Origin of the sequence: Paenarthrobacter sp. PH39-S1 (genome assembly GCF_030063245.1) — a bacterium.
Lineage (GTDB): Bacteria > Actinomycetota > Actinomycetes > Actinomycetales > Micrococcaceae > Arthrobacter_M.
In genome coordinates this window covers 1-227,991 of record NZ_JASISR010000003.1, presented here as the reverse complement: position 1 = coordinate 227,991, position 227,991 = coordinate 1, and the positions used below count along the sequence as shown (strand labels likewise).

The 227,991-nt window shown below is 64.9% G+C and carries 206 protein-coding genes, 2 tRNA genes and 8 pseudogenes (1 of these 216 only partly in view); 127 read left to right on the top strand and 89 right to left on the bottom strand.

The features are described from left to right. A protein-coding gene (locus tag QMG52_RS03605; RefSeq protein WP_283559057.1) for an amino acid permease crosses the window boundary here: on the bottom strand, window positions 1–16 show its start. It extends 1,448 nt beyond the left edge of the window; 16 of the gene's 1,464 nt are visible here — the first part of the coding sequence; its start codon is at window positions 14–16; its stop codon lies beyond the left edge, outside the window. 170 nt (window positions 17–186) lie between these two features. Here QMG52_RS03605 and QMG52_RS03600 point away from each other — a divergent pair, with 170 nt between their 5' ends. From QMG52_RS03600 to QMG52_RS03590, 3 genes are all read left to right on the top strand, one after another. Continuing rightward, a complete protein-coding gene (locus QMG52_RS03600; RefSeq protein WP_283559056.1) occupies window positions 187–1,236 on the top strand; it encodes an adenosine deaminase in 1,050 nt (349 codons plus the stop codon). 406 nt (window positions 1,237–1,642) lie between these two features. After that, complete coding sequence (locus tag QMG52_RS03595; RefSeq protein WP_283559055.1) at window positions 1,643–2,275, top strand: hypothetical protein; 633 nt, start codon at window positions 1,643–1,645, stop codon at window positions 2,273–2,275. Between the two features lie 17 nt (window positions 2,276–2,292). Beyond that, the gene (locus tag QMG52_RS03590; RefSeq protein WP_283559054.1) at window positions 2,293–3,117 is read left to right on the top strand and encodes a PspA/IM30 family protein; all 825 of its coding nucleotides are present in this window, start codon (window positions 2,293–2,295) and stop codon (window positions 3,115–3,117) included. On the opposite strand, the gene QMG52_RS03585 is transcribed toward QMG52_RS03590, so the two are convergent. Then, entirely contained in the window at window positions 3,107–4,759 is a 1,653-nt protein-coding gene (locus QMG52_RS03585; RefSeq protein WP_283559053.1) for a sialidase family protein, read from the bottom strand. The genes QMG52_RS03590 and QMG52_RS03585 overlap by 11 nt on opposite strands. After that, entirely contained in the window at window positions 4,743–5,531 is a 789-nt protein-coding gene (locus QMG52_RS03580; RefSeq protein WP_502920439.1) for a pentapeptide repeat-containing protein, read from the bottom strand. Before QMG52_RS03580 ends, QMG52_RS03585 begins: the two co-directional genes overlap by 17 nt. A gap of 541 nt (window positions 5,532–6,072) precedes the next feature. On the opposite strand from QMG52_RS03580, the gene QMG52_RS03575 reads away from it, so the two are divergent. Then, window positions 6,073–6,708, top strand: coding sequence for a dihydrofolate reductase family protein (locus QMG52_RS03575; protein WP_283559052.1), 636 nt, complete (start codon window positions 6,073–6,075; stop codon window positions 6,706–6,708). Window positions 6,709–6,924: 216 nt separating this feature from the next. After that, window positions 6,925–7,254 carry a putative immunity protein gene (locus QMG52_RS03570; RefSeq protein WP_349361647.1) on the top strand — a complete coding sequence of 110 codons (330 nt, stop codon included), beginning with the start codon at window positions 6,925–6,927 and terminating at the stop codon, window positions 7,252–7,254. Window positions 7,255–7,458: 204 nt separating this feature from the next. Here the strand turns inward: QMG52_RS03570 and QMG52_RS22105 are convergent, their stop codons facing one another. Beyond that, entirely contained in the window at window positions 7,459–7,560 is a 102-nt protein-coding gene (locus QMG52_RS22105; protein WP_502920443.1) for a recombinase family protein, read from the bottom strand. A 316-nt stretch (window positions 7,561–7,876) separates the two neighbouring features. Here QMG52_RS22105 and QMG52_RS03560 point away from each other — a divergent pair, with 316 nt between their 5' ends. Further along, window positions 7,877–9,034 (top strand): pyridoxal-phosphate dependent enzyme, encoded by a 1,158-nt coding sequence (locus QMG52_RS03560; RefSeq protein ID WP_283559051.1) that lies wholly within the window; start codon window positions 7,877–7,879, stop codon window positions 9,032–9,034. A gap of 44 nt (window positions 9,035–9,078) precedes the next feature. On the opposite strand, the gene QMG52_RS03555 is transcribed toward QMG52_RS03560, so the two are convergent. Next, window positions 9,079–9,966, bottom strand: a complete 888-nt coding sequence (locus QMG52_RS03555) for a DUF4031 domain-containing protein (RefSeq protein WP_283559050.1) — start codon at window positions 9,964–9,966, stop codon at window positions 9,079–9,081. Continuing rightward, window positions 9,963–10,721 (bottom strand): HAD family hydrolase, encoded by a 759-nt coding sequence (locus QMG52_RS03550; protein WP_283559049.1) that lies wholly within the window; start codon window positions 10,719–10,721, stop codon window positions 9,963–9,965. Before QMG52_RS03550 ends, QMG52_RS03555 begins: the two co-directional genes overlap by 4 nt. A gap of 251 nt (window positions 10,722–10,972) precedes the next feature. Here QMG52_RS03550 and clpB point away from each other — a divergent pair, with 251 nt between their 5' ends. Next, window positions 10,973–13,600: an ATP-dependent chaperone ClpB gene (gene clpB / locus QMG52_RS03545; protein ID WP_283559048.1), complete on the top strand. Its 2,628-nt coding sequence runs from the start codon at window positions 10,973–10,975 to the stop codon at window positions 13,598–13,600. A gap of 16 nt (window positions 13,601–13,616) precedes the next feature. Here clpB and QMG52_RS03540 read toward each other — a convergent pair whose 3' ends face one another. Further along, window positions 13,617–14,663, bottom strand: a complete 1,047-nt coding sequence (locus QMG52_RS03540) for a septum formation family protein (RefSeq protein ID WP_283559047.1) — start codon at window positions 14,661–14,663, stop codon at window positions 13,617–13,619. Window positions 14,664–14,945: 282 nt separating this feature from the next. Between QMG52_RS03540 and QMG52_RS03535 the strand changes: the two genes are divergently transcribed. Both QMG52_RS03535 and QMG52_RS03530 read left to right on the top strand, forming a co-directional pair. Next, entirely contained in the window at window positions 14,946–15,179 is a 234-nt protein-coding gene (locus tag QMG52_RS03535; protein WP_283559046.1) for a DUF3073 domain-containing protein, read from the top strand. A 231-nt stretch (window positions 15,180–15,410) separates the two neighbouring features. Further along, window positions 15,411–16,196 carry a VOC family protein gene (locus tag QMG52_RS03530; RefSeq protein WP_283559045.1) on the top strand — a complete coding sequence of 262 codons (786 nt, stop codon included), beginning with the start codon at window positions 15,411–15,413 and terminating at the stop codon, window positions 16,194–16,196. A gap of 100 nt (window positions 16,197–16,296) precedes the next feature. On the opposite strand, the gene purM is transcribed toward QMG52_RS03530, so the two are convergent. The 5 genes from purM to QMG52_RS03505 form a co-directional block, all read right to left on the bottom strand. After that, window positions 16,297–17,451: a phosphoribosylformylglycinamidine cyclo-ligase gene (gene purM, locus QMG52_RS03525; RefSeq protein WP_283559044.1), complete on the bottom strand. Its 1,155-nt coding sequence runs from the start codon at window positions 17,449–17,451 to the stop codon at window positions 16,297–16,299. Then, on the bottom strand, window positions 17,448–19,037 hold the full coding sequence (purF, locus tag QMG52_RS03520) for an amidophosphoribosyltransferase (RefSeq protein WP_283559043.1): 1,590 nt from the start codon (window positions 19,035–19,037) through the stop codon (window positions 17,448–17,450). The genes purM and purF overlap by 4 nt, the downstream gene beginning before the upstream one ends. Window positions 19,038–19,070: 33 nt before the next feature. Then, window positions 19,071–19,439, bottom strand: coding sequence for a hypothetical protein (locus QMG52_RS03515; protein ID WP_283559042.1), 369 nt, complete (start codon window positions 19,437–19,439; stop codon window positions 19,071–19,073). An 80-nt stretch (window positions 19,440–19,519) separates the two neighbouring features. Then, window positions 19,520–19,873 carry a sterol carrier family protein gene (locus QMG52_RS03510; RefSeq protein ID WP_283559041.1) on the bottom strand — a complete coding sequence of 118 codons (354 nt, stop codon included), beginning with the start codon at window positions 19,871–19,873 and terminating at the stop codon, window positions 19,520–19,522. A gap of 206 nt (window positions 19,874–20,079) precedes the next feature. Next, complete coding sequence (locus tag QMG52_RS03505; protein ID WP_283559040.1) at window positions 20,080–21,084, bottom strand: asparaginase; 1,005 nt, start codon at window positions 21,082–21,084, stop codon at window positions 20,080–20,082. A 116-nt stretch (window positions 21,085–21,200) separates the two neighbouring features. Here QMG52_RS03505 and purD point away from each other — a divergent pair, with 116 nt between their 5' ends. Both purD and QMG52_RS03495 read left to right on the top strand, forming a co-directional pair. Continuing rightward, window positions 21,201–22,532: a phosphoribosylamine--glycine ligase gene (gene purD, locus QMG52_RS03500; protein ID WP_283559039.1), complete on the top strand. Its 1,332-nt coding sequence runs from the start codon at window positions 21,201–21,203 to the stop codon at window positions 22,530–22,532. Next, window positions 22,529–23,431 carry a phosphoribosylaminoimidazolesuccinocarboxamide synthase gene (locus tag QMG52_RS03495; RefSeq protein WP_283559038.1) on the top strand — a complete coding sequence of 301 codons (903 nt, stop codon included), beginning with the start codon at window positions 22,529–22,531 and terminating at the stop codon, window positions 23,429–23,431. The genes purD and QMG52_RS03495 overlap by 4 nt, the downstream gene beginning before the upstream one ends. A gap of 30 nt (window positions 23,432–23,461) precedes the next feature. On the opposite strand, the gene QMG52_RS03490 is transcribed toward QMG52_RS03495, so the two are convergent. From QMG52_RS03490 to QMG52_RS03470, 5 genes are all read right to left on the bottom strand, one after another. Continuing rightward, window positions 23,462–23,680, bottom strand: a complete 219-nt coding sequence (locus QMG52_RS03490) for a PLDc N-terminal domain-containing protein (protein ID WP_283559037.1) — start codon at window positions 23,678–23,680, stop codon at window positions 23,462–23,464. Window positions 23,681–23,707: 27 nt separating this feature from the next. After that, window positions 23,708–24,952 (bottom strand): helix-turn-helix domain-containing protein, encoded by a 1,245-nt coding sequence (locus QMG52_RS03485; protein WP_283559036.1) that lies wholly within the window; start codon window positions 24,950–24,952, stop codon window positions 23,708–23,710. Between the two features lie 590 nt (window positions 24,953–25,542). Beyond that, window positions 25,543–25,619 (bottom strand) — tRNA-Pro (locus QMG52_RS03480). Between the two features lie 295 nt (window positions 25,620–25,914). After that, a complete protein-coding gene (locus QMG52_RS03475) occupies window positions 25,915–26,862 on the bottom strand; it encodes a metallophosphoesterase (protein WP_283559035.1) in 948 nt (315 codons plus the stop codon). 5 nt (window positions 26,863–26,867) lie between these two features. Then, a complete protein-coding gene (locus tag QMG52_RS03470) occupies window positions 26,868–29,054 on the bottom strand; it encodes a transglycosylase domain-containing protein (RefSeq protein ID WP_283559034.1) in 2,187 nt (728 codons plus the stop codon). A gap of 36 nt (window positions 29,055–29,090) precedes the next feature. Here QMG52_RS03470 and sp36 point away from each other — a divergent pair, with 36 nt between their 5' ends. The 3 genes from sp36 to QMG52_RS03455 all read left to right on the top strand — a co-directional run bounded on the left by sp36 (window position 29,091) and on the right by QMG52_RS03455 (window position 30,668). Further along, window positions 29,091–29,246 carry a Sp36 family protein gene (gene sp36 / locus QMG52_RS03465; protein WP_283559033.1) on the top strand — a complete coding sequence of 52 codons (156 nt, stop codon included), beginning with the start codon at window positions 29,091–29,093 and terminating at the stop codon, window positions 29,244–29,246. Window positions 29,247–29,248: 2 nt separating this feature from the next. Then, on the top strand, window positions 29,249–29,761 hold the full coding sequence (locus QMG52_RS03460) for a RidA family protein (protein ID WP_283559032.1): 513 nt from the start codon (window positions 29,249–29,251) through the stop codon (window positions 29,759–29,761). Window positions 29,762–29,822: 61 nt separating this feature from the next. After that, window positions 29,823–30,668 carry an NUDIX hydrolase gene (locus QMG52_RS03455; RefSeq protein WP_283559077.1) on the top strand — a complete coding sequence of 282 codons (846 nt, stop codon included), beginning with the start codon at window positions 29,823–29,825 and terminating at the stop codon, window positions 30,666–30,668. A gap of 164 nt (window positions 30,669–30,832) precedes the next feature. Here QMG52_RS03455 and QMG52_RS03450 read toward each other — a convergent pair whose 3' ends face one another. Further along, window positions 30,833–31,510 carry a Crp/Fnr family transcriptional regulator gene (locus tag QMG52_RS03450; protein ID WP_283559031.1) on the bottom strand — a complete coding sequence of 226 codons (678 nt, stop codon included), beginning with the start codon at window positions 31,508–31,510 and terminating at the stop codon, window positions 30,833–30,835. A 380-nt stretch (window positions 31,511–31,890) separates the two neighbouring features. On the opposite strand from QMG52_RS03450, the gene QMG52_RS03445 reads away from it, so the two are divergent. Then, window positions 31,891–33,075 (top strand): MarP family serine protease, encoded by a 1,185-nt coding sequence (locus QMG52_RS03445; protein ID WP_283559030.1) that lies wholly within the window; start codon window positions 31,891–31,893, stop codon window positions 33,073–33,075. A 48-nt stretch (window positions 33,076–33,123) separates the two neighbouring features. On the opposite strand, the gene aroQ is transcribed toward QMG52_RS03445, so the two are convergent. The 8 genes from aroQ to acs form a co-directional block, all read right to left on the bottom strand. Beyond that, the gene (aroQ, locus tag QMG52_RS03440) at window positions 33,124–33,588 is read right to left on the bottom strand and encodes a type II 3-dehydroquinate dehydratase (RefSeq protein ID WP_283559029.1); all 465 of its coding nucleotides are present in this window, start codon (window positions 33,586–33,588) and stop codon (window positions 33,124–33,126) included. 88 nt (window positions 33,589–33,676) lie between these two features. Further along, the gene (locus QMG52_RS03435; protein ID WP_283559028.1) at window positions 33,677–35,878 is read right to left on the bottom strand and encodes an alpha-galactosidase; all 2,202 of its coding nucleotides are present in this window, start codon (window positions 35,876–35,878) and stop codon (window positions 33,677–33,679) included. 153 nt (window positions 35,879–36,031) lie between these two features. Further along, on the bottom strand, window positions 36,032–36,820 hold the full coding sequence (locus QMG52_RS03430) for a DeoR/GlpR family DNA-binding transcription regulator (protein WP_283559027.1): 789 nt from the start codon (window positions 36,818–36,820) through the stop codon (window positions 36,032–36,034). An 80-nt stretch (window positions 36,821–36,900) separates the two neighbouring features. After that, window positions 36,901–38,955, bottom strand: coding sequence for a beta-galactosidase (locus tag QMG52_RS03425; RefSeq protein ID WP_283559026.1), 2,055 nt, complete (start codon window positions 38,953–38,955; stop codon window positions 36,901–36,903). A 14-nt stretch (window positions 38,956–38,969) separates the two neighbouring features. Next, window positions 38,970–39,887: a carbohydrate ABC transporter permease gene (locus QMG52_RS03420; protein WP_283559025.1), complete on the bottom strand. Its 918-nt coding sequence runs from the start codon at window positions 39,885–39,887 to the stop codon at window positions 38,970–38,972. After that, window positions 39,884–40,846, bottom strand: a complete 963-nt coding sequence (locus QMG52_RS03415; protein WP_283559024.1) for a carbohydrate ABC transporter permease — start codon at window positions 40,844–40,846, stop codon at window positions 39,884–39,886. The genes QMG52_RS03420 and QMG52_RS03415 overlap by 4 nt, the downstream gene beginning before the upstream one ends. Before the next feature lie 79 nt (window positions 40,847–40,925). Beyond that, window positions 40,926–42,248 carry an ABC transporter substrate-binding protein gene (locus QMG52_RS03410; protein WP_283559023.1) on the bottom strand — a complete coding sequence of 441 codons (1,323 nt, stop codon included), beginning with the start codon at window positions 42,246–42,248 and terminating at the stop codon, window positions 40,926–40,928. A gap of 225 nt (window positions 42,249–42,473) precedes the next feature. Continuing rightward, a complete protein-coding gene (gene acs, locus QMG52_RS03405) occupies window positions 42,474–44,489 on the bottom strand; it encodes an acetate--CoA ligase (protein WP_283559022.1) in 2,016 nt (671 codons plus the stop codon). Window positions 44,490–44,882: 393 nt separating this feature from the next. Between acs and QMG52_RS03400 the strand changes: the two genes are divergently transcribed. The 3 genes from QMG52_RS03400 to QMG52_RS03390 are packed head-to-tail and all read left to right on the top strand — an operon-like array spanning window position 44,883 to window position 48,124. After that, on the top strand, window positions 44,883–46,502 hold the full coding sequence (locus tag QMG52_RS03400) for an MFS transporter (RefSeq protein WP_283559021.1): 1,620 nt from the start codon (window positions 44,883–44,885) through the stop codon (window positions 46,500–46,502). Between the two features lie 15 nt (window positions 46,503–46,517). Then, entirely contained in the window at window positions 46,518–47,453 is a 936-nt protein-coding gene (nth, locus tag QMG52_RS03395) for an endonuclease III (protein ID WP_283559020.1), read from the top strand. Further along, entirely contained in the window at window positions 47,450–48,124 is a 675-nt protein-coding gene (locus QMG52_RS03390; protein WP_502920438.1) for an NUDIX hydrolase, read from the top strand. The genes nth and QMG52_RS03390 overlap by 4 nt, the downstream gene beginning before the upstream one ends. 115 nt (window positions 48,125–48,239) lie before the next feature. On the opposite strand, the gene QMG52_RS03385 is transcribed toward QMG52_RS03390, so the two are convergent. Beyond that, window positions 48,240–49,973, bottom strand: coding sequence for a bifunctional 3'-5' exonuclease/DNA polymerase (locus QMG52_RS03385; RefSeq protein WP_283559019.1), 1,734 nt, complete (start codon window positions 49,971–49,973; stop codon window positions 48,240–48,242). A gap of 259 nt (window positions 49,974–50,232) precedes the next feature. Here QMG52_RS03385 and QMG52_RS03380 point away from each other — a divergent pair, with 259 nt between their 5' ends. Next, window positions 50,233–51,591 (top strand): MFS transporter, encoded by a 1,359-nt coding sequence (locus tag QMG52_RS03380; protein ID WP_283559018.1) that lies wholly within the window; start codon window positions 50,233–50,235, stop codon window positions 51,589–51,591. Between the two features lie 62 nt (window positions 51,592–51,653). Here the strand turns inward: QMG52_RS03380 and mmsB are convergent, their stop codons facing one another. The 5 genes from mmsB to QMG52_RS03360 form a co-directional block, all read right to left on the bottom strand. Continuing rightward, window positions 51,654–52,556 carry a 3-hydroxyisobutyrate dehydrogenase gene (mmsB, locus tag QMG52_RS03375; protein ID WP_283559017.1) on the bottom strand — a complete coding sequence of 301 codons (903 nt, stop codon included), beginning with the start codon at window positions 52,554–52,556 and terminating at the stop codon, window positions 51,654–51,656. 59 nt (window positions 52,557–52,615) lie between these two features. Beyond that, window positions 52,616–53,734: an alcohol dehydrogenase catalytic domain-containing protein gene (locus QMG52_RS03370; protein WP_283559016.1), complete on the bottom strand. Its 1,119-nt coding sequence runs from the start codon at window positions 53,732–53,734 to the stop codon at window positions 52,616–52,618. 51 nt (window positions 53,735–53,785) lie between these two features. Beyond that, a complete protein-coding gene (locus QMG52_RS22100; protein WP_502920437.1) occupies window positions 53,786–54,136 on the bottom strand; it encodes an enoyl-CoA hydratase/isomerase family protein in 351 nt (116 codons plus the stop codon). Window positions 54,137–54,211: 75 nt separating this feature from the next. Then, window positions 54,212–55,435 (bottom strand): CaiB/BaiF CoA transferase family protein, encoded by a 1,224-nt coding sequence (locus QMG52_RS03365; RefSeq protein WP_283559015.1) that lies wholly within the window; start codon window positions 55,433–55,435, stop codon window positions 54,212–54,214. Continuing rightward, window positions 55,432–56,256 carry a maleate cis-trans isomerase family protein gene (locus tag QMG52_RS03360; RefSeq protein ID WP_283559014.1) on the bottom strand — a complete coding sequence of 275 codons (825 nt, stop codon included), beginning with the start codon at window positions 56,254–56,256 and terminating at the stop codon, window positions 55,432–55,434. The genes QMG52_RS03365 and QMG52_RS03360 overlap by 4 nt, the downstream gene beginning before the upstream one ends. A gap of 1,063 nt (window positions 56,257–57,319) precedes the next feature. On the opposite strand from QMG52_RS03360, the gene ssd reads away from it, so the two are divergent. The 7 genes and pseudogenes from ssd (at window position 57,320) to QMG52_RS03325 (ending at window position 62,867) form a co-directional block, all read left to right on the top strand. Beyond that, entirely contained in the window at window positions 57,320–58,492 is a 1,173-nt protein-coding gene (ssd, locus tag QMG52_RS03355; RefSeq protein ID WP_283559013.1) for a septum site-determining protein Ssd, read from the top strand. Beyond that, window positions 58,489–59,595 (top strand): annotated as a pseudogene (locus QMG52_RS03350) (TadA family conjugal transfer-associated ATPase); the annotation flags it as partial. The gene ssd and the pseudogene QMG52_RS03350, both read left to right, overlap by 4 nt. A 620-nt stretch (window positions 59,596–60,215) precedes the next feature. After that, window positions 60,216–60,842, top strand: a complete 627-nt coding sequence (locus tag QMG52_RS03345; RefSeq protein ID WP_283559012.1) for a hypothetical protein — start codon at window positions 60,216–60,218, stop codon at window positions 60,840–60,842. After that, window positions 60,839–61,414 (top strand): type II secretion system F family protein, encoded by a 576-nt coding sequence (locus tag QMG52_RS03340; protein WP_283559011.1) that lies wholly within the window; start codon window positions 60,839–60,841, stop codon window positions 61,412–61,414. Before QMG52_RS03345 ends, QMG52_RS03340 begins: the two co-directional genes overlap by 4 nt. A 150-nt stretch (window positions 61,415–61,564) precedes the next feature. Beyond that, window positions 61,565–61,855 (top strand): DUF4244 domain-containing protein, encoded by a 291-nt coding sequence (locus tag QMG52_RS03335; RefSeq protein ID WP_283559010.1) that lies wholly within the window; start codon window positions 61,565–61,567, stop codon window positions 61,853–61,855. Next, window positions 61,852–62,382: a TadE family type IV pilus minor pilin gene (locus QMG52_RS03330; RefSeq protein ID WP_349361646.1), complete on the top strand. Its 531-nt coding sequence runs from the start codon at window positions 61,852–61,854 to the stop codon at window positions 62,380–62,382. The genes QMG52_RS03335 and QMG52_RS03330 overlap by 4 nt, the downstream gene beginning before the upstream one ends. 98 nt (window positions 62,383–62,480) lie before the next feature. Next, window positions 62,481–62,867 (top strand): Rv3654c family TadE-like protein, encoded by a 387-nt coding sequence (locus QMG52_RS03325; protein ID WP_283559008.1) that lies wholly within the window; start codon window positions 62,481–62,483, stop codon window positions 62,865–62,867. 5 nt (window positions 62,868–62,872) lie between these two features. On the opposite strand, the gene QMG52_RS03320 is transcribed toward QMG52_RS03325, so the two are convergent. Continuing rightward, a complete protein-coding gene (locus QMG52_RS03320) occupies window positions 62,873–65,254 on the bottom strand; it encodes a DEAD/DEAH box helicase (protein WP_283559007.1) in 2,382 nt (793 codons plus the stop codon). Window positions 65,255–65,420: 166 nt separating this feature from the next. On the opposite strand from QMG52_RS03320, the gene QMG52_RS03315 reads away from it, so the two are divergent. The 7 genes and pseudogenes from QMG52_RS03315 (at window position 65,421) to proC (ending at window position 74,856) form a co-directional block, all read left to right on the top strand. Then, the gene (locus QMG52_RS03315; protein WP_283559006.1) at window positions 65,421–65,885 is read left to right on the top strand and encodes a hypothetical protein; all 465 of its coding nucleotides are present in this window, start codon (window positions 65,421–65,423) and stop codon (window positions 65,883–65,885) included. 28 nt (window positions 65,886–65,913) lie between these two features. Continuing rightward, a complete protein-coding gene (gene trhO / locus QMG52_RS03310; protein ID WP_283559005.1) occupies window positions 65,914–66,798 on the top strand; it encodes an oxygen-dependent tRNA uridine(34) hydroxylase TrhO in 885 nt (294 codons plus the stop codon). Window positions 66,799–66,913: 115 nt separating this feature from the next. Further along, window positions 66,914–68,650, top strand: a complete 1,737-nt coding sequence (locus tag QMG52_RS03305) for a DUF7059 domain-containing protein (protein ID WP_283559004.1) — start codon at window positions 66,914–66,916, stop codon at window positions 68,648–68,650. Window positions 68,651–68,876: 226 nt separating this feature from the next. Then, on the top strand, window positions 68,877–71,627 hold the full coding sequence (gene topA, locus QMG52_RS03300) for a type I DNA topoisomerase (RefSeq protein ID WP_283559003.1): 2,751 nt from the start codon (window positions 68,877–68,879) through the stop codon (window positions 71,625–71,627). 207 nt (window positions 71,628–71,834) lie between these two features. Next, window positions 71,835–72,827, top strand: coding sequence for a Ppx/GppA family phosphatase (locus QMG52_RS03295; RefSeq protein WP_283559002.1), 993 nt, complete (start codon window positions 71,835–71,837; stop codon window positions 72,825–72,827). Window positions 72,828–72,833: 6 nt separating this feature from the next. Continuing rightward, a pseudogene (locus QMG52_RS03290) lies at window positions 72,834–73,646 on the top strand (sugar phosphate isomerase/epimerase family protein); the annotation flags it as partial. A 373-nt stretch (window positions 73,647–74,019) separates the two neighbouring features. Further along, complete coding sequence (gene proC / locus QMG52_RS03285; protein WP_283559001.1) at window positions 74,020–74,856, top strand: pyrroline-5-carboxylate reductase; 837 nt, start codon at window positions 74,020–74,022, stop codon at window positions 74,854–74,856. Here proC and QMG52_RS03280 read toward each other — a convergent pair. Next, window positions 74,853–75,324 (bottom strand): annotated as a pseudogene (locus tag QMG52_RS03280) (transposase). The gene proC and the pseudogene QMG52_RS03280 sit on opposite strands and share 4 nt — an antisense overlap. A gap of 156 nt (window positions 75,325–75,480) precedes the next feature. Between QMG52_RS03280 and QMG52_RS03275 the strand changes: the two are divergent. After that, window positions 75,481–76,707: a glucose 1-dehydrogenase gene (locus QMG52_RS03275; protein WP_283558999.1), complete on the top strand. Its 1,227-nt coding sequence runs from the start codon at window positions 75,481–75,483 to the stop codon at window positions 76,705–76,707. On the opposite strand, the gene QMG52_RS03270 is transcribed toward QMG52_RS03275, so the two are convergent. Next, window positions 76,610–77,308 (bottom strand): potassium channel family protein, encoded by a 699-nt coding sequence (locus QMG52_RS03270; protein WP_283558998.1) that lies wholly within the window; start codon window positions 77,306–77,308, stop codon window positions 76,610–76,612. The two genes, QMG52_RS03275 and QMG52_RS03270, sit on opposite strands and share 98 nt — an antisense overlap. Next, a complete protein-coding gene (locus tag QMG52_RS03265; protein WP_283558997.1) occupies window positions 77,301–78,707 on the bottom strand; it encodes a TrkH family potassium uptake protein in 1,407 nt (468 codons plus the stop codon). Before QMG52_RS03265 ends, QMG52_RS03270 begins: the two co-directional genes overlap by 8 nt. A gap of 163 nt (window positions 78,708–78,870) precedes the next feature. Here QMG52_RS03265 and QMG52_RS03260 point away from each other — a divergent pair, with 163 nt between their 5' ends. The 7 genes from QMG52_RS03260 to QMG52_RS03230 all read left to right on the top strand — a co-directional run bounded on the left by QMG52_RS03260 (window position 78,871) and on the right by QMG52_RS03230 (window position 85,577). Continuing rightward, window positions 78,871–80,082 (top strand): acetoin utilization protein AcuC, encoded by a 1,212-nt coding sequence (locus QMG52_RS03260; protein ID WP_502920436.1) that lies wholly within the window; start codon window positions 78,871–78,873, stop codon window positions 80,080–80,082. Between the two features lie 111 nt (window positions 80,083–80,193). After that, on the top strand, window positions 80,194–80,844 hold the full coding sequence (locus QMG52_RS03255) for an ArsR/SmtB family transcription factor (protein ID WP_283558996.1): 651 nt from the start codon (window positions 80,194–80,196) through the stop codon (window positions 80,842–80,844). A gap of 182 nt (window positions 80,845–81,026) precedes the next feature. After that, window positions 81,027–82,367: an NADP-specific glutamate dehydrogenase gene (gene gdhA / locus QMG52_RS03250; RefSeq protein WP_283558995.1), complete on the top strand. Its 1,341-nt coding sequence runs from the start codon at window positions 81,027–81,029 to the stop codon at window positions 82,365–82,367. A gap of 143 nt (window positions 82,368–82,510) precedes the next feature. Then, on the top strand, window positions 82,511–83,515 hold the full coding sequence (locus tag QMG52_RS03245) for an acetylxylan esterase (protein WP_283558994.1): 1,005 nt from the start codon (window positions 82,511–82,513) through the stop codon (window positions 83,513–83,515). A 192-nt stretch (window positions 83,516–83,707) separates the two neighbouring features. Beyond that, on the top strand, window positions 83,708–84,976 hold the full coding sequence (locus tag QMG52_RS03240) for a 3-deoxy-7-phosphoheptulonate synthase (protein WP_283558993.1): 1,269 nt from the start codon (window positions 83,708–83,710) through the stop codon (window positions 84,974–84,976). A gap of 147 nt (window positions 84,977–85,123) precedes the next feature. Then, entirely contained in the window at window positions 85,124–85,360 is a 237-nt protein-coding gene (locus QMG52_RS03235; protein ID WP_283559074.1) for a helix-turn-helix domain-containing protein, read from the top strand. A gap of 118 nt (window positions 85,361–85,478) precedes the next feature. Continuing rightward, the gene (locus QMG52_RS03230) at window positions 85,479–85,577 is read left to right on the top strand and encodes a 30S ribosomal protein bS22 (RefSeq protein ID WP_003792170.1); all 99 of its coding nucleotides are present in this window, start codon (window positions 85,479–85,481) and stop codon (window positions 85,575–85,577) included. A 106-nt stretch (window positions 85,578–85,683) separates the two neighbouring features. Here QMG52_RS03230 and QMG52_RS03225 read toward each other — a convergent pair whose 3' ends face one another. Continuing rightward, window positions 85,684–86,496 (bottom strand): HAD family hydrolase, encoded by an 813-nt coding sequence (locus tag QMG52_RS03225; RefSeq protein ID WP_283558992.1) that lies wholly within the window; start codon window positions 86,494–86,496, stop codon window positions 85,684–85,686. 88 nt (window positions 86,497–86,584) lie between these two features. On the opposite strand from QMG52_RS03225, the gene QMG52_RS03220 reads away from it, so the two are divergent. Next, complete coding sequence (locus tag QMG52_RS03220; protein WP_283558991.1) at window positions 86,585–86,884, top strand: glutaredoxin family protein; 300 nt, start codon at window positions 86,585–86,587, stop codon at window positions 86,882–86,884. A 127-nt stretch (window positions 86,885–87,011) separates the two neighbouring features. Beyond that, window positions 87,012–87,719 carry a redox-sensing transcriptional repressor Rex gene (locus tag QMG52_RS03215; RefSeq protein WP_283558990.1) on the top strand — a complete coding sequence of 236 codons (708 nt, stop codon included), beginning with the start codon at window positions 87,012–87,014 and terminating at the stop codon, window positions 87,717–87,719. Here QMG52_RS03215 and QMG52_RS03210 read toward each other — a convergent pair. The 3 genes from QMG52_RS03210 to QMG52_RS03200 form a co-directional block, all read right to left on the bottom strand. Beyond that, window positions 87,709–88,344 carry a hypothetical protein gene (locus QMG52_RS03210; RefSeq protein ID WP_283558989.1) on the bottom strand — a complete coding sequence of 212 codons (636 nt, stop codon included), beginning with the start codon at window positions 88,342–88,344 and terminating at the stop codon, window positions 87,709–87,711. The two genes, QMG52_RS03215 and QMG52_RS03210, sit on opposite strands and share 11 nt — an antisense overlap. Window positions 88,345–88,478: 134 nt before the next feature. Then, complete coding sequence (locus QMG52_RS03205) at window positions 88,479–89,219, bottom strand: NfeD family protein (protein WP_283558988.1); 741 nt, start codon at window positions 89,217–89,219, stop codon at window positions 88,479–88,481. A 239-nt stretch (window positions 89,220–89,458) separates the two neighbouring features. Next, window positions 89,459–90,016 (bottom strand): YceI family protein, encoded by a 558-nt coding sequence (locus QMG52_RS03200; RefSeq protein WP_283558987.1) that lies wholly within the window; start codon window positions 90,014–90,016, stop codon window positions 89,459–89,461. Between the two features lie 198 nt (window positions 90,017–90,214). Between QMG52_RS03200 and QMG52_RS03195 the strand changes: the two genes are divergently transcribed. The 5 genes from QMG52_RS03195 to ccsB all read left to right on the top strand — a co-directional run bounded on the left by QMG52_RS03195 (window position 90,215) and on the right by ccsB (window position 95,264). Beyond that, window positions 90,215–90,877 carry a histidine phosphatase family protein gene (locus QMG52_RS03195; protein ID WP_283558986.1) on the top strand — a complete coding sequence of 221 codons (663 nt, stop codon included), beginning with the start codon at window positions 90,215–90,217 and terminating at the stop codon, window positions 90,875–90,877. 148 nt (window positions 90,878–91,025) lie between these two features. Further along, window positions 91,026–91,616, top strand: a complete 591-nt coding sequence (locus QMG52_RS03190; RefSeq protein ID WP_283559073.1) for a TlpA family protein disulfide reductase — start codon at window positions 91,026–91,028, stop codon at window positions 91,614–91,616. Beyond that, window positions 91,613–92,368 (top strand): cytochrome c biogenesis CcdA family protein, encoded by a 756-nt coding sequence (locus QMG52_RS03185; protein ID WP_283558985.1) that lies wholly within the window; start codon window positions 91,613–91,615, stop codon window positions 92,366–92,368. The genes QMG52_RS03190 and QMG52_RS03185 overlap by 4 nt, the downstream gene beginning before the upstream one ends. Further along, window positions 92,368–94,164 carry a cytochrome c biogenesis protein ResB gene (gene resB / locus QMG52_RS03180; protein ID WP_283558984.1) on the top strand — a complete coding sequence of 599 codons (1,797 nt, stop codon included), beginning with the start codon at window positions 92,368–92,370 and terminating at the stop codon, window positions 94,162–94,164. Before QMG52_RS03185 ends, resB begins: the two co-directional genes overlap by 1 nt. Beyond that, window positions 94,164–95,264 carry a c-type cytochrome biogenesis protein CcsB gene (gene ccsB / locus QMG52_RS03175; RefSeq protein ID WP_283558983.1) on the top strand — a complete coding sequence of 367 codons (1,101 nt, stop codon included), beginning with the start codon at window positions 94,164–94,166 and terminating at the stop codon, window positions 95,262–95,264. Before resB ends, ccsB begins: the two co-directional genes overlap by 1 nt. A 412-nt stretch (window positions 95,265–95,676) precedes the next feature. On the opposite strand, the gene QMG52_RS03170 is transcribed toward ccsB, so the two are convergent. Continuing rightward, window positions 95,677–96,213: a hypothetical protein gene (locus QMG52_RS03170; RefSeq protein WP_283558982.1), complete on the bottom strand. Its 537-nt coding sequence runs from the start codon at window positions 96,211–96,213 to the stop codon at window positions 95,677–95,679. A 180-nt stretch (window positions 96,214–96,393) separates the two neighbouring features. Between QMG52_RS03170 and QMG52_RS03165 the strand changes: the two genes are divergently transcribed. Continuing rightward, window positions 96,394–96,906: a MarR family winged helix-turn-helix transcriptional regulator gene (locus tag QMG52_RS03165; protein ID WP_283558981.1), complete on the top strand. Its 513-nt coding sequence runs from the start codon at window positions 96,394–96,396 to the stop codon at window positions 96,904–96,906. Between the two features lie 83 nt (window positions 96,907–96,989). Further along, complete coding sequence (locus QMG52_RS03160; protein WP_283558980.1) at window positions 96,990–97,427, top strand: pyrimidine dimer DNA glycosylase/endonuclease V; 438 nt, start codon at window positions 96,990–96,992, stop codon at window positions 97,425–97,427. Between the two features lie 101 nt (window positions 97,428–97,528). On the opposite strand, the gene QMG52_RS03155 is transcribed toward QMG52_RS03160, so the two are convergent. Next, a complete protein-coding gene (locus QMG52_RS03155) occupies window positions 97,529–97,939 on the bottom strand; it encodes a PLD nuclease N-terminal domain-containing protein (RefSeq protein ID WP_283558979.1) in 411 nt (136 codons plus the stop codon). 73 nt (window positions 97,940–98,012) lie between these two features. Here QMG52_RS03155 and QMG52_RS03150 point away from each other — a divergent pair, with 73 nt between their 5' ends. After that, a complete protein-coding gene (locus QMG52_RS03150; protein ID WP_349361645.1) occupies window positions 98,013–98,450 on the top strand; it encodes a DUF4229 domain-containing protein in 438 nt (145 codons plus the stop codon). Between the two features lie 12 nt (window positions 98,451–98,462). On the opposite strand, the gene QMG52_RS03145 is transcribed toward QMG52_RS03150, so the two are convergent. From QMG52_RS03145 to QMG52_RS03130, 4 genes and pseudogenes are all read right to left on the bottom strand, one after another. Next, window positions 98,463–99,344 carry a 1,4-dihydroxy-2-naphthoate polyprenyltransferase gene (locus QMG52_RS03145; RefSeq protein ID WP_283558978.1) on the bottom strand — a complete coding sequence of 294 codons (882 nt, stop codon included), beginning with the start codon at window positions 99,342–99,344 and terminating at the stop codon, window positions 98,463–98,465. Window positions 99,345–99,474: 130 nt separating this feature from the next. After that, on the bottom strand, window positions 99,475–100,722 hold the full coding sequence (locus QMG52_RS03140; protein WP_283558977.1) for an AMP-binding protein: 1,248 nt from the start codon (window positions 100,720–100,722) through the stop codon (window positions 99,475–99,477). 11 nt (window positions 100,723–100,733) lie between these two features. Beyond that, window positions 100,734–101,717 carry a 1,4-dihydroxy-2-naphthoyl-CoA synthase gene (locus QMG52_RS03135; protein ID WP_283558976.1) on the bottom strand — a complete coding sequence of 328 codons (984 nt, stop codon included), beginning with the start codon at window positions 101,715–101,717 and terminating at the stop codon, window positions 100,734–100,736. Between the two features lie 106 nt (window positions 101,718–101,823). Further along, window positions 101,824–102,268, bottom strand: a pseudogene (locus QMG52_RS03130) (VOC family protein). A 128-nt stretch (window positions 102,269–102,396) separates the two neighbouring features. Here QMG52_RS03130 and QMG52_RS03125 point away from each other — a divergent pair. The 5 genes from QMG52_RS03125 (at window position 102,397) to QMG52_RS03105 (ending at window position 108,788) form a co-directional block, all read left to right on the top strand. Next, window positions 102,397–104,049 (top strand): ABC-F family ATP-binding cassette domain-containing protein, encoded by a 1,653-nt coding sequence (locus QMG52_RS03125; RefSeq protein WP_283558975.1) that lies wholly within the window; start codon window positions 102,397–102,399, stop codon window positions 104,047–104,049. Window positions 104,050–104,325: 276 nt separating this feature from the next. Beyond that, on the top strand, window positions 104,326–105,720 hold the full coding sequence (locus QMG52_RS03120; RefSeq protein WP_283559072.1) for an amino acid permease: 1,395 nt from the start codon (window positions 104,326–104,328) through the stop codon (window positions 105,718–105,720). A 151-nt stretch (window positions 105,721–105,871) separates the two neighbouring features. Then, complete coding sequence (locus QMG52_RS03115) at window positions 105,872–107,074, top strand: acetyl-CoA C-acyltransferase (protein ID WP_283558974.1); 1,203 nt, start codon at window positions 105,872–105,874, stop codon at window positions 107,072–107,074. After that, the gene (locus tag QMG52_RS03110; RefSeq protein ID WP_283558973.1) at window positions 107,074–107,910 is read left to right on the top strand and encodes an enoyl-CoA hydratase/isomerase family protein; all 837 of its coding nucleotides are present in this window, start codon (window positions 107,074–107,076) and stop codon (window positions 107,908–107,910) included. Before QMG52_RS03115 ends, QMG52_RS03110 begins: the two co-directional genes overlap by 1 nt. Then, window positions 107,907–108,788, top strand: coding sequence for a 3-hydroxyacyl-CoA dehydrogenase family protein (locus QMG52_RS03105; RefSeq protein WP_283558972.1), 882 nt, complete (start codon window positions 107,907–107,909; stop codon window positions 108,786–108,788). Before QMG52_RS03110 ends, QMG52_RS03105 begins: the two co-directional genes overlap by 4 nt. On the opposite strand, the gene QMG52_RS03100 is transcribed toward QMG52_RS03105, so the two are convergent. Continuing rightward, window positions 108,789–109,196, bottom strand: coding sequence for a type II toxin-antitoxin system VapC family toxin (locus tag QMG52_RS03100; protein ID WP_283558971.1), 408 nt, complete (start codon window positions 109,194–109,196; stop codon window positions 108,789–108,791). Beyond that, on the bottom strand, window positions 109,193–109,462 hold the full coding sequence (locus tag QMG52_RS03095; protein WP_283558970.1) for a type II toxin-antitoxin system Phd/YefM family antitoxin: 270 nt from the start codon (window positions 109,460–109,462) through the stop codon (window positions 109,193–109,195). Before QMG52_RS03095 ends, QMG52_RS03100 begins: the two co-directional genes overlap by 4 nt. Window positions 109,463–109,572: 110 nt before the next feature. On the opposite strand from QMG52_RS03095, the gene QMG52_RS03090 reads away from it, so the two are divergent. Beyond that, the gene (locus QMG52_RS03090; protein ID WP_283558969.1) at window positions 109,573–110,166 is read left to right on the top strand and encodes a GNAT family N-acetyltransferase; all 594 of its coding nucleotides are present in this window, start codon (window positions 109,573–109,575) and stop codon (window positions 110,164–110,166) included. A gap of 77 nt (window positions 110,167–110,243) precedes the next feature. Here the strand turns inward: QMG52_RS03090 and QMG52_RS03085 are convergent, their stop codons facing one another. Beyond that, a complete protein-coding gene (locus QMG52_RS03085; protein WP_283558968.1) occupies window positions 110,244–110,732 on the bottom strand; it encodes a DUF2269 family protein in 489 nt (162 codons plus the stop codon). A 245-nt stretch (window positions 110,733–110,977) separates the two neighbouring features. Then, window positions 110,978–111,340, bottom strand: coding sequence for a hotdog fold thioesterase (locus QMG52_RS03080; RefSeq protein ID WP_283559071.1), 363 nt, complete (start codon window positions 111,338–111,340; stop codon window positions 110,978–110,980). Window positions 111,341–111,639: 299 nt separating this feature from the next. Between QMG52_RS03080 and paaZ the strand changes: the two genes are divergently transcribed. Then, complete coding sequence (gene paaZ / locus QMG52_RS03075; RefSeq protein ID WP_283558967.1) at window positions 111,640–113,781, top strand: phenylacetic acid degradation bifunctional protein PaaZ; 2,142 nt, start codon at window positions 111,640–111,642, stop codon at window positions 113,779–113,781. A gap of 244 nt (window positions 113,782–114,025) precedes the next feature. Here the strand turns inward: paaZ and QMG52_RS03070 are convergent, their stop codons facing one another. Continuing rightward, window positions 114,026–114,169, bottom strand: a complete 144-nt coding sequence (locus QMG52_RS03070; RefSeq protein ID WP_283558966.1) for a hypothetical protein — start codon at window positions 114,167–114,169, stop codon at window positions 114,026–114,028. Between the two features lie 466 nt (window positions 114,170–114,635). Between QMG52_RS03070 and QMG52_RS03065 the strand changes: the two genes are divergently transcribed. Both QMG52_RS03065 and QMG52_RS03060 read left to right on the top strand, forming a co-directional pair. Then, on the top strand, window positions 114,636–116,348 hold the full coding sequence (locus tag QMG52_RS03065; protein ID WP_283558965.1) for a class I adenylate-forming enzyme family protein: 1,713 nt from the start codon (window positions 114,636–114,638) through the stop codon (window positions 116,346–116,348). After that, window positions 116,345–117,607 (top strand): beta-ketoacyl-[acyl-carrier-protein] synthase family protein, encoded by a 1,263-nt coding sequence (locus tag QMG52_RS03060; RefSeq protein WP_283558964.1) that lies wholly within the window; start codon window positions 116,345–116,347, stop codon window positions 117,605–117,607. The genes QMG52_RS03065 and QMG52_RS03060 overlap by 4 nt, the downstream gene beginning before the upstream one ends. A 95-nt stretch (window positions 117,608–117,702) precedes the next feature. Here the strand turns inward: QMG52_RS03060 and QMG52_RS03055 are convergent, their stop codons facing one another. The 4 genes and pseudogenes from QMG52_RS03055 to QMG52_RS03040 all read right to left on the bottom strand — a co-directional run bounded on the left by QMG52_RS03055 (window position 117,703) and on the right by QMG52_RS03040 (window position 122,699). Beyond that, window positions 117,703–118,320 carry a TetR/AcrR family transcriptional regulator gene (locus QMG52_RS03055; RefSeq protein WP_283558963.1) on the bottom strand — a complete coding sequence of 206 codons (618 nt, stop codon included), beginning with the start codon at window positions 118,318–118,320 and terminating at the stop codon, window positions 117,703–117,705. Between the two features lie 21 nt (window positions 118,321–118,341). Next, the gene (gene paaK, locus QMG52_RS03050) at window positions 118,342–119,682 is read right to left on the bottom strand and encodes a phenylacetate--CoA ligase PaaK (RefSeq protein WP_283558962.1); all 1,341 of its coding nucleotides are present in this window, start codon (window positions 119,680–119,682) and stop codon (window positions 118,342–118,344) included. A 104-nt stretch (window positions 119,683–119,786) separates the two neighbouring features. Continuing rightward, a pseudogene (gene paaI, locus QMG52_RS03045) lies at window positions 119,787–120,206 on the bottom strand (hydroxyphenylacetyl-CoA thioesterase PaaI); the annotation flags it as partial. A 216-nt stretch (window positions 120,207–120,422) separates the two neighbouring features. Next, window positions 120,423–122,699 carry a S9 family peptidase gene (locus tag QMG52_RS03040; RefSeq protein ID WP_283558961.1) on the bottom strand — a complete coding sequence of 759 codons (2,277 nt, stop codon included), beginning with the start codon at window positions 122,697–122,699 and terminating at the stop codon, window positions 120,423–120,425. A gap of 433 nt (window positions 122,700–123,132) precedes the next feature. Here QMG52_RS03040 and paaA point away from each other — a divergent pair, with 433 nt between their 5' ends. The 6 genes from paaA to QMG52_RS03010 are packed head-to-tail and all read left to right on the top strand — an operon-like array spanning window position 123,133 to window position 127,850. After that, entirely contained in the window at window positions 123,133–124,137 is a 1,005-nt protein-coding gene (gene paaA / locus QMG52_RS03035) for a 1,2-phenylacetyl-CoA epoxidase subunit PaaA (RefSeq protein WP_283558960.1), read from the top strand. Then, the gene (paaB, locus tag QMG52_RS03030) at window positions 124,134–124,424 is read left to right on the top strand and encodes a 1,2-phenylacetyl-CoA epoxidase subunit PaaB (RefSeq protein ID WP_283558959.1); all 291 of its coding nucleotides are present in this window, start codon (window positions 124,134–124,136) and stop codon (window positions 124,422–124,424) included. Before paaA ends, paaB begins: the two co-directional genes overlap by 4 nt. Beyond that, window positions 124,421–125,251 (top strand): 1,2-phenylacetyl-CoA epoxidase subunit PaaC, encoded by an 831-nt coding sequence (gene paaC / locus QMG52_RS03025; protein WP_283558958.1) that lies wholly within the window; start codon window positions 124,421–124,423, stop codon window positions 125,249–125,251. Before paaB ends, paaC begins: the two co-directional genes overlap by 4 nt. Then, entirely contained in the window at window positions 125,251–125,820 is a 570-nt protein-coding gene (gene paaD, locus QMG52_RS03020; RefSeq protein WP_283558957.1) for a 1,2-phenylacetyl-CoA epoxidase subunit PaaD, read from the top strand. Before paaC ends, paaD begins: the two co-directional genes overlap by 1 nt. Beyond that, window positions 125,820–127,058: a 1,2-phenylacetyl-CoA epoxidase subunit PaaE gene (gene paaE, locus QMG52_RS03015; protein WP_283558956.1), complete on the top strand. Its 1,239-nt coding sequence runs from the start codon at window positions 125,820–125,822 to the stop codon at window positions 127,056–127,058. The genes paaD and paaE overlap by 1 nt, the downstream gene beginning before the upstream one ends. A gap of 12 nt (window positions 127,059–127,070) precedes the next feature. Further along, window positions 127,071–127,850: an enoyl-CoA hydratase/isomerase family protein gene (locus tag QMG52_RS03010; protein ID WP_283558955.1), complete on the top strand. Its 780-nt coding sequence runs from the start codon at window positions 127,071–127,073 to the stop codon at window positions 127,848–127,850. 485 nt (window positions 127,851–128,335) lie between these two features. Here QMG52_RS03010 and QMG52_RS22095 read toward each other — a convergent pair whose 3' ends face one another. After that, window positions 128,336–128,428, bottom strand: coding sequence for a hypothetical protein (locus tag QMG52_RS22095; RefSeq protein ID WP_502920442.1), 93 nt, complete (start codon window positions 128,426–128,428; stop codon window positions 128,336–128,338). A 148-nt stretch (window positions 128,429–128,576) separates the two neighbouring features. On the opposite strand from QMG52_RS22095, the gene QMG52_RS03005 reads away from it, so the two are divergent. From QMG52_RS03005 to QMG52_RS02990, 4 genes are all read left to right on the top strand, one after another. Beyond that, window positions 128,577–128,765: a hypothetical protein gene (locus tag QMG52_RS03005; RefSeq protein WP_283558954.1), complete on the top strand. Its 189-nt coding sequence runs from the start codon at window positions 128,577–128,579 to the stop codon at window positions 128,763–128,765. Next, on the top strand, window positions 128,734–129,354 hold the full coding sequence (locus QMG52_RS03000; RefSeq protein ID WP_283558953.1) for an FtsX-like permease family protein: 621 nt from the start codon (window positions 128,734–128,736) through the stop codon (window positions 129,352–129,354). The genes QMG52_RS03005 and QMG52_RS03000 overlap by 32 nt, the downstream gene beginning before the upstream one ends. A 12-nt stretch (window positions 129,355–129,366) precedes the next feature. Beyond that, on the top strand, window positions 129,367–129,891 hold the full coding sequence (locus tag QMG52_RS02995; RefSeq protein WP_283558952.1) for a dihydrofolate reductase family protein: 525 nt from the start codon (window positions 129,367–129,369) through the stop codon (window positions 129,889–129,891). A 728-nt stretch (window positions 129,892–130,619) separates the two neighbouring features. Then, the gene (locus QMG52_RS02990; protein WP_283558951.1) at window positions 130,620–130,892 is read left to right on the top strand and encodes a hypothetical protein; all 273 of its coding nucleotides are present in this window, start codon (window positions 130,620–130,622) and stop codon (window positions 130,890–130,892) included. Window positions 130,893–130,994: 102 nt separating this feature from the next. Here QMG52_RS02990 and QMG52_RS02985 read toward each other — a convergent pair whose 3' ends face one another. Continuing rightward, window positions 130,995–131,405, bottom strand: coding sequence for a PIN domain-containing protein (locus QMG52_RS02985; RefSeq protein ID WP_283558950.1), 411 nt, complete (start codon window positions 131,403–131,405; stop codon window positions 130,995–130,997). A gap of 155 nt (window positions 131,406–131,560) precedes the next feature. Here QMG52_RS02985 and QMG52_RS02980 point away from each other — a divergent pair, with 155 nt between their 5' ends. Then, window positions 131,561–131,815 carry a ribbon-helix-helix domain-containing protein gene (locus QMG52_RS02980; protein WP_283558949.1) on the top strand — a complete coding sequence of 85 codons (255 nt, stop codon included), beginning with the start codon at window positions 131,561–131,563 and terminating at the stop codon, window positions 131,813–131,815. 66 nt (window positions 131,816–131,881) lie between these two features. On the opposite strand, the gene QMG52_RS02975 is transcribed toward QMG52_RS02980, so the two are convergent. Beyond that, on the bottom strand, window positions 131,882–132,334 hold the full coding sequence (locus QMG52_RS02975) for an Lrp/AsnC family transcriptional regulator (protein ID WP_283558948.1): 453 nt from the start codon (window positions 132,332–132,334) through the stop codon (window positions 131,882–131,884). A 322-nt stretch (window positions 132,335–132,656) separates the two neighbouring features. Between QMG52_RS02975 and pdhA the strand changes: the two genes are divergently transcribed. The 5 genes from pdhA (at window position 132,657) to QMG52_RS02950 (ending at window position 138,812) form a co-directional block, all read left to right on the top strand. Beyond that, the gene (gene pdhA / locus QMG52_RS02970) at window positions 132,657–133,742 is read left to right on the top strand and encodes a pyruvate dehydrogenase (acetyl-transferring) E1 component subunit alpha (protein ID WP_283559070.1); all 1,086 of its coding nucleotides are present in this window, start codon (window positions 132,657–132,659) and stop codon (window positions 133,740–133,742) included. Then, complete coding sequence (locus tag QMG52_RS02965; protein WP_283558947.1) at window positions 133,739–134,878, top strand: alpha-ketoacid dehydrogenase subunit beta; 1,140 nt, start codon at window positions 133,739–133,741, stop codon at window positions 134,876–134,878. Before pdhA ends, QMG52_RS02965 begins: the two co-directional genes overlap by 4 nt. Beyond that, the gene (locus QMG52_RS02960; RefSeq protein WP_283558946.1) at window positions 134,875–136,395 is read left to right on the top strand and encodes a dihydrolipoamide acetyltransferase family protein; all 1,521 of its coding nucleotides are present in this window, start codon (window positions 134,875–134,877) and stop codon (window positions 136,393–136,395) included. Before QMG52_RS02965 ends, QMG52_RS02960 begins: the two co-directional genes overlap by 4 nt. A 275-nt stretch (window positions 136,396–136,670) precedes the next feature. Next, window positions 136,671–137,480, top strand: a complete 810-nt coding sequence (locus tag QMG52_RS02955; RefSeq protein ID WP_283558945.1) for an MBL fold metallo-hydrolase — start codon at window positions 136,671–136,673, stop codon at window positions 137,478–137,480. Between the two features lie 45 nt (window positions 137,481–137,525). After that, window positions 137,526–138,812, top strand: coding sequence for an MFS transporter (locus tag QMG52_RS02950; RefSeq protein WP_283558944.1), 1,287 nt, complete (start codon window positions 137,526–137,528; stop codon window positions 138,810–138,812). 125 nt (window positions 138,813–138,937) lie between these two features. On the opposite strand, the gene QMG52_RS02945 is transcribed toward QMG52_RS02950, so the two are convergent. After that, window positions 138,938–139,888: a phosphatase PAP2 family protein gene (locus tag QMG52_RS02945; RefSeq protein WP_283558943.1), complete on the bottom strand. Its 951-nt coding sequence runs from the start codon at window positions 139,886–139,888 to the stop codon at window positions 138,938–138,940. 297 nt (window positions 139,889–140,185) lie between these two features. Here QMG52_RS02945 and QMG52_RS02940 point away from each other — a divergent pair, with 297 nt between their 5' ends. Both QMG52_RS02940 and menD read left to right on the top strand, forming a co-directional pair. Beyond that, window positions 140,186–141,205, top strand: a complete 1,020-nt coding sequence (locus QMG52_RS02940; protein WP_283558942.1) for an o-succinylbenzoate synthase — start codon at window positions 140,186–140,188, stop codon at window positions 141,203–141,205. Between the two features lie 70 nt (window positions 141,206–141,275). Beyond that, complete coding sequence (menD, locus tag QMG52_RS02935; RefSeq protein WP_502920435.1) at window positions 141,276–143,075, top strand: 2-succinyl-5-enolpyruvyl-6-hydroxy-3-cyclohexene-1-carboxylic-acid synthase; 1,800 nt, start codon at window positions 141,276–141,278, stop codon at window positions 143,073–143,075. Window positions 143,076–143,233: 158 nt separating this feature from the next. On the opposite strand, the gene QMG52_RS02930 is transcribed toward menD, so the two are convergent. The 4 genes from QMG52_RS02930 to QMG52_RS02915 all read right to left on the bottom strand — a co-directional run bounded on the left by QMG52_RS02930 (window position 143,234) and on the right by QMG52_RS02915 (window position 147,648). Beyond that, window positions 143,234–144,037 carry an amino acid ABC transporter ATP-binding protein gene (locus QMG52_RS02930; RefSeq protein WP_283558941.1) on the bottom strand — a complete coding sequence of 268 codons (804 nt, stop codon included), beginning with the start codon at window positions 144,035–144,037 and terminating at the stop codon, window positions 143,234–143,236. After that, window positions 144,034–145,005 carry an amino acid ABC transporter permease gene (locus QMG52_RS02925; protein ID WP_434615324.1) on the bottom strand — a complete coding sequence of 324 codons (972 nt, stop codon included), beginning with the start codon at window positions 145,003–145,005 and terminating at the stop codon, window positions 144,034–144,036. The genes QMG52_RS02930 and QMG52_RS02925 overlap by 4 nt, the downstream gene beginning before the upstream one ends. Further along, window positions 145,002–145,940 carry an ABC transporter substrate-binding protein gene (locus QMG52_RS02920; protein ID WP_283558940.1) on the bottom strand — a complete coding sequence of 313 codons (939 nt, stop codon included), beginning with the start codon at window positions 145,938–145,940 and terminating at the stop codon, window positions 145,002–145,004. Before QMG52_RS02920 ends, QMG52_RS02925 begins: the two co-directional genes overlap by 4 nt. A gap of 280 nt (window positions 145,941–146,220) precedes the next feature. Then, window positions 146,221–147,648, bottom strand: coding sequence for an isochorismate synthase (locus tag QMG52_RS02915; RefSeq protein ID WP_283558939.1), 1,428 nt, complete (start codon window positions 147,646–147,648; stop codon window positions 146,221–146,223). Window positions 147,649–147,746: 98 nt separating this feature from the next. Between QMG52_RS02915 and QMG52_RS02910 the strand changes: the two genes are divergently transcribed. From QMG52_RS02910 to QMG52_RS02895, 4 genes are all read left to right on the top strand, one after another. Then, entirely contained in the window at window positions 147,747–148,508 is a 762-nt protein-coding gene (locus tag QMG52_RS02910; RefSeq protein WP_283558938.1) for a demethylmenaquinone methyltransferase, read from the top strand. Beyond that, window positions 148,505–149,779: a geranylgeranyl reductase family protein gene (locus tag QMG52_RS02905; RefSeq protein WP_283558937.1), complete on the top strand. Its 1,275-nt coding sequence runs from the start codon at window positions 148,505–148,507 to the stop codon at window positions 149,777–149,779. The genes QMG52_RS02910 and QMG52_RS02905 overlap by 4 nt, the downstream gene beginning before the upstream one ends. Window positions 149,780–149,858: 79 nt before the next feature. Beyond that, window positions 149,859–150,962: a polyprenyl synthetase family protein gene (locus tag QMG52_RS02900; protein ID WP_283558936.1), complete on the top strand. Its 1,104-nt coding sequence runs from the start codon at window positions 149,859–149,861 to the stop codon at window positions 150,960–150,962. A 36-nt stretch (window positions 150,963–150,998) separates the two neighbouring features. Then, on the top strand, window positions 150,999–151,280 hold the full coding sequence (locus tag QMG52_RS02895; RefSeq protein ID WP_283558935.1) for a hypothetical protein: 282 nt from the start codon (window positions 150,999–151,001) through the stop codon (window positions 151,278–151,280). Here QMG52_RS02895 and QMG52_RS02890 read toward each other — a convergent pair. Beyond that, the gene (locus QMG52_RS02890; RefSeq protein WP_283558934.1) at window positions 151,277–151,732 is read right to left on the bottom strand and encodes a hypothetical protein; all 456 of its coding nucleotides are present in this window, start codon (window positions 151,730–151,732) and stop codon (window positions 151,277–151,279) included. The genes QMG52_RS02895 and QMG52_RS02890 overlap by 4 nt on opposite strands. A 38-nt stretch (window positions 151,733–151,770) precedes the next feature. Then, a complete protein-coding gene (locus QMG52_RS02885) occupies window positions 151,771–152,412 on the bottom strand; it encodes a trimeric intracellular cation channel family protein (protein ID WP_283558933.1) in 642 nt (213 codons plus the stop codon). Between the two features lie 202 nt (window positions 152,413–152,614). Between QMG52_RS02885 and QMG52_RS02880 the strand changes: the two are divergent. The 6 genes and pseudogenes from QMG52_RS02880 to QMG52_RS02855 all read left to right on the top strand — a co-directional run. Next, window positions 152,615–152,770, top strand: a pseudogene (locus QMG52_RS02880) (ATP-binding cassette domain-containing protein); the annotation flags it as partial. Between the two features lie 113 nt (window positions 152,771–152,883). After that, window positions 152,884–153,603 (top strand): sirohydrochlorin chelatase, encoded by a 720-nt coding sequence (locus tag QMG52_RS02875; RefSeq protein WP_502920441.1) that lies wholly within the window; start codon window positions 152,884–152,886, stop codon window positions 153,601–153,603. Window positions 153,604–153,868: 265 nt separating this feature from the next. Then, entirely contained in the window at window positions 153,869–155,614 is a 1,746-nt protein-coding gene (locus QMG52_RS02870; protein WP_283558931.1) for a nitrite/sulfite reductase, read from the top strand. Beyond that, window positions 155,611–156,348 carry a phosphoadenylyl-sulfate reductase gene (locus QMG52_RS02865; RefSeq protein WP_283558930.1) on the top strand — a complete coding sequence of 246 codons (738 nt, stop codon included), beginning with the start codon at window positions 155,611–155,613 and terminating at the stop codon, window positions 156,346–156,348. Before QMG52_RS02870 ends, QMG52_RS02865 begins: the two co-directional genes overlap by 4 nt. Continuing rightward, window positions 156,345–157,283 (top strand): sulfate adenylyltransferase subunit CysD, encoded by a 939-nt coding sequence (cysD, locus tag QMG52_RS02860; RefSeq protein ID WP_283558929.1) that lies wholly within the window; start codon window positions 156,345–156,347, stop codon window positions 157,281–157,283. The genes QMG52_RS02865 and cysD overlap by 4 nt, the downstream gene beginning before the upstream one ends. Next, window positions 157,283–158,749 carry a sulfate adenylyltransferase subunit 1 gene (locus QMG52_RS02855; protein ID WP_283558928.1) on the top strand — a complete coding sequence of 489 codons (1,467 nt, stop codon included), beginning with the start codon at window positions 157,283–157,285 and terminating at the stop codon, window positions 158,747–158,749. Before cysD ends, QMG52_RS02855 begins: the two co-directional genes overlap by 1 nt. A 20-nt stretch (window positions 158,750–158,769) precedes the next feature. Here QMG52_RS02855 and QMG52_RS02850 read toward each other — a convergent pair whose 3' ends face one another. Next, complete coding sequence (locus QMG52_RS02850) at window positions 158,770–159,018, bottom strand: hypothetical protein (RefSeq protein WP_283558927.1); 249 nt, start codon at window positions 159,016–159,018, stop codon at window positions 158,770–158,772. A gap of 137 nt (window positions 159,019–159,155) precedes the next feature. Here QMG52_RS02850 and QMG52_RS02845 point away from each other — a divergent pair, with 137 nt between their 5' ends. The 3 genes from QMG52_RS02845 (at window position 159,156) to QMG52_RS02835 (ending at window position 160,882) form a co-directional block, all read left to right on the top strand. Then, window positions 159,156–160,082 (top strand): ABC transporter substrate-binding protein, encoded by a 927-nt coding sequence (locus QMG52_RS02845; protein ID WP_283558926.1) that lies wholly within the window; start codon window positions 159,156–159,158, stop codon window positions 160,080–160,082. Between the two features lie 153 nt (window positions 160,083–160,235). Next, the gene (locus QMG52_RS02840) at window positions 160,236–160,472 is read left to right on the top strand and encodes an AbrB/MazE/SpoVT family DNA-binding domain-containing protein (protein ID WP_283558925.1); all 237 of its coding nucleotides are present in this window, start codon (window positions 160,236–160,238) and stop codon (window positions 160,470–160,472) included. Beyond that, a complete protein-coding gene (locus QMG52_RS02835; protein WP_283558924.1) occupies window positions 160,469–160,882 on the top strand; it encodes a type II toxin-antitoxin system VapC family toxin in 414 nt (137 codons plus the stop codon). The genes QMG52_RS02840 and QMG52_RS02835 overlap by 4 nt, the downstream gene beginning before the upstream one ends. 18 nt (window positions 160,883–160,900) lie before the next feature. On the opposite strand, the gene QMG52_RS02830 is transcribed toward QMG52_RS02835, so the two are convergent. From QMG52_RS02830 to QMG52_RS02805, 6 genes are all read right to left on the bottom strand, one after another. Further along, window positions 160,901–164,317 carry a DEAD/DEAH box helicase family protein gene (locus QMG52_RS02830; RefSeq protein WP_283558923.1) on the bottom strand — a complete coding sequence of 1,139 codons (3,417 nt, stop codon included), beginning with the start codon at window positions 164,315–164,317 and terminating at the stop codon, window positions 160,901–160,903. Window positions 164,318–164,684: 367 nt separating this feature from the next. Continuing rightward, window positions 164,685–164,990, bottom strand: coding sequence for a hypothetical protein (locus QMG52_RS02825; RefSeq protein WP_283558922.1), 306 nt, complete (start codon window positions 164,988–164,990; stop codon window positions 164,685–164,687). Then, window positions 164,987–165,283, bottom strand: a complete 297-nt coding sequence (locus tag QMG52_RS02820) for a hypothetical protein (protein ID WP_283558921.1) — start codon at window positions 165,281–165,283, stop codon at window positions 164,987–164,989. Before QMG52_RS02820 ends, QMG52_RS02825 begins: the two co-directional genes overlap by 4 nt. A 65-nt stretch (window positions 165,284–165,348) precedes the next feature. Next, window positions 165,349–166,305 (bottom strand): restriction endonuclease, encoded by a 957-nt coding sequence (locus QMG52_RS02815; RefSeq protein ID WP_283558920.1) that lies wholly within the window; start codon window positions 166,303–166,305, stop codon window positions 165,349–165,351. Then, window positions 166,302–167,471 carry a restriction endonuclease subunit S gene (locus QMG52_RS02810; RefSeq protein ID WP_283558919.1) on the bottom strand — a complete coding sequence of 390 codons (1,170 nt, stop codon included), beginning with the start codon at window positions 167,469–167,471 and terminating at the stop codon, window positions 166,302–166,304. The genes QMG52_RS02815 and QMG52_RS02810 overlap by 4 nt, the downstream gene beginning before the upstream one ends. 11 nt (window positions 167,472–167,482) lie before the next feature. After that, entirely contained in the window at window positions 167,483–168,979 is a 1,497-nt protein-coding gene (locus QMG52_RS02805) for a type I restriction-modification system subunit M (RefSeq protein WP_283558918.1), read from the bottom strand. A gap of 108 nt (window positions 168,980–169,087) precedes the next feature. Here QMG52_RS02805 and QMG52_RS02800 point away from each other — a divergent pair, with 108 nt between their 5' ends. From QMG52_RS02800 to QMG52_RS02765, 8 genes are all read left to right on the top strand, one after another. Continuing rightward, a complete protein-coding gene (locus tag QMG52_RS02800; protein WP_283558917.1) occupies window positions 169,088–169,834 on the top strand; it encodes a hypothetical protein in 747 nt (248 codons plus the stop codon). Then, window positions 169,831–170,283: a helix-turn-helix domain-containing protein gene (locus QMG52_RS02795; protein WP_283558916.1), complete on the top strand. Its 453-nt coding sequence runs from the start codon at window positions 169,831–169,833 to the stop codon at window positions 170,281–170,283. The genes QMG52_RS02800 and QMG52_RS02795 overlap by 4 nt, the downstream gene beginning before the upstream one ends. 99 nt (window positions 170,284–170,382) lie before the next feature. Beyond that, window positions 170,383–171,549 carry an ABC transporter substrate-binding protein gene (locus QMG52_RS02790; protein WP_283558915.1) on the top strand — a complete coding sequence of 389 codons (1,167 nt, stop codon included), beginning with the start codon at window positions 170,383–170,385 and terminating at the stop codon, window positions 171,547–171,549. Between the two features lie 74 nt (window positions 171,550–171,623). Further along, the gene (locus tag QMG52_RS02785) at window positions 171,624–172,346 is read left to right on the top strand and encodes an ABC transporter ATP-binding protein (RefSeq protein ID WP_283558914.1); all 723 of its coding nucleotides are present in this window, start codon (window positions 171,624–171,626) and stop codon (window positions 172,344–172,346) included. Then, complete coding sequence (locus QMG52_RS02780; protein WP_283558913.1) at window positions 172,336–173,283, top strand: ABC transporter permease; 948 nt, start codon at window positions 172,336–172,338, stop codon at window positions 173,281–173,283. Before QMG52_RS02785 ends, QMG52_RS02780 begins: the two co-directional genes overlap by 11 nt. A gap of 129 nt (window positions 173,284–173,412) precedes the next feature. Next, a complete protein-coding gene (cobA, locus tag QMG52_RS02775; protein WP_283558912.1) occupies window positions 173,413–174,648 on the top strand; it encodes a uroporphyrinogen-III C-methyltransferase in 1,236 nt (411 codons plus the stop codon). A gap of 81 nt (window positions 174,649–174,729) precedes the next feature. Continuing rightward, the gene (locus QMG52_RS02770) at window positions 174,730–176,184 is read left to right on the top strand and encodes an FAD-dependent oxidoreductase (RefSeq protein ID WP_283558911.1); all 1,455 of its coding nucleotides are present in this window, start codon (window positions 174,730–174,732) and stop codon (window positions 176,182–176,184) included. Between the two features lie 141 nt (window positions 176,185–176,325). Further along, window positions 176,326–177,357, top strand: a complete 1,032-nt coding sequence (locus QMG52_RS02765; protein ID WP_283559067.1) for a DNA topoisomerase IB — start codon at window positions 176,326–176,328, stop codon at window positions 177,355–177,357. Between the two features lie 108 nt (window positions 177,358–177,465). On the opposite strand, the gene QMG52_RS02760 is transcribed toward QMG52_RS02765, so the two are convergent. The 3 genes from QMG52_RS02760 to QMG52_RS02750 all read right to left on the bottom strand — a co-directional run bounded on the left by QMG52_RS02760 (window position 177,466) and on the right by QMG52_RS02750 (window position 180,711). Continuing rightward, entirely contained in the window at window positions 177,466–178,911 is a 1,446-nt protein-coding gene (locus QMG52_RS02760) for a PucR family transcriptional regulator (RefSeq protein WP_283558910.1), read from the bottom strand. A gap of 79 nt (window positions 178,912–178,990) precedes the next feature. Further along, window positions 178,991–179,248: a hypothetical protein gene (locus QMG52_RS02755; RefSeq protein WP_283558909.1), complete on the bottom strand. Its 258-nt coding sequence runs from the start codon at window positions 179,246–179,248 to the stop codon at window positions 178,991–178,993. Further along, entirely contained in the window at window positions 179,245–180,711 is a 1,467-nt protein-coding gene (locus tag QMG52_RS02750) for an MFS transporter (protein WP_283558908.1), read from the bottom strand. The genes QMG52_RS02755 and QMG52_RS02750 overlap by 4 nt, the downstream gene beginning before the upstream one ends. 179 nt (window positions 180,712–180,890) lie before the next feature. Here QMG52_RS02750 and QMG52_RS02745 point away from each other — a divergent pair, with 179 nt between their 5' ends. Further along, window positions 180,891–182,279 carry an APC family permease gene (locus tag QMG52_RS02745; protein ID WP_502920434.1) on the top strand — a complete coding sequence of 463 codons (1,389 nt, stop codon included), beginning with the start codon at window positions 180,891–180,893 and terminating at the stop codon, window positions 182,277–182,279. On the opposite strand, the pseudogene QMG52_RS02740 reads toward QMG52_RS02745, so the two are convergent. Continuing rightward, window positions 182,230–182,493: pseudogene (locus tag QMG52_RS02740) on the bottom strand (PucR family transcriptional regulator ligand-binding domain-containing protein); the annotation flags it as partial. The gene QMG52_RS02745 and the pseudogene QMG52_RS02740 sit on opposite strands and share 50 nt — an antisense overlap. Window positions 182,494–182,666: 173 nt before the next feature. Here QMG52_RS02740 and QMG52_RS02735 point away from each other — a divergent pair. The 5 genes from QMG52_RS02735 to QMG52_RS02715 all read left to right on the top strand — a co-directional run bounded on the left by QMG52_RS02735 (window position 182,667) and on the right by QMG52_RS02715 (window position 189,295). Further along, a complete protein-coding gene (locus QMG52_RS02735) occupies window positions 182,667–184,046 on the top strand; it encodes an MFS transporter (protein ID WP_283558907.1) in 1,380 nt (459 codons plus the stop codon). Then, on the top strand, window positions 184,043–185,041 hold the full coding sequence (gene speB, locus QMG52_RS02730; protein ID WP_283558906.1) for an agmatinase: 999 nt from the start codon (window positions 184,043–184,045) through the stop codon (window positions 185,039–185,041). Before QMG52_RS02735 ends, speB begins: the two co-directional genes overlap by 4 nt. Window positions 185,042–185,461: 420 nt before the next feature. Then, window positions 185,462–186,892: a gamma-aminobutyraldehyde dehydrogenase gene (locus QMG52_RS02725; RefSeq protein ID WP_283558905.1), complete on the top strand. Its 1,431-nt coding sequence runs from the start codon at window positions 185,462–185,464 to the stop codon at window positions 186,890–186,892. A 106-nt stretch (window positions 186,893–186,998) separates the two neighbouring features. Beyond that, window positions 186,999–188,360: a 4-aminobutyrate--2-oxoglutarate transaminase gene (gene gabT, locus QMG52_RS02720; protein WP_283558904.1), complete on the top strand. Its 1,362-nt coding sequence runs from the start codon at window positions 186,999–187,001 to the stop codon at window positions 188,358–188,360. A 104-nt stretch (window positions 188,361–188,464) separates the two neighbouring features. Then, on the top strand, window positions 188,465–189,295 hold the full coding sequence (locus QMG52_RS02715; protein WP_283558903.1) for a universal stress protein: 831 nt from the start codon (window positions 188,465–188,467) through the stop codon (window positions 189,293–189,295). Between the two features lie 72 nt (window positions 189,296–189,367). Here QMG52_RS02715 and rarD read toward each other — a convergent pair whose 3' ends face one another. Then, window positions 189,368–190,465, bottom strand: a complete 1,098-nt coding sequence (gene rarD, locus QMG52_RS02710; protein WP_502920440.1) for an EamA family transporter RarD — start codon at window positions 190,463–190,465, stop codon at window positions 189,368–189,370. 114 nt (window positions 190,466–190,579) lie between these two features. On the opposite strand from rarD, the gene QMG52_RS02705 reads away from it, so the two are divergent. Both QMG52_RS02705 and QMG52_RS02700 read left to right on the top strand, forming a co-directional pair. Beyond that, window positions 190,580–192,055 carry an FAD-dependent oxidoreductase gene (locus QMG52_RS02705; RefSeq protein WP_283558902.1) on the top strand — a complete coding sequence of 492 codons (1,476 nt, stop codon included), beginning with the start codon at window positions 190,580–190,582 and terminating at the stop codon, window positions 192,053–192,055. A gap of 106 nt (window positions 192,056–192,161) precedes the next feature. Further along, window positions 192,162–193,709: an amino acid permease gene (locus tag QMG52_RS02700; protein WP_283558901.1), complete on the top strand. Its 1,548-nt coding sequence runs from the start codon at window positions 192,162–192,164 to the stop codon at window positions 193,707–193,709. Between the two features lie 145 nt (window positions 193,710–193,854). On the opposite strand, the gene QMG52_RS02695 is transcribed toward QMG52_RS02700, so the two are convergent. Both QMG52_RS02695 and QMG52_RS02690 read right to left on the bottom strand, forming a co-directional pair. Next, window positions 193,855–195,369, bottom strand: a complete 1,515-nt coding sequence (locus QMG52_RS02695) for a catalase (protein ID WP_283558900.1) — start codon at window positions 195,367–195,369, stop codon at window positions 193,855–193,857. 58 nt (window positions 195,370–195,427) lie between these two features. Next, window positions 195,428–195,898, bottom strand: a complete 471-nt coding sequence (locus QMG52_RS02690; protein ID WP_283558899.1) for a Fur family transcriptional regulator — start codon at window positions 195,896–195,898, stop codon at window positions 195,428–195,430. A gap of 150 nt (window positions 195,899–196,048) precedes the next feature. Here QMG52_RS02690 and QMG52_RS02685 point away from each other — a divergent pair, with 150 nt between their 5' ends. From QMG52_RS02685 to QMG52_RS02665, 5 genes are all read left to right on the top strand, one after another. Further along, window positions 196,049–197,320 (top strand): MFS transporter, encoded by a 1,272-nt coding sequence (locus QMG52_RS02685; RefSeq protein WP_283558898.1) that lies wholly within the window; start codon window positions 196,049–196,051, stop codon window positions 197,318–197,320. Window positions 197,321–197,506: 186 nt separating this feature from the next. Next, the gene (gene htpX, locus QMG52_RS02680; protein ID WP_283558897.1) at window positions 197,507–198,376 is read left to right on the top strand and encodes a zinc metalloprotease HtpX; all 870 of its coding nucleotides are present in this window, start codon (window positions 197,507–197,509) and stop codon (window positions 198,374–198,376) included. A 49-nt stretch (window positions 198,377–198,425) separates the two neighbouring features. Next, window positions 198,426–199,322, top strand: coding sequence for a histidine phosphatase family protein (locus QMG52_RS02675; protein WP_283558896.1), 897 nt, complete (start codon window positions 198,426–198,428; stop codon window positions 199,320–199,322). Then, the gene (locus tag QMG52_RS02670) at window positions 199,309–200,577 is read left to right on the top strand and encodes a sensor histidine kinase (protein ID WP_283558895.1); all 1,269 of its coding nucleotides are present in this window, start codon (window positions 199,309–199,311) and stop codon (window positions 200,575–200,577) included. Before QMG52_RS02675 ends, QMG52_RS02670 begins: the two co-directional genes overlap by 14 nt. Next, window positions 200,574–201,251 carry a response regulator gene (locus tag QMG52_RS02665; protein ID WP_283558894.1) on the top strand — a complete coding sequence of 226 codons (678 nt, stop codon included), beginning with the start codon at window positions 200,574–200,576 and terminating at the stop codon, window positions 201,249–201,251. The genes QMG52_RS02670 and QMG52_RS02665 overlap by 4 nt, the downstream gene beginning before the upstream one ends. A 32-nt stretch (window positions 201,252–201,283) precedes the next feature. On the opposite strand, the gene QMG52_RS02660 is transcribed toward QMG52_RS02665, so the two are convergent. Beyond that, complete coding sequence (locus tag QMG52_RS02660) at window positions 201,284–202,057, bottom strand: VOC family protein (protein ID WP_283558893.1); 774 nt, start codon at window positions 202,055–202,057, stop codon at window positions 201,284–201,286. A gap of 173 nt (window positions 202,058–202,230) precedes the next feature. Then, a complete protein-coding gene (locus QMG52_RS02655; protein WP_283558892.1) occupies window positions 202,231–202,719 on the bottom strand; it encodes a YajQ family cyclic di-GMP-binding protein in 489 nt (162 codons plus the stop codon). Between the two features lie 294 nt (window positions 202,720–203,013). Here QMG52_RS02655 and QMG52_RS02650 point away from each other — a divergent pair, with 294 nt between their 5' ends. Continuing rightward, entirely contained in the window at window positions 203,014–203,289 is a 276-nt protein-coding gene (locus tag QMG52_RS02650; RefSeq protein WP_283558891.1) for a hypothetical protein, read from the top strand. Between the two features lie 118 nt (window positions 203,290–203,407). Next, window positions 203,408–203,489: transfer RNA gene (locus QMG52_RS02645), tRNA-Tyr, on the top strand. Window positions 203,490–203,813: 324 nt separating this feature from the next. On the opposite strand, the gene QMG52_RS02640 is transcribed toward QMG52_RS02645, so the two are convergent. Further along, window positions 203,814–204,047 (bottom strand): hypothetical protein, encoded by a 234-nt coding sequence (locus tag QMG52_RS02640; protein WP_283558890.1) that lies wholly within the window; start codon window positions 204,045–204,047, stop codon window positions 203,814–203,816. A gap of 164 nt (window positions 204,048–204,211) precedes the next feature. Continuing rightward, the gene (locus QMG52_RS02635) at window positions 204,212–204,433 is read right to left on the bottom strand and encodes a hypothetical protein (protein WP_283558889.1); all 222 of its coding nucleotides are present in this window, start codon (window positions 204,431–204,433) and stop codon (window positions 204,212–204,214) included. A 289-nt stretch (window positions 204,434–204,722) separates the two neighbouring features. Between QMG52_RS02635 and QMG52_RS02630 the strand changes: the two genes are divergently transcribed. Both QMG52_RS02630 and QMG52_RS02625 read left to right on the top strand, forming a co-directional pair. Then, a complete protein-coding gene (locus QMG52_RS02630; protein ID WP_283558888.1) occupies window positions 204,723–205,304 on the top strand; it encodes a GNAT family N-acetyltransferase in 582 nt (193 codons plus the stop codon). 9 nt (window positions 205,305–205,313) lie between these two features. Continuing rightward, window positions 205,314–205,811, top strand: a complete 498-nt coding sequence (locus QMG52_RS02625) for a GNAT family N-acetyltransferase (protein ID WP_283558887.1) — start codon at window positions 205,314–205,316, stop codon at window positions 205,809–205,811. Window positions 205,812–205,916: 105 nt separating this feature from the next. Here QMG52_RS02625 and QMG52_RS02620 read toward each other — a convergent pair whose 3' ends face one another. Continuing rightward, window positions 205,917–208,028 (bottom strand): glycogen debranching N-terminal domain-containing protein, encoded by a 2,112-nt coding sequence (locus QMG52_RS02620; protein WP_283558886.1) that lies wholly within the window; start codon window positions 208,026–208,028, stop codon window positions 205,917–205,919. 65 nt (window positions 208,029–208,093) lie between these two features. Here QMG52_RS02620 and QMG52_RS02615 point away from each other — a divergent pair, with 65 nt between their 5' ends. From QMG52_RS02615 to QMG52_RS02605, 3 genes are all read left to right on the top strand, one after another. Continuing rightward, window positions 208,094–208,528, top strand: a complete 435-nt coding sequence (locus QMG52_RS02615) for a MarR family winged helix-turn-helix transcriptional regulator (RefSeq protein WP_283558885.1) — start codon at window positions 208,094–208,096, stop codon at window positions 208,526–208,528. Window positions 208,529–208,642: 114 nt separating this feature from the next. Further along, on the top strand, window positions 208,643–209,908 hold the full coding sequence (locus QMG52_RS02610; protein WP_283558884.1) for an MFS transporter: 1,266 nt from the start codon (window positions 208,643–208,645) through the stop codon (window positions 209,906–209,908). Between the two features lie 148 nt (window positions 209,909–210,056). Then, window positions 210,057–210,473: a thioredoxin family protein gene (locus QMG52_RS02605; protein WP_283558883.1), complete on the top strand. Its 417-nt coding sequence runs from the start codon at window positions 210,057–210,059 to the stop codon at window positions 210,471–210,473. A 29-nt stretch (window positions 210,474–210,502) separates the two neighbouring features. On the opposite strand, the gene QMG52_RS02600 is transcribed toward QMG52_RS02605, so the two are convergent. From QMG52_RS02600 to QMG52_RS02585, 4 genes are all read right to left on the bottom strand, one after another. Continuing rightward, window positions 210,503–210,781: a putative quinol monooxygenase gene (locus QMG52_RS02600; RefSeq protein WP_283558882.1), complete on the bottom strand. Its 279-nt coding sequence runs from the start codon at window positions 210,779–210,781 to the stop codon at window positions 210,503–210,505. Between the two features lie 135 nt (window positions 210,782–210,916). After that, entirely contained in the window at window positions 210,917–211,909 is a 993-nt protein-coding gene (locus tag QMG52_RS02595; protein WP_283558881.1) for a DNA-3-methyladenine glycosylase family protein, read from the bottom strand. A gap of 159 nt (window positions 211,910–212,068) precedes the next feature. Continuing rightward, a complete protein-coding gene (locus QMG52_RS02590) occupies window positions 212,069–213,256 on the bottom strand; it encodes an ArsB/NhaD family transporter (protein ID WP_283558880.1) in 1,188 nt (395 codons plus the stop codon). 4 nt (window positions 213,257–213,260) lie between these two features. Continuing rightward, window positions 213,261–214,178: a LysR substrate-binding domain-containing protein gene (locus QMG52_RS02585; protein ID WP_283558879.1), complete on the bottom strand. Its 918-nt coding sequence runs from the start codon at window positions 214,176–214,178 to the stop codon at window positions 213,261–213,263. Window positions 214,179–214,308: 130 nt separating this feature from the next. Here QMG52_RS02585 and QMG52_RS02580 point away from each other — a divergent pair, with 130 nt between their 5' ends. The 5 genes from QMG52_RS02580 to QMG52_RS02560 all read left to right on the top strand — a co-directional run bounded on the left by QMG52_RS02580 (window position 214,309) and on the right by QMG52_RS02560 (window position 222,771). Then, on the top strand, window positions 214,309–217,836 hold the full coding sequence (locus QMG52_RS02580) for a bifunctional proline dehydrogenase/L-glutamate gamma-semialdehyde dehydrogenase (RefSeq protein WP_283558878.1): 3,528 nt from the start codon (window positions 214,309–214,311) through the stop codon (window positions 217,834–217,836). Window positions 217,837–218,027: 191 nt separating this feature from the next. Continuing rightward, a complete protein-coding gene (locus QMG52_RS02575; protein WP_283558877.1) occupies window positions 218,028–218,735 on the top strand; it encodes an alpha/beta fold hydrolase in 708 nt (235 codons plus the stop codon). Between the two features lie 153 nt (window positions 218,736–218,888). Then, entirely contained in the window at window positions 218,889–220,274 is a 1,386-nt protein-coding gene (locus tag QMG52_RS02570; RefSeq protein WP_283558876.1) for a cystathionine beta-synthase, read from the top strand. Window positions 220,275–220,287: 13 nt separating this feature from the next. Further along, window positions 220,288–221,448 (top strand): cystathionine gamma-synthase, encoded by a 1,161-nt coding sequence (locus QMG52_RS02565; protein ID WP_283558875.1) that lies wholly within the window; start codon window positions 220,288–220,290, stop codon window positions 221,446–221,448. Between the two features lie 633 nt (window positions 221,449–222,081). After that, window positions 222,082–222,771 carry a transglycosylase family protein gene (locus QMG52_RS02560; protein ID WP_283558874.1) on the top strand — a complete coding sequence of 230 codons (690 nt, stop codon included), beginning with the start codon at window positions 222,082–222,084 and terminating at the stop codon, window positions 222,769–222,771. A 511-nt stretch (window positions 222,772–223,282) separates the two neighbouring features. Here QMG52_RS02560 and QMG52_RS02555 read toward each other — a convergent pair. Next, window positions 223,283–224,493: pseudogene (locus QMG52_RS02555) on the bottom strand (amidohydrolase). A gap of 241 nt (window positions 224,494–224,734) precedes the next feature. Between QMG52_RS02555 and QMG52_RS02550 the strand changes: the two are divergent. The 3 genes from QMG52_RS02550 to QMG52_RS02540 all read left to right on the top strand — a co-directional run bounded on the left by QMG52_RS02550 (window position 224,735) and on the right by QMG52_RS02540 (window position 227,934). After that, window positions 224,735–225,499 (top strand): SDR family oxidoreductase, encoded by a 765-nt coding sequence (locus tag QMG52_RS02550; protein ID WP_283558873.1) that lies wholly within the window; start codon window positions 224,735–224,737, stop codon window positions 225,497–225,499. Between the two features lie 262 nt (window positions 225,500–225,761). Continuing rightward, window positions 225,762–226,382, top strand: coding sequence for a PadR family transcriptional regulator (locus QMG52_RS02545; RefSeq protein ID WP_349361648.1), 621 nt, complete (start codon window positions 225,762–225,764; stop codon window positions 226,380–226,382). Between the two features lie 73 nt (window positions 226,383–226,455). Next, window positions 226,456–227,934: a DHA2 family efflux MFS transporter permease subunit gene (locus QMG52_RS02540; RefSeq protein ID WP_283558872.1), complete on the top strand. Its 1,479-nt coding sequence runs from the start codon at window positions 226,456–226,458 to the stop codon at window positions 227,932–227,934. The last annotated feature ends 57 nt before the right edge of the window (window positions 227,935–227,991 follow it).

The following is a 227,991-nucleotide window of genomic DNA, read 5'->3' as shown; positions in this document are numbered from 1 at the left end:
TTGTTGTCTGACTCATGAATGCCTCCGGAAGATCGTGCAACCACTCGGATCGGCCCAGTTTACTCCCGTGTCAAGATGCACCGACGGGCGCCTTCGGGTAGCGTCCGGCGGGCAGGTGATGAGAGCGGGACGGGTTCGGTCAGGCATGATCTTTGGGGGCCGGCGGAGGGGTCCGTATGCTGTTGCATGGAAAGGCTGCCGGTGCGGCATGCCAACATCGCCGGAAAGGCCCGTATGTCCCGTTTGCCCACCGCCGAGCTGCACCTGCACATCGAAGGCACGCTCGAGCCCGAGTTGATCTTCGAACTGGCCCGCCGTAATGCTATTGTGCTGCCGTACCGGGATGTCGAGGACCTTCGGAAGCAGTACGAATTCACCGACCTGCAATCGTTCCTGGACCTGTATTACGCCAACATGGCGGTACTGCGGACGGAGCAGGACTTCGCGGACATGACTAGCGCATACCTCGCCCGGGCCGGTGCCGCAGGGGTGCGGCATGCGGAAATTTTCCTCGATCCGCAGGCGCATCTGGTCCGCGGGGTGCCGCTGGAAACCTGCATCAACGGCGTCGCCGCGGCGCTGCGCGACAGCGAGGCCCGAAATGGCATGAGCACGTCGCTGATTGCGGCATTCCTGCGGGACCGGCCCGCCGAAGAGGCCCTTGGCGTGCTCGAGCAGCTGATCGCGATGGACGCGCCGATCATTGGGATTGGACTTGACTCGGCCGAAGTGGGACACCCGCCGTCTAAATTCACGGCAGTTTTCGCGCGCGCCCACGCGGCCGGGCTCAAATGCGTGGCACACGCGGGGGAGGAAGGGGAACCCGGCTATATCTGGGAGGCACTGGACCTGCTCGGTGTGGCCCGGATCGATCATGGCATCCGGGCCCTGGAGGACGAAGTTCTGGTGCAGCGGCTGGTGGCCGAGCAGATCCCGCTGACGGTATGCCCGCTGTCCAACGTGCGGTTACGTTCGGTGGACACGCTGGCTGACCACCCGCTGCCCCGGATGCTCGCCCGCGGGCTCAACGTTTCCGTCCATTCCGATGATCCGTCCTACTTCGGCGGGTATCTCGACGACAATTTCGCGCAGCTGACAGGGACCTTCGGATTGGGCACGGAACAACTGGCACAGCTGGCCGCAAATTCCGTTCGTTCAGCGTTCCTGGGCGCCGAACGGAGCAGCACGCTGCTCGACGAAATCGACCAGTGGCGGGACTCGCAGCCCGCAGACTAGCGGCCGCGCCGACGACGAGAACAATCGGCGACGACCGTGCCTGAGCTGACTGGATAGGCATGGACGACGACAAATGACGGCGCCGGCTTTTCGACGGAGGGTCGCATTGTCCGGCAGGCACGGTTGATTGAAGGCCGGTAGCGGCATTGACTTTTCTGGAAGGGGGAACCAGAAGGGGGCAGTACCGTGGTCCAGATTGTGCCGAGCGAGAGGAACGCACGAGCGCTTTTGCAGGCCTTACCTCTTTCTTTGCCTCCGCGGAAGTTCACCCAATTCCATCAGGGAGCATTAAGGAGGCGGGACAGCTGGCTCCCGCCGGCCACCCGCCGTGCGTGCTAGGCTTCTGCGCATAAGCCGCGGCTCCGGATGCTGCTGCGGCTTCGGCTGTGTGGAGGTAGCGCGGAAAATGGATCCCGGAAGCGTTCTTCTGATCGTGCTGCTGGGCATCTTGTTGATGTTCCTCGCAGCGGCCATCACCGCTGGAATTCTGCTCTACCGGGGCGCCCGGGGACTGGTCAGGCGCGCGGCTCCCGGTGCAAGAGCCCGACGAGGCGCACTGATCCACCGCGCCCGGACCGGTACCCCGCAACGGCGCGGGCTGGCTACTTCCCGGCTGCGGCTGCAGGATTCCCTGGCCGCAACCAACCGCAGCCTCGATGTTGCGGCGGACTCACGGCAGCACGTGGGCAACCTGGGTTACATTGTGCAGACGCTCAATCATGCCGCGCACGTGGTGGACCGCCAGCTCGCGGTAGCCGAAAAAGAGCCGGACCCAGACGTTCAGCGCGCGTACGCGCAGACCCTGGGCGCCCAGACCGAACAGATTCTGCAGACAGCCGCCGGCGTGCGGCAGGCACTGGCCCGAACCTCCCAGCCCATGACCGCCGTCGACCTTTCCGAGCTGATGCGGCGCCTGGACATCGAGGCGAAAATGCTGGACAACTGGACCGCCACCTATACTCGCCTTAGATACCCGCAGTCGCCGCCCCCGGATCCGCCGAATCCCCAGTCGCCGAACCCCAAGCTCCGAAACCTCTAACCCCGCAGGAGGGCGCCATGAAGCTGACCCAGCGAATCACCATGATTTTCCGGTCCAAGGCCAATGCCGCCGTGGACAAGTATGAGGACCCGCAACTGAGCATGGACTACTCCTACCGGAATCAGCTGGCCGCCCTGCATGAGGTCCGCCGGGGAATCGCGGACGTGTCCACCAGCCGGCATCGTCTGGAACTGCAGGCCAACGAACTGCACGCGGCAATGGTGCGGCTGCACCGGCAGGCACAGCAGGCCGTCGACCTGGACCATGAAGAGCTCGCCCAGCTGGCACTTTCCCGGCGGGCCGATATCGCCGGGCAGCTCTCGGATATCACCACGGCACGGGATGCCCTCTATGCACAGGAAAAGAAGCTGTCCGCGGGGTTAGGGCAGCTGGAGACTCGTGTGGAAGGCTTCCGTCTGCGCGCGGAGACCATTAGGGCCACGTATACGGCAGCCGAGGCGCAAAGCCGCATCGGCGAATCGCTGGGCGGGCTGAACAAGGAAATGACCGACGTCTCCTTGGCCATGGGGCGAGCGGAGGAGCACGCCCAACGGATGCAGGCCCGGTCGGAGGCGCTGGAGGAAATGTTCAGTACCGGAGCGCTGGAGGATCCGGCGAGACCGTTCCGAGACCCGGTGGCGCGCGAGCTCGATCGGGTCAGTGCCGACCACGATGTAGAGAGGGAGCTGGCCCGCCTTAAGGCGGACCGTCAGCTCAGGACGCACGGCCCTGTCGGCACCTCCTCCGTCGGGCAGGGCGGCGCCGGACAGGACGCTGTGGGACCGGACGCCGTCGGGTTGGGCCCCGTCGGGTCGGGCGACGCCGGGCGGTTCATTTTGTGATGTGCACGTCTCCTCTGCCGGTATCGAAACGAAAGGTCCGGGCACGCCTGACAGGGGAGCCCGCAGGGCCCGCTGTCAGCGTGAAGGAGACCATCGCACAGCCGGCCGCAACATCGTCCGCCGTCACGGTGTAGGTCAGGGACGGAAACAGCACGGGCCTGCCAGGTTCCACGGCGGCCGCGCTGCGGATGGGAGCGCCGGCGAAGTTCCCGTCCAGCAGCACGGTCCGTGCCCGGCCTCCTAGGGCGGCGGCCCGGCCGGAAAAGGCCAGGATGTCTCCGCTGAGATAGCCAGGCCGTGGCGGCCCATAGTTCAGCTCTTGTGATCTGCGGTCGAAGAGCACCTGAACCGCTTCCTCGGAGTAGCCCTGACCCATTTCCTTCCACACGGAGGAGGGAAAGCCGCCCTGCGGACCGGCCAGGGTGACGCTCGGCCCCACGGTCTGCCAAATCTCCGGCAGACCGGGGGAGATCGACCGCAGCTCCATATCAAAAATCACGTCGCCGTCCGCCTCCGCTTCGCACGGGACGGCACACCGAAAGGACTCGCCGAGCAGCTCCCCGGCGTCCGGTAGTTCCCCAGCCTCCAGCAGCTCATTGGCGTCTACGGAGGTGAAGACGATCTCGCGGTAGCCCTGGCGCTCATACAGCACGCCGATCCGGCCGTCCGGGAGCCTGGCAGCGGTGGAGTACGCCGAGCTTCCCGGGCAGAGGACCAACGCGTGCGGCCAGGAATCGCCGTTGTCTTCGGACAGCTTGAGCACGGTGTTCCGGCGCAGGGCGGTGTCATGATTGTGGGTGGCAATAAGCCAGCCATCAATCCGCCCCGAAGCCAGCCCGGTCAGTGCTGGCAGTCCGTCGAACCTGGCCACCGATCCGTTGTCGCTGGGGTCCGGGAGTTGAGGATGCGGGCGCGGGGCCGAGTAGGAGTGCCCGCCGTCGGTTGAGATTGCCGTCAGCCGGTAAGGCGTACTGCGCGAATGCAGCAGAACGCGCCCGTCCGCGAGCCCCACGACCTTGTTCTCATTGGTCCCCGGTCCGACGAAGACGCCCAGGGTCCAGGTTTCGCCGTGGTCGTCGCTGTAGGCGGAGGCGGCCAGAATTTCGCTGGCTACAAGAACCACAAACTGCTGGATCAGCCGGCCCCGGTAAGGCCCGACGTGCAGCTGGATGCCTTGTCCCGCCGCGGCAAAGATGCCGGTGATCCGGTCCCGTTTGAGCTGGCCGGTGATCCTGCGGTGCTGCCAGCTGTCGCCGTCGTCGTCCGAAAAACTGTAGTCACAGTGCTGGACGGCGTCGGACGGTTCCAGCCCGGCCACCGCCTCGAAGAAGCCCGCCTGCGTGCCCGCAGCGTGGAACATGAAAATACGGCCGGTTTCCGCGTCCACCAGCAGGCTCGGATCCCCAAATCCTTCCAGCCCGGTTCCCGTGCGGACCACCTGCTGCGGACCCCAGGTCCGGCCGGAATCGGTGCTGCGGCGCAGGAGCAGGTCGATCGGGTTGGGCAGATCATCAAGATTGGGCCGTCCGTCGTAAGCAGCCAGCAGCGTCCCTCGCATACTCACCGCCAGCGCCGGGATGCGGTACTGCCGGTACCCGCCGGTTCCACGGGTGGCCAGAACACTTTCAAAGGAGGATGCCATGGTCCAATTTTAGGCGGGCCAGCCGACGGAGGACACGGCGGGGGAGCCGGCGGTGGTTGATCTGGCGGATATGGCGGCCTTGGATGGCCGTCGTTCGCTCAGGCGACGGTAATGCCCAGGTGGTCAGCGAGCAGGGGAGCCAGCAGCCCCAGCTGGTAGTCGTCGATGACGGATCCCGCCAGATTGCCGATTCCGTGGATGGCTTTGAATTCGGAACTGCGCAGATCCAGGTCCTTGAGGGTGGCCTGACCGACATCGAGGGTGCCGATCCGGCAGTTCTCAGCGCGACCCTGTTGACCGCGCTGCCACCGAGGTCGAGCTCGTTGATGATGCAGTCACTGATCAGCAGATCGGAGATTTTCGCGGCGCGAAGGTTGACGAAGTCCAGTTTGCCGCCATCAATCCGCACCGACTGCCAGGTGCTGTCGTAGAGCTCGGCCGACCCCCAGCGCGGTGCGGTGATGACCACGTCCCGCCAGCTGGAGCGCGCAGCCGTGAACACGGGGGCGAAGCTGTCGGCGAGGAGGCAATCACGGAATCTGGTCCCGCGAAGCTGGGCCTCGTGGAATGTGGCGCCATTGAATTCGCATTCGATGAAATCGGCGGCCGTGATATCCAGACCATCCAGAGCGGGTCGATCGTAGCGCTCGCCATCGTAGCTGACCCCCGATTGAAACGACGCCTGTGGAGCATCCCGGAGGTCGTGGAGCCGCACGGCGGAGAGCCGCGGTGCCTGCAGCTTGCTGGATCCGGCGGACTTCGCTGCAGCCATCAGATACCCGCTGGACGCCCGGCCATGGCCGCGGTCGCAGGGACGGGTCGGGAAGCACCGGGCCGGGAAGTGCCCGATCTGGAGCTGCTGGGTCGGGAGGCGCCTGATCTGGAGCTGCTGGGTCGGGAGGCGCCCGATTTGGAGCCGCCCGATTTGGAGCCGCCCGGTCTGGAAGCACCGATGGGACCGCGGGCGGAAAGACGTAGCACTGTTCCAGCTTATCGGCCATGCCGCCCTTGCGCGTCTGCACGGTAGATGGTCTCTGCACGGTGCACGGTGCACGGTGCACCGCTGCCCGGTCCTGTCCTGTGTTAAAGCCCTCGGCTGTGCGCGGATCGGCGCCTGCTGCCGTCTGAGGGTCTGAGGGTCTGAGGAGGATCGGTAGCACGGTGGTTCGCCTGTACGTAGTACCGAAACTTCCTCATGGGCCACACCGCTACGTCGTTGTGGTCGGACGCCGCCCTGGAGGACGCCCCTTGAACGTCTGATCGCTCCGGGGGTACCATGCCGGCATGGCGTCGATCAGATCGAGGAGACGGCGATGGGCGAGATAACTGCAGAGACGTCATCAGCAGACCTGCTGGTCGACCTGATCATCTCCCTGGACGGGTATGCCTCGGCCGAGGGGTGGCCCGGCTGGTGGGGTCTGGAGGGGCCGGAATACCTGGCCTGGCTCGAGCAGGAGGGGCAGAAGGACTACACCATTCTCCTGGGGGCGAACACCTATCGGCTGATGTCCGGCATGTCGGAGAAGGCCGCGGCCGGGGGCTCGGGATTCTCCGAGGATGAGGGGGCCAGCCTGACCGGCCTTGCCGCCGTGCCCAAGGTCATCTTCTCCTCCACCCTGCAGGCGCCCCTGACCTGGCCGAACTCGGAGCTGGTCACCGGGGACGCAGTCGAGGCCGTGACCGAGATGAAACGGACCGGGAGAGGGCCCCTGAGTACCCTCGGCAGCCTCAGCCTCTGCCGGTCGCTGCTGAGCGCGGGCCTCGTGGACCGGTTCCGGCTGGTCGTCTTTCCGGTGATCACCGGCCGCACCGGGCGGGAGCGGATCTACGACGGCTATCCGGATGTTTCTCTCGAGTTGGTGGACAGCAGGACCTTCGACGGTCGGCTCCAGCTGCTTGAGTACGTCCCCACGGTGCTCAGCGGTCCGCCGGGCAGCGGTCCGAAGTGAGTCAATCCGTGAGGATTCCCTCGATCTGGAAGTCTGGGGGATCGTGGTCGTACTGGCTGGCGTCAACCTCAGACCTGAACGGCTATGCCGGCCATATGCCTGGGCGAGCATCCTAAAGCCGTCGCAGTAAGGGATGGTCTATCGGGCCTCTGCCGGCGGTACGTCGTGAGGGACTGGACGTGGCAATCGCGCGGGATGACGAGAAAGAGTGTACTCATGCCGATCCTGCCAGCCGAGCGTGACCCCCGACTGATCACCGTGCGCCGCGGCGGAACATTGACCGACGAGCAGCACCGGCTGCTTGGGGAGTGGGCCGCCCTCTGCGCCGAACATGTCCTGCACCTTTTCGTGCAGGGGCAGCCGCGCGACACCCGCCCGCGTGACGCTATCGACATCGATCGTGCCTGGGTCCGCGACGAGGTGCGCATGCGTGATGCGCACCGGGCCGCTTTCGTGGCGAATGCCGCCGCACTGACCTCTGACATTCGTGGTCTCCCACTCCGCCCGCGGCAGACCACCGCGGCAAAGTGCTCCGCGTCCCCTTAGCTGCCAGCGGTAATTTTTTTCGATTTTCTGAAGCGACCCTTGTTTCGGGTTCAGGAGCCTCTCCCCGTTGGGGCGCAGTTCCCCAGTTGGGGAGACGTGACGGTACAAGGTCTGCCGGAGTAATGCCCAGCTCCTTGCAGAGTCCGGCAACCTTGGTGTCGGGCTGGGCCACGGAAGCCATGGCCCAGCCGAACCTTCGCCGGGTCATCTTGAACGGGCGGCCGCGCCTTTGCGGCCTCGGGAACGGGCGGAGGCGAGGCCGGCGATGGTGCGTTCTGAGATGAGCTCGCGTTCGAACTGGGCCAGGGCGGCAAATATCCCGAAAACCAGTTTTCCGGAACCGGTGGTGGTGTCGATGGCTGCTCCCTGACCGGTGAGGACCTAAAACCAGACGCCACGTTCGGTCAGGTCGCGGCAGGTCGCGGAGGATGTTGACCAGCTGGTGCAGATCGCGGCCGAACCGGCAGCCTGCTCATCACTTAGAATATCGACCGCCATGCGACCAATTCATCAGCTATGTGACCCCCAAACGTGAATTTCCGTACGATCCTCCTCAGACCCCGTCTCTGCCCCGCTCCGGGACATACTGGCCGTTTGACGGTTCGGGCGACACAATGGTGACATGACTGCCCCCGTGAAGACCGACAACTGGTACCTGAACCCGCCAGCGCGTGAATACCGCAGTGTCAGTGCGCCGGCGGGCGTGCTCGAATTCCACCGGCGGCTGCCCGGCTATGCGCCGACGCCGCTGCGGGACTGCCCGGAGCTGGCGGCAGAGCTGGGCGTGGGGCGTGTTTTCGTCAAGGAGGAAGCCCAGCGGTTTGGCCTGCCGGCGTTCAAAATGGTGGGTGCCTCCTGGGCTGTGTACCGGGCCCTGGCGGAAAGGACGCCGGAGCCGGAGCGGTCTTGGACCTTTGCCGAATTGGCGGCACATTTCGACGGCAGCATCCGGCTGGTCTGTGCCACCGACGGAAACCACGGCCGGGCGGTGGCCCATACCGCCGGTCTGCTCGGGCTGCCGGCCCACGTGTTCGTCCCCGCGTCGATCGGCCAGCGCGCCAAGGACGGCATTCTCGGGGAAGGCGCCGTGCTGAATGAGATCGATGCACCCTATGACGACGTCGTCCGCACGGCCGAGGAGGCCGCGGCAGCGGACCCCGCGGCGCTGCTGCTGCAGGACACCGCGTGGACAGGGTACGAGCAGATCCCCGGCTGGATAGTTGAGGGATATTCGACGATCTTCCGCGAAATCGACGCGCAGCTGCTCGATGCCCGCGCCGGCGGCCCGGACGTGGTGGTGACTCCTTGCGGCGTCGGCTCACTGATCCAGGCGACCGTGGCCCACTATCGCGGGGGTGACCGCGGTGGTGACAGTAGCGGTCATCGCGGGACGGCCGCGTCCAGCCCGTCGCTGCTGAGCGTGGAACCGGTGAACTCGGCCTGCCTGCTGGAATCCCTGCAGTCCGGGCGACCGGTGGCGGTGCGTACCGGCTCGACCCGGATGGCCGGTCTGAATTGCGGCACCGTTTCCAGCATCGCGTGGCCTGTCCTGCAGGGCGGAATCGACGCGGCTGTCACGATCACCGAGGACCAGGATCTGCAGGCGGTCCTTTCGTTGGAGCGGCTCGGGCTGGACAGCGGGCCGTGCGGGGCGGCATCATTGGCCGGATTCAAGGTCGCCGCCGCCAGCCCCGCGCTCCGGCAAGGGATGGGCGTGACCGGGGCGTCCGTCGTCGTGCTGCTCAGTACGGAAAGCCGCGCGGCCAATCCGCTGTCCTGAGCCGGAGGCGGCCGGGAGCCACTTCGGCTGGGCGGAGGACGGCGTCAGTTTCCGGGGCTGCCCAGGCCGCCGGCGAGCTCGCCTTCCAGATTCCGCTGCGCGGCCCGCAGCCACAGGCTTTGCGCCGCCGGGGTATGGAACAGTGGGTCCAGTTTGAGCAGTTCCCGGACGACGACGGCGCGCCCGGTGGCGAAGTCGGCGTCGCTGACGTGGGCGTAGTCTGCCCGGACGGCCCGCAGATATTGCCCGTACTGCTCGGGTGAGCCGCCGAGAACAGACAGATCGGCATCGCACAGCAGCGCGCCGCCGTCGTCCGCGGGTCCCGGAATGTGATTGGCAGTGAGCCGGACCAGCCGTGCCGTTTCGCGAATCTGAACCGCGGGCAGCCCCGCGAGCGTGAGCGCGGATTCCGCCAGCTGCGCCGAATGCTCCTCATCCGCACCGGGCACGCCCCGGTACACCGCGTCGTGGAACCAGGCGGCGAACAGGACCGGCCCTGCCGGCTCCGGATGCAGCAGCACGAGGGCCTCCAGCACTGCCAGCAGGTGCGTGCGTCCGTGGTAGTGCCGGTGCGGCTCGCCCCACCGTCCGAGCAGGTCCCGGCCGATCTCCTCCCGGCCGGGCAGGAGCGCGGTCCAGCGCTGCAGCAGGGCCCGCTCGAGGGACTCATTGCGGTCCCGCGCGCGGACCCGCAGCCCACTGGAAATCAGCAGCCGGGCAAGGGTCTTGCCGGAGACCTCGACAGCGCCCAGGCGGACCAGATCCGTATACCGGCGCGCCGGCACATCGTAGTGGTCCCTGTCGAACGCCCGCCCGGGGATGCCGGCGTCGGCGGCGAAATCGTGCAGTTCCGTCAGCGACAGGTCCGAGACAAGATGTGAAAACACGGTGCCATGCGCCGGCCAGACCGGCGGGTCCAGATAGAGGGTCATCTGGCCGGGCCGGTCGGGTCCGGAGCACAAGCAACATCCGCCCGCCCGGCCGCGCGTGGCGGACCGGGATCGAAAACGTCCAGCAGCTCCTCCATCCGGTCGAAGGGAATGGCCCCGGCAGCGGTCAGGGCACCGGCCGGAGCCAGCCCTCCGGTGAAGCCGAACACCGTCATTGAGGCGGCGACGGCAGCCCGGACACCGGGAACGCTGTCCTCCACGACGGCGCAGCGGGCCGGGTTTACCCCCAGAAGCCGGGCGGCGTGCAGGAACAGATCAGGGGCGGGTTTGCCGTGTTGAACCTCCGCGGCGCTGAAAATGCGGGCGCCAAAGTGCTTCGCCAGCCCGGTGAGTCCGAGGGTCAAGCGCATTTTGCTGTGCGATCCGCTGGAAGCAACGCAGCTGCGCTGGCCCCGCGATGCCAAGGCCTTAAGCAGCGACTCGATGCCAGGGACGGGGGCGAGCTCGTTGGCGAAGGCCCGCCGGATTTCAGCGCTGGAGCGCCGATCAAATTCGGCGGCCTTCTGCGGCCCAAGGATCCGTTCCAGCACTGCCTGGCCGTCGGCGGACGTGCGCCCCATGAAGGTGTCCACGACGTCCTGTTCCGAGTGCGGGGCGCCCAGTTCCGTGAGCAGGCGCGCCTCGATCGCCACCGTCAGCCGTTCGCTGTCCACCAGCACGCCGTCGCAGTCGAAGATGATGAGTTCAAATCCGTCCATGCCCTCAACGGTAGCGGTTGCCTGAAGCGTTCCCTCCATCGACTGAGCCGCAGGGCACTGTCCCTCTGTTTCCCATGTTTGTCCCGTTCACCCCCTGTCCCGTTCACTTCCGGATCGGGCATTTGCTGCCCGGCCGATGACGGACCGCGCCCGGCGTAGACAGGGATTTCGCCGTGGGCAATCATGGGTAGCAGCGGACTTTTTCTGAAGTTGAGCGTAGTACACTCAAGTTAATAGATGGCGCGTCCGCCTGGACGCAGTCGAATTGCCGCTTTTGAAAGGAGCTGTCTGTGGACGCCAAATTCACGACCAAGAGCCAGGAGGCTCTGTCCGCCGCCGCGATGAACGCCTCAACGGCGGGCAACCCGCAGGTCGAACCCGCGCACCTGCTCAAAGCCCTGATGGATCAGCGCGAAGGCGTGGCGGTCGCCCTGCTGAAGGGTGCCGGCGTCGACCCGGATCAGGTCAGTCTTGGTGCCAGCCAGGCAATCAAGTCCCTGCCGGCCTCCTCCGGGACGTCCGTGGCACAGGCCCAGCTCAGCAGGAATGCGCTGATGGTGCTGCAGTCGGCCCAAAAGGAGGCGGACCGCCGGGGCGACAGCTATGTCTCCACCGAACACCTGCTGCTCGGCATCGCCGCCGATGCGGGCGAGGCCGGGAAGGTGCTGCGGGACGCCGGTGCCGGCACCAAGGCTTTGGAAGCGGCCCTCCCGAATGTGCGCGGCAGCGGGAAGGTGTCCACTCCGGATCCGGAAAACACGTTTCAGGCCCTGGAAAAGTACGGTGTCGATCTGACCGCAATCGCACGGTCCGGCAAACTGGATCCCGTGATCGGCCGCGACTCGGAGATCCGCCGCGTGATCCAGGTGCTCAGCCGGCGCACCAAGAACAACCCGGTGCTGATCGGTGAACCCGGCGTGGGTAAGACCGCCGTCGTCGAGGGCCTGGCGCAGCGCATGGTTGCGGGCGACGTGCCGGAGAGCCTGCGCGGGAAGACGCTGGTCAGCCTCGACCTGGCCGCGATGGTGGCCGGCGCTAAATACCGCGGTGAATTCGAGGAACGGTTGAAGGCCGTGCTGGAGGAAATCAAGAACTCCGAGGGGCAGATTGTGACCTTCATCGATGAGATCCACACGGTGGTCGGCGCGGGCGCGGCCGAGGGGTCCATGGATGCGGGCAATATGCTCAAACCCATGCTGGCCCGCGGCGAGCTGCGGCTGATCGGCGCCACCACACTGGATGAATACCGCGAACGCATCGAGAAGGACGCGGCGCTGGAGCGGCGGTTCCAGCAGGTCTACGTCGGTGAGCCCAGCGTCCCCGACACCATTGGTATTCTCCGCGGACTCAAGGAACGCTACGAGGCGCACCACAAGGTGGCGATCGCGGACTCCGCCTTGGTTGCCGCGGCCACCCTGTCCAACCGGTACATCGCGGGCCGGCAGCTGCCGGACAAGGCCATCGACCTGGTGGATGAGGCCGCGTCCCGGCTGCGCATGGAGATCGACTCCGCTCCGGAGGAGATTGACCGGCTGCGCCGATCGGTGGACCGGCTGACCATGGAGGAACTGGCGCTGACCGGGGAAACGGATGCCGCGTCGCGGGACCGGCTGGACGCACTGCGGGCGGACATGGCGGACAGGAAAGAGGAGCTGAACGCCCTGAACGCCCGGTGGGAGGCGGAAAAGGCCGGCCTGAACCGCGTTGGCGAGCTCAAGGCGAAGCTGGACGAGATGCGGTCCGTGGCGGACAAGGCACAGCGCGACGGCGATCTGGAGCAGGCGTCGCGGGTCCTGTACGGCGAAATCCCGGCACTCCAGCGCGAACTGGACACTGCAGCCGCGGAAGAGGAATTTTCGGACAAATCCCAGCTGATGGTCGCCGAGGAGGTCACCGCCGACGACATAGCCGAGGTCATCTCCGCCTGGACCGGGATCCCGGCCGGCCGGATGCTGCAAGGCGAATCGCAGAAGCTGCTGCAGATGGAGCAGGTGCTGGGAGCGCGGTTGATCGGCCAGTCCAAGGCCGTTGCCGCCGTCTCGGATGCGGTGCGCCGTGCGCGGGCAGGAATTTCGGACCCCGACCGGCCCACCGGTTCGTTCCTCTTCCTGGGCCCCACCGGTGTGGGCAAAACGGAGCTCGCCAAGGCGCTCGCGGACTTCCTGTTCGACGACGAGCGGGCCATGGTCCGGATCGACATGAGCGAGTACTCCCAGAAGCATTCCGTGGCCCGGCTGGTGGGTGCCCCTCCGGGATATGTGGGCTACGAGGAGGGTGGCCAGCTGACCGAAGCCGTCCGCCGTCGCCCGTATTCCGTTGTGCTGCTCGACGAGGTGGAAAAAGCGCACCCGGAAGTCTTCGACATCCTGCTGCAGGTGTTCGACGACGGCCGGCTCACGGATGGTCAGGGACGAACCGTTGATTTCCGGAACGTAATTTTGGTGCTGACCTCAAACTTGGGCAGCCAGTACCTGGTGGATCAGACCCTGGCTCCCGAGGCCAAGCAAAAACTGGTGATGGACGTGGTCAATGACTCCTTCAAGCCGGAGTTCCTGAACCGCCTGGACGACATCGTGATGTTTGATGCGCTGAGCGTGGACGAGCTGTCCAAAATTGTGGATCTGCAGGTTCAGTCCTTGGCTGCCCGCCTGCATGAGCGCCGTCTGAGCCTGGAGGTGACGGATGGAGCCCGGGCATGGCTGGCGATGACCGGCTACGATCCGGCCTACGGGGCAAGGCCGCTGCGCCGGCTCGTGCAGCGTGAAATCGGCGACCGGCTGGCCCGCGAGATTCTGGCCGGCACGGTCACGGATGGGGATACCGTCGTCGTCGACACCGCTGCAGACATAGAGGAGCTCAGCGTGGATGCGCTGGCGAATGGGCATGGCCCCACGGGACTGTCCGTCAGCCGCAAATGACCCATCCGCGGTCCGGCTAGCCCAGCAGGGACTCCCTAATGTTCTCGCCCGAATCGTCCACGATGATGCAGTCCACTCGGCGGTCGCCCTTCGACCAAGTGCTTTCCGACGGATATCCGGACTTCGGTTTGTAGGTGTAGTTATTGGCGGCGCTGGAGAGTTTGACGGCATTGCAGGTGTCGGTTGCCTTCGCTTTGAGGGCATCCAGTCCGGGGTAATCGGCACCCGCCGGGTAGGTGTAGGTCCCCACCAGCTGTGCGGAATGGGCAGCGGTGCAATCCACCACGGCGGCATTTTGGCTGGCGCTCTGAAAACTCTTCAGGCAATCGCCTTTCGCCCACTTCAGCGGCGGAACATTGGTTGCGATCACGCCGTTGTTGTTCGGCGACGGGGTCGAGGTGAGGGAAGGGGAGGCCGACGGCGACGGGTTCGGGGTGTTGACCGCGCTGGAAGCTTCTGGGTTCGTCGCTGCAGACGTCTGTGCCGCGCTCGATACGGGGGCCTGATCCCGGGATCCGCTGAGGAGAGAGACGATCAGCCAGATTGCTCCGATGATCAGCAGCACGCCGATGACCGCGAGGCCGATCATAATGTACAACTTGGGGTTGCTGCCACCCGCCGGGTTGCCTGACCGGGTGCCGGCCGCAGCCGGGTGGGCCGGGGCCGGGTGGGCCGGAGCCGGGTGGGCCGGGACGGCCGCGGATTTGCTCCACGGATTGTCTGCATCACCCCTGGGCAAAGCGGGTGCCGGCGGTGCCTTGCACTCGTTGCCGGCCACCATGGTTCCGGTCGCCTGCGCTTCCTCGGCGACCCGCGCGGCCTCGGCCTCCACCTCATTCAACGAGGTGGATTCCGCTACCTCGCTACTGATTTCGGCAGCAGCAAGGTGCGGCTCTTCGAGCTGAATATTGGCGTCTTCGGACACTGCCGGCTCCGGCACGGAAGGAGGGGTCGGCGGAACCGCCGTACCGCCGTCGTCGTGCCCCTCATCGCCGCGCGCCTTCCCGCTCCGCGCTCCCACGCTCCGGTCGGCCCCCGTCTGATCGTCATCCTGCTTGCTCATCGAAGAAAACACCTTTCCTGCCGGTCCACTGCTGCCATCCGCAGCCATCCGTCGCCAAGGAAAAACCGCCGGCGATCACGTCGTGCCTGCGGCCGACCGCCTGTTTCCGGCGCTGCCTCGGTTCCCTTGAAAACGACTCTACCGAAGATGCGAGGGCGCATGCGCGCACGGAGACGGGGGAAAGCATGTAATCTAGAGTTACGACAAATTGACCAAACATTCCGGGGCCTCGCTCTTAGCCGAGCGACCACCTCCGGTCCGAGTGCAAAAGGGGGTCACGCCATGGGGCGCGGCCGTCAAAAGGCTAAGGCAACCAAGCAGGCTCGGGACATCAAGTATTACTCCCCGAACACTGATTACACGGCGCTCCAGCGCGAACTGGGGGCCACCGAGAGGCGTGCCTCCAGCCGCTACACGGAGAGTCCCGTAGAGCCGGACTATTCGGCGTACGAGGACAAGTATGCGGACAAGTTTTCGGAGGACGACGACGAGGTGGACACCCGCCGTATCGGCTAGGTCCGCAGACCTGCCTGAGATGCAACAACACCCTGCCAGATGTGATGGTTCCGGTTACCGGGCCGACCAGGCGGGGTATTTGTTGTGCCCGGAAGGTTTCTGTCCGGGACCTCTTCCCAGCCGGACGTCGGAGTGCTTGGATGGCTTTGGGACCGCCGCCGGCCTGCTGCTGTGCGGGACACCAGAGGGTGCCTCTTCGGCACTTTCACATCCGCTCGGAAAGGTTTTGCAATGCCCAAGGTAGCCAGCTATGCGCAAGGAACCCCCTGCTGGGTGGACCTCTCCAGCACCGACGTGGACGGAGCCAGGGCTTTCTACGCCGGAATCTTCGGTTGGGAGTATGCGGCCAATGTGATGAGCCCGGAGATGACGTATTACCTCGCGACCAAAAACAGCGGCAATGTAGCCGGCCTGTCGCAGCAAATGCCGGAGATGGCAGCTTCCGGGATCCCGTCCAACTGGACCACGTACTTGGCTGTGGACAACGTGGACGAAGCCGCAGCGCGGGTCACGGAGGCAGGCGGATCACTGATGTTCCCGCCGGACGAGGTCCCGGGGAACGGACGCATGGTCATCGCCACCGATTCGTCCGGAACACCGGTGGGGCTGTGGGAAGCCAAGGGGATGATCGGTTCCAGTGTAGTTAATGAGCCCGGCGCGGTCATCTGGAATGAACTCCAGGTCGACGACGTGGCGGCTGTGCTGCCGTTCTACCGGTCCGTTGTCGGGCTGGAAGCCGAGACCGGACCTGCCGGGGACATGAGCGATTATACCCAGCTGATGGTCAGTGGCCGGAGCGTGGGCGGCGCGCTGGCTAAGCCGATGCCGGAAATGCCGAACAACTGGACCGTGTATTTCAACGTGGCGGATGTGGACGTGACCGCCGCGAAGATTGCCGAGCTGGGCGGTCACGTCATAGCTCCACCGTTCGATGTTTCGACGATCGGCAGAATGGGCGTGTTCAGCGATCCGCAGGGCGCCGTCTTCGCTCTCATGGCCGGGGGGATGGGCGCATAGGTGGTGGATGACGGGGTGGCCGGAGCCGCGGATGACGGGGTGGATGGAGCGACGAAGAAGCGGACGGTGCTCGGGTGTCAGGCGCAGGCCGCTCTGGTGGTCAGGCGTAGGTGCTGACCAGCCTGACAGCGCCGCCGTCGACTCCCTTGGCTCCCTGGACGTAGTCCGGGCCGGTCCTGTTCATGTCCACGGACTGCGCGGAGACAGTGCCCATCATCCAGGCGGGCAGTCCGCGTTCGGTGAGACGGGCGACGGCGGCGTCCGCGGCTTCGGCGGGAACGATCGCGATCATGCCAACGCCGAGATTCAGGGTTCGCTCGAGATCGGCCAGCGGGACGTTGCCCAGTTCCGCGACGAGCTTGAAGATGGCCGGCAGGCTCCAGGTGGAGCGGTCCACCGTTGCGACGAGGCCCTGCGGCAGCACCCGGGCCAGGTTCGCGGCCAATCCTCCGCCGGTGATGTGGCTGAAGCCATGCACACCGGCGGGGGATCCGACGGGCAAAAAGCGGGCCAGGTCCAGGCAGTCCGCGGCATAAACCCGCGTCGGCTCCAACAGCTCCTCGCCGAGCGTGCGGCCGAGCTCCGAGACCTGGCGGTCCAGTGCCCAGCCGGCATGATTAATCACCCGGCGCACCAGTGAATAGCCGTTGGAGTGCAGGCCTGAGGAGGCCATGCCGATCACCACGTCGCCCGCGCGGACGCGGTCCGGTCCCAACAGATTAGCCGCTTCCACCACACCGGTGGCCGCGCCGGCAACGTCGTACTCGCTTTCGCCCAACAGCCCCGGGTGTTCGGCCGTTTCGCCACCCACCAGCGCGGTGCCGGCCACCTCGCAGGCCGCGGCGATGCCGCGGACGATGTCCGCGATGCGTTCGGGGACCACCTTGCCGCAGGCGATGTAGTCCGTCATGAACAGCGGCTCGGCGCCTACCACTACGATGTCATCGACCACCATGCCGACCAGATCGAAGCCAATCGTGTCGTGGATGTCCATGGCCTGGGCGATAGCGACCTTGGTGCCGACACCGTCGGTGGAGGTGGCGAGCAGCGGCTTCGTGTAGGTCAACAGCCGGGAAACGTCGTACAGGCCGGCAAAGCCGCCCACACCGCCCAGCACCTCGGGGCCATGCGTCGCCTTGACGGCGCCCTTCATCAGTTCGACGGCCCGGTCGCCCGCCTCGACGTCGACACCTGCACTGGCGTAGGTAATCCCGGCAGCGCCGGACGGTGCGCAGTTCTGCCCAGCGGAAGTCATACTGTCTCTTTCTTTTGGTCATCGTGCGCGCCGGCGGTGTGCCTGTCGCTGGGTGTCAGCAGGGGTTCAAGCTCGGCGTCCGGCCCCGGGTCGCAGCCGGTGGAGGTGGTGTCATCGGCCGGATCGGTACGTTCCAGCAGATTCTTTCCGAGCCGGTCCGCCGTCGGCAGTTTGATCGGGTAGACGCCCGTGAAGCAGGCCGTGCAGAGGCGCTCGCGCGGCTGCAGGGTGGCATTGATCATGCCGTCCTCGGAAATATAGGCCAGTGAATCGGCGCCGATCGACTTGCTGATCTCGTCAATGGCGGCCCCGTTGGCGATCAGCTCCGCGCGGGAGGCAAAGTCAATGCCGTAAAAACAGGGCCAGCGCACGGGCGGCGAAGAAATCTTGACATGCACCTCGGCTGCGCCGGCCTCACGGAGCATCCGGACCACGGCGCGCTGGGTGTTTCCGCGGACGATCGAATCATCCACCACCACAATGCGTTTGCCGCGGATGACGGATTCCAGCGCATTGAGTTTCAGCCGGATACCGAGCTGGCGCAGCGTCTCGCTGGGTTGGATGAATGTCCGCCCCACATAGGCGTTCTTGACGAAGCCGTGCGCAAACGGGATGCCGGATTCCTCCGCATAACCGACGGCGGCGGGCGTTCCGGACTCCGGCACAGGAATCACAATATCCGCATCGAAGCTGTTTTCCCGGGCCAGCTGCCGGCCCATTTCCACGCGGGATTCGTAGACCGAGCGGCCGGCAATCGTGGCATCCGGCCGGGCCAGATAGACGTATTCGAAGACGCAGCCGGCCGGGGTGGACGGCGCGAACCGCTGGCTCCGGACGCCGTCCTCGTCAATGGCAATAAATTCGCCGGGCTCGATGTCCCGGATGTAGCTTGCACCCACGGTCGCCAAGGCGGCGCCCTCGGAGGCAACCACCCAGCCGCGCTGCAGCCGGCCGAGCACCAGCGGCCGGACGCCGTGCGGATCGCGGGCGGCGTAGAGGGTGCCTTCATCCATGAAGACGAAACAGAACGCGCCGTGGATTTTCGGCAGCAGGTCCATTGCGGTGTCCTCAAGGGAACGGCCGTCGTCGCCCTTGAGCAGGGTGGTGACCAGCGCTGTGTCGGACGTATTGCCCTGCGCCATTTCGCCGGACGTCGGCTTGCCATGGCGTTCGAGCACCATGTCAAAGAGCTCGGCGGTGTTGGTTAGGTTGCCGTTATGGGCCAGCGCCACGGTACCAGTTGCGGTGGCACCCAGGGTGGGCTGTGCGTTGGCCCAGTTGGACGAACCGGTGGTGGAATACCGGCAATGCCCGACGGCGATGTGCCCGGTGAGCGTATTAAGCGTCGTCTCATCGAAGACCTGGGACACCAGGCCCATATCCTTGTAGACGCTGATCCGGTTGCCGTCGCTGGTGGCAATGCCGGCCGATTCTTGTCCGCGGTGCTGTAGCGCATACAGCCCGTAATAGGTTAGTTTTGCGACCTCTTCACCGGGTGCCCAAACACCAAAGACGCCACAGGCATCCTGGGGGCCTTTTTCACCGGGTAAAAGATCATGGGAAAGTTTTCCGTCTCCGCGTGCCACCAGAGAATTATCTCACGTATTGCCGGGAGGGGGTCACGGAGCCTGGTCTGCGGCCGGAGCGGCGTCGTCACCGGGCGCCCGTTCGAGCACAATCCGCTCGCTGCGGCGGATGCTGGCCCGGTCCAGCAGCAGGGCCAGAACGCCGCCCAAAGCCACCCCCGGGAGGGCCAGCAGGACGGCGAAGAACCCGAAAACCGTGCTGCGGTCGAAGTCAGCGCTGCCGGGACCGGCCACGGCTACTATCGCCGCGGCCAGTACGCCCACCAGGGCGCCGAGCACCAGGAACGGGACAAACTTCGGCGCCCGGCGCACGGTGGCCCGCCGCCGCTCGGGTGCCTCCTGGACCGGCTCGGATGCGTGCGGCTGGCTGCGGTTCGGCTCGCTGGATGGCAGGGAAGTCATAGTCTTAAGCCTACCTGCGCTGGAGGCACCTGCACCGCGGGCGGCGGGCAGTGCGGGCGGATGGATGAGTCGGGCGACGGTCAGAGCGGGAGCAGACCCGCCAGATCAGCCCGCAGTCCTGACGCGGCCACGTTCCCGGCGGCAACGGCATCTGCCCAGCTCAGCCGGCCCGCGGCCATCCCCAGCCAGGTGTCGGCGTCGCACTCAACGACATTGGGCGGTGTTCCGCGGGTATGCCGGGGTCCGGCTACGCATTGGGCCACTCCAAACGGGGGCACCCGGACCTCCACCGAATTCCCCGGCGCCCTGGCGGCCACCTCTTCGAGCGTGTAGCGGACTGCCGTTGCCAAGGTCCCGCGGTCCACCGGGCCGGCCTGCCAAGCCGCCACGGCGGCCAGGCCAACCACAATCTCCACCCGCCGCCTCGCGACCATCGTGTTACTCCATTCCGCCCTCGAGTGGGGAAGATCTGCCCCAGGAATAAGCTGTCGAAGGGCCATGTCGCCCCACTTGTCGGCCGTGTTCCACCGCTTCGGCTGTGTTGATTCAAAAGCCGGGCCAACCCCTGAACGCGGCTAATCCAACAGCCCGGCTAGGCCAACAGCCCGGCTAGCCAACAGCCCGGCTAGGCATGAGTCGGCTAATCCAAGAGTGCGCTGACGGTCGAGCTCAGGCGCAGGCTGCCCACCGGACGTCCGCCGCCCGTAATGGGAGAGACCACGCGCTCCAGCACGCGCGCCACATCGCGGGCATCCACCGCCCCCGCAGCGGCCAGCAAGGTCAGCCCCACCAATGTTGCCGCGCGGCCGTTTCCGTCCAGCATTTTCAGTGCCACCGCGGCGCCTGTGGGGGTGGATATCGCCAGGACGCCCTCGGCACCGCGTTTGGTGAGAATTCCCAGTTCCTCCATCACCACCGTGTCCGATTTGCCGCGGCCGTGCACCGCCCACGGGTAGTCCAGCATCGATGTGGTGATGGTGGCGGCACGGGCATTTGCGTTCTTATCGGCCGGGGCCTTCGCCAGCTTGGAGTAGGCCCTCGCCAGGCCGGTCAGTGACACCGCAGTGACGGGAGCTCCGCAGCCGTCCACGCCGGTATGCACCACCGATTCCTGTGTGTATTCCTCGATCACCGAGCGGACCAGCTGCTGCAGGGGATGGTTCGGCTCCAGATAGGAGCGCAGGTCCCAGCCGTTCTCGGTGCACGCCCAGAGGAAGGCGGCGTGTTTGCCGGAACAGTTCATCGCGATCTTGCTCTTGCCGCCTCCGGCACGAATCGTCTCGATCCAGGCCCGGGCGTCCTCCGGCCAATCCTCCGGGCAGCGGAGATCCTGCTCCGTAATCCCGCCGGCCCGGAGCATCCCCTCCACCACGTCCCTGTGCTCCTGCGAGCCCACGTGGCTGCCGCAGGCCATGGCAGCCTGGACGCCCCGCAGCGGGACGCCCGCCTGCATCGAAGCGAGGGCCTGCAGCGGCTTTAGCGATGAGCGCGGGTACATCGGGCCGGAGATGTCGCCCAGCGATGTGACAACGGAACCATCTCCAGCCAGGACAACGGCGGAGCCGATGTGACGGGATTCGACAAACCCGCTGCGTTCGAGCACGGCTAGTTCGACGGCGGCGTCGGCGGAGAATGTTTGCAGCATCCGCTTAGTCTATGCAGGAGCGGCGGGTTTCCTGGTCCTGTGTCCCGTCACGGGCTGCCACACCGCCCGCTGCGCACGTTGAGCCCCCGCCCGTCGGGGCAAAGTACCCTTGAAGCGTGAAGGTTCTCGTGATTGGCCCCGGTGGCCGCGAACATGCCATAGTCCGTTCCCTGCTCAGCGACCCCAACGTTTCCGAGGTTCACGCTGCCCCCGGCAATGCCGGCATCGGCAAGCTGGTGCCGACACACAGCGTGGACGCTAATGACCCGGCAGCGGTGACGGCTTTGGCCACCCGCCTGACGGTGGATCTGGTCGTCGTCGGCCCCGAGGCACCGCTGGCCGCGGGAGTTGCCGATGCCGTCCGCGCGGCCGGAATCCCCGTTTTCGGCCCCGGCAAGGAGGCCGCCCGGCTGGAGGCGTCCAAGGCGTTTGCCAAGCAAGTCATGGCCGAAGCGGGCGTTCCAACCGCGATGGCCCGGGTCGCCAGCAATGCCGAGCAGGCCGCAGACGCGCTCGATGCCTTTGGCGCCCCGTTCGTAGTCAAGGACGACGGACTCGCGGCGGGCAAGGGCGTTGTGGTCACCTCGGACCGTGCCGAAGCGCTGGCCCACGCGCAGAGCTGCTTCGACGCCGGCGGCGAGGTGGTCATCGAAGAGTTCCTGGACGGCCCCGAAGTGTCGCTCTTCGTGCTCGCCGACGGCCGAAGCGTGGTTCCGCTGGCCCCGGCACAGGATTTCAAGCGTATTTTCGATGGCGACGAGGGCCCGAACACCGGCGGCATGGGGGCCTATTCGCCGCTGGACTGGGCGCCAACGGGTCTGGTCGAGGAGGTCATCTCCCGCGTGGCCCAGCCCACCGTCGATGAAATGGCCCGCCGCGGGACTCCCTTCGTGGGCGTGCTCTACTGTGGGCTGGCGCTGACCAGCCGTGGGATGCGGGTGATCGAGTTCAACGCGCGTTTCGGGGACCCGGAAACGCAGGCTGTGCTCGCCCGGCTGAAGACGCCGCTGGGCGGCCTGCTGATGGCGGCCGCGCGCGGCCAACTGGACGAGGCCGAGGACCTGCGTTGGTCGCCCGACAGTGCCGTCGCCGTCGTCCTGGCGTCCGAAAATTACCCGGACGCGCCGCGCATGGGCGACAGGATCCGCGGCCTGAACAAGGCCAACGCCCTGGAGCAGGTGCATGTGCTGCACGCCGGAACGGCGCTGGACGACGACGGCAAGACCGTCAGCGCGGGCGGCCGGGTGCTCGCCGTGGTTGCCTTGGGAATCGATCTGGAGGAGGCCCGCGAACGGGCCTACGACGGCGTCTCGCTGATCAAGCTGGACGGCTCACAGTACCGCCGCGATATCGCGGCGAAGGCGGCTCGCGGGGAAATCACCGTACCGGCGGCCAGCTGCACCGGTCCAATACCTGTCACCGGTCAGGGACAGGCGGACCGGCTGTGAGCGCGCCGCAGCTGGCTGGCTGGCAGCACATATACTCCGGAAAGGTCCGGGATTTGTACGCTCCGGCGGACGAGAATCCCGTGACGGCCGGTGACGATGTGCTGCTCGTGGTGGCCAGCGACAGGATCAGCGCCTACGACCACGTTCTGGCCACCGGGATTCCGGACAAGGGGCGCATCCTCACGCAGCTGAGCCTGTGGTGGTTCGAGCAGCTGGACGTGCCAAATCATGTGCTCGGCAGCACCGTTGCCGACGGCGTGCCGGCGGAGGTTGCCGGCCGTGCGATGATCTGCAAAAAGCTTCGGATGTTCCCTGTGGAATGCATCGCCCGCGGCTACCTCACCGGCTCCGGGCTGCTGGAATACCGGCAGACGCAGACGGTCTGCGGCCTGCCGCTGCCCGCCGGGCTGACAGACGGCTCCCGGCTGGAGCGGCCCATTTTCACACCTTCGGCCAAGGCTGAGGTCGGCGAGCACGACGAAAACGTCACCTTCGCCGCCGTCGTCGATACCGTTGGGGCCAACCATGCGGCGTCGCTGCAGGCCCTTACACTGAAGATTTACGCGCGGGCGGAGCAAATCGCCCGGGCCCGGGGCATCATCCTGGCCGACACAAAAGTGGAATTCGGGATCGACCCTGCCACCGGCACCATCACGTTGGGGGACGAGGTGCTGACACCCGATTCATCCCGGTTCTGGGACGCGGACCAGTGGGCACCGGGCCGGACGCAGCCGAGCTTTGACAAGCAGTATGTGCGTGACTGGCTTACGGGGGCGGAATCCGGCTGGGACAAGTCCTCTGACGCGCCGCCGCCCGCCTTGCCGGACGCCGTCGTCGAGCGCACCCGTGGGCGTTATGTGGAGGCGTACGAAAAGCTGACCGGCCGCACGTTCGTCTGAGACGGAGGGCTGCCGGCTGGCTTCCGTCGGCTATTTCCGGCGGCCGCAGACGAAGTAGAGGATCGGGCCGGCGAAATTAATGAACGAGCACGCCACCCAGATCGCCTTCGGGCCGTTGACCTGGGCGGACGTCCGTTTCTTCAGGTCCGCCAGCGCAGCGGCCTGCAGCCCGAGCTGGGCCGCCGTCAGCGCCAGTTTTGCCAGCCGTTTCCGGCCCGACGTGTTTTTCCCATTCTGCCTGCTCGCCATCACCGTCTCCTGTCGTTGGCTCCGCAGCTAGCCCATCCGGCCTGCCGCTCGGATTTCCAGTATATTATCCAACGCGAGAGCCACCCGGTCCGCTGCTCCGGCACTGGCAAACTGGTCCTTGGCCTCCGTCAAAAGTTCCATCGCCTCCGGGAACTGGCCCATCGCCTTGCGGGTCTTGCCCAGCAGCAGTGCGACCTCGCCGGCGGTATGCCTGGCTAAGTCGTCCCGCTGGCGGTAAATGTCCGAGAGAAGCTCGACGGCGGGCTCCAGCGCCCCCGTCAGGTACAGCCAGCGCGCACGGATCAGCGCAACTTCAAGCTCGTCCGAAAGGTTTGCCCCCACCACAGACTGTGCCAGTTCGGCGCGTTCAATGGCTTCCAGGGTCTCCGGTTCCACCACACCCGCGGACAGGCGCACCGACGCCGTGGCCTTGTTGAAACGGGCCCACAGGGCCAGATCACTTGCCGGCGAAAGCAGCCGTCCCGCCTTGGCGTGATTGGCGAGACCTTGCTCAACGTCGTTGCGCATGAAGGCGACATTGCCGATCACCCAGTACATTTCGCCGGCCAGTTGGGGGAGCATGGATTCGTCCTCCAAAGCGGACAGTGTCTGGCAGTGCACCCACGCGTCGTCGAGCCGGCCGCTTTCAGAAAGAGCCGCGATCAGAGTCCGCACGGCGGCGATGTAGGCATTTGACTCCTGCGGCAGGGAAGCGCCGCGGGTAACGGCCACGGTGGCATGCTCCACGGCCTCGGGCAGCTGCCCCAGCCCCAGGCAGGCCGAGGCCATCAGCTGGCGCGCACGGACCTCCAGCCCGGCCGTCTCCTGGGACAGCGGATGCCTGAGAACCGTGCCGATGACCTCTTTGCACTTGGCGTACTCTGCATTTTTCAGCAGTGAACTGGCATGCAGATGCGCCATGTTCCACCAGGACACAATGTCTTTGTTCTGCTGCGCCATCAGCGCTGCTTTTTCCGCGTGAAGTGAGGCCAGGGCGTAGTCCCGCATATCCCAGGACTGGCGCGCGTAGAGGACCGCCAGCAGGTAACCGGTCTCCTCCGCCGAGACCGGAGTGGTCCACTCCTGGACCGCATGCGGGGCAAGCTGGAGCTGTTTTGCCAGCTGAATTATGACCTCGGGCGTGGGTTCGCGCCGGGCGTTTTCAAGTAATGAAACGTAACTTGCGGAGTATAGGTCGCCTCCGAGCTCAGCCTGGGTCAGACTTCTGGCCAGTCTTTCGGCTCGTAGGCGGTCCCCGAAACTATTGCCCACTGTTTCCTCCTTGTTTGCCTCGCGGCCCGGCGCAAGGTCTGTAACTATTGTGACAGCTGGTTTACACTCGATTTTACAATTGTTGTCAACAGTTGAAAACCCGCACTTTCACCATCCAACCCGAAGGCTGATTTCATGAACAGGTTTGCAACATCTCTTACCATCGCTGGCGTCGTGGCTGTGGGCGCGCTTGCCGTGCCGGCAACGGCGAACGCGGCAGAGCCAGCGACGGTGTCTGGGGCAGCCACGCCTGCTCGGGTGGGGAACTGGCCGGATGCGTCGCCTGCGCGGGTGGGGAACTGGCCGGATGCGTCGCCTGCGCGGGTGGGGAACTGGCCGGATGCGTCGCCTGCGCGGGTGGGGAACTGGCCGGATGCGTCGCCTGCGCGGGTGGGGAACTGGCCGGATGCGTCGCCTGCTCGGGTGGGGAACTGGCCGGATGCGGCCGTTTTGCCCTCTGCCCCGACGCTCGGTGCCTGGTGGACCACCGTTTGGGGACCCGCCTAGAAACTGGCGGGCGCGTACTCAGTCGCCCGTGAAAATCTGCAAAGTAAAGCCCGCTCCCGGATAACGGAAGCGGGCTCTTTTGCTGGTCGGGGTGACAGGATTTGAACCTGCGGCCTCGTCGTCCCGAACGACGCGCGCTACCAAACTGCGCCACACCCCGATCCGCTGTCCCTCCCCGTCCTTTTTCAAGTTCAGGAAAAGCAACCTCTCAAGAATAGCGGATTTTGTGCGGCATCGCGAAACGAGACCGTCCCCGGCCAAACTGGGTCGCAGTTGCGGCACTCATACCGGAGTTTGAGTGCCGCAACTGCGACCTAGTTGGGGGACGGGAGAGGAAGGGTGTTGCGACCCGGTGGGGGAGCGGAGCGGACGGGAGGGGAAGCGGGACTAAGACGGCCGGCGCACAGCCAGATGGCGGGCAGTTTACCCTCCATAGCCCGCCATGCAGCGACGAATTAGGCCCGGGCGGTGAGCGTGAGCAGGACCGCTTCGGGTCGGCAGGCGAACCGGATGGGCGCGGTGCTGGAGGTACCGATGCCGCCCGAGACGTTGACCGGCGTCGTCCGGCCGTTGTGTTCCCAATCGTTGAGGCCCTTGGCCCGCCAGGTGGGCAGATCGCAGTTGCTGACCAGCGCTCCGTAACCGGGGATGCACACCTGCCCGCCGTGTGTGTGTCCAGCCAGGATCAGATCGGCGCCGTCCTCCGTGAAGCGGTCGAGCACGCGCTGGTACGGGGCGTGCGCCACCGCAATCCGCACGTGCGGGGAAGCGTTTTGCCCCGATCCGGCGGGCCAGCCGGCAAAGCGTTCCCGGTTCAGATGCGGATCATCGACGCCCGTGAAGTCAAAGCGGACCCCGCGGAGTCCCATCGACTGGTGGCGGTTGGTCAGATTGATCCACCCTGCCATGCCGAAGCCAGCGTGCAGGCCTTCGGTGTCCAGCCTCTTGGGCTGGCGTTTGGCAATTTTCCCTTCGGCCAGCTTGGACGGACCAGTCAGATACGACAGCGGGTTCTTCAGCATCGGGGCGAAGTAGTCATTGGATCCCGGAACGAAGACCCCGGGAAACTCCATCAGCGGGCCCAGTGCCTCCAATAGCGGCGGGATGGCGTTGACATGGCTGAGATTGTCGCCGGTGTTCACCACCAGATCCGGGCTGAGTTCAGCAAGACTCTGCAGCCAGCGTGTCTTCTTGCCCTGTCCCGGGCTGAGATGGATGTCGGACAGGTGCAGTACCGTGAACGGGCCGGACCCGGCAGGCAGGCAGGGCACGGTCTCTCGGCGCAGCTCAAACCAGTTGCGTTCCACCAGCGCTCCATAGGCGGTGCAGGCGGCAGCCGTCCCCGCCGTCACGGCAAGGGCGGCCAACCAGCCGTTGGGCCGGTGTGCGGATGTTTCAGCCATGCCGGCTACTGCTTTGGAGCCGTGGTGGCGGGAGGACTGCTGGACGGTGGCGTGGACCTCCCGTTGGATGGGGGAGCCAACAGGTTCGCCGGTGGCGCCACAAAGGTGCCGCCCGGGTAGAACTGGACCGCTTGTTTCATATAGTTCTGCCACTGCGGCCCGGCAATGTAGGCACCGTCAACCTGCGGGTAGAACTTGCCTTTGTAGGTGTAGTCCGTCGCGTACCGGGTGGCGCCTTCCTTCCAATAGCCCCACCAGGACGCCGTCGCCAGCTTCGGCGTGTAGCCGATAACCCAGGTCTGCTCGGAGCCGTCGGTGGTGCCGGTCTTGGCTGCTGCCGGAGTGCCGATGCCCAGCCCGTAGGCGGAGCCCTTGGTGACCACATCCTGCAGCGCGTAGTTCACGCCCGCCGCGACCTCGGGTTTGATGGTCTGCTTGCAGTCCGCGCCCGGGACGGGGTACGTCTTGTTCTGGTAATCCGTGATGGAGGTGATGGCCGTGGGGTTGCAGTACACGCCGCCGCTGGCAAAGGTGGCGAAGCCGTTGGCCATCGTCAGAGGCGAGACGTTCTTCCCGCCACCAATCAGGCTCGAGATGGTGCTGGTCCAGTCCAGCGCCGTTCCGTTGCCGGCATCGTGGAGGCCCATCGCCGTACCCATGCTGTTGAGGCCGCACAGATCCAGCTTGGCAGCCGAGGCAAAGGTTGCGGTGTTGATGGACTTCGTGATGCCGTTCAGCACCGTCATCGGCGAGTAGTAGCCCGGTTCATCGTTGGGCAGCAGGAAGCTGCCGGGCTCGGACGGATCATAGGCGCCGAAGTAGTGCTGGTCCGGCACACAGGTCGCTTTCCAAGGGAAATTGCCCGGGTAAAGTCTGCGGCTCGCGTCAACCGTCTCATTCATCGAGTGGCCCTCGTTGAGCCATTCGGCAAACGTAACCGTCTTCATGGTTGACCCGGGCTGGAACCCGGCGCCGCCGCCGTCGCCCTGGTCCACATTGAAGTTCAGGTTCGTATTGCCGAGCGCTTCGACATTGGAATAGATGGTGTTCTGGGCCATGGAGAGGATCTTGCCGGTCCCGGGCTCCACCGTGGTCAGCGAGGTTCCCTTCTGATTCGGGTCATCGGCAGGCTGGGTGTCATTGACCTGATTCTGCGCCGCAGTCTGCAGCCGCGGGTCCAGGGTCGTCTGGATGGTCAGCCCCCCGCGGTCCAGGAACTTCTGGCGCTCCTCGGGTGTGCTCCCGTAGGCCGAGTTGTTCAAAATCGTGTGCCGGACGTAATCGCAGAAGTACGGCGCCGACGCGGCGGAGATGCAGCCCTGTTTGCTGGGCTGCAGGTTCAACGCAATCGGGCTGGCGACGGCGGCGTCGTGATCGGCCTGGCTGATCTTTCCAGTCTGCAGCAGCTTGTCCAAAACCAGGTTGCGCCGGGCCAGTGCATGGTCGGGCTCCTTGACCGGATCGTAGTACGTAGGACTGTTGACGACGCCGGCCAGCATGGCGGCCTCCGGCAGCGTCAGATCTTTCGCGGAGACGCCGAAGTACAGGTTCGCAGCCGCCTCGATGCCGTAGGCGCCGTTGGCGAAGTAGACGATGTTGAGGTAACCCTTGAGGATATCGTCCTTGGAATACTTCTTCTCCAAGGCGATGGACAGCTTCATCTCGCGGACTTTGTCGCCGATGGTCTTGTCGGCTCCGAACTTGATCTGGTCCGACTGCCCGTTGGCCTCCTGCGTGGCGATGATGACGTTGTTGACGTACTGCTGTGTCAGCGTGGAAGCGCCCTGCCGGCCGCCCTGCGCAGTGGCGACGAGTGCACGGAGAATACCGGTGCTGTCGATGCCGCCGTGCTCGTAGAAGCGGGAGTCCTCAATGGCAATGACACCCTCCTTGATAAAGGGGGACATGGCATCGAGCCCGACCTGCACGCGGTTCTGGTCGTAGAACGTGGCGATGACCGAGCCGTCATTGGCGAGGACCTTGGTGGACTGCGAGGGAGCGTCGATCTTCAGCTCGCTGGGCAGATCATCGAAGTAACTGATGGAGTTGCTGGCAGTTGTTCCCGTCACCGCCACCGCGGGAACCATCAGGCCAGCGACCAGGACACCGCAAATACCGCTGACAGCAAGGAACCCCAGGATCTTGCCCAGGGTCGTCGCCGTGTCGAAAAGAGGGTTCTTCAATGCTGCCATTTTCCCAGTTTACCGGTAAGGGCTACGCTTTAGCTCATGACCAAATGGGAGTACGCCACGATTCCGCTCATCATCCACGCCACGAAGCAGATTCTTGACCAGTGGGGCGATGACGGCTGGGAGCTTGTGCAGGTCATCGCCGGACCGGACGGCAAGGGTCTGGTCGCTTACCTTAAGAGGGAGAAGCAGTAGACATGACGGAGAACGAAAACGCAGCTCAGACGCGCGAAGCCGCCCCGGCGTCGTCGGCCGTTGAAGCCCGCCTGCGGGAGCTCGGACTGACCCTGCCCGACGTCGCCGCCCCGGTTGCCGCCTACGTACCTGCCGTGGTGTCCGGCGACCACGTTTACACGTCCGGGCAGCTGCCCTTTATTGACGGAAAACTCACAGTCACCGGCAAGGTCGGTTCCGCCGGCGTGTCCGCCGCGGAAGCGAAATCGCTGGCCGCCGTGTGCGCCGTGAATGCGCTGGCCGCGGTCAAGAACGCGATCGGCGATCTGGACCGGATCACCCGCATCGTGAAGGTGGTCGGTTTCGTCTCGTCTGACCCTGCCTTCACCGGACAGCCCGGTGTTATCAACGGCGCGTCCGAGCTGCTGGGCCAGGTTTTCGGCGAGGCCGGCGTGCACGCACGGTCCGCGGTGGGCGTGGCTGTGCTGCCGCTTGATTCACCCGTCGAGGTTGAGCTGATTGCTCAGTTCCAGTAGACCCGCGGGGACGCGGACGTTCCGGCTGCTCCCCGACCAGCTGGCGGCGGCCCGGACGTGGATGGAGTTCGGCGAACGCACCCCGAGTAAGCCGCGGTCTGCGTCGTCGGTGGTTCTGCTCAAGGACGGTCCGGAGGGGTTGCAGACGTATCTGGGGTACCGCAAGGGGGTCTCACCGCTGGGCCGGGTGTCGTTCCCCGGTGGCAGTATTGAGGCGCACGACGACGACGCGATGGACTGGGTGGGCCCGTCGCCGGCGACGTGGGCCAGAAGCATGGGAATGGCCGACGAATCGCTGGCCCGCCGCCACGTGGTGGCCGCCATCCGCGAGACCTTCGAGGAGACCGGCATACTGCTCGCGGGCCGGGATGCGTCCTCGCTGGTGGAAGGAACCCAGGGGGCGGAGTGGATGGCCGCCCGGGAGGCGATCGCGGATCAGGACAAGACCTTCCCGGAGATTCTGGCAAAGCGCGGACTGGGCCTGCGCACCGATCTGCTCAAGCCGCTGGTGAACTGGCTCAGTCCGGACTTCGCCCATCGCCGGTTTGATACCCGGTATTTCGCCGCCGCTGCGCCGGTGAACCAGACCCCGTCGCTGCTCTCCAGCAGGGGTGTCTGGGCACGCTGGGCCAGCGCCGCGAAGCTGGTCTCCGGCCGTGAAGGGGTGTCCTTGGGGGACGAAATCGGGCAACCCGATACGGTGGGCCTCACCCTGTCCGAGCTGACGGTACCCGGTTGCGAAATCATTTTGGAAAAGATTGCGTCCGCGCGCGGCTGCATTGCCTATTTGAACCATAAGCGTTCCGCGGTGGCCTACCAGCCGCGCCTGGTCGAGAAGGACGGGGAGTTCTGGCTGGAGGTTGCCTCGGCACCGGTCTCCGAGGGGGCAGTCAGCCGGGAACGCTGACGGGCTACCGGGAATCCGCCCGGATTGGCAGCAGATACGGACGGGCACCGCGCTTCAGCAGGGGTGCCCGTCCATAATTGGTGCGCCTCTCAGCGGGTACGGCCGTGGCAGCCGCAGCGGCGACCCGGGCGCCGCCGTCGTACTGGCTGGCAAGAGGCCAGCGGCTAACGCGAGCGCTGGCGCAGACGGTTGATGTCAAGAATGACGACGGCGCGGGCCTCGAGGCGCAGCCAGCCACGTTGAACAAATTCGGCCAGCGCCTTATTGACGGTCTCACGCGACGCTCCGACCAACTGGGCCAGCTCCTCCTGCGTGAGTTCATGGGCCACCAACACACCGTCCGTGGCGGGGCGTCCAAACCGGTCCGCCAGATCCAGCAGCGCCTTGGCCACGCGGCCGGGAACGTCGGAAAAGACCAGATCCGAGAGGTTGTCGTTCGTGCGCCGCAGGCGGCGCGCCAGGGCCTGCAGGAGCTGCATGGAAACTTCGGGGCGGTTGCCCAGCAATGCGTTGAGGCTTTCGTTCTTCAACCCGGCCAGCCGCGTCTCGGAGACCGCGGTTGCGGTCGTGCTGCGGGGCGCCGGATCAAACAGCGCCATCTCGCCGAACAGCTCGCCCGGGCCGAGGATGGCCACCAGCGATTCACGGCCGTCCGGAGACGTCCGGCCCAGCTTGACCTTGCCGGAAACGATGAAATACAGCTGGTCGCCCTGGTCGCCCTCCCGGAAAACGGAGGCCCCCCGGGAGAGGTCCACCTCAGCCAGCTCGTCCGTCAACAGACGGAATGCCTCGTCGTCAAGCGTGGCAAACAACGGTGCCCTGCGCAGTACCTCGATGTCCATGAAATCTCCTGTTGGAAGTGGGCGAATAGTGACGTTATGACAATTGTTTCAGAATTCTCACCGTTTTGTGACCAACTTGGCATCAGCACCGGTTGTGCGGCTGCCGGAGGGCGCCTAAAAGACTCCCAGGACGGGGCCGCCCCCACGGCCGCCCCCACGGCTGCCGCCCGGGACGTCGCCGGGCAGTGTTTTCCGCCTGAGGGGCTGCAAACCGGCTCACCACCGCGGCGGCACCGCGACCCTGCGGTCCCTCCCGTGGCGGGACGGAATCCGCCTTCCCCGCCATGCGGGCGGCAGTGGGCGGACGCTCAGGTTTCGTCCCGGTCGGGGAGGCTAAACTTGGCAGTCCGGACCCGATCGTGGCCGGGGCAAGGACGGGCATGTTCGGATTCACTGTGCTGGACCTGGTGTTGCTGTTGTGGCTCATCGGTCAGCTTATCTACGGCCTGCGTGTGGGACTCGTGGTGAGCCTTGGCGGCATCCTCGGCTTTGTGGCCGGCGCGGCGGCGGCGTTCTTTGCCGTTCCCTTTGTGAGTTCGCTGGCCGGCGACAGCGGCTGGCGGACGGTGGCCGTGATCGCGGCCGTGCTGGTGCTCGTGGTGCTGGGCCATACGCTGGGAATCCGGCTGGGCACGCTGATCGGGCGGCGGGTGAAGTTCCACCCGGTGCGTGCGGTGGACCGGCTGCTCGGCGGGGCGCTGAACCTGGGCGTGGGGGCGCTGATGATCTCGGTGCTCGCCTTCAGTGTCTCCAACCTCGGCATCCCATTCGTCTCCACGCAGCTGGGCCAGTCCAAGGTCATCGGCACCATTGATTCACTCACGCCGACGCCAGTGAAATCGTCCGTGGCGCAGCTGCGTTCCATCGTGCTGAACGAGGGCATCCCGCAGCTGTTCGATCAGCTCGGCCCGGTGACGCCGATGAATCCGCCGAACACCAGTACCGACACCCCAGCGCTGAATTCGGCCGCGCAGTCCATCTTGAAGATCACCGGGACGGCGTTCCAGTGCGGTCAGAATCAGACGGGCTCGGGCTTCGTGGTCTCGCCCGGCCGGGTGGTGACGAACGCGCACGTGGTGGCCGGGGTGAGCCGCCCCGTGGTGGAGCTTCCCGGCGGTGGCTCGCTTCCGGGCCGTGTGGTGTCCTTTGATCCACAGCAGGATCTGGCGGTGATCGCCGTCGACGGGCTGCAGACGGCCACGCTGCCGCTGGGCAGCCAGCTGCAGGCAGGGGACGGGGCCGCTTTTGCCGGTTACCCGCACGGCGGTCCGTTCACCTCGGAACCGGCAACGGTCCAGACCGTCTCCAACGTGCTGGTGCCGGATATCTATGGGCAGAATCCCGCCGCCGAAGAGGTGTACCAGTTGGCCGCCGATGTGCAGCCCGGTAACTCCGGCGGTCCATTGCTGAACAACTCCGGCCAAGTGGTGGGCGTCGTTTTTGCACGGGCGACGGCGGCGGCGCAGGTCGGTTACGCGTTCACGCTCACGGAGCTGGCTCCGGTGGTGCATGCGGCGCCGGGGCTGGACCAGCAGGTTTCCGCCGGGCAGTGTACGAAGAAGTAGCCGGATGCACCGGTGACGCCGGGGCCGGTGGCGTGGGACCGCCGTCCCTTACCGTGCGAGGGCTTTAGCCAGATAGCTGATGGCAAGTTCGTAGCCGTGCATGCCCGCGCCCACGATCACCGCGTCCACCACTGCGGAGAGGTAGGAGAAGTGCCGGAATTCTTCGCGCCGGTGCACATTTGAAATATGCACCTCCACGGCCGGCAGCCCGACGCCGGCCAGCGCGTCACGGATGGCGATCGAGGTGTGCGTATACGCGCCGGCGTTGATCACGATGCCCACCGCTGAATCCCTGGCCGCATGGATCGCGTCCACCAGGGCGCCCTCGTGATTGGACTGGATGAAGTCCGCGTCGAACCCATGCCCGCGGGCAGCGACCGCCACGAGATCCTGCAGATTGACTAGGGTTGCATGGCCGTAGATGCCTGGCTCGCGGGTTCCCAGCAGGTTGAGGTTGGGCCCGTTCACGATCAGGATGGTGCCACGGCCGGTCGAAGACGCTTCAGAGGTCATATCCCACTATCCCATTTTGTCCCGTGTGAGGTGCCCGTAGTGAGGGCAATCGGGTGACGCTGCCGCAACACGGGCAGCTCAAATCGGATCAAGGGGCGGAGAAGTGCAGGAGTATGGCGTGCTCCGGGTTCAGAATCGGCATCGGAAGGCCGACCTCCGCCAGGAACTGTCCGGACGCCCTCACCCCGTCGGCCACCCAGGCGGGCGGAGCTGCCTGGGTGAAGGTCCCGCCCCGCATGGGGTATATCAGGTCAACCCGGTAGTTCCGTTCCGCCGCCAGGCCGGGGACGCAGACGCGGCCCGTCTGCTCTGCGTACGACGTCGAGACGGCCACGAGCGCGAACAGCGCCTCTGTCGCGTCCCCGACAACGACGCCGTGCAGCAGCAGCGATGGGTCGGGCAGATCTGCGCGGACCATTCGTCCGCCGTGGATCAGTGGGCGGAACCGCTTATAAAGGGCGATGAAGCCTCGCAGCTCGTCTCGTTCGGCACCGGCGACGGTACGGATGTCCCATTCAAAGCCGAAGTGGCCAAACAGCGCGGTGATGGCGCGGAACGACAGTTCGTGGGTGCGGGCCGTGGTGTGCGAGGTGGTGGGGCCGATGTGGGATCCGACAAGTTCCGGCGGGACTACGATGCCGGTCCAGCGCTGGATGGTCTGACGTTCCAGCGCATCGTTGCAGTCCGAGGCCCAAATCCGGTCCGTCCGTTCCAGGATCCCCAGGTCAACCCGGGCTCCACCGGAGGAGCAGCTTTCAATTTCCACCGTCGGATGCGCAGCCCGGAGTGCGTCGAAGAGCCGGTAAGCGGCCAGCGTCTGTTCGTGCACGGAGGGCCGGTCCGCGTGGCCCATCTCGAGCAGATCCCGGTTCTGGTCCCACTTGAGGTAGGCGATGGGATGCGCGGTCAGCAGCGCGTCCATTCGGTCGTAGATGTACTGCCATGCCTCCGGGTTGACGAGATCCAGCACCTGCTGATGTCGCCACTCCAGCGGCAGCCGGTGGGTCTGATCCGGACGCGACCAAGCAGCGGTTTCGACTCCATCGGCCGGTTCGGCTTGACCGGCGGGTTCGGCCCGGGCGGCGGCGGGGCCGGCTATCCAATCAGGATGGGCACGTGCGGTGTCGGAGTCGGAGTTGATCATTTCCGGCTCCACCCACAGGCCGAACTCCATGCCCCTGCTGGTGACCGCCTCGATCAGCGGACCCAAACCGTCGGGCCAGATGTCAGCGTCGACGTACCAGTCACCTAAACCCGCGTGATCGTCGCGGCGGTGCCGGAACCAGCCGTCGTCGAGCACGAAGCGCTCCGCACCCAGTTCCGCTGCAGACGCGGCCAGTTCCGTCAGGACGTCCAGATCGTGATTGAAGTAGACCGCTTCCCAGGTATTCACGACAACCGGCCGCGGTGAGGAGGGGTGGTGTCCGCGGGCGCGGAACCAAGCATAAAAGGCCTCGGAGATTCCGTCCAGACCGCGGTCGGAGTACGCCGCAAAGAGCGGCGGCGTGGCGTAGCTCTGTCCCGGTGTCAGGAGCACCTCGCCGGATCCCAGGAGCTCCGCGGCACCGATCACGGTGCGGCCGTCCGCCAACCCCTCCACATAGGCCTGATGGTTCCCGCTCCAGGCAAAATGCGCCGCCCAGACCTTTCCTTGGCGGTTGCCGAAACCGGCGGATCCGACGGCCAGCAGCAGCGCGGAATCATGGCCGGTGCGGCCGTGCCGGCCGCTGCGCAGCCACGTTCCCTGCTGGACCGGTCGTCGCTGCGGATGGCGTTCCCGGCACCAGCGGCCCGTCAGATCCAGGATCTCGGTCCCGTCCGGGCCTATCGGGAGCACAGCGGCGAGTTCCTCCAGCGCGTAATCCGTCGTGCCCTCGTTGGTCAGCGTGTGCCGTATCTCCAGCAGACCGCCGTCGTGCAGGTTAAGTTCACTGACAACCGTCAGGCCCAGTTCCGCATCCTCCTGCGTGAGGATGGCCGAGGTGCCGGTGGCCCGCATCCCGGTCAGGCTCAGCCGGGCGGAGAAGCCCGTTCCCGCCGCGCCCTGTGTCACGGCGCTCCCGCGCAGCCCAGGGCGGCCGCGCCATCCTGAGGACGCCTGTGGCAATAGGCCCAGCACCACCGGAGTGTCCAGCGCGGAATGCGGTACCGGCATGCCACCTGACCCCAGGGCGGACAGATCCGGCAGTGTTGCACCCAAATCAGCACCCCAGTGCAGCACGGAGGGCTCACCGGAGCTGACGTCGATCAGTACGCTCGCGCTGTCGACGCGCAGGTATATCGGGTCCATCAGGCACCTCTTCGGGAAGTCGGGAACAGTCGGTCAGTCGGGAAGTCGGGAACAGTCGGTCAGGCGGTCAGTCGGGAAGTCGGGAACAGTCGGTCAGGCGGTCAGTCGGGAAGTCGGGAACAGTCGGTCAGTCGGGAAGTCGGGAACAGTCGGTCAGGCGGATTGCCGCTGCGGGACAGGGACCAGCCGCAGCCGGCCCACGCGCTGGCGCAGTACCCGCTGCGCGTCCTGGCCGAGGCCCGCGTCGCTGATCACTTCGTCCACATCCTCCAGGGCCGCGATGGTGCTGATGCCCTGCATGCCCCATTTGCTGTGATCCGCCAGGACCACCACCTTGCGTGACGCCGCAATCAGGGCCCGGTCCATTTCTGCTTCGAGCAGGTTGGGCGTGGTGAAGCCCGCGTCCGCGTCCACCCCGTGGACCCCGAGGAAGAGCAGATCCAGGTGCAGCTGATGCACCGACGAGGTGGCAATCGGGCCCACCAGTGCATCTGAGGGTGTCCGTTCGCCGCCCGTGAGAATGACGGTCAGCTTGGCGGCGGAGGCATGGAAAACATCCGCGATCCGCACCGAATTGGTCACCACGGTGAGACCCCTCTTCTGGCAGAGCAGTTTCGCCAGCGCAAAGGTGGTGGTACCGGCGCTGAGCCCGATCGCCATTCCTTCCTGTGCCAGTGAGGCGGCTTCGGCGGCAATCGCTTCCTTTTCGTCTTGGGCTTGGGTGGATTTGAGCTCAAAGCCGGGCTCGTGCGTGCTGGCACCGCCCCGGATCTTGGCACCGCCGTGGATTTTCTCCAGCAGGCCCGCTTCATCAAGCACATCGATGTCACGGCGCACCGTCATCAGGGAAACCCCGAACATTTCGGCCAGATCCGAGACACGGACCACCCCCTCGCGCGCAACGGCGGCAGCGGTGGCGGAGCGGCGGGCATCGGCTAGCATCTGGGTTCCTCACGTAGGGTTGGGAGCTCACACTTGAGTGGGCGGATCGACCAGCTAGTCGGGCTGATCGGCTGGTTGGGCTAGTCGGGCTGCTCGTCTAAACGGACGACGGCGGTCCGGCCGGCCTGCACAGTGAGCAGTGGCCCGACGCTCTCGCCGCTGAGTAGCTCCGTGCCGGAGACCTGCAGGCCGGCGGCCCGATCGCTGTGGTTCATGACAAAGAGCCAGCTGCGGCCATCCTGCGAACGCTTCACCACCTCGACATCCTCCGGAACATCCGCCACTACGGGACGGACGCCGGCCACCGTGGCGATGTCCGCGAGCAGTGCGGACATCCCTGCGGACGTGAGCGACGTCGCGAGATAATAGGCCAACCCGCTGCCGTGCGTGTTGCGGGTAACCGCCGGCGAGCCGGCCACTGCGCCACCGGTGAATGTCGCCATGGTTTCCGCCGTCGTCGTCCGCCCCAGTTCGCTCCACACGCTTCCTTCACCGAAGCCGCTCAGCGGGACCGTCGCGCCGGCCCGCAGCGGGAAGAATTCCTCGATCCGCACGCCCAGCAGGTCGTGGAAGGCGCCGGGATATCCGTGTCCATGGATCGGGTCCATTCGGATGTGGTCATTTTCGTCCACGATGCCCGAGAAGTAACCGACCATCAGGTGCCCGCCGTCCTCCACGAACCGTGCGATGTTGGCCGTGCCCTCGTCGGTGAGCAGGTAGAGCATTGGCGCCACCACCAGCCGGTAGCCGGACAGGTCATCGGTGCTGCGCCGGATATCGGTGGTGATGCCGGCGCGGAAGAAGGCATCGTGCCAGCGACGGGTCTCGGCGATAAAGTCCGCGTCCACGCTGGGCTGCGAATCCAGTTCCGCGGCCCAGCGCGCATCCGTATCGTGCAGGATGGCGACCTGCACATCGGCCACGGTGGAACCCGCCACTTCGGAAATGGACCGCAGCGCCTGCCCCAGGTCCACCACCTCACGCCAGACTTTGCTGTCCGTCCCGGCGTGCGGCAACATGGCCGAGTGGAATTTCTCCGCACCCGCCCGGGAAGCGCGCCACTGGAAGAACAGCGCACCGTCGGACCCGCGCGCCACATGCGACAGCGAGTTGCGGAGCATCTCACCGGGCATCTTGGCGACATTGCGTGGCTGCCAATTCACCGCCGACGTGGAGTGTTCCATCAGCAGCCATGGTAGGCCGCCGGACCAGCCGCGTGACAGATCCGCCGTCATGGCCAGTTCCTGGAAGTTCCGCTCGTCGGCCGCTATCAGGTAATGATCATTGGAAACGATGTCCATGTGCCCGGCCCACCTCCAGTAGTCCACGGGCCGCTCCAGGGCCATGCTGAAGCCCATGAAATTGGTGGTGACCGGGTGCTGTGATCCCGCGCGGATGATCTCCGCCTCCGCGCGGAAGCACTCCAGCAGGGCATCTGAGGAGAAACGCGCGAAGTCCAGCTGCTGGGTCGGATTGAGCCAGGTGCCGGACGCGCGCGGTGGCAGGATCTCTTCCCAGCTGTAGTAATGCTGGGACCAAAAGGCCGTTCCCCAGGCGGCGTTGAGGCCATCCAGGCTCCCGTACCGATGCTGCAGCCACGTCCGGAAGGCCGCGGCCGCGTTGTCGCCGTAATCTGGCTGGTTGTGACAGCCGTACTCGTTGTGGACATGCCACATAACGACGGCGGGATGGCGTGCGTAGCGCTCGACGATCGCCTTGGTGAGCGCGGCGGCGGCGCGGCGGTAGTCCGGGCTGCTGGCGCTGAAGGCTTGCCGGGAACCGTAACTGTGCCGGACGCCGTCGGCCGTCACCGGCAGGGACTGCGGGTACTTGTGGCTGAACCACGGCGGGGGAGATGCGGTCGCATTTGCCAGATCGACGCTGATGCCCTTGGCATGCAGCAGGTCGAGGACGCGATCCAGCCAATCGAATTCGTAGACCCCCTCCGCCGGTTCCAGCAGGGCCCAGCTGAAGATTCCCACACTGACGAGGTTGACGCCGGCTTCGCGCATCAGCGCCATGTCTTCGGCCCAGACGTCCTCCGGCCACTGCTCCGGATTGTAGTCGCCGCCGAAGGCCAGCCGCGGTCCGGAATCCGCATCTCCGGCGCCGAGCCGTGAGGTCACGTAGTCCATGCTCATATCTTTTTCTATCCCTTACTTGAACCGAGAGTCAGGCCGGCAACAAAGTGCCGCTGCAGCAGCACGTACACAACGAGTGTGGGGACCACTGTGATCATGGCGCCGGCGGCCAGCAGATTGTAGTTGGACAGGAACTCGCCCTGCAGATTGTTGATCGCTGTGGTCACCGGGAGGCGGTCACCGGATTGAATGAACAACAGCGGCCAGAAGAAGTCGTTGTAGATAAAGATCAGCTCCAGGGTGGCCAGCGCGGCAATCGCGGGGCGGCACAGGGGGATGATGATTTCCCAATACTGGCGCCAGATGCCCGCGCCGTCCACCAGGGCTGCCTCGGTCAGATCCGAGGAGAGCGCCTTCATGTAATTCGACAGCACGAAGGTGCAGAAACCGATCTGGAACGCCGTGTTGACGGCAATGACGCTGATGTAGGTATTGAGCAGGTTTCCCGAATCGCTGAACCAATACGGCAGGCCAAAGTGTTTAAACATGGAGAACAGCGGGGCCGCCAGGACCTGCGGGGGCAGCAGATTGCCGGCTGTGAACATGATCAGCAAGGTGATGTTGAATTTCCAGCTCACTCGGCTGACGGCGAACGCCATCATCGAGGAAAAAAGCAGCACCAGGATAATCGTGGGGACCGTGATGATCAGGGAGTTGAGGAAATATTTAGGAAATCCGCCCTGATTCCAGGCGGTGACAAAGTTATCGAAATTGAAGACCCCGCCAAGACTGAAATACCCGAACTTGTCCGTATCAGCCTTGGGCCGGAGGGCGGTGTACAGGGACCAGCCCAGCGGGATGAGCCACATGAGGGCCATCACGGTCAGGAAGATGTGGGTCCCGTAATGGCGCTTGTGGGCCCGGCGGCCGGTCTGGACGCCGGCGCTGCCGGATTTTGCCTGGAGGGAGCTGACTGAGGTGCTCATTCGGATTTTTCCTTCCCGAAGGCGCGGGACAAGTAGAAGACGATGGGAACCAGGGAAATGACCAGCAGAATCACGGCGAGTGCCGAACCGACGCCGATGACCTGGCCCTCGCCCACGAGGTTTTGGATCACCAGGGCACTGATGAGTTCCAGACCGTTGGTGCCGCGGTTGATGACATACACAATGTCGAAGGCGCGCAGTGATTCGATGATGGTGATGACGACAATTACGATGTTGATCGGACGCATGGCAGGCAGGACCACGCGGAAGAACGTCTGGTAGGCGTTGGCCCCGTCCAGCGCTGCGGCTTCCTTCAGCGAAGCATCCACGCCCTTGAGGCCGGCCAGGTACAGGATCATGACATAGCCGGCATGCCGCCAGGTCGCGGCGATCAGCGCGGCCCAGATATTGACGTCCGAATTGCCGAACCAGTCCACCGCCTGCGGCGTCCCGGCGGTGCCCAGCAGGAAGTTCAACAGGCCGTTGTCCTTTTGGTAGAACAGCTGCCAGATTATGCCGATCAGGGCCAGCGAGAGCATCACCGGCATGAAGAAAATACTCTGGTAGATCTTGCTGCCGCGGATATTCTGATCCAGCAGCACAGCAAGCAACAGTCCCAGCGGAGTGGCGATGACCGCCAAAAACACCAGCCAGAGAATGTTGTGCTGCACCGCCGGCCAGAACGGCGGGTAATCATTGAAAACGTAGTTGTAGTTGTCCGCTCCGGCGGCCTTGATGTCGGACAGGTCCAGTCCGTTCCAGCGCACAAACGACAGTCCGATGGACAGCACCGTCGGGATCCAAATCAGCACCAGCTGGATCAGGGTCGGGATGCCGACCATGATGCTGAGGACGATCTTGTCCGTGCGGGACATCCGCCGGACCTTGCGGTTCCGACGGCGTCCGCCCGGGGCTTTGGCAGAAACCAGGGCCACCGGTGATTGGGTTGACGAACTCATAGCAACTCGTTTTCTCGGGAGCGGATGAAACCGGTGAAGGCGCCGCGGTCAGGATCGGGCCCAGGATCGGGCCGCGCCGCTACTGGGCGGCGTATAGCTGCTTTGCCTGGGCTTCAAGGTTTTTGACGTCCACGGAGCCATCCTTAATGAATGCCTGCAGCGCAGGAATCATCACGTTGTTCGCCATCGCGGGAAGAGCATCCCGGTCAAAGAACTGGCTGATGCTCTTGGCGTTGGCAATAACGTCCGCACACTTCTTGTTCAGCGGACTGAATTTGGACAGGTCCGCACCCTTCACGGTGGCGATGTTGGACGGGTCCACCGAGGCATACGCCTCCTGGCCCTCGGCGGTGCCCATAAACGCCATGAAATCGTGTGCGGCCTGATTCTGGCCGCCCTTCTTGGACAGCAGCAGCCCGTCGATGGGGGCCTCCACCGCATCCATCCCTTCCATCGCAATCTCCGGGAACGGGAAGAAGTCGACGTCCGCCAGAAGAGCCGGGTCCGTGAACTGCTGGGTGACAAAGGAGCCCAGCAGGTACATGCCGGATTTTTTGGCGCCCAGGGATTTGGCGGAGTCCTGCCACGTCATGCCCAAGGCACCGGGGTTCTGGTACGGCAGCAGCGCCTTCCAGGTATCGAAGACGTCGCTGACCTTCTTCTGGTCCCAGGACTCCTTGTGAGCGGTGAGGTCCATGTGGAATTGGTAGCCGTTGAGGCGCATGTTGATGTAATCGAAGGTGCCGAACGCGGGCCAGCCGTCTTTGTCGGCGAATTCGATGGGGATGAGGCCATCAGCCTGCATCTTGGCGCACAGGGTCTTGAGCGCGTCGAAGGTCGCGGGCACCTCGTAGCCCTTCTCCGCCCAGAAGCTTTTCAGGTAGAAGAACCCCCAGGGGTAGTTGTAGTTCGGCACGAAATATTTTTTGCCATCCGGACCCGTGGAGGCCTTCTTCATGGCGTCGGAGAAGTTGGTGCCGATCTTGTCCCAGACGTCATCGACGGGCGTGAGCAGTCCCTTACCGGCGTAGTACTGCATCCGGTAGCCGGCAAACCAGGTGAAAGTATCGTCCGGGCTGCCCTGCAGGTAGGTGTTGATTTTGTTCTGGAAGTCGTTGTGCGGCACCACATTCGTTGCCACGGTGATGCCCGACTTCTTGGTGAAGGCGTCCGTCACAGCCTTGTAGGCGGCCTTGGGAACATCATCGGATGAGCCGGAACCAAAGGTCAGCGACTTCGAGGCGGTGGCGGCGGCGCCGGGTCCGCTGCCACCGGTGCAGGCGGAGATGAGGGGAATGCCGGCCAGGCCGACAGCGCCGACGCCGAAGGTCTTGAGCAAGGTGCGGCGGCCCATGCCCGTGCGGTTGATATCGGCGGCGGAGCGCTCTTCATTTGGTGACATGATTTCTCCTTGAAAGACATGCAACTGTGAAGCAGATCACATACCAGCAAGCATAAAAGGATCAAAATCGAACGTCAAGACCCAAAAGATATAATTTTCGATCATTTCGTCACGTTTGCGTTACGGTGTTAAACAGCTGAGGCACGCGCGATGGGGTGAAGATGCCGGGACGGCCCATCGTGCGCACCTCAGATTGGGAGGGTGCTGCGGTTACTGCTGCTGCGGCTACTTTTTGAGTGAATCGGCGATCTGCTGCATCACCGAGTTGTCCGCCAAAGTGGACGCATCGCCCACGTCGCGGCCCTCCGCGACGTCCTTGAGCAGCCGCCGCATGATCTTCCCGGAGCGGGTCTTGGGCAGCTCGGGCACCACCAGGATGGTCTTGGGCTTGGCGATCGGGCCGATCTCCTTGCCCACATGGTTGCGCAGCGTCGTAACAATATCGGGATCATCAACGGCGCTGCCGCGCAGAATCACAAACGCCACAACCGTCTGGCCGGTGGTCTCGTCCGCTGCCCCCACGACGGCTGCCTCCGCCACCGAGGGGTGGCTGACCAACGCTGATTCGATCTCGGTGGTGGAGAGCCGGTGCCCGGAGACGTTCATGACGTCGTCGACCCGCCCGAGCAACCAGACGTCGCCGTCGTCGTCGAACTTGGCACCATCACCGGCAAAGTACATCGAGTCGAAACGGGACCAGTAGGTGTCCTTGTAGCGCTGCTCGTCGCCCCAGATGCCGCGCAGCATGGCGGGCCAGGGCTCGCGGATCACCAGATACCCGCCGCTGCCGTTCGGTACCGATTCACCCATCTCATCCACCACATCCACCGCAATGCCCGGCAGCGGTGTCTGCGCCGAACCCGGCTTGGTGGCGGTGACGCCGGGGAGCGGGGCGATCATCTGCGCGCCGGTCTCGGTCTGCCACCAGGTGTCCACGATGGGCGCCGGGTTCTCCTTCTTTTCGCCGTTCCCGCCCGCGTTGGCGCCGATCACGTCCCGGTACCACATCCAGGCCTCGGGGTTGATCGGCTCGCCCACGGAACCGAGCACCCGGATGGAGGACAGGTCGTACTTGGACGGGATCTCGCGTCCCCACTTCATGCAGGTCCGGATCGCGGTGGGCGCGGTGTAGAGGATGGAAACCTTGTACTTTTCGATCAGTTCCCACCAGCGGCCCTGATGCGGGGAATCCGGGGTGCCCTCGTAGATCAGCTGCGTAGCGCCGTTGATGAGCGGCGCGTAGGCGACGTAGGTGTGCCCGGTGACCCAGCCGACGTCGGCCGTGCACCAGTACACATCGGTTTCCGGGTGCAGGTCAAAGACGGCCTTGTGTGTGTAGGCCGCCTGCGTCAGGTAACCGCCGGTGGTGTGCAGAATGCCCTTGGGCCTGCCGGTGGTGCCCGAGGTGTAGAGGATGAACAGCGGATGTTCGGCATCATGGCCGACGGCGGTGTGCTCGGCGGACGCAGCGCCGACCGAATCGTCCCACCACAGATCGCGGCCCTCGATCCAGTCAACGTTCTCACCGTTGCGCTTGACGACGACGACGTGCCCGACGGTGTGCCCAGGTGCGGTGAGGGCCGCGTCAACGGCCGGTTTGAGGGCGCTGGGTTTGCCTCGGCGGTAGGTGCCGTCCGCGGTGACCACCAGTTTGGCTTCGGCATCGTCAATGCGCGAACGCAGCGCATCCGCGGAGAACCCGCCGAAAACCACGGAATGTACGGCACCTATCCGGGCGCACGCCAGCAGCGTAATCACTGCCTCCGGGATCATCGGCAGGTACACCGCCACGCGGTCGCCCTTGACCACGCCAAGGGACTCGAAGGCGTTGGCGGCCTTCTTGACCTCCTCGGTCAGCTGCGCATAGGTGTAGGTGCGGGTGTCGCCGGGCTCACCTTCGAAGTAGATGGCGACCCGCTCGCCCAGGCCGTTTTCAACGTGCCGGTCGAGGGCGTTGTAGGCCGCATTGAGCTGGCCGTCGCCGAACCACTTGGCGAACGGCGGGTTTGACCAGTCGAGAGTCTCGGTGAAGTCCTTGTGCCAGGACAGCAGCCCGCGCGCCTGTTTGGCCCAGAAGGCCGGTCGGTCCGCTGCCGCCTCCTCATATTCGCCGGCCTGGATGACCGCATGGGCGGCGAAGTCGGCGCTCGGCGGGAACCTGCGGTTTTCGTGCAGCAGGTTTTCCAGCGCATCTCCGGTATTGCTGGTGGCAGCCGAAGCCGCGGTCGTGTCCTGGGACATCTCTAACCCTCTATTCCCTACGGGTGCCGGCGAACGGTGGCATGGCTGCTTTCCGTCTTTATCTGCTGCTGGATCTGCACCTGCCGGCACGAAGATTGGTTCCGTCTTAAACCTTAGCGCGGAAGAAGTCACGCGTGTCCGCGGTCACATGATCCGGCCGCGAATGGGGCCGGATCTGCGCCCAAGTGCGCCCGGAATCGCCTCGGACAGCCGCGGCGACGGGCCGCGGTGGGGGATCCTGCTGGAGATGTCAGGTTTGTGTCATTAGGCTGTAATGGAACCGTGATTTGGCGACGACACCCGTGGGCCGTCGTCGACAAGTTCCCAACTGATGAACGTTCCCAACAGACACACCGGCCGGCTGCTGGACCGCCGTTCGGCTAGGAGCAGCTAATGACAGAGCAGCATTTCGGCGCAGGACACAGGGGCGCAGAGAGCTCCGGAAGCACCGGGCCCGGCAACGAGGAGGCGCACGCTGAGGCGCGGACCGCATCCGGTATTGCAGCGGGCGCCCACGCGGTGCCCGCCCGTGCGGATGCAGCCGGTACGAGTGCGAATACCGGGCCGGGCACTGGCGCGGCATCCGCGGACCAGCAGGCCGCGGGACACGGATCACCTCCGGCGGCCAGGGCTGCCGCGGCCCGGAGCCAGGCACTGCTGGGTCCGCTGACCCTGCGCGATCTGGTGGCGCTGGGATCTGTCGTGGTGATCTTCATCGCCTCCATGCTTCCGCTTTTCCAGACCGATTATTACGTCAATGTGTGGAACGGCTTCTCGCTGTACTTCCTTGTCATCGGCATTCTGCTGCCGCTGCTGGTCGGCGCGTTGTTCCTGGCCCGCCGGCTGGTGCCCACCGCCAAAATCCGGGTCGGTTCGCTTTCCGCGGACCAGTTCGGCTCCGTGGTGGCCTCTTTCGCGGCCGGCTTCTTCTTCCTCTACACGGTGACCGATTTCCGGCTGGCCTTCCTGATCGGTCTGATCGGTTCCCTCGGCCTGCTCGCGTCTACAGTCGCAGCGCCTTGGCTGCCCTTCTTTGTCGGTGATTTTGCGGACCGTTCCGAGACGCCCGCGCATCTCGTGGCCCGGGACATCGTTCCTGCCGTCGTTAAGCCCGCGTCCCCTAAGCCGGCTGCGGCCAAACCGAAGCAGCGCCCCGTCGCGCAAGGTGCGGGCAGCGCTCCCTCCGCGGGCACTTCACACACCCACGCCGGCCAGCACGGCAGCCACGATGCGGGCCAGCACGGCAGTCACGTCGGAGCAAAGCTCGGGGGGACGGCGACCGCGTTCGCAGCCCGGCTGCGAGGCCGCGGCGCTGCCGACGCGCCCTCCGCTGCCGCGGGGAATAACCCTGCCGCGGGGAATAACCCTGCCGCGGGGAATAACCCTGCCGCGGGGAATAACCCTGCCGACGCGCCCTCCGCTGCCGCGGGGAATAACCCTGCCGCGGGGAATAACCCTGCCGACGCGCCCTCCGCTGCCGCGGGGAATAACCCTGCCGCGGGGAATAACCCTGCCGACGCGCCCTCCGCTGCCGCGGGGAACAACGCTGCCGCGGGGCTCAAAGCAGCGGCTGGCCAGTCCCGAACACCTGACACGGCCGCCCCGGCAGGCGCCGCCGTCGAACCTGACCCGCGCCCGCACGCCGCGGCCCAAGCAGCTCCGCGGACGACCGTGAACCCGGCCGTCCACACCGAGGCGCAGCTGGCTCGCGACAACGCGGAGAGTCGTCCCGCTCCGGCGAGCATCGGCGCCACCGTCGACCCGTCGTCACGCGCGAAGACCAATCAGGATCACGATGAAAATCCCGTCTACGACGCCTTCTGGTTCGCCGTGGATCGGCCGCGCCCCGTCGTCGACGAGACGAGCGGCGCGTTTGTGTACAACGTCGAGCCCGGCGCCTGGATCCTGGCGCTGCAGGACCGCGGGCATGACTTCCTGGTGCAGAACACCGAGGGTCGCGTGGGCGTACTGCGTGATCTGAGCAACATCGAGCGGGCGCCCGAGGGCGAGTAGTCCGTGTCCAACCGAATGCCTGCCACAGACGTCCCGAGCGGCGGCGAATCACCCCTGGCGCTCAAGCGGCGCGCCCGCAAAATTAACCGCCTGCTCGCGGACGCTTACCCTTACGCGCACGCGGAGCTTGATTTCAGCAACGCGTTCGAACTTGTGGTGGCCACGGTGCTCTCCGCGCAGACCACGGATGTGCGGGTCAACCAGACGACGCCGGCGCTTTTCGCGAAATACCCCGATGCGCGGGCGCTGGCGGAGGCCAACACCGCGGAGCTGGAAACCATGATCCAGCCCACCGGGTTCTTCCGCGCGAAGACACGCAGCCTGATCTCGTTGGCCACGAGGATAGTCGATGAGTACGACGGCGTGGTGCCGGGGCGGTTGGAAGATCTGGTGACGCTGGCCGGCGTCGGACGCAAAACCGCCAATGTGGTGCTGGGCAACGCCTTTGGCATCCCCGGAATCACCGTGGACACCCACTTCATCCGGTTGTCCCAGCGCTTTGGCTGGACGGCATCCGCGGACCCGGTCCAGATCGAATCCAATGTGGGTGCACTCTTCGATCCGGCCGACTGGACCATGCTCTCGCACCGCGTGGTCTTCCACGGGCGCCGCGTTTGCCACGCGCGGAAACCCGCCTGCGGAGCCTGCCCTGTCGCTACTCTGTGCCCTTCCTACGGCGAGGGCGAAACGGACCCGGAGAAGGCGAAAAAACTGCTCAAATACGAACTGGCGCCGGGCAACGAGGAATTGCTCGCGCGCATGCTGGCGGACGTCTCCCGGGCGGCCGAATACCGGCAGGAATCCCAGCGCCTGGCGCAACCCCTGCCACGATCCGGGAGCACGCCGGCCCCGCCGGAGCCGGTGCAGGGCCCGGGCAGCGACGATGCGGAGCCGGCAGGCGGTGCACAGACCCGGGGGCAGGGGACCGCGAGGGCGGCGACGGGACAGTGAGCGTGTACGCGGACCTTGTCTCACTGGCAGGGGCGGCCGCCGCACTTGCCAGTGCCGGGGAGGATCGCCGTCTGCCCCCAGTGTACCCGGCGACCGCCCGCAAGGCCGCGGTGCTGCTGCTGTTCGGTGCGCTGGATTCCGTCCCCGCCGCTTCTGACAAACCGCTGGCCCCGGCTTCGCTTGACGTGCTGCTGATCGAGCGGGCCGCCACCCTGACGGATCATCCGGGCCAGGTCGCGTTTCCGGGAGGCGGGGTCGATCCAGGTGATGCCTCCGTGGACGCGGCAGCCCTGCGCGAAGCGGTGGAGGAAACCGGGCTGGATCCGGACGGCGTGGAGATCCTGGGCCGGCTGCCCGAACTTGCCTTGTCGGTCAGCAACTTCATGGTCACGCCGGTGTTGGCGTGGTGGCACTCGCCGTCGCCCGTCGCTGTGGTTGATTACGGTGAATCCGCCCAGGTTTTCCGGATACCGGTGCGGGACCTGCTGGACCCGGACAACCGGTATACGGCCACACTCACCCGTGGCCCGCAGACGTTCAGCAGCCCTGCCTTCCTGGTCAACGGCGTCGTCGTCTGGGGTTTTACCGCCGGCATCCTGAGCCGGGCGTTCGAACAGCTCGGCTGGTCCGTCCCGTGGGACACGGCCCGGGTCATTTCCCCGCCCCTCTGACACACCCCATTCGCCTCGCCCGCCCCTTCCCAACTAGGTAGCAGCAGATGCACTCAAATTGCGAAATGAGTGCATCTGCTGCTACCTAGTTGGGGCGGGGGACTGACGGGAGGTGTCATTTGGCGTCGGCGTAGGAGTCGACGACGGTGATGTTGACCGGAAACGCGATCGGTATCTCGCCGAAGAGCAACCGCGTTGCCGTCTGAGAAGACTCCTCCACCAGCCGCCTGACCGTCTGTACCTGGTCCTCCGGCGCATGAACCATCACCTCGTCGTGCAGGAAGAAAACGAGTTCCGCTTCCTTGGCAGCCCCGGTACCGTGCACCGCCGCGCGGTCGGACGCCAAGGTGCGCAGCCGCCGTCGTAATTCAGCCAGCCAGCAGGCGGCCCAATCCGCAGCGGACCCCTGCACAACGAAATTCCGGGTAAAGCGCCCGCGCGATCGGGCCGTGTTTTCGGCCCGGCGCTGTTCCTCCGCGGTGCTGCTGCGCTGACCGGCGAGCCAGTCCGACGACGGCGGCGGACAGCTGCGTCCCAGCCGGGACGTCACCACCTCGCCGCGTTCCCCGGCGCGGGCGGCTGCTTCGACAAAACCAACGGCTTCCGGGTAGGTGCGGGTCAGCTGCGCCATCAGCCGGCCGGATTCGCCGGTGGTCGCCCCGTAAATGGCACCCAACAGCGCCCCCTTGGCCTTCGCCCGGTCCCCACCGAAGCCCTGCGCGGCAATCCCGGCATAGAGATCCTTATCCCGGGCGGCCTCAGCCATTCTGGTGTCCCGGGCCAACGCAGCCAGCACGCGGGGCTCCAGCTGGGCGGCGTCCGCCACGATCAGTTTGCAGCCCGGATCCGCGTGGGCTGCGCCGCGTATCTGTTGGGGAATTTGCAGGGCGCCGCCGCCGCGCGAGGCCCAACGGCCCGAGACCACGCCGCCAACGACGTATTCGGGACGGAACCGGCCGCCGGCCACCCATTGATCCAGCCACGCCCACCCGTTCGCGGCATGGAGCCGGCTGATTTTCTTGTACGCCAGCAGTGGTGCAATGGCCGGGTGGGTGATCTGCTGAAGCTCCCAGGATCTGGTGGTCTTCGTCTCGATGCCGGCCCGGTGCAGGGCCCGCATCAGTTCCTGGGCGGAATCCGGATTCAGAGCAGGGGCGTTGAGCTCCTCGCGGAGCCGACCGGCCAGGAATTCAAGCTTCTCCGGCCGCTGCAGACCGGCCGGTCGAGGGCCCAGCTGATGGGTGAGGATCTGTTCGTGCAGGTCTTCGCGCCACGGCAGCCCGGTGTGGCGCATTTCCGCGGCAATTAACGCGCCGGCGGACTCGGCCGCCAGGAGCAAGGCCAGACGGCCCGGCTGAACGGAGCGGCGGACGGCTTCCAGCTGGGCGGCGAATTCCTGCCGCAGGGCGTCGATAAAGGGTCCGCCCTGGTTGACGGGCGTATCAAAGAGGCTGTCCTGATTCGCGGCTTCGGGGCTCGGGTCAAGAATGTCATCAAAGCGGAGCGGGGCCGTGGTATTGGCGTAGTCAGTGTCTGCGGTGAGGGCCGAAAAGACCAGGATGTTGCGGCATAGTGCCACGTCATGGCAGCGCTCGACACTGACGCCGGCGTCCAGCAGCGGTGGATACCAGCTCTGCGTCCGATTCCACACCCAGCGCGGCCGCTGCTCGTTTTCCAACTGTGTTACGGCCGCCGGTAGGTCGGCAACTGCCAGGGTGCGTCTGGCAGCCGTGGCTTCTCCAAGGGCGTTGAGGGGGATAATGTCCGCACAAGGGCCAATGGGCGCGCTCTGGCTGTCGGTGCCCTCGGGGGCGGCGCGCGCGTCGGATGCGGCCAGCAGCAGGTACATGCCTCCATTGTCTCCTGTGCCCCAGCGTCCGGCGATTTTGGGCGCTGCTGGTGGGGGCTGGGACTTGTGGGCTGTGCGCCTGTGATTTCCGCCGCTGCATTGGGTTCCTTGACAACTTACTCGACTCTGGCTAAACAGTTAGGTGTAAGCACGGTGCACACGACACACACAGTCGTGGAAAGCGAGCGCACCCCGTTACCCGAGCCCGGGCGGCGTGCCTGGACCCAGTTGAACGTTCAACAGGGAAAGTGAGACAGTAATGTCCAAACTCGAGCCGGCTGCAGTGAGTGGCCTCGAACAGCGAAGTCAGGCGCGCAAAGCGGCGATCGCCAGCACCATCGGGACGACAATCGAGTGGTACGACTACTTCCTCTACGGCACAGCGGCGGCACTGGTGTTCCCACATGTGTTCTTCCCCCACATGTCCCCCTATCTAGGGCTGATCTCCGCGTTCGCCACCTACTTCGTCGGCTTCCTGGCCCGTCCGGTCGGAGCGGCGATCTTCGGGCACTGGGGCGACCGGATTGGCCGCAAGGCGATGCTGATCATCACGCTGCTGATGATGGGGATCTCGACCGCGCTGATCGGTGTGCTTCCCGGTGCGACGACCTGGGGCGACGCTGCACCAGCCGTCCTGATCATCCTTCGCATCTTTCAAGGCATCGCCGTCGGTGGCGAGTGGGGCGGTTCCATTCTTCTTTCGATGGAATGGGGTGACCAGAAGCGCAGAGGGCTGATGGCCAGCTGGCCGCAGCTTGGTGTCGCCATCGGCATCATTCTCTCCACCGGTCTGCTTGCCGTGTTCAACGGCATCATGGGCACGGACGCCTTCATTGCCTGGGGCTGGCGGATCCCGTTCCTGCTCAGCCTGGTCCTGGTCGGCATCGGGCTTTACATCCGGCTCAAAATCCTGGAGACCCCGATGTTCGCCGAGGTGGTCAAGACCCAGAAGACCCAAAAGGCTCCGGTTCTCGAGGTGATCAAAAGGTACCCGAAAGCGATCATCCTGTCGGCGCTCTTGCGGATGTCGGAGCAGATGCCGTTCTACATCGTGACCGCGTTCGTGTTGTCCTACCTGACCGACAAGAACCACAATTACTCGTACAACTTCGTTCTGATCGGCACCATGATCGCGGCGGCCATCGAGCTCTTTTGTGTGCCATACTTCGGGCACCTGTCCGACACGGTCGGTCGCAAAAAGATCTACCTGATCGGGGCGGCCATCACCGGCGTCTGGGGCTTTGTCTACTTCGCACTTCTCGACAGCGGCATTGGTTGGCTGGTCTTCGTTGCCTTGTGTGTGGCGCTCATCCCGCACGCGATGCAATACGGCCCGCAGGCGTCGATCATTGCGGAGAACTTCCCGACCAACCTCCGGTACACCGGCGCTGGGCTGGGCTACCAGCTAGCCTCGATCATCGCCGGTGGGCCGGCCGCACTGGTTGCCACTTTCCTGCTCCATCAGTTCGGAACCGGGTATGCGGTATCCGTATACATACTGGTCTCGGCCCTGATCACGATTGCTGCGGCTTTCGGGCTAAGGGACTACTCCAAGTCCGATATCTCAGACCCCGAAACCTATGCACGAGAGGTTAAAGGCTCGCGGCGCGTTTCGTAGCCGCTGACCGGGGAGCCGGCACCTTCGGGACCTCCGGGAGGGGCCGGCCGCTCCTACAGCAGCTACTGCTGCTGCTCCAGCGTGCCGTCCACCAGCTTGACGATTATGGAGCAGTCTTTGCCGGCGTCGCCGGCGTCGATCAGACGCTGGTACAGCTGCTCGACGTGCTCGCCGATGTGCAGCGGAGTCCCGGTGCCCTTGGCCGCAGCGATGGCGAGACCGATGTCCTTCTTGGCCAGCTCGACGGTGAAGGTGGGCGCAAAGTCGTTGTTCGATGCCGCGGTGGACACGACCCCGGGGATCGGGTACCAGGTACGCAGCGCCCAGCTGTCCCCTGATGAAACTGAGGCGATATTCCAGAACACCTGCTTATCGAGCCCAAGCCGGTCCGCCAGCACGGCACCTTCGGCCGTGCCGGCGAGGTTGATGAAGAGCATGAGGTTATTGCAGATCTTGGCGGCCTGACCCGTGGTGGCACCACCGGTAGGGATGATGTTCCCGGCCATGGGCCTGATGAAGACGCCGGCATCCTCGACCGCGTGGCTCTCCCCGCCGACCATGAAGGTCAGCGTTCCGGCACGCGCCCCGCTCATTCCTCCGGAGACAGGGGCGTCCACGAAGCGGAACCCGGCGGCGGCGGCGGCATCGTGCAACGTCCGCGCGGATTCGATGTCGATGGTGGACGAGTCGACCAGCAGGGTCCTCGGGTCGGCGTGGGCCAATACGCCGTCGTCGTTCAGGTAGACCGCTCGGGCGTGATCGCCCTTGGGCAGCATGGTGAAGACGACGTCGGCGCCCCCGACCGCTTCTGCGATGCTGCCGACAAGCTTCACGCCGGCTGTCCCGGCCGCCGCCATGGCGGCCTCGCTTAGGTCGAAGCCGCGCACCTCATGCCCGGCGTTGACCAGGTTCGCGGACATGCCGCCGCCCATGTTGCCAAGTCCGATCCATCCAACTACAGCCATCGTCAAGCTCCTTCACTCGGTTACGTCAACCAGTTCAGTTATCACGAACTCTTGCGGCGTCACGCCTGGAACAGCCTGCGCACCACGCGGCCTGCCGCCAAATCATCCAGGCCTTCGTTTATTTCTGCCAGCGGCCTGGTGTCGGAGTGCAGCAGCTCCACCGGAAGTTTCCCTTCCCGCCAGTACCCCAAGTAGAGGGGGATGTCCCGGCCCGGCACGGCGTCGCCCATGTAGGAACCAAGCAGCCTTTTGCCGGCGCCGGCGAATTGCAGGGCCGGCACGACCAGTTTTGCGGAAGGATGCGGCAGACCGACAGAGACGACGGCACCGCCGCGGGTGATCAGATCCAGGCAGGAGACGAGGACCGCAGCCGAACCCACCGCTTCGATGGCCACGTCCACACCATCTCCGGCAGCCTCGGCGACCAGCCGCGCGGCGTCGTCGGGCGTCCCCACCGTGCTCGCCCCGCAGTCCAGGGCGAGCTGGTGCTTTGCCGCATTCGGGTCGATCGCGATGACCGCGGATGCTTCGGCGAGCGTGGCTGCCATGACGGCGGAGAGGCCGATGGCGCCGAGCCCGAAGATTACGACAGACTGGCCCGGCTGCACGGCGGCGGTATTGCGGACCGCCCCCGCGCCGGTCAGCACCGCGCAGCCGAACATCGCGGCAACGGCATCGGGCACGTCGTCGTCTATGACCACTGCGGATTCCCGAGCCACGACAGCGTAGTCGGCGAACGCGGAGACTCCCAGGTGATGGTTGATCCTCTCTCCTCCGGCGGTTTTCAGCAGGGCTTCCCCGTGCAGCAGGTCGCCGGAGCCGTTGACAACGGCGGCCCGGTGGCACAGCGCCGGCCGCCCGGCGGTGCAGGCCCGGCAGCTGCCGCAGCTGGGTACGAACACCAGCACGACGTGGTCGCCGACACTCACATCCCTTACGCCTTCGCCCAAGGTGAGCACGCGGCCGACTGCTTCGTGGCCCAACGCCATGGGCAACGGGCGGATGCGTGACCCGTCCACCACGGACAGGTCGGAGTGGCAGAGGCTTGAGTAGACGATGCGCACGCCGAGCTCGCCGGCGCGCGGCTCCGGCGCCACCAGCTCCTCGAGGACCAACGGTTTCGCCGTTGAATAGCTGGTTCCGGCAGGAACGGTGGAACGGAGGACGGCGGCGCGCATCTTATTGACCCTTCAATGGTTTACCTCACAGAACGAAAGTTACTTCCCAGCCTAGGTGCCCGTCCCGGACGGACCGATCCGTCCGGTTGGCGAGGATCGCCGACACGAGAATTCGAGCTGGGAGGTAGGCATGCCAATGCGGGCCGAACTCCCCATCAACTGCAGGTCGCAGGCGAGTGCGAGCTGGCATACTGCCACTGCCGCCACTCCTTCGATTGCGGCGACTGTCGGCACAGGAATGTCTCCGACGGCCAGCAGTGCTGCGGCTATCGCGACGAAAGCGGTTCGGACGTCGTCGGCGGATGCATGCACGAACTCCCTCGAATCCGAGCCGGAACAAAAGCACCTCCCCGGCCCGCGGATGACCGCCGCTGTGGTCAATATCGTGGCCTTCAGCGACATGGCCGCCTCTCCCAGCGCCCGCCCTGAGCTTTGCCCAGTGCGTTGAGTATCTCACGTCTCCGATGGTGATGGTCGTCACTCGACTGCACCGCTCGCGTGGAGGCCTGCAATATCAACGGCATCGTACCCGAGGCCGGCCAGGATCTCGTCGGTCTGCTGGCCCAACAGGGGCGGCGGCATCCGGACGCTCGCCGGGGTCCGAGTGAGCCGAATCGGGCAGCCAACCGTGTTCACCCTCCCCGCCGTCGGGTGTTGCATTTCGACCACCATTCCCCGCGCAACGACCTGCGGATCCTGCACTGCCTGGCCAACGGTCTGGATGGGGCCCACCGGCACCCCGGCAGTGTTCAAAGTGTGCACCCATTCTTCTGTGGTGTGCGTCAGCATGATGTCCTCGATCACCGGGATCAGAACGTTTCGGTTCTCGACCCGTGCCGCATTTGTGGCAAACCGTTCGTCGCGGAGGAGATCTTCGCGTTCTATGGCGGAAGTGAAGCGTTTCCACAGTCCGTCATTGCCCACCGCCACCATTACATACGCGTCCGAAGACGCGAACGCCTGATATGGTGCGATGGTGGGGTGTGCTGAGCCGTAGCGCCGGGGCGTATTCCCGCAGGCGAAATACCCGCTCGCCACATAAGTCAACCACGCGACAGAGCCATCCAGCAGGCTGATGTCCACCCACTGACCTAGGCCCGTCCGCTGCTTCTCATGCAGGGCGGCCAGTATCCCGATCGTGGCCCACATCCCGGCGACCAGGTCTGCACTGCTGACGCCGACCCTCACCGGGGGACCGTCCGCCTCCCCGGTGACGCTCATGATGCCGCTTCGCGCCTGAGCGATCGCGTCGTAGCCTGCCCGCCTGGCTTCAGGACCGGTCTGCCCGTAGCCGCTGATCGACGCATAGACCAATCCGGGATTCGCCTTCGAAAGTTCATCAAATCCGAAGCCGAGACCCGCCGCCGTGCCCGGTCGAAAATTCTCCACCAGCACGTCTGCCCTCGCGGCCAGCTTCCACACTGCCTCACGCCCCTCGGCAGACTTCAGATCCACGGCCATGCTGCGTTTATTGCGGTTGACGGAGAGGAAGTACGCTGCTTCTTCTCCCTGGAACGGTGGGCCCCACGCCCTGGTGTCGTCACCGGTTCTGGGTTGTTCGATCTTGATCACGTCGGCACCGAGATCGGCCAGGGTCATCGTGGCAAATGGGCCGGAAAGTATCCGAGTCAGGTCCAACACCAACAGATCCTGTAGGGCGCCCCGCGGTCCGTCCGCTGCCGGGTCTGCAGATGCCGTCATGCGAGTGACGCCGACGCATCGACGGTGGAGGGGTCGGCAAGCAACCGACCTGCACCGGCCATGGCGGGCTCGTGGCCAAGCGCCCGGAGGATCTCGTACGCGGTGGCTGTCGCTGCGGTGACGACCGGGAGACCGAGTTCGTCTTCGACTTGTTGGACTGCGTCCAAGGACGGCATCTGCACGCAGGCCGAAAGGACAATCGCGTCGACACCGACGCGGTCAAGTCTCCGGGCGATTTCCGGCAGCTTCCGGGTGTCCAAGCGGCCGACTTTCAGGTTGTCTGCGACCGCCAGCCCGATCACGTCCTGGACGGCGATTCCCGCGCCTTCGATGTAGTCACTGACGAGCCTTGTGAGGTCCGGCATATACGGTGCGACCATCGCAACCCGGTGTGCGCCCAACTCCTGTAGCGTGCGGACCAGAGCCCCTGCGCTGCTCGTCACCGGGGCCGGGTGCCCGTTATCGGCTGCCGCATGGGTCATAAGGGTTTCCGAGCGCTTGTGTGCCCAAGGGCCCTGGGCCATCACTGCCACCAGACACGCGTAGGCAATCACATCCACGTCGGCATCCGAGACCGCGTCGGCGCACTCGGCCGCCTTGTCGACCATCGCGGCCAGTTCCTCAACCGTGACGTTGCGCAGCTTTGCTCGAGCCGAATGAAATGTATAGCGATGACCCGTAGCAGCAGACTGTCGCCGGAACAGTTCCGGTAGTTCCGTCTCCATGGTCGTATTGGAACTGGGGACGATCAACCCGATTTTCGACGAGCTGGCTGCGACGTACGTCGACAGCCCCCCGTCATCATCCTCGAAGTTGTCCATGTTTGGTCTCCAGGTGACATCGGAATCCTCGAACCCACGGTGGGGCCCATACCTATATTCTGGATCCGGATTTCTTGCTGTCAAGGGGAGCTCTCGTGCCGCACTCGATGGCGACAGCTCAGAATCTGATCCCCAGAGGTTGTGGGAAGGGCGTCGTGGTGCGAAGCGCTTGGATCCTGCCATGCGGAGGACCGGCCGTTTCGACATCAAGATCCGGGATGTCTACCCGATGGAAATAGGCCGCCGACGCTGATTGGCACAGCGAATCAGGCCACCTGCACGGAAAAATCGAGCTGGTGTGCCCGGTTGACCCGATCCCGGAGATCACAGCGTTGCGACGGCCGATTCGATGGTGGGGCCGAGCTCGCCGATTGAGCGGCAGCAAAGGGCGGCCGCGGCCCAAGGGTGTCGACGTGCGTGGCCGGGACGAGCCAGCCGAACGCAGGGGAGCCCGGATTGAAGTGTGCCTCGAACGTCCCGCGCCGATGAGGCCATGTGGCAAGGTGTCCGATCGAAGCGCCAGCGCGGTGGTAAAAATCGGCGGACACATCCGGACACATCCGGCCACAACGGCCACGTCGCCATACTGGCCAGTAAGCCTGCCGAGTCGGCGACGGTGTCTTCGGGTCTGCGTCGATCCGGAGTTCCCGATAGGTGCTTGCGAGCGCCTGCTCACTGAGCTCGCGGAATGGGATCCACGGTGTGCACTCGCTGTGGAGGGCCTTGTTGCAGGCATCCCATCGGTCGTCGATCTGCGGGGTCCGCGGCACGCGCGCACGCCGATAAGGAGGTACGTGGATCCATTCTCCCCTGTGCCCCTGGTGCCCTTTGCGCCTGCGATTTCCACCCCTGCGGGATGCGCGCCCGGGCGGGCGGCGTGTGCACGGCCAATATATGTCATTCGCGGCCTTGGAAGTGACTGTCAGTGACAGCTCGCGGTGGCGCCGCCGTGGTGGCCGTACCCCGCCCTCACCACTCCTCCACGAGCACTCCTGCACCGCCTCGGGTCCACATATTCGAAGCTGCACCAAGATTCCCGCTCATCGGGGCGAAGACTGAGACGATGCCGGAACAATCGATAGCCAGGACGCGCAGAGCCATGCGTCTGCCGAAGGGGACCGGCGCAGCTTCGGACCCCCAAGCGGCTGCTACCGACCACACCGGTAACCGGGCCGCGTGGCTGCCGCCGAACGGCAGCCGGGTCTTGCTGGTGACGGAATCCGGTCCGCTGCACGATGAGATTGGGCGGGTTGCCGCTGCTGCCTCTGTCGGACTGATGGTCTTTCCTACGGTTGAGGAGGCGCGCGGAGAGTGGGACGCCGCTGCCGCCGTAATGGTCGGGATCGATGTGGCATCGGACTTCCGGCGCCGGCGTGGCCCGACCCTGCTGGTTGGATTCTCCGCCGAAAGGGAGCAGCTGTGGCGGCAGGCATCGCTTTCCAGCGCGGATCGGGTCGCCGTCCTGCCCGAGGCGTCCGAATGGCTGGCGGAATTCCTCAGCCAGCTGCGCGACCCGGCCGCGGAAGGTTTCATTCTCGGCGTTGTTGGCGGCTGTGGTGGGGCGGGTGCGTCCACATTGGCCGTCCTGCTGGCCGCCTGCGCGGCGACGGCTGGTGTTCGGACGTTGCTGGTTGACGGTGACGAATGGGGAGGGGGTCTGGACATCGCCGTGACCGCCGAGGAGCCTGCCGGCCTGCGGTGGCCGGATCTACTGGCAGCGTCCGGCACCATCAACCCCGACCAGTTGGCAGCCTCGCTGCCTGTCGTCGCCGGATTCTCATTGCTTTCATGGGGCGGGTACGGGGCGTCCAGCGGGACTGATTTTGGCCCCGGAGCAACCGGCGCCCAAGTCCTGCGGGCCGCCCGGCGCGGCTATGAGCTCGCAGTGGTGGATCTTGGCCGCAACCGGAATGCACTGTCGTCGCTCGGGAAGCATTGTGATCAGCTGCTAACGGTGGTTCCAGCCCAATTGCGGTCGTCAGCAGCGAGTGCCAGGCTGCTAAACGACCTTCCCTCGCTGCCGACGGCGCTGGTGGTCCGCGCACCGCTGCGTGAAGGGCTGGATGTGCAACTGATCGCGGACTCCGTGGGTTGCGCAGTCCTCGGGATCATGCCGGTTCTGCGCGCCGCCGCGGCAGCGACCGAACGTGGACAGCTGGCCGATCTGGCCAAGTCCCGAAAGGTCAGGCGGCTTGCCGACCGCGTTCTGGTAAGCCTGCGGAGTGTGCCGGGATGAGACGTCATTCCCAGCTCCCGCGCTTGCACGCCGTGGATGAAACGCTCCTGGACACCGTGCGCCGCGCGGTGCTCTCGGAGGCCGGGCCTGTCACGTCGCTTCGTGTCGCGGCAGCGGTGCGGGATAGCGGCAGGCTTTTAGGGACGGCCGGATCGCTGGCCGCGGTGGAGAGCATCAATGCCGAGCTCAGCGGACTGGGACCACTCCAACCATTGCTGAAGGACCCGGAAATCACCGACATCTTCGTCAATGGCCCGCGGTCGGTGTGGGTGGACCGCGGACAAGGGGCGGAAGTCGTGGATATTTCCTTTACGGGCGAAGAGCAGCTCAGGGCGCTTGCTGTGCGGCTGATTGCTTCCGGCGGACGACGGTTGGACGACGGCTCACCTTGTGTTGATGTAAGGCTCGACGGCGGCTTCCGGATTCACGCGGTTCTGCCGCCGATCTCGGCGCAGGGGGTGATCCTGTCGGTCCGGATCAGACGGGCAGAGGTCTTTGCCATGGACGAGCTGGTGCTCTCCGGGTTTGCCGAGCCAGGCATCGCTGCATTGCTGCGTGCCGTCATCGGCAGGCGGCTCAGTTTCCTGATCAGCGGCGCCACCGGAACGGGCAAAACCACCCTGCTCTCGACCCTGCTTGGAATGTGTCAGCTTCGCGAGCGGCTTGTGCTGATCGAGGACGCCGCGGAACTCGAACCGGATCATCCCCACGTGCTGACGCTGGAGGCGCGGCACGCCAACGCCGAGGGCGGAGGCGCGGTGGAGCTTACCGAGCTGGTACGGCAGGCCCTGCGGATGAGCCCAAGCCGGCTGATTGTGGGGGAGTGCCGGGGCGCGGAGGTGCGGGAGTTGCTCTCAGCCCTGAACACCGGCCATCGGGGCGGTGGGGGCACGATCCATGCGAACAGTGCGTCGGATGTCCCCGCGAGGCTGGCGGCTCTGGGCGCGCTCGCCGGGCTGAGCACCGAGGCCGTGGCAATCCAGGCTGCCAGCGCGCTGGACGTAGTGGTGCATCTCGAACGGCATCCCTCCGGGCGCAGGGTGGCGGAAATCGGGGTGGCGACATTGAAAGCGGGCAGGCTCGAGGTCGCACCGGCGGTGAGCATTAAGGATGGATCGTCCGCCGGTGTGGCCACCGGCCGGCGGTCCGCGTCGCCGGCGGAGCCTCCGGGGCCGGCGGCCGGCCGCCGCACCCGCAGGCTGGTTTACGGGGCTGGTTGGGAGCAGCTTCGGGAGCTCTTGGGTGGCCCGGACCCCGGCCTGCCGGCCCCCTCCGACGATCGCGGTGACGCCGATCAGGTCTTCGCCGATCGGGTCCAGCAGGAGCAGGCCGCCCACGATCGGGATTCCGCAGACCGGGATTCCCCCTACCGGGATTCCCCCGACCGGGATTCCCCCGATCGGAACTCCGCCTGCGGTGGCCGTGAAGTGCAGACCGCTGGAGATCGGGGTACCGCCCGGAGCAGGAGGCGCGGGTGAACCTGATCCTGATATTCGTTTTTCCGGCGCTCGGCTGCGTGGTTCTTTCGTTCTCCGGCATCCGGTGGATGACCGCAGTGCGAGAACAGGGGAGGAGTGGCCGCACTTCCGGGGTATACGCGGACCCGTCGCCTGGTCTTGGCGTGGCAACCCGCGACGGGATCCGAAATGAGCGCGGCCGGCCGCGTTCGTCCCGCGTGCGTCAGCTGTTCGGAGGGCGGCCGCATGCGGCGGATACTGCCGAAATGGCGAGGCTGGTCCGGGAACTGTCCGCTCTGCTCGCGGCTGGCCGCTCGGGTCAAAATTTGTGGGCGGATATGCTGGCAACCAGGGTTGCGGCGCCGGTTGCGGCTGGCAGAAGAGCCACTGCATCCGGAGCACAGCTGCTGTTGGCAAGCGGCGGCCAAGGGCTGAACGCGCAGCTCCTCCAGGCGGCGTACCAGGCCACCGTTTTAGGGCTCAGCGCCAGTTCGGCGATCCGGTCCGGCTGCGCAGCTGTCAGTGTCTCCGCTAGTCAATACCCGCAGTGCAAGCACTGGCAGGAGCTGGCTGCCTGCCTGGATGTCGCTGAGATCAGCGGGTCGCCGCTGGCCGCCGTGCTGCAACGGTACGCCGTGCGACTGGAGTCGGAAATGGACGCCGCCGCCAGCCGGGAAACATCGCTTGCCGGGCCAAAGGCAACCGTCCGGCTGCTGAGCTGGCTGCCCCTGCTGGGTCTCCTCTTGGGAATGCTTATGGGTGTTGACCCGCTGGCGGTTCTTTTCGGTGGTCCGGTTGGCTGGGCCGCGCTCTCCATCGGCGTCGCCCTGATGGCTGCCGGCCGTTTCTGGTCCGGAGCCCTGATCAGAGCAGCGGCACGTGATTCGCCGTGACAGCGTGGCTATGGCTGGCATTTGCCCTCCTTGGCGCGTCGAATGCATTGTTGCTGCCGTCCACCGGGAGTGGCCGTTGGCGGCAGCTGGGTGCAGTTCGGAAACGGATCGGCGATTCGGACACTGATGGGCCGGGCGGGGGCATCGCCAACCTTCCGCTCATGCTGGAACTGCTCGCAACCTGTCTCGATGCCGGACTCCCGCTGTCCCGGTCTCTGGAACTCCTCGCCGCTGTAACAACGACACGGACACGGGAGGGCCTGGCAACAGTGGTTGCAGGCCTGAGCATCGGGGCTTCTTGGCAGACGTCCTGGCGCCCGGTCAGGGGACATCCGCAAATGGGCGGATTGTACGAGGCGCTGACCTTCGCCGCCGTAACGGGTGCGCCCTCGGCTACGTTGCTTTACGCTGAGGCGGCCCAGCTGCGCAGGTCCGCCCAGCGTGAGTCCGAACACCGTGCGGCGTCCCTCGGCGTGAAGTTAGTGATCCCCTTGGGGCTTTGTTCGTTGCCTGCTTTTCTGTGTCTGGGAGTAGTCCCCGTGGTCGTGGCCATGGTGCCGTCATTCCGCTGACGGCGACAGGCAGACAAGCCCTCCACAACGTTCGTCGGTGGCAGCGGGATGCACCTCTTTACATCGGCCACTGTCGCTGACGGAACTGGAAAGGGATCGTTTAAATGGAACCCGCCGCAGGGGCGGCCCGGAACGATCAAGGAGGATCAGATGGCAAAGCCAACAGGAATACGAACCGACGAGGCAGGGAAGGAAGGCCCAGCCGACATGGAGTATCACAACGTCTCGGAAATCTATCCGGGAGCCACCGCCGGGTACCTGGTCCGGGAATCCGGACGCCTGCGGCGAAGGGACGCCGAACTGGGGATGGCGACCGCTGAATATGCAATCTGCACTTTGGCAGCGGTGGGATTCGCCGGATTGCTGGTCGTGATCCTGAAAAGCGATGAGGTGCGAGGCTTCCTGCTCGGCATCATCCGCACCGCTCTGAGTCTGCCGTGACGTTGGGTCCAGCGCGTGGTTTCGGGTGCGCTTGGAACAGCACAGGCGAGGGGCCCTATAGCCGGCCTGCTTGTCAGCGGAATTTTGTGTCATGCCACGTTCGGGGCGGTCGGCAGCGCGGGTCCGTTACGGCCGAGTTGGCAGTTGCACTACCGTCGCTGACCGTTCTCTTGGCACTGCTGTTGCTGGCGGCGCTGATCGGGGTGACACAGCTGAGACTGGAAGAATCTGCGCGTTCCGCAGCACGTGCCCTGGCACGGGGAGATCCAGCAGCCACCGCCGTGGCAGCTGCCAGGCAGATCGCTGGACATGACGCAGAGGTAGCTGTCAGTAGAGCGGGCGGCTATGTCCGAGCGGAAGTCAGTATTCGGGTCTCCGGCCCGCTATCGGGTCTGGTGAGTTGGCCTCTGACCGCGGATGCGGTGGCAAGGCAGGAATCTGTGCCGGTCGCGGTAGCGGTAGAACTGGTTCCGCAGAAGAGCTGGCATAACGGCGGCAGCGACCCCTCGCCTGGACCAGGACCATGACTGCGGCAGGTGTCGGCACTATGTCCAGCGCGATGACGCGACTCAGGTCCAGCTCGATGACGCGACTCAAGTCCTGCCCTGTGACGGGTCCGGGAATAGTGACTGGATCGACGACTCCGGCCCAGGCAAGGCGTCCCGGTGCCCCAGACTGCGGTTCGGGCACTGTCCTGACCGTTGGATTAGCGTTGGTCCTGCTCATGCTGCTGGCAGCGCTACTTCTCCTGGCTCAGGCCGCCATCGGGGCGGCCCGGGCCGCAACCGCAGCCGATCTTGGAGCCTTGGCAGGCGCCGATGCCGCCCGGAACATCATTACCGGTGAACCATGCGGCGTAGCGGAAGACATCGTGGTCCAGCATCACGCCGTAATGGTCAGCTGCATCGTGGGAGGTCCTGACGGGGAGATCGTGGAGGTCAGGACGAGGGTCATTCTGGCGGGTGCGTGGGGAGCGGCAACCGGGCACTCTCGTGCAGGACCACCGCCCTAATATGACTACTGCGCCGTGGCGCCACGCCGGTGCTCGCTGAATGGTGGCGTCCCGTCGGCTACGGCTGCTCCGGCCAGCAGAATGTCGATCAGCTGCACGGCGCCTCCCTTGTCCAGAGGATTGTTCTTATTGCCACATTTTGGGGATTGCACGCAGGACGGGCAGCCGGCGTCGCATTCACAGGCGGCAATGGCATCACGAGTGGCCCTAAGCCAGATCCGTGCGGCTTCAAAGGCACGCTCGGCAAATCCGGCCCCGCCCGGATGGCCGTCGTAGACGAAGATGGTCGGCTGACCGGTATCCGCGTGGATTGCCGTGGATACTCCGCCCACGTCCCAGCGGTCGCTCGATGCCACGAGCGGGAGCAATCCGATGGCGGCATGTTCAGCAGCGTGCAGGGCCCCCGGAAACTGCGGTTCGGTCAGGCCACCCGCGAGCATCGTCTCGTTGTCCAAGGTGAACCAGACCGCCTTGGTGAACAGGTCATGGGCGCCCAGATCGAGGGGTTCTTCACCGAGCACCTCGTTGGAGACAAACGCTTTGCGCTGAAAGGAGACGACCTGTGTGGTGACCTGTACCTCGCCGAAATGGATTTCGACCGGGCCCCAGAGTTCGTGCCGCAGAGAACGGAGGACCTCGATCTGGGTGACGTCCCGGGCCGTGGTGTAGTAGTCCGGGTTGCCTCGCCTGACCACGGCACAGTGGTCCTGCTCGTTGAGTTCCTCGACCACAAAAGTTTCACCTTGATGGACATAGACGGCGCCCCGGTGAGCCTGGTAATGGGACTGGGGCGAATCCATCGTGCCCAGCAGCGAGCCGGTGTCCACGTCGACAATGCTGATCGGGCCGCCGCCATCGGCCCTGAGATTGACCATCCCCGCAGCGCTCTGCGGATGGGTCCAAAACCAGCCTGCAGGCCGACGGCGCAGGTAGCCATCCTTGACCAGTTGGTCCAAAAGCTTCAGCGTTGCCGGCCCGAACAGCTCCAGGTCCCCTGGTCCCAGCGGAAGCTCTGCAGCGGCAGCGCACAGGTGCGGACCCAGGACATAGGGGTTGGAAGGGTCAAATACGGTGGCTTCCACCGGAACATCGAAAATGGCTTCGGGGTGGTGAACGAGATAGGTGTCCAAGGGATCATCGCTGGCGACGAACGCGGCTACGGCGGCCTGCCCGGCGCGGCCAGCGCGGCCGATCTGTTGGAATAGGGATGCTCTGGTGCCAGGCCACCCGGCGATCAGTACGGCGTCCAGGCCGGAGATATCGATGCCCAGTTCCAGCGCGGACGTGCTGGACACGCCCAGCAACTCACCGGAACGGAGGGCCTTCTCTAAGGCACGTCGTTCTTCCGGTAGATAGCCGGACCGGTAGGCCGCGATGCGCTGGGGAAGGCTGTGGTCCACCTCGTCCAGCAGCCGCTTGGCAATGCCTGCGATGGTCTCGGCGCCCCGTCGGGATTTAATGAAGGCGATGGTGCGGATCCTGGCCGAGACCAAATTGGCCATCAGATCGGCGGTTTCGGCGATGGCCGTGCGCCGCGCTGGGGCGCCGTTTTCGCCTTTGAACTCCATCAGGGCAGGCTCCCAAAAAGCCACCGTGGTGGAGCCGTGCGGAGAGTAGTCCTGCGTTAATCCGGTCACAGAAGCCCCGATCAGCCGGCCGAAAGACACCTCAGGGTCGGATGATGTGGCCGAGGCCGCAATGAAGACCGGATCGGCTCCGTAGTATGCGCAGATACGGCGCAGCCTGCGCATCAGATTGGCCACATGGGAACCGAAGACGCCGCGGTAGCTGTGGGCCTCATCGATGATGACGAATTTCAGCCGCCGGAAGAATCCGGCCCACCAGATGTGGTTGGGCAGCACGCCAAAGTGCAGCATGTCAGGGTTGCACAGGACAAAGTTGGCATGGTCCCGGATCCAGCGACGCTCGGCGGTATCGGTGTCGCCGTCGTATGTCGCCGCCCGGATGGTGGGCAGGTGCAGGGAGTGGATGGCAGCGTACTGATCTGCCGCGAGCGCCTTGGTCGGGGAGAGGTACAGCGCCACAGCACCGTCCGGATTGATTTTTCCCGGTTCCGCCAGCACCCTGAGCTCCGCGCGGTGAACGGCGTCCAGTGCCGGCAGCTGGTAGGCCAACGACTTGCCGGAGGCCGTTCCGGTGGCAATGACGACGTGCCCGCCGTCGTGGGCCAGCTGGGCGCCTTGGACTTGGTGCCGCCACGGCTCGTGCACGCCCAAAGCGGCGTAGGCGTCGACGATGTCGGGATGCACCCAGCCGGGCCACGGCTCCGTGACGGCCGTCCGGGCCGGGATTTTCCGCACATGCTGGAGCTGCTCCGGAGCCGGCCCGCGGCCCAGCAGCGGGATCAGTGAATCATCCAATGCCACCCATGTATTCTGTCACCCGCCGTCCGGCACGCCATGCCGCCGGCCGCCCGCACCCACGCCGCCCGAACCCCACGCCGCTCGAACCCCACGCCGCCGGCCGTCCGGCACGGACGCTGCTGGGCAGCCCGTGACGGTGCATCCGGCGAGGGTTTGGTTCAATAGGGAGATGAAATCCTCAGAGGCCGACCTGAATCGTGAGCCGTTTGCCGTGCCGGGGTCCTATCTGCTGCTCCTCACCGGCGCCATCGCGGCGCTGCAGTTGAGTGCACAGTACCTGCGCGGCAACATGGTGCTGCTGATCGTCGTGTTCGCCTCCGTGGCCGCGGCCGCGCTCCTGACGGCGAAGCTGCTGGCGCGCTCCGGGCCGTTCCCCCGGATGTGGCCGACGGCGAACTCGGTGCCGGGGATCAAACGCGGCGGCCTGGGCCTGTTGCTGGCCATGGTGTTGTTCTTCCTCCTTCCGCCGGTGGTGATAGCGATCCTGGGGCGGCTGCTTTCGGCTTTGCCCATGCTGCTGCAGGCGGTGCTGCTGTGGTTGGTGCTGGTCGGCGCTTTGGCCCTCGCCTACCGCGGCGTAGAGGCTTTCTTCAACCGCAGAATACGCCGTTTCGCCGCGGCGACGCCCGGCTGAATTTGCCGCCGGCCCGTAGGCTTGAACCGTGGCTTTGAACCGAATTGTGCTTTTTTACTGCTTCACCCCCGTCGCGGACCCGGTCGCGGTCCGGCTCTGGCAGCGTGCGTTGTGCGAAAAGCTGGGCCTGCGCGGGCGCCTCCTGATTTCCAGCGATGGTATCAACGCCACCGTCGGTGGGGAGCTGCGGAACGTCAAACAGTATCTCAAGACAACCCGCGAATACCCCGGATTCAAAGCCATCGACGTCAAATGGTCGGACGGGTCAGCGGAGGACTTTCCCCGGTTGAGCGTGAAGGTCCGGGATGAAATCGTCAGTTTCGGCGCGCCAGGAGAGCTGAAGGTGGACGGGGCCGGCGTCGTCGGCGGAGGAACGCACCTCAAACCCGAGGAGCTGCACACACTGGTCGCGGATAAGGGCAACGACGTCGTTTTTTTCGACGGGCGCAATGCCTTCGAAGCCCAGATCGGCAAGTTCAAAAACGCGGTGGTGCCGGATGTGGCCACCACCCATGACTTCATCAAAGAGCTTGATTCCGGCAAATACGACGGGCTCAAGGACAAGCCGGTGGTGACGTACTGCACCGGCGGTATCCGTTGCGAGGTGCTCAGCTCGCTGATGGTCAACCGCGGTTTCAAAGAGGTCTATCAGCTCGATGGCGGGATCGTGCGGTACGGCGAAACGTTCAGGGACGCCGGGCTCTGGGAAGGCTCGCTCTACGTCTTCGACAAGCGGATGCACCTTGAATTCAGCGAAGATTCCAAGACCATCGGCGGTTGCGTGCGCTGCGATGGCCCGACCAGCAAGTTCGAAAACTGTTCCAACCCCGACTGCCGCAACCTGGCGCTCTACTGTGCCGGGTGCGCGGCTGGCCCGGAAACACTGCTCTGTCCGCAGGGCTGCGCGGTTTAAGCGGTAGGCTGCCGAGGTACCTCTGCCCGGTAAATGAGCCGGGCCAGCGCCGTCGGTCCAAGGCAGCCGGCGGCGGAGCCGGTCCGCCGTCCGCAGCTGGGCTGCCCATAAACTGATGACTGTGACTGATTTTGCTAACGTCCCGGACGCCCCTGTCAGCGAGGATCCGGCGTTGCTCGCGGCGCTGGCACGGGACCTGACCGCGCTGGGCTACACGGTCGACGGCGTCGAGGCACTGTTGGGCGTCGAGGCGTACCAGGCGTTTACCCGGGACCAGGCCGTCCCGGCGCTGCTGAAAACCCGGGACGACGACGGCGGCTTGGCCGCCGTCGTCAGGCTCTGGCTGCTGGCGGAGCCGGTGGCGCGCGGAACGCTCGCGGCCGCTCTGCCGGAATCCGGCGTGGCTGCTCTGCTGGCACTGCGGCTGGTGGACGCCGATGGGCCGGACGCGCTGCGCGCCGCCGTCGACCTTCGGCCCTATGGCTGGCCTGCGAACGACGACGGCAGCGGCGGGGCAGAGCTGTGGGTGGCGAGTGACCTTGCCGCCCATCAGCGGCCCGGCGTGCTGCGCCGGGATCACGTGCTCGGCATCGGGCAGGCCTCGCTGACCCTGGCGCAAAGCATCGTCCGCACCCCGGTCGCGCGTGCGCTGGATGTGGGCACCGGCTGTGGTATCCAGACCTTCCACCTGCTGCACCATGCGGACCAGGTGGCGGCGATCGATATTTCAGAGCGGGCGCTCGCCTTCACCCGATTCAACCTGCTGCTGAACGCCGTCGAACTCCTGCTGGATCCGTCGGATCTGCAGGCGCGCGTCCGGCTGTTCCGCGGCAGTCTGCTGGAGCCGGTTGCCGGGGAGACGTTCTCTTTGGTGGTGTCTAACCCGCCGTTTGTGATCACACCCCGGCACCGCGGCGAGAGTGCGCGGGACCGGTTCACCTATCGGGATGGCGGCCTGCCGGGAGATGAAATTGTCGCGGAGCTGGTGCGCGGGCTGCCGGCGGTGCTGGCGCCGGGTGGGACCGCGCAGCTGCTGGGGAATTGGGAAATACGCGACCCGGGCGCCGGTGGAGACCCCGACGCAGCCCCCGATACCGGCACTGACCCCGACGCAGAGGCCGGCTCCGGCGCGGACATGGACCCCGACGCGCGCCCCGACGCGCGGCCGGGAACCGGCAGCTGGTATGCAGGGCCGGAGTCCTGGGTTCCGGAAGCGGCCGATGCCTGGTTTATCCAGCGCGAACAGGTGGGACCGGGCCAATACGCGGAAACCTGGCTTCAGGACGCCTCCGAAAACCGGGACCGTGCGCTCTACGCGGAGTCCTACGCCGCGTACCTCGACGATTTCGCCTCGCGCGGTGTCCGTGGGATCGGCTTCGGCTTGATCTGGCTGCGCAATCCGTTGGAAAAATCCGCCGGACCCCGGATCCGACGCTTCGAGGAGATTCTGTACCCGATAGAACAGCCGGTCGGCCCGCACTTGGGCGCCGCCGTCGGGCATGCCGACTGGCTGGCCGGGCTTGCACCGGGCCGTCTGCAGGACACCCGACTGACCGTGGCCGAGGACGTCACCGAAGAACGCCACCAGCGTCCCGGGGCCGAACATCCCGGGGTGATTCTGCTCCGCCAGGGTGCCGGGCTGCGCCGTACCAACCTGCTCAGCACGGAACTGGCCGGTTTTGTCTCGGTCTGCGATGGCGAACTAACGGTCGGGCAGATCATTGGGGCGCTGGAGGCGCTGCTGGGCCGGGAGGAGGACGGCAGCGCATCCGACAGCTTCACCCACGGGCTGCTCGAGGAGATCCGTCAGCTGATCCTGGACGGCTTCCTCCTCCCCATCACCCCCAGTTGAGCCCCGCCCCAACCGAACCGCCCTTCCCAACTGAGTCGCATTTGTTGCACTCAAATCGCGTTTTGAGTGCAACAAATGCGACTCAGTTGGGAAGGGGAGACGGCCAGATGGCCGTGGGCCCGGACGTGCAGTTAGACGGGCGAATGCACGTTGGGTGAGAAAATATGGTGAACTAGGCTCTCGGGGGCTGAGTCTGCCCACCTAACCTGTCCCACGTAGGAGTACCGTGCCCACCAAGGCAACAGCTGCCAAGCCGAAGTCCGGCAAGAAGCTAGTCATCGTCGAGTCACCCGCCAAAAGCAAGACCATTGGCAAGTATCTTGGCGAGGGCTTTGTGGTCGAGGCATCCATCGGCCACATCCGTGACCTGCCGCAGCCTTCAGACCTCCCGGCGGAGCTGAAAAAGACCTCCATCGGCAAGTTCGCCGTCGATCTGGATAACGACTTTAAGCCCTACTATGTCGTCTCGCCGGACAAAAAGAAGAAGGTCGCCGAGCTTAAGGCAGCGCTCAAGGACGCCGACGAACTCTATCTCGCAACTGACGGTGACCGCGAAGGCGAGGCCATTGCCTGGCACCTGCTCGAGGTGCTCAAACCCAAAGTCCCTGTATATCGGATGACGTTTGCGGAGATCACCAAGGAATCCCTGCAGCGCGCCCTCGGCAATCTGCGCGACCTGGACACGGATCTGGTGGATGCGCAGGAGACCAGGCGCGTCCTGGACCGTCTCTATGGCTATGAAATTTCGCCCGTTCTCTGGCGTAAAGTTTCCCGTGGGCTCTCCGCGGGACGGGTGCAGTCCGTCGTCACGCGGATGGTGGTGGTGCGTGAGCGTGAGCGGATGGCTTTCCGGTCCGCCTCCTACTGGGATCTTGCGGGCACCTTCACCCCGCTGAACTCGGACGAGGCTTTCCGGGCCAAGCTGGCGTCCCTGGACGGCCAGCGCGTCGCCTCGGGCCGCGATTTCAACGACGCCGGCGAGCTGACCGGAAAAAACGTGGCACATCTGCGCGAAGAATCTGCCAAAGCCATAGCGTCGGCCCTGGAAACGGCAGATTTCACCGTCCGGTCGATGGAGCATAAGCCCTACACTCGTCGTCCGGCCGCACCGTTTACGACGTCGACACTGCAGCAGGAGGCGGGACGTAAGCTGCGTTTCTCGTCCAAGAGCACGATGCAGGTGGCGCAGCGGCTGTACGAAAACGGGTACATCACGTATATGCGTACGGATTCCTCGGCGCTCAGCGACGAAGCCGTCAATGCCGCGCGCCGACAGGCAGCGGAGCTGTACGGAACGGAGTTTGTACCGCAGGCCAAGCGCGTTTACGCGAACAAGAGCGCGAACGCGCAGGAGGCGCACGAGGCCGTCCGGCCCGCTGGAGACTCCTTCCGCACGCCCGCTCAGGTAGCCGGTGCGCTTAAGGGCGACGAATTCAAACTGTACGAATTGATCTGGAAGCGTACGGTCGCCTCGCAGATGGCGGATGCCAAAGGCTCGACGGCGACAATCCGGCTGGGCGCTGCGTTTACCGGGCCTTCCGGGAACCAGGACGCGGAGTTCTCCGCCTCCGGAACGGTGATCACCTTCCGGGGCTTCCTGGCCGCCTATGAAGAGGGCAAAGACGAGGTCCGCGGTTCGGAGGATTCGGACGCGGACCGCCGGCTGCCGAATGTCAAGGAAAACGACGCCCTGCGTGCTGCCGACGTGGCCGCCCTGGGCCACGAAACCTCGCCTCCCCCGCGCTTCACCGAGGCTTCGCTGACGAAGGAAATGGAAGAGCGCGACATCGGCCGGCCGTCCACCTACGCGTCCACGCTCTCCACCATCATGGACCGCGGTTATGTCCGCAAGCAGGGTTCGGCGCTGGTGCCCAGCTGGGTGGCGTTCTCCGTGGTCCGGCTGCTGGAGCAGCACTTCACCGATTATGTGGACTACAAATTCACCGCCGGCATGGAAACCGGTCTGGACCGCATCGCCAAGGGTGAGGAAGTGGGCGCCAACTGGCTCAAGCACTTCTACTTCGGCGACGATCACGACGCCGGCTTGCTGAACATTGTGAACAATCTGGGTGAGATCGATGCCCGGGAGATCAATTCCATCCCGATCACGGACGGCATCACCCTGCGGGTCGGCAAGTTCGGGCCTTATCTGGAAAGCTCCGTCCCCACTCTGGACGAAAAGACGGGGGAGATCATCGAGTCCGCCCGGGCGAACGTCCCCGAGGATCTTGCTCCGGATGAGCTCACCGCCGAAAAGGCCGTAGAGCTGATGAACACCGCCGCGCCGGAGGAACGCGTGCTGGGAACTGACCCGGCGACCGGGCGTTCCGTGGTGGCCAAGAACGGTCGCTACGGTGCCTACGTGACCGAGATCATCCCCGAGCCGACGGCTGAGGAACTGGCGAATGCTCCGGTGGAATATTACAAGAACGGCAAACCGAAGCCACCGAAAAAGCCCGTCAAAGCCAAGCCGCAGACCGGCTCCCTGTTCAAATCGATGACGGTTGAAGAGGTCACCTTGGATCAGGCTCTGCAGCTGATGAGTCTGCCACGGGTGCTGGGGGCCGATGCCGAGGGCCATGAGATCACGGTGCAGAACGGCCGGTTTGGTCCCTACCTGAAAAAGGGGACAGACTCGCGCTCTATCGGCACCGAAGAGGAGATCTTCACGATCACCCTCGAGGACGCGCTCGCGGTTTATTCGCAGCCCAAACAGCGCGGTGCCCGGGCCGCGGTGCCGCCGCTTGCTGAATTCGGTGAGGACCCCGTCTCCGGCAAGGCAATTGTGGTGAAGGAAGGCCGATTCGGCCCGTACATTACCGACGGCGTCACGAACATTACAGTTCCCCGGGACACGTCCATGGAGGAACTGACGCGTGAACGTGCGGTGGAGTTGCTGGCGGACAAGCGCGAGCGGGGCCCGGTCAAACGGACCACCAAGGCGCCGGCCAAGCGCAAGGTCGCGGCCAAGAAGTAGGGACCGCGCCTTGGACGGACGACGGCGGCTGGCTGAGTCGTACGTAACAGCTAGACTCCGGAGTTGTGCCTTGGATTTGGACGGATGCCGCGGGAATTTCGCTGGCATCTTTCCATATCCACGGCACCCTGCACCGCCCCGGCGGGGTCCCTTCACCGAGCAGGCGTTGGTTAACGCGGCAACGCCGGGACGCGCAATAATTGGCACATGCGACTAGGCGTCCTCGACATTGGTTCAAACACGGTCCACCTGCTGCTTGTCGACGCGCACCCGGGTGCCCGGCCGGTGCCCTTTGCCTCGCACAAGCGCTCGCTCTCCCTGGTGCAGTACCTTGATCCGGAGGGCAACATCAGCGATGCCGGGCAGCATGAATTGATCGAATTCATGCTGGAAGCCTGGGAATTCGCCGCCAAGCACAAGGCGAAGGACCTGCTGGCATTCTGCACCTCGGCCATCCGGGAGGCCACCAACGGGGCCGAGGTACTGGCCCGCGTCCAGCGCGAGACCACCATCGCCTTGGAGGAGCTCACCGGGGAAGAGGAAGCGGAGATGACGTTCTTCGCCGTCCGGCGCTGGTACGGCTGGGGAGCCGGCACCATCCTGAACCTGGATATCGGCGGCGGTTCGTTTGAAATCGCGATGGGCCAGAACGAGCTTCCCGCTATCGCCAACTCGGTTGCGCTGGGGGCCGGCCGCCTGACGCTGGACTGGCTGCCGGAGGATCCACCCAGCGCCAAGAGCGTGAAGGATCTGCGCAAACACATCCGGGCCACGCTTAAGGAACCCGTGGCGCAGACCCTGAAACTCGGGACTCCCAACCTCGTCACCGGCTCGTCGAAGACGTTCCGTGCGCTGGCGCGCATTACGGGCGCCGCGCCCAGTTCCATGGGTCCGTATATCCGGAGGGATTTGCTGCTCTCCGATCTGGGACTGTGGACGCAAAGACTGGCGGCGATGACCGCCGCGGACAGGCTTCATCTGCCCGGCGTCTCCACCGCCCGCGCCCACCAGGTGCTGGCGGGTGCCTTGGTGGCGGAGGCTGCGCTGCAGCTGTTCAATGTGCAGAGCGTGCAGATCTGCCCCTGGGCGCTGCGGGAGGGACTGATCCTTCGCCGGCTCGATCAGTTGGTTTTTGACGGCCCGCTGGCGCCGCCTGCCCATATTCCGTTACGTCGAAATCGCTTGGCTGAGGCAGGTTAGGAAGTGATGGCCGAGGCGGAACGCGCCCTGGGCCGGCCCGAGCCGAGCGCTGACAGGCATATCCCGGTGGCCCTCTCGAGCGCCTCGGTCTAGCCGCTCACGGTCCATGACGCGTTCGCCGTAGCCGCCGATCCGGGGTACGACGGCGTTGAGGTGATGGTGACGCACAACGCCGTCAGCCAGAATACGGACGCCTTGATCAGCCTCAGCCAGCGTTACGGGCAGCCCGTGCTTGCCATCCATGCCCCACACTCCTGCTCACACAGCAGGTCTGGGGCAGCGCCTGGAACAAGATCGAGCGCTCGGCGCAGATCGCCGTCAAGGTGGGCGCCGCCCCCTCGTGGTTCACCCGCCGTTCCGCTGGCAGAACGACTATGCCGAAACGTTCGGCCACGGGGTGCGCGATCTCGCCGCGTCCTACGGGATCCGGATCGCGGTGGAGGATATGTACCCCTGGCGGGTGCGCGGACGGTAGGCGCCGGCGTACCTGCCGCACTGGGACCCGATCGGGCAGGATTACGACGACGTCACTTGGGACCTGTCGCACGCCCCCTCCGCGGACGCGAGCAGCCTCGACGCAATCAAGCGGCGGGGACCCGGCAGCGGCATCTGCCTCTCACGGACGGAACGGACTCCGGCAAGGATGAGCACCTGGCGCCGGGCTACGGTCGGCAGGAATGCGTTGAGGTGCTGACGTATCTGTGCGAACACGGGTTCGACGGCGCCGATGTCGCCTAGATATCGACGCGTAAGGCCAAGGGGGCCGGGGAGCGCGAGGAATGGCTGGCGGAAACCCTGCAGTCTGCCCGCCTTCATCTGATCCAACTGCGGGCGAGTGACCCTGGTCCCCGGCCCGGTCTCCCCCTCGGACCGTTAGCCAGGGCTCCTCAAGGAACCTTAAAAGCGAAAGCGCCGGAAAGCCGTGAGCCGATGATTGGGGGGAAACATCGGCGGACTCTCCGGCGCAATGATCGGGGCCGGCAAGCCGGAGCCGATCGGTATCACTCGCACCTTTATGGGGTAGTTACGACAGTAATGAAGGATTCTGAGTGCGACCTGTCGACAGGCTGGGAATTGACTGCCAATAGAAGGCCCGCAGGGGCGCATTGCCGTCCCGCAGGACCCGCATTGAGGTAGCGATTGAGGTAGCGCGGGGCCCACGCTGAATCGGTGGTTGTGAAAAGATGGCTGCATGATCAATAGAATCGCTTTTCTTGGCTGCGGGTCCATGGGCGAGGCAATCCTCGCCGGCCTGCTCGGCTCCGGGCTCAAGCCGTCATCCGTGGTGGCAACCGTTCGACGCGTCGAGCGGGCGGAGGAGCTGGCCTCCCGGTACGGCATCACCGCTCTGGCCGGTGCGGAGGAACCGGAGGCCAACCCGCTGGCCGTGCAGGGCGCCGATGTGGTGATTCTGGCCGTCAAACCCGCCGGTATCGCTCAGCTGTGCCGTGAGGTTGCGCCGGCGCTGGCGGCAGGAACCGTGCTGGTCAGCGTGGCGGCCGGCGTTTCCCTGGCCCAGCTGGCTGCGGCTTTACCGCAGGACCAGCCGGTGATCCGATCGATCCCGAACACGCCGCTGAAGGTGCGCCGCGGCGTCGTCGCCCTGTCCACCGGATCAGGGACCACGCCGGAACAGTTGTCCCTGGCCCACGAGGTGTTCGTTTCCTCGGGCCTGGTGCTCGATGTGCCCGAGGAGCAACAGGACGCCGTATCCGCCATCAGCGGCTCGGGGCCGGCCTACGTTTTCTATCTGGCGGAAGCCCTGGCGTCCGCCGCGCAGGAATTCGGCCTGGATGAGGACACCGCGCGGATGCTGGCCCGCGAAACGGTGGCCGGTGCCGGTCTGATGCTCACGGAGCCCGGGGCGGATCCCGCGGTGCTGCGCCGCGCCGTCAGCAGCCCCGGCGGCACCACCGAACAGGCGATTGCCACCTTCGAGGCGCAGCGCCTTCCGGCCATCGTCGCCGCCGGGACGAAGGCAGCGGCCGCGCGGGCGGCGGCGATCACCGAGGATCTGGCGGGCCGCTAGTGTCTCGCGCTGTTAATTCGTTTTAATAGTCGTCCCAGTGATTCGAGGATCTCCTCGGCGGTCTTCGTCCAGATAAACGGTTTGGGATTCTCGTTCCACCCCTTGATCCAGTTGCGCAGATCTTTCTCCAGGGTCTGTACGCTGCGGTGATCGCTGCGCTGGAGCAGTTCCCGGGTCACTTCGGCAAACAACCGTTCGACCTGATTGATCCAGGACGAGTACGTGGGGGTGAAGTGCATCGTGAACCGCGGGTGCTTGGCAAGCCAGGACACAATGGTTGGACTCTTGTGCGTCCCGTAGTTGTCGCAGACGATATGCACGTCCAGGCCCACCGGGACCTGCGCCTCGATCTTGGCCAGGAACTTCTTGAACTCCACGGCCCTTGCGCCTGCGGGTCCACCGAGAAAGCTGATCGCGTTCTTCCTCGGTGAGGATCAGTTCAGCCTTCGGGCGTCCAGTGCGTGCCATACACCAATTTTAACACTTATCCAATGAATTTACGACGCAGGACACTAGTCAGGTGTGAATTTCCCCTACTGCCGGTGGCTATGGGATCTGTCCGGGTCGGTAAGTATGCTGAGGTTCTGGCACCTCATACCCCCGTACCTCACCAGGAGGAGCACCGTGCAGGCATTAACTATCGTTCCCGGGACGAAAGACTCGCTGGAATTACGGAACATTCCCGCCCCTGACCCCCACGAAGGCTCAGTTCTAGTGGCGGGGCTGGCCGTGGGGCTGTGCGGGACCGATGTGGAAATCATCGATGCCCAATACGGCCAAGCTCCCGAAGGCTCTTCCTTCCTGGTCCTGGGCCATGAAAATATCGGCAGGGTGCTTGAGGCTCCGCAAGGATCGGATCTGAGCCCCGGCGACCTTGTGGTCGGTATCGTCCGCAGACCGGATCCGGTGCCCTGCAAGGCCTGCGCCGCGGGCGAATGGGATATGTGCCGCAATGGCCGGTACACCGAGCATGGGATCAAGGGGTTGCACGGCTTTGCCAGGGAGCAGTGGCGGGCGGATCCCGATGCGCTGGTCAGGCTGGACAAGTCCATGGCGGACATCGGCGTGCTTCTCGAACCCACCACGATTGTGGCCAAGGCATGGGAACAGCTTGACCGGATCGGCAGCCGGGCGTTCTTCGACCCGAAAACAGCGGTGGTGACGGGTGCCGGACCAGTGGGGCTGCTGGCGGCACTGCTCGGCAGCCAGCGCGGGCTGGAAGTCCATGTTTTCGACCGGGTGACAGACGGACCGAAGCCCGGCTTGGTCAGGGATCTGGGCGCGGTCTATCATACGGACTCACTCGCGGAGTCCGGCGTCAAAGCCGACGTCCTGCTCGAATGTACCGGCGTCCCGTCCGTGGTGATCGAGGTGATGACGTGCGGCGCGACAGACGCAATCGCATGCCTGACCGGCGTTTCCAGCACCGGGAAGACTACTGCAGTGGACGTCGGCGCGATGAACCGCCAGGCGGTCCTGGGTAACCAAGTGGTCTTCGGCAGCGTCAACGCAAACCGGCGTCATTACGAGGCGGCGGTGGAGGCGCTCGGCAGAGCGGATGCAGCATGGCTGGGCAGGCTGATCACTCGGCGGGTTCCACTGGCGGATTCCGCGAGGCCTTCACGCACGGCGCCGGGGATGTCAAGGTGGTGCTGCAGATCCAGGCACCCAAGACTGCGTAGTCCCTGCTGGTGCGGCGGAAGCGGGCCGACGTCCGGGCGGCGCCGCCCCAAAGGGGCAGCCCGTCCGGATGTCAGGGACGGGCCGCGAAACGCTCCAACAGATCCACATGTCCGGAGACGATCAGCATGTCGCGTCCGGAAACCTTGGTGTCCGGCTGCGCGTAGGTGAAATCCTCGCCGGGTGATTTCACACCCACCACGGTGATACCATATTTGCTGCGGACCTTGGATTCGGCCAGGGTGAAGCCTTGCGTTTCCGTCGGCGGGTACATCTTCACGATGGCAAAATCGTCGTCGAATTCAATGAAATCCAGCATCCGCCCGGAGACCAGGTGCGCGGCGCGGACGCCGGCATCCGCCTCCGGATAGATCACATGGTTGGCGCCGATCCGGGTCAGAATCTTGCCATGTGACTGGGTGATGGCCTTGACCCACAGGTGCTCAATGCCCAGATCCACCAGGTTCACGGTGATCAGCACACTCGACTCAATGGAAGTGCCGACGCCGACGACGGCGGAGGAGAAGTCCTGCGCGCCCAGCTGGCGCAGCGCATCGATGTTGGTGGCGTCGGCCTCCACCACGTGCGTGAGCGTCCCGGCCCACTTCTGCACCAGGACCGGGTCCCGCTCGATGGCCAGAACCTCCCGGCCCTGTTTCACCAGTTGTTCCGCGGTGGCGGCGCCGAAACGGCCGAGCCCGATCACCAGGACGGGGGCGTTATGCGACGGGCGATTGGAGTTGGATCTGTTGGAGCTGGATTTTTCAGCCAATGATCGGCCTTTCTTCCGGATAGTGGAACAGCTGACGGCGCTGGCGCAGAGCAAGCGCCGCGGCAAGCGTGATGCTGCCGATGCGGCCGGCGAACATGAGAACCGACAGGACATAAACCCCAGCCGGGGGAAGCTGAGAGCTCAGCCCGGTGCTCAGTCCTACCGTGGCAAAGGCGGAGATGGCCTCAAAGAGCACCCGGTCCAGGCTCTGACCGCTGATGGCCAGCAGTGCTCCGGTGGCCACCATGACCAGCGTGGCACCCATCATGATCACCGAGATCGCCACCCGCAGGATACCCTGTGGGATGGTGCGACCGTAGATCTTGACATCATTGTCGCCGCGCGCCTCGGCCATGATGGCCAGGAACATCACTGCCAGCGTGGTGACCTTGATGCCGCCTGCCGTTGAGGCAGAGCCACCGCCGGCGAACATCAGCGCATCGGTGAGCAGCATGGTGGAGGAGTTCATTTGGTTCATGTCCACCAGATTGAATCCCAGCGACCTGCTCATCACGGAGGCGAAGAGCGCGTGCGTGACCTTGTCACCCACGCCCATGGAGCCGATGGTGGCCGGGTTGGACCATTCCATGAACCCCCAGAGAAAGGCACCTGAGACCAGCAGAATCAGGGAAACCTGGATGGTGAGTTTGGTATGCAGGTTCCAGCGCCTGATCCGGAACCCCGAGCTCAGCAGAACCATCAGCACCGGGAAGCCGAGACTGCCGATAAAGCCGCCCAGCATCAGTGGTGTCAGCACCCAGAGGTCGTTTTCATAGGGGACCACGCCGTCCGATTGCGGGGTGAATCCAGCGTTGTTGAAGGAGGAAATGGAGTAGAACACGGCATGCCAGATTGCCTGTGGGAAACTCTCGCCCAGGATCATGAACCGCGGCACGAGCATCAGGGCCAGCGCGATTTCGATGCACACGGACGTGGTGATGACGATCCGCAGCAGCGTACCGACCTCGCCGAGCCGGCCGGCGTTCATGGCCTCTTGGGCGATCAACTTGCCGCGCACACCGAGTCGCTTGCTGACCATGAGCGCCATCAGTGAGGCCAAGGTCAAAATCCCCAGGCCTCCGACGAAAATGCCGATCAGGATCACCAGCTGGCCGAAGAAGGTCCAGTGCAGTGCCGTGGACACGGTGGTGAGACCTGTGACGCAGACGGCTGAAACCGCCGTGAAGAGTGCATCGTGGAAGGGTGTGACCTTGCCGTCCGCCGCGGAGACGGGCAAGGACAGCAGGCCGGTGAACAGCAGAATGACCAAGGCGAAGACAATCAGTGCCAGCCGCGCCGGTGAGCTGTTGGCCACCCTGTCCACGAAGTCGCGGACAGCGGTGAAGCCGAAGCGGGCGGAGGTCTTAGGTCGGTGCCTGACATTTTGACTCTTGGTCATGCGTGTCCTGTCCCTCCTGCCATCCTGTTCGGTGCCGCGGCACGCGCGGCGAACCGGCGTAATTGCTCTGTTGAGTAGTTAACCACCTTTCCGGCGCGGATTCCGCGGGATGCACGGGAGCTGCGGGAAGCGCGCGGCGTCCCAATTGGGTAGCCTGTGAGAGATGTCATCGATCGCGAGCACCGGGCCAACGGCCGTCCCGACCAGCATAGTCTGGAGCGAGGCCATGATGGCCTACAACTTTGGCGCCGATCACCCGATGGCGCCGGCCCGGCTGGAGCTGACCGCCCGCCTTGCCGATGCGCTGGGCCTCTTTCACCGGCCCGGGCTGGAGCTGCTGGAACCAGCGGTGGCCACGGACGCGCAGCTGGGCACCGTGCACAGCCGCGACTACATTGCCGCCGTGCGCCGCGTCAGCCTCAATCCGGACCACCCCGACGAAGCCCGCGGTCTGGGCACCGAGGACGATCCGGCCTTCGCGGGCATCCATGAGGCCAGCGCGCGGCTGGCAGGCGGTTCTTGGGCTGCTGCTGAAGCCGTGCTGTCCGGGAATACCGTGCACGCGGTCAATTTTAGCGGCGGTATGCACCACGCCAGCCGGGACAAGGCCAGCGGCTTCTGTATCTACAACGACGCGGCGCTCGCCGTCCAACGCCTGCTCGACGGCGGCGTCCGGCGGGTGGCCTATTTGGACATCGACGCCCATCACGGTGACGGAACCCAGAGTATTTTCTGGAACGATCCGCGGGTTCTGACCATCTCGCTGCATGAAAGCGGTCTGACCTTGTTTCCGGGCACTGGATTCGCCAATGACATTGGTGGTCCGGACGCTCCGGGAACCGCCGTGAATGTGGCCCTTCCCCCGCAGACCGGTGACGCAGGCTGGCTGCGCGCCTTCCACGCCGTCTTGCCTCAGCTCGTGGAGGCCTTCAAACCGGAGATCATCGTCAGCCAGCACGGCTGCGATTCGCACAAGGACGATCCGCTGACGCATCTGAACACCAGCGTGGACGCCCAGCGTGAGGCTGCGCTCGGCATTGCGCGGCTCGCGGCCAGACTCTGCGGGGATCGTTGGATTGCCACCGGCGGCGGCGGTTACAACGTCACCAGCGTGGTGCCGCGGGTCTGGAGCCACCTGATCGCCATTTCAAGCGGGGTCCCGCTGCCGCTGAGGACCGTGGTCCCGCAGCCCTGGCGGGATTATGTGCTGGAGAGATACGGCCGGGCAGCCCCGGAACTAATGGGCGACGGCGTCGATCTCTGGTGGCGCTCGTGGGAGGTGGGGTACAACCCCAACGACGCGGTGGACCGCACCGTGATGGCAACCCGCAAGGAAATCTTCCCGCTGTACGGTCTGGACCCGTGGTTCGACTGAACGGCTGGTTCGACTGAACGGCTGGTTCGACTGAACGGCTGCGTGCCAATAGCCTGCCAACGCCGGGGAAGGACGGATGCCCTCGGGCGCATATATCGCTAGGGTGGTGGCATGGTGAATGACGATGTTTTTGCGGTTATCGCGGAGGCGACCCGGCGTGACATTCTGGCTTCGTTGAAAGCGGGGGATAAGGCTGTCGGGCAGCTGGTTGAGGAGCTCGGCGCGAGCCAGCCTACCGTTTCCAAGCACCTGCGCGTGCTGCGCGAAGCCTCCCTGGTCACCATGCGGGCTGAAGGGCAGAAGCGTTTTTACGCGCTCACCCCTGACCCGCTGCGTCTGGTGCGCAGCTGGTTGGCGGAGTTCGACGGCGGCGCGGGTGCGAACGAACCGGCCGTCCCCATGGCCGTCGACGGTACCCGGTCGGCCTCCGACGGACTGCGGACGGAAGCCCTTACGCCGGCAGGCCAGCAGACTTCAGCACAGCACCGCGTCCCGGTGCGGGAGCCGCGTTGGCGCGGAGAGCCTGAGCTGGCGCCTGACCGGGAGCCCGAGAGGGCACCGGACCGCGGCCGGGAAAGGACCCCGGACCAGGCGCCGGCGCTGCCGGCGGCAGTGACGCTGCCGGTCGTCCTCGGATCCGACACCGTGCTGGGTACGGACGGAACAAGGCCCCAGCAGCTCGGACGGACGGTGGGGCGGGCGGCCTACAAGGCCGCCGATCTGTTGGCGAATCTGCCCAAATTCGGCCGGCGCAAAGACTGAGTCCGGCCGGGCAAGGGATTATGTGACGTGATTTCCACCGCGGCCGCTGCCGGAATCCGTCTCACACAGTGACCGCGATTCGCATGTAGGACCTCCTGGCTGGAACCATGGAAATGAATTAATCCGCCGTTCGCGCAGAGGCACGGCTAGTAGCAGCCACATGATTTGTATAGGGGAGACCTATGGACGGAAGACTCGGAACCATCCGGGACCAGGTATTGGCCCGCAACCCGGGGGAACACGAGTTTCACCAGGCAGTCGTTGAGGTCTTTGAAAGCCTCGGCCCGGTGCTCGACAAGCACCCCGAGTTCCTGGATGCTGCGGTGCTGGAACGCCTCTGCGAGCCCGAACGCCAGATCATTTTCCGCGTACCGTGGACGGACGACGCCGGTCAGGTCCAGATCAACCGGGGCTTCCGGGTGGAGTTCAATTCCGCGCTGGGACCGTTCAAGGGCGGTCTGCGCTTTCATCCGTCCGTGTACCTGGGGATCGTGAAATTCCTTGGCTTTGAGCAGATCTTCAAGAACGCGCTCACCGGGATGCCGATCGGTGGCGGCAAGGGCGGCTCCGACTTTGACCCCCGGGGCAAATCCGATGCGGAGGTCATGCGCTTCTGCCAGTCCTTCATGACGGAGCTGTACCGCCACATCGGCGAGTACACTGACGTTCCCGCCGGGGATATCGGCGTGGGCGGTCGCGAGATCGGTTATCTCTTCGGACAGTACAAGCGGATCACCAACAGGTTCGAGTCCGGTGTGCTCACGGGCAAGGGCATGTCCTGGGGTGGCTCATTGGTCCGCCCGGAGGCCACTGGCTTTGGAACGGTACTCTTCACCCAGGAAATGCTGAAGACGCGGGGCCAGTCCTTTGACGGTCAACGCGTGGTGGTATCGGGCTCCGGAAATGTTGCCATCTACGCCATCGCCAAGTCACAGCAGCTCGGCGCGAATGTGGTGTCCTGCTCCGATTCCGCCGGCTACGTGGTGGACGAGAAGGGCATCGATGTTGGGCTGCTGCGGCAGATCAAGGAAGTCGAGCGCGGGCGTCTGAAGGACTACGCGGCCCGCCGGGGATCCGCCGTCAGCTATGTTGAAGGCGGATCCGTCTGGGACGTTCCGGCGACCGTGGCGCTGCCCTGCGCCACCCAGAACGAACTGGATGCTGCCGCCGCGGCGGTCCTGGTCAAGAACGGTTTGCTGGCGGTGGCCGAAGGCGCGAACATGCCCTGCACCCGCGACGCGGTGGCCCTTTTCCAGGAAGCGGGGATCCTCTTCGCACCGGGGAAGGCGGCGAACGCCGGGGGTGTGGCCACCTCTGCCCTGGAAATGCAGCAGAATGCCAGCAGGGACTCCTGGAGCTTCGAGCACACCGAGGCCCGGCTGACCGAGATCATGGTTGGCATCCACGACCGCTGCGCGCAGACCGCGGACACGTACGGCTCGCCGGGCAATTACGTGGTGGGCGCGAACATCGGTGGCTTCGTCAAGGTCGCGGATGCGATGCTGGCCCAAGGCCTGATCTAGCCGCTCGGCCCCTCCCGGCTCCAACCGCCTCGGACCCTCCCGGACCCCGCATCCAGGTCCCACCTTGCGCCCATGTTTCGCCCGGACGTGGGCGCGAAGTGCACATTCGATCAACCTGCCGGCCGCCAACAGGAAAGCCACCCATGCCGCTCTCTGACTATCCGCTGGAACAGCTGCGGGACTACACCTCGGCGGCCAGCAGGCCGGCGGACATCGACGGATTCTGGGATGCGACAATCGCCGCGGTCCGCGCCTTCCCGTTGAATGCCCGGTTCACCCCCGTGGACAACCACCTGACGGTCATCGATACCCTTGACGTGTCGTTTTCCGGCGCCGACGGCGCACCCATCAAGGGCTGGCTCCACCTGCCCGCGCACCGTGCCCCGGAAGCCCGGCTTCCCGTCGTCGTGCACTATGCCGGCTACTCAGGCGGACGAGGCCTGGTCAACCAGGACACCAGATGGGCACAGGCCGGCTACGCGCACTTCATCATGGACACCCGGGGACAGGGCTATGGCGGGATCTCCGGTGAGACGGCCGATCCGCACCCGTCCGCCGGAGAAGTGGCCTACGCCGGGCTGATGACGCGGGGGATCCGCAGCAAGGAAAGCTACTACTACCGGCGGCTGTACGTCGACGCGTTCCGAGCCGTGCAGGCGGCGCAGGCGCACCCGGAGGTGGATGCGTCCCGCGTGGTGCTCGCCGGCGTCAGCCAGGGCGGCGGCATCACCCTAGCCGTCGCCGGGCTGGCAGCCGGCCGGCTCGACGGCGTCATCGGGGCCCTGCCCGATGTGCCGTTCCTGCAGGACTTCCCGCGGGCCATTGATATTGCTCCGCGCGGACCATACCAGGAGATTGCCGGCTTCCTCAATCGGCACCGGGACCGCTATGAGCAGGTTCTGCAGGTGTTGAATTATTTCGACGGCGTACACCTGGGCCGCGCGGCGACCGCGAGAGCGTTGTTTTCGGTGGCGCTGATGGACGATATCTGCCCCCCATCGACGGTGTTTGCCTCCTACAACGCCTACGGATCCGAGGCGGCAACGCGCAAGGAACTGGAGATCTACCGCTTCAATAACCACGAGGGTGGACAGGAGTACCACTGGATCAAGCAGCTGGAATTCGTCGCGGAGTTGCTGACCGGTTAGAAACCTGGCTATGGTGGGGCCATGACAAACCGTTGGTATGCGAATTTTCCGTTGGCTCTGGAGGGGCCCGCGTCTGACTGACACGCATCCGACCTTCTTCAGAGCCAACAGGACAGGGATTATTCCCTGTCCTTCGCCAATTCCGGCGGGTTCTGTTCAGGGCCCGCTTCCAGCCAAGGAACAGGACCTCCCATGACCATCGACGCGACATCCACCGGCGTATGTGCCGGCCCCGCCAGCCACGCGGCAGCCGCCAACACGGCCACTGGCGCGGCATCCGGTGCGGCCACCGGCGCGGCAGGCGCCGGTGGGGGCTCCAGCGCCTACACTGCGGCCCCACGGCCCACCTCGAACCTGCGGGTCAGCCAATTCACCCCCTTGCCGTCCCCTGCCCAACTGACCACCGAGCTCCCGGTGAACGCGCAGCTGAGCGCCGTCGTCGAGCGCGGGCGGGATCAGGTGCGCGCCATCATGGACGGCGTTGATGATCGGCTGCTGGTGATCGTGGGTCCGTGTTCCATCCACGACACCCGTGCCGGACTGGAGTACGCTCGCCGACTGGTCAGCGCGGCCGAGCGGCACAAGGAGAATCTGCTGATCGTCATGCGGGCCTACTTCGAGAAGCCGCGCACCACCGTCGGCTGGAAGGGCCTGATCAACGATCCCGGGCTGGACGGCCGCCACGACGTCCCGTCCGGACTGCGGCAGGCGCGTGATTTCCTGCTCCAGGTGGGACGGCTGGGTATGCCGGTGGGGACCGAATTCCTGGAACCGATTAGTCCGCAGTACACCGCCGATCTCATCTCCTGGGGTGCCGTCGGCGCCCGCACCACGGAAAGCCAGATCCACCGGCAGCTGGTCTCCGGCCTCTCCATGCCGGTCGGCTTCAAGAACGGGACCGACGGCGGCCTGCAGGTGGCGCTCGACGCGTGCGCCACTTCCTGCGTGCCGCAGTCCTTCCTGGGAATCGACGCGGCGGGCCACGCAGCGCTTGTCTCCACCGCGGGCAATCCCGATACCCACATGATCCTTCGCGGCGGCCACCAGGGGCCGAACTACGGGGTGCAGGAGGTCACCGCGGCGTCCACACGACTTGCGGCTGCCGGCCTGAACCCCCGGCTGATTGTCGATGCCAGCCATGCGAACAGCGGCAAGAACCATCACCGCCAGGCCGAGGTCGCACTGGAAATCGGCGCACAGCTGGAAGCCGGCGGGAAATCGGCCGACGCCGTTGCCGACGCCGTTGCCGGCGTCATGCTGGAAAGTTTCCTGGTCGGCGGGGCACAAACTTTGGATGTCGCCGCGGTCGCCGCCGGGACCGCGTCAACCGCGTCGTTGACCTACGGACAGAGCGTGACCGACGCCTGCATGGAATGGGATGTTACGGCCGCCGTGCTGGACCGTCTGGCGGGCAGCGCACGCACGCGCCGGGCCAACAACGTGACGCAGGGCGGGCACTGAGTATTAATGCCTGGAGTAGTATTAATGCCTTAGGAACTTTCCCAATGGCCGCTTCTACCCCTAGAGTAGCTGGATACGGTTGAACGATGCACCCAGCATCCTGCCACGCCGTCGGAAACAGACGTGAGCGAAGGAATGCGGGGCATCATGGCGCAGGGGCAGAACTTCTCCGACGTAAAGTTTCTGACCGTGTCGGAAGTGGCCGACGTGATGCGGGTTTCCAAGATGACCGTATACCGTCTGGTGCATTCGGGGGAGCTCCCGGCCGTGCGTTTCGGACGCTCGTACCGGGTTCCGGAGTCCGCGGTGGCCGGTTATGTCCAGTCGTCCATTGTGGAGGGCCGCGGCGATGCCGGTGGGTCCGGTTCGGCGGATACCGCTTAGAGGCGGTACCCTGTTAAGGATCCATTTCCGGCTTTGACCGATACCTTGTGATCGGTCGGCCTATTCGTTGACAACTGCCCGCAAGGAAGTTGTCGTTCAACAGTTTGTGAGGACTTTCGTGGGTTCAGTTATTAAGAAGCGTCGCAAGCGTATGGCGAAGAAGAAGCATCGCAAGCTGCTTCGCAAGACCCGTCACCAGCGCCGCAACAAGAAGTAGAAACTTCCCGAAGCGTGGAATGCCCGTCACCGTTGTGGTGGCGGGCATTTGTTTTGGGCCGCTACCACGGCGTCCAAGGCGGTACCGCTGGGCGGTGGAGGGGAGGTCAGCGGCGGCGGATGCGGCCAAACCCTTTCCAGCTGCCATAAATGATGCCTGCCCCGGTGGCGGCCCGCAGCCCCCACGTTGCTGCACGGCGGCCGGACCGAAAATCATAAACCGGCCAGTTATTGTCCCGGGCATGGCGGCGCAGCCGGGCATCCGGGTTGATGGCCACCGGATTCCCCACGGCGCTCAGCAGCGGGATGTCGTTGTAGGAGTCGCTGTAGGCCCAGCAGCGTGCTAACGCCAGGTGCTCACGCGCGGCCAGTTCACGCGCCGCCGCGGCTTTGGCCGGGCCGTGCAGGATATCCCCGACAAGCCGTCCGGTGTAATGGCCGTCCTCGATCTCGCACACGGTGCCCAGCGCCCCGCTGAGGCCCAATCTGGAGGCGATCACGCCGGCAACCTCGATCGGCGTGGCGGTCAGCAGCCAGACCTGGCGGCCGCTGCGCAGGTGCTGCTGGGTCAGTGCCAGTGTCCCGGGCCAGATCTTCGACTCGATCATCTCGTCGAAGACCTCCTCACCCATGGTTTGGATAGTCTCGACGGGAATTCCGGCGGCGAGGACCAGGGCGGTGTCACGGACGGAATGGACATCTTCCATCGTCTCCCCGCGCAACACAAACTTTGCCTGCTTCCAGGCGAATCCTGCGGCGTCGCGAAGAGTGAAGGCCTTCTTTTGGTACATCTTGCGGGCAACGTGGAAGAGGCTGGCGCCCTTCATCAAGGTGTTATCGACGTCAAAAAAAGCGGCTTCGCCCTCGTGGTCCGAACTGGCCGGGAGGTCCTCGGCTGTCACTAAGTTCACGTCGGGCATGGCTTGAGTCTAGTCAATCGGAATGGTCTATGCCCGATAGCGCCTCTTGGCGGCGGCCGCGCCGGGCCAGGCGGACTAGATTTGTCGTATGCGTAGTTCCGACGGCCGGCAGCAGGAACCGGCGCCCGCACATCCCGAACTCACTCTGGTAACCAGATCCGGTTGCCATCTATGCGGAGGGGCCAGGATCGTGGTGGACACTGTAGCGGCGGACTTGGGCCTGCGCTGGGAGGAACAATCGATAGACGACGACGAAAGCCTCACCGCGCGCTTCGCGGAGGAAGTTCCCGTGGTTCTGGTCAACGGTGTGCAGCGCGATTTTTGGAAGATCGATCCGGACCGGCTGCGGCGGATTCTCCTCGAGGCAATGGAACCGCCGCCCAAGTGAACGCACGGCCGTCGACTTTGCCGCCCCCGTCCGGAGCCCTACAGTGGAGATAGCCCGACGGCGGCTTTACGCATAGGTTCCGCGCTACGGCAGCATGGTGCAGTCGAAGAAATCTGGAGCAACGTTCGTGCCCTCATCTCACATTTCCCCGGAACAGCCGGCAGAACTGCCGGCTGTCGCGCGCCAGCTGCCGCCCGCAACCGTGGCACGGCTGACGATTTATCTACGTGCCCTCACCGCGATGCTGGCCGGTGGGGCCGAGCGTGTTTCCTCCGAGGCGCTGGCGGACGCGGCCGGCGTGAGTTCTTCCAATGTCCGCAAGGACCTGTCGTATCTCGGTTCCTACGGAACCCGCGGAGTCGGTTACGAAGCCCAGCATCTGAGCGGCGAAATCGCAGCCGCACTCGGACTGACACACGACTGGCGCGTGGCGATAGTCGGCGCCGGCAACCTGGGCCGGGCCCTCGCACGCTATGCGGGCTTTGAATCCCGGGGCTTCGACGTCGTGGCGCTCTTCGATGCGGATCAGCTGATGGTTGGCAATGAGGTGGGCTGGCTCCGGGTCAGTGATGTTAAGGACCTGGAGGTTGTCCTGGCGCGTACCAGGGCGAATATGGTGGTGCTCGCACTGCCGGGTACGGTGGCCCAGCAGATGTGTGACCGGGTGATCGCGGCCGGTGTCCACAGCATCCTGAGTTTTGCGCCGGTGGTCCTCCAAGTGCCGGCCTTCGTCAACCTCCGCAAGGTGGATATGGCCACCGAACTGCAGATCCTCGCCTACCATGCCCAACGCGCCCAGGAGCCGGGCCTGCGCGAGGGCCGTCCTAGCGCCTGAAGTAGTCCTTGGCTGGGCCCCGGAACAGCAGAACCATGGCGACAATGCCGAGGAGCATCTGGGCCGCCGTGATCAGGTCCGGCTGGAGCAGCGACAAAAGGGACAATGCCGCCAAAACGGCTCCGGTGATGCGGGCCCAGTTGCGGCCCTTGCGGATCTGGAACGCGATCAGGACATAGATTCCCACCGCCGCCGTGCTGAGCACCACAGCGGTAATGAGCAGTGGCTGCAGCAGGCTGGCGTCCTTCAGCCCGGCGTCCAGGAGCATCTGCCGTGCGGTGGATTGTCCACCCGGAGTGACCATGGCGATGGCCCCCAGGACCACCAGCATGGCTTCGATCACGCCGGCGCCCAGAATCAGCCGGAAGGCGATCTCCACCTGACGCGGCGGTGTCTGCCGCGCGGCTCGCTTTTCCCCGGCGCGCTTAACCGTGGTTCCTTCGTCTGGCCCGCTGGAACGGCCGGACCGCGGCGACTTAGCGGGCGCCGGGTCGGCTGCGGGCCGCTGGTATCCCGGCGGAGCATACTGCCCGTAGCGTGGAACACCTGGGGATATCTCACCATAGTGGCCTAGTCCGGGCGTTGCCTTCGGCCCGGTCCGGGGCTCTTCGTCCGGGGCGCTCATGAGGGTCCAATCGGTCGGTTGCGGATGAGGCTTTTGCCGCGGACCGGGTGTTAAAAAGGTGAACCGCGGCGGGTTCTTCAACCCTACCGCGGTCCCCTCAAGGCGCTTACCCCGCCCTTGCTGAATACCAGGAACTACTGCAGATACCCCTGCGGCCGGCGCGCCTTGAAGTATGCCTGGGCCGGGGGCAGCAGCAGGAGTATGCCGCCGATGACGATGGCGACGGAGCTCAGCAGATTAATCAGGCTCACGGCACTGGCGAACATCCCGATGAGCGAGAAGAGTCCCCCGATGATGTTCAGAGCAGCCAGTATGATCAGTACGACGCGGGCCCAGCCAACACCTTCCTTCATGAGGAGGGCTAACCAGATGAAAACTGCGGTAAAGATAATCGCGAAGACGAAACCGATCACGGCGAAGCCCACGACAAATGCGCCGGATCGGCTCCCGACAAGGATTAGACTGACCAGACTTGCCAGCAGGTTGAGAAGGGCACCGGCGACAAAGAGAAGGTACGCGTTCTTTACTTCCCGGGGGACGGCGGTAAGGTCGCGGAGTCTTTCCGGAAAGTGGCTGAAATTTGCCGCCGGTGACTTGGGCCGCTGAAGGTATCCGCCCTGCTGCCCGGCCGCGCGTTGTTGATATGCCGGAGGTGGTTGCTGGTAGCCGGGTTGCTGGTAGCCGGGTTGCTGGTAGCTGGGTTGCTGGTAGCCGGGTTGCTGGTAGCTGGGTTGCTGGTAGCCGGGGGGAGCCTGCTGCTCGTAACCCGAACCCGATTCGGGTGCGGCGTTGGAAGCCGGTCGGGAGTCCCGTCCAGCCGCCGGTGGCTGCCCGCCGGAATGCTCCGGGTCAGGGCTCTCGTATGGTGTGCTCATGCTCACACCATAGCCCCGGCCCCATGCTTTGCATAGCGACGCTGAAGCGGCCGCGTCGTGCTAACCGCACCGTGTCAATCGGCTTAACCGGCGACAATAAGCGCAATTCAGTCGGCGCTATAAGCAGAATATAAACCGCGACCTATGGTCGACGGGCGGCGCGCCCCGGGAACCGGAGCCCGGGGCGCGTCGGCCGTTGCCCTGCACAGGAGGCTGCGGATGGCGGCCCCGCTGCTGAATTACGCCTTGACGAAGGCTACTTCGAGGGTAATCGTGACCTTGTCGCCCACGAGTACGCCGCCGGCTTCCAGCGCGGCATTCCATGTCAGGCCGAAGTCCTTGCGGCTGATGACAGTTTTGCCGGAGAAACCAGCGCGCGTGGCGCCGAACGGATCAACGGCCACACCGTTGAACTCCGTTTCGAAGGTCACCGGCTTGGTGATGCCGCGGATGGTGAGGTCCCCGGCGAGCTCGTAGTCCTCGCCGGTGCCGGTGATCGAACCGGAGACGAAGGTCAGCTCGGGGAACTTCTCCACATCGAAGAAATCGGCGCCGCGGACGTGCCCGTCGCGGTTGGCGTCTCCGGAGTCGAAGCTGGCGGCCTGGATGGTCGCGGTAACCGAGGATGACTCCGCGGTCTGGCCTACCGTCGCGGTCGCGGCGATGTCAGTGAACCTTCCGCGGACCTTGCTGATGCCCGCGTGCCGGACGGTGAAACCGACCTCGCTGTGCGCGCCGTCGAGGTTCCAGATGCCCTGGTCGAGTCCGGTTGAGGTGAGATGCGTTGAAGTGGACATGCGTTCTCCTTGATCAGCTGTCACGTTCAAGATGCGACAAAGTTGTGTTCAGGAAGGCTGTCTGCCCTCCATCGAAAGGTATAAGGATGCAAACGCATCTATTATTCCGAGCCCGGGAAACCTTTTTCCAGCGTGCCGGCGGTTCCTGGGAATCTCCTGATTTAGTGATTGGCCGCCTCCTTTGAGAAACTTAGTAACATGCCCCGAGTCACTGTCCATTTATTGCGCCATGGTGAGGTATTTAACCCCGAAGGCGTCCTCTATGGCAGGCTGCCGGAATTTCATCTTTCCGAACGCGGCCGTGCCATGGCCGCGTTGGTCGCCGATCACCTGCGGCAGAAGGCGGACGACGGCGCCAAGCTGGTTCATCTGGTTGCCTCACCTTTGACGCGGGCGCAGGAAACCGCTCAACCCTCTGCCGCCGCACTGGGGCTCGTGATCCGCACGGATGTGCGGATCATTGAGGCGGAGAACCATTTCGAAGGCCGCAAGGTGTCCCGGCATGAGATCCTTAGACCCAAGAACTGGCCATATTTCTGGAATCCGCTGCGGCCTTCCTGGGGCGAGCCATATAAGCAGCAGGCCGCCCGAGTGATGGAAGCGGTGCACGATGTCCGCCGTCGGGCCCTCGAACTGGGCGGCGACGAAGCGGAGGCGGTGATGGTCAGCCACCAACTGCCCATCTGGGTCACACGGCTAACGGCGGAAAACAAGCCGCTGTGGCACGACCCCCGGCGGCGTGAATGCACGCTGGCCTCGTTGACCAGTTTGGTTTTTGACGGGGAAGTCATCGCGGACGTCAGGTACAGCGAACCGGCTGCGTCGCTGCTGCCCGGCGCGGCAACGACCCCGGGAGCTTGAGAAAGTGTCCCGGAGTGAGAGAGAATTGTCTTTTCGACGTCCTGTAGAAAACTCAAATCGCGGCGAAGAGACTTGAATCGCCCTGTAGATAACTCAACTATGGAAATTTCACTCCAGTTCAGATGTGGATAAACCCGTGAGCCCTCCCATGAGCCGCCGATCCCTGCTGGCCGCCTCCGGCGCGGCTCTGGCTCTTGTCCTATCCGCCTGTACGGCCCAGGACCCGCTGGCGCAGCAGGCCAACGCTGGGGACAACAAAAACTACATTGCCGGGGACGGTTCCGTCACGGAGTTTGCCGCGGCGGAGCGGAAACCCGCAGTCAGTTTCTCCGGCAAGCTTTTCGACGGCACGGCGGTGTCATCGGACAGCTTTGCCGGCAAGGTCACCGTGCTGAACTTTTGGTACGCCGCCTGTGCCCCCTGTCGGGCGGAAGCCCCGGATCTGGAGAGCCTTTACCAGTCGCTCGGGCCGCAAGGTGCGGGCTTCTACGGGGTCAATATCCGCGATGAGGCAGCCACGGCCGATGCGTTCAACCGGAACTTCTCACTGAGCTACCCGAGCTTCAATGACCGCGACGGCGGGGTACTGCTGGCCTTGACCGGATTCGTCCCGCCGGCAGCCGTGCCCACCACGCTCGTGCTGGACAAAAAGGGAAGGGTCTCGTCCCGGATTCTCGGCCTCGCGGACAAGAGCACGCTGAAAACCCTGATTAGCGCAGCGCTGGCTGAGAGCCCGTGAATAACCCCTTTGCCGAAACGATACTGAGCGGTTCGATGCTGCTCGCCCTGCCGGTGGCGCTGCTGGCCGGTCTGGTCTCCTTCTTGTCCCCGTGCGTGATCCCGCTGGTCCCCGGCTACCTCGGATATGTTACCGGGCTGACCGGCGTTGACCTCCAGAAGCAGCGGCGCGGGCGGATGTTTGCCGGCATCGGGCTTTTTGTGCTCGGTTTTTCCGCCGTCTTTATGCTGATCGGCGCCGTCTTCGGGCAGCTGGGCGCGTGGCTCAAGGGCCCTGACGCGGCGTGGGTGACGCAGCTGTTGGGCGTGCTCGTGATCGTGCTGGGCGTGATTTTCCTTGGCGGCATGAGCTGGTTTCAGCGGGAGGCGAAAATCCACCGCAAAACGCCGGCAGGTCTGTGGGGAGCACCCGTCCTCGGGATCACCTTCGGGCTGGGCTGGGCGCCCTGTACGGGGCCGACCCTCGGCGCGGTGCAGGCTCTTGCATTTTCCGACGGCTCCAGCGCGGTCAGAGGCGCCGTGCTGACGTTCGTCTACTGCATCGGACTGGGCCTGCCGTTCCTGCTGATCGCACTCGGATTGCGGCGGGGCCTGGGCGCGCTTGCCTACTTCCGGGCGCACCGCAGAATCCTGCAGTGGTTCGGCGGCGGGATGCTGATTGTCCTGGGGCTGCTGATGGCAGCCGGCCTGTGGGGAACGTGGATTAACGAGCTGCAGTTCTGGTTTGCCAACGAAGTGAGATTGCCGATCTGATGAACGACTCCGATCCGTTGAAGGACGCCAATTCCTTGAAAGACGCAGGTTCCTTGAAAGACGCAGATTCCTTGAAAGCGACAGCGCACGAGAGACAGAATCCCGCGACCGGCGCAGCCCCCGGCGCTGCCCCGGACAATGCTGCCGTGGTCCTGCCGCGGCTGGGCTTCTTCGGGACACTGCGCTGGGCGTGGCGGCAGCTGACCAGCATGCGAACGGCGCTTTTCCTGTTGCTGCTGCTCGCCGTGGGCGCGGTTCCCGGCTCGCTCTTCCCGCAGCGTCCGGCAGACCCGGCTGTGGTGACGAAGTACCTGCAGGACCATCCGGATACGGGGCCGGTGCTGGACTGGTTCAAACTCTTTGACGTCTATTCCTCACCCTGGTTCTCCGCCATCTACATTCTGCTGTTCATTTCGCTGATCGGCTGTGTCGTGCCGCGGGCCATCGCGCATTACAAGGCCATGCGGTCGCAGCCGCCGCGGACGCCCCGCCGGTTGTCCCGACTCCCCGAGTACGGCACCCTGGAGATTCCGGCGGCCCGCGGCATCCCGGCCGGTGAGGCCATCCGGGATGCCGCTGCGGCGTTGAAGTCCCGCGGCTATCGGCTGGAAATACGCGATGCCGACGGCGATCGGCCCTCAGTAGGAGCGGAGCGCGGATTCACCAAGGAGGTGGGCAACCTGCTCTTCCATACCGCGCTGATCGGTGTGCTGGTATCCGTCGCGCTCGGCGGACTCTTCGGCTACAGCGGGCAGCGCGTCCTGGTCGAAGGAGACACCTTCGTCAACACGCTGGTCGGCTATGACACATTCACCCCGGGCAGCAATTTCGATGCCGCGCAGTTGGAGCCATATTCCATTCAACTGGATAAATTCGAGGTTAAGTTTGACCGCGAATCGAAGTCCCATTACGGCCAGCCGTTGGATTTCAAGGCAACGCTGACCACTAAGTCCTCGCCGTCGTCGTCCGCTCAACAGCAGGACCTCAAGGTCAATTCGCCGGTCAACCTTGGCGGCACCAGCATCTATCTGGTCGGCAACGGCTACGCGCCCGTCGTGACCGTGAAGGACGGCGACGGCAAGGTGGCGTTCCAGGGGCCGGTGGTTTCCGTTCCCAGCGACGGCGCGTACACCTCGCTGCTGGTCGTCAAGGCACCGGATGCCAAGCCCAGCCAACTCGGATTTGTGGGGTTCTTCCTGCCCACCGCCCTCATCAACGACAAGGGTGTGGCGGTCGCCTCCGATCCGGACCCGTTCAACCCACAGCTGAACCTCAACTCGTACTTCGGGGACCTGGGACTCGACGCCGGGCAGCCAAAGAACGTCTTCACGCTGGACACGTCCAAGCTCACGCAGCTCAACGGCCGGGACTTGAAAGCCGGCGGCATTGTGCTGAGCCCGGGGGCTTCCTATACGCTGCCGGAGGGTAAGGGGAGCGTCAGCTTCGATGGCATCAAGCGGTACGTTGCCTTGGACATCCACCACAACCCGGGACAGGGTTGGGCGCTGATTTTCGGCGTCACCGCCTTGCTGGGGCTGGTGGGATCACTGTTCCTGAACCGCAGGCGGGTGTGGATCCGCACCGGAAACCATGCCGACGGGCGCACGATGGTGGAGTACGGGCTGCTGGCCAGGGGCGAAGACCACCGGCTGGCCGCGGAGGCAACCGCCATCCGGGCCCTGCTGGAGAAACGCTGGTTGGCACCCGGTGCTGAACAGGCGGAAGATAGCAACGGGGCGCAATCATCAACAGGCCGGACCAGTACCGGTTCTGCGACGGTAAGTAAGGACCAGTAATGCCACAAATCAACGAAACTTTCGCCCTGTACAGCGAGCGGTTCATGCTGCTGGCGGCCATTGCTTATGCCATCGCCTTCATCGCCTTCGCCTGGGATCTGGTGCAGAACAGCAAGACCACGAAGGCTGTGCTGGCGCACAGCGAGCACGCGGCCGCCGCGAAGTCCAGGACCCGCGTCGGCGTTATGGCCGGATCCATGGTCACCGGATCCAACGGATCTTTGGACCCTGAGATCGAGGGGCCCGAGGGTCGCGTCCAGCGGCCGACCTTCCATGCGGACGCCTCCGCCCGGGACACTGGCATCACGGCAGATGACTCGATGCGCTACGGGTCCGAACGCCGGGTGCCGGCACGAGTGGCCGTTGCCCTGACCCTGATCGCCGCTGTGATCCACGGGGCGGGAGTTCTCTCCCGAGGCCTTGCCGCCGGCCGGGTTCCCTGGGGCAATATGTACGAGTTCTGCACTACCGGCGGCTTCGTTGTCGCCGCCGTGTTCCTGATCGTCCTGACCCGACGCGATCTGCGGTTCCTGGGCACCTTCGTGATCGGTCTGGTGCTCGTGATGCTGACGGCGGCCTCGGTGGCGTTCTGGACGCCGGCCGGACATCTGGTACCGGCACTGCAGAGCTACTGGCTGGTCATTCACGTCTCCATCGCGGTCATGTCCTCCGCGCTGTTCACCCTGACCTTCGCGATGTCCGTCCTGCAGCTGGTGCAGTCCCGACGCGAGGGTGCACTCGAGCAGGGCCGGCCGGACAAAGCCCCGTTCATGCGGCTGGTACCGTCGGCACTGAGCCTGGAAAACATGGCGTACCGGATCAATGCCATCGCCTTTGTGGGGTGGACCCTGACGCTGATGTTCGGCTCCATCTGGGCTGAGGCAGCCTGGGGGCGGTTCTGGGGCTGGGACACCAAGGAAGTCTGGACGTTCGTCATCTGGGTGGTTTACGCAGGATACCTGCACGCCCGGGCCACCCGCGGCTGGACCGGAACCCGCGCAGCATGGCTGTCCATCGTCGGGTACCTCTGCGTGGTCTTCAACTTCACCATAGTGAATGTGTACTTCGCTGGGCTGCACTCCTACGCCGGGGTCGGATAAGCACCCAGGTGTTCTCCGCCGGACGAAAACCGGATTCCGGCGTAAGGGTCCATCAGGGTCCGGGTGCCGAGTCAGCTCATCTGGCTGGCGGTCGGCTCCGAGGTCGCTAAACGTGAAGGCATCATCCCCGCCCGGCCCGCCGGCGTCACCGTCCGGACGCCCAACGTGGCGGAGCAGGGCAGCAAACGCGCCCTGCTCCGTGCGTACATGGAGACTACTTTGGGAGACGGGGCGCTTTGTCACGAAACCCCGCCGGAACGAATCGCCGGAAGATCACCCGGTAGCGTTCGTTATCGACGAGCCTCCGTATTCCCCTGGCGAATCGGTCCGGACTTACGACGGGATGGCCGGCGACGGACAGCCACCTAAGCAACATTGTGACAACTTAGGATCATCGGTTGCCCGGACTCGGCTAACGCGCAAGGCCTTTAATCACGTTCTTCGGCCGCTGCATTTCACCGTGCTTCGCACCTAGAACAATGACCCCACCAGCGAAAACCGGAATGGCCCACTGCAGAATCTTCAACTGCTTCTGAGCAGATTTCAGCTCACTTGACGCGCTGGCTTTGGGCTCCGTGGCGCCTTCAGCGCCTTCAGCGGCAAGCTCGTCAACCTTCTTCCCCACCAGTCCGGCGTACAAGGTTACTGCCGCACCGGTCAGGGTGACTACAGTTTTATAAACGGAAAGGCGGGTAACGCCGTGCTGCTTGGCAAAGCGGTCCTTGTTTTCCCAAGTCACAGCGAGACCGGCAACAATATGGGCGGCAAATGCCGCTGTCTGTAGAGGGGCCCACTTCTTCCACCCCAAGCTGGACAGATGTGTGCGCTCGGTTGGATCTTTTGCTTCCGCGGCTGCCCCGTTGAGGCCGATGGCTCCCATGAGGGAACCTCCAAACCAGGCCGCTGCAGTCAGGTCGTGCACGGATCGGGCGATAAGATTTCCGGCCATGATGTTCTTCTTCCGTGATTAAGTGGAGATGGCGAGGTTGATCATCAATCGGGCTCCGACCAAAAAACGGGTCCAAGTATGCAGTTCTGCCTTCTGACCCAAGTTATGGCCCTCACCTTGCCCTCGAGCCTAACCTGAATTTATCTAACCTAGCTAGCTTTTAGGCGATAATATTGACCCATGACCGCCGAAGAGAACAGCAAGGCGCCGAACAGTTACTGGTACGCCGGCGCCGGTGCCTCGGCCGGCTCGGCTGTGGAGGTGCTCCAGGCCTTGCGCCGCTTCCATGCTGCCGACGCTGGCATGCGGCGGCGACTCAAGGCCGACATGGACATGAATGAAACCGACCTAAGTGCCCTTCGGCACCTGATCGCGGCCGAACCCAGCGGACACGCGATCGGCCCGACGGATTTGACCCGCAAACTTGGAATTTCGTCGGCAGCGACTGCGAAGCTGCTGGGGCGAATGGCCCGGACCGGGCACGTCCGGCGGGAACCTAACCCGCTCGACCGTCGGGCGCAACTGCTGTATGCCACAACGAAGGCACACCACGAAGTACACAAATCTCTGGGTTCCATGCACGAGCGGATGTTCGTGGTTGCTGCTGGTCTGCCGGCTGATCAGCAGCAAGCTGTCATCCGCTTCCTGGATCTGTTGAGCGCCGCCGTCGACGCTCCCGGTGGCAGTGCCTAATGAACGGCCTCTCGGCACGCCAACCGGCGGCGACTCCGGGCACCTTGCGGCCCTCCGTGGCTGAATGGGACGGCTGAAACAATATGCGGCTCTGGTCCCTTCACCCGCGGTATTTCGACCGCCAAGCGCTCACCGCGTGCTGGCGGGAGGCGTTGCTGGCGCAATCAGTGCTCGCGAACCCAGGCCGCGGTTACCGTAACCATCCGCAACTTGAACGATTCATGGCTCAGTCCGACCCGATCGGGGCGATCGGGATCTATCTCAGCGCCATTGCAGAGGAAGCGGATGCGCGCGGCTACCGCTTTAACACCGGAAAAATCAGCGCACGGCCGGAGTTGGATGTGCTGATTCCCGTCACATCAGGCCAGTTGGCCTACGAATGGTTGCACCTGTTGACGAAGCTTGGCACGCGAAGTCCGCAAGTAGCGAGGCGCTGGGCCGACGAGGTCGCCCCGGAGGCGCATCCGCTCTTCCGCGTGACTCAAGGCCCTATAGCTTCCTGGGAACGGGTGCGGGCCTGAATTGCCGCGCAATGATCACTTGACGGTGATGATGGGAGTAGGCCGTGGGCCGCAATTGCTCGCAGGTATTCAAGGGGAGGTGAACGCTCTCGCTGTTTCGTCTAGGACGTCGAGCCCGGCTTGTCCTGACGGTTCGTGCCGTCCTGCGCGGCGTCGTCGTCGCCCGGTTTTTTGTCCGGCAGCTTTGCCTGGCGGGCTTCCAGTTCCTCTTTGAGCTTGCGCAGGCGCTCTGCCTCGGCCCTGTGCCGGCGGGCCGTCTCGAGGTTACGCAGAAAATCCGGGTCGTCGTCCGGGGCCATGGACTGTCTGGGGTAGGCGCTGGGCTGCGGGGTGTAGCTGGGGCGTCCAAAGATAAGCCACATTGCCACCCCGATGAGCGGCAGCAGCACAATCACCAGCACCCAGGCGGCTTTGGGAAGGCTGCGCACATCGGCGGAATCGCTTCGGATACAGTCGATCAGCCCATAGATGAGGAAGGCCAGAGGAAGAATGACCAAAAGTAGCCGGACCATGATTCATTCTAACGTCTGGCGGCGTCCTAAGGCTCCCGGCGAAATGTCCAGCTTGAGCGTCTAAACTCGGAGTGTGGCTTTTTTCAAGTACTTCCTGATTCGTGCGGGCGTTTTTGTGCCGCTGTTCGTGTTGTTCCTGCTGCTGGGCATGGCCCCGATCTTGGCCGGGATATTCGCGGTGCTGATCGCGTTCTGCATCAGCTACCTCTTGTTCCGTCGGCAGCGCGAGGCCGCCGCGGAGCAATTGCGCACCCGTTTTTCCGGCAACGCCAAACCGATCCGCAGCGCCACGGAGCTGATGGATGCCAATGCCGAGGATGCCCTGGTCGATGCCCACCCCGATGTCACGATTGAGTCTGACGACCGCAGGAACGTCGGGGCCGAGGGGCCGACAAGGAAGACCGGCGCCGGGGGTCCGACCAGGAACGAAGGGGCCGGTCCCATCGCGGCGAAGAGCAGCCCGGCGCCAGGTACACCCGGGGAGATCCCGCGCGAGTTTCTGGGGCACTGAGCAGTCCGGGCGTTACCAGCCCTTGGACAGCACCAGACCGGCGGCGAACAGAATGCTGTAGCCCAGATTGATTAGTCCGGTTTGTTTGAGTACCGGGATCAGGCTCTTGCGTTTCTTTCCCTTGAGCATCAGCCAGCTGGGCATCAGGCAGGCGGGAATCAGCAGCAGCACCAGCAGGATCCAGGGTTTCTGCGGAACGATGACCAGGCCCAGCAGCAGCGCCACGGCCAGCATCAGCACGTAGCTCCACCGGGCGTTACGGTCCCCAAGACGCACGGCCAGGGTCCGTTTACCGACCTGGGCGTCGGTGGGGATGTCCCGGACGTTGTTGGCCATCAGTAGCGCGACGGCGATCAGCCCGGTTCCGACGGCTCCGACGACGGCGGCAGGACTGAGGGCGCCGGCCTGCGTGTACGTGGTGCCCAGAGTCGCGACGAGGCCGAAGAAGACAAACACGAAGACGTCTCCCAGTCCCAGATAGCCGTAGGGATTCTTCCCGCCGGTGTAGCCCCACGCGGCCAGCACGCAGCCCGCGCCGATCAGCAGCAGCCACCAGGTCTGCGACAGGATGACTAGCGCCAGCCCGGCCAGCATGGCCAGCCCGAAGGCAGCAAAGGCTGCCGCTTTTACCTGGGCCGGCGTCGCGGCCCCCGAACCAACCAGCCGCAGCGGCCCCACCCGGACATCGTCCGTCCCGCGGATGCCGTCGGAATAATCGTTGGCAAAGTTCACGCCGATCTGCAGCAGCAGCGCCACGCACGCCGCCAGCACCGCGTTCACCGGGCGCAAGGCGCCCAGATCGTAGGCGGCGGCCGTGCCGATAATCACCGGCGCAATGGCCATCGGCAACGTGCGCAGCCGGGCCCCTTCGATCCATTGACCGGCAGTGGCCACGATGGTACTCCTCATTCTCGGTGAAATATTTGGTGTTGTTCCGGTGCAGTTGCCCGGCCGGATGACCGGCCCGGTGTTGCTCCCGGTGTCCCTTGGGACGCTATTGATGCGCCGCATCTTTCGTCCGGGCCTATTGTGGCGGAAGCCGCGGGGCCGTCGAACCGTGGCCGGTTCCACCCGCTGCAAGCCGTGTGATCAGCTCCTGCCGGTCGGGTTTTCCGGTGGCCAGCATCGGCAGCTCGGCGATCAACAGTACGGTTTTCGGCACAGCGTAGGGTTCCAGCACGGCGGCGGCGCCGGCCTGCAGTTCCTCCACGGTACAGGTCCCGACGACGGCGGCGCCGACACGCTGCCCCCAGTCGTGATCGGGGAGGCCGGCAACAAGGACGTCCCGGACGCCGGGCAGGAGGCGGAGCCGCTCCGCCACCAAATGCGCGGATACCTTGATGCCGCCGGTGATGATGACGTCGTCGACGCGCCCGCGCACCAGGAGCCTTCCGTCCGCGGTCAATTCACCCTCGTCGTCGGTGCGGTACCACCGAAGGGCCGGCGCATCGCCCGCGGCAGGCGGCGCCTCTGCCCCCGGCCCGCCCCCCGGCTCGCCCCCCGGCCCGCTGCCCGGCCTCCCCGTGTGGAAACTCTGCCCGGTCAGCCCGGGAGCGTCCAGGTAGCCGGAGGCAACGACGTCGCCGCCCAGCCAGATCCGACCGTCCCGGACGGCCACCTGCACGCCCTCCAGCGGGGCGCCGTCGTACACGCAGCCACCGCAGGTTTCACTCATGCCGTACGTCGTGACCACTTTGATGCCGGCGTCGCGCGAGGACTGCAGCAGGTCCGCCGTGACGGGGGAGCCGCCGAGCAGGATCGCATCGAAACGGCGTAGGACCGTCAGCGTTTCCGGCGCCGGGTCAGTCAGCAGCCGGTGCAGCTGGGTCGGGACCAGCGAGGTGTAGCGGTTACGGTCCGTCATTTCCTGCGCCGCCGCGGTGAAGGCCTCGGCGCTGAACCCGCCGGAGAGATCCATGACCCAGGGCCGGGTGCCGGCGAAGAGCGAGCGGACCAGCACCTGGATCCCGGCGACGTAGTGGACCGGGAGGGCCAGCAGCCACTGACCCTCCCCTCCCAGCGCAACGGCCGTTCCCATCGAGGACGCGGCCAGTGCATGCACGCCGAGCATCGTACGCTTGGGCCGGCCAGTGGAGCCGGAGGTGGAAACCACGACGGCGATCCCGTCGTCGTCGCCGAAGGCGGACCGTGCGTCCGGCAGGAGATTAATGATCGGAAGCCACTGGGGAAAGGCAGCGGGCTGCAGCTGCACGGCAGGTCCTTCGCCGGAGAGGGCCGCCGCCAGCGCGCTGAGAACGGGATCGATATCCATGCTGCAGTGCCTTAGAAGTAGTAGGGAAAACGTGACCAGTCCGGCTCGCGCTTCGCCAGGAAGGCTTCCTTGCCTTCCACGGCCTCATCGGTCATATAGGCCAACCGGGTCGCCTCGCCGGCGAAGACCTGCTGCCCGGCCAGCCCGTCGTCGGCCAGATTGAAGGCAAACTTCAGCATCCGGAGGGCCTGCGGCGACTGCCGGGCGATGTCCGCGGCATATTCCAGCGCCACCTGCTCCAGCCGCTCGTGCTCAACAACCTCGTTGACCGCGCCCATCCTGTACATATCTTCTGCGGAATATTCGCGGGCCAGGAAAAAGATCTCCCGGGCGGCTTTCTGGCCGATCTGCCGGGCGAGCAGCGCCGAGCCGTAACCGGCGTCGAAGCTGCCCACGGTCGCATCCGTCTGCTTGAATTTGCCGTGCTCGCGGGAGGCGATGGACAGATCCGCCACCACGTGCAGCGAGTGGCCGCCGCCGGCCGCCCAGCCGTTGACGACGGCGATGATCACCTTGGGCATGGTGCGCATCAACCGCTGGACCTCCAGAATATGGAGCCTGCCGGCCCGGGCGGGGTCGATGGTTTCCTGGGTCTGGCCCTCCGCATAGCGGTAGCCGTCCCGGCCCCGGATGCGCTGATCGCCGCCGGAACAAAATGAATGGCCGCCGTCCTTGGGGGAGGGGCCGTTGCCGGTCAGCAGCACCGTGGCCACGTCGGGGGTCATCCGCGCGTGGTCGAGCGCACGGTAGAGATCGTCCACGGTTGAAGGCCGGAAGGCATTGCGCACCTCCGGACGGTTGAACGCGATCCGGACGGTGGGTAAGTCACGCGCGGGCGCGCCGGCACTTGCGTCCGGGCCGGCCGCCCGTTTCACCTGTCGGTGGTAGGTCACATCCGCTAGGCCTTCAAAGCCGGCGACCAGGCGCCATTGCTGCGGGTCGAAAATGTCGGAGACTTTTGCGGGCAATTCCAGGGCGGGATCTACTGTACTCACGGATCGAGTTTAGGCCGGATTCTCCCGCACCCCGGTCTTTTCCACGGCCGGCGCCCTGAGACTCGGGCCGCAGCGCGTGCGGCGGGTGCAACCGGCGAGGCAATGATCACGAGATGCAGAACTCGTTGCCCTCCGGATCGGCCATGGTGTGCCAGGCATAGGGACCCTGACTGGCCGTCCAAAGGTGTACGGCCCCGCGGGCCTCAAGCCCCGGGGCGGACCTCATCCTTATCCGCCCCGGCCAGATTGATGTCCCAGTGCACCCTGTTTTTTGCCGGTTTTATCCTCCGGCCGGGCTGGAACAAAATGCGGCGCCCGCCGGTGAGCCCCAGTTCCCCCCGCCGGGCAGACCGCCGCGCCGGCCCGCCGGACCAGGGCGCCGTGTGGATCATGGTGTCCTCTTCGCATGCGTGTCCCTGGTCGATCATCGAGCGGATGAAGGCTTCGTCCGAGGGCTCCACAGTCCAGCCCAGGGTCTCTGCCCACCAATCTGCCTGCGCGTGCGCGTCGATGGCGTCCCGATCTTGACGCGCAGTGACCCTGTGCCGCACGCTTGAAACATGAAGAAGTAACGCGATTTCATGCCCGTGCCGGTGATGCGCCGTCCCGCGAGTGTTTTAGGCACCCTGCGGCGAGCGGTTTCCAGCGGCAGACATTGGCGAAACCGCAAGGACTTCAGATGACCCACCCCTTTGATCAACAGCCCGGTAACGTCACGCTGTGGGACGTCTCGCACGGTTATGGAGACAAACTCCTGCTGGCCCACGTTGACCTGATCATCGACGACGGCGCGCACATCGGAATTGTCGGCGAGAACGGCGCCGGTAAATCAACGCTGCTGCGGCTGATTGCGGGCCTGGAGAAGCCCGACGGGGGAAACGTCACCGTTGGTGCGGAGGTCGGCTACCTGGCGCAGACCCTACCCGTCGTCGCCGGATCCACGGTGGCCGGCGCCATCGACAAGGCGCTGTCCGGGCTTCGGGCGATGGAGGCACGGCTTCGAGGCCTCGAAAATGCCATGGCGGTGGCCTGCACCGAAGAACTCGACAGTTACGGCGCTTTACTGGGGCAGTTCGAGCTGCGCGGCGGATACCAAGCGGACGCCCGGGTGGACTCCGCCATGAATCACCTCGGCCTGGCTGGAATCGGCAGGGACCGGCTGCTGGAGTCATTGTCCGGCGGCGAGCAGGAACGGCTGGCACTGGCCTGCCTGCTGGCGGACCCGCCGCCTATTCTGCTCCTGGACGAACCCACCAACCATTTGGATACCGAAGCCGTCGAATGGCTGGAGGCGCAGCTGGCGGGGCACCGTGGAACCGTGATCGCGGTGTCCCATGACCGGACGTTCCTGACCCGGGTTGCCGCCACGGTGATCGAGGTGGACGGCGACAGGCGCGAGGTACGCCGCTACGGCAACGGGTACGTGGGCTACGTGGCGGAAAAGGCCGCGGAGCGGCGGCGCTGGGAGCAGGAATACCAGCAGTGGATTGATGCCATGACCGCCGAGCGGCTGCAGGCCGACACGGTTGCACAGAAGATGGGTTACGGCCGGCGCCGCGACGGGGACAAAATGGGGTTCGACTTTAAGGCCGGCACTTGGCAGCAGGCTGCGGCCAGCAAGGTCCGCAATGCCCAGGAACGGCTTCGCCGGCTCGAAGAGAACGCCGTAGCGCGGCCACCGGAGCCGTTAACGCTGGCGGCGGGCCTCGGCGGCGGTCACGATCCTGTGGGTGAGGTCCTGACCGCCGTTGGCATCGCCGTGCCGGGCCGCCTCGATGTGAGCCGGTTCACCGCCCAGGCGGGGGAAAAGCTGCTCATCACCGGTCCCAATGGTGCCGGGAAGACCACATTGCTTGACGTGCTCGCCGGAGTCCAGAAGCCCGAACGCGGTACCGTGGTGCGGCGCGGCGCCCTCGGCTACCTGCCGCAGGAGCTGGCACCTCCGCAGAACCCCCGGCGCCGGCTGCTGCCCGCATTTGCCGCCGGCCTGGCCGGGGACATCGATGTGCACGCCGACCGGCTGCTGCGGCTTGGTCTGTTCCGGAGCCGGGATTTATACGTCCCGGTGGGCTCGCTGTCCGTGGGCCAGTACAGGCGGTTGGCTCTGGCCCGGCTGCTGGTGGGCTGTTACGACGTGATCCTCTTCGACGAACCGACCAACCATCTGGCACCGGTTCTGGTGGGTGAGCTGGAGGAGGTGTTTGCCGCCTACCGAGGCACCTTGGTGATGGTCAGCCACGACCGCTCGCTGCGTCGCTGGTTTATGGGGCTCGACGGCGGCACGGTGCTGCATATGGAACGAGGGGCGTTAAGCGCCATGGACAGCAACTGACAGGACCAATGAATACGACGCGTGGAGCACCGGACCTCGGTGGCGATGGACCAGGCTGCCCGGCGCCGGAAGGGACGCCGGTCACAGCGCAGGCCTTCGCTCGGCTAAACTGTTACCTGCTTCGTGCACTGTTCCAGCGGTTGTCAGCCGTTGGTGAGACGTTCGTCCGGTGCGGCCCGCGGAAGCATTGTGATCTGAACTGAAGGAATTTGTGTGTCCAATAAGTTAGCCGAAGAAAATCCGTTAACAGCAGTCAAAGGCGATGGCCCGGGGGGAATAACGTCGGAGGGGTACGCCCGGACCCTGTCCCGGCGGCACGTGACCATGATAGCCATGGGCGGTGCCATTGGGGTCGGGCTGTTTATGGGTGCCGGTGGCCGGCTGGCTTCCACCGGGCCCGCGCTGATATTCTCCTACGCCATCGCCGGTGTCATTGCCTACCTGCTGATGCGCGCGCTGGGTGAACTGATCATGTACCGGCAGACGTCCGGTTCCTTCGTCTCGTACGCGGGGGAGCTTTTCGGTAAGAAGGGTGCCTACCTTTCCGGCTGGATGTACTTCATTAACTGGGCCATGACAGGGATCGCCGAGCTGATTGCGATCGGCCTGTACTTCCAGTTCTTCTTCCCGCACGTTCCGGTGGAGCTCAGCGCCCTGTGCGCTCTGGTGCTGCTGGTGGCCGTCAACCTGCTCAGCGTCAAGGCCTTTGGCGAGTTTGAGTTCTGGGCCTCCTGCCTGAAGGTCGCCGCCATCGTGTTGTTCCTGATCGCCGGCACCCTGATGGTGGTCACCAACGCCCAGGTGGGTGACTCGCACGCGTCGGTGAACAACCTGTTCTACGACGACGGCGGCATGTTCCCCAAGGGTGCCATGGTGATGATCCTGGTCCTGAACGCCGTGATTTTTGCCTACAACGCCATCGAGCTCGTGGGTATCACGGCCGGTGAGATGCAGAATCCCGAACGCGAGGTGCCCAAGGCGATCCGAGCCGTCGTCGTTCGTATCGTTGTCTTTTACGTCGGTTCGGTGACGCTGCTTGCCATGCTGATGCCCTCGGATCATTACAAAACCGGGGAGAGCCCCTTCGTGACCGTTTTCAGCACCATGGGTCTCGGCTGGGTGGGCTCCGTGATGAACATCGTGGTGATCACGGCCGCGCTCTCCTCCTGTAACTCCGGGTTGTATTCGATCGGCCGGGTTTTCCGCACTATGGCCAATAATGGGCACGCTCCCCAGTGGCTGACAAAAATGTCCTCGCGGCACGTACCGTACGCTGCCATCCTGAGCATCGCAGGTGTATATCTGGTGGGAATTTTGCTGAACATCTGGCTGGGCGGCTCGCACGCATTTGACTTGGCGCTGAATACGGCGTCCATCGGAGTCATCTTCACTTGGGCGTCCATCTTTGCCTGCCAGATCATGCTGCGGAAAAAGAAGGGGCGGATTTCGAGTCTGCCGATGCCCGGCGCGCCCTGGACCAGCTGGATCGGGCTGCTGGCGCTGCTGGCCATCACTATACTGATCGGGTTTGACACGATGACCAGCAAAGACGGTGACGTCTTCCTGCTCGGGTTGTGGACCTTGGCCACCATTCCGTTCTTCGCGGTGGTGCTGTGGCTCGGCTGGCAGTTTGTGAAAAAGAACGAGCCCCGAAACGCCCTGTTCACCTAACCGACCTCCTGCACCTAAACCTTCGGTGCACCTGCGGTGGAGCGCTGGTTGACCGGGACGCCGCCGTCGTGATTTATTTATAGAACGAGCGGTCGGTAATTTTCCGGCCATGAACGACGGCGTTCCGGCCCCTTGCGTGAAGGAAGTTCTGATGACCCATGCTTTTGACGGACCTCAGGCATTCCTGGTCGATGGAGTGCGCACACCCGTGGGCCGGTACGGTGGAGCCCTCGCCGGCGTCCGGCCGGACGACCTCGCGGCGCTGACTCTCAGCTCCCTCGTTTCCCGGACCGGAATGGATCCGGCGGGTATCGACGAAGTAATTCTCGGGTGCGCCAATCAGGCCGGCGAGGACAACCGCAATGTCGCACGGATGAGCACCCTGCTGGCGGGGCTGCCCGACGACATTCCGGGCATCACCGTGAACCGGCTGTGTGCCTCCGGCATGTCGGCGATCATCATGGCCTCGCAGATGATCAAGTCCGGCGCCGCTGACGTGGTGATAGCCGGCGGGGTGGAATCCATGAGCCGGGCACCGTGGGTCATGGCTAAACCGGAGAAGGCTTTCGCCAAGCCCGGCGAACTGGCGGACACCTCCATCGGGTGGCGCTTCGCCAACCAGGCGTTCACGGCACGCGACAAGGCGACCTACTCGATGCCGCAGACGGCCGAGGAGGTGGCTGAGCTGGACGGCATCAGCCGCGGGGACGCGGACGCGTTCGCGTTGTCTTCGCACCAGAAGGCCCTCGCCGCCATTGACGCCGGCCGTTTCGCGGCGGAGATAGTCCCGGTGCAGACGGCGAAGGCGCCCGTGGATACGGATGAGGGTCCACGCCGGGAAACCACTGCGGATGCGCTGGCCAAGCTGCGCTCCATTGTCAAACCCGACGGCATCGTCACCGCCGGCAATTCCTCTTCGGTCAACGACGGCGCCTCCGCGGTGATGGTGGCCAGTGAAGCGGCGCTGAAGCGCTTCGGCCTGACACCGCGGGCCCGGGTGCTGGACGGCGTTTCCGCGGGGTTGGCTCCGGAGATCATGGGTCTGGGCCCCGTTCCGGCCACCCGGAAGCTGCTGGCGCGCACCGGGATCGCGCTGGAGACTATCGGGGCGGTGGAACTCAACGAGGCGTTCGCCACGCAGTCGCTGGCCTGTATTCGCCGGCTTGGCCTGGACCCGGAGATCGTCAACCGGGACGGCGGCGCCATCGCGCTGGGCCATCCGCTGGGTTCCTCCGGCTCCCGGATCGTCATCACGCTGCTGGGCCGGATGGAACGCGAAGGTGCGGAAACCGGGCTTGCCACCATGTGTGTCGGCGTCGGTCAGGGCACCGCCCTGATGGTGCAGGCGCTCTGATGCCGGATAGCCCCGGGCCGGCGCAGCCTTCCGTAGACGCGTACCGGACGCTGTTGGTTGAGGAGAGCCCGGACCGGCTGCTGGTCCAGCTGAACCGACCGCAGGCGCGAAATGCGATCAACCAGGAAATGGTGGACGAGTTGCACGCCGTCTGCGCGCTTCTGGAGGCCACGCCGAAAATCCTGATCCTTTCCGGCGGCACGGGTTCCGGCGATGCTGGCTCTGGTGCGGCTGGCTCCGGTCCGGCCGTGTTTGCCTCCGGCGCGGACATCGCCGAGCTGCGCGAACGCCGCCGCGCGGATGCGCTGCAGGGCATCAATATCAAGCTGTTCATGCGGATTGCGGCCCTGAAAATGCCCGTGATCGCAGCCCTGGACGGCTACACCCTGGGCGGCGGCGCGGAACTGGCCTATGCCGCCGACTTCAGGATCGGCACCCCCTCGGTGAAGATCGGCAATCCGGAGACCGGGCTGGGTATTCTCGCCGCGGCCGGTGCCAGCTGGCGGCTGCGCGAGCTGATAGGCGAGCCGGTGGCGAAGGAAGTCCTGCTGGCCGGCCGCGTGCTCAACGCCCAGGAGGCGCTGGCTCTGCACCTGATTACCGAGCTGCACGAACCCGAGGCCCTGATGGACGCGGCCAATGCACTGGCGGATCGGATTGCCGCACAGGATCAGCTGGCCGTGCAGTTCACCAAGGCCCTTTTCCATGTTCCGGAGGGGATGCATCCGCAGGCGGATATGGACGCACAGTCCGTACTTTTTGAATCGCCCGCTAAGTTCGAACGGATGCAGGCCTTCCTGGACAGGAACAAGGACAAGAAAAGGAACAAAAAATGAGCGACCCGGCCCGCAAGTTCCCTGACGATCCCTTCCCCGACCGTGTTGGGGTGCTCGGCGGCGGCCGGATGGGGGCCGGCATTGCGCATGCCTTCGCCGTGGCCGGTGCCGCCGTCGTGGTGGTGGAGCGAGACGACGACGCCGCCGCCGCCGCGCACGACCGTGTCACCGAAGTGTTGGCCAAAAGTGTGGCACGCGGGACGACGGCGGAACCGCTGGCCACGCTGGCCTCACGGCTCAGCGTCGCTACCGATTATGCCGCCTTCGCCGGCTGTGCCCTCGTGGTGGAGGCGGTGCCGGAGGATTTTGCCCTCAAGAGTGCCGCCCTGACGTCTGTGGAGGAGAAGCTGGACCCGGCCGCGTGGCTTGCCACCAATACGTCGTCCCTGTCCATCGGCGCCCTCGCGGAGCAATTGAAACGTCCCGAGCGTTTCTGCGGACTGCATTTCTTCAATCCGGTTCCGGCGTCGCTGCTGGTGGAAATCGTGCTGGCCGAGCACACCTCGGCCGAGCTGGAATCTGCGGCCCGCGGCTGGGTCGACGCGCTGGGCAAGACGCCCGTCGTCGTCCGGGACGCACCCGGCTTCGCCTCCTCGCGGCTGGGCGTTGCCATTGCGCTGGAAGCCATGCGGATGGTGGAAGAGGGGGTGGCCTCCCCTGAGGACATTGATGCGGCCATGGTGCTGGGCTACAAGCATCCGGTGGGGCCGCTGCGGACCACCGACATCGTCGGGCTCGACGTCAGACTCTCAATTGCAGAGTATCTCCACTCGACTCTGGGGGAGCGGTTTGCGCCTCCGCAGATCCTGCGTGACAAGGTGGCCCGCGGCGAACTGGGGCGCAAGTCCGGCAGCGGCTTCTTTGACTGGAAAGGCTAGCTACCGAAGCGGCTCGTCGGCGGCTCCGGGGCTGGCAACGGATAAGCCGTACAGCCGGGCGGATTCCGTCATGCGTTTGTCGTAGGTCACCAGCAGCGAAGCTTCGGTCAGCAGGGCCGTGGAGAGGTGAATTGCGTCGAGGGTCCGCAGGCTTGCTGGTTCTGCGGCGGCAGCCCTGGCCAGAATTGACGGTGTCAAGGCCAGGGTACCGAAAGCTTCAGCAACCTCGAAGGCACGCATTTGTGCGGCGGCTCCGATCCGCATGGCGGCACGGTGGATCTCGACGATGCCTAACGCAGAGGTGGCGTGCATTTCATGGCTGTTGTCCAGCAGGAACTGTTGGAAGCTTGAAGTTTCGGCTTCGGTACGTATCAACTTCACCAGCGCTGAGGTGTCGAAATAGATCACAAGCGGTCCGCGGACAGATCGTCCAGTATTTCCTTGCTGGAGGGGGTCCCTGGTGGTGCTTCGATGGGTTGAATCTCCCAGGCCCTGCCCGTGCCAGGTTTCAGCGCACCGCTGTCGATCAGGCGCTGTTCGAAGCGGAGGTCCACAGCCGCGGGAACCAGCGTTGCCTGGAGCTTTCCATGGGACGTGATGCTCACCGGCTCGCCCGTTCGCAGCGCCTCCGCCAGGATGGCTGACGCGTTTTGCCGTAATTCCCTGATACCCACCGACTTACCCATGTAGCTAAAGTAGCACAAATTGTGCTACGTGAAATGGGGTGGCCCGATCAGGGGACTTGGTCAGCTTCCTGCGGTGTCTGCCCGTCTAAACTGGGCCCATGATGGAGATACAACCGCTCACCCTGACCGGACCTCTGGTTACCCTGGAACCCCTGTCCATGGAACACCACGACGGGCTGGTTGCCGCCGCGCAGGACGGCGAATTATGGAAGCTTTGGTACACCTCGGTGCCGCGGCAGGAGGGCATGCGCGCGGAGATTGAGCGGCGGCTGGACCTGCAGGCCAGCGGCCAGATGATCCCGTTTACGGCGCGGCGGACCGCTGATGGCCGGATCATTGGCATGACCACGTATATGAACATTGACCGGGCCAACAGGCGCCTGGAGATCGGCTCCACCTGGAACGCCGCCGGTGCGCAGCGGACGGGCACCAACGCGGCGTCCAAGCTGCTGCTGCTGACCCATGCCTTCGAGGTCCTGGGCTGCATCGCCGTGGAATTCCGCACGCACTGGATGAATCAGCAGTCGCGGGGAGCCATCTCCCGCCTTGGCGCCAAACAGGACGGCGTGCTGCGCAATCATCAGCGGCTTGCGGACGGGTCGCTGCGGGACACTGTCGTGTTTTCCATCCTTGATTCCGAATGGCCCATGGTGAAAAACGGCCTGGAGTTTCGGCTGGCCAGAAAGCGCTAACGGGCGGTGCGCCGTCGTCGTCCGGCACTACCAGTCGGGCGCCGTCGTTGTTCGTCCTTCGGCGGCTGTAGGGGAGCTTAGGGCTTCCAGACCATAAGCACGACGACGAGCACCAGCAGCAGCGTCACGAGTCCCGACGATGCCGCAATCTGCGGGTATCCGGCCCGGGCGCCGGCTGGTTCCCCTGCCCCCAAAGCGGTCCCGCCGGCCGAAGCGGCCCCGGCGCCGGAAGTGACGTCAACGCCCGCGGCGGCCTTGCGCATGGCTGGTACGACGATGAACAGGTTCAGTGCCAGTGCCACGACGTACGCGACGATCGAGATCAGGACCCAGCCGGTGGTGATCGAAAGGTGGTATTTGGGATCGCTCATGCCGAGCACGCCGAAGCCGAAGACCACCACCAGCAGTGACAGGAGGCTGAATACATTGGTCGATTTAGCCAGCGCGGCGACGTCGCTGTTTCGGCCCCGGCGGAGCATTCCCATGGCGGTCATCGGCAAAATGGCCATGGGGCCGATCAGGAATACCGCGGCGACCACGTGCAATATGTTCAGAACTGTTTCCATATTTTCGAGTCTAGCCTTCGGATTTTCCTCGTCATCAACCGTTTGGTGGATCACGGGGTCCAATGTTTGGTGCACTGACCTGCCGCTGCTGATTTTTGCCCCTGCATGCCTATCCGGTAGCTCAGCCAGTGTGCGGATTTCGGCTGGTCCTGATTTTCCGAGCACTGCCGGACAGCCGTTGGAGTTTGACCACATTCAGCCACCACGTACGCCCGGCAAGGCCCATCATCGGGTAATCGGCGCTGTTACCCCGCGGGGTTCGGCCGGTCCAGAATCAGGTTGGTGATCCGCAGCGTGCACAATCGGCGTTCCTGCTCGTCGTAGAGGATCACTTCGTGGCTGGTGGTGGTGCGGCCAAGATGGATTGCCGTGGCGATGCCGGTCACCAGTCCGCTGCGGGCAGAACGATGGTGGGTGGCCGAAACGTCCACGCCGACGGCGGTCCGGCCGGTGGTGCTGGCATGGATGACGGCGGCCCAGGAGCCAATTGCCTCGCCGAAGGCCAAGGACGCGCCACCGTGCAGCAACCCGAAGGACTGGCGGTTTCCCTCCACCGGCATCGTGGCCACGACACGTTCGGCGGATTGCTCGGAGATGACCACGCCCATCTTTTGATCCAACTCGCCCAGCACGATCTGCCACGGCACGATCTGCCCTGCCGGCACCGAAACTGCCGGATCCGAGACTGCCGGCACCGAGACTGCCGGATCCGACGCCATCTGTCGCGCCGGTGCCGAGGCAATGGCGTCAGCTTCGGGGGTGTGCTCTTTCATGGGCGGGTCTCCTAGAACGTGTGGCTGGACCGACAATAATGTAGTCTGGGCTTATTACTGAACGCCCGGTCAGTATATCTCCTCCGGGTGGTGGCAGACCCAAACCGGAAGTGCTTCGAAAGGAACCGTCGACGATGACAGCCCCAGCCCTTGGCCTCACGGCAGAAACCGTGGAAACAGTCCCGAGCTACGTCCGCGATGCATGGTGGACACCCGATGTACCCGACGGCGAGGACGCGGCCACGGCGGGGCGGCGCACTCCCATCCGTGACGCCAGCACCGGCGAAGTGATGGCGGCGGTGAGCGCGGACGGGCTGGACCTGGCCGCCGTCGTCGCGCATGGCCGGACCGTGGGCCAGCGGGAACTGGGGAAACTGACCTTTCACCAACGCGCCCTGAAGCTTAAGGAACTGGCGCAGTACCTCAGCGGCCGCCGCGAGGAGCTTTACGCGATCTCCGCCTGCAGCGGCGCCACCTTGAGCGATTCGAAGGTGGACATCGACGGCGGCATCGGCGTTCTCTTCACCTTCGGTTCCAAGGGCAGGCGCGAACTGCCCAACTCCCAGGTGGTCATCGACGGGCCCGCCGAGGCGCTGTCCCGCGACGGCTCGTTCGTCGGTGAGCATATCTACACGCGCATTCCGGGCGTGGCGGTGCAGATCAACGCCTTCAATTTCCCCGTCTGGGGCATGCTGGAGAAGCTGGCTCCGGCGTTCATTGCGGGCGTGCCGAGCATCGTCAAACCCGCCACTCCCACCGGGTACGTGGCCGCCGCTATGGTGCGGCTGATCATCGGCTCCGGGATTCTTCCGGCCGGGTCGCTGCAGCTGATCTCCGGTTCCGCCCGGAACCTGCTCGATGAACTCGATTACCGCGACCTGGTGGCCTTCACCGGATCCGCCGGGACCGCTAAAACGCTCAAGAGCCACCCGAATGTGGTGTCCGGCGGGGTGCGCTTCACCTCTGAGACCGATTCATTGAACGCCGCCATTCTGGGCCCGGATGTCGTTCCTGGCAGTGCAGAGTTCGCGGCTTATATTGCATCCGTGGTGACCGAGATGACGTCCAAAGCCGGACAGAAATGCACCAGCATCCGGCGCGCGATAGTGCCCGAGACGGTGCGCCGGGACGTCGTGGACGCGATCGGCGCCGCGCTCCGAAAGCGTGTCGTCGTTGGCGATCCACGGGCCGACGGCGTCACGATGGGCGCGCTTACATCTTTGGACCAGCTCGCCGAGGTCCGCTCCGCCGTCGAGACCATGATCGCTGCCGGTGGCACGCTGGCCTACGGCAACCTGGCCGCACCCGCGGTCATCCACGCGGATGGCAGCGTCGGTCCATCTGCGGACGGCGCTTTTATGTCCCCGGTGCTGCTGGACTGGGATAACGCGCAGGCACCGGAGGTGCACTCACTGGAGGCCTTTGGTCCGGTCGCCTCGGTGGTCGGATATGAATCGGCGAATGGGGACGTCAGCGAGGCCATCCGGCTGGCCGCGCTGGGCGGCGGCTCCCTGGTCGCAACCGTCTGCACCAATGATCCGGCCGTGGCGCAGGAGTTGGTAACCGGGATCGCGGCCCACCACGGCCGGGTGCTGCTGCTGAACAGGGAGGATGCCCGCAGTTCCACCGGGCATGGCTCCCCGGTGCCACATCTGGTCCACGGCGGACCGGGACGGGCCGGCGGGGGTGAGGAACTGGGCGGCGTCCGCTCGGTCTACCACCACATGCAGCGCACCGCCGTGCAGGGATCGCCCAATATGCTGACCGCCATCACAGGGGTCTGGCACACCGGTGCTGACCGGAACTTCGGAGCAGGTGACGCAGCCGGCGAGCATCCGTTCCGCAAGTCACTCTCCGAACTGCGGATCGGTGATGCCTTCGCCTCCAGGCTCCGTCAGGTCTCCCTCGAGGACATCACAGCGTTCGCCAACACCACCGGGGACACCTTCTACGCCCACACCAATCAGGAAGCGGCCGCGGCCAACCCGTTCTTCCCCGGCATCGTGGCACACGGCTACCTGCTGCTGTCCTGGGCCGCGGGCCTGTTCGTGGATCCCGAACCGGGACCCGTGCTGGCGAACTACGGACTGGAGAACCTGAGGTTCATCACCCCGGTGGCCGCAGGGGATTCCTTCCGCGTCACGCTTACGGCCAAGCAGATCACCCCGCGCGAAACGGACGAGTACGGCGAGGTCCGCTGGGATGCGATCCTGCACAACCAGAACGACGAGATTGTGGCGACCTATGACGTGCTGACCCTGGTGGCGAAGGAATAGCCCGGCAAATTATCGACGACGTCCCGGCCCTGGTTTCAGCGGTTAACCATCACTTTATGTCCCCAGGGAGAGTCTGATCATTGGTCGTGATTTCACAGTACGTTCAAACGGGCCCTGGGCTGCGTCCCAGGCTTCGCGTGTTACGCGGTGGATGTTTACCTCGCGGGCGAGCCGGTTGCCGGCTTCTGCAGCGACATCGCCTAGGGCACTGCGCGAGGGGGAACCGATGACCAGGACATCGACATCATTCGGGGGGAGGGCCCGGGGTTCCGGTGCGACGGGCCGCCCAGGAACCGTAGATGTACGCAGCCTCGATGCCGTCCACCTCGGCCAGCAGGTCCTCTAAGACGGGACGGGGCCCATACGTATCGGTGATGATTTCTGCCATCGGTGGGTAGAGCCGGTTCTCCGGATTGGCGCGGATGAGCCGGGTCCGTCCCGCATAGCGCGGTATTGTAACAGACTCGGCGAGACGGCCTACTTCCCGGTGCACTGTCGCCGGAAGCGCGCCCGTTCGCCGGGCAAAGGAAAGGCGTCCGACGCCGACACAAGGCCCGGCTGCCCTTAGGGCGCCCTTGGCGGTCCTGACGAGGTAGAAAAGGCGCTCCGTGGTAGACCGGCACTCACAAGCAATCGCAAGGCGCACGGCTATCGGTAGCGGAGTATTTCGAGCGCCACGCGGGCTGACCGGCGGCCGTGCCGGAGATACTCGGCATGCGGGTGCATCTTGCCGCTGGAGGAACGGGGCGGCCAAGGTTGTGCCGCCCGATAACCGGTGCAAGAATCACCATCAAATGCAGGCGCCCTGGCACCTCTCGTCATGACACTGCGCGGTCAGCTACCGAGGAGGCCATGTGAGTTACGACGCCAGTCGATTCCGGGAGTACTTTGAGCACGCGTTTACCTATGAAGCCGGCTTCCGCCGGAACGTGAGCCGCTACGGCAGCCAGCCGGCCATGCTCGACCCGGAGACGGACCGTTCCTGGACCTACCGGGAGCTCGACGCGGACGTGGCCCGGGCCGCCTCGGCGCTCGCAGAGCTGGGCGTGAAGCGCGGGGACCGGGTGGTCTACCAGCTCACCAACTGCCCGGAATTCGCCATCCTGTACCTGGCCACCCAGCGCCTCGGCGCCATCGGCGTGCCGATCAACTTCCGCTTGGCCCCGGGCGAGACGGCGCACATTCTCGCGGACAGCGAACCGGCAGTGTTCATCTTCGGGGCGCGGGAAGCGGCAGGAGCGCAGCAGGCCGTGGAAATTTCCGGTGTGTCGCCGGTGCTGTTGGCGGTTGGGGTGGCCGACGGCGCCGACACGGGGACCGGTGGCGTCGTCGGCTCGTTCGGGGCCGCGCTGGCCACCGCCCCCGAGCGCACACTGAGCCTCCCGGCGGATTTTTCGGTTTACGAGGAGACTACCCGGCTGTACACCTCCGGTACCACCGGCATGCCCAAGGGTGTGCCGCTGCCCTCGTTGGTGGAGGTGATGAGCGCGCACGACGTGATCATGCATTTCCCGCTGACGCCTCAGGACCGCACCCTGAACATGACGCCCTGGTTCCACCGCGGCGGCCTCTACTCGGGCGGCCCCAATCCGGTGTTTTACGCGGGCGGCTCGGTGGTCCCGCTGCGGTCCTTCAACGCGGCGACGGTGCTGGACTGGGTGGAAAAATATGAGATCACCTTCCTGATCGGAGCACCCGTCACCCTCGGCATGCTGGCGGATGAGCAGGAGCGCAGACCACGGGACCTCTCCCGGCTGCGCGGCATTGTGACCATGGGAGCACCTCTGACCCGGGCGGCCGTGCTGCGTTATCAGCGGGTGCTCACCACACGTATTTTCAACGGCTACGGCACCACGGAGGCGTTCTGGAACACCTTCCTGCGGCCGGAGGATCTGCCGTCCCATGCCGGCACCGCCGGCCGCGCCTGCACCGACGACGACGTCGCCGTCGTCCGGCTTTACGAGGACCGGTCCGCCGATCCCGACGACTTCGCCGCCCGGGACGGAGAAGAGGTGGGCGAAATAATCATGCGGTCGCCGAAATCCGGTTTTTCGTACTTCAACCTGCCGGACAAGGACGAGGAAAAGTTCCACCACGGCTGGCTGTACCCCGGGGATCTGGCCAGCTGGGACGAGGACGGGTTCATCACCATTGTGGGCCGCAAGGACGACATGATCATCTCCGGCGGGGAGAACATCCACCCGGTGCAGGTCGAAGAGGTCCTCGCCGAGCATCCCGGCGTGAGCGACGCCATCGTGGTCGGCCTTTCCGACGCGCACTGGGGACAGACCGTGGCGGCGTATGTCATTGTGCAAGGTGAGGTGTCCGTTGACGAGCTGGACCGACACTGCCGCGAGCACCCGCTGCTGTCCAATTTCAAACGGCCTCGCGCCTACCGCTTTGTGGACGAGCTGCCGCTGACGGCCACGGGAAAAAAGATGCACTACAAGGTCGCCGAAGCTGCTGTCCGGGACGCTGCGGACGGCCTGTTGTTGGTGCCCGACGGCGGTGCTGCCGCCGGCCACATGCCGGAGGCTGCGGTCGCGCGCGACGGAGCCGAAGAGTGAGTTTAATAACGTCCGGCGGGACCGCGGGGAGCCGCGTCGTCATCACCGGCATCGGGGCCCTCACCCCGGTGGGCAATACCGCGGCGCAGACCTGGACCGCGCTGACCGGCGGTGTCAGCGGGGTCGGACCGATAACCCTCTTTGACGCCTCGGAGTTCCCGACCAGGATTGCCGCTGAGGTCAAGAACTTCGAGCCCCCGGACCGGATGTCCTTTAAGGCGCGCAAACGCTCCTCCCGGACCTCGCAGCTGGCCGTGACCGCGGCGCACGAAGCGGTTGCCGATGCGGGTCTGCCCGCCGATCTTTCGGAACTGGAGGCCGCGGTCTTCATCAATTCCGCCGTCTCCGGCTTTGCCGAGATCGAGGACGCGGTCCGGACCAAGGCCGACGAGGGCCTGCGCCGGATCAGTCCGAACTTCGTTGCGGCCTCGCTGACGAATATGGCCGCCTGCGAGGTGGCCATCAGCCTAGGCGTGCACGGCCCGGTCAATGCCAGTGCACTTGCCTGCGCCAGCGGGGCCTACGCGCTGCTGGAAGCCCGGTGCGCGCTGCTGGCCGGGGACGCGGACTATGTCATTGCCGGCGGCGTGGATGCCTCAATCACCCCGGTGATGTTCGGCGGCCTCAGCGCCATGCGGGCCCTGTCAACGCACAACGAGGCTCCCACCGAGGCCTCCCGGCCCTTCGATGCTGACCGGGACGGCTTTGTCTTTGGCGAGGGAGCCGTGGTCTTTGTGCTGGAACGGTTGGAGACGGCACGCGCCCGGGGGGTCCGGGCCTATGCCGAGGTGAAGGGCGGGGCGCTGACCAGCGACGCGTTCCACACGGTGGCGCCGGAGCCCGGCGGCAAATACGCCGCCGAGGCGATCCGCCGCGGCCTGCGCAATGCTCGGCTGGAGCCGGCGGACATTGCCTATATCTGCGCGCACGGAACGTCCACGAAGGCCAATGACCGCACCGAAACGTTCGCCATCCGGCAGGCCCTTGGAGCGGCAGCGGATACCGTGGCCGTTTCCGCCCCGAAATCCATGACGGGTCATCTGATCGGCGCGGCCGGGGCCCTGGCCGGGCTGGTCTGCGCGCGGGCAATATCGGAGGGCGTGATCCCCCCGACGATCAACTACAACACGCCGGATCCCGAGTGCGATCTGGACTATGTGCCTAATGAGGCCAGGTCGGTTCGAGTCGGCAACGCGCTGACGAACGCCTTCGGATTTGGTGGGCAGAACTGCGTGGTGGTGTTCGGCCGCGCGGACTGACGGTTTCGGCCGGGCCGGCGTCACGGTTCAGGCCGTGCAGGAATCAAGGCCGTCCAGGAGTCCGGTCAACCGGTCTTTCGTCTCATGGACCCCGCTCAGCGGTGCAGGCCGCTGAAGACCATGGTGATGACGTCGTCGGCCAGGCGTTCCGCAGACAGCGAACCGCCGGGTTTATACCATTCCACAATGGAATTGATGGTGCCGAAGAGCAACCGCGTGATGGTCCGCGGGTCGATGTCCCGGCGCAGTGATCCGTCGCGCTGGGCGTCTGCGATCAGGCCCGCCACACGGCGGTCAAACTCGCGGCGGCGGCCCACCGCGTCGCGCTCCATGTCCGTGTTGCCGCGCAGCCGCAGCAGCAGGGTGACGAACGGCAGTTTGTCCGTCAGCACGGCCACCGTGCGCCGCAGTACGAATTCCAGCCGCGCATCAGCAGCCCCGGCGGCGGCTCCGGGCTCGGCCAGAATCCCCTCCAGGCCGCCCAGGGCTTCCTCCAGTGCGAGCCTGAGCAGGTCCTCTTTGGACGGGACGTGGTGGTAGATCGCCGACTTTGAAATCCCCAGATAATCCGCCAGCACACCCATCGACGTTGCTTCATAACCGTGCTTGTTGAAGACCTCCACCGAGATGCGCAGTACCGATTGCTGGTCATAGCCAGGGCGCCCGCGTTTGGCGGGGGACTCCGCAGACATAGGTTTCGACTCGATGGTCATGATCCTCAGTTTCTCACGCGGCTACGGCGTCTTGGGGCGCAGATCGTAGATCCTACGGAGCTTGCCGTTTGACCGCTCCAGCTCGCCGGGTTCCACCAGGATGATCCGGGCCGAGGAGCCGACGTGGATCTTGATCTGCTCCTGGAGCGTGGCCGCGGCGGCGGTGCGCTCCTCCTGCGTGGTTCCTTCCCGTGGTTCAATCCTGATGGCCATTTCGTCCATCCGGCGCCCCTCCGGACGGGAGAGTTCCAGCTGGAAATGCGGGCTGAGCGCGGGAATGCGCAGGGCGATTTCTTCGATCTGGGACGGGAACATATTCACCCCGCGCAGAATGATCATGTCATCGCTGCGCCCGGTGATCCGGCCCATCCGGCGCATGGACGGACGCGCAGTCCCGGGCAGCAGCCGGGTCAGGTCCTTGGTCCGGTACCGGATGACCGGCAGCGCCTCCTTGGTCAGCGATGTGAAGACGAGCTCCCCATGCTGACCATCGCTCAGAACCGTGGTGTGATCGAACGGGTCGATGATTTCCGGGCGGAAGTGGTCCTCCCAGATATGGCAGCCGTCCTTGGTCTCCACCGATTCACCCGCGACGCCCGGACCCATGACCTCGGAGAGGCCGTAAATGTCGCAGGCATCCAGATCCAGTCCCATTTCCAGCTCGTGCCGCATCTCATCCGTCCACGGTTCGGCTCCGCAGACGGCGGTCTTCAGCGAGGATTTGCGCGGATCGATGCCCTGATGGCGCATTGCATCCATAATTGTCAACAGGTACGTCGGCGTGCACATGATGACGTCGGGCGCAAAATCGGTGATGAGCTGGACCTGCTTTTCTGTCTGGCCGCCGGACATCGGAATGACCGTAGTGCCGAGGGCCTCCGCGCCGTAGTGCGCGCCCAGGCCGCCGGTAAAAAGTCCGTAGCCGTAGGCAACGTGAACCTTGTTGCCGGGACGAACGCCGGAGGCACGCATGGACCTTGCCACCAGGGAGGCCCACACGTCCAGATCGTTTTTGGTGTAGCCGACGACCGTGGGCCTGCCGGTGGTTCCGGAGCTGGCATGAATGCGGGCAATCTGGTTCTGCGGTACGGCGAACATGCCAAACGGGTATTCGCCGCGCAGGTCCTCCTTGGTGGTGTACGGGAACTTCGCCAGATCCTCCAGCGCGCGCAGATCGTCGGGGTGGACTCCGACCTCATCGAACTTGCGCTTGTACAGCGGCACCCGTTCGTAGGCATAGGCCAACGTCTGCTGCAAACGGCGCAGTTGCAGAGCCTCGAGCTCGTCGCGGCTCATGGTTTCCGCGGGATCCAGCGCGGCAGGGTCGTGGCGGGCGGTCGTGGGGATTGCTGTGTCGGTCATCGTTGACGGGCCTCTCCGGTACTTGAACTGGCTGAAATGGTAGTTAGGTCGGGCACGGTTTTGTCGGGCACGGTTTTGTCAGGCATGGTTTTGTCCGGGACGGCCCGCTTCGGAACCGTCCGGCTGCGGCCGCGGAATTCGGCGATCACCTCGTCGTTCTCCGGCGCCCCCGCGAAGATCCGGACGTCAAAGATGCCGCTGCGCCCCTGGCTGCTCCGGCGCTCCGCCGTGGCGGTGATCGTCTGGCCCTCGTGGCTTGGCTTGAGGAAATTAACGTCGACGCCGGAGGCCACGGTCATCGTGCTGCCGTCGCCGTCCGCTGGGTTGCAGGCCAGGGCGAAGGCGGTATCGGCGAAGGCGAAGATCATCCCGCCATGCGTCACACCGAAGCCGTTCATCATTTCCCGCCGCAGGGTCATGGTGATCGTGGCATGACCGTCGCCGAGCGTGCGGACCTCGATGCCCAGCCACTCCGACGCATAATCGTTGGTCAGTATGGGGTGACTGATGCTGCTGCCGAGCATGTGATTCCTCTCACCTGACTTACCGAATGTTCATTAGGTAATACCCTAGCGGCGGGTGATGTCAAGCCGGCGCATTCTACGGTTCCCCATTTCCCTCATCGACTGAGCAGAAGATGTCCGAAGAGGTCCCCAGAGGGACATCTTCTGCTCAGTCGATCGGAGCGGGGGCCGCGGGAGCGGGGAGCTGGGAGCCGGGCGGAGCGGGGGAGGGGGCAGCTATCCGAGCAGCTCGGTAGCGCCCACGGCATCCGCCACGAAGGCATAATCCCAGGCGCGCATCTTCCACCCCTCATAGCGGCCCGACGCGCCGCCATGTCCACCGTCCATCTCGATCTTCAGCACGATCGGCTCGCCGCCCGTGGTCGTTTCCCGCAGCGCCTGCACCCATTTGGCCGGCTCCACATACAGCACGCGGGTGTCGTTGAAACTGGTGACGGCGGCGATCCGCGGGTAAGCCACCGGCCGGATATTCTCGTACGGCGTGTAGTCCTTCATGTAGTGGTACACCTCGGCGTCCGTGATCGGGTTGCCCCACTCCTCCCATTCCAGCGCCGAGAGCGGCAGCTCCGGATCGAGGATTGTGGTCAGCGCGTCCACAAAAGGGACCTGGGCAACGACGGCGGCAAACTTTTCCGGGGCCAGGTTGGCTACCGCACCCATCAGCAGGCCGCCGGCGGAGCCGCCGATGGCCGCGATCCGCTCCGGATCGACCCAGCCGGAGCCGGCCAGCCAGTCCGTGCCGGCAATGAAATCCGTAAAGGTGTTCTTCTTATCCGTCTTCTTGCCCTGTTCATACCAGTGGCGCCCCATCTCGCCGCCGCCGCGGATATGCGCCACGACGAACACGATCCCGCGGTCCAGCAGGGACAGCCGTGCAATGGAGAACGCCGGATCCATGCTCACCTCGTAGGAGCCGTAACCGTAGATCACGCCCGCATTGGAGCTGTCGCGGTGCAGATCCGCCCGGCGGATGACGGACAGCGGGACGCGGGTACCGTCAGGGGCCTGCGCCCATTCCCGCTCGGCGACATAGTCGGTGGGGGAGTAACCGCCCAGGACGGGGGATTCCTTGCGGAGCAACAGTTCCCCTCCGGTGACATCTGTCGTACCGGTTCCGCCTGCGCCGGTTCCAGCAGCTGCGCGGGCGCCCTGACCACTCGAGTCGCCCGCGGGATTGTCAGAGCCGGAGGGTAGAACGTAGTCATAGATTCTTGGCGGCGTCAGATAGGAGGTGTAGCCGAGGCGGATCACGGGCGCCTCATAGTCGGATCCGCCCATGCTCGTGGTGTAAAGCTCTTCCTCAAATGCCGCCCCCACCGCGGGGGACTGGGCTGGCGTGCCCAGCCCGGAGAGCTCGATTACCTGGACCCGCTCGATGGTGTCCTGCCGGACGGACAGGACCATGTGCGTTGCGGTGACCGTCGCGCCGTTGACCCGGACGTCGTCGTCGTGCTCCACGACCGTCGCCCACTGCTGTTCGGCTACCGGCCTGCCCAACTCCGCCGCGTCCAGCAGCGAAATCATCGAGTTCACCGCGTCCCGGTTATGCGTGAGCAGGATCTTTTCCACGCCGTCCAACAGGAAGGGCTCCGCGTCGTAGAGAACGTTTTCCGCCCGGGGGATGACCATCTGCAGGCCGGCCTCGGGGGCGTCGAAACGCAGGTAGCGGGACTCGCTGTATTCGGAGCAGCCGATGCTGACCACCAGGGCGCGGCGGTCCGCGGAGAGCTCAAAGCCGGTCCACATGGCCACGTCATCCTCCTGATAAAGGACCTCGTCGGCCGCGACGGGCGTGCCCAAGACATGGGATTTCACCTGGTACGGGCGCCAGGACTCGTCGGCCAGCATGTAGAAGAGCGTGTTGCCGTCGGGAGCGAAGACCAGCCCGTAGAACACATGCTCGATCACGTCGTCGAGCAGCTCACCGCTCCGCAGGTCCTTAATCCGCACCGTGAAAACCTCGTCCCCGGCGTTGTCCTGCGCATAGGCGTACAGATGTCCGTCCCTGGTGACCGCGGCGCCGCCGAGCGAGAAGAAGGGTTTGCCCTCCGCCTCGGCATTGCCGTCCAGCAGGATCTGCTCGCCCGGCATCTCCGCGCCCGCTTCGATCACCGGCGGCGTCCAATCCTGCACCGGGTTGCCGGTGTCCGCCGCCCGCACCCGGCAATGCACGCCGTAGGCCTTGCCCTCCTCGGTCCGGGTGTAGTACCACCAGCCGTCCTTCCGGCTGGGTACGGAGAGATCGGTCTCTTGGGTGCGGCTCTTAATCTCGTCGAAAATGGCCTGCCGCAGCGGCTCCTGATCGGCCGTGACAGCATCCGTGTAGGCCTGTTCCGCTTCCAGATGGGCCTTGACCTCCGGATTCTCCTTGTCGCGGAGCCATTCGAAGCTGTCGGTGAAGGTGTCCCCATGGTGCGTCCGGGTGACGGGGACTTTCTTGGCGACGGGAGGCAGGGCACGGTCAGGGGGCGTAGTGAGGGAGGCATCAGTCATGAATGCCACTCTATCCAGCCGGGGCGGTGTTCTCCCCGGCTTGCCGTCGAACTCTGACCATCTTCCGGGCAGTTGCAGGGGAAAGGGTCGGCGTGTTGCCGGTTTTGCGCGTGTTCTGACGCTGCAGGTGGTCAAAGTTCGACTGCGGCGAAGGTCATGGTCAGTCTCGGCAGCCGAAGTACTCCCGCTCCTTGTTCGGCACAATCCGAACAGCTCTCATGTCCGGGGGTGCGGTCCTGCGGTGCAGACCCTTCCGGCTCGCTCCGGCCCGCTCCGGCCCGCTCCGGCCCGGACCGGCCCGGACCGGCCCGGACGCTTGACGCACCTCACAGCCGTCTTATATCCTGAACGAACGGTCGGTAATTAGTCATCGGCGGTCAGGCAGCAGCAGCTTAGGGTCCCAGCAGGTCAGGGCCGTACCGGAGGAGTAGTCATGGAGCAGCAACTGCAGGCGGTCAGCGGTGCCGCAGCGCAGCAGTCCCCAGAGCAGCAGGCCGATGCCGAGGCCGGGCAGGCGTACTTTGACCGTGCCATGGCGGCGGACTCGCGGATCGAACCGCGCGACTGGATGCCGGACGCGTACCGGCGCACCCTGGTGCGGCAGATCTCTCAGCACGCGCACTCCGAAATCATCGGCATGCAGCCGGAGGCAAACTGGATCACCCGCGCGCCGAGCCTCAAACGCAAGGCCATCCTGATGGCCAAAGTCCAGGACGAAGCGGGCCACGGGCTGTACTTGTACTCGGCGGCGGAAACGCTCGGCACCTCCCGCGACGAGATGATGGGCCAGCTGGTGGCGGGCAAGGCCCGCTACTCCAGTATCTTCAACTACCCCACGGTGACGTGGGCGGATATGGGTGCCATCGGCTGGATGGTCGACGGCGCCGCGATCTGCAATCAGGTGCCGCTGTGCAGGGCCTCCTTTGGCCCCTACGGACGGGCGATGGTCCGGGTCTGCAAGGAAGAGTCCTTCCACCAGCGGCAGGGCTTCGAGATCCTCCTGGAGCTCGCCAACGGGACGCCCGCGCAGAAGCAGATGGCGCAGGATGCGGTCAACCGCTGGTATGCCCCGTCCCTGATGATGTTCGGGCCGCCGGATGATGATTCGCCCAACTCCAAGCAGTCCATGGCGTGGAACATCAAGCGATTCAGCAACGATGAACTGCGATCCCGGTTCGTCGGGATGATGGCCGAGCAGGTCAAGGTGCTCGGACTCTCCCTGCCGGATGCCGAGATCCGTTTCAACGAGGAAACGAAGAAGTGGGAACACGGTGCGCTGGACTGGGACGAGTTCAAGGAAGTCCTGGCCGGCCGTGGTCCCTGCAATGCCCAGCGGATGGAACGACGGCGTGAGGCGCACGAGGGCGGCGCCTGGGTTCGCGAGGCAGCGACGGCGTACGCCGCGAAGATGGCCGCGAAGAATGAGGTTGCGGCGTGAGCGAATCTCTCGGCTGGCCGTTGTGGGAAGTATTTGTCCGCTCCAGCCGCGGCCTCTCGCACGTCCACGCCGGATCCCTGCACGCCCCGGACGCGGCCATGGCGCTTCGGAACGCGCGGGATCTCTACACCCGACGTAACGAAGGTGTCTCCATCTGGGTGGTTCCCGCTGATGCGATTGCGGCCAGCGATCCGGATTCCAAGGGCTCCTTCTTCGAATCCCCGCAGGGCAAGGATTACCGCCATGCGACGTATTACGTCAAGAGCGAGGGTGTGAAGCATCTGTGAGTGAAGCAAGCGCAACGCGCATCACGCCGGGGAATGCCCTGCGGCCTGAGGACATCGCGCTCGCGGTCCAGCATGGGACCGCCAGGCCCAGCGAGGACGTGGGCGAATACGCGCTCCGACTCGGCGACGACGCCCTGATCCTGGCGCAGCGGCTTGGGCATTGGATTTCGCGCGCGCCGGAGCTGGAAGAGGACGTGGCCTTGGGCAATATCGCCCTGGACCAGCTGGGCCACGCCCGTTCGTTCCTGACCTACGCCGGAGCTGCCTGGGGCAAGACCGAAGACGAGCTGGCCTATTTCCGCCGGGAACCGGAATTCCGCTCGTCGCATCTTTTTGAGCAGCCCAACGGCGACTTCGCGGTGACCATCGTGCGGCAGTTCATCGTGTCGTATTACCAGTACGAGCTGTACCGCCGGCTGACCGCCTCGGCCGATGCCACGCTGGCGGCCATTGCTGCGAAGGCCGTCAAAGAGGTGGACTATCATCGGGACCACAGCGCGCAGTGGGTGCTGCGGCTGGCCCTGGGCACTGAGGAGTCCCGCCGCCGCCTGCTCGCCGGTTTTCGGCTGCTGTGGCCCTATGTCGGTGAGCTCTTTGAAGATGATGACCTGACCGCCCGACTCGGGGACGCCGCCGTCGTACCTTCTGCGCTGCGTGCAGATTTTGACCAGCTGACCGGCGAGGTCCTGACGGAAGCGGAGATCGAGATTCCGCAGGTGCCTGCGGCCCTCGGCGGCGGGCGACAGGGACGGCATTCCGAGCACTTGGGCTTCATCCTGGCCGAGATGCAGGTCCTGGCGCGCGAGCATCCGGGCGCGGACTGGTGATGGTTGTGGACCGGTACACGGACACCGCGGTCCCGGGAACGGTACGGACGACGACGGCAGTTCAGAAGGCCTGGGACATTGCCGCAGGCGTCTGCGATCCGGAGATTCCGGTGCTCAGCATTGCGGATCTGGGCATCCTTCGGGACGTGCGCTTGTACGACGACGACGGTTTGGTCCCGGCGGTCGAGGTCACCATTACGCCGACCTACTCAGGCTGCCCGGCCATGGACGCGATACGCGACGATGTGGTCACCGCGTTTCAGCATGCAGGTTACCCGGCCGTGCACGTGAAGCTGGTGCTCTCGCCGGCGTGGACGACGGACTGGATGAGCGATGCCGGCAAATCGAAACTGCAGGAGTACGGCATCGCCGCCCCCACCGGACATTCCACCGCGGGTGGCTTGAGCCACAATGCGGGCGGCCCGGTCCGGCTGACCCTGCAGGTCAAATGTCCGCAGTGTTCCTCGCTGAACACGAAGGAACTGACCCGGTTCGGCTCCACAGCCTGCAAGGCGCTGTATGTCTGCCAGGACTGCAAGGAACCTTTCGACTATTTCAAGGTGCTCTGATGACCGTTTCACCGACCGCACCCTCGTCCGTGCCTCCCAGCTTGCTGGAGGAAGTTGCCCCGGACACCCCGGCGAAGCGCAGGGCCTCCTTCCATCCGCTCACCGTGTCACAGGTGCGCCGGCTGACCGAGGATGCGATTGAGGTGACGTTCGCCGTCCCACCGGAGCTGTCCGGACAGTTCGACTACCTCCCCGGGCAGTACGTGGCCCTGCGCACCACGCTGCCGGACGAGTCAGGAGCGGCGCAGGAAATCCGGCGCAGCTATTCCATCTGCGCCGTCCCGGTCCATTTCCCGGACGGCAGCTCGGAGATCCGGGTGGCCATCAAGCGGGATCTGGGCGGCATGTTTTCCACCTGGGCCAACGCCGAGCTGCAGCCCGGCGCGGTACTGGACGTGATGAGCCCGTCGGGCGCTTTCATTTCCAAACACGGGATGCCGCGCAACGTGATGAACAGCATGAACCATCCGGAGCAGCTGGCGGGGGCCTCCGGGAGCTACGTGGCGATCGCGGCAGGCTCCGGCATCACTCCCGTGATAGCCATTGCCCGGACCCTGCTGGCCGCCGATCCGCAGACCCGGTTTGACCTGGTGTACGCCAACAAGGCGGCCATTGACGTGATGTTCCTGGAGGAACTGGCGGACCTCAAGGACCAGTACCCGGCCCGGCTGGCACTGCACCATGTGCTGTCCCGGGAGCAGCGGATAGCCCCCCTGATGACCGGACGGATCGACGCCGAAAAACTCGATCTGCTGCTCAGCGCGGCCATCCACACCGATGATATTGACGAGTGGTTCCTGTGCGGACCGTTTGAGCTGGTCCAGCTGTGCCGTGACACCCTGGCTGAACGCGGTGTTTCGCCGGAGCGGGTACGGTTCGAACTCTTCAGTACCGGTCGGCCTGACCGGCCCGAGGGGCAGGCCGGCCGCGCGATCGTCGTCGACGAATCGGTGAAAACCTACCGGATCACCTTCAAACTGGACGGTCTGGAGGGCGTGGTGGCCAGCCCCACGCACGCTCGGGAGTCCATTCTGAACGCGGCGCTGCGGGTGCGTCCGGATGTCCCCTTCGCCTGTGCCGGCGGCGTCTGCGGCACCTGTCGCGCCAAACTGGTCAGCGGAACCGTTGAGATGGCGGAGAACTACGCACTGGAACCGGACGAGGTGGCAAAGGGCTACGTCCTCACCTGCCAGGCCCGTCCCACCAGTGACGCAGTCACGGTTGACTACGACGTCTAAAAGGGAACGCCCATGATTGACCTGACCATCGCCGATAACGTCGCCGAAATCGTCCTCAATGCCCCGGCCAAGCTCAATGCGCTGGACGAGGCTGCGCTGACGGAGCTGAGTCAGGCGTACGACGACGCCGCCTCCGCCGCCGCGGACGGTACCGTCCGCGCGCTACTGCTCCGCGGCGAGGGCCGCGCGTTCTGCGCCGGCCGGGACATCTCCAACGTCACGCCCGACAACGACGACGCCATGGGCTACCTCGGCGACCTGCTGACTCCGCTGTTGAAGAAAATGAGCGCGTTCCCGGCACCCACCTTCGCGGCGGCCCAGGGTGCCTGCCTGGGCGTGGGCTTGGGTCTGCTGATTGCCACCGACGTCGTCTACATCGCGGACACCGCCAAGATCGGTTCCCCGTTCGCGAATCTCGGCGCAACGCTGGATTCCGGCGGGCACTGGCTCCTCACCGAACGCCTGGGGGCACACCGAACGCTGGATTTGATCTACACGGCGGAGCTCATGAGCGGTGCCGACGCCGTCGCATCGGGCCTTTTCAGCCGTTCCCTTCCCGCTGCCGAATTGCTTGCGTTTACCCGTGCCACCGCGGCCAAGGTCGCATCCGGCCCAACCCAGGCGTTTGCCGCGAGCAAGGACCTGGTGGCCGCCATCCGCGACGAGCGGCTGGGACTGTGGTCCGCCGTCGGGCTGGAAAACACCGCGCAGGCGGGACTGTCCAAGACGGCCGATTACGCCGAAGGTTTTGCCGCCTTCGCCGCCAAGCGCAAACCCGATTTTGGCCGCTGACTGAATGGGTGGACGCGGGCCGCGGGCCAGGAGGTCGATTGCGGCCTGCATCCCGCGACGGACCTGAGGGTCAAACTTGCGCTATTGACGTTCGGCAGCCGGGCGATCGTGACCGAATAAGTCATACGAGGCCGAGGTCCGCCTTAACTTCCTCCCACGGAATCGGTTCGTTTTCCGTTTTGGCGCATCTCTACGCGCGATTCCTCGGCCCGCGAATATGGACATACCCTCTGCGAGTTCGATCAGACGCTCCAGATCGCCAGCGTCGATAATGGCCGCCACCCGGCGACCGCGTCGAGACAGAAAAACCGGCTCGTGATCAGTGTGAGCGGTTGATGATCGCAGCAAGTTGGCCGCGTGCATCGGAAACGCTCAGTGGAACGGAGGCCGGCATGCCATGAAGCGTACAGGCCCCGGACGCCGTCGGCATCTGGCTGTTGCAGGAGCGGGGTGAGGTCACGGGCGAACGTTACAGGATGGCTCTCCTAGTCGCCTTCGATCATGAGTAGCGCGTCAGCCAGTGGCGGCATGTAGCGCGTTCCCTGCAATAGATTGATCGTGCACAAGTTTCCGCCGATGATTCGTCCGGATCCCGTTCCTTGCTGCAGCGCCCACCAGCCCTCGCCGGACCGGGGGTTTCGGTAGTCCTGATCCAGGAATCAATCATCGTCTGTCCACGACTGTGAGGGTTTCAGCTCGATGGGGCAACGGCCGAATAGGGCTTCGGTGAACCATGTCAGCAGCATCGGGCTACGTCGGGCGGGCGACGCCGCAGCAGTCATCGCGGCCAGCCGGATGCGCCGAACCCCGGTGGCAAACTTCCGCTCGGTATCGGAGCTGGTCATCGCGGTCTTCATGGTCTCCATCCTCGCCGGAGCCGCCAGTGAACACCTCAGGGGTGACCGCCATCCCTAACAGCTCTCCCGCGGACCTCTCCACGATGAGCAGCACACGACTGATCCAAGGATTGTCGGCATTTGCCTACATCGGCGTCTTCGTGGCCGTCGTCATCGCCGGAATCTCACTGGCCGTGTCCACCGCGGCTGCGATCCTTGACCCCAAGCGCGTGCTGGGGCTGATCCGGCTGATGCGGCTGATGGGCATGCCCGTCGCAGTCCTGCGTAGGGTCATCGTCCGTGAGGCCGCTGTTCCGCTGCTGGCGGTTCTTCTGCTATCCGTCGGACTCGGGTTCTTCGTCGCGTGGCTCATGGTCACCTCATTCGGCGGTGACAGAACTATTCCCTGGCCGGCCCCCGAATACTATGCGGCTCTGTCATTGAGCCTTCTGTTCGCACTGACTGCGGTCGCGGCCACATTCGGGCTTATCCGTGCCAATGCTGCAACGGCAAACGAGCTCCAGAAATCTCAACTCCGCGGAGAAGCTAAGGAATACGATTGTGACGCTCGCTTCTTCGCTGATTTTCGTGACGGAAACGGCCGGCAGAGGCAGCCCCTGGCCGGTCGCGCCTTGGATTGGGTCATTGTCAGTCGCCATGGGGACTGACAGGATATGACGATGAAATCGATCTACTACACTGCCAGTTCCCTGGATGGCTTCATTGCCGACGCCGATAACTCGCTCTCGTGGTTACTCTCGCGTGACGTCGACGGTAAAGGACCGATGGGCTACGACGGCTTCATCGAGGCTGTTGGAGCCATGGCAATGGGTGCCACCACATACGAGTGGCTCCGCGACAATAGCGATGGCGACTGGCCCTACTCCATCCCTTGCTGGGTTTTCACCCATCGTGACATTGAGGCCTTCGGCGGTGGTGACGTGCGGTTCACCCAGGGTGAAGTGGCCGCGGTGCATGCCGAGATGGTTACGGCTGCGGCTGGTCGGAACCTGTGGCTTGTGGGCGGCGGCGACCTGGTCGGTCAGTTCGACGACAACGGCCTGCTTGACGAGGTATGGATCCAGTATGCACCGGTGACGCTGGGCGCCGGAGCGCCGGTGCTGCCGCGGCGGATCGAGTTCAGGGTGGAAGAATTCGCCCAAAATGGTGAGCTCGTCTGCACGCGGCTCGCGGTGGTCCGGTGAGCCGGGAAACTGTGCCCGCGTGAGGCCGAAAGCACAGCCTGGCCGGGCAGGGCTGGCAGCTGGTCTCGGCCAGAGCTGCGGTCATTCGGCGCCTGCTGACGGGGGAGAAGGCGGACGCGGTGTGGTGCTGACCAATCCCGAGGGCGCCAGGTTCTGCATCTGGCAGGCTCGACGACGTCTGGGGGCGCAGGCGGTCAACGAACCAGTGGAACTTCAGTGACGTGCACACGGCTGATTCCACGGCAGCAGTTGTTATTTTCAGTAGCGGACTGCACCGGAGTCGCCTGCATTACCGGCTTTCCCGCAGGTCTTCGCCACCCATGCCCGTCCCAGACGGCTCGGCGAATTCATGTTACCGAGTCCGCGGACACTTGGCCGCGTCAGTTCGGCACTTGTGGTGCTGAGTGGGGCGCCCAGCTCGCGACCTGACGGAACTGGCCCGCTGACCGTTGCCTTTTGGATGCCGAGGCGTTCCCGTGAAGGTTCGGCTTGCGGGCATTGTGCGGTCACGTGCGTGGTGAAAAACGTACGCCAGGCGATGCTTGGGGAGGGAGACCATGGTGTCAATTCCAGCCGCTGACGGCGGAGATTCCACCAAGGTTCCCGTTGTGCTTCCGCTTGCAGAAAGCCGTGAACGGTTTTTCTTGCCGTCTCCGACTTAGACAAGATATCTTGTCTGTATGCGGATCGGCGAGCCAGCGCGCATGCACGGGGTGCCGGATGCTGACATGCAGCACACGGAAGATGAGATTGAGCGGGCCGCGCAGCGATTCGAGCACCTCGCCGACGAACTTGACCCCGATGCCGTGGAGGTTGACGTTACGGACGACCTTCGAGAGGTCGCGGTGATTTCCGAAGCCCTACGCGCCGATGAAGTACATCTGCGGGAGACCGTTAACATGGCCCGGGCGCGCGGCAGATCCTGGAACCAGATTGCCCTCGCACTAGGAGTATCCCGCCAAGCAGCCCGGCAACGGTTCGCCGATAAAGCCCGAGCCTGATGCCTCAGCGGGCTGGGCAGATCGTGGCGCAGGACGATACCGAGTGGACGCGTACTGTCCTGATCCGCGACCCCGCAGGGACGGAATTCACCGCCAGCCAGTTCACGCCGTCGTCGGGCTTAGTCTTACTGCGTGGTCCCGCGACAGTTGCGTGACGTCAGGAGGGATCCACGACCGTGAGCCCCACCGTGCGGGCGGCATCGGCCTGCCGGACATCGTAGTCACGAATTCATCGGCCGCCATCCGTTCCGCCACGGCAAGGTGCAGGGCGTCAAGACTTCGCAGTGAGCCGCCCGGCAGCAGCAGTCCAGCTTCCCGGAATGTGCCGCGCTCGATATCGATAATCGTGAGCCGCCGAAGAACTGCAGCTGCCCCGGACGACGTTCGCGTTGATGCTCGGCAAAGCTGCCGGCGGCTGCCACCCGTATGGGTCTCGTGGTGCTCGGGCAGATGCACACGTCCGAAGACCTGTTCGGCATTGGCCTGGTGACTGCCGGCGTCGCGGTCCACCATGAGAGCGATCCAGATCGGGCGGAGGCAAAACCGAAGGACCGGGCCTGAGGCGGGCAGACCGACAGCTACGGGGCGCCCGCGAAAATTGTTTCTTACTCTGCCGGTCCGCTCGTGGGCGCCTACTCCAATGTGTGGTCCGAATGTGGGCTTAGAACTTGGTGCTGCGGGCGCAGATTTACCTCACGGAGGAAGAACGACGGACCCTCGATGTGGTCGCCGCATGCATCGGACGTTCGATATCCGATCTCATCCGGAATGCGGTGGTGGCTGTCTACGGTGCGGAACGTTCCGTCGAGTATGACCTCGCCGCGATGCACAGGGCATTCGGATCCTGGAGTGGGCGCGACGTGGACGGTGTCGAATGGGTGGACCAGATGCGCTCGGGGACTCATCTGCAGCAAAGCCTGTGAGTGCGGCCCAGGAAGCCAGCGACCCGGACCGGCTCGCGGAGGCCGACCCCCCCCGACATCCGCCGGTCAACGGGTGTCCACGTCCTCGAACACCAGGAACGTCTGGGTGTCCAGCACGCCGGGCATGGACTGCAGCTGATCGAAGATGACCCGGCGCAGGTCCACATTGTCCACCGCCCGCACCAGCAGGATCACGTCGAAGTCCCCGCCGACCAGGGCTATGTGGTGAATCTCCGGGATGGCCCGCAGCTTTTCCTTCAGCTCGCGCCAGGAATGCTGGCGGACCTTCAGCGTGACATACGCGGACGACCGCAGGCCGGCCTTGGTCGGATCCACCAGCGCGGTGAACTTGGTCAGCACGCCGTCTCCGGTCAGCCGCGCGATGCGGGAGTAGGCGTGGGCCCGGGAGATGTGGACGTTTTCCGCCACCGTTGTCACGGACATCCGGCCGTCCCGGGTCAGTTCGGCAATGATTCTGCGGTCAACGTCGTCCAGCGGTGCGGGGTTGGGATCGGCCACTTGGCTGCTCTCTGCAAACTCTCTGCAAAAGGGTGGCGGGGGAAGACGCCATGGGAAAAACGGAACGCAATCCGGCTCACATTTACATTCCGTCTGCCAGAATACGTCATATTGATGGTATTTTCCACAGTTTTTGCCACCTCTGGATACGAATTGTCCGTCGATCGCATAATTGAGAACCAGAGCATCTTTAGGTTCAGAGCATCTTGAAGTTCTGGGTCTCCTGCGGCGCCCCGCCTCGGGAACGGATGGAACGCCCGACAGTAAGGACGGTGATGGAGTGAGCCCGCATTCCCGAGGAACGGCGCAGCCCGAAGCGGACATGCTGCCATCCCAGCAGCCGGTGAGACTGATCGACGAAAACGGTTCCGCCGCCGTCGGCCGGACGTTTAAGACGAGCTATGCGCTGCCGACGGAGCAGACCCTGCTGCGCGGGTACGGTCAGCTCGTCATGGGTCGGCGCGTGAATGATCAGGCGTCGGCGCTGGTCCGGCAAGGCAGAATGGCGGTCTACCCGTCGTCGCACGGCCAGGAGGCCTGCCAGGTGGCCGCGGCGATGTGCCTTGCGGACCATGACTGGCTGTTCCCCACCTACCGGGACACCGTTGCGGTGATGGCCCGCGGCGTCGATCCGGTGCAGGTGATGGAGCTGCTCCGCGGCAGCTGGCACGGTGGCTACGACCCCTACGAACACAATGTCGCCACCCAATCAACGCCGCTGGCCACGCAGCTGCTGCACGCAGTCGGCGTCGCCCACGCTGCCAAGCTCAGGGGCGAGGACACCGTCGTCGTCGCACTGTGCGGCGATGGGGCCAGCAGCGAGGGTGACTTCCATGAGGCGTTGAATTTTGCGGCCGTTTTCCATGTCCCGGTGATCTTTTTTGTGCAGAACAACGAATACGCCATTTCGGTGCCGCTGATCCATCAGAGCGTGGCGCCGTCCCTCGCGCACAAGGCGATCGGCTACGGGATGCCGGGCGAACGCGTGGACGGCAACGATCTGGCCGCGCTGCTCGCCGTGCTGGATGACGCCGTTCGGCGCGCCCGGAGCGGGGGCGGCCCGTCGCTGATCGAGGCCCACACCTACCGGATGCAGTCACATACCAACGCCGACGACGCCAGCCGGTACCGCTCGGACGACGAGGTCCGAGCCTGGGAACCCCGCGATCCGCTGCTGCGCCTGCGGACATATCTGAGCACGGCCGGTCTCCTGACCGCCGCCGAAGAAGAACGGATTGGTGCCGAGGCCGAACGCGTCGCCGCAGTGTTGCGCGACGGACTGAACGTCGAGGTCACGGTGGATCCGCAGGACCTTTTCAGGTTCGTCTACAGCGAGCCCACGCCCCAACTGCTCGAGCAGTCGGACATGCTGCGCGAGGAACTCAGCCGCGAAGGAGCCACGTCATGACGACGATTTCAGCCAGCCCGACGGCGGCAGATCCGTCGGTGCAGACACCGCCCGCGGCTGCCCCCGCGGCTGCCCCCGCGACAGGGCTGCCGGCAGGACCCGCAGCAGCGAAGCCGCAGTCACTGACGTTTGCGAAGGCGCTGAACCTCGCCATGTCGGACGCCATGGAAGCCGACGACGCCGTCGTCGTCTTCGGTGAGGACGTGGGCCTGCTCGGCGGAGTCTTCCGAATCACGGACGGTCTGACCAAGCGCTTCGGCGAGGAGCGCTGCTTTGACACGCCGCTGGCCGAATCGGGCATTGTGGGGATGGCTGTCGGGATGGCCATGAACAAGATGAAGCCGGTGGTGGAGATGCAGTTTGATGCCTTCGCTTACCCGGCCTTCGAGCAGGTCGTCAGCCATGTGGCCAAGATGGCCAACCGCACCAAGGGCAAGGTCCGGCTGCCGATGGTCATCAGGATCCCCTACGCGGGTGGGATCGGCGGGGTGGAGCACCACTGTGATTCCTCCGAGGCTTACTATGTGCACACGCCCGGGCTGACCGTGCTGGCGCCGTCCACCGCGGCGGATGCCTACACGATGTTGCGGGACGCCATTGCCTGCCCGGATCCGGTGGTTTTCCTGGAGCCGAAGAAGCTCTATTTCGCCAAGGAAGAGGTGGATGTCGATGCTCTGCGCCTCCGCTACGCCGACGGCACCGGAGCGGAAGCCACAGCGGTAACATCGATCGGCAAGGCCGTCATCGTCAGGGAAGGATCTGATGCAACCCTGATCGCCTACGGACCCTCCGTGCCGACGGCGCTCGCCGCCGCGGAAACGGCGGCGGAGGAGGGCCGATCACTGCAGGTGATCGATGTGCGCTCGCTGGTGCCGTTCGACGATGAAACGGTCTGTGCCGCCGTGCGGCGCACGGGGCGCGCCGTGGTGATCGCCGAAGCCCCCGGATTTGCCTCCGTTGCCGCGGAGATCGTGGCGCGGGTGCAGGAGCGTTGCTTCCACTCCCTCGCATCACCCGTGCGGCGCGTTACGGGCTTCGACATTCCGTACCCTGCGCCGAAGCTGGAGCAGCAGTATCTGCCGGGCGTGGACCGCATCCTGGATGTCGTGGACGAGCTCCAGTGGGAGGACAAGTGAGTCTGCAGGTGTTTTTGCTGCCGGATCTGGGGGAGGGCCTGACCGAGGCGGAGTTGGTGAACTGGCTGGTCAACGTGGGGGATGAAATCATCGTGGATCAGCCGATCGCGGAGGTGGAAACGGCCAAATCCGTCGTGGAGGTGCCCTCACCCTTTGCCGGCTTGGTGGCGGTACTTCACGGGGAAGCGGGGCAGACGATGGATGTCGGCAAGCCGCTGATCTCCGTATCCGTCGCCCCATCGACGGTCGAGGCCGGGGAGCGGGTGGAGAGCGTGGCCAAGGCAGAGGGTTCCGGAAACGTGCTGATCGGCTACGGCACCTCCGGACACGGTGCCGGCGGCCGGACCCGTCCGCGGAAGAAGACGCTGAGCGAGCCCGTCGTGCTGGTGATACCCGTCGAAACGGGCGGTGATCCGGACGGGTTCGATCCTCGGCCTGGTGGTGATGCGAACGTCCTCAATCAGCGGCCTGGTGGTGATATCGACGGCCTCGGGCAGGGATCTGCCCCGCTGGTGATTTCGCCGTTGGTCCGCAAGCTCGCCCGTGACAACGGCGTCCCGCTGCGACTCATCGCGGGGTCGGGCCCGCAGGGGCTGATCCTGCGCAAAGACGTCGAAGCAACCGTTGCCGGACAATTTCCTGCAAGCAGTGCAAGCAGTGCAGGCAGTGCAGGCAGTGCAGGCAGTGCAGGCAGTGCAGGCAGTGCAGGCAGTGCAGGCACGGAAACGACGTCCGCGGGGACCCGCGGGGTGGACGGCGCTGGCCGAAATGATCTGCGGATCGATGCCGGCGGGCGTGATGAAAGAACGGGACTGACCATCCGCGGCCGCACGCCGTTGAAAGGCCTGCGGAAAACGGTGGCTGCCAATCTGACGCGAAGCCGCAGCGAAATCCCGGAGGCCACCGTCTGGGTCGACGTTGACGCTACGGCATTGGTGGAACTCCGCCGGAAGCTGAAGCAGACCCATCCGGCCAGCACACCCGGCCTGCTGGCGTTCATCGCCCGTTTTGTTATGGCCGGCCTGACCCGGTATCCGGAGCTCAACACCAGGATCGTAACCACGCCCGACGGCCACGACATCGTCGCCCTGGATGGCGTGAATCTGGGCTTTGCTGCCCAGACAGACCGCGGACTGATGGTCCCGTCCATCGAACACGCCGAGAAGCTCAGCGCCAGGGAACTGGACACCGAGATCCGTCGGCTGACCGCCGTCGTACGTCAGGGAAAGGCGACACCGGCAGAGCTGACGCGCGGTACCTTTACGCTCAATAACTACGGAGTTTTCGGCGTGGACGGCTCGGCGGCCATTATCAATTATCCGGAGTCGGCCATCCTGGGCATTGGTCGGATCATAGATAAGCCGTGGGTAGTGGACGGCGTGCTTGCAGTCCGGAAGCTCACCGAGCTCACCTTGGTCTTCGACCACCGCGTCTGCGACGGCGGCACGGCCGGGGGATTCCTGCGCTATGTGGCGGACGCAATCGAGAACCCGGGCGCGATTCTGGTGGACTTGTAAGGGTCGCGCGTTGAGATGGAACGTCCCGTGGCAGGGGCGGGGGGAAATGGTCGGGCAGGGCAGGGCAGGGCAGGGCAGGGCAGGGCAGGGCAGGGCAGGGAAAATGGCCGGGCCGGTGGAAAACAGCTGACCCGGGCGGAAAACGCTCCGGCGGCGTAGCGTCGGGTCCGGCGGCAGCCGCTCTGGAATATGGTTGACTCAGCGCTACGTGACGGGCGGCACTGGGCCGGACGTAAGCGGGACAGATCCGAAACGAGCGGAAAATAGGGAAATTCATGGCGCATTGGCGTGAAGTCGGAGCCGGGAACTACGTATTGAGCACCCCTGGTGCGCTGCTCAATACGGGATTGGTGGTTGGCAGGGATCGGGGCTTGGTCATCGATACCGGGTGCGGACCGCGGCAGGCGGCGGAAATCCTTACCGCCATCCGCGAGCTGACGGACCTCCCTTTGACGGTGGTTAATACCCACGCGCACTATGATCATTTTTTCGGCAACGCCGTGTTCGCTGCCGCCGGAGCGACCGAATTCTGGGCCCACGAAAACGCGGCCCGTGAAATGGTGGATGAGGCGGAATCCCAGCGGTCGGCGCTGGACGGGGCCGAGGCGGAAATGGCTGCAGGCGAGGGTGAGAACACGCACATAGTGCTGCCGAGCGCTTTAGTCAAAGACCAGCCAGTTCTCATCGATCTGGGCGGACGTGCGGCCACACTGTTTTATCTGGGACGCGGACACACCGATGGTGACCTGCTGGTGGGTGCAGAGACCGCGCTTTTCGCCGGGGACTTGGTGGAGCAGGGTGCGCATCCTTCCTTCGAGGATTCCTACCCCGTCGACTGGGCCAATACTTTACGGCAGCTCTCCGCGCTCCGGAACCGCTATGACTTCCTCGTGCCGGGGCATGGTTTGCCCGTCAGCGACGATTTTGTCCGCGTTATGGCCAGGACAATGGCGACTGCGGTCGGACAGGCCCTGCAAGCCAGTCGGGAAATGCCCGACCTGGCAACCAAAGCGATTCCGATTCTGCCCTATGGGCCCGACCAGTCCCGTTGGTTCATTACCCGGCTCAAGGAAACCAGCGCGTAGCGGTTGCCCCCGGCGGACTGCAGGCGGTGAGCCTAAAGTAGGTGGGTGAGAGAAAATGACAGCGCAGGCAGGCTCAGCCTGCGCAAAATCGCCATTCCAGCCTTCGGACCTTCGCTCCTCTTCGGCCTCGGCGAAGGCGCCATTCTTCCCGTTGTCGCACTGAGCTCGCGGGGTCTGGGTGCCTCTGTTGCAGCCGCGGCGCTGATCGTCACACTGCTGGGGATTGGCTCGCTGCTGAGCAATGTCCCCGCTTCTTTGCTGACGGCGAAATACGGAGAACGCCCCGCGATCATCGTCGCGGCTACCATGAGTATGTTCGCCATGGTGTGCTGCGGGCTCGCTCCCAACATCTGGGTTTTCGCCGTGGGAATTTTCCTGATCGGTGCGGCGTCTGCCGTTTTCAATCTGGCCCGGCAGAGTTACCTGACCGAGGCCGTTCCCGTGCAGTTCCGGGCCCGGGCGTTGTCCACACTGGGCGGGGTCATGCGCGTGGGTGTGTTCGCCGGCCCGTTTGCGGGTGCGCTGGCTATTCAGCTGATGGGCCTGTCCGGCGCCTACTGGGTCGGAGCCGCCGCGGTGGTGGCCGCCGGCGCGGTCGCTTGGACGCTTCCGGACCTCGTCCATCCGTACAGCAGTCGGTCCGCCGCCCCAGCGCCTCCTCCCAGCGTCCGCTCGCTGTTGGTCAGCCACCGGAGGGTATTCCTTACCGTGGGGCTCGGCGTGCTGCTGGTCAGTGCGGTCCGCGCATCCCGGCAGGCGGTCATCCCGCTGTGGGCCGAGAACCTTGGTCTTGATGCCGCCACGACGTCGTTGATCTACGGTCTGTCCGGAGCGATTGACATGCTGGTCTTCTACCCTGCGGGGATGGTGATGGACCGAAACGGGAGAACCTGGGTTGCTGTTCCGTCCATGCTGCTGATGGGACTCGCGCTGATACTGATGCCCTTGAGCACCGGTGCCGGAACGTTGTTGTTGGTCTCGCTGCTGATTGGATTCGGCAACGGGATCGGGTCGGGCATGGTGATGACGCTTGGCGCCGACTATTCGCCGTCGTGCGGCCGGGCGCAGTTCCTCGGGATCTGGCGCTTCCTTTCGGACGTCGGAAGTTCGGGTGGCCCTGCGCTGCTTTCCGGGCTGACGGCGGTCGCGACGCTGTCAATTGGAATCTCCGCCACCGGTGTCCTCGGTCTGGCGGCGGCAGCGGCCCTGTGGTACTGGATTCCGCGCAATGCGCCTGACCGGGGCGCGGCCGTTCTCCGCGGGCCCTCGGAACAGCGCCGCACCACGCAGACGACCCGGCGCAGCGGACGGGGTCCAGGACTCCGCCGATAATGCGGCGCACCGCTGGTTCCCGCGGTCCAGTTCGTGCAGCCCAGCTCAGCGCAGCGCGGTCCAGTGCAGTCCACACCTGTGCTGTCCGCACCAGCGCAGTTCGCACCAGTGCAGTGCAGTCCGGCTCAGCGCGACTCAGCTCCGCTCCGTGCAGTCCGGCTCAGCGGGGGACGTGCTCTTTGGCGTGCTTCCAGGCCGAAGAGTAGCGTCCCGGCCACTGTCACCAGATAACCGCAGATCACGATCAGGGCCACACCCACCCACAAATAATTCGTGGTGCTCACCTGATTTCCGCCGGCGGGAGTGAGTTCCCGCAGCACCAGTACTGCCAGCACCGCGGCCAGCACGCCCGCGAGCACGGACAGGAACGGCCAGATCCGTGACGCGGCCCAGTGCTCGCCATAACCGTCCCAGACGTTCCAGCTCGATCCTGTGCGCATGATCGCAAGTCCGGCCAGTACGGTCCAGAATGCCACGACCAAAAACGCGGTGATCACGTCGGCGGGCCGGTGCCATTGATTGATCAGCGTAGCCACACCGGCGAAGACGGCGTAGCTGCCGCCGAAAAATCCCACGGCCGGGCGCCAACTCGGCGAAACAACCAAAAAGACGGCCGCGGCCGCGGATGCTGCCAGCGTGCTGTGCCCGGATGGCAGCGAATTCAGATCCAACGTGACAACCCCGCGGTCCGGACGGTCGGGCAGCGATGACTTAATCAGCTGCGTGCACAGGTTTGCTGCCACCATCGCGGTCACCGCGATCCCTGCGGACAGCCAGCGGCGTCGGGCGAACATGACAACGACCACGACGACGGCGGCGATCACCACGGAGATTGCGGGCAGGGCATCGAGGAAAGTTGCGCTTGGCGTCCCGATCACGGCCTGGGCCCGAGCCGCCTCGTCGAGAGCCGACTCATCAATGTACTGACCCGTGGTGGTGCGGATGTAGAACAGATAGGTGCCGACTATGCCCAGCACAGCGATGACGGCGGCCAGCAGGAAATAACCGGGGTGCGGCGCCGCCAGCGGCGAGGCATGGCGCCGGTTCTGTCTGGAGGCCGGGGAACTCGATTTCATCTCTTCTAGGCTCCCATAGATTGGTTGGCGTGTGCTGTGCGCAGCCTAGGTCTGCGCCGGTCATCGTCTTCCACTGCGCGCGCGGACGGCGCCGCCCTCGTCGGGAGCGGCCGGACGCGTCATAGTGGGAGCGCCCCGGCACCGACGATGCCGGCACCGACGATGCCGGCACCGCCCATAGTGGGTACGCCCCGGCGCCGACGATGGTGGGACCACCCCGACACCCTCTGTGGTGGGCTTCGCGGCGCCGGCTATGGCGGGAGCGCCAGTGCTGGTCCGCGGCGTTAGAGTGGAAAGATGCAGCCCTCGAGGGACCAGGATCGCTTGCCCGCACTGGACCAATTGATGGCCGCCTCACATGTGGTGGTCCTGCCCATGCGGGTCAGGTTCCGCGGGGTCCTGCAGCGCGAGATTCTGCTCTTCGATGGTCCCGCCGGCTGGTCGGAGTTTTCCCCCTTTCCCGAGTACGACGACGCTGAATCCGCCCGCTGGCTTGACGGCGCCATTGAGGCAGGCTGGGAAGGGTTCCCCGAACCGCTGCGCAGTTCCATCCCCGTCAACGCGACCGTTCCAGCCGTGGACGCCGCGCGCGTTCCCGGGATTCTTGCGTCCTTTGATACCGCCGTGGCCGTCAAGGTGAAGGTGGCGGAGCGCGGACAGACCCTGGACGACGACGTGGCCCGGGTTGCCGCCGTTCGGGCAGCACTCCCCGACGCTGCACTCCGGGTGGATGCTAATGGCGGCTGGTCCGTCGATGAGGCCGTTCAGGCATTGACCCAACTGGCCGCCTTCCAGCTGGAGTACGCAGAGCAGCCGGTACCGAGCATCGACGGACTGGCAGCGGTCCGCCGCATCGTGGCTGAACGCGGCATCCCAGTGCTGATCGCGGCCGACGAAAGCGTACGAAAAGAAACCGATCCGTTGGCCGTCGCCCGCGCTGGTGCCGCCGATCTGATCATCGTCAAGGCGGCACCGCTGCGGGGAGTGCGGCGTGCCCTGGCTATCGTCGCCGAAGCCGGCCTGCCCGCCGTCGTCAGCTCTGCACTGGACAGCTCCGTGGGGATCAGGGCCGGGGTGGCGCTGGCTGCGGCACTGCCCGACCTTCCCTACGCCTGCGGACTGGGCACGGTGTCGCTGATGGGTGGTGACGTCGTGCGGGAATCGCTGGTCGCGGAGGGTGGGCACATTGCCGTGCGCGACGTCGCCGCGGAGCCCGATCTGCTGGAGAAGTACGCCGCCTCCGGGCCGCGCAGGGACTGGTGGCTGGACCGTCTGCGGCGCAGCTATGCGGTTCTCGCCGCAGGCCGCATCAGCTGAGCCACTGATGTCCCGATGCGGTCCGATATGGCCCTCTTCGGGACATCCAGTGCACAGTCGATGAGGTTAGATGGTGGGTGTGACTTTTCTTAGCTCGATGGATGCGGCTCGGCTTGCCGTACAGGCACTGATCACCGGAGGAGTGCGTCAGGTGGTGCTGGCTCCCGGGTCCCGCAGCGCGCCGATGTCCTACGCGCTGGCCGAGGCGGAAGCGGTGGGTCTGCTGCGTCTGCAGGTACGCATTGATGAGCGGGTAGCCGGATTCACTGCCTTGGGGCTGGCGCTTGGCAGCGGCGGACCGGCCGCGGTGCTGACCACCTCCGGGACCGCGGTGGGGAACCTCCTGCCGGCGGTCATGGAAGCCAACCATGCCGCAGTACCGCTGCTGGTGCTTTCGGCGGACCGCCCGGAGGAACTGCGCGGGACAGGCGCCAACCAAACGACGGTCCAGCTGGATATCTTCGGCGACCATGTACGCTTCGCTACCGACGTGGCCGCAGGGACGGACCCGACGACGGCCATCGGCACGGCGCTGAGCGCGGCCCAGGGAAGACTTCCCGGTACGCCTGCAGGGCCCGTACAGCTCAATCTGGCGTTCCGGGATCCGCTGACGCCGGCGCTGAACGGCAGCGGTTGGGAGCTGCCCGTGTATGAGGACTCTGTGGAGTCCAACACTGCGGACGCCGACACTAGGGAGGCCAACACCGCTGAGACCGATACTGCCGGGGCAGCGCAATCCGCCGAGCGAGTCGCAACAGCGCCGCAAACCGTCGAACCGGCTCCGGTGCGCACGGGGAACTCGCGGCGGAGTGTCGTCGTCGCCGGGCACGGGGCCGGTGCCTCCGCGGAGATCTTTGCCCGTAGCCTGGGACTTCCGCTGTTGGCAGAGCCGTCGTCGAACGCCCGCTATGGCCCGAACGCCATCGGCCCCTACCGGTTGCTGCTGGAGTATTTCGGGGCGGGTTCGCCGCAGCCGATCGAGCGGGTGGTGGTTTTCGGGCGCCCGACTCTGTCCCGGCCGGTGGCCGCGCTGCTGGCCCGGGCAGACCTGGAACGGGCCCTGTATCTGCCCCGCAAGGTTGCCTGGTTTGAGCCGGGACGTCGACCTGAGCTGGTGCTGACGGACTGGGACGAGCTCATCGCCTTTGCCGGCCATGGCCCTGCGGACTGGCTGGAATCCTGGCAGATAGCGGCTCTGGGGGCCGAGGCGGCTCTGGACGAGGTGTTGACGCAGCCGGGGCCGCTGACCGGGCTGCATCTGGCCCGCGCGGTCTGGGCACAGACCCGCGGAAACCTGATGCTGGGATCTTCCAATCCGGTCCGGGACGTGGATCTGGCCGGTCGACCCAAACCGCATCCCGTCCCGGGTCGGGACACGGTGCGGGTCTTCGCCAACCGCGGCCTGGCCGGAATTGACGGAACCGTCTCGACCGGTGGCGGAATTGCGCTGGCAGACGGTGCGTCGACGCGGGTTTTGCTGGGGGATCTGACTCTTTTGCACGATGCCGGCGGCCTGCTGCTGGGCACGGGCGAGCCGGAACCCGATCTGCAATTGGTGGTGCTCAACGACAGCGGGGGCGGGATCTTTACGACTCTGGAACACGGCATTCTGGCCGGTCGCCCGCGGTACGCCGCCGTCGTCGAGCGTCTCTTTGGCACGCCGCACTCGGTGGACCTTGCCGCCCTTGCGGCCGGTTATGGCGTTGTGCATCGGAGCGTTGGCACGACGGCGGAGCTCACCGCGGCGCTGGCCGAGCCGTTCCGCGGCCGCTCCGTGCTGGAGGTACCGGCCGGTCGGGAAGGGCTGCGGGCGCTGCACGAAAGGGTCCGGCAGGCCGTGGATCAAAGGGTCACCCGCGTCCTGCCTTAAACCGAAGTCGATGTCGCACTCCGAGCCCGTGTTGTTGACCAACATTGGGCGCGAAGTGCGACATCGACGGGGGCTGGATGGCCGCGGGGAGGGCGGTCCTGGTCAGCGGACGCGGCTTGGGCTAGCGGACGCGGCTTTGGTTAAGGACGCGGCTGGGGTTAAAGGACGCGGCTAAGGAATTCCCGGGTGCGGGCGTGCTGCGGGTTCGCCATGACCTCGCGTGGATCCCCACTTTCCACCACGACCCCAGCGTCCATGAACGTCAGTGTGTCCCCGACCTCGCGGGCGAAGCCGATTTCATGCGTGACGACGATCATGGTCATCCCCGACTGGGCCAGATCCTTCATCACGTTCAGGACGTCACCGACCAGCTCAGGGTCCAGCGCCGACGTCGGCTCATCAAAGAGCATGAGCTCCGGCTCCATCGCCAGCGCGCGGGCAATGGCGACACGCTGCTGCTGGCCACCGGAAAGCTGTGCGGGGTAGTAGTCGGCCTTTTCCGCCAGTCCCACACGGTCCAGCAGTTCCATGGCCTTGGCCCTGGCAGCCGCTTTGGATTGCCTTTTGACCTGCGTGGGGGCCTCGATGATATTCTGCAGCGCTGTTCGGTGCGGGAACAGGTTGAAACGCTGGAACACCATGCCGATTTCCCGGCGCTGGGCCGCGATGTCCTTGGCCGGCAGATGATGCAGCCTGCCATTGACGTCCCGGAAGCCGATCAGGTCGTCGCGTACGCGGATCCGCCCGGCGCTGATGGTTTCGAGCATATTGACGCAACGCAGCAGGGTTGATTTTCCGGAGCCGGAAGGCCCGATAATGACGGACACCTCCCCCTCCCGGACCGTCATGTCGATTCCGCGCAGGACATGGTGGGTGCCGAAAAACTTGTGGACGTCCTCGATCCGGACCAGCGGTTCGCCGGTCTTCACGGCAGCAACGGTTTCGTTCATTGGCGTGCTCATACGTGGCCACCTTCGTCCGCCGTTGTTGCCGGCGTGGTATGGGCTGCGGTAACGGCCTGGGTGGCCTTGACCGGAGCGGGAATCAGATTGTCCACGCCCTTGCCGTAGTGGCGTTCAATAAAGTACTGGCCCACCATCAGGACGCTGGTGATCACCAAGTACCAGATGGCGGCGACGATCAGCAGCGGGATCGGCAGGTAGCTGCGGTTGGCGATCCCGTTGGTGACGAACGTCAGGTCCAGGGTGAACGGCACAGCGAGCACCAGCGAAGTGGTCTTGAGCATGCCGATGGTTTCGTTGCCCGTGGGAGGCACGATGACGCGCATGGCCTGCGGCAGGATGATGCGCCACATGATCTTGGACTTGCGCATGCCCAGCGCTTCCGCCGCTTCCATCTGGCCCGTGTCCACGGACTTCAGGCCGGCCCGGAAGATTTCCGCCAGGTAGGCGGACTCATTCAGGCCCAGGCCGAGAACGGCGGCGATGAATGCGTTGATGACATCCTGGGTGCTGAAACTGAACAATTCGGGACCGAACGGCACGCCGAGAGCGATCTTGGGATACAGCACGGCGATCAGACCCCAGAACACCAGCTGGGTGTAGACCGGGGTGCCGCGGAAAAACCAGACCCAGACCCAGCTGACATAGCGGAACAGCGGGTTATCGGACTGCCGCATGAAGGCCAGTAAAATCGCCAGCACAATCGCGATCACCATGGACAGGACCGTCAGCAGCAGGGTCCAGCCGATGCCCTGGATCACCAGGACATCCAAGAGGTAGGTGCCGACGGTGTCCCAGCGGAAATTCTGATTGGTGACCAGGCTCTGCACCAGCAGTGCCGCAACGATGAAGATGATCACCGCACCGGCCCAGCGGCCCGGATGCCGGACCGGAACCGCGTCAATGAGCTCAGGCCGCGCCGGTGCCGCCTTATCCGACCGGGTGCCGCTGAGGGCAGGGCCGCTCAACTTCCCACCGCCGGGTTCACCTCAGACTTGGTGATGGCCCCCTTGGAGTTGTTCCAGGTATCCAGAATCTTCTTGTAGTCGCCGTCGTCAATCAGCTTGTTCATAACCTTGCCAATCAGATCGGCCAGCGCGGTGTCGCTCTTGAGCGTGATGATTCCCTGCGGCGCGGAATCGTAGACGTCGCCGAGCACCTCCAGCTTGTCTCCGGTCTGCGAGAGTGCGTAGCCGATGATGGGGGAGTCAGCCGACATCGCGTCGATGCTGCCGTTGACCAGGCGGGTGGTGACATCCGTTTGCGCCTTCAGCGTCACAATATTGATGGCGGCCTTGCCGTCGGCAACACATTTTGCGGAACGGCCGGAGACATCCGGGTCCTCCTCCACCGTTCCGGTCTGGACACCGATGGTCTTGCCGCAGACGTCATCGAGGGAGAATTTCTTCGGGTTGCCCTTCTGCACCGCCCAGAGCGTGCCGGCGTTGAAGTAGCTGACCATATTGACCGCCTGTAGTCGTTCTGCGTTGATCGTGAAGGAGGAAATCCCCAGATCGTACTTGGCGCCAAGGGCGGGAATGATACCGGTGAATTCGGCGGTCTGTACCTTCACTGGCATGCCCAGGGTGGCGCCGATGGCCTTGGCAAAATCGACGTCGTAGCCCTGTGGGGTCTGCCCGTCGGAGCCGCCGAGGAACTCGGCCGGGGCGTAGGACGTATCGGATCCGACGGTGATGGTTCCCTTGCTCTTGAGTGCGGCGGGAACGGCCGCGGCCAGCGCATCATCCTTCTGGACCGCGCCGGGGTCAAAGCTGGAGGAGCCGGAAGCCCCGGATTGTGCTCCGGCATTGTTCTGGGAGGCCGTGGTGCAGCCGGTCAGTGCCAAGGCAGCTACAGCGGCAACGGCCGTCATCCGGACCATCAGCTTGGAGGAGAGTGGCATCTTGTTACCCTTTGTGTCAGGAGGAAATACGAGGTCTAGGTATTACAGTGTATAACCGCGATGAGATGTGCATCACAGACAACATCATTTCACTATTCGACAACTTTATCCGGCCGCGCGCAAGGGGCCTCCGTGAAGCAAAGTCTGGAATCCCGGAATCGCCGCCAATGAGGTCGCACAGCAGCACTACATCAGACACCGTTGGTCAAACACCGCTGGTCAAGCCACACGGAATCAAACAGCCCGGACGGCACAAGGCGGCAGCCCCCGGTGCAGCCGCTTAAGTCCGCAGACCGAGTGCCTGCAGCATCGGACGGAACTTTGCCCATGTTTCGGCCAGCTCAGCGGCCGGATCGGAGGCTGCCACGATCCCGGCGCCCGCATACAGCCGGACCGTCGTCGGATCTTCCAGCACCGCACCGCGCAGAGCGATGCCCCATTCACCGTTTCCTGCCCCGTCAAGCCATCCCACCGGGCCCGCGTACGGTCCGCGGTCCAGCTGCTCCAGTTCCAGGATCAACGCCCCGGCCTTGCTGCGCGGCGTGCCGCAGACGGCCGCCGTGGGGTGGAGCGCCTCCACCAGCGCCAGTGACGTGGGCAGATGCCCGTCGGCGTCGGCCAGGACAGCTTCGACGTCGGAGGCCAGATGCCAGACATTGGGCAGTTCCAGGATGAACGGCTCCGGCGGGACGGAAAGGTCGACGGCGAACGGGGCCAGTTGACGGGTCAACGAATGAACCGCGAAATCGTGTTCCTGACGCTGTTTTACCGAGCCGGCCAACACCTCCCGGGCAAAGCCTTCGCCGTCCTCCGGCGCCCCTTCGCGGTCCAGTGTCCCGGCCAGTACCCGCGCCAGCGCCGTGGTCCCTTCTACCTTGATCAGCATCTCGGGCGTGGACCCCACCACACCCTCGACGCCATAGGTCCAGCATTCGCTGTACTGCTGCGCCAGGGTCTGCAGCAGCCCCGCCCGGGAGACGGGCCCGTCCAGCCGGGCAACGATGTCGCGGGCCAGCACGATTTTTTCCAGGTGCTCGGATTCGATGGCGCGCACTCCTGCCGCCACGGAATCCATCCACTCCTGCTCGGTGAGCGACCCCGGTGCAAGTTCCGCCCTCGGCTGCGCCGGGATGTCCTTCCTCGTGCCGGTCCGAGCCGCACCTGCTGCGTCGCCGCCCGGAGCCCCACCCACCGCGTCGTCCGCGCCCGGTGCGGCGGCCAGACGGGCAAGTTCCGCGTGCGCGCCCTCCGCCGTGAGGGAGCCGCCGTCCAAGCACAGCTCGGTCAGCCAAGCCCGGCCGCCCCTGAAGCCGACGACGATCCGGGGCACAATGAGCCGCGACTTGTAATCGGACGTTTTGGAAAACGCGAACGTTCCGAAAGCAATCGGGCCGGTACCGGGTAGCCGGACGCCGTCGTCGACCGCCGCGCCCGCCAGCAGCTCTTTCCACCAGGACTCCGCGGCGGAAAAGCGCTCCGGGCCGGTCCCGGTAAACCGGGCAATCTCACCGAAACCCACCAGCCCCTCACAGCGGCAGACCCAGCACAAGGCGGCGTCGGCACGGAGAAAATTCAGCAGTGCGCCCGGGCGTGCCGCTCCATCCTGCCCGGGGGCCGAGTCGGCAGTTGCGGGCGATGGATCAAAAAAAGATGTATCCAGCGCGGATGTGTCCAACGGGACGGTGAGCGTTGTCAGGGGCGCAATCATGATGAATTAACACTACTCCGCGGTAGCAGGTGCGCCGACGGGGTGGAGCGGCATGGCCGGAGTGCACGGATGCAGCCAATCTTTGACAGAATGGACAGGTGAACCGTGCATCGTTGGAGAAGCGTCCGGATGAAGTAGCCGCAATGTTTGATGATGTTGCGCCCAAATACGACGTCGTGAATGATGTCCTGTCCTTGGGGCAGACCCGCCGTTGGCGTCGGATCGTGGTGGACGCGGTGGGGGCAAAGCCTGGTCAGCGGGTCCTGGACGTGGCCGCCGGAACCGGCACCTCCAGTGAGCCGTACGCGGATGCCGGCATCAGCGTGGTGGCTTGTGATTTCTCCGTTGGGATGCTCAAGGTCGGCAAGCGCCGGCGCCCGGACATCGATTTCATCGCCGGGGACGCAACCAATCTGCCGTTTGCGGACAATTCGTTTGACGCCACGACCATCTCCTTCGGGCTGCGCAATGTCACCGCCCCGCACAAGGCACTGGAGGAAATGCTGCGCGTGACCAAGCCCGGCGGGAAGCTGGTGATAGCGGAGTTCTCCGCCCCCACCGTTGCCCTCTGGCGGACCATGTACACCGAATATCTGATGCGCGCGCTCCCGGCGATCGCGACCAAGGTTTCCTCCAACCCCGTCGCCTACGTCTATCTGGCGGAGTCCATCCGGGCCTGGCCGGACCAGGACCATCTCTCGCAGTGGATCCAGGACGCGGGCTGGACCGATCTGGCCTACCGCAACCTCAGCGGCGGTATCGTCGCCGTCCACCGGGCCATCAAACCGGGTCGCGAAGATAACGGACCCGTTGGGCCGGTGTCGCGCACGCACCGGCCGCGAAGGCCAGCCGCCAGATGAAGATCCTCATTGTCGGTGCCGGACCGGCCGGTTCCACCGCTGCTTATCACCTGGCCAGGGCCGGCCTGGACGTCACCGTGCTCGAAAAGACCGCGTTCCCGCGGGAGAAGGTTTGTGGTGACGGTCTGACGCCGCGGGCCGTGCGAGAGGTTGCGCTGTTGGGTCTGCCGCACGACGAGGCGCAGGGTTGGCGCCGGAACAAGGGCCTGCGGCTGATCGCCGGTGGCCGCACGGTGGAGGTTCCGTGGCCGGAACTGAGCGATTTTCCGCAATACGGCCTGATCCGCACCAGGTTGGGATTCGACGAAGCCCTGTCCCGGCACGCTCAGGCTGCGGGCGCCGTCGTCCTTGAACGCCACAGCGTCACGGCCGCCCGCAGGGATGCCGGCGGGCGAGTGGTTGGTGTCACCGCTGCGCTGCTCGATGATACCGGCCGCAAAACCGGCGCAAGCAAGGATTTTGAAGCCGACGTGGTGCTGGCGGCGGACGGCAATTCCACCCGGACGGCCGTCTCGGCGGGGATGCACAAACGCGACGACCGCCCGCTCGGGGTGGCGGTTCGCACCTATTTCACCAGTCCGCGGCACAACGACGACTGGATGGAGGGCTGGCTGGAATTGCCGGACAAGGCGGGGAATCCGCTTCCCGGCTATGGCTGGGTCTTCGGCGTCGGCGACGGCACATCCAATGTGGGCCTGGGCATTCTGAATTCCTCCCGTGAATTCGGCAGGCTCGACTACAAACAGGTGCTGCGCGACTGGACCGCCGGCATGCCGGATGAATGGGGCTTTCATCCGGACAACCAGGTGGGCGAAATCCGCGGAGCGGCGCTCCCGATGGGCTTTAACCGGACTCCGCATTATTCACCGGGCATGCTGCTGCTTGGTGACGCCGGTGGAATGGTCAGTCCTTTCAACGGCGAAGGAATTTCCTATGCCATGGAGTCCGCGCGCTATGCGGCCGAATTCATTCAACGGGCTGCCGGGGCCAATTCCGTGCTGGCCCGCGACCATGCGCTCGCCGGCTACAGCGGGTATATCCGCGGACAATGGGGAAGCCACTTTACGCTCGGAAGGGCCTTTGCGCAGCTGATCGGCAAACCCCGGATCATGAAGCTCGCGCTGCTCAGCGGCATGCCCATCCCCGTGCTGATGCGCTTTGTGGTGCGGATGCTGGCAAACCTGACAGACAGCGGCGGCAAGGGCTTTGAGGATAGAGTGATTCATTTGCTGGAAATGCTGGTTCCGGCCACCAATAACCAGACAGCATGACCATCAGTATTAAGCCAGGCGGCCGGCTTATTGGCCCGGAAATACAACTCCGCCTCTTTACGAAAGTTAGTGTTAAGCCGTGACTACTTCCGCAGACTCCGGCTGGACCCACGCCGGACATGGCCGTCCCGAATCCGCAGAGCCGGCTCCAACGACCATGGCCATTGCCACTGGCCTTCAATTGCCCAAGGGGTTCGCCGAGATTGCAGCGGATCCGGACCTTGGCCCGGCGATTTCACTGTCGCTGGCCAAGGTGGAGAAGCAGCTTCGCGAAGCCATCGCCAACTCGGATCCGCTGGCGGATGCCACGAGCAGGCACCTGGTGGAAGCCGGCGGGAAACGCATCCGCCCGCTGCTGACGTTGCTGGCGTCCCAGCTCGGGGACCCCAGCCGCCCCGAGGTGATCCAGGCCGCCGTCGTCGTGGAGCTCACACACTTGGCCACGCTCTATCACGACGACGTCATGGATTCGGCGCCGTTTCGCCGCGGCGCGCCGACTGCCCATGAAGTGTGGGGAAACACAGTTGCCATTCTGACCGGTGACCTGATCTTTGCGCGGGCCTCCATCCTGGTCTCCGAGCTGGGCGCAAAGGCGCTGGGGATCCAAGCCCGGACCTTCGAGCGGCTCTGTCTGGGCCAGCTGCATGAGACCGTCGGCCCGCGTCCGGATCAGGACCCGGTGGATCATTATCTGTCGGTTATTGCGGACAAAACCGGTTCCCTGGTCGCCGCGTCCGGGCAGCTGGGGGCGATCTTTGCCGGCGTCGAGGAACCGATCCAGCGGGTGCTGGTCGAGTACGGCGAGAAGGTGGGCGTTGCCTTCCAGCTGGCCGACGACGTCATAGACGTCACGGGGTTGAAGCAGGTTTCCGGAAAGTCGCCAGGGACCGATCTGCGTGAGGGCGTGGCCACGCTGCCGGTCCTGCTGCTGCGCAAGGCCGCTGCTGCCGGCGATGAGTCCGCAGCCGGCGTGCTCGCACTGGTCGAGGGAGATCTGAGCGGCGACGATGCTCTGGCCGAGGCGGTGGCAGCGCTGCGGGAGCACGCCGTCACGGCGGAGTCCTGGGCGATTGCCCGGCAATGGGCGGAGGAGGCAGTGGCGTCGCTGGCTCCGGTTCCTGAGGGTGTGGTGAAATCCGCGCTGAGCGGGTTCGCCCGGGCCGTCGTTGACCGGGCGGTCTAAGCTTGGGCCAAGGCCTGCCCCAGCGCGGACCCACTGATGGTACGGGCACTGCGGTCCAACGGCTACATCACCTGTGTTTCGGCTGCTCCGAACTATCACTTGTGGCGTCTTCACGAGCATCCCGAACTGCACCTCGCATGCTCGAACGGCGGCTCAGGGGACGGTACTGTTGTGCATCCGGCCGTCGGGTTGCCGCGCAACGAGAAGCTTCCATTGGCGCCCCTGGCCGACGTCCTGCTGCACGCGGTTACCCGTCTCCCCAACTTTGAAGCTCTGTCCATGGCGCAATGTGCCACGGGCGGCCTGAACCTTCGTTAGTCCTCACCCCCGTCAGCCTCGTCGCCGTCAAGGTCGTCCTCATCAGAGAAGACCCACTCGAACATGTCGAAGACGAACTCGCTGAAGGTGCCGTCCTCGCTGGTCCAGCTCCCGTTGGCGTTATTGCGCCGCCAGACAATCGGATCGGGGACGGCCAACTGCTCGGCGCGGAAGCCCCAGGTGAACTCCTCGTCCTCATCCTCGAGAAACAGCAGGTAGCCGTCTTCCACCTCGAGTTCCTCCGGATCCCAGAAATAGTAATAGGCCTCCATCAGGTCCTCGCAGCCGCCCAGCGCATGCAGGAACTCGCGCAGCACCTGTGGGACGGTGACGTTGTGCCCGGCCAGCAGCTGGTCGAGTTCGGCCAGCGGGATGCCGTCCGCTTCCTGCCAGGGCTCCTCCAGATATTTGGGGACCAGGGCGCGGAAATTGTTCAGGAACATGTCGCTCATACTTAGGCTCCGAGTCGGTGGGGGATCTCCTGTCAATCCTAGCCGCGGGCGGCGTCCCTGCGGTGACAGCGTGCCGCCATCGGAGCGTGCCAGCCAAAGTGCCAGGCCAGAATGCGCAGGGCAAAAACGGCGACGGCGGCAGCAGTTCCGGTGACCAGGTTGAGCATTCCCGTGCTGAAGAGCACGGTTGTCAGCCCTGCGCCGACGAAGGCCGGAATCCCGTACAGGTCCTTCGAGTCGAATAGCTGCGGAACCTCGTTGGCAGTGATGTCGCGGAGTAGGCCACCGCCCACGGCTGTTGTCACGCCGAGCAGGATCGCGGCCACCGGATTGAGCCCGGCGTCGAGGGCCTTGAGCGCGCCGGTGACGCAGAACAGAGCCAGGCCGCCGGCGTCGAAAATGATCAGCAGCCTGCCGCCGAGCTCCACACGGCTGAACAACAGATGCACCAGCACGGCCGCCAGCACCGGGGGAACGAGATAGAGCGGCTGGGAGAAGGCGGCTGGCACGCCGGCATTGATGATGACGTCCCGGATCACGCCGCCGCCGAGCCCCACGAGAGACCCGAGCAGCAGCGACCCGACGATGTCAAAGCCCCTGCGCGCGGCCAACAGGCATCCGGAAACAGCGAAAAAGAATACCCCCAGCAGGTCCAGGGTCAATGCGACGTCGAAATTCATGGCTTGCATCTCGGTTCGATCCGGTCCGGGTGGTCGCTTATCAGGTTACGGCGTGCGCGGGCGTTCGCTCGATCCGCTCAGAGCGGTGGAACGTCGGGCCGGGGCGTGCGCCGGGATCACGACGCCCGGCCCGGAAACTGGCTAGGCTGGGCAGATGACTTCTGCGACAGCCGCTCCGCTGGTCCACAGCACAGACTTCCGGATGGACTTCGGCGAGCAGACGGTGATTCAGGACCTGTCCTTCGACGTGAGGGAGGGCGAAACCTTTGGCTTTTTGGGCAGCAACCGCTCGGGCAAAACGACGGCGATCCGGGCGCTGCTGGGCATCTACCGGCCCACCGCGGGGGCGCTGCACATTGGCGCCGGTGAAGCACGCCGGCGGCCGCGCCGGTGAGCGGGCTGGCGGAGGGATGCGGGGACGACCAGGTGGCACGGCAGGCGGAGCCGAACGAGGCCGCGCCGGGCCCGGTGATGATTGCCTGCGCGCACGGAACCCGCGATCCTGCCGGCCAGGCCTGCATTGACGCGGTCCGGGCGGAAATCGGGGCCCTGCGTCCGGAGCTGACGGTGCTGGAGGCGTACGTTGACGTTCAGGAACCGGCGTTGCCCGAAGTCGTCGCCGCGCTGCCCGCGGGGACGCGCGCCGTCGTCGTGCCGTTACTCCTGTCCGTGGGATTCCATGTGCGCGTGGACATCGCGCGAGCCGTTGCAGGAGATCCGGGCCTGACGGCGGCGCAGCCATTGGGGCCTGACCCGCGTCTGGCGCTGCTGCTGCACGAGCGGCTGCAGGAATTGAAGCCCGACGGCGTCCCGCAGGACGGGGGAGTCGCGCAGGGCTTGGGCGTCCCACAGGACTGGGGAGTCGTGCTGGCATCCGCGGGGTCCTCGGAACCGGCTGCGGCCGTTAGCGTGGGCGTCGTTGCCGCCGGGCTGCGGCACCTGCGGGGTAACCGCATCCTGGCCGGTTACGGTGCCGGAGCCCATCCCTCGGTGCCGGACGCGGTTGCACAGCTACGGGCCAAGGGCCATGAGCGTGTGGCCGTCGCCTCCTACCTGCTGGCGCCGGGGTTCTTCCACGACCAGCTGGCCGAAGCCGGTGCGGATCTGGTGAGTGCTCCGCTGCTGCCGGCGGGTGTCGGCACGATTGCCCGGATCGCGCTGGAAAGATTCGACCGCGCGGTGCGGCAGTAGCCGCAGCGCAGGGGCAGCATTGATCGTCCTACCGGCATCGTCCTACCGGCATCGTCCTACCCGGCATCGTCCAACCCGGCATCGTCCAACCCGGCATCGTCCAACCCGGCATCGTCTGACCGGGCTCCTCAGCCCGTGGGCGCCGTCGTAAGTTGACCGCGCGCCGTCGTCCGGAACATTGCGCCAACATGACGCCATGTTTCCGCGCGTGACCTAGCGTTTCGTTTTCCTTTGAGGCCGCCAGCTGCGCCTCTACGCTCGAACCATGACACAGACAGCTCTAGCCGGAACGGCCGCAGAGTCCGCCCCCTCGGAACGCCCCGTCCGTCCGGGCCGGCCAGCGGCCAAGCCGCACGGCCAATGGAAGGTGGACGGGACCGCGCCCCTGAACGCCAACGAGGTCTGGAAGCAGGAGGACGGGGGTTTGAGCTGCCGGGCGCGGATTGAAACCGTTTATGCCGAGCAGGGTTTTGACAGCATCAGCTCCGATGACCTGCACGGCCGGTTCCGCTGGTGGGGCCTGTACACCCAGCGCCGGCAGGGGATCGACGGCGGCAAGACCGCCACGCTGGAGCCGCACGAGCTCGAGGACCGGTACTTCATGCTGCGGGTACGGATCGACGGCGGGGCGCTGAGCACCGAACAGCTGCGCGTGATCGGCGGCATCTCCACCGATTTTGCCCGGGGCTCGGCCGATTTGACGGACCGGCAGAACATCCAGCTGCACTGGATCGAGATAGAGGACATGCCGGAAATCTGGCGCCGGCTCGAATCCGTGGGACTTTCCACCACCGAGGCATGCGGTGACGTTCCCCGCGTCATTCTCGGCAGTCCGGTCGCGGGGATCGCCAAGGACGAGATTATTGACCCGTCCGGGCTGATCCGTGAGCTCAGCGCACGCTTCATCGGAGACCCGGATTTTGCGAATCTGCCGCGCAAATACAAGACGGCCATCACCGGGCACCCCTCCCAAGACGTGGTCCACGAGATCAACGACTTTGCCCTGGTGGGCGTAGTGCATCCGGAGCTTGGACCCGGTTATGACCTGTGGGTCGGCGGCGCTCTTTCCACCAATCCGCGGCTGGCCGAGCGGCTGGGTGCCTTTGTTTCCCCGGAAACCGCGGCGGATGCCTGGGTGGGCGTGACCAGCATTTTCCGTGATTATGGTTACCGGCGGATGCGCAACAAGGCGCGTCTGAAATTCCTGCTGGCGGACTGGGGAACGGAAAAATTCCGGCAGATCCTGGAGGACGAATACCTTGGGTACAAGCTTCCCGATGGTCCGGCGGCGCCGAAGCCGACTTCCCCCGGGGATCACATCGGCATCCATGAGCAGAAGGACGGCAATTTCTTCGTCGGCGCCGCGCCTACCGTCGGGCGGCTGTCCGGGGAAACCATGACTGCGCTCGCGGATGTTCTGGAGGCACACGGTTCCTTCCGGCTGCGCACCACTCCGCACCAGAAACTGGTGATCCTCGACGTTCCCGGGGAGCGGGTGGAATCCCTGGTCACGGCGCTCGACTCGCTGGGCCTGAGCGCGCGGCCGTCGCTGTTCCGCCGTTCCACCATCGCGTGCACGGGCATCGAGTTCTGCAAGCTCGCCATCGTCAACACGAAGGACACGGCGGCGACGGCGATCGAAGAGCTGGAGAAGCGGCTGGCGGATCTGACCGACAGCGGCGAGCTGACGCAGCCCATCGCGCTGCACATCAATGGTTGCCCCAACTCCTGCGCGCGGATCCAGACCGCGGACATCGGTTTGAAAGGCATGATGCTGCCAACGCCCGACGGCGATCCCACGCCAGGCTTCCAGGTCCACTTGGGCGGCGGGCTGGCTGACGTGGGCCGGGCTGAGGCCGGGCTGGGCCGTACCATCCGTGGACTCAAGGTCACTGTGGCTCAGCTGCCGGACTACGTGGAACGCGTGGTGCGGGCGTACGTTGCCGGCCGTTCCGGGGAAGAGTCATTCGCGCAGTGGGCGCTGCAGGCCGACGAGGGAGTGCTGCAATGAGCGGGCCGGGTCGTCAAACGGCCCCTGGTCTGGCCCGTCGCGGTCACGCCGAGCTGAAGGCTTTGGCCGTATCGGGTGCTGCCGAGCTCGGCTGGGATGCCGCCGCCGAGGACGTCATCGCCTGGGTCGCGCGGAACTTCGCCGTCGGCGCCGTCGCCGTCGCCTGCTCCATGGCCGATGCGGTGCTGCCGGCTCTGGTCGCGGACCAGTTGCCGGACGTGGACGTGCTTTTCCTGGAAACCGGTTATCACTTCCCCGAGACCCATGCCACCCGCAACGAGGTGGCGGCAGGGCTGCGGGTCAATGTGGTGGATGTGCTGCCGGAACAGACCGTGGCCGAGCAGGACTCGCTGCTGGGCAAGGATCTTTTCGCCAGCGATCCCGGCCGGTGCTGTGCCCTGCGCAAGGTGGCGCCGCTGCGGAAATCGCTGTCCGGATACGAACTCTGGTTCACCGGCGTGCGCCGCGAAGAGGCTCCGACGCGGATCAACACACCACTGGTCAGCTGGGACGAAGCCAACGGACTCCTCAAGGTCAACCCGATCGCGTCCTGGACCTTCGACGCGGTGGTGCAGTATTCCGAGGACAATCTGCTCCCCGTCAACCCGTTGCTGAGCCAGGGCTATCCCTCGATCGGTTGCTTGCCCTGCACCCGGAAAGTCGTCCCCGGCGAAGACCCCCGTGCCGGCCGTTGGGCCGGAACCTCCAAGACAGAATGCGGGCTTCACGTATGAGTACACAGACCATCGACAGGATCCAGTCGCCAGTTTCCGCCTATCGGCTGACCTCGCTGGACGTGCTTGAATCCGAGGCGATCCATATCATCCGTGAGGTGGTGGCCGAGTTTGAGCGCCCGGCCCTGCTGTTCAGTGGCGGCAAGGACTCCGTGGTCATGCTGCACCTGGCCACGAAGGCCTTCTGGCCGGGCAGGGTGCCGTTCCCGGTGCTGCACGTGGACACCGGGCACAACTTCCCCGAGGTGATCGAATTCCGTGACCGCACGGTGGCCCGGCTCGGGCTCCGGCTCGTCGTTGGGCTGGTGCAGGACCACATCGACAGCGGCGAGCTGGCCGAGCGCGCGGACGGGACCCGCAACCCGCTGCAGACCGCGCCGCTGCTGGAAGCCATCAGGGTCAACAGGTTCGACGCCGTCTTCGGCGGCGGCCGCCGGGACGAGGATAAGGCGCGGGCCAAGGAACGCATTCTGAGCCTGCGCGACGAATTCGGCCAGTGGGATCCGCGCAATCAGCGTCCGGAACTGTGGAATCTGTACAACGGCCGGCACACCGCAGGGCAGCATGTCCGGGCGTTCCCGATCAGCAACTGGACCGAACTGGACATATGGCGCTACATCGAACGCGAAGGTATTGAGCTGCCCGGCCTGTACTACGCGCATGAACGCGAGGTGTATGCCCGCGACGGCATGTGGCGTGCCGTGGGTGACGTCTCGCTTCCCCGGGCAGACGAACCGGTCCTGATCAAAACGGTGCGTTACCGGACCGTCGGAGACATGTCCTGCACCGGCGCCGTCGAATCCGCCGCTGCGACGGTGGCGGACGTGGTCCGCGAAGTAGCAGCCTCCACCATTACCGAACGTGGTGCCACTCGGGCCGATGACCGCATCTCCGAGGCCGCCATGGAAGACCGCAAGAAGGACGGCTATTTCTAATGACCGCAATCACCGAACTTGGCGACCGATCCGAACTTGCCGAAAGCACCGACGATACCGGCCGCATTGACAGTTCCGGCGCTGTCCTAACGGATAATACGCTCTTCCGGTTTGCCACCGCCGGGTCCGTTGACGACGGCAAATCAACGCTCGTGGGCCGGCTGCTGCACGACAGCAAAGCCATCCTGGCCGACCAGCTGGAGTCGGTCACCCGCACCTCGGCGGAGCGCGGTTTCGGCGGCGGCGAGCCCGGCTCCTTGCCCGCAGGCCAGCAGATCGACCTGGCCTTGCTCACCGACGGGCTCCGGGCGGAACGCGAACAGGGTATCACCATCGACGTCGCCTACCGCTACTTCGCCACCGACCGGCGCAGCTTCATCCTGGCGGACTGCCCCGGGCACGTGCAGTACACCAAAAACACGGTGACCGGCGCGTCCACGGCGGACGCCGTCGTCGTCCTCATTGACGCGCGCAAGGGCGTGCTGGAGCAGACCCGGCGGCATCTTTGCGTGCTGCGGCTGCTACGGGTGCCGCACGTGGTGGTGGCCGTGAACAAGATTGATCTGGTCGGCTACAGCGCGGACGTCTTCACCGCTATCGCCGACGACGTCCGGAAAGTCAGCGCCGAGCTGGGGCTGGAGGACGTGCTGGTGGTGCCGGTTTCCGCGCTGGAGGGCGACAATGTGGTGGATCGCTCCGCGCACACCCCTTGGTACACCGGGCCCAGTCTGCTGGAGATCCTGCAAGCACTGCCGTCCACCGATGAGCTGGAGCGCGGGCAGGAGCCGTTCCGCTTCCCCGTGCAGACGGTGATTCGGCCGCAGGGCGCACTGGCGCCGGAGCTGGCGGCAGAGCTTGCGGAAACGGGCGACGGCGGCCAGAGCGCGTTTCGCGATTACCGCGCCTATGCCGGCCAGCTGGCCTCCGGGTCCGTCGCCGTGGGGGACCGCGTGACGGTGCTGCCCTCCGGGCGGCAAACGACCATCGTCGGCATTGATTTCGCCGGTTCGGAGCTGCAGCGCGCGGTGGCTCCACAGTCCGTCTCACTGCGACTGGCCGACGAGATAGACGTTGCCCGGGGCGATCTCATCGCGGCCGCGGGAACGTTCACCGCTCCGGCGCAGGACCTGTACGCGGAGCTCTGCTGGCTCTCGCCCAAGCCGCTGAGCGAAGGCGGCAGAGTCCTCGTCAAGCACGGCAGCCGAACCGTCCAGGCACTGGTCCGCGCCGTCACCGGGAAGCTGGATCTGGCCAACTTCCGCGAACAGCCGGCCTCCGGCCTGGAGCTCAACGACATTGGCAGCGTACAGATCCGGCTGGCTTCACCGCTGCCCACCGAGCCGTACGCCGCGCACCGGCGCACCGGTGCCTTTCTGGTCATCGACCCCGCGGACGGCAATACCCTGGCCGCCGGCCTGATCAAGGGCCATCCCGGCGACTCGGAGGCCGAGCGGTATGTGATCTGAGCCGGAGGGGAAGGTGGCCCTCACAGGAAATACGCTGATAGTTCATTCGAAGGCGGCACGCGGCGAGTGATTGCTGGCAGCGGCCCCAGGTCAGCGGCCGTCGTCGCGCCCAGCATGATGAACGCTCCGGCCAGCAGCCGTTCCTTGTGGTCCGGGGAGAAGGTCCGCAGCGTCAGGTCGAAGGTCGCATTAGCCGGGATGATGTTGCCCCGCGTTCCGGCCACCAGCTTGCCGAAAGAGCGCAGCTGCGGCAAAGTGAAGGGCGCCATGGCAACGTCATGTCATCGGCGGCCGTGGATGCAATCCATTTCGCGTCCCTGATATAGCATTTTGACAAATGTAGCGTGCTCCGCACACCCTGATTCCAGTTATGGCCACGCTTACCCAGCCGAGCCGGAGGTTCCCGATGACCGCAAAGTCGATATTTTCGCTCTCGACAGGCCTGCTCGCCGCGGCAGCCCTGGCGCTGACAGGCTGCACCAATGCGTCCCAGCAGGGCGCAGCAGCGTCCGCGTCGTCGTCGTCGTTTAATGTCTCCGCCATCCAAAAGGATGCGACTTTGGCCGCCGCGGTGCCGCAGGCCCTGCGGGACAAGGGCACTCTGGTGATGGGCTCCGACACCTCGTATGCCCCGGCGGAGTTCCTGGGCGGCACCGACGGCCAGACTCCCGTCGGCTACGACGTCGACCTGGCCAAGGCTATCGGCGCGCTGCTGGGACTCAAGATCGACGTCCAGAGTGCCGCGTTCACCAGCATCCTGCCCTCGCTGGGGCCCAAGTATGACCTGAGCGCGTCGTCGTTCTTCATCACCAATGAGCGCAAGCAAGCCGCGAACTTTGTCAGCTACCTCAGCGCCGGCACCCAGTGGGCCGTGCAGCAAGGCAACCCGAAGAAGTTCAGCCTGGACGACATCTGCGGCCGCAGCATCGCCGTGCAGACGGGCTCCTTCCAGGAGACCAAAGACCTGGCGGGCCGCAACGACAAGTGCGCCGCAGCCGGCAAGCCGGCCATCAAGATCGTGAGCCTGAAGAACCAGACGGATGTCACCACGCGCCTGGTCAACGGCAGCGTGGACGCCATGCCCGCCGGGTCCATCACCATCGCCTACGCGGTCACGCAGACCAAGGGCCAGCTCGAATCCTTTGGCGACGTCTACGAGGCCTCCCCGGTGGGTATTGCCGTGGCCAAGAACGACCTTCCCTTCACGGACGTGGTGGCCAAGGCGATGAATAAGCTGATCGAAAACGGCGACTACAAGAAGATCCTCGATGAGTGGGGCGTGGGCAGCGTGGCCATTACGAAGGCCGAGGTCAACCCGGACGTCCCGAAATAGGCGGGACACTAAAAGCGAAGAGTACGACGGCGGCAGGTGGCTTTCGTATGGAAGTCACCTGCCGCCGTCGTACTTCGGCAGGGCGGACCGCGCCGTCACTCCTCAGTTCCTGACTGCTATTCAAATTGGGAGTACGCTGGTAGCGTTTTCCCTATGGAAGCAACTCTGGATTCGGTGGGTCGCATCGTCGTTCCCAAGTCCTTACGCGATGCACTGGGACTCCGTCCGGGATCGGTGGTCGATATATCCCCTTATGGGAGCGGGTTGCAGATGATCCCCGCCGGGCGAACCGCACGACTAGTCGAGGAGTCGGGTGTGCTTGTAGCGGTGAGTACGACGGAGATCGATGACGACATTGTCTTCGGCCTCATTGACTCCGGCCGGCGTTGAACCCCGCGGTCGCGCTGGATACCAGCGTTGCAGTACCGCTGCTGTTGATGAGTCACCGAGCGCATGCTCTGGTCGCCCAGTGGTGGGGCGGGCGCGAACTTGCGCTCAGCGGCCACGCCTTGGTGGAGACTTACGCTGTGCTGACCCGCTTGCCTGGGGACGCCAGGCTCGCCCCTGGCGATGCCGCCAGACTATTAACCGAACGCTTCGCCGCGCCACTGCTTTTGAGTCCGACGGCTTCGAAACGCATACCGCAAACTCTTGCGGGACTTGGCATAACCGGTGGCGCGGCGTACGACGCGATTGTTGCCCTTGCTGCCGCCGAGCATGAGTACGTACTCGCAACCCGTGATGCACGAGCCAAGTCCACATACGACGCTGTCGGTGTTCAAGTGGAGATAGTCGCCTGAGACGCAGGGCGCCGTTACTCAGCCCACCTTGAACGGACTATCGAAGGACCGCAGGACCCGCTCCAGCTGATCAAAGCGCGTGTCCCCGAACAGATCATCCGGACCGGTCGGCGCCAGCTCGCTGTAGGGCGAGACGTACAGCGCGTCCATCGACACCGAACCGTTCTCGCACAGCTGGACCACCAGCAGGTTCAGGAAGTCCAGCTGCCCGGCGGTCAAAGTGGAATCACCAATAAACTCGGAGAGAGTTTCCTCGACGGCGGCCCGGTCCAGTCCTACCAGTGATCTGACGAAACCGGCCAAACCTTCCTGCCGGGCCCGGGCCAGATCTTCGTCTGACCCGGCGCCGCAATCTGTCAGAATGCGCTCCAGCTCGGCAAGATCCAGCTCCGTCAGCGGTTTATTGCGGCGAAGCCGCTGGATTGCCGCAAGGTCCAGCTGTCCGCGCAGATAAGCCTGGACCTTGTCGCGATACCGTTTGAAATCCGTGCCACCCATGGAGACGCCCATGAGCGGAACATCTCGAAGTTCCCCCAGATCGTCTTCAAAGTTGGTGTAGACAATCTTTCGCCGCTTTTTTTCGATCAGGTGGACCAGCCCGCGCAAACGCTTGCGCACAAGCTCCAGCCAGTCAACGCTCACCGCTTCCCATTCGTGATCGTCCAGCAGCTGCTCAATCAGCGGCAGTTGGGCGGCAATGGCAGGAATATTGGGCTGTTCGGCCAAGGCGCCGGCAATCTGCTGAATGCGCCGCCGCAGGGTTTCCACTGCCCCCGGTTCTTCCAGAGCAGCCAGCTGTGCCCGCAGCATCAGCAGGTCGAAGCGCTTTGCTTCCTCGGTATCCGGCAGTGAACCGATGCCCGCGACCCGGGCAACTTCGGTTTCCAGCACGGACGCCTCGGTGTCGGAGAGCCCGCTCCAGTTCTCCGCCTTGGCGTATTTTTCCACGGCCTGGCGATATGGCTTGACCAGAAAATTGGCGAACGGCAGGCGGTTCACCTGCGAACTCAGGATATGCACCAGATCCGCCACCATCGGATCCCTCCCGCCCACGCCGGCCGCCCCCATGGACCGGAGCAACTGCACGCGGGCGGCAAAAGTGGACTCCGCGAGGGATCGCGCAACGGAGCCATCATTTCCCGCCAACCCCGCGTTGAAGAACTCCACATTCCCGCAGAGGTCAAAGACGAAGAAGTCCTGCTTATTCTCGCCCGGGCCGAACAAATCCGGGCAAAGGCGGGTCCCGCGGCCCACCATCTGCCAGAATTTCGTCTTCGACCGCACGGGCTTGAAGAAGACCAGGTTCACCACTTCCGGCACGTCGATGCCGGTATCCAGCATGTCCACCGAAATCGCGATGTGCGGGTTGTCCTGGGAGCGGGCGAAGGACTTGATCAGGGTCTGCCCGTATTTCACCTGATAAGTGATCACCTGCGCAAAGTGGCCCAAAAGGTGCGGATAGTTCTTATCGAACTGGGCGGCAATGAACGTCGCGTGCGCGTTGTTTTTGGCGAAAATGATCGTCTTGCCCAGCCGGTCACCACCGGCCACCTTGTGCCCGGACGTCATCAGCGCTTCCAGAGCCTTATTGATGGTGTCGGTGTTGAACAGCCAGGTGTTCACCACCGCCGGGTCCACGGAATCCGGTATGTCGCCGTCTTCGTCCCATTCCAGCTCGTCCCACTGTTCCTTCTCGGCATCGCTGAGGTCCTCGTAGCGGATCCCCTCCGAGGGGAACTTCAACGGAACCGGCACCACGCGCGGCGCCACCAGGTAACCAGCGTCGATAGCTTCATTGAGCTCGTACGCGTAGGTGGGAACGTCGTCCTCAATGTCGAAAAGGGAGTAGGTGTTCCGATCGACATCGGCCTGTGGCGTCGCCGTCAGCCCAACCAGGAGCGAGTCGAAGTAATCGAAGATGGAACGGTATTTCTGGTAAATCGAGCGATGCGCCTCGTCCACGATGATGAGGTCATAGTAGCCCACGCCAAACGGCCGGTTGTGCGCCGTCGAGCCTGAATTCCGCTCCTGAATGAGGTTCATCATCGTGGGGTAAGTGGCGACGTGGATGCGGCTTTCCGCCGCCGTGTCGCGGCCGAGAACAGCAGGCGCGCTGCCGGGCAGATGCGTCTTGAAAGCCGCGGCAGCTTGGTCAACCAACGCGATGCGGTCGGCCAGGAAGAGGACCCGCTTGGCCCAGTTGGCCTGCATCAGCAGTTGTGAAAGGGCGACGACGGTACGCGTCTTGCCGGTGCCTGTCGCCATCACCACCAGCGCCTTGCGCTCAATTCTGGTCTCGAAGGCTTCCGTCACGGCGCGGATGGCCGCGTGCTGGTAGGCCCGTTCCACGATGCTGTTGTCAATTACGGCCTCTGCCAGCGGCTTACGGCTGATGCGCCGGTCCACCATGAGCTGAAGCTGGCTTTGCGAATGAAAACCCTGCACCCGCCGCTCCGGGTAGGAGCTGTCATCCCAGATCCAGTGCTCATAACCGTTCGTGTAGTAGATCACCGGACGGCGGCCGAAGCGCAGCTGCAGCGCGTCCGCATACAGCTTGGCCTGCTGCTTGCCCACGTGCGCGTCCTTCGTGGCGCGCTTCGCTTCCACCACGGCCAACGGCAGGCCGTCCGCGCCCCAGAGCACATAGTCCACGTACCCCTTGCCGCTGAGCGTCCCGGAACTGGTGGGCATCGTGTCCACCGCAAACTCCCGATCCTCCGGTTTGTCCAGCGGCCAGCCCGCCCATTGCAGCTCGGCATCAATTAGATACGCCCGGGTCAGCGCCTCATCGTAATCGTGGTCGTCAGGGATGCTCTGGTTGCGTTTCTTGGCATCGCGGACCTGCTGCCGCAGCACCAACAGCTGTGCCTGGAGCCCGGCGGTATTTTCCGCTGCCAAGGCCAGCGCAGCGTCTTTGGCAGCCACGTCGTCGGCCAACTTGGCGACGTCCTGGGAGGTTTGCTGCACCGGAACCTGATCAGCTTTGAGCCTAGGTGCCAGGAACGCCGCGCTGAAGGTCAGGCCGTCTGCCGGCAGGTTCGCATCGTCGCGCGTGTAGGTGCGGGCCAGCCAGTAACAAACATGGAAAAGTTCCTGAACCATCAACTCCGCACCAAGCGGCGTCGGGTCCGTCTTGTCGTGGACAGCGTGGTTGCCGGCCTTTCGGATCACCGTGAGCTTGTTCCAGATCATGGCGCCGGTCACCCGTTTGAACTCCGGCTGGTTCATCAGCGCATTCAGATCGGGCTGGTACGGTCGGGAAATTCCCGGCTCCGCCTGATAGACCCAGTCCACCAAATGCTCCGCCGTGTGCCGCGCGTAGAACATCGAGACGCGCGGATCGATCCTCGCGAACTGCTCAGCCTTTCGCGCACGCTGAGCCAACTCCGTCCATTCCGCAAGCAGAAAGGCGAAGTTGCTCTGAATCTCCCCCAAAGTGGAACTCCCGTCGAATGGTCCGGACCGCTGGAATCAGTCAACCAGGTGAAGCAGGCACTCTCCGGCGCGCAGCACGTGCTATCGCCTGGGTGATCCAAATTCAGGTAGAGAAAAAGCTTCCGCCCTCAAGCGAATTCCGAGCCGTGGCACCGAGTATCTTTTTCGCTTCGCGTGTGAACTGCCCCATGGATAACCAGATCATGCAGCAGGATCCGGAGGTGGCGCCCCACATTGCTGAAGGGTGCGTCCGTGCACGTTCCAGCACCTTAGCGAGCGCCGACCGTGAGTTGCGAAGATAATCGGCTGCTTGTTGGGTTGTGAGTTGGCTGGCGGTGAGAGCTACTGCGAGCGGGTATAACCCTGCTCAGGCGACCAATTCCCGCAGCCGCTGTATATCTGCGGTGAGCCGGTCGAGTGCGGTCGAAACCGACTCGTCCCGCTTGGCAGTCAGGGCGTCCAGTATCCAGCCACGTAACAGTGCCGAGATCGGTACATCGAGCTGGTCAGCCAGTGCCTCGATCGCTGCGACGTCATCGGGGGCGAGGCGGACTGCAACCGGTACCGATTTGTTCGGCCGGATCGGTACCACGTCTGCGGGCATTGGGTCGTCCCGCGTTACGTCGGCTTCGTTGGCAACTTGAGTGACCAGTTTCTTCGCGTCTGTGCTCATGGCTGCTCCCCTTCTCGATAAATTCGTCGGTCAGTGCTGTTTGCCCGCCAGCCGTTCGCGCCCCACCAGGCATTAGGCCTATCCTCTCGATGCACGAGGATTACCACGAGCACTGCTTCCGCGGTACGTGAGTAGCCGAGCACGCGGGCGCTGGCGCCAGACTTACTCTTGGGGTCCGGATCGAACAGTTGCGCGTCGACGTCGGCAAGAGCCTCATTCGCCTCGGCCACCGACACGTGATGGCCAGTCCATAGGTGCTCGCCCCCGTAAACCCAGTCCACATCGAAGGCCATGGCTTAAGTTTACAACTGTAAACAGATGCCGACAAGCACAGTGACAAGGTCAGTCCGAAGCAGCATTATTCGAAGAAGTCTTCATCCAGTTCGACGACCTCGTAGCATTGCTTCACTTGGACACCGACTCGGTACTTGATCATCAGGGCCGTCAGTCGGCTCTCGTCGATCAGAATTACCCGCGACTGAACCGCATTCGCGTACTCTCGGGCGCCACTGGTAAACGTGCTGGTCGTGATGAAAACGCCGCGGGTGGCGCCGATGCCGTGCAGGGCACCCACGAACGACTGAATCGCTTCCCTCCCTACATTGTTGCCTTTGCCGTAACGCTTAGCTTGGACGTAGACCTGATCCAGACCGAGCGCATCTTGGTCGATGACACCGTCAACGCCTCCGTCCCCGGTTCCGCCAATGCGTCTGCCGCGCTGCTCGGCACCGCCGTAGCCCATCTTGAGCAATAGGTCGACGACGGCCTGCTCAAAGAACGCGGGATCACTGGCCCGCAAGCGTTCGATGAGAGTGCTGCTGACCTCGGCATGGAGCAGGTTCATGCCCGCTTCGATCTGTTCCAGCGGAGACAATATATCCTCAGCCGCCTCGAGGGCGTTGGCCGCTCTTGGGGCTGTCTCAGGCCGGCGACGCGGCTGGTGGTTGCGGTAGACATCGATGGTTTCAAGATCCGAACGGTTGAGGCCGCCTAGGTACTTTGCAAGGAGGGTACGACCAAGATCCGTGATCTCGGATATACCCCGGACCGGACGATAAATGGCCCCGGCCGTCGTCAAGTCAGAGATCGCCCAGCCGACCCGGTTTTCCACCTTTGACTGGCCTGAGTTCAGAAGAACCGAGCGCTGTTCGTCCAAGATACCAAGCACATCCTGAACTTCAATTATGAGTTCACGCCGCTTGCGAGGTTTCCCGTCGGACAGCACCTTGAGCACTGGAATCATGAAGTCCTGCCACGGCGGGATGCCATCGGAAACCAGAGCTTGAGTGTCTGAAGCCAGGGATTCGGTAGTCACAGTTCTCCTTCGAATGCGCGGTTCTGCAGGGAGGCGAAGAGGGTGTCCAGCTCGGCGAGCTCGGTGCGGTGCTGGTCTTTCAGATGCTCGACGGCGGCAACTCGCATCGCGAAGGTCTGCTGAAGTTTCACCGGGGGCAGGGAGATAGGCATGGATTTGATGATTCCCATGTTCAGACCACCCATGATGGAACCCTTCGTAGTCTGCCGAAGGTGCCGGCTCGCTTTTGGATGCTGCAAGAAGTACGCATGAATATATTCGGGCACGGCCAGCGTTCGGTTGAGGGTAATACAACACAGGTGCTTTGTATTGATCGCCGTAGGAATGGCGTCAGGAATGACAGCGGCTCGTCCCAACGTCCCCATGATGGTAACGATCAGATCGCCCGGATGGACAGTGTAGCGCTTCAACTGCCCATATTTCTCTTCAGAAATGAAGCGCCGTTGCTTCCACTGGAAGCTGTTTTGCACAGCATTGTCGATCCCGAGAACGGCAATCCCCTCGTCCGTAAATTCGCTGGTCAGGAGCTGGCTGCCAAAAGGTCCCGTTCGGATGGATGATTTGGTTGGTGCTGCAAGTGACTCCATGCTGACACTGGGCCAAGAGGAAGAGCCTTTTACCAAGTCATCAAAAATGGATTGGGTGAGGGCGTCGAGGTGGGCGAGGGCTTGGCGGCGCTGGGCGCGGAGCTGGTCGGCCTTGTCCAGGACGGCGGCGATCCGGCGCTGCTCTTCGAGGGGCGGGAGCGGGATTTTAACTTCTGAGACGTAACTCGCTGGCACCCTTTGCTGGCCCCCGCTGCCCGTCATCCTCAGTTTCCCGGCTGAGCGGAACTCCTTCCGGCGCAGGAAGTGCAGCGCATATGCTGGATCCAAGGCGGCGTTCGCACGCACAACATGGAATTCTGTTGATCCGGCGCCCCATCGGTTGCCGATAGTTGCCCGTCCGATCTTGCCGTTTTCAAAGCATGGCGTTATTTTGGCTACGAGGAGGTCCCCTCGTTCGAAAGGGGTGAAGCCGGTTCGCACGTCCCCGACTTTTCGCGTGTCCTCGGACATGACGCAACCATGAACATCGCTCAATTGAGCCATCCCGACGAACGAAATGGGATCATCGCTGTGAGCTGCCAGATTCCATTTCGGATTGATTTGGGCAACATCCGCCAACCGGACCCGATTCACTTCAGCAGCTCCCGCAGCTCTGCCATGCCAGCGGTGATCTCGGCTTCGAGGGCATCCAGGTCGGCGAGGATCTCCTCCGGAGCCTTGTGATCGACGTCGTCGTATTCGATCTCTTTGTACCGGTTCAGCGACAGGTCGTACCCGTTGGCTTCGATCTCTTCGCGGGGGACGAAGAAGGACTGGTCGGTGCGCGCCCTGGTGAGTTCCGTCGTCGTACGTTTTCCCCAGCGGGCCCGGACGTCGTCCAGGTCAGAAGAGCCAAGCGGCGTGCGCTTGTCGTCCAGGCTGAAGCCGTCGGACTTCACGTCGTAGAACCAGACGTTGTCCGTACCGCCGGAATTGGTTTTGGTGAAGAACAGAATGGCGGTTGAGACCCCGGCGTAGGGCTTGAAGACGCCGGAGGGGAGTTTGACCACGGCGTCCAGCTTGTGGCCGTCAACGATCATCCGGCGCAGTTCCTTGTGGGCCTTGCTGGAGCCGAAGAGCACGCCGTCCGGAACGATGACCGCCGCGCGGCCACCGGGTTTGAGTAGCCGGAGGAACAGAATGAGGAACAGGAGCTCGGTCTTTTTAGTTTTGACCGGGCTCAGCAGGTCCTTGGCTACGTTGTCGTAATCCAGGCTGCCGGCGAACGGGGGATTGGCCAGGATCAGGTGGTACTTCTCTTCCTCGCTGGCATGCAGGTTTGCCAGCGAATCACGGTAGGTGACCTCCGGGTTTTCGACGCCGTGCAGGAGCAGGTTCATGGCTCCGATGCGGAGCATGGTGGCGTCGAAGTCGAAGCCGTGGAACTGCTCGTGGTGGAAGAAATGTGCGGTTTCCGGGTTGGTTAGCAGGGTCTCGTTGTGCGCCCGCAGGTGCTCGGCGGCGCTGATCAGGAATCCGCAGGTGCCCGATGCCGGGTCGCAGATGGTTTCTAGCGGTTTGGGTGCCTGCATATCAACCATCAGCTTGATGATGTGGCGCGGGGTCCGGAACTGTCCGTTGGTGCCGGCGGAGGAGAGCTTGGAGAGCATGTACTCATACAGGTCACCTTTGGTGTCCTTGCCGGTCATGTCCATCTCGTCGATGATGTCAACCACGCTGCCCAGGACGTGTGCGCTGGGAATGGTGAAGCGGGCGCCCTTCAGATGCTGGGCGTAGCTGGATTCTTCGCCATTGCTTTGCTTGGGCAGCTCCTCGCGGAGGAAGGGGAAGATGCTCTCATTGAAGAGCTTGAACATCACGTCATTGTCCAGGTCCTTGAACTTTGACCAGCGCAGCTCCTGGTAGCTGCGGCCGAACACATCGTTGCCGGGAGGGAAGACGGGATTGTGGATTGCCGTGCCGCTGCGATTGGCCCGCTTTTCCTCGCGAGTCTGCGTTTCGTCGAGCCGCTTCAGGAAGAGGAGGTACGTGATCTGCTCGATGACCTCGATTGGGTTCGAGATTCCGCCGGTCCAGAACGTATTCCAGACCCTGTCCACCTGAGACTTGATTTCACCTGTGATCACTTGAGCCAGTTTAGTGCGCGATGGAAGCGCCCCGGGACAGCTTCGATAGGCACGGAAGCTGTAAGTTCCTTCTCGAAAATACTTATCACATTTGATAAAATTTAGGACGTGGTGCCATCCAATGATCGAGATTGGCAGGAGCCAATAGGGCGGTTCCCTGCGCGCAAGGATCTCCAGCCGGAGCTTCAAGAAGTCTTGGAATCCGCGTCGAGACTCCAGCGTTTGGTTCCCGATGCTGTTCTGGTGGGCGGAAGCGCAGCGGCGCTCTATGCCGGGCACAGGGCGTCTTATGATCATGACTACGATCTCCGGGAGCTGCGCGCTAATTTCGACCTCGTTTTGGAAGCCCTTGAGTCCGATGACGGCTGGGCCGTGAATAGGTTGACGTACGGGAAGATCATCCTGGGGGAATTGGGCGGAATTGAAACTGGGCTGCGTCAACTGATCCGGCTCCGCCCCTTGGAAGTTGCAGAAGTTCAGTTGACGATTAGGAACACTGTCATGGTCCCGACGTCCGAGGAGACCTTGCGAATCAAAGCGTTCCTCATCACGAAGCGCAACCAGACCCGTAACTACTTGGACGTTGCAGCTCTTGCAGATCATGTCGGCCTGGAGCGTGCCGCGCTCGTCCTCTCCGGGATGGACGAGTATTACGCGGATCAGGCGCATGACGGTGCCGCCGTTTCTTCCCAGGTGGCTCGACAGTTGGGGCATCCGCTGCCCAACGACTCTGGGACAACAACGCGGCTGGAAGGATACAAGGGGCTGTCCGCTCGTTGGCTCGATTGGCAAGAGACGGTGAATCTCTGTCAACAACTTTCGGCGCAAATGGTCAGTGGTGAGGAGGAATCGTGACGGAGCTTAAATTTCGCAATCTGAACGTCACGCCGGACAGTCCAGTAGAAGATTGGGGTTTCGAGGGGCTCTTGACAGCGGCGGAGCTTGGGGACATTACGCATTGGCGGCGCATTATGGCAGCCGTGCGGCGTAACCCGTATTGCGAAGTGGCACGCGAAATGGTCCAAGTAATCGAAGCCATTGAGGACCCGGGTACTGCCGGCATGCTTCGGGCCGGCATGAAGCTGGTCAGGGAACGAGCAGCTGCGGAGGAAGTCTCAGAAGTGGCCGGAAGGCTCTCGGATTTCCTAGCCAAGGCGGGCATGTCCCGATTCGAGTTTGCGCGAAACCTGGGTACATCCCAGTCCCGCCTCTCCACCTATTTGAGCGGCAAGACCGTGCCCTCGGCAGCCATCTATATCCGCGCGGAGCATCTGGCGCAAAGATTCGCAGTCGAAAATCGGTGACCGCAACGACGGCGAGCTTCGTGTGACGCCACATGAACGTAGATGACCCCGGGTTTCCGCGCCATTGAGCGGGGCTTCGGGCGACTCTAGGGTGAGTCCATGACCATTCCTGAGAAGCCGGCCACCATTAGAATCGTCGCTGGCGACGCACCCAAGCGCCGGCGTCGAGGGCTTGAAATTTCCCTCCTTGCGGCGCTGGTGCTGCTGATCGGCGCCGGTGCCGCCGTCGCCTCCGTGACACAGAAAAATGCGCCGGCACCCACCGCCGCAGTGACCACGCCGGCGGCCACCCTGAAGCTGGGTTACTTCGGCAACGTGACGCATGCTCCCGCGCTGATCGGGCTGCAGCAGGGATTCTTCCAAAAGGACTTGGGCGCCACGAAGCTGAGCACCCAGGTGTTTAACGCCGGGCCGGCGGCGGTGGAGGCGCTCAATGCCGGGGCCATCGATGCCGCGTATCTGGGCCCGAACCCGGCCATCAATTCCTTTGTCAAGAGCAGGGGCGAGTCGCTTCGCGTCATTGCCGGCGCGGCGTCAGGCGGGGCGCAGCTGGTGGTCAAGCCGTCAATCCGGACCGCCGCAGACCTCAAGGGCAAAGTTCTGGCCACCCCGCAGCTGGGCGGAACCCAGGACGTGGCGCTGCGCTCCTGGCTTGGAAGGCAGGGCCTGAAATCCGGACAGGCTGACGCAGGAGCGCCGGACGCAGTGACCATCAATCCGACGGACAACGCCGCGGCGCTGAAGCTGTTCCAGGATGGAAAGCTCGACGGCGCATGGTTGCCTGAGCCCTGGGCGTCGCGTCTGGTGCTCCAGGCCGGGGCCACGGTGCTGGTGGATGAGAAGGATCTGTGGGACGGCTCGCTGACGGCGAAGCCGGGCCAGTTCCCGACGACGATTCTTGTCGTGAACAAGAATTTCCTGGATCAGCATCCGGAGACTGTCCGGGCGCTGCTGAAGGGGCACGTGGAGTCGGTGCAGTGGCTGCGGCAGAATCCCGCCGCGGCCGCCGAGGTGATCAATGCCGGATTGACGACGGCTGCGGGCTCCGCCCTGCCAGCTGACGTGCTGTCCCGGTCCCTGTCCGGTCTGAGCTTTACCGACGATCCGTTGGCCGGAACGTACCGCAAACTGCTGCAGGACGGGGTCGACGCCGGCACGACCAAGAGCGCGGACCTCGGCGGCATGGTGAATCTGGGCCCGCTGAACGCGGTGCTCAGAGATGCCGGTCTGCCGGCCGTCTCCGCCGCGGGTTTGGGCAGCCAGTGACGGCGGCGCCGGTTCAGCCTCTGGTAGGGGGCCGGGGCGGGAACGACGACGTACGGATCCCGGTTGATCCGGGAGTGGTGATTGAATTATGCGGAGTGGGGAAACGCTTCGGCGCGGGCGCGCCGGTGCTCGACGACGTCAATCTGGTGATCCGGCCCGGGGAATTCGTCGCGCTGCTGGGTGCGTCGGGATGCGGGAAGTCGACGTTGCTGAACCTGGTGGCCGGTCTGCAGCCTCCCACTGCGGGTTCCATGGAGCTCCCGGCTGACGGCGCCGCCTTCATGTTCCAGGATGCGACGCTGTTCCCGTGGCTGAGCGCGCGCGGAAACATTGAACTGGCGCTGCGGCTGCGCGGGGTTCCGAAGGCTGAACTGGGGAGGCGGGCGGAGGAACTGCTGGAGCTGGTGCATTTGGCCGGCTCCGGGCACAAGCGCCCACATGAGCTTTCCGGTGGCATGCGCCAGCGTGTTGCGCTGGCCCGTTCGCTGGCGCAGGACCGGCATGTGCTGCTGATGGATGAACCATTTGCGGCGCTCGATGCCATCACCCGGGACCTGCTGCACGACGAGTTGGAGCGCATCTGGCGCGGGACCGGCCGGACCATCGTTTTTGTCACCCACAATGTCCGCGAAGCGGTCCGGCTGGGCCAGCGGGTGCTGTTGATGTCCTCGCGTCCGGGCCGAGTGGTTCGGGAATGGACGGTGTCCGCCAAACAGAAAGCGCCGGAAGAGGCCGCCACCCTGGCGGCGGAAATCACCGCCGAACTGCGCAAGGAGATCAGCCGCCATGTCCGCTGAACAAGAGGTCCTGCTCGCCGCCGGTTCCCTGCCCCCGCAGGGGTGGCCCGAAAACCCTGCTGGTGCGGCCCCAGACTCGATCGGCGGAGGGCACTCGGTGAGCGAGGTCGAGGCCGGGCTGGATGCGTTGCAGTCCGAGCTGCCGCCCCGTCCGTCGCTGAACCTGACCAAAATCCTCGCGCCGCTTGGCGCCGTCGTCGTTCTGGTCCTGCTCTGGCAGCTCTACATCATGCTGGGCCACAAACGCGCGGATCTGGTGCCCGGTCCGCTGGATGTGGCCGCATCGCTGTCGGCGCTGTGGGGCGACGGCAAGCTGCAGGGCGCGGTGTGGACAAGCGTACAGCGTGGGTTCATCGGCTTCGTGGCCAGCGCGCTGATCGCCACGCCGATCGGGCTGTTGATAGCCCAGGTGCGGCCGCTGCGCACGGCGCTGGGGCCACTGATTTCCGGGCTGCAGGTGCTGCCGTCCGTGGCCTGGGTGCCCGCCGCGATCATCTGGTTTGGACTCTCCGATGCCACCGTCTACTTTGTCTTGCTGATGGGAGCGGTGCCGTCCATCATTAACGGGCTGATCGCGGGGGTGGACCAGATTCCGCCGCAGTACCGCCGGATGGGGCAGGTGCTCGGGGCTGGGCGCTGGGCGATGGCGGTGCAGATTGTACTGCCGGCGGCGCTGCCGGGCTACCTGGCCGGGCTGAAGCAGGGCTGGGCCTTCTCCTGGCGCTCGCTGATGGCCGCGGAGATCATTGCGATGGGCGGATCCATGGGCTTTGGGCTGGGCTCGTTGCTGCAGCAGGGACGGGACCTGTCCGACATGGCCGTCGTCATGAGCGCCATTTTGCTGATTCTTATTGTCGGGATCGCCGTGGAACTGCTGATTTTCGCGCCGTTGGAACGCCGGCTGCTGCGCGGAAGGGGACTGCTGGCCGCCACCTGATGTGCCGCCCGCTCGTGTTCTGCCGTTCTGCCGTTCTGCCGGCCCGCCGGTATGTCCCCGCGTGACGCCGCGTGAACGGGTGTTTCGCACTCTTTGGCTCCGCCGAATTTCTCTCCTTAAGGTGTTTCCATGGCTGTTCAAGACATATACCCCATCTCGCTGCGGCTGCTGGGCCGCCCCGTGTTGGTGGTGGGTGCCGGACCGGTTGCCGCGCGCCGCGCCAAGGGACTGCTCGACGCCGGCGCGCTGGTCACTGTGGTGGCACCGGAGGCGGAGGGCGGGGTCAGGGCACTGGCCGACGCCGGGCTGGTGCGGTGGCGCGAACGGGGCTATCTTGCCGGTGATCTGGACGGGGTCTGGTTTGTGCAGACCGCCACCGGTGTCGCGGAGGTGGATTCGCTGGTCGCGGCCGACGCCGAGGCGCAGCGGATCTGGTGCGTCAATGCCTCCGATCATGAAGCGTCTGCCGCCTGGACCCCTGCCGTTGCCGAGGTGGACGATGTGAAGATCGCCATCAGCGCCGGCGGAGATCCACGTCGGGCCGCGGTGCTGCGCAGCGCGGTGGCGGTGGCCCTGGAATGTGGTGACCTGCCTCTTCGGCGGCACCGCACATCACCAGGGGCCAGCGGATCTGTGGCCCTGGTCGGCGGTGGTCCGGGCGATCCGGGGCTGATCACTGTGCGCGGACGCCGGCTGCTGGCACAGGCCGATGTGGTGGTGGCGGACCGGCTGGGGCCACGCGGCCTGTTGGCGGATCTGGATCCCGAGGTGCGGGTCATCGAGGTAGGCAAGGCTCCGGGCCACCATCTTGTTCCGCAGCAGCAGATCAACGAGATCCTGGTCCGCGAGGCCCAAGCCGGTCATCGGGTGGTCCGGCTTAAAGGTGGGGATCCCTATGTGCTGGGCCGGGGTGGGGAGGAAGCGCTGTTCTGCCGGGCTCAGGGTATTGATGTGGAAGTGGCCTCCGGCGTCACCTCCGCTGTCTCCGTCCCGGCCGCGGCGGGGATCCCGGTGACGCACCGCGGTCTGGCCAAGGCCTTCACCATGATCAGCGGCCACGAGGAACTCTCCAACGTACCCGCGGGCAGCGATCACACCGTGGTGCTGCTGATGGGGGTCGGAACCCTGCGCCGATCCGCGGAGCTCCTGGCCGCCAATGGCCGCGGTCCCGACTGCCCTGTCGGTATTATCGAGAACGGTTACGGAGCCGATCAGCGCGTGACGATCGGGACGCTGGCCGGCATAGCGGACCAGGCGGAAGCGGCCGGCGTCGCGAACCCGGCCGTGATCGTCGTCGGCGACGTGGTCCGCGTCAGCCCGCTCGCCGCCGTCGCCCTGGCAAAGGCAAAGATTTCCATCGATTGAGCAATAGGCGCGCTTGTGGGCGCCCAAACGGACAGCAATTGCCCAGTCGATGACGGGCACCACGAAGAAAAGGAAACCACCGTGTCAACAAACAGCTGCGAAAAATCCGTCGGAACCGAGGGACGCCCGCTGCGGGTGGCCGTGATCGGCTCCGGCCCGGCCGGCGTCTATGCGGCGGATATCCTGACCAAGAGCGAAGAAGTCCGCAACGGCGGCCTGCACGTCAGCATCGACCTCTTCGACCGCTATCCGGCCCCCTATGGGCTGATCCGTTACGGCGTGGCCCCGGATCATCCCCGGATCAAGGGCATCGTGAACGCCCTGCACAAGGTGCTGGACCGCGGCGACATCCGCTTCTTCGGCAATGTTGATTTCGGTACGGACCTGTCTTTGGCCGACCTGCAGGCCCATTACGACGCCGTCATTTTCGCCACCGGCGCTATCAAGGACGCGGATCTGAATATTCCCGGGGTCGAGCTGGAGGGTTCATTCGGCGGCGCGGACTTCGTCTCCTGGTACGACGGCCACCCCGATGTGCCGCGCGAGTGGCCGCTGACCGCCAAGCACGTTGCCGTGATCGGGAATGGCAATGTGGCCCTGGATGTGGCCCGGATGCTGTCAAAACATGCCGAGGATCTGCTGGTGACGGAGATTCCGGACAATGTCCACCGGGGTCTGCAGGCCTCGCCGGTGACGGATGTGCATATTTTCGGGCGGCGCGGGCCGGCGCAGGTGAAGTTCACGCCGTTGGAGCTGCGTGAGCTGTCGCATTCCAAGGATGTGGACATCGTGCTCTATCCGGAGGATTTCGAGTTCGATGCGGCCTCCGATGAAGCGATCCGGACCAACAACCAGATCAAGACGATGGTCGGTACCCTGACGAACTGGCTGGTCGACCAGGATGACGACGTCTCCGCCGTTACATCAACCGCGTCGCGCCGGTTGCATCTGCATTTCCTGCACAGCCCGGTGGAGATCATCGGCACGGATGGCAAGGTCAGCGGGATCAGGTTCGAACGGACCGAGCTGGATGGCACCGGAGATGCCCGCGGTACCGGAGAAATTATCGAGTATCCGGTCCAGGCCGTGTACCGCTCGGTCGGATACCTCGGGTCTGCGCTGGCAGACGTTGAGTTCGATCACGTACGGGGTGTCGTGGAGAACGACGGCGGCCGGGTGCTGGACGCCGACGGCGCGCCGGTCCCCGGGGTTTACACCACCGGCTGGATCAAGCGGGGACCCGTCGGCCTGATCGGCCACACCAAGGGCGACGCTCTGGAAACGGTGACACACCTGCTGCGGGATCTCGCGCAGCTGCCGGCCGCCGTGCACGCGGAACCGGAAGCCGTCGTCGATTTGCTGGATGAGCGCGGGGTGCAGTACACCAGTTGGGACGGCTGGCTGGAGCTGGATGCCCACGAAAAGGCGCTGGGCGCAGCGGCATCCTTGGACGGGGGCGTGCAGCGCGAGCGGGTGAAGGTGGTGCCGCGCGTGGATATGGTGACTGTTTCCCGCGGCGCCGCCGTCGAAGTGTGACGGCCGAAGTGTGATGGCCCGGTGACCGCCCACTGTTGCGGACGTGGGAAAATCCCGTCAGCAGGCTTACGATAAGCGAAAGCGGCGGCCGGATAAAGGCTGACCCGGTCCGCTGACCACCGTTGGCAAGGGGGCATGTCCTTGAGTCTTCGCCGCAGCAATACCTCCGGACGGGGCTACCGGCGGGTCAGATCCGGCAGCGGTTTCAGCTACCGCGGCCTCGACGGCTCAACGCTGCCGTCCGGCACCGTTCGGGATCGGCTGGAAAGCGTCGGCATCCCGCCGGCCTGGACGGACGTGTGGATTGCCCCCTACGAGAACGGCCATATCCAGGCCACGGGACTCGACTCCGTGGGCCGGCGGCAGTATATTTACCATCCCACGTGGCGGGAACAGAAGGACAGGGTCAAGTTCGACCGCGCGCTGGCGCTGGCAGAGTCCCTGCCGGTGGCGCGTCGCCGCGTCACAATGGACCTGCGCAGCCTGGGTCTGACCCGGGACCGGGTGCTGGCCGGGGCCTTCCGGATGCTCGACAGCGGCTCGCTCCGGGTCGGTTCCGAGCGGTATACGAATGAAAACGGCAGCCGCGGCCTGGCCACCCTTCTCTGTGCACATGTCGCGGTCAACGGAGACAGGCTGCGGCTCAAGTTCCCCGCCAAGAGCGGCAAGGAATGGACCTCCGACATCACCGATCCGGATCTTGCGGTGTTGGTCCGGGAACTGAAACGGCGCGGCGGCAAGGCACGGCTGCTCGCCTACAAAGACGGCCGGCACTGGCACCCGGTGACCAGCGCGGAAATCAACGCTTACGTCAAGGAGCACACCGCTGGGGACTTTACCGCCAAGGATTTCCGGACTCTGCGCGGAACGGCCGCAGCGGCGGCCAGCCTGGCCCGCACCGGTCCGCAGCGTAAGGTCATGGACCGCAAAAAGGCGATCAGCCGGGCCATTGAGGAGGCCGCCGGCGTGCTCGGAAATACGCCTACCATCGCGCGGAAGAGCTACGTTGACCCGAGGATACTGGACCACTTCACCTCCGGCGAGACGATAGACCCGCGCCGGCCGGATTCCACGGAATCGGAACTCCGGTCGCTGCTGTACCGCCAGGGGGATGTGGTGCCGCTGAGTAATCGGCTGCATCCTGATGCGGCAGCTGCTGCAAAAGATGCCTGATCTGGGAACCATCCTTGGGACACCTTGTTGATCATCGCGCTGACGGCCATGCCGAAGTGGGTCGCAACGACGGCCAAAGCCGAACTGCTGTAGGTACTCCCTGGCTGGTTACTCCCGGGCGAGCCGCCGCACGGCCAGCGCCAGCCAGAGCTGAACCCGGTCCGCGGTGACGGCAGGATCGTAGCCGGTCAGCTCGGAGATCTGTGTCAGCCGGTACCGGACGGTGTTGCGGTGCAAGGTCAGCGCCTCCGCAACGGCCGCCACCGAGCCGTTGAGCTGCAGGTAGCTTTCCAGCGTGTTAACCAGCTCGGCGCCGTGCGCGGCGTCGAAGGCCAGCAGGGGGGCCAGCGCTTCCGTCGCCATATCCGTCATCGGCACGTCCTCGCTGGCCAGCAGCAGCGAGGTTAGGCTGAGCCGCTCCGGTTCATTCACCGCCAGACCACGGGAGGCGGCTTCCTTCGCCTCAAAATAGCTCCAACGCAGCCCGTTGGCCTGGGCATAGGCCCCGCCGATTCCCACCGGCGCCTTGATGCCGACGTCGGTCATCTGCCGGCTGAGTGCGGTGCCCAGCGTGGCCGGGGCGCCGCTGTGAGTCGGGCAGATGATGAGCAATTCCTGCTGATCCGCGCTGCCGAGCACGGCGGCCACCGCGGATTCGAGCGGCTGCGGCAGGGCCATGCCCGCCAGGGTGTCGGAGCGGCCGGCCGGTACGCGCACCAGCAGCACCATGTTTTTGGCGGCCGGATTCACGTGCACGCTTTGCAGCCGGGCCGTGGCATCGGGCCCGTTGAGGGAGCCGCGGATAATGTCTTGGAACACCTGGCCGGCCAGCTGTCGGGCGGTCTGCCGGCGCTGCACCAGGTTGTTCAACTCCACACTGATCAGGCCCTTGGCATAGTCAACGATCCCGCCGTCATCGAACGGTTTGCGCAGCCAGAGCGTGCTGGCGTCGCGCTTGCCCGTCGCGAGCACCACGGGAAGCCAGTTTTCGTCGTCGACGTCGGTGCCGGGGCAGGTGCTGAACAGCTCGCTGTTGAACTGGGTCAGCACCGCATCGGTGCGGATCATCCCGGCCAGCTTGGCCAACAGGGCGTTCAGGCCGCCGCCGGCGAGCAGCGACTGGGCCAGAATCTGATGCTGGGTCAGCAGCCGCTCGAGCTTGGCGTAGTGATCGGCCGAGCGCGAGTCAGCCACGAGCTTGCCGATGGCGATAAACGGAGTCCGGTACGGGACCTCGACGACGGGCAGCCCCCATCTGTTCGCTTCGGCGATCAGCGCCGTGGGGACCTGGTCATGGCCGAGCCCGATGCCAAAACCGAGGCCGACGGCGCCGGCCCGCTGTACCTGGCGGACGAAAGAGCGCTGGGCGGCGGCCGTGTTGCTTTTGAGGCCCGTGGTGAGCACGAGTTCACCGCCGCTGAGGAACGGCTGGGGGTTTTCCAGCTCGGTGACCGCGGCCCACTGAATCGGGGTTTTCAGCGTGCCTTGCGCAGCGCCGAGGTTTTTTAAGTGCAGCTGCGGCGTTGCCAGCAGATCGGCGAGGGAGATCGACATAAGTCAATTATACAAATGCACTACAATTTTCCCGGTCCTAGTGCGGCGGCACCATCCGGTGCCCGCATCAGCCCGGCCCTCAACAACTCCGCGGCCACGCCATGCAGGAACTTTGGTTCCTGTCCACGCTGTCGACGGCCGCCGTCTCGTCGTGCGCTGTGATGGCCTCGAGCAGGCATTCGTGGCCGTCGGCGCTGCACCCGTCGAAGCTGAGGTCCTGCTGCTGCAGAACGTTGCTGAGGAAGATCCTGTCAATGGGCCGGTGCCTTGATCGCTCGCGCAGCGTCGCCGTGACTCCTTCGGTCAGCGGTTGGCGGCGGCTTCGAAAGAGGGTCACGCCGAGGTCCTATTCGTAGCCGGAGTCCTTTTCGCTTCCGGTTTCGTAGCCGGACCGGCGAGCAGATAGCCCAAAACCACCTGCAGTGCCCCCACGGCCGCCAGCAGTATTAAGGGCAGCGTCCAGTCGCCGGTTGCGCCGTGCAGCAGTCCCATGCCGAGCGGGCCGATCGTCGCCACCAGGTAGCCGACGGATTGGGCCAGCGTGGACATCGCGGTCGTTTCTGCCGTTGATGATCCGCTGCGGCTGATGACCACCAGCACCAGCGGGAACACGCCGAGCCCGAAGCCCAACAGCACCGCCGGTAGCGCGGCCAGGGCGACCGGAAGCAGGAGCAGGGCAAACGCCCCCACGAGCAGCGAACCGGTGGACAGCACGAACGCGTGGCGCAGCAGGCGCGGTCGGCCGGCCATGGTCAGCAGCAGCACATTGCCGGGAACCGAGACGACCTGCATGAGTGCCAGCAGCATCCCGCTGGCAGCGGCATCCAGGCCGCGGGACGTGAGGATATAGGGCAGCCAGCTGATCAGCGAGTAGGCAATCAGCCCTTGAACGCTAAAGAACGCCGTAATCAGCAGGCCAGCACGGGTCCGCAGCAGTGACCATGGCGAAATAACCTTCCCCGGGCCTGTTTCAGGACTGCGGTGGGCCGCTACAGCCATCGGCAGAAACGCCAGAAGTGTGACCACGCTCAGAATCGCCCAGGCCGCGAGCCCCAGCGAGGGGGAGTGCAGCTGCTGTGCCAGCGGCACACTGACAGCGGCCGCGACGGTGGCGCCCGCGGACATGGTGATCGTGTACACCCCCGTCAGCAGGGCCGTTTTGTGCGCGTAATGATCCCTGATGAACGACGGCATGGCCACGTTGCAGACGGCCAGCCCGGACATGCTGACCAACGTCCCAACCAGCAGCATGCCAACCGAGGGGACGCCGCGGACGGCCAGTCCGGAGGTGAGCATCAGCAGTGCGACCGCGATGGCCTTCTCCACGCCCAGCCCTCTCACCAGCCAGGACGTTCCGGCACCGGCAACGGCGAAGCAGAGCGTGGGAATGGAGGGCAGCACTGCAGCGATCAGGGGTCCGTAGCCCATAACCTGCTGCAGGTCATGGAAAAGGGCAGCGGCGCTGGCGATTCCGGCACGCAGGTTCAGGCCAATCAGTACGACGGCGGCGATCCCCAAGGTGGCAGGCAGCCAGCCGTGCGCGGCAGGAGAGGGAAGGTGTTCGGGCAGCTCAGGTGCCAGCGTTTCCTCCAGCGTCTCCCCGAAAGGCTCATCGTCGGGACCGGCGCTCAGCCGTCCACGTTTTGCTCTCAGGACTGTTGCCTTCGGCCCCGATTGGTTCGGCCCCGATTGGTTCGGCCCCGTTTGGTTCGGTCCGGATGCATTCGGCCCGGTTGCATTCGGCCCGGTTACCGCCAGCGAGGCCGACCCGGCTTGGGTGTTCAACTGTCCGGAAGTCATGCACCAAACATAAAACGTCAGACATCTGATCCCTTTGTTAAGTGGGCGGAGTCACTCCCGTTGCCGTACGAGCCGTCCACAGGTCCTTCGATCTGCCAACAAGAATCTACGCCCCGAAACGACGCGGCCAGGCAATCTGACACTACTCTCCGGGCTGATGGGAGATCAGAATGAAGAACATGACTAAGACACCTCCGGATTACGCCCTGCCGGCCCAGGTCAGCCTGCAGCCGAAGCGACCCGCCTCCTCCAGCCCGTTGGCCCGCTGGCTATTGGCCAACCGCGTGGCACCTGTCGGACCTGAGACGGAGGAGATCCATGCCAAACCCAACGCCTGGTGGAAGGTCATGTGCCTCACCGGCGTCGATTACTTCTCATCACTGGCCTACCTGCCGGGCATCGCGGCTCTGGCGGCCGGCGCACTGTCCCCCTTGGCAACGCTGCCGATCGTGGCGCTGACGTTGCTGGGGATGCTGCCGATGTACCGTCGGGTGGCCAAGGAGAGCCCCCACGGCCAGGGTTCGGTGGCCATGCTGGAAAAGCTGCTGCCGTTCTGGCGGGGCAAATTCTTTGTCCTGATACTGCTCGGTTTCGTGGTTACCTCCTGGATCATCACCATCACCTTGTCGGGAGCGGATGCCACCGTGCAGATCCTGCAGAATCCTCTGTTGCCCAACGGGTTGCGGGGCGCGGCAGTACCGATCACGGTGGTGCTGCTGCTCATCCTGGGAGGGGTTTTCCTGCTCGGCTTTAACGAGGCCGTCGGGGTTGCCATCCCGTTGGTGGCCGTATATCTGGCGCTCAACGCCGCGATCGTCGTCGTCGGCTTCGTCGAAGTGTTCACCCGGCCAGGGCTCCTGAACGGCTGGACGGATCGGCTGCTCTCGAGCAGCGGCGGACCCGGCGGCGTCCTCGGTCCGGCCATCATTGCGTTCCCGCTGCTGGTCCTGGGCCTGTCCGGCTTCGAAACCGGCGTCAGCATGATGCCGCTGATCACGGCACGCGGAGACACGCCGGAACAGCGCCTGGCATCGCGGATCCGCAACACGCGCAAGCTGCTCACCACCGCAGCCCTGATCATGAGCGCTTACCTGATGACCACCAGCTTCATCACCACTGTGCTGATCCCACCTGCCGAATTCAAGGACGGCGGCCAGGCCAGCGGCCGCGCCCTGGCCTACCTGGCCCACGAATACCTGGGCAGCAGCTTCGGCACCGTTTATGACATCAGCAGCGTCCTGATCCTCTGGTTCGCCGGTGCCTCCGCCATGGCAGGACTGATCAACATCGTTCCGCGTTACCTACCTTCCTACAGGATGGCCCCGGAATGGGGACGCGCCGTGCGGCCCGTCGTACTGGTCTACACCGCAATCAGCGTGGGCATCACCATCCTCTTCCATGCCGATGTCAACGCGCAGGCCGGAGCATACGCCACCGGGATCCTGGCCATGATGGTTTCCGGAGCGGTGGCTGTCACCGTTTCCGCCGTCCGGCGCCACCACCGCCTGGGCATCGCTCAGGGGCATGCATCTGTTCTCCGATGGCCAGCGCGCTGGCCCCCGCATTGACCAGCGCCTCGGCAAGTTCAACCTGCCCCCCGGCGTCTGCTGGTATCGACAGGCCGTTGGTCATCATCATCTCGCCACCCGTGACCCATTCCCACAGGCGCGGCAGATCGGAGGTATGGGCCCAAGTGACGCGGTTGCCCAGCCCTCCCGGCCCAGCAAGAAGTGTCAACCCCAGTTGGGGTTCGGCCAGCAATTCGGCCACAGCAATAGCCACTCAGAGGTCTCCTGTGCTTGAAGCGGAGGCCGCCCCCATGGCGGCCTTATACGTATGTATAAGTCTCTCTGTCATTTGTAGGCAATCTTCGCATGTACCGAGTGATGCCGGTCACCAACAATTAAGAGACTGAACTTCCCCGCTCGATAAGAGCATTCACGAGAGGGTTTGCCATGAGCGCAACCAGCAATCTCATTGATGACGCCCCGCTGACCAAATTCCACAAGAAGCTGACCTTCTTCGCTTCCGGCGGCCCGTTCATCGATGGCTACGCGCTGTCGATCATCGGAATCGCGTTGATCACTATGACCCCTGGCTTACACCTGAGTACGGTGGAAATCGGCATGATTGGTGCCGCGAGCCTGGTCGGCATCTTCTTCGGCGGTGCTATCTTCGGGTGGCTGACCGACAAGATCGGCCGCCACCACATGTACATCGCCGACCTAATCGCCCTGGCCGTATTCTCCCTGCTCAGCGGCATCGCCACCGAAGTTTGGCAGGTGTTACTTTGCCGCTTTCTCCTTGGTATGGCCATCGGCGCCGACTACCCGATCGCCACCTCGCTGCTGGCAGAGTTCTTGCCCAAGAAGCACCGCGGACGTCTCCTCGGGGCCACCTTCGTGGTGTGGGCCATCGGCGCAGCGGCGGCGTTCGGAGTGGGTTACCTTCTTCGCGACATGGGACCTGGCACGTGGCGCGTCCTGCTTGCCAGCCCCGCGATCTTCGCCATCATCACGCTGCTGTTCCGCCTCGGGACCCCAGAATCCCCGCGCTGGCTGCTCTCCCGGGGGCGCCGCGACGAGGCGGACGCTGTCATCAAGAAGGTCTATGGTCAGCAGTACGGCCTCGCCGACGTCGCATCGGACAGCGATGGTCCGACCAAGCAGGGTAAGTTCATGGACATCTTCAGGGGCCAGTTCTGGAAGCGCACCCTGTTCGTATCCATCTTCTGGACCGCCCAGGTCATCCCGCTCTTCGCGGTCTACACGTTCGCACCGGACCTACTAGGGTCCATGGGTATGACGGGCGACGCTAATCTCTACGGCGGGTCCTTCCTGATCTCTATGCTGTTCGTCGTCGGCGGCATTCCCGGTCTGTGGCTGGTCGAAAGAATCGGGCGCCGCAAACTGCTCCTGTGGAGTTTCGGCATCATCGTGGTGGCCTTGGCCATCCCCGCCTTCATTCCGAACGTGCAGGCCGCACCCCTCTTCATCGCGCTGGCAATCTTTGCGTTCGCCTCCGGCGCCTCCAGCTTCCTTGAGGTCGTCTACCCCAACGAACTCTTCCCCACAGAGATTCGCGCCACGGCTGTAGGCTTCGGGACGGCAATCAGCCGCGTAGGTTCCGCAGCCAGCACCTATTTGATGCCGGTCGCTATTCTCAGTTTTGGTGCCGCTGGCTCGCTGCTCATCGGTGCCGTTATCTCCCTGATCGGCCTGCTGGCCACCTTCCTGCTCGCGCCGGAAACCGCCAATAAGTCGCTTTCGGAACTCACCACAGAATTGCCAGTTCAGCCGGCTAACAGCAAAGCAACGGAAGGATCCCTGTCATGACCACCCACGATCCCATCGGACCCGTCGACGCAACCAAGGTCCCCCGCTACGCGGGCCTGGGCACCTTCGCCCGACTTCCTCAAATCGACCGAGTTCCGGACTATGACATTGCAATCGTTGGCGTCCCGTTCGACGGCGGAACCTCTTTCCGTCCGGGCGCGCGGTTCGGCCCGGCTGCTGTCCGCGAGGCCTCCCGCCTGCTGCGCCCGGGCTACCACCCGGAACTCGATGTTGAACCCGTCTACGAAGCTCAGGTTGTGGATGCCGGCGACATTGCCTGCACACCATACGACATCACCCGAGCCGTGCGCGAAATAGAAGAACAGGCCCTGCCGCTGCTGGGCAAAGACAAGAAGCTGATCTCCATCGGCGGCGACCACACCATCGCCCTGCCCATGCTGCGGGCGCTGAATACGGTTCACGGCCCGGTGGCACTGCTCCACTTCGACGCACACCTGGACACCTGGGACACCTACTTCGACCAGTCGATCACTCATGGAACTATCTTTCGACGGGCATTCGAAGAAGGCCTTCTCGTCGAGGACAAGTCGATGCACGTGGGTATCCGTGGCCCGGTTTACGATCGTGATGACTTCCTGCGGGACCACGAGTTCGGCTTCCAGATCATCCGCTGCTCGGATCTGGATGTCATCGGTGTTCCGGCCGCAGTCCAGCGTGTGAAGGACCGCTTGGGTAATACCCCCGTCTACGTCTCGATCGACATCGACGTGCTGGACCCGGCCTATGCACCGGGGACGGGTACTCCCGAAATGGGTGGTCTGCACTCCCGGGAACTGCTCGCCTTGCTCCGCGGGCTTAACGGCATCAACATTGTCGGCGCCGACGTCGTCGAAGTCGCCCCGGCCTACGACCACGCCGACATCACCACCCTCGCGGCCGCAACCGTCGTCTTCGACTTGCTGGGCCTGATGGTGAACCGCAGCAAGGGTGCCGCCATCTCCGGTCAGGAAAGCCTGGAGACGGCTGCCGTTTAGGCGCGGTTACCGTTTAGGCGCGGTTACACTGTGGGGCCTGCGGAAGATTTGCAGGCCCCACAGTGGCTGACCCGCCGTCGTTTTGAGGGGCTGTCCGCATCGGAGGCTCCGGCGCGTGGACAAGGTTTGTAATTGCGCCTAAAGGCGCTGCGTGCTTGAAGGTCCGATAGATGTCCGGACCTCACTGCGGCACCGAGCCCCTGGCCGACGAACGGTAGGTCGGGATGTCGTTGCCGACCTTCCAAGACGGCCCTGCATCAACGGCCCTGCATAAACGGCCCTGTATAACCGCACTGAACACGCACCATTGCATAGTGCAGCCGCCCATTCACCTGTGGCGAACCCGTGGCCTAGGCTCGAGACAAGTCTCTGCCGCAGATCCGCCGCCGCAGGGGCATTCGACAGGAGAGGTTGTACACCGTGGTCCACACCCTGCAGAATTTCATCAATGGGGAATTTGTGTCCGTCAAGGGCTCGGATTCGCTGGAGATCGTCAACCCCGCGAACGGCGAGACCGTGGCCAGCGCCCCGATCTCGGAACAGGCGGACGTGGCGGCAGCCATGAGTGCCGCGGCCACGGCCTTCCGCAGCTGGCGGCGAACCACGCCGCGGGAGCGTCAGGGGCTGCTGCTTCAACTGGCCGACGCCATGGAGGCCCGTAGCGAGGACCTGGTAGAGGCCCAGCACCGCAACACCGGACAGGTGCGGCAAATGATTGCCGACGAAGAAGTGGCCACCGGTGCCGACCAGCTGCGCTTCTTTGCCGGTGCGGCCCGGCTGCTGGAGGGCAAATCCGCCGGCGAGTACATGGACGGCTTCACTTCCTTCGTCCGTCGTGAGCCCGTTGGCGTGATTGCGCAGGTGACGCCCTGGAACTACCCGTTGTTGATGGCTATTTGGAAGATCGGTCCAGCGCTCGCTGCCGGGAATACCGTGGTGCTTAAGCCCAGTGACACGACGCCCGAAAGTACGCTGGTGCTGGCCGACATCGCCAAGGACATTCTCCCCCCGGGCGTCTTCAATGTGGTGCTGGGCAACGGTGCCACCGGTGCCGCGATGGTCGAACACAAGATCCCCGCCATGGTGTCGATCACCGGCTCAGTGCGTGCCGGCATCGCCGTCGCCACCGGCGCGGCAGCGGGGTTGAAGCGGGCGCATTTGGAGCTCGGCGGTAAGGCTCCGGCGGTTGTCTTCGCCGACGCGGACCTGGGTAAAACGGCCCAGTCCATCGCTGAATTCGCGTTCTTTAATGCGGGCCAGGACTGCACCGCCATCACCCGGGTGCTGGTGGAGGAATCCGCCCACGACGAGCTGCTGGCGGCGCTCGCGACGGCGGCCAAGGGCTTGGAAACGGGGAACGAAGACGACGCCAGGAACTATTACGGACCGTTGAACAACATCAACCATTTCAACGCCGTCTGCAAGGTCGTTGAAAACATCCCGGAGCACGCCACCGTCGTAACCGGCGGTAAGCGGGTGGGTGCGAAAGGATTCTTCTTCGAGCCCACCATCGTTGATGGCGTCCGGCAGACGGACGACATTGTCCAGCAGGAAACCTTCGGCCCGGTGCTCACGGTGCAGACCTTCCGGACGGAGGAAGAGGCCGTGGAGTTGGCCAACGACGTGGATTTCGCGTTGGCCTCCAGCGTCTGGACCAGCAATCACGGGACGGCCATGCGGGTCTCACGGGACTTGGATTTCGGCGCCGTCTGGATCAATACCCACATCATGCTCACCGCGGAGATGCCGCACGGCGGGTTTAAGCAGTCGGGCTACGGCAAGGATCTGTCGATGTACGGCGTCGAGGATTACACCCGGATTAAGCATGTGATGAGCGCGCTGGACGCGTAGGACGACGGCGGCGGCCGCCGGCTTGTGGTCGGTCACGCTCTCTGGGCTGAACCTCCCAATTAGCTGAGCCTCCCAATTAACAGACAACTTTAGAAAGGCAGCAAAGATGGCAGACATCCAGTACCGGTTGGCGCAGAAGCGGCAGATCCTCGGGGCGTTCCCCGGACCCAAATCGGCGGCACTGACAGAACGGCGCAAGGCCGTGGTGGCTGGCGGAGTGGCCTCCAGCGTGCCGGTGTACGTGGCGGATGCTGACGGCGGCGTGATCGTGGACGTGGACGGCAACTCGTTCATCGACCTGGGTGCCGGCATCGCGGTGACGAGCGTCGGTGCGTCCGACCCCGCCGTCGTCGGCGCTGTTAAGGAGCAGGCGGAACACTTCACGCACACCTGTTTCATGGTCACCCCCTACGAGGGCTACATTGCCGTGGCGGAGGAGCTGGCCAAACTCACCCCGGGCGACCATGAGAAGCGCTCCGTGCTGTTTAACTCGGGGGCGGAAGCCGTGGAAAACGCCGTCAAGGTGGCACGTCTGGCCACCGGCAGGGACGCGATCGTCGCCTTTGACCACGCCTACCATGGCCGCACCAACCTGACGATGGCGCTCACCGCCAAGGCGATGCCGTACAAGACGAACTTCGGTCCGTTCGCGCCGGAGGTCTACCGGGTGCCGATGAGCTACCCTTACCGCGAAGAGTCGGACATTAAGGGTGAAGAGGCCGCCCAGCGCGCCATCACCATGATTGAAAAGCAGATTGGGTCCGATTCGGTTGCTGCCATCCTGATCGAACCGATCCAGGGCGAGGGCGGCTTCATTGTGCCGGCCGAGGGCTTCCTGCCGGCGCTGGCCGCCTGGGCCCGGGAAAAGGGCATTGTTTTCATCGCCGATGAGGTGCAGTCCGGCTTCTGCCGCACCGGGTCCTGGTTTGCCTCCCAGCACGAGGGCGTTGTCCCGGACATCATCACCATGGCCAAAGGCATTGCCGGCGGCCTGCCGCTGAGCGCCATCACCGGCCGGGCTGCCCTGCTGGACGCCGTCCACCCGGGCGGCCTGGGCGGGACCTACGGCGGGAACCCGGTGGCCTGCGCCGCCGCGCTGGCCGCGATCGGAACCATGCGGGAACTCGACCTCAATGCGCGCGCGCAGCGGATCGAAAAGATCGTGATGGACCGGCTCGGTGCACTGGCGGCGGACATGGGCGACGGCGGCATAATCGGTGACCTGCGCGGTCGGGGCGCCATGCTCGCCGTCGAACTTGTCAGGCCGGGCACGGCACAGACGACGAAGGAACCGAACCCGGAGGCCACCAAGGCCGTCGCCGCGGCGTGCGTGCAGGCCGGCGTCGTCATCCTGACCTGCGGCACCTACGGCAATGTGGTCCGGCTGCTGCCGCCGCTGGTGATCAGCGACGAGCTGCTCAAAGACGGGCTGGATGTGCTGGTGGAGGCGATCCGCGCCAACGTCTGAGACGGCGGGTAGAGTCTGAGCTACACGACCGGAACGCTGCCGGCCGGTCCTGCGCCATCATTAGGAGCGGCCGGCAGCCACAAACCCGATGAGGGGTTGTTTTGATGCGATATGTAGTTGGATATACGCCCAATGAACGCGGGGCCGACGCCATTGCCCTGGCATCCGTCATCGCACGGACCCAGGGTGCGCGCCTGGACCTGGTCTATGTCGTCGGGGACAAGGCCGCCCTGGTGCAGGACGCGGTCGCGGTCAAACGGGACGCACTGGACCTTGTTCCGAAAGGCGTGCAGGCCGAATTCCATGTTCGGGCTGCGGATTCCTTTGCCAGCGGGCTGATTGAGGCCGCCGTTGAGTATTCGGCTCTGCTGATCGTGGTTGGCGCCGCCAGCAACGGGCTGTTCAAGCGTTTCACCGTCGGCAGTGTGGCCAACGCGCTGCTGCATGCCTCGCCGGTGCCCGTGGCGCTGGCACCGCGCGGCTATCAGCGCACGGAACCGCTCACGCGGCTGACGGCCATGGTGGGGACCCGCGAGGGCTGGGAATCCGTCACGGACGTCGGGATCAACGCGGCGGGCCGGCGCGATCTGCCGCTTCGTCTGGTGTCTGTGGTGGAGCTCGACGAACTCATGCAGCGGCATTACGAGTTGAGCAATGCACTCAGCCCTGCCCGCCAGCATGCCAACACCGTGCTGACCGAGGCCGCGCAACGGCGCTCGGGCGGGTCCACGACGGTGACTCTGGCGCATGGCCGGACCATCGAGGAAGCGGTCGACAGCCTGGGCTGGGAGGACGGCGAACTCGTCATCGTCGGGTCCAGCCGGCTGGCGGAGCGTCGGAAGCTGTTCATGGGCGCAACTGCCAACAAGATTCTGCGCGCCCTGCCGGTGCCGATGGTGGTCGTTCCCCGGGACTACGAGCGGATCGACGGCTAGCGACTGCGCCAGCGCAGCCCTGAGGCAGCGCAGGCCTGAGGGCCTGAGGCAGCGCAGGCCTGAGGCAGCGGCTCAGTCGCTTGGAAGGGGCGGCGCAGCATGGGTGTCGCGGGCTTGCCCCGGCTTCGCGGCCGGAGTTGCCGAGGGCGCGGCTGGCATTGCGGAGCGGGCCCGGCGCAGGCTCCGGTTCTGTCCGTAATTGCGGAGCATATCAACGGTAAGCAGCACCAGCGCCAGCCAGACGATGCAAAAGCCGATCCACCGTTCCGGGCCCATTTCTTCGCCCAGCACTGTGATGGCGAGAATGAACTGGATGACAGGGGTGAAATACTGCAGCAGTCCTATCGTGGTCATCGGGAGCCGTCGGGCAGCAGCTCCAAAAAACAGCAACGGCACCGCAGTAATAATTCCGGAGGCGGCCATCAGCCAGAAATGCCCCGCGCCGAGGGTGCCAAGCGTGTCCCGACCGTTGAGCGAGAGGACGATCATAAAGACGGCGGCGAACGGCGCCAGCACCGCGGTTTCAATGCTCAGGCTCGATGCCGCATCAACCCTGGGCCCGACCCGCTTCTTCATGAACCCGTACAGACCAAAGCTGGCGGCCAGGACCAGGGCGATCCACGGCAGCCTGCCGTAGCCGATTGTCAGCACGACGACGGCGGCAAACCCGACGCCGACGGCAGCCCACTGCAGGCGGCGCAGCTTCTCTTTCAGGAAGATGACGCCCAGCAGTACGGAGACCAACGGATTGATGAAATAGCCCAGCGACGCCTCGATGGCCTGGCCGCTGGTGACGCCGAACGTATAGGTCAGCCAGTTCACCGCAATCAGTGCGGCGGCGACGGAAAGGTTGCCCAAGATGCGTTTGTTCCGTACGGCCGCGATCAGCTGCGGCCATGCCTTGGTCACAGTCAGCAGAAGGGCACAAAAGCCCAGCGACCAGACGACCCGGTTCGCCACGATTTCGACCGGGCCGGCGGGTACGAGCCAGATGAAGTAGACCGGCAGGAGACCCCAGAGGCTGTAGGCGCCCATCCCGAACAGCACGCCTGCGGTAGAGTCGCTTCGCGGTAGGCGCCCGGGTGTTGAAGCGCCGGGGATGGACTTGAGGGAAGAGTTGCTCGCAGACACATGTCCAATAACATCAGTATTCTCGACAGTATTCCGCATCACGTCTTTGCTCCGCAGCTGAAGCCGCCATTTAGACTGGTAGCTGGTGGCCGCGGATGTCCCTGTGCCGCGCAGCCTCTCTCTTGCTGATCGATCGTTTGGAAGGACCCTCCTGTGTCTATCTCGGCAGCCGTCCACCCTCTTCGGGTGGCCATCATCGGTTCGGGCCCGGCCGGCGTCTATGCCGCGGATATTCTGACCAAGTCCCAAGAAGTGCGCGGCGGCGATGTCGAGGTCAGTATTGATCTTTTTGAGTCCTACCCGGCCCCGTACGGCCTGATCCGTTATGGCGTGGCCCCGGATCATCCCCGGATTAAAGGCATTGTGAACGCCCTGCATAAGGTCCTGGACCGCGGTGACATCCGCTTCCTGGGCAACGTGACCTACGGCCGGGATCTGACCTTGTCCGATATCCGCCACCTCTACGATGCCGTCATCTTCTCCACCGGCGCCATCAAGGACTCCGGCCTGGACATTCCGGGCGTGGAGCTGGAGGGCTCGTTTGGCGGGGCGGATTTTGTCTCCTGGTATGACGGGCATCCTGATGTGCCGCGGGAGTGGCCGTTGGAGGCGAAGCACGTTGCCGTGATCGGGAACGGCAATGTGGCTCTGGATGTGGCGCGGATGCTCTCCAAACATGCCGAGGACTTGTTGGTGACGGAGATTGCGGACAATGTGTACCGGGGGTTGAAGTCCTCGCCGGTGACGGATGTGCATATATTTGGCCGCCGCGGGCCGGCGCAGGTGAAGTTCACGCCGCTGGAGCTGCGGGAGCTGTCGCATTCGAAGGATGTGGACATTGTCTTGTATCCGGAGGATTTTGTCTTTGACGCGGCCTCGGATGAGGCGATCCGGTCGAATAACCAGGTCAAGACCATGGTCAACACCCTGACGAACTGGCTGGTGGAGGAGCCGTCCCACGCTGACAAGCCGGCTTCCAGGCGGCTGCACCTGCATTTCCTGCACAGCCCGGTCGAAATCGTCGGCACGGACGGCAAAGTCAGTGGGATGAAGTTTGAACGCAATGAGCTGGACGGCACCGGCCGTGCCCGCGGTACCGGTGAGATTGTTCACTACCCGGTGCAGGCCGTCTACCGGGCCATCGGCTACTTCGGCTCGGAACTGCCCGAGGTGGGCTTTGATGCGGCGCGCGGCGTCATTCCCAATGAGGCGGGCCGGGTGCTGGATGCGGACGGTAAACCGGTTCCCGGCATCTACGCCACCGGCTGGATCAAACGCGGTCCCGTCGGTTTGATCGGCAGTACCAAGGGGGACGCCTTGGAGACTATCGGCTGCCTGCTGGAGGATCGGCTGAGTCTGCCCCGGGCCGAGAAGCCAGAGGAGCAAGCTGTCATCGATCTGCTGGAATCCCGCGGTGTGCAGTACACGAGCTGGGAGGGCTGGCTGAAGCTGGACGCGCATGAGGAAACACTTGGCGCTGAGTACGTTCGTGCCGACGACGGAACCGGCCTCGGCGAGGACACCGCCGCCAAGCGCCCACGGGTAAAGGTGGTGCCGCGGGAGGATATGATTTCCATTTCGCGCGGCACGTCGGCCGAAATCAGCCCCCGGAACACGCCCGGGGAATGACGGTTCGTCTCACTGTCTGAGACGACGGCAGTGCCCGGGCGGGCGAAGCAGGTGCGGGTTCGGTACCGTAGATGGGTCCCTTCGGCTCCAACCATGACGGATTTCCATGAATTTACTGCGCACAAAGTCCATTGAAAGCTCCCTCCGCGATGCCCAAGAGCCCGGACGGACCCTCAAACGCTCCCTCAATACCTGGGACCTGATGATCATGGGAATCGCCGTGGCCGTGGGCGCCGGCATCTTCTCCGTCGGGGCCAAAGCCGCCGCACACAATGCCGGTCCGGCCGTGACGGTCAGCTTCATTCTGGCGGCGCTCACCTGCGCATTGGCGATCATGTGCTACGCGGAGTTTGCCACGGCCATCCCCGTCACTGGCAGTGCCTACGTCTTTACCTACGCCACCATGGGGGAGCTGCTGGCCTGGATTATCGGCTGGAACCTGATTTTGGAACTGCTCATGGCCGGCTCCGTGATCGCCAAGTACTGGGGCGTATATCTCAGCGACTTCCTGCAGGCCGTGAATGTCAATATCCCTGCCCAGCTGCATCTGGGCTCCGTGACCCTTTACTGGGGACCGTTGGTCGTCGTCGCCGTCTTTACCACGGTGCTGGTGCTCGGCACGAAGCTGTCCGCGCGGGTCAACAGCGTCTTCACCATTATCAAAATAGCGATCGTCCTCTTCGTAATCGTGGTTGGGTTCTTCTTCGTCAAGGCACAGAACTACACACCCTTCGTGCCGGAGTCCGCGCCGGCGCCGGCAACCGGCGGATCCTGGACCGAGCAGCCGTTCCTGTCCTTTTTGAGCGGGGCCAACCCGGCCATGTACGGTTTCACCGGTGTGATCTCCGGCGCCGCGCTGGTCTTCTTCGCTTTCATCGGCTTCGACGTTGTCGCGACCAGCGCCGAGGAGGTCAAGAACCCGAAAAAGACCCTGCCGCGTGGAATCTTTGCCGGGCTCGCCGTGGTCACGGTGCTGTATATCCTGGTCACCCTGGTGGTAACAGGCATGGTGTCCTACCAGGATCTGGCCAAAGCAGCGGATCCGTCCTTGGCAACCGCGTTCCACCTCGTGGGTGCGGACTGGGCCGTCGTAGTCATTTCCCTCGGTTCCCTGATCGGCCTGACCACAGTGATCATGGTGTTGCTGATGGGTCTTGCCCGGGTCACCATGGCGATGAGCCGCGACGGGTTGTTGCCCCGCGCATTGAGCAAGACTTCCGCAAAACGCAGCACTCCCGCGCGGACACAGATCATCTGTGGCGGGTTGGTGGCACTGCTTGCAGGCTTCACGCCGGTTGATCTGCTGGCCGAGATGATCAACATCGGCACGCTGTCCGCCTTTGTCATGGTGAGCCTCGGGATTTTGGTGCTGCGCCGCAAACGCCCGGACCTCAAACCCTCCTTCCGGGTACCGTTTGGCCCTGTCATCCCGGTGGCCTCGGCCCTGCTGTGCATCTACCTGATGTTCAACCTGGCCACTTTGACCTGGGTCTTCTTCGCCATCTGGCTGGTGGCAGGTCTAGTGATCTACTTCTCCTACGGAGCATGGAATTCCCGGCTGGGCAGGCAGTTGAAGAGCAGCCGCTCCGGCGAAGGTGTTAGCAGCGGTTCGGCGGCGGCCGACGACGGCGACAAGGTCTCGATCGACGCCTGAGTACGGTCGCGGGGAAATCGGGCCGCAGCGCGGACGCAGAAAGGGCGGCTTCCCGCTGAGGGAAACCGCCCTTTCTGCTCAGTACTGTGTGCAGCTCAGTACCGTGTGCAGCTCAGTACCGTGTCGTACTCAGTCCGTGTTGGACCTAGTACTTGGTGGCCGCTTCCGCATCCGATTCGATGCTTTCGCCGGCGCCCAGGTTGGCGCGAAGCTTGGCGCCGAGGTCCGAATCCACCTTGGTCCAGTAGCCGATGGCGCGTTCCTTGATGCCGCCGTCCTGGACGCCGCCCACGGCGCCGGTGATGGTTTCCAGCAGCCGGGCGCGTTCGCCGTCGTCGAACACCTCGCGGTAGAGCGTGCCGGCTTGGCCGAAGTCATCATCGGCCGAGTGCAGGGAATGTGCCGAGAGCGTCAGTGCGCCGTCGTTCTCCCAGCCGCCGCCGACAGTTGCCGGCTCAACGGCCGCCGCGCCGCCCTTGGAGTTCGGTGCGTAAACCGGGGTGCTGGCGTCGTTGAAGGTGTAACGGGCAGCACCGTTCTGGCTGTAGTTGTTCACCTGGTTCTTCGGCGCGTTCACCGGCAGCTGGGCGTGGTTGGTGCCCACCCGGTAGCGGTGTGCGTCCGCGTAGGAGAAGATGCGGGCCTGCAGCATCTTGTCCGGGCTGCCGGCGATGCCGGGCACGAAGTTCGACGGTGCGAAGGCGGCCTGCTCGATCTGCGCGAAGTAGTTCTCCGGGTTCCTGTCCAGTGTCATCGTGCCGACCTTGATCAGCGGGTAGTCCTTCTTGGACCAGATCTTGGTCAGGTCAAACGGATTGAACCGGTAGTCCTTGGCATCCGCATACGGCATGATCTGCACGTGCAGGTCCCAGGAGGGGAAATTGCCGGTCTCGATGTTGTCGTGCAGGTCGCGGATGTAGTAGTCCGCGTCCGAGCCGGCCAGCTGCTCGGCCTCGTCGCCGCTCATGGCGTTCACACCCTGATTGGAGTGAAAATGGTACTTGACCCAGAACTGCTCGCCGGCTGCGTTGATCCACTGGTAGGTGTGCGAGCCGTAGCCCTGCATCTGACGCCAGGAGGCCGGCAGCCCGCGGTCGCCCATCAGCCAGGTGACCTGGTGCGCGGACTCGGGGGAGAGGGTCCAGAAGTCCCACTGCATGTCGGCGTCGCGCAGGTTGGAGCCGGGAAGGCGCTTCTGGCTGTGGATGAAGTCCGGGAACTTGATGCCGTCGCGGATGAAGAAGACCGGGGTGTTGTTGCCGACCAGGTCGTAGTTGCCCTCGGTGGTGTAGAACTTCGTGGAGAAGCCGCGCGGGTCGCGCCAGGTGTCCGGCGAGCCCGCCTCACCCGCCACAGAGGAGAAACGGGTCAGCGTTTCGGTCTCCACGCCGGGCTGGAACAGCGCAGCCTTGGTGTAGGCGGAGACGTCCTCGGTGGTCTTGAAAGTGCCGAACGCGCCGCCGCCCTTGGCATGCACCACGCGCTCCGGGACCCGCTCGCGGTTGAACTGGGCCAGCTTTTCGACCAGGTAGTGGTCGGTCAGCGCGATGGCGCCGTCGGCACCGGTTGACTGGGCGTGCGCGTCACTGATGACGGGGGCACCCGACTGAGTTGTGGAATGCGGCACCGCTGAATTTGGCACGATGGAATGGTCAGTCATATCTCTCCTTGGTGGGGGTGGGGGTGGTTAGGTTGGATAGGGAAAGCCCGTGTGATGATCAGCCGGTTTGCCGATCAGCGGGTTCGCCGGCGGCGCAGTCGGCGCAGATGCCCTGGTACAGCACATCCGCGACGGTGATGTGGCCGATGATGGCGCCGGCGCTCATACCTGGCGTCAGGCACGGGGCGTGTCCGACGGCGCAGTCCACGTCTTCGATCCGTCCGCAGCCGGTGCAAATGGCGTGGTGGTGGTTGTCTCCGGTCCGTGTTTCATAACGGGCCGGCGAGTTGGGCGGCTCGATCCGGCGCAGCATGCCCAGCCCGGTGAGGTCCGCCAGCACCACGTAGACGGACTGCACCGTCAGCTGGGGCAGTTCCGCCCGTGCCGCCGAGGCTACGGCTTCGGCGGTGGCATGCGGAGAACGGGCGACGGCGGCAAGTACAGCGAGGCGCTGCTTGGTCACCCGGCGGTCGTGGTCATGCAGTTGCTGCGTCCACACTTCCCCGCTGGTGCCCTGCGTCGTCCTCATGCCTCCAGTCAACCACTTATTCCGACAAAGTCGCAATAAGGGCATCTTAAGGTCTGACGGCGGTTCTTGGTTTTGACGGCCGGCCCCGGGAACCATGCGGCCGCCAACGCCCGTAGCACCGCCGTGGCATGCTGCCGCTAGGCTTGACCGGTGCAAAAACTCCTGGCGGACATCACGCCTCTGCAGGAAAGCCCTGACTTCCGGCGGCTGTGGCTGGGACTGGGCCTGTCCTCGATTGGGACCCAGTTGACAGTGGTGGCGGTGAGCCTGGAGGTGTACAGCCTCAGCCAGTCCACGCTCGCCGTCGGTGTGCTGGGCATCTTCGCTTTGGTGCCCCTTGTCATTGCGGGCCTGTACGGCGGTTCCATTGTGGATGCACATGACCGCCGGACGGTGGCGCTGCTGTCCGCCGGAGTCTTGTGGCTGGTGACAATTTGCATCGCGTTGCAGGCCTGGCTCGGAGTGCATGAAGTTCTGGTGCTTTACCTCCTTGTCGCCGTGCAGTCCGCCGCCGCGGGGATCAACCAGCCGGCCCGCAGCGCCATCATCCCCCGGCTGGTGCGGCGCGAACTCCTTCCCGCGGCCAATGCGCTGAGCATGATCGTCTTTGGCCTGGGCACCACCGTCGGGCCACTGGCCGCGGGGGTGCTGGTGGCAAGCGTCGGTTACAGCTGGACTTACACCGTGGACGTGCTGACATTCACGGCCTCCCTCTGGGCTCTGTTCAAACTTCCATCGCTGCCGCCCGAAGGCGCGGTGCGACGGGCTGGTTTCCGCTCCGTGCTGGAGGGTCTGAAATTCCTCGGCAGCCGCCCCAACGTCCGGATGACGTTCCTGGTGGACTTGTGCGCCATGATTTTCGCCATGCCGCGTGCACTGCTGCCGGCCGTCGGCGCCGTCTGGCTAGGCGGAGGAGCGGCGACGGCGGGTCTGCTGCTCGCGGCGATAGCGGCCGGCTCTTTGCTGGCGGCGCTCTTCTCCGGTCCGTTGGGCCACATCCGCCGGCAGGGGCTGGCGGTGGTCTGGAGCATCACCATCTGGGGCGCTTCCATTACCGGCATGGGCACCGTGATTCTGCTGGGCGGCCATTACGCCGGCCAGGGCACCTCACCGTGGATCATCGGCGCCGTCTTCGCCCTGGTGGTGTCCGGCGTCGCAGACTCGGTGAGCGGCGTCTTCCGGTCAACCATCCTGCAGTCCGCCACGCCGGATAATATGCGCGGCAGGCTGCAGGGCGTCTTCATCGTCGTCGTCGCCGGCGGTCCACGGCTGGGCGACCTGTTTGCCGGCGGCACAGGCCAACGCCTGGGCGAGGCGATGGCCGCCATTGTCGGCGGCATTTTGTGCATCCTGGCCGTTTGGCTGATGGCCCGGCTCCAGCCCCGGTTCCTCCGCTACGACGCGCTGCACCCCGAGCCGTGACCGCGGCTGCATGGTGTCGGATGGGAGTCCCACCACGAAACGAACGAGCAAAATGTCGACTCCTGACCATTTCACTGTTGTGTTCTGCTGCCCGACCCGCGCTGAAGTGGGGGCGGGAACATGGGGGCCTGCTCGGCCGTTTCCATTAGTGTCCGGCAGGCGTCGGCCGTCAAAGGAGAAACGAACGTGCACAGGCATTTCAACGGGTTGAAAACCGCTGCTCTTTTCGGCGTGCTGTGGGTGGTGCTGCTGGCAATCGGAGGGATGCTCGCCACCGGGATGCGCAGCTCGGCCCCGATCTGGATCATGGCGTTGATCGGCGTCGGGACAACGGCGTACGGCTACTGGAATTCGGATAAAATCGCCATCCGCTCCATGCAGGCCTATCCGGTGACCCAGGAGCAGGCGCCGGGCATTTATCAGATCGTGCGGGAACTCTCCACCAAGGCCAATCAGCCGATGCCCCGGATCTACGTTTCCCCCACCTTGGCTCCGAATGCCTTTGCCACCGGGCGCAATCCGCGCAATGCCGCGGTATGTTGCACGCAAGGGATCCTGAACATTCTCACCGAACGTGAGCTGCGCGGCGTGCTCGGCCACGAGCTCATGCACGTCTACAACCGGGACATTTTGACGTCGTCCGTCGCCGCCGCCGTAGCCGGTGTCATCACCTCCGTGGCCCAATTCGCGCTCTTCTTCGGCGGCGGTCGCGATAATCGGAACGCCAATCCGCTGGCCATGATCGCCATGGCACTGCTCGCGCCGCTGGCCGCGTCGGTGATCCAGTTGGCCATCAGCCGGACCCGCGAATATGATGCCGACGAGGACGGTTCAACGCTGACGGATGATCCACTGGCACTGGCATCCGCATTACGCAAACTGGAGCGAGGGGTGGAGCAGGCACCGCTGCCACGGAAGCAGGACCTGGTCAACACCAGCCACCTGATGATCGCCAATCCATTCCGCGGTGCGGCGGGGCGGATGTTCTCCACGCACCCTCCGGTGCCGGAGCGGATTGCCCGGCTGGAACGGATGGCAGGACGTGCGCTGAACTAGTTCCCCACTGTTCGAACACTTCGACCACGCTTTTCAGGGACAATTGAGCATGCGACTGATCCTCATCCGGCACGGCCAAACGCCGTCAAATGTACGCAACCTGCTGGATACGGCGGTGCCTGGCCCCGGTCTGACCGACCTTGGCCGGCGGCAGGCGCTGGCCATCCCGGCCGCGCTGGCCTGGCTCGACGGCACGGATCCGCTGGCGGCGCTCTACGTTTCCAACCAGACGCGGGCCCAGCTGACCGCGGCGCCGCTGGCCGCCGCCTTGGGGCTGGAGCCCAGGATCCGTTCCGGGCTGCGCGAGATCAGTGCCGGGGGGTTGGAGATGCAGGGCGATCTGCAATCCATCGGGGCCTACCTGGAGGTGGTGCGGGACTGGATCCAGGGCAAACCCGAAATCCGGATGCCCGGGGCGGACACCGGCAACGACGTCCTGGCGCGTTTTGACGCCGTCGTCCGGGAGGCCGAGCTGGCGTCCGGAGGTGGCACGGTCGCCATGGTCAGCCACGGCGCCATGATCCGCACCTGGTCCGCCTGCCGCGCCGGGAACCTGGACCCGGAACATCCGGAAAATTATGCGCTCAGCAATACCGGCATCGTGGTGTTGGAAGGCTCGACGACGGCGTTGCCCGGTAAGGCTGGGTCCGGCACCTCTGCGTCCCGGGCCGCCGGCGGGACGGGTGGCGGCGCCGCCAACGGGCGCGGCCGGGACCGGACGTGGGAGGTGGTGAGCTGGCAGAGCCAGCCCGCGGGCGGCCTGGCTCTGGCCGACACCACAGCGGACGGCCCAACCGACGATTCGGATGCAGACGGATTCGCCCACGGCCCGAGCGCCACCACCGCCTCAGGCCCCGCTGCCGGGCCTGCCGCTGGCTCTGCGGCTGGTCCCGCGGCCGGCGTGCGCCTGGAGCAGCCGGGATTGCGGCGCAATGCCAGCGACTAAACGTCTCGATCTGGCTGCACAGATGGCAGCACTGCCGCGGTTGAGACTGAAAAAAATCAGCTGGGCGTGGTTGGGTTTCATCACCGCCTGCGTTGCCCTGATGGCCGTCGGCGCCCCACTGAACGTGAATCTGTACAAGATGCCGCTCCCCTTCGCCCTGGGCATGGCCATTCTCCATACCGGCTCCCTGGCCTTGACGGTGGTCCGTCCCGTGCCCGGCGGGCTCCTGTCCCTGCTGCCGCTGGCGGTGATGCCGCTGGTCTCCACGCCGCCGGGCTCCGCCCCGATGCCATTCAGCGTGGTCGCAATGCTGACTCAGATTCTAGTGATGTGCGTGGCCGGTCTGCGGAGCCACTGGATGCTGCCGGCGGTGATCTGGCTGCTGAGCATCTTCATCGGCGTCGCGGTGAATTATCGGGGCATGCCTGCCTACGTTCCGCTGGGCGCTGAAATGAACGTGGTCGTGTTCGCCTCGGTGTCCGGTGGCCTGATGGTGGCGGCCGTCATCACCCAGCAGTGGCAGAACATCCGTCGGCAACTCCTGGCGGAACGCAACGTGTCAGCGGAAGAACAGTCCATGCGCCGTCTCGCCGAGGAAAGGGCCCGGATCGCCCGTGAACTGCACGACGTGGTGGCACACGGAATGTCTATTGTGGTGGTCCAAGCCACGACGGCGCAGTACCGTCATCCCGATCTGGACAAGACACTGAAACAGGAATTCGATGACATTGCGGCGAACTCCAGACGGGCCATGACGGAGATGCGCAGCATGCTCGGTGCACTGCGCAGCGACGGCACGGCCCGCGATCTGTCCCCGCAGCCCGGGCTGACGGATATTCCCCAGCTGGTTGCGGCTGCGCGGACGGCCGGCGTTGATGTCGCCGTCGATTCGGACTCGGAGAGCCTGGGCGCGGCCGAGGCCGTCGATGTCAGCGAGGTCATCGGCCTGACGGCATACCGCATCGCCCAGGAGGCTCTGAGCAATGTGATCCGGCATGCGCCGGGGGCCACGGTTACGCTCTCCCTGCGCCCGATAGCACGGACGCTCCAGCTGGAGATCACCAACGGGCCTTCCGGAATCGGCGCGGTGCTGGCGCAGCTTGACCGTACGCATCCCGGACAGGGACTGATCGGGATGCGGGAGCGGGCCAGCATTGTCGGTGGATCCGTGCAGTGCACGCCGCTGAGCAACGGAGGCTTTTTGGTCAGGGCCACACTGCCGCTGGTCACGATGGGAACGGGCGGGACGAAATGACGATTCGCGTGTTGTTGGTGGATGATCAGGCCATGGTGCGGGCCGGATTCGCGGCCCTGCTGGACGCCCAGAATGACATAGACGTCGTCGGTCAGGCGCAGGACGGCGCCGAGGCCGTGAGTCTGGCAGCGGCGCTGATCCCGGACGTGGTCCTGATGGACGTGCGCATGCCGGTCATGAACGGACTCGAGGCCGCCCGGAAAATCCTCGGTTCAAAGGACTCCGCGCACGAGGCGGCCACGACGCACGTGCTCATGCTGACAACCTTTGACGCGGACGACTATGTTTATGACGCCCTGCGGCTCGGTGCCAGCGGCTTCCTGCTCAAGGATGCGATGGCCGACGAGCTGGTGGCGGCGGTCAGGATCGTGGCCGCCGGTGAAGCGCTGCTGGCACCGTCTGTCACGAGGCGTCTGATCGAGCAGTTTGCCAACAGCCAGCCCCGACCCGCGCCCTGCACGGAGCGGCTCGGCGGCCTGACGGAACGCGAGCGCGAGGTGATGGTTCTGGTGGGACGAGGCCTTTCAAATCAGGAAATTGCCGCCGAGCTCTACATCGCGGAGCAGACGGTCAAGACGCATGTCAGCAAAATCCTGGCCAAACTCTCGCTCCGGGACAGGGTGCAGGCCGTGGTGCTGTGTTACGACACGGGGCTGGTCAAACCCGCCGGATGACCTCGGTCCCGGCGGGTCCGATCAGTGGCCGGTCAGACGTTTTCCTGATCGATCTTGAACATCGCACCCGTCGGGTCCGCCAGGGTTGCCAGACGTCCAAACGGAGTGTTCTCGGCCGGCTGGATCAGCTGGCCGCCCAATGAGAGCGCCTTCTCGATGGCCGCGTCGGTATTCTCGACGCCGAAATAGACCTGCCAGTTCGCCGGGACACCTTCGGGCAGGAAAGCCGATGCGTCCAAGATGCCGGCCTTGGCGCCCTCTGCGGCCCCCAGCGTGGTGTAGCGGAATTCAGCGGTATCACTCATGACGCTGGTTTCCCAGCCGAAGACATTTTCGTAGAATTTCACAGCCGTGGCGTAATCGCGGGTGTGCAGCTCATGCCATACCGCGGCGCCGGGCTCACCATGGGCCTGGAAACCCGTATGGCCACCAAACTGCCATACGCCAACGGCCGCGCCGGAGGCGTCACCGATCATCCCCATGCTGCCCTGCTCCGGTACCACCATCGGCGGCATAAAAATCTGTCCGTCGGCTGCCGTCACGGCTTCCACCGCGGCATTGATATCCTCCACCCGAAGGTAGGTTGTCCAGACATCCGGGTAACCGGACTGCCCGTCGTTCTTCATCAGGCCAGCCACGGACCGGCCGTCCTTGAACGCGGTGGTGTAGCCGCCGTAGGTTTCCTGATCGCCGACTTCATAGTCCCAGCCGAAGAGTTGGGCGTAAAAATCCTTGGCTTTGTCCGGATCCGAGGTCATGAGGTCGATCCAGCAAGGAGCACCGGGGGTGATGTCAGGGTTGGCCATGGGTGATCCTGTCGTGGGAGGGAAAGGGAGGCAAGTGCGACTCTATTCCGACCCACCGGCAGGATCAAGGGGTTGGCGGAAGCGGGCTCAGCCTCGAAGCCGGGGGCACACCGCGATGAAGGTGCGGGGCAACATCGTCATCGCGGGGACGCCCCGTCGTCGGCAGGCAGCCCTTAGCGGAAGTTGATGAACTGAAGGTCAGCATCCTCGAAGTTCTTCAACAGGGCCATCGTGGCTTGAAGATCGTCGCGGCTCTTGGAGCTCACGCGCAGCTCGTCGCCCTGGATCTGCGATTTCACGCCCTTCGGCGCCTCGTCGCGGATCAGCTTGTTGATCTTCTTGGCGATGTCCTGCTCGATGCCTTCCTTAATGGAGGCCTCCAGCCGGTATTCCTTGCCGGAGGCGAAGGGCTCCCCGGCGTCCAGTGACTTAAGCGAGATTCCGCGCTTGATCAGCTTGCTTTCGAAAACATCCAGCACGGCCTTCACGCGCTCCTCCGAGTTCGCCTTCAGCAGGATCTTTTCACCGCTGAAGTCAATTTCGGCCCCGATGCCTTTGAAATCGTAGCGCTGGGCCACTTCCTTCTGCGCCTGGTTCAGAGCGTTGGCGACTTCCTGTTTATCGACTTTACTGACGACGTCGAATGTTGATTCACTGGCCATGTGGTCCTCCACTTAATCGGAACTGATTGCACAAACGGTCTGGCTACTAGCCTAGCCGGGTGACCGAAGGCATGAGAGAGGGCGACGGCGGCAGCCGGCAGCGCCGTCGTCGAGCCTTAAGCTCGACGCACTTCGACGAGCCTGATTGCGGCAGTGTCCGAACGTGAATTGGGACAGTGCCGAGGCAGAGCGGTCGACGGTCACGGTGCAGCCGTTCACAGTCCGCTCCAAGCGGACGGTAAGCGGGAGCACAATCAGGTCAGCGAGTGTTGAACGGTCTAGGAGTTCGTCCCGATGAAGGAGATCAGTATGTCCACCGGAAAACCGCGCAGATACATCGTCAGGGGTGCAAAGGTCGCAGCTGGAACCATGCTTGCCGCGGCCACCCTGGCTGCTTCCACCGCGTTTTCCGGCGTTGGGACCTCAACGCCTTCTCCCGCAGCCGCGTCGTCCCGCATCGACGGCGTGCATGCGGATCTGGCCCGCGCCGTTGCCCTGCGGCAGGTGACGCAGGAGCAGGCCGGCCGGTTCGAACAGCAGCTGATCCGGCGCATCCAATCGGATGCATAACCGCGACCGGAAACGGACAGCGGCCCGATTCGATTCTTGGCCGAATTCCTAGTATTGTTTTAGTGCTTCCACTTGTTGGAAGCGATGCCGATCCGGACTTTCGGAACGGCAGGCCCGCGGCAGATTACCCGAGCGGCCAAAGGGGGCTGACTGTAAATCAGCTGGCAACGCCTTCACTGGTTCGAATCCAGTATCTGCCACCGCAGTAGCAGCACGGAATGCAGACCCGTTCGGATCTCTTCGGAGATCCGGGCGGGTCTTTTTCATTGCCCCTTGGCCCCGGACATCGGCACTGCCTTGCACGCATGGGCCGGACCATGCCTATCCCGTTCAGCTCAGCCGATGTGAGGATTTTGGGCTCGTCCTCATTTTCCGGGGTCGATGAGGGAGTTGTCGATGGGGCATCGCTGGTGGATGCGTCAAGGATTGACCATGTTCTGGGGCGGCGCTCGTCATGCGTCTGTGAGGGGGTGGAGAAGGTGTGAGCGGGCGGGAAGGAAGGGGTGACCGGCACGCACTCTACTCTAGGGCTGGGTTTCGGGCTCCGTCGGGCGGACTACATCGATGGGCCCGGTGAGGGCTTCCACCTCCGAGACGGACAGAAATGATGCTTCAGCCACCGCCTCAACGGAACCGCCGTGTGCTACAGCCTCGGATACGGCGTCCTGCAAAGTCATCGTCGCGGCGTCCCGCTCAAACTCAAGGGTTTCCAGATCCGCGGCTGCTATGCGGACTTGTTTTAGACTGTCATCACTCATGGAAACCGACCTTCATGACTATGGCCGACGTTACCCGTTGCCGAGGACTGGGCCTCGCTGCCGACGGCGAATGTTTACCCTAATCATAGGGTCTGATTTCCCCGATATACCGCCGCCGGCCGCGGTATATCGGCGCAGGCACCCAGCCAGCCTCCGCAGGCCTGCTACTCGATCTGGTAGCCGTCCTGCTGATGAACCAGCCGCCGTCCGCGTCCGCCGTCGAGCTGTATCCAGACCGTGCTGCGGTCCTCCGTCATGGCGTCCACTCGGCCGGTCAGCCGCCAGCCGTGCGGATCGATCAGGCAGATCGGCTCGTCCCGTTCGAGCGCCGGCCACGGACCTGTGGTCGCAGTGGGCTGCGCAGGGTTCTTGCTATGCCGTCTCATTTCTGCCTCTTCCATTTCTGCGCTTTCAAAGCCATCGCACCTTGCTGTCTAACCGAGCCAACGTCTTCAGTGTGAGGACCCGCAGTGAACCGCCGGTTAATACCCTGTGGACGGCAGCTGTCGCCTTCGGCGGACGGCAGCTGTCGCCTTCGGCGGACGGCAGTCGTCTGCGGCGGACGGCAGTCGTCTGCGGCTGGGGAGCAGTCGCTCTCGGCCGGCGGCCGTCGTCTGCGGCGGGCGGGCGCGCGGGGACTGTCCGCGCCGCGAACCGCAGGGTAGTCTCTGGTGAATGACAAGAAGCATCGGCGAGGACTTCTGCTCCGCCGGGACGGAGCACCTCCTCCTGCGCCGACCGCAGACGTCCGATCTGCAGGCGGTGCACCTGATCCATGCAGATCCCGCCACGAACGTGAATAATCCCGCTGGGCCGGACCTGGACATGGCAGCGAGCGCGCGTCGTTTGCAGGAGTGGATCGGACATTGGAATCGACATTTCTTCGGCTATTGGGCAGTGGAGAGCCTGGATTCCATGAAACCCGAGGGCGCCGCCGGCGTCATAGGATTTGCAGGCCTTCGCCTGACCCGGTGGCTGGATCAGAACGTGCTGAATCTGTATTACAGGTTGGCCCCGGATGTGTGGGGGAGGGGGTTTGCGGTCGAAGCGGCGCGGCACGCGTTGCTGCTCGGGGCACGGCATTTTCCCGATATCCCGGTGATCGCCAGGACGAAGCCGGAAAATATTCCGTCCCAACGGACCGCCTTGGCCGCGGGCCTGCTCCGCCGAAAGGATCTGGACCGGGATGACGGATCCGGACAATCTGTCATCTTTTCAACCCACACCCCGGAACGCACCGACAGGACCGCGCAGTAGTTGCAGCGGATGGCTGTTTTCACAACGGACCGGCTGATGCTGGATGAGATGACCAACGCCGACCTGGACGAAGTGGCGGCCCTGCTCGGCGATCCGTTTGTCATGCGCTACTACGCCGCCCCGCGTGACCGCGCCGGAGCGCAGCGCTGGATCGACTGGAACAGTGACAATTACCGCGCGCATGGCTTCGGTCTGTGGAAAATCACGACGCACGACGGCGGGTTCGTGGGGGATTGCGGCCTCACCGTGCAGACCGTCGATGGGGTCCAGGAGGTGGAGATCGGCTACCACGTTCGGGCGGAAATGCAGCGGCGCGGCTATGCGACGGAGGCCGCGCGGCGCTGCGTCGACTTCGCCAGGGAGCGGGAAATCCGGCGCATCATCGCGATCGTCCACCCGGACAATCTGCCGTCCCAGAAGGTGGCGGGGAACCTTGGCCTGACTTTGGAACGACAAACGGTAGACGACGGCGGTGCCGTTCAGCTGATCTTCGGCCGGACACTGTAGTCGGGTTTGTCCCGCGGAGCGCGGCCAACTGCTGTGCGCCGAGGCCAGCTGCTGTGCGCCGAGGCGGCCAGCGTCCCGTCGTCCCGTCGTCGACGAACCGGCCACTTAGTCCAAGGCGTCGAGAAGTGGTGCGGCGGCGGCAGCGGCCCAGGCCTGCGGGAAACAGGACATGGGGTACGGCACCGGGACGGGAGCCTGCCGCCGGGAATAGCCGGCGAACAATTCCGGGAGACGGTAGTTAAACGCTTCCGCCGCATCCAGCAGACCACCGGCAACCCGCCGAGCCGCGGCCACATGCCCGTCCTTGCGCAGCCCGGCCACAATGATGGCAGTGTCATGGGTCCAGACGGACCCGCAGTGGTAACTCAGCGGCCAGTAGCCGGCATTCGTTTCTGAGAGGGTCCGAATGCCGAAGCCGGTGAACAGATCCGGCGCCAGCAGCCGTTCGGCCACGGCACGGCTTTCGCCGGCGTTCAGCAGCCCCGTTCCCAGCAGATGGCCCATGTTGCTCGCGGCGCTGGGGACCGGACGTTTCTGGGCATCTAAAGCGAGGGCGGGGAAGCGTCCGGACTCGTCCTCGCACCAGAATTTGTCCCGGAAGCGGCGTTGAAGGTCTGTGCCCCAGGCCCGCCAGCGGGATGCGGAACGGCCGAAAGCCGTCAGCAGTGCCGAGCCCCCCATGGCCGCCTCGTACGCATAGGCCTGGACCTCGCAGAGCGCAATCGGACCGGATGCCAACGCACCATCAGGCCAGCGGATCGCGTCGGCGGAATCCTTCCAGCCCTGATTGGCCAGCCCCGTTCCGGTCGGATCGATGTATTCGAGGAAACCGTCGCCGTCGGAATCCCCGTACTCCACCATCCATTCCAGCGCTGCTTCACAGGGATCCAGCAGCACTTCCACCTCATCATCGGGGAGACCGGCCTGCCATGCGTCGTGCAGCAGGCAGACCCATAGCGGCGTGGCATCCACCGTACCGTAGTACAGCGGCGGGAGATGAAGGGCCGCGCCCTGGTGCTCGCTCGGAATACTGAAACCTCCCCGCCGCAGCTCGTGCAGGATTTTCCCCGGCTCCTGCGCCGTGGCGGGATCGTCCGCGGTGCCTTGAAGCGCCGCCAGCGTCCGCAGGGTACCGGCCACCAGCGCGGGATCGCGGGTCAGCAGAAGGCGTGCCGCCCAGAGCGAGTCTCGACCGAACAAGGTGAAGTACCACGGTGCCCCGGCCGCCAGGAACGTTTCTGCGGACCCCGACCCGGCGTGTTCGCCCGGTGCCGCCGGCCTGCGGACGGACAGACGCAGTCCGGCCAGGTCCGAGGAAGCTTGCGCCTCCAGCCCGACAAGCCTGTGGTCCGGTTTTTGGCCGCGGTTCTGGCCGGACTCCAGCTTCGGCTGCTGCCAGAGTGGTGCCGCCGTAATGGGCGAAAGCGGATCGGTCCCGGTCAGGTGCCAGCCGAACTCCGCGGCTCCGTGCGGCGACAGCGTGATGGAATGGACGATGGCGCCGACACCTTGCGCCACCGGGTTTGCTTTTGCGGTGCCCGGGTCGGCGGCGCGCGTATCCGTCGTACCCGCCGCGCTGGTTTCCGCGGTGACGACGGCCGACGAGCTGACGCCGTCGGCCCTGCTCCAGCGGTACGTTCCACCGCCGGTTTCGGGCCGGAGCGTCCAGGTTTTCATTCCACCCCGGACGCAGTCCATACCGGCAAGATCCGCGCCGAGGTGCAGCCCCAATTCCATCGTGACTGCCGTTGAAAGGGCGGACGCGATACGGATGGTTTCGTGGATTCCCTGCGGCGTGACCAGCAGGGACCTAGTCACCTCGCACGGCGGCGACAGCACGGCGCGACCCGTGCCTCGGAACATGAAGCGGGCCTCGATCAGCTGGCCACCTGCCGCCGGCCTGGCCTGCGCAGTGATGGCCTCCGGTTCCTGGCCGTCGATGGTCACGATGGCACAGGAGAGGATCCGTGTGTCGCCAAGGTAGGCGCCTTGCGCCGCCGTGGGACGCAGCTGTCCATCAGCACCGAGCCAGAGCTGATACGGGGCGGCGACCGCCGCTACCAGGGTGTGCAGCAGCGGCTGCCGGGAAGGGACGTCGTCGTGTCCGTCGTCGTGTCTGTTGTCGCGACCGTCGTCGTTTCCGTTGTCGTGGCCGTCGCCTCCGTCACCTTGCCTGTCATGGGTGCGGTCGTCGTAGCTGTCATCGGTGCTGGCCATAATTCATTCCACCACTTCCATCGCATTTTGACACTTAGGCAGACTAACTATTAGGCTACCTAAATATGACAGATGAAACACTGCATGTGCTGGCCGGCCGCTACCGGGAGAGCCTTCGCCGCGCCGTGTACCTGATCAGGTCGCTGGACGCCGAGGGGGAGCTCAGCACCGGGCAGGTCAGCACCCTGAACATCGTTGCTGAAGGGTCCGTCCGCGTCAGCGAGATCGCCCGCAAGGCCGGCGTGCGCGTTCCCAGCGCCACGGAGCAGATCATTAGGCTGGAAAACGCCGGTCTGGTCAAGCGGACCCAGGACGTGAAGGATGCGCGCGCTGTCCTGGTCAGCCTGACCGCGGCAGGCCGCGATGCTCTGGAAGCCGCTAACCATGTCCGCAACGCCTTGCTTGGCGCCGGGTTGGCGACGCTAACCCCTGCCGAGCAAGACGCGATTGCCCACGCAATTCCGGCAATGAACAAACTCAATGCGGCCATGACCGGATAGTCGGTGGCCCAGGAGTCGGGCGGACGACTGGACGCAGCAGCCGGCAACCGACCGGCCGAAGCAGGGCATTTTGCAGCCCTAAATATTTTGCAGCACTACGCATAAGGAGGAACCGTGGCAGCCAACAGGGCAGCTAACACGACCCAAGGAGTTGGGGAAACAGGCGTAACTGACGCAACAGACGAAATAGAAGACACGCTGCGGGCGGAGAAAACGTCCATGCTCCAACAGCCGAAGGCTGTCTGGGCCGTGGCGCTCGCGTCCGTCTTCGCCTTCATGGGCATCGGGCTGGTGGATCCGATCCTGCCGGCGATCGCGGAAAACCTGCAGGCCACGCCAAGCCAGGTTTCTCTGCTGTTCACCAGCTACTTCCTGGTCACCGCGGTGGCCATGCTCATTACCGGGTTTGTGTCCTCGAGGATCGGCGGTAAGAAAACGTTGCTGATCGGGCTGGGCATCATCGTGGTGTTCGCCGCGCTTGCCGGAACATCCGGAGATGTGTTCACCCTTGTCGGATTCCGCGCCGGCTGGGGGTTGGGCAACGCGCTCTTCGTCGCCACGGCCCTCGCCGTCATGGTCGGCGTGGCCAGCGGCGGCAGTGCCACCGCCATCATCCTCTACGAGGCGGCCTTGGGACTGGGTCTTTCGCTCGGCCCCCTGGTGGGGGCGCTGCTGGGCGGCTGGCAGTGGCGCGCGCCGTTCTTCGGCACCGCCACCTTGATGGCCGCGGCGTTCATGGCGCTGATGATACTGCTGCCCAAGACACCCGCTCCGGACAAGCGCACCCGGCTGCGTGACCCGCTGCTGGCCCTCGCGCACCCCGGGCTGCGGACCACGGCGGGCAGTGCCCTGTTCTACAACTACGGCTTCTTCACCATCCTGGCATTCACACCGTTCATTCTTGGCATGAATGCGTATGGGATTGGCGCTGTTTTCTTCGGCTGGGGCGTCGCGGTGGCCGTGTTCTCCGTGTTCGTTGCTCCCGTGCTGCAGCGCCGCTTTGGTCCGGTGAAGACTCTGCTGGGTTCCCTCGGCGCATTGCTGCTGGTGCTGGTGGGGTTGGGCCTGGCGGCGGGACATTCCGTTCCAACGATTGTGGTGCTGGTGATCATCGGCGGTGCCCTGCTGGGCATCAACAACACTCTCTTCACCGAACTGGCCATGGAGGTCTCGGATTCGCCGCGGCCCGTGGCCAGTGCCGGATACAACTTCGTCCGCTGGCTGGGCGGCTCGATTGCCCCCTTCGCCGCGGCGAAACTGGCCGAGCACTTCGGCGCCCCGGTGACGTTCTACACCGCCGCCGCCGCACTGCTGATCGGCATGCTGATCATTGTGGGTGGCCGCAGGTACCTGGCAGCGCACGCCCCGCACGGGGTGTAGCTCCATCGGGACGGGCCGATAGGTGACGACGGCGGTCCGTTCCGTGCCCGCACACAGAACGGACCGCCGTCGTTATTCCCACTCACGCGGTCAGCGAAATCCGCCGCCGTCACTGGTGCCCTCGCATCGCCTGCCGTAGCGTTAAGGCATGGCTACAGTTGATATCACGACAGAATCATTCGGATCCACCATCGAGGGCAATGACATTGTCCTGGTCGATTTCTGGGCGTCCTGGTGCCAGCCGTGTGTGCGTTTCGCGCCGACCTACGATGCCGCGTCGCAGCAGCACGACGACGTTGTCTTCGCCAAGGTCGACACGGAGGCCGAGCAGCAGCTCGCCTCCGAGGCCAACATCACTTCGATCCCGACGCTGATGGCCTTCCGCGAAAAGGTGCTGGTCTTCTCCCAGCCTGGCGCGTTGAACGGCCCGCAGCTCGATGAGGTCATCACGGCCGTCAAGGCGCTGGACATGAAAGAGGTCCACGACCATGTGGCCCGGCAGCAGGCCGAGGCTCAGGCTCCTGCCGCTGAAGGCGACGGCGCAGCCGCCGGCGAGATCATCTAAGGCTTCCGCATCAGAATGCAGTGCCCCCGTCAGCTTCGGTCGAGCTGCACGGGCTCGGCCAGCAGTGCGCTGAGGGACTCGTTGAGGTCCTGCACGGCGATGCCCTGGCTGTGTTTGTCCAGATCCGCCGCCGATTCCCACTGCTCCGTGAGCACAATGCGTTCCTCGCTGTCTTCGGTGATTTCGTAGCGCAGGCAGCCGGGCTCCGTGACGACCTGCTCGATCGCAATCTCCAACGCCAGTTTCACACGGACGTATTCGCCGTCATTGGGGACGAAGGTGGCCGTCAGATCAATGGTTTCACTCATGGAACCAGCCTAACCGGGGTTTCCGATCGCCTCTTGCCGCTGATTTGGACAAGTGCCCTGTGAATGGACAAGTGCCGTGGAAATTCCCACGGCACTTGTCCATTTCCGCGGCGTGCCGCGGAGCAGCCCCCGGGGTTAGTGCCGGCGGTGATCCTGGATCGTCATCCGCGGCCCAAATGCGGGCTTGCGGAATCCACTCAGCCCCAGCATCCGCACCACGCGCTGGCGGTGCCCGCGCCATGGTTCAAGCAGCTCGCACATGCCGGCGTCGTCCACCGGCAGCCCGGTCAGCGCCCGGCCGACGAAAGCCGCCAGATGATAGTCACCGACCGAGATGGCATCCGCGTCGCCGTGGGTCCGTTGGGTCACTTCCGCTGCCGTCCAGATGCCGATACCTGGAATGGTCTGCAGTTTGACCGCGGCCTCGGAAGCGGAGAGCGCGGACAGGCGCTCCAACGACGACGCCACGCGGGTCACGCGCATGACCGTTGCCGAGCGCTGCGGGCCCACTCCCGCCTCGTGCCAGTCCCAGGATGGGATCCGGGCCCACTGTTCCGCGGTGGGGGCGACCATCAGACCGGCAGGAACAGGGCCGTTGACCTGCGCACCCGGCGCGGGTGAGCCGAACTTCTGCACCAGATACCGGAAGCCGTGGCGGGCCTCCTTCATCGTAACCTTCTGCTCCAGCACCGCGGGGATAATGGCATCCACCATGCGGCCGGTGGCCGGCAGGCGCACTGCGCGGTTCCGCCGTCGGGCCTGGGTCACGAGGCGGGGGAGTGTTGCCTGGAAATCCGGGTGGTCGAAGCTTGTCCAGTCATCGCCGGCGCCGAGCAGAGCCGGCACGCTTGCCAGCGCTGGAGCCGCTCCCGGACCCCAGGCCCGCGCCGTCACCGCTTGTTTTCCTGCCCCTTGTGTCCCTACCCCGCTGGACGTGACCGTGAGCCGGATAGTGGCGGCCCCAGTCGGAGTGCCGAAGCCCAGCCACGCAACGCTGCCGGCGAGCATGATCGTGCGGTCCGCGCCCCCGCGCGGGAGTATCCCGAGTGTCTGGCCCAGATCGAATGGACCTTGGGGCTGCCACACCACATCCGGCGCATCGGGCTCCAGAGTGGAGGCTACGGTCATCCCTCCATGGTCGCATGCGCGGCCGGGCAGCGGCGATTTCCGCCGTGCGTCCTGCGGCACTTTCCCTTCGGGATAAAGGCCTTAACAGCGAGGGGCGTCGCGGTCGCAGGCGGAGTTTGCGATGAACGGGTGTGAAGGCCAGGGGGCTGGACGGGCCGTTCAGGCAGGCAGGCCGGCGCTGAGCCAGAGCGAGAGGACCGCCAGTGGAACGACGACGACGACGGCGGCCAGGCCAGCGAGGGCGAACCCGCCCCAGGAGATGCTGAGCCCCAGGGATTTGAGGCGTTCGTGCCAGAGCAGCGTGGCCAGCGAGGCCCACGGCGAAACGAGTGGCCCCATGTTGACGCCGATCAGCAGGGCGGCCAGCCGGACGGGTGAACCCGCCACCGGCTCCAGTGCCAGATAGGCAGGAAGATTGTTGACGCCGTTCGCCGCCAAGGCCCCGATTCCGCTGAGACGGAGCAGGGACGTGAAGCCGTCCCCGTGACCGGACACCTGCGCCAGCAGCGCGGCCAGGCCATGCGTGTGCAGGGTCTGCACCACCATAAACAGCCCGATGGTCAGCAGCAGCGGTCGCCACGGCACCATGCTCCAGCGCACGGCGGCGTGCCGGCGAACGAAGAAGAGGGCCAGCAGGAAGAGCGCGGCGATACCGGACGGGATGAACACCGGGACGCCGGAAACGAGTGCGGGCAGCAGCAGCAGCACGATCGCACCAGCCGTGACCAGCAGCGGGCGGTCGGCGTCCGTCGCTCGGGCCAGCGGACCGTATCTGCCGCGCAGGTCCCGGCGAAAAATCAGCCACAGTATGAGGACCGGAAGCAGGACGCCGACAACGGACGGCGCCCAGACCAGGGCGGCAAAACGCACCGGCGAGGTATCCAGCTGGTGCTGCGCCAGCAGGTTGGTCAGATTGGAAACCGGCAACAACAGGGAGCCGGTATTGGCCAGCCAGATGGTGGTTAGCGCGAAGGGCAGCGGCGGGATCTTGGCATGAATGGCCAGCAGCACCACCACCGGAGTCACCAGCACGGCCGTGGAATCGAGGGAGAGGAACACCGTGCTCAGGGTGGAGAGAAGGACGACGAAGAGCCACAGCACCAGCACCCTGCCCCGGCCGCCGCTGTTCAGCCCACGCAGGGCAATCCACCCGGTGAGCGCGCGGAAGACGCCGGCCGCGTCGGCCAGCTCGGTCACCAGCGTCATTGCCGTAACGAAAAGCAGGATCGGCACGGTCCGTCCGGCCAGTGCCAGGAAATCCGGCCACGGCAGCGCGCCGGAGGCGAGGCAGCCCGCACCGGCCAGAAATACGACGGCGGGGATGGCCACATTGCGCGGGATCGTCACCACGTCACCATTTCACCGCCCCGGCTCCGGTGAGCTCCGCGGCACGCTTCAGAACCTCGCGGCACGCCAGGATGGCCGGCCGGCGCCGGCTGGCACTGCGGGCCGACGTGAACACGGTGCGGCGCGGCTGACCGGGAAGCTCAAGCAGCCGGACCGTCGTCGTGCGCCCCGTCCAAACCAGATCGGGCATCAGGGCGACGGCGTTGCCGGACTCGATCAGACGGATCTGGGCCTGCAGGTCGGCAGTCTCGTAACGGACGTCCGGCTCGAATCCCGCCTGCCGACAGGCCTGCTCGGCCCAATGGCGGGAGGCTGCGCCGCGCGGCTCCATCACCCAGGGGAGCGGCGCCGTGTCCGCGAGGGAGCCGATCGCCTCACCGCCCGGTGCCGACGGCGGCGTGGCGAGGCGGATGGCGTCACTGGTGAGGGTGACGCGGTCGAGCTCGGGGTACCGGGGGGCGGCATGGCCGGGATACTGCTCCGCGATCACCAGATCGAAGTCCCTGGCCCATGTTTCGTAGAGGGCCGTCTCCGGCTCCTTCTGCGTCATTTCGATCCGGACGTCCGGATATTCGTGCCGCATGATGGTCAGCGCATCCGGCATCAGCGCCAGCGCCGCGGATTGAAAAACGGCCAGCCGGACGGTTCCGGTCACGTTAGTCACTGATGCCGCCAGATCCGCTTCCGCGCGTTCCAGGGTTTCGAGCAGTTCGGATGTGTGGTCGATCAGGATTTGTGCCTGCGGCGTCAGCTGCACACGGCGCCCCGATTTTCGAAGCAGCTGGACGCCGGCTTCCTTCTCCAGAAGGGCCAGCTGTTGTGAGACCGAAGACGGACTGAAGTTCAGCGCCTCCGCGACCCCTGCGAGAGTTCCCCTGATCTTCAGCTCGCGGAGCAGACGCAGGCGGCGCACGTCGAGCATCGTTGTTCTCAATCCATCGAAGAGGCTAATGATTATTGATTAGAAAAGATCGCTTTTCCTTATTTGATACTAGTCACATACTGGAGGAACGAGCACCTAAAGACACCAGCAGAAGGATCCGATTCCCGCTATGACCAGCTCAACCCAGGAAGCCGCAGTGCCCTCCTCGAACACCGCGGGCTTCCGAGCGGGCAGTTCCGCCGCAGACCCGCAGGAACTCGCGGACGAAACGGTTGCCGTCGTACGACGTTGGCTGACCGACGCCGCAAAGGTGCCGGTGGACGTCTCCGCCAGCCGGCTCGCCGGCGTCCTCAAGGACCCGAACGGGCTGGACTTCACCGTCGGCTTCGTGGACGGCGTGATCCGGCCCGAAGATCCCGCCGTGGCTGGACGTAACCTGGCGGCCCTGGCGCCGAAAGTTCCGGCCTTCCTGCCCTGGTACATGCGCGGCGCCGTCCGACTCGGCGGGGTGATGGCTCCGGTGATGCCGCAGTTGGTCATCCCGATCGCCCGCCGGGTGCTGCGCGAGATGGTGGGACATCTGATCGTGGATGCCACCGACGCCAAGCTGGGCCCGGCCATCGCCGGGATCCGTAAGGACGGCGTGGATCTGAACGTGAACCTTCTGGGCGAGGCCGTGCTTGGCGGGCACGAGGCGCAGCGGCGGCTGGAGGGCACCCGGAAACTGTTGGCCCGGCCCGACGTGGACTACGTTTCCATCAAGGAATCGTCCACCGTGGCCCCGCACTCGCTCTGGGGCTTTGACGAGGCGGTGGAGCATGTGGTGGACACGCTGACTCCGTTGTACCGCCTTGCGGCCTCCTTCCCGAAGCCCAAGTTCATCAACCTGGACATGGAGGAGTACAAGGATCTGAGTCTGACAATTGCGGTCTTCACCCGCATTCTGGACCAGCCGGAATTCAAAAACCTGGAAGCCGGGATTGTACTCCAGGCCTACCTGCCGGATGCGCTCGGCGCCATGATGCAGCTGCAGGAATGGGCCACCGCCCGGCGCGCTCAGGGCGGCGCTCCCATCAAGGTCCGCGTCGTGAAGGGCGCCAACCTGCCGATGGAACAGGTCGAAGCGTCCATCCATGACTGGCCGCTGGCCACCTGGGGCAGTAAGCAGGATTCGGACACGAACTACAAGCGCGTCATCAACTATGCGCTGACGCCGGAGCGCATTGATGCCGTCCGGATCGGCGTTGCCGGCCACAATCTCTTTGACGTTGCCTTTGCCTGGCTGCTGGCCCAGCGGCGCGGGGTGACTGCGGGAATCGAGTTTGAAATGCTGCTCGGCATGGCCACCGGACAGGCCGAGGTGGTGCGCAAGGATGTGGGCCGTTTGCTGCTGTACACCCCGGTGGTACACCCGGGAGAGTTCGACGTCGCCATCGCCTACCTGATCCGCCGTCTGGAAGAGGGCGCCAGCCAGGACAACTTCATGTCCGCGGTCTTTGAACTCGCCGACAATGAGGCCCTGTTCGAGCGCGAGAAGCAGCGCTTCCTCGACTCTCTGGCTGGCCTCGACGAGGCCGTGCCGGCGCCGAACCGCAGCCAGGACCGTAACCGGCCGGCCAGCCCCGCGCCGTCGGACGGTTTCGGGAACACCCCGGACACGGATCCGGCGCTGCCGGCCAACCGGGCCTGGGGCCGGGCCATCCTGGACCGCGTCCCGTCCTCCACGCTGGGCAAGGCGACGGTGCAGGCCGCGACCATCATCGACGCGCAGACCCTTGACACCGTGATCGAGACCGCGGTGCAGAAGGGCAAGGCGTGGGGGGCGCTCAGCGGTGCCGAGCGCGCCGCCGTCCTGCACCGCGCGGGAGATGCGCTGGAGGGCCGCCGTGCTGGCTTGATCGAGGTAATGGCCGCGGAGACGGGAAAAACCATTGACCAGGGCGACCCGGAGGTCAGCGAGGCCATAGACTTTGCGCATTTCTACGCCGAGCGCGCCAAGGAACTGGACATGGTCGACGGCGCCACCTTCGTTCCGGCGAAGGTCACCGTGGTGACGCCGCCGTGGAACTTCCCGGTGGCCATCCCCGCCGGCTCGACGCTGGCAGCGCTCGCCGCCGGGTCCGCCGTCGTTATTAAGCCCGCCACCCAGGCCCGGCGTTCCGGCGCCGTCATGGTGGAGGCGCTATGGGAAGCGGGAGTGCCCCGCGACGTGCTGGCGCTGGTGCAGCTGGGTGAGCGCGAACTGGGGCAGCAGCTGGTGGCGCATCCCAGCGTGGACCGCGTGATCCTGACCGGCGGTTACGAAACCGCCGAGCTGTTCCGGAGTTTCCGCCCGGATCTGCCGCTGCTGGCTGAGACCTCGGGCAAGAACGCCATTATCGTCACGCCGAGCGCGGATCTGGATCTCGCGGCCAAGGACGTTGTCCACTCCGCCTTCGGGCACGCCGGGCAGAAATGCTCCGCGGCCTCGCTGGTAATCCTGGTCGGCAGCGTGGCAACCTCCAAGCGCTTCCATCATCAGCTGGTCGACGCAGTCCGGTCGCTGAAGGTGGGCTACCCCGCCGACGCCACCGTGCAGATGGGCCCGATCATTGAGCCCGCGAATGGGAAACTGCTCAATGCGCTGACCACACTGGGCGAAGGTGAGAGCTGGGCCGTGAAGCCGGAACAGCTCGATGAAACCGGCCGGTTGTGGTCCCCTGGCGTGCGCTCCGGCGTGCGGCGCGGCTCCTACTTCCACCTGACCGAATTCTTCGGCCCGGTGTTGGGCGTAATGACCGCCGCCACGCTCGAAGAGGCCATCGCGATGGCGAACCAGATTGAGTACGGCCTTACCTCCGGGCTGCATTCGCTGGATTCGGCGGAAATTGGCGTGTGGCTGGACACCATCGAGGCCGGTAACCTTTACGTGAACCGCGGGATCACCGGTGCCATTGTCCGGCGCCAGCCCTTCGGCGGCTGGAAGAAGTCGGCCGTCGGTGCCGGCGGCAAGGCCGGTGGCCCGAACTACTTGATCGGTCTGGGCAGCTGGGTTCCGGCCGAGCTTGAGTCCGGGTCCAAAGAGGCGGCTGGGGCTCTGACGGCTGTCGCCGATCTGCCTCCTGTCAGCACGAAACTGTCCGCGGCCGCCAGGGCCGCCGGCAGCGCCCTGTCCACGGAGGAGGCCGCCGCGCTGGCCCTGGCCTTGCGTAGTGATGCGGCGGCCTGGGCCGAGGAGTTCGGCACCAGCAAGGATGTCTCCCAGCTCAGCGCGGAACGCAACATCTTCCGCTACCGCCCGATCCCTGTCACGGTCAGGCTGTCCGAGGGGGAGCCGCTGGTGTCCCTGCTCCGAGTGCTGGCCGCCGGCCTGCTGGCCGGATCGAAGCTCACGGTCTCCAGCGCCGTCGAGCTTCCTGTTTCCTTGACGTCCGCCCTGACAGAACTGGCGGCTGAGCACCTTACCGTGCGCATAGAGGACGACTCCGTGTGGCTGGCCCGTGCGGCACGGCTCGGCGCCGGCCGGATCAGGCTCATCGGCGGTGACAGCGCGGCCCTGAGCGCCGCCACCGGGGGGCGTCCGGACGTGGCCATTTATCCCGGTCCTGTGACGCCCGCCGGCCGGATCGAGCTCCTGCCGTTCCTGCGCGAGCAGGCCGTCAGCATCACCGCACACCGGTTCGGCACCCCGAACCGCCTCTCGGCTGCGCTGATCTGACCCGGGGGCGCCCGGACCAAATCCGCCGAGCGGCTCGGACTCTGAATTCTGGCCACGTTTTGGGAAATTGCGTCGGAAATTTCGGCGGCTCATCCGGATTGCCGCAGTGTCGTCCCCGAAGGTGGGCAGAACTCGGAGCGGGGTCAGATTGCGCCCGGAGGTCCGAGGTACCCAGAGGGTAGAGTCTCGTCATGGACATCATCCTGGTTCCCGGTTTCTGGTTGGACGCCTCGTCGTGGTCGGAGGTCACCCCGGCGCTCGTCGCGGCGGGCCACCGAGTCCATCCGCTCACGCTGCCCGGGCTGGAGGCGGTGGATGCACCGCGGGCCGGGATCGGCCTGCGCGATCACATCGACACGGTCGTGGCGAAGGTCGACGCCATCGACGGGCCGGTGGTCCTCGTCGGCCACTCCGGCGGTGGCGCCGTCATCCACGGTGTCGTCGACGCGCGCCCCGACCGTGTGGCCCGCGCCGTGTACGTGGACAGCGGTCCGCTCGGCGAGGGCGCAGCCATCAATGACTCGCTCCCAGTCGAGGGGGATGACGTGCCGCTGCCGCCGTGGGACGACTTCGAGGAGGCCGACCTCATCGACCTGGACGACGGGCTGCGGGCCATGTTCCGCGCACGCGCCGTCCCGGAGCCCAGGCTTGTCACCTCCGACCAACAGCACCTCCACGACGAGCGCCGCTATGACGTCCCAGCCACTGTCATCGCATGCGAGTTCCCGTCCGCCGTGCTCGCCGAGTGGATCGAGGCCGGCCACCCTTACGTGGCGGAGCTCGCACGCATCCGTGAAGTGGAATACGTGGATCTGCCCACCGGGCACTGGCCCCAATTCACGAGGCCGGCGGAGCTTGGCGCGGCTCTTCTTGCCGCTGTCGACCGCCGCCCGAGGTGAAGCCTGCTGCCGGCGTCAAACTGTGACCACCTACCGGCGATTCATGCCGGGGTTCCCCGGCGTCTCGGAGGAGGACGCCGAGCTGGCCGGTGCGAAAGGCGCCAAAGCCCTGTCCGGTTAGCCCTGCGGTTGACCAGCCCATAACCTTGGAGTATGAAGTACGCCAACTCCGTCCTGGACCTGATCGGCAACACGCCCCTGGTCAGGCTGAACAAAATCACCGAAGGCCTTGCCGCCACCATCCTGGTCAAGCTGGAATACATGAACCCGGGCGGCTCCGCGAAGGACCGGATCGCGGTGAAGATGCTTGACGAAGCCGCGAAGGAGGGCCGGATTGCCCCGGGCGGGACCGTCGTCGAGCCGACCTCCGGCAACACCGGCGTGGCCATGGCGATGGTCGCCCAGCAGCGCGGCTACAACTGCGTTTTTGTGGTCCCCGACAAGGTGGGTGAGGACAAGCGCGCGGTGCTTCAGGCCTACGGCGCCGAGGTTGTGGTGACCCCGACGGCGGTGGCCGCGGACAGCCCGCAGTCCTACTACGGCGTCTCCGACCGGCTGGTCCGCGAGATTCCGGGGGCCTACAAGCCGGATCAGTTCTCCAACCGGAACGGCCCGCTGAGTCACTACGAGACCACGGGCCCGGAGATCTGGCGGGACACCGACGGCAAGGTAACGCACTTTGTCGCCGGCGTGGGCACGGGAGGAACCATTACCGGCGCCGGCCGCTATCTGCGCGAGGTCTCGGCGGACCGCGCAGAGCACGACGGCGGCGAGGTCCGGATCATCGGGGCGGACCCGGAAGGCTCGGTCTACTCGGGCGGAAGCGGGCGCCCATATTTGGTGGAGGGAGTCGGTGAGGACATCTGGCCGGCGTCCTATGATCCGGCGGTCCCGCACGAAATCATTGCGGTTTCGGACGCCGACAGCTTCGCCATGACGCGCCGGCTTGCCCGCGAAGAGGGTTTGCTGGTCGGCGGCTCCAGTGGCATGGCGGTGGTGGCCGCGCTGGAAGCCGCAAAGGGGCTGGGACCCGATGACGTCGTCGTCGTTCTGCTGCCGGACAGCGGCCGCGGCTACCTGGCTAAAATCTTCAACGACAAGTGGATGCAGTCGTACGGCTTCCTCAAGATCCACGAGGAGCCGGCGATCGGTGAGGTGCTGCGAAGCAAGAACGGGCAGTTGCCGGCGCTGGTGCACATCCACCCCAACGAAACCGTCCGCGACGTGATCAACCTGATGAGCGAATACGGTGTATCGCAGATCCCGGTGCTGACGCAGGAGCCGCCGGTGGTGATGGGTGAGGTGATCGGGGCCGTGGACGAGCGGACCCTCACCGGCAAGCTGTTCCGCGGCGAGGCCAAACTGACGGACAAGATCACCGAACACATGCAGCCGGCGCTGCCGATCATCGGTTCACTGGAGCCGATTTCCGCCGCGCGCAGCAAACTGCAGGACGTGGACGCGCTGATGGTGACCTTTGTCGGTGCGCCGGTTGGCGTGCTGACGCGGCATGATCTGCTGAACTACCTCAACGACTAAGGCAGGAACGAAGATGAGTCAAGGATTTAATACCCGCGCCGTGCACGCCGGCCAGGAGCCGGACGCCACGACGGGTGCCGTCGTGCCGCCGCTGTACCAGACCTCGACTTTCGCGCAGGACGGCATTGGCGTGCTGCGCAATGGCTACGAATATGGCCGCGGCACCAACCCGACACGGGACTCGCTGCAGACGCAGCTCGCGGCGCTGGAGGGTGGGGAGCATGCGTTCAGCTTCGCGTCCGGGCTCGCCGCCGAGGATGCGCTGATCCGGGCCGCGTTGGTGCCGGGGGACCATATTGTGCTCGGCAACGACGTCTACGGCGGAACCTACCGGCTGATCAACAAGGTGCTGTCCGTGTGGGGGATCAGCAACGCAGCCGTGGACATGTCCGACCACGACGCGGTTCGGGCTGCCGTCGGGGCCGGCGGCCGCGACGGCAAGACCAAGATGATCTGGGTCGAGACGCCCTCCAACCCGATGATGAAGATCACCGATATCGCCGTGCTGGCACGGATCGCGGGCGAGGCCGGGGCGGTGCTGGTGGTGGACAACACCTTCGCCTCCCCGTACCTGCAGACCCCGCTCGCTTTGGGAGCTGACGTCGTCGTGCATTCCACCACCAAGTACATCGGCGGCCATTCGGATGCCAGTGGTGGTGCCGTGGTGCTCAATGACGCGGCTCTGGCGGAGAAAATCGGCTTCGTGCAGTTCGCCGTCGGCGCCGTGTCCGCGCCGATGGAGGCCTGGCTGACCACCCGCGGGCTGAAGACGCTGGGCGTGCGGATGGACCGGCACTGCGGGAACGCGCAGCGGATTGCCGAGTGGCTGCTGACCCGACCCGAGGTGGAGCGCGTGCTGTACCCGGGTCTGCCCGATCATCCCGGGCACCAGCTGGCGGCAGGCCAAATGCGGAAGTTTGGCGGCATGATTTCCGTGCAGTTTGCCGGCGGGGAGGCTGCGGCACGCACCGTGGCCGAGTCCACGCGGGTGTTTACGCTGGCCGAGTCGCTGGGCGGGATCGAGTCGTTGATGAACTATCCGTCGGAGATGACGCACGCCTCGGTCAAGGGCACCGAGCTGGCCGTCCCGGAGAACCTGATCCGGCTCTCCGTCGGCATCGAGGATATTGAGGATCTGCTGGCGGATTTGGAGCAGGCCCTCAACCTGCTCTGAGCCGCCTCCTGTATCGACATCGATGGGTATGGACGGGGCGGGGGTCAGACCGAGAGCCGGTACGCGCGGAGGGCGCGCATCGCCACCCATGTCTGACCACGGCCAAAGCCGCCTGAAGCCCCAGCTGGACGCCCAATACGGGGTGACCTGCCTAGCCTGCCGCCCGACGATGACGACCCATTCGAAGGGGATATTGGCCGCCGCATTCTGCACCCATTGCGTCGAGAGCTTCGTGTCCATGATGGGATGCGGGGCCCGGCGCGGTGGGCAGCAGGCGTCGATTGGATGCCTGCGGACCGCACGGTGCACGCTGATTGTCGACTGGCGGACGGATGGGCTCTTGGTGGGAGGGAGCTCCGTAGACCATCCAGTAGCCGGTTTCGTCACGGGAATATAACAATCTAGTCATTTCTGTATCGATTTGGCATCGGCCCGGGGGGTGCTTTACCGTGGAAGAAGCCCTTCGGGGCCGGCGGCACCACGAGGTCCGCCAAGAAAACGCCCGGGTCTGCCCCACACCGCACGCCGTCATGACGGCAGGTACCGGAAGTAACCTCCACACCAACAGGCTCGACGGCGACGCGAAGAAGTCCGGGGACGGGCGGAGTGCAGGTGGCCTTCGGAGCACCACTTATGAAGAACACCAAATTTGGCCGCAATGTGCGCCGTGGCGTCGCAGTTGCAGCAATCGCCGGTGCAGGCCTGGCTATTTCCGGAACGGCTGCCCAAGCGGCGCCGGAGAGTACCTGGGATGCGCTGGCCCAGTGTGAAAGCGGCGGCAATTGGAGTATTAACACTGGGAACGGCTTCTCCGGCGGCCTGCAGTTCACGCCGAGCACCTGGGCTGCCTACGGCGGAACGGGTGCACCCGAGAACGCGTCCAAGGCTCAGCAGATTGCCGTAGCCGAACGCGTTCAGGCCGGCCAGGGCTGGGGCGCTTGGCCCGGCTGCTCCGCCAAGTTAGGTCTCTCGGGTGGCGGCGGCGCGCCGGCGGCGGTTCCGGCACCTGCGCCGGTTCAGGCGCCTGCGCCGGTTCAGGCGCCTGCGCCGGTTCAGGCCCAGCCGGTGGCACCGGTCACCGTGCAGTCCGTAGCCGAGGCACCCATTGCCCAGGCTCCGGTGGCCCCCGTGGCTCCCGTGGTTCAGGCTCCGGTTGCGCTGAGCGGGGAAACCTACACTGTGGCCTCCGGCGACACGCTTAGCACCATTGCAGAAAAGGTGGGCCTGGCTGGCGACTGGGAGGCCCTGTACAGCGCCAATACCGGCACAATCATCCATCCGGACCTCATCATGACAGGCCAGGTCCTGCAGCTTCCCGCCTAGCAGGCAATGCGGCATCGCCGCGGCCGTAACCATCACCACGGACGCAGCGGTGGAAAGTGTCCCGCCCGTCGAAAGCGCCCCGGTTCCATGAGAATCGGGGCGCTTTTGTGCCGTATTCAGGTTTCTGCCCGCTCGTCCAGCAGTCGCCGCCAGGTCTGGTTGCCGGCGTTTCGACGGCGGTAAGGGTTCAGCAACGTGGTTAATGCAAGGACGCGATGGAGGGGAATCCATGGAATCTCATGACGCGCGAAGTCAACAACCGGATCCGGGCGACTCCCTCCCGCGGTGCTACGGTCCCAGCGAAGGCCCCGTCTGTATTGTAGAAGTCCAAGGCCCGGAAGCAGTGCAGGACCGGAAGCTGGCGGAGCGTCGAGGGAGCGATGTTCCAGCCTGTCGCCGTCCAGACGTTCGCCGTCGGACTGGCAACGATCTCAGCCGCCATGGTGCTGGAAGCCGTTCGATGGGACCGCCGCCGTTCCTGGCGCCAAGTCGGTCCCGCTAGCGGGGAGGGCTAGCGGGGAGCGACAGCTCCCTGCCGGGTTTCGCCGTCGTACTTGTAGACCTGCTTCCCACCGATCCAGACCCTCAGCGCCCGCTGCATAACGTCGAGCGGGTGGCCGCTCCACAGCACCAGATCCGCATCCTTGCCCTGCGTCAGCGAGCCGATCCGGTCCGCCAGCCCCAGCACCTTGGCCGGGTTGATGGTGATGGCCCGCAGCGCCGTCTGCCGTCCAGCCCTTCCTTGACCGCCAGCGTGCACTGGTGCACCAGGAAGTTGACCGGCACAACCGGGTGGTCGGTGATGATGGAGATTTCGACGCCGGCTGCGGCCAGCTTGCCCGGGTTCGCCAGCGATCGCCCGCGCAGTTCCACCTTGGATTTGGTGGTGAACAGCGGCCCGATCAGCACCGGGATGCCCCGCTCTGCCAGCACATCGGCCAGCACATGCGCCTCCGTCCCGTGGTCCAGCACCAGCTCGTAGCCGAATTCGTCAGCCAGCCGCAGCGCCGTGGCAATGTCATCGGCGCGGTGGCAATGCTGACGCCAGGGGATTTCCCTGCGCAGCACCATGGCCAACGCGTCCAACTGGGCGTCGCGGGCGTTCTTGTCCGCCTTGGCCATGTAATTCTGCGCGTCGATGAAGGCCTTGCGGATCACCATCGCGGTGCCCAGCCGGGTGGACGGCGTCTGTTTTTTGTCCCCGTAAACGGTCTCCGGGTTCTCGCCCAGCGCGGATTTGAGTCCGCTGGGGGAGCGGAGCACCATCTCCTCGATGTAGCGTCCATGCGTGTGCAGCGCCACGGCCAGGCCGCCGATCGGGTTCCCGGAACCGGGATTGATGTTGACGGAGGTGATGCCGCCGGCCAGCGCATCATCAAATCCGGGGTCAAAGGGGTCGACGGCGTCAATGGCGCGGACCGCAGCCATGTTCGGGTCTGTCATCTCGTTGACGTCGCTGGTGGAGCCTACCTCGCCCTCCGGATGCATGCCCAGGTGAACGTGAGCGTCGATGAATCCGGGCAGCAGCCAGGCGCCTTCGGCATCCAGAACCTCGGCTCCGGCGGGAATCTTCACCTTCGGCCCCAGCGCGGAAATCCGGCCGCCCGTGATCACCACATTCCCCTCGAATGGCTCCCCGTCGATGGGGACCACATGGGCATTGGTGACGGCCAGGGGCTTTAGTTCGCGCGGTCTGTTGCGGGAGACTGGAGCTGTGCTCATGGAAGACCCTTTCGCCGGGGTTCGTGACTGTCTTCCAACCTACCCCGTGACCCCGACAACGATGGCGGGGGACGGCGCTCGCCAGGCGCCCAGTGCCCTCCGTCGGCGGCTGGACTGCCACCCCTTCGGCTCCGAGGAGCCCGCGGCGGAGCAGAATGGCGGAATCGGCCGCTGAAAGAGCACCTCAGATGTTCGATGGGGCGGATTAAGGGACGTCCGTCTGCGCGGTTATGCTGGCTGCATGCCTGAGAGTATGGAACGGAAAACCGCACTGGTCACCGGCGTCGGCCGCACGGCGGGCAGCGGCGCCGCCATTGCCCGCAGACTCGCCACGGACGGCTGGGATCTGCTGTTGAGCTATTGGCAGGACTATGACGCGCGGATGCCATGGGGCGTCCAGCCGGACGACGTCGGCATCCTCACCGCCGAGCTGCAGGCGTCCGGTGCGACGGTCAACTCGTTTCCCGCCGACTTTGAGGACCCAACCGGAGCGGACGGGCTGATGGCACGGGCCGCCGTCGTCGGACCGCTCAGTGGACTGGTGCTCTCACACTGCCAGTCCACCGATTCGTCCATTCTGGACACCACGCTCGAGAACTTCGACCGTCATTTCGCCGTCAATACCCGTGCCAGCTGGCAGCTGATCGCTGCCTTTGCCCGGCAAATACCAGGCGACGGCGGCGCCATACTTGCGCTGACCAGCGACCATACCGTCCACAACCTGCCATACGGCGCCTCCAAGGGAGCACTTGACCGGATTGTCATCGCCGCGGCCCGGGAGCTGGGGCCGCTGGGGATCAGCTCCAACGTGCTCAACCCCGGACCCGTCGACACCGGCTGGATGGACGACGCTACCCGGGCCGAGCTGACGTCATTGCAACCGACCGGACGGCTCGGTATGCCGGTCGACGTCGCCGGCGTCGCGGCTTTCCTGCTCTCGCCCGCGGGGCGCTGGGTCAGCGGACAACTGATCAAGGCCGACGGCGGTTTCTCCGCCGATCGCTAGCACATTCGGTCCGCCTCTGGTCCGCGCGTGCTCCATATCTGAGGTGCCCATGATGGGTCCGTGGGTGATGAACTGCCCCAGGAAGCGCACCTCTGATGTGCGGGTAACGGGGGCTCTCAGATATGGGGGAGGCTCTCAGGCGCGGGGGAGGTCCTGCGGCGGGCCACGACCAGGGGATGAGGATGGGGAAGCGGTGTCTTAGTCAAGTTTGTCTAATCATAAACTGAATAATACGATACTGTCCGTGCCCAAACGCTAGCCCATCGCCCTCGCCGTTCTTGCCCTGCAGGCGGAAGCACCCATGCACCCCTACCGGATGCAGGCGCTGATAGCGGAGCGAGGCAAGGACGAGGTCATCAATGTCAGCCAGCGGGCCAGCCTGTACAACACGATCGACAGACTGGGCAGGGATGGTCTGGTCCGGGTGCGGGAAACCATTCGTGAGGGGCATCGGCCGGAACGATCCGTCTATGAGATCACCGCTGAGGGCCGCGAAGCCGCGGCAGCGTGGATGGGCGAAATGCTATCCGCTCCGCGGCACGAATACCCGGAATTCCCGGCGGCGCTGGCACATTTGCCGCTGCTGGAACCTGCCAGCGCTGCAGAGTATCTGCGCATCCGGCGCGCAGCGTTGGGCGCCGACGTGCAGCGGCTGAGCGCGGGAATTTCCGCTGTCGAGGACACGATTCCGCGGTTGTTCCTTTTGGACGCGGAGCTGAACCTGCAGGTCAACCGCACGGAGCTCGCTTGGTTGGACGGACTGATTGACGATCTGACGACAGGGGCGATGACATGGAGCCGCGAGTCTCTGCAGGGCTTTGCCCACGAATTGGAAACACCGGAAGATCTTGAGTCACGAAAACCAGAGGACCACGAATTATGACACGAATTTTCCTGCCGGTGGCGCTTCTCTGCGCACGCGGGCGCACCCGGCTGCTGCCCGCGGAGCTGGCCCAATGAGCGCGCTGCACACCGGTCGGGCCCGGTCTTTTGCCCTGATCTCGCTTTTTCTTGCTTCCTTCATGGAGCTTCTCGACGCGACCATTGTCAACGTCGCCCTGCCCCAGATCGAACAATCCCTGAGCGCCCACAGCAGCGAACTGCAGTGGATGGTGGCGTCCTACACGCTGGCACTGGCAATCGGCCTGATCACCGGCTCGCGGCTGGGCGACATCTACGGGCGCAAACGGCTCTTCGTCGCCGGACTGGTTCTGTTCACCCTCTCCTCCGTGCTCTGCGGGCTGGCGATGAATCCTGAAATGCTGATTGCCTCCCGGGGACTGCAGGGCTTCGCAGCGGCGGCGATGATTCCGCAGGTGCTCTCCAGCATCCAGGTCATGTACAAGCCAAGCGAGCGGGCCGGTGCAATGGCCGGATTCTCCGCACTTGCCGGAGTCGCCGCGGTGTCCGGCCCGATCCTTGGGGCCGTCCTGACGGATGCGGATCTCTTTGGCTGGGGCTGGCGGACCATCTTCTTTGTGAACGTTCCGGTCGGAATCTTCGCCGTGCTGTGCGCCATCCGGTTCATCCCCGAATCCGCCGCCCCGGTGCGCCACCGGCTGGATATTCCGGGCGTGCTGATGCTGGCCGCCGGAATACTCGGCGTACTCTACCCGCTGACCATGGGCCGCGAGCAGGACTGGCCACTGTGGACCTTTTTGATGATGGCGGCCGGGGTGCTGATCCTGTTGGGATTCGTCGTCCTGCAGCGGCGTGAGGAACGCGGCGGCGGCGAACCCCTGGTGGCAGTTTCGCTGTTCAAGAACCGCTCCTTCGCCGCAGGCATCGCGCTGATGATGCTCTTCTTCATTCCAATGAACGGCTTCTTCCTGATCCAGACCCTGTTCCTGCAGCTGGGGCTGGACTACCCGATCCTCAAATCCGGGCTGACCATGATCCCGTTCTCCGTGATGGTGCCGATTCTGGCTGGCCTCTCTGCGGCGATCCTGGCCCGGAAGATTGGCAAGGTGGTGCTTCAGCTGGGTCCGCTGGTGATCGCCGCCGGCTTTGTGGTCCTCATCTTTACCGTCCAGGCGGCCGGTGCCGGTGTCACGCCGTGGCAGCTCATTGCCGGGCTGGCACTCGGGGGCGCGGGCTTCGGCATGGTCGTGGCCCCGGTGGGAATCTTCGTGCTCTCCGAGGTTCCGGTGAAGAGCGCCGGTTCGGCGTCCGGGCTATTCAACACCACCACCCAGCTCTCCGGAGCCCTCGGTGTGGCGATCATCGGCACAATCTTCTTCAACGCCCTGGACGCCGGCACCGGCACCAGCAGGCCGGCAGTCTTTGCGGGCGCCTTCACCAGCACCATGTGGATCATGGCTGGCGGCATGGTCCTGGCCGCCGTCGCCGCGTCCTTCCTGCCGCGCTGGGCACCGGAAACCGATCCGCTGGAGTCAATCGAAGCGGATCCCACGCCCGCAGAGTCCCGCGCGTAGACCCCGCCCCGCCCCGTCACCCCCCCCCCCCCCCCCCAACCCCCCCCCCCCAAACCC

Coding starts and splice junctions, on each gene's coding strand:
- QMG52_RS02845 (WP_283558926.1), top strand. CDS start 159,156: ATGACCGCAAAGTCGATATTTTCGCTCTCGACAGGCCTGCTCGCCGCG.
- QMG52_RS02865 (WP_283558930.1), top strand. CDS start 155,611: ATGAGCGGGCCGGGTCGTCAAACGGCCCCTGGTCTGGCCCGTCGCGGT.
- QMG52_RS02825 (WP_283558922.1), bottom strand. CDS start 164,990: ATGAGCACAGACGCGAAGAAACTGGTCACTCAAGTTGCCAACGAAGCC.
- QMG52_RS02570 (WP_283558876.1), top strand. CDS start 218,889: ATGAAGTACGCCAACTCCGTCCTGGACCTGATCGGCAACACGCCCCTG.
- QMG52_RS03475 (WP_283559035.1), bottom strand. CDS start 26,862: ATGGCTGAAACATCCGCACACCGGCCCAACGGCTGGTTGGCCGCCCTT.
- QMG52_RS02905 (WP_283558937.1), top strand. CDS start 148,505: ATGAAGATCCTCATTGTCGGTGCCGGACCGGCCGGTTCCACCGCTGCT.
- QMG52_RS02640 (WP_283558890.1), bottom strand. CDS start 204,047: ATGAGTGATGACAGTCTAAAACAAGTCCGCATAGCAGCCGCGGATCTG.
- purM (WP_283559044.1), bottom strand. CDS start 17,451: ATGACTTCCGCTGGGCAGAACTGCGCACCGTCCGGCGCTGCCGGGATT.
- QMG52_RS03415 (WP_283559024.1), bottom strand. CDS start 40,846: ATGAGTTCGTCAACCCAATCACCGGTGGCCCTGGTTTCTGCCAAAGCC.
- QMG52_RS03165 (WP_283558981.1), top strand. CDS start 96,394: ATGACCGCCGAAGAGAACAGCAAGGCGCCGAACAGTTACTGGTACGCC.
- QMG52_RS03445 (WP_283559030.1), top strand. CDS start 31,891: ATGTTCGGATTCACTGTGCTGGACCTGGTGTTGCTGTTGTGGCTCATC.
- QMG52_RS03540 (WP_283559047.1), bottom strand. CDS start 14,663: ATGAGCAAGCAGGATGACGATCAGACGGGGGCCGACCGGAGCGTGGGA.
- QMG52_RS02895 (WP_283558935.1), top strand. CDS start 150,999: ATGGTACGGGCACTGCGGTCCAACGGCTACATCACCTGTGTTTCGGCT.
- QMG52_RS02990 (WP_283558951.1), top strand. CDS start 130,620: ATGCAGCACACGGAAGATGAGATTGAGCGGGCCGCGCAGCGATTCGAG.
- QMG52_RS02660 (WP_283558893.1), bottom strand. CDS start 202,057: ATGGCCAACCCTGACATCACCCCCGGTGCTCCTTGCTGGATCGACCTC.
- paaA (WP_283558960.1), top strand. CDS start 123,133: ATGGAGCAGCAACTGCAGGCGGTCAGCGGTGCCGCAGCGCAGCAGTCC.
- QMG52_RS03265 (WP_283558997.1), bottom strand. CDS start 78,707: ATGACCAAGAGTCAAAATGTCAGGCACCGACCTAAGACCTCCGCCCGC.
- QMG52_RS03590 (WP_283559054.1), top strand. CDS start 2,293: ATGAAGCTGACCCAGCGAATCACCATGATTTTCCGGTCCAAGGCCAAT.
- QMG52_RS03370 (WP_283559016.1), bottom strand. CDS start 53,734: ATGCGCGCCGCCGTCCTCCGTTCCACCGTTCCTGCCGGAACCAGCTAT.
- QMG52_RS02600 (WP_283558882.1), bottom strand. CDS start 210,781: ATGAGTGAAACCATTGATCTGACGGCCACCTTCGTCCCCAATGACGGC.
- QMG52_RS03550 (WP_283559049.1), bottom strand. CDS start 10,721: ATGGAGGGAACGCTTCAGGCAACCGCTACCGTTGAGGGCATGGACGGA.
- aroQ (WP_283559029.1), bottom strand. CDS start 33,588: ATGACCTCTGAAGCGTCTTCGACCGGCCGTGGCACCATCCTGATCGTG.
- QMG52_RS03505 (WP_283559040.1), bottom strand. CDS start 21,084: ATGCTGCAAACATTCTCCGCCGACGCCGCCGTCGAACTAGCCGTGCTC.
- resB (WP_283558984.1), top strand. CDS start 92,368: ATGAACGACTCCGATCCGTTGAAGGACGCCAATTCCTTGAAAGACGCA.
- QMG52_RS02605 (WP_283558883.1), top strand. CDS start 210,057: ATGGCTACAGTTGATATCACGACAGAATCATTCGGATCCACCATCGAG.
- pdhA (WP_283559070.1), top strand. CDS start 132,657: ATGCTGCCATCCCAGCAGCCGGTGAGACTGATCGACGAAAACGGTTCC.
- proC (WP_283559001.1), top strand. CDS start 74,020: ATGATCAATAGAATCGCTTTTCTTGGCTGCGGGTCCATGGGCGAGGCA.
- paaK (WP_283558962.1), bottom strand. CDS start 119,682: ATGACCGACACAGCAATCCCCACGACCGCCCGCCACGACCCTGCCGCG.
- QMG52_RS03385 (WP_283559019.1), bottom strand. CDS start 49,973: ATGTACCTGCTGCTGGCCGCATCCGACGCGCGCGCCGCCCCCGAGGGC.
- QMG52_RS02690 (WP_283558899.1), bottom strand. CDS start 195,898: ATGAGGACGACGCAGGGCACCAGCGGGGAAGTGTGGACGCAGCAACTG.
- rarD (WP_502920440.1), bottom strand. CDS start 190,465: ATGCGGAATACTGTCGAGAATACTGATGTTATTGGACATGTGTCTGCG.
- QMG52_RS03425 (WP_283559026.1), bottom strand. CDS start 38,955: ATGGACTACGTGACCTCACGGCTCGGCGCCGGAGATGCGGATTCCGGA.
- QMG52_RS02790 (WP_283558915.1), top strand. CDS start 170,383: ATGACCATTCCTGAGAAGCCGGCCACCATTAGAATCGTCGCTGGCGAC.
- QMG52_RS03225 (WP_283558992.1), bottom strand. CDS start 86,496: ATGCCCGACGTGAACTTAGTGACAGCCGAGGACCTCCCGGCCAGTTCG.
- QMG52_RS02565 (WP_283558875.1), top strand. CDS start 220,288: ATGAGTCAAGGATTTAATACCCGCGCCGTGCACGCCGGCCAGGAGCCG.
- QMG52_RS03410 (WP_283559023.1), bottom strand. CDS start 42,248: ATGTCACCAAATGAAGAGCGCTCCGCCGCCGATATCAACCGCACGGGC.
- ssd (WP_283559013.1), top strand. CDS start 57,320: ATGCCGGAACAATCGATAGCCAGGACGCGCAGAGCCATGCGTCTGCCG.
- QMG52_RS03210 (WP_283558989.1), bottom strand. CDS start 88,344: ATGAGCGCCCCGGACGAAGAGCCCCGGACCGGGCCGAAGGCAACGCCC.
- cysD (WP_283558929.1), top strand. CDS start 156,345: ATGAGTACACAGACCATCGACAGGATCCAGTCGCCAGTTTCCGCCTAT.
- QMG52_RS02630 (WP_283558888.1), top strand. CDS start 204,723: ATGACAAGAAGCATCGGCGAGGACTTCTGCTCCGCCGGGACGGAGCAC.
- menD (WP_502920435.1), top strand. CDS start 141,276: ATGGTGGGTGTGACTTTTCTTAGCTCGATGGATGCGGCTCGGCTTGCC.
- QMG52_RS03555 (WP_283559050.1), bottom strand. CDS start 9,966: ATGACCCTCTATCTGGACCCGCCGGTCTGGCCGGCGCATGGCACCGTG.
- QMG52_RS03315 (WP_283559006.1), top strand. CDS start 65,421: ATGAAATCCTCAGAGGCCGACCTGAATCGTGAGCCGTTTGCCGTGCCG.
- QMG52_RS02635 (WP_283558889.1), bottom strand. CDS start 204,433: ATGAGACGGCATAGCAAGAACCCTGCGCAGCCCACTGCGACCACAGGT.
- QMG52_RS02585 (WP_283558879.1), bottom strand. CDS start 214,178: ATGCTCGACGTGCGCCGCCTGCGTCTGCTCCGCGAGCTGAAGATCAGG.
- mmsB (WP_283559017.1), bottom strand. CDS start 52,556: ATGGCTGTAGTTGGATGGATCGGACTTGGCAACATGGGCGGCGGCATG.
- QMG52_RS03455 (WP_283559077.1), top strand. CDS start 29,823: ATGGAGTTCGGCGAACGCACCCCGAGTAAGCCGCGGTCTGCGTCGTCG.
- QMG52_RS03365 (WP_283559015.1), bottom strand. CDS start 55,435: ATGACGGCATCTGCAGACCCGGCAGCGGACGGACCGCGGGGCGCCCTA.
- QMG52_RS03430 (WP_283559027.1), bottom strand. CDS start 36,820: ATGCTAGCCGATGCCCGCCGCTCCGCCACCGCTGCCGCCGTTGCGCGC.
- QMG52_RS03510 (WP_283559041.1), bottom strand. CDS start 19,873: ATGGTCGCGAGGCGGCGGGTGGAGATTGTGGTTGGCCTGGCCGCCGTG.
- paaD (WP_283558957.1), top strand. CDS start 125,251: ATGGTTGTGGACCGGTACACGGACACCGCGGTCCCGGGAACGGTACGG.
- QMG52_RS03470 (WP_283559034.1), bottom strand. CDS start 29,054: ATGGCAGCATTGAAGAACCCTCTTTTCGACACGGCGACGACCCTGGGC.
- QMG52_RS02670 (WP_283558895.1), top strand. CDS start 199,309: ATGCCAGCGACTAAACGTCTCGATCTGGCTGCACAGATGGCAGCACTG.
- acs (WP_283559022.1), bottom strand. CDS start 44,489: ATGTCCCAGGACACGACCGCGGCTTCGGCTGCCACCAGCAATACCGGA.
- QMG52_RS02715 (WP_283558903.1), top strand. CDS start 188,465: ATGCGATATGTAGTTGGATATACGCCCAATGAACGCGGGGCCGACGCC.
- QMG52_RS03070 (WP_283558966.1), bottom strand. CDS start 114,169: ATGGCAGAAATCATCACCGATACGTATGGGCCCCGTCCCGTCTTAGAG.
- QMG52_RS02885 (WP_283558933.1), bottom strand. CDS start 152,412: ATGAATTTCGACGTCGCATTGACCCTGGACCTGCTGGGGGTATTCTTT.
- QMG52_RS02675 (WP_283558896.1), top strand. CDS start 198,426: ATGCGACTGATCCTCATCCGGCACGGCCAAACGCCGTCAAATGTACGC.
- QMG52_RS03305 (WP_283559004.1), top strand. CDS start 66,914: ATGACTGTGACTGATTTTGCTAACGTCCCGGACGCCCCTGTCAGCGAG.
- QMG52_RS03155 (WP_283558979.1), bottom strand. CDS start 97,939: ATGGTCCGGCTACTTTTGGTCATTCTTCCTCTGGCCTTCCTCATCTAT.
- sp36 (WP_283559033.1), top strand. CDS start 29,091: ATGACCAAATGGGAGTACGCCACGATTCCGCTCATCATCCACGCCACG.
- QMG52_RS02575 (WP_283558877.1), top strand. CDS start 218,028: ATGGACATCATCCTGGTTCCCGGTTTCTGGTTGGACGCCTCGTCGTGG.
- QMG52_RS03195 (WP_283558986.1), top strand. CDS start 90,215: ATGCCCCGAGTCACTGTCCATTTATTGCGCCATGGTGAGGTATTTAAC.
- nth (WP_283559020.1), top strand. CDS start 46,518: ATGCCTGCCACAGACGTCCCGAGCGGCGGCGAATCACCCCTGGCGCTC.
- QMG52_RS02560 (WP_283558874.1), top strand. CDS start 222,082: ATGAAGAACACCAAATTTGGCCGCAATGTGCGCCGTGGCGTCGCAGTT.
- QMG52_RS02745 (WP_502920434.1), top strand. CDS start 180,891: ATGACTAAGACACCTCCGGATTACGCCCTGCCGGCCCAGGTCAGCCTG.
- QMG52_RS02615 (WP_283558885.1), top strand. CDS start 208,094: ATGACAGATGAAACACTGCATGTGCTGGCCGGCCGCTACCGGGAGAGC.
- QMG52_RS02820 (WP_283558921.1), bottom strand. CDS start 165,283: ATGGCCTTCGATGTGGACTGGGTTTACGGGGGCGAGCACCTATGGACT.
- QMG52_RS03160 (WP_283558980.1), top strand. CDS start 96,990: ATGCGGCTCTGGTCCCTTCACCCGCGGTATTTCGACCGCCAAGCGCTC.
- QMG52_RS22100 (WP_502920437.1), bottom strand. CDS start 54,136: ATGTCGCTGAAGGCCACGATATTGACCACAGCGGCGGTCATCCGCGGG.
- QMG52_RS03090 (WP_283558969.1), top strand. CDS start 109,573: ATGATGGAGATACAACCGCTCACCCTGACCGGACCTCTGGTTACCCTG.
- QMG52_RS03345 (WP_283559012.1), top strand. CDS start 60,216: ATGGCGAGGCTGGTCCGGGAACTGTCCGCTCTGCTCGCGGCTGGCCGC.
- QMG52_RS03295 (WP_283559002.1), top strand. CDS start 71,835: ATGCGACTAGGCGTCCTCGACATTGGTTCAAACACGGTCCACCTGCTG.
- QMG52_RS03245 (WP_283558994.1), top strand. CDS start 82,511: ATGCCGCTCTCTGACTATCCGCTGGAACAGCTGCGGGACTACACCTCG.
- QMG52_RS03105 (WP_283558972.1), top strand. CDS start 107,907: ATGAGCGACCCGGCCCGCAAGTTCCCTGACGATCCCTTCCCCGACCGT.
- QMG52_RS03450 (WP_283559031.1), bottom strand. CDS start 31,510: ATGGACATCGAGGTACTGCGCAGGGCACCGTTGTTTGCCACGCTTGAC.
- QMG52_RS02580 (WP_283558878.1), top strand. CDS start 214,309: ATGACCAGCTCAACCCAGGAAGCCGCAGTGCCCTCCTCGAACACCGCG.
- QMG52_RS02735 (WP_283558907.1), top strand. CDS start 182,667: ATGAGCGCAACCAGCAATCTCATTGATGACGCCCCGCTGACCAAATTC.
- gdhA (WP_283558995.1), top strand. CDS start 81,027: ATGGACGGAAGACTCGGAACCATCCGGGACCAGGTATTGGCCCGCAAC.
- QMG52_RS02625 (WP_283558887.1), top strand. CDS start 205,314: ATGGCTGTTTTCACAACGGACCGGCTGATGCTGGATGAGATGACCAAC.
- paaZ (WP_283558967.1), top strand. CDS start 111,640: ATGACAGCCCCAGCCCTTGGCCTCACGGCAGAAACCGTGGAAACAGTC.
- QMG52_RS03055 (WP_283558963.1), bottom strand. CDS start 118,320: ATGACCATCGAGTCGAAACCTATGTCTGCGGAGTCCCCCGCCAAACGC.
- speB (WP_283558906.1), top strand. CDS start 184,043: ATGACCACCCACGATCCCATCGGACCCGTCGACGCAACCAAGGTCCCC.
- QMG52_RS02920 (WP_283558940.1), bottom strand. CDS start 145,940: ATGCCACTCTCCTCCAAGCTGATGGTCCGGATGACGGCCGTTGCCGCT.
- QMG52_RS03110 (WP_283558973.1), top strand. CDS start 107,074: ATGCCGGATAGCCCCGGGCCGGCGCAGCCTTCCGTAGACGCGTACCGG.
- QMG52_RS02760 (WP_283558910.1), bottom strand. CDS start 178,911: ATGTCGATCTCCCTCGCCGATCTGCTGGCAACGCCGCAGCTGCACTTA.
- QMG52_RS02655 (WP_283558892.1), bottom strand. CDS start 202,719: ATGGCCAGTGAATCAACATTCGACGTCGTCAGTAAAGTCGATAAACAG.
- QMG52_RS03200 (WP_283558987.1), bottom strand. CDS start 90,016: ATGTCCACTTCAACGCATCTCACCTCAACCGGACTCGACCAGGGCATC.
- QMG52_RS03115 (WP_283558974.1), top strand. CDS start 105,872: ATGACCCATGCTTTTGACGGACCTCAGGCATTCCTGGTCGATGGAGTG.
- QMG52_RS03040 (WP_283558961.1), bottom strand. CDS start 122,699: ATGACTGATGCCTCCCTCACTACGCCCCCTGACCGTGCCCTGCCTCCC.
- QMG52_RS03170 (WP_283558982.1), bottom strand. CDS start 96,213: ATGGCCGGAAATCTTATCGCCCGATCCGTGCACGACCTGACTGCAGCG.
- QMG52_RS03205 (WP_283558988.1), bottom strand. CDS start 89,219: ATGAGCACACCATACGAGAGCCCTGACCCGGAGCATTCCGGCGGGCAG.
- QMG52_RS03600 (WP_283559056.1), top strand. CDS start 187: ATGGAAAGGCTGCCGGTGCGGCATGCCAACATCGCCGGAAAGGCCCGT.
- QMG52_RS02995 (WP_283558952.1), top strand. CDS start 129,367: ATGAAATCGATCTACTACACTGCCAGTTCCCTGGATGGCTTCATTGCC.
- QMG52_RS02965 (WP_283558947.1), top strand. CDS start 133,739: ATGACGACGATTTCAGCCAGCCCGACGGCGGCAGATCCGTCGGTGCAG.
- QMG52_RS03220 (WP_283558991.1), top strand. CDS start 86,585: ATGCGTAGTTCCGACGGCCGGCAGCAGGAACCGGCGCCCGCACATCCC.
- QMG52_RS02890 (WP_283558934.1), bottom strand. CDS start 151,732: ATGAGCGACATGTTCCTGAACAATTTCCGCGCCCTGGTCCCCAAATAT.
- QMG52_RS02695 (WP_283558900.1), bottom strand. CDS start 195,369: ATGACTGACCATTCCATCGTGCCAAATTCAGCGGTGCCGCATTCCACA.
- QMG52_RS02665 (WP_283558894.1), top strand. CDS start 200,574: ATGACGATTCGCGTGTTGTTGGTGGATGATCAGGCCATGGTGCGGGCC.
- paaE (WP_283558956.1), top strand. CDS start 125,820: ATGACCGTTTCACCGACCGCACCCTCGTCCGTGCCTCCCAGCTTGCTG.
- QMG52_RS03085 (WP_283558968.1), bottom strand. CDS start 110,732: ATGGAAACAGTTCTGAACATATTGCACGTGGTCGCCGCGGTATTCCTG.
- QMG52_RS03235 (WP_283559074.1), top strand. CDS start 85,124: ATGGCGCAGGGGCAGAACTTCTCCGACGTAAAGTTTCTGACCGTGTCG.
- QMG52_RS03255 (WP_283558996.1), top strand. CDS start 80,194: ATGGTGAATGACGATGTTTTTGCGGTTATCGCGGAGGCGACCCGGCGT.
- QMG52_RS03260 (WP_502920436.1), top strand. CDS start 78,871: ATGTCATCGATCGCGAGCACCGGGCCAACGGCCGTCCCGACCAGCATA.
- QMG52_RS02875 (WP_502920441.1), top strand. CDS start 152,884: ATGATTGCCTGCGCGCACGGAACCCGCGATCCTGCCGGCCAGGCCTGC.
- QMG52_RS02955 (WP_283558945.1), top strand. CDS start 136,671: ATGGCGCATTGGCGTGAAGTCGGAGCCGGGAACTACGTATTGAGCACC.
- QMG52_RS03335 (WP_283559010.1), top strand. CDS start 61,565: ATGGCAAAGCCAACAGGAATACGAACCGACGAGGCAGGGAAGGAAGGC.
- QMG52_RS03190 (WP_283559073.1), top strand. CDS start 91,026: ATGAGCCGCCGATCCCTGCTGGCCGCCTCCGGCGCGGCTCTGGCTCTT.
- QMG52_RS02940 (WP_283558942.1), top strand. CDS start 140,186: ATGCAGCCCTCGAGGGACCAGGATCGCTTGCCCGCACTGGACCAATTG.
- QMG52_RS03570 (WP_349361647.1), top strand. CDS start 6,925: ATGCCGATCCTGCCAGCCGAGCGTGACCCCCGACTGATCACCGTGCGC.
- QMG52_RS03240 (WP_283558993.1), top strand. CDS start 83,708: ATGACCATCGACGCGACATCCACCGGCGTATGTGCCGGCCCCGCCAGC.
- QMG52_RS02595 (WP_283558881.1), bottom strand. CDS start 211,909: ATGACCGTAGCCTCCACTCTGGAGCCCGATGCGCCGGATGTGGTGTGG.
- QMG52_RS02550 (WP_283558873.1), top strand. CDS start 224,735: ATGCCTGAGAGTATGGAACGGAAAACCGCACTGGTCACCGGCGTCGGC.
- QMG52_RS03125 (WP_283558975.1), top strand. CDS start 102,397: ATGACCCACCCCTTTGATCAACAGCCCGGTAACGTCACGCTGTGGGAC.
- ccsB (WP_283558983.1), top strand. CDS start 94,164: ATGCCACAAATCAACGAAACTTTCGCCCTGTACAGCGAGCGGTTCATG.
- QMG52_RS02930 (WP_283558941.1), bottom strand. CDS start 144,037: ATGAGCACGCCAATGAACGAAACCGTTGCTGCCGTGAAGACCGGCGAA.
- QMG52_RS02840 (WP_283558925.1), top strand. CDS start 160,236: ATGGAAGCAACTCTGGATTCGGTGGGTCGCATCGTCGTTCCCAAGTCC.
- QMG52_RS03420 (WP_283559025.1), bottom strand. CDS start 39,887: ATGAGCACCTCAGTCAGCTCCCTCCAGGCAAAATCCGGCAGCGCCGGC.
- QMG52_RS02540 (WP_283558872.1), top strand. CDS start 226,456: ATGAGCGCGCTGCACACCGGTCGGGCCCGGTCTTTTGCCCTGATCTCG.
- QMG52_RS03140 (WP_283558977.1), bottom strand. CDS start 100,722: ATGGATATCGATCCCGTTCTCAGCGCGCTGGCGGCGGCCCTCTCCGGC.
- QMG52_RS02855 (WP_283558928.1), top strand. CDS start 157,283: ATGACCGCAATCACCGAACTTGGCGACCGATCCGAACTTGCCGAAAGC.
- QMG52_RS02945 (WP_283558943.1), bottom strand. CDS start 139,888: ATGAAATCGAGTTCCCCGGCCTCCAGACAGAACCGGCGCCATGCCTCG.
- QMG52_RS02985 (WP_283558950.1), bottom strand. CDS start 131,405: ATGGTGGACCGCGACGCCGGCAGTCACCAGGCCAATGCCGAACAGGTC.
- QMG52_RS03580 (WP_502920439.1), bottom strand. CDS start 5,531: ATGGCTGCAGCGAAGTCCGCCGGATCCAGCAAGCTGCAGGCACCGCGG.
- QMG52_RS03560 (WP_283559051.1), top strand. CDS start 7,877: ATGACTGCCCCCGTGAAGACCGACAACTGGTACCTGAACCCGCCAGCG.
- QMG52_RS03435 (WP_283559028.1), bottom strand. CDS start 35,878: ATGGACCCGATATACCTGCGCGTCGACAGCGCGAGCGTACTGATCGAC.
- QMG52_RS03535 (WP_283559046.1), top strand. CDS start 14,946: ATGGGGCGCGGCCGTCAAAAGGCTAAGGCAACCAAGCAGGCTCGGGAC.
- QMG52_RS03360 (WP_283559014.1), bottom strand. CDS start 56,256: ATGGACAACTTCGAGGATGATGACGGGGGGCTGTCGACGTACGTCGCA.
- QMG52_RS02870 (WP_283558931.1), top strand. CDS start 153,869: ATGACACAGACAGCTCTAGCCGGAACGGCCGCAGAGTCCGCCCCCTCG.
- QMG52_RS03010 (WP_283558955.1), top strand. CDS start 127,071: ATGATTGACCTGACCATCGCCGATAACGTCGCCGAAATCGTCCTCAAT.
- QMG52_RS02620 (WP_283558886.1), bottom strand. CDS start 208,028: ATGGCCAGCACCGATGACAGCTACGACGACCGCACCCATGACAGGCAA.
- QMG52_RS02700 (WP_283558901.1), top strand. CDS start 192,162: ATGAATTTACTGCGCACAAAGTCCATTGAAAGCTCCCTCCGCGATGCC.
- gabT (WP_283558904.1), top strand. CDS start 186,999: ATGGCAGACATCCAGTACCGGTTGGCGCAGAAGCGGCAGATCCTCGGG.
- QMG52_RS03585 (WP_283559053.1), bottom strand. CDS start 4,759: ATGGCATCCTCCTTTGAAAGTGTTCTGGCCACCCGTGGAACCGGCGGG.
- QMG52_RS02850 (WP_283558927.1), bottom strand. CDS start 159,018: ATGGCGCCCTTCACTTTGCCGCAGCTGCGCTCTTTCGGCAAGCTGGTG.
- QMG52_RS03575 (WP_283559052.1), top strand. CDS start 6,073: ATGGGCGAGATAACTGCAGAGACGTCATCAGCAGACCTGCTGGTCGAC.
- QMG52_RS03530 (WP_283559045.1), top strand. CDS start 15,411: ATGCCCAAGGTAGCCAGCTATGCGCAAGGAACCCCCTGCTGGGTGGAC.
- QMG52_RS02750 (WP_283558908.1), bottom strand. CDS start 180,711: ATGACTTCCGGACAGTTGAACACCCAAGCCGGGTCGGCCTCGCTGGCG.
- QMG52_RS03080 (WP_283559071.1), bottom strand. CDS start 111,340: ATGGGCGTGGTCATCTCCGAGCAATCCGCCGAACGTGTCGTGGCCACG.
- QMG52_RS02650 (WP_283558891.1), top strand. CDS start 203,014: ATGAAGGAGATCAGTATGTCCACCGGAAAACCGCGCAGATACATCGTC.
- QMG52_RS02780 (WP_283558913.1), top strand. CDS start 172,336: ATGTCCGCTGAACAAGAGGTCCTGCTCGCCGCCGGTTCCCTGCCCCCG.
- QMG52_RS03400 (WP_283559021.1), top strand. CDS start 44,883: ATGACAGAGCAGCATTTCGGCGCAGGACACAGGGGCGCAGAGAGCTCC.
- QMG52_RS03380 (WP_283559018.1), top strand. CDS start 50,233: ATGTCCAAACTCGAGCCGGCTGCAGTGAGTGGCCTCGAACAGCGAAGT.
- QMG52_RS03595 (WP_283559055.1), top strand. CDS start 1,643: ATGGATCCCGGAAGCGTTCTTCTGATCGTGCTGCTGGGCATCTTGTTG.
- QMG52_RS03515 (WP_283559042.1), bottom strand. CDS start 19,439: ATGACTTCCCTGCCATCCAGCGAGCCGAACCGCAGCCAGCCGCACGCA.
- QMG52_RS03490 (WP_283559037.1), bottom strand. CDS start 23,680: ATGGCGAGCAGGCAGAATGGGAAAAACACGTCGGGCCGGAAACGGCTG.
- cobA (WP_283558912.1), top strand. CDS start 173,413: ATGGCTGTTCAAGACATATACCCCATCTCGCTGCGGCTGCTGGGCCGC.
- QMG52_RS02915 (WP_283558939.1), bottom strand. CDS start 147,648: ATGATTGCGCCCCTGACAACGCTCACCGTCCCGTTGGACACATCCGCG.
- QMG52_RS03460 (WP_283559032.1), top strand. CDS start 29,249: ATGACGGAGAACGAAAACGCAGCTCAGACGCGCGAAGCCGCCCCGGCG.